The following is a 230,686-nucleotide window of genomic DNA, read 5'->3' as shown; positions in this document are numbered from 1 at the left end:
TTGGTGTAAGCTCTGGGTTTTGATGAAATAAGTTAAGTAAATAATCATGCAAGCGTTCAACTTCGCGCAGCGGCGTATAACAATCACTTACAATAATGCTGGTGTCAGCCTCGCTTATTGGCAATTTGCCTTCGTCATTGATAAACCACTCTTTATCTAGCGTTAATGATTCACCTTTAAATGCCAGTTGGTATATTTCGCTTTGAATTTGACCCAGTAGTGAGTCATCAAAACTGTCGGTGAAGCCGTCAATCCAGCGGGCATCTAATTGTACTAGTTGCTCAAAATAATCACGGCCTAATTTACCCCACGATGATAAAAGTGGGTTACCAATAAAGTAATACTCATCATCGGGTTTACTTTGAGTATGCTGTGCGGCATCAAGTAACGGTGTTTTAGCGTATTTGGCGGTAATTTTTGCTGCGGTTTTTTCATCAACCACATCTCCCCAATAATGCTCACTGGGGTTAAAAAAGAATAAAAACACCTGCGTTTTTTTACTTAGTGCATCAAAAATTTCCAATTGAGAGCTGGCTATGGCCGATATACCAAATAGGCTAATACGTTTTGGCAATAGGCTCTCGTCCATGGTTTCAAGTGCTGCCAGTAATTTGCCTTGCATATTGGCACGATGAAACTGGCTTTGCCCAAGCTCAACACTTAAAGCAACAATGCGTCGCCATAAATCGGGTTGCCAAGGAGAAATACTAATGTCTACGTCATCTAGTGCATCTTTGCCGCTATCCCAAGTTGCAATCCAGTGCGGGCGATACATTAAATATTGGTCGTACACGTCGGCTATTTTTTCACAAAGGGCAAAGGTTTTTTGCCCGTCTAAATCACCTTCAAGATACGTTTTAAGGGGTAAATATAACGGCTCATCAATGCAATCAGGTAAAATGGTAAATATTTTCCATGCAAGGTTGGGTTTATTAAATGCTGACTCTTTGGGTACGTTTGGCAATAACTGTTGATAAAGCTGCCAAATAAAACTCGAAGGCAAAGGAAAGTCCACCTGTGCTGCAATACCGAGGTTTTCACTTAAGCCTATTTTTAACCATTGTGACATACCCGGCGATTGCACCAGTACCACTTCTTTTTCAAATGGGCTGGTTAGCGGGTCTACAGTTAACAGCTTATGAAACTGAGCTTGCAGGGTTTCCATTCGGTTAGATTGAATAATATTTAGCATTACGACACTGTCCTTGCATGAGATAAAAACAGTGTAAGATATTTTCAATTATAGGGGTAGCCATTAACGGTTAATGGCTTCAATAAATCAGATGCTTAGCTTGATATTTAACCGTAGTAAGCTCACAACTTCAATCCCTTATGCAGTGAGCTTAGTGTCGTTACTAATATGGGCTAATACTGGATAAACTAAATTGACTTTGCATTATAGTTTTGCCATCTATGCCTTTAAGCTGCAGTGAGATAGCTGGGTCTGCTTGCTGCCAATCAATGCTTAAATCGCCATAGTTAACTTGATGAGTAAAGTCGCCTACACGATGCTTGTTTGGGCTAACATCTTTCCATTTTTCAGTTAGGCCAGAGCTTGTCATTTCAACTAATGGATAATCTAGGTTCTCTCTGTATTTTGAGATTTCGCCCCAGTGCGTATCACCACTTGCGATAATTACCCCATTCACTTTGTGTTTTTTTATCAGTGAAAATAAACGATTACGGTCTTCAGGAAAGTTTGCCCATGACTCCCAACCAGTAAAATCAGGTAATAACTGCAAGCTTGAAGTGATAAGTTTAATTGCCGCAGGCTTTTTAAGCTCTTGCTCAAGCCAAAGCCACTGAGCCTCTCCCAGCATTGATGCGCCGCTTACCTCAGTTGGGCTGTATGGACCTTGATTATTGGCTTTGCGCTGAGTGTAGTACTGCGTTTCGCTTACATGATTAAGTGCGTCACGGTTCCAACGTAAATCAGGCATGATCACTTGTACTGTTTGCTCGCCTTCACCATACATATACGAGGTATAGATACCATCAGGGCGTGTGCGGCGTATAGAAGTTTTTGGTTCACCAAAAAAGTCGAGCATGATTTGTCGTGATTGCTCTTTGTGTGGGTACTCTTTCCCTGCATCGTTTTGGCCAAAATCGTGGTCATCCCAGATGGCAATAATCGGCGTGTTTGCTTTTAACGTTTTAAACCCTGGCTTTGCACCCAACTTTTGATATTTGTTGGCAAGCACGGTCATATCATTGGTATCACCATAAATGTTATCCCCTAAAAAGATAAACAAATCGGCATTTTCATTATTGATGGCATCAAAAATGGGAATTGCTTTGTCTTGATGACCACACGAGCCAAACAGAATTTTATTTGGTGCAGTTGCGGCTACTGCACTAAAGCTGAATAATATACATGTTATGAAGGCTGTTTTAAGTCGTTTCATTTTAAAACCTCGCTAATCGCAGGTGCCATATTTGGGTTGAGTTGCTGTGGGTTTTGCCCTAATGCTTTTAATACAGTGGCTGCCACCTGTGCTTGTTTAAATTCTTGCTCTGCTTTCATTAAACCAGTTTGCTTTATAGACGGTCCCATTGCTGCCAGCCATATATGTTCAGAGCCAACAATCCCATCAGGAAACGCCTTACGGCCTTGCTCTGATTGAGCCAGTGCACGTTTTGAGCTATGGTGCTGCCAATCATTAGCATGACTGCCACGGCCATGATCTGTAGTAACAATCAAGGTGGTGTTATTTTTATATCCCTCCGTGGCTTGCAGCGTTTGCCATAAGTCCCTAATAAACGCATCACTTTGCTTAGCCGATGTTAAATAGTGATCGTAATCACCATCGTGGGCAAAATCATCGGTTTCTCCAAGGCTAATTACTAATAGCTTGGGCTTTTTAGCCAGTAAAAAAGCTTTAGCAAAGCGATAGGTAAAGCTATCTAATCGCACATTATGCCAAGGACTGGGGATCTCATTTTGCATCGCGTTGAGTAACTGCGCATCATCTGAGAATTCAGCGTCAATAGGCATAAAGCCCGCATTCACGTATACGCCACTGCGCTTGTCATTTACGATATATGGAAATACATCCCAGCCACCAAATAATGCCGTTTTATTTTTGTATGCAGGCTGCTCGTGTAACAGCTCCAAAATGGTTTTATTTGGGTTATAGTTTTTATCGTTACTATTAATGTTTTCATCAACAGTACCGGTTAAAATTTCGTTGTACCCCGGATATGAAAAATACCATGGGTTACTTACCGACATCTTGGAGTCATTATTTCTATCACCAATAATGGCGCCTTTGCTTGCCATTGTTTGAGTAATAAATGGCATTAATAATTTCTGTCGTTGTTTTGGGTCTTTATGCCAAAATTCACTGTTTAATTGGGCTTGGTTTTTTACAAAGTCCGCGTTGTTTATTAATACTTCATCTGCACCACTAAACACTTCTTGCCAACGTACACCATCGAGTGTCACTAACACGACATTTTGCGTGGCATTTACTAACGTGCTGGTGGCAACGAGCAGCCCTAAGACCGTTATTTTTAATATTGTGTTCATAAAGTTACCTTAAAAAGCAAAAAGCCCATCAATGATGGGCTTTGTGATTTATAACTAATTTTTAAAAATTAGCAGTAAATGTCAGTGCTGCAGTACGTGGCGCACCAATAAAATAGGTAGAACCATTACCAGTACCACCACTTAAGTATTGTTTGTCTGTCACATTTGTCACAGCAAAAGCAATATCTATTGATGTAAATGCGCCTGCATTTACCTCTGCGTAGTAACCTGCGTTAAAATCAATCACTGTGTAACCATCAACCTCACTGCGTGCTCGAGTTTGCTCATCAGTCCATGCGCCGAGGCGCTCACCAGTGTATTTAGCCGACACACCAAAGCGGAAATCTCCGCTGTAATAATCCATTGAAAGCACAAACATATCACTAGGCGCATCAATAACATCATCACCCGCTCTAAAGCTTGGACCGGCATCAGCAATAAGTTCGCCATTAGCGTATGAACTTGGGTCGTCAGATGCATATTCGGAGCTATTATTAGTGTACGAGGTATAAATATTCCATTCATTGGTCAACATATAGCTTGCCGATAATTCAAAGCCTTGTGATTCAATACCACCTACATTAATGTATGAGCCATTAGTACCAATAGTGTAATCAATACCACTGGTATCACTGCCAGGGGCAATAAAGGTAATACGGTTTTCAAATTCAATTGAATAAGCAGTGGCTGTTAGGCTTAAGCGGTCAGCTTGATAACGTACACCAAAATCAATATTCTCAGCCGTCTCAGGTTCTATATCAGTCAGCGCCGAGCTATCACGTTCAAGCACACCGTCTTTAATCGCGGCAAAGTTTTCACTGTAGCTGGTAAATAACTCAGTGCTGCTACTAAGCTGATACAGCGCACCAGCGCTGAATAATACATCTGAATCACTATTGATTTTATCTGAGGTTATATCGTTAAAGTGGTCGTATTTTTGTAGCTCAACTAAGTATTGTTTCGCTCCAAGGTTTAAAGTGAAATCGCCAAATGCCACTGAGTCTTGGATATACCATTTGAACGTGTCTGTATCAAACGTGTTTTTATACTGTGTCCAATATGGTGTGCTATCAAAATGATGATATACACGGGCATCAATCACTTTGTGCCAATCACGCGACTCATCACGCTCTGATTGCTCATACCAAATACCCGCTTCAATATCATGCATGCCAAACGTGACACTATAGTCTGCAGTTAAGCCTAAGCGGTTTTTATTATAATGAGTATGGCGATATGACATAACTGGGGTTGCTGAATCGTCATAACAAGCTGGGTTTAAACCTGGGCCTGACGCCCACGGCCAACTCAAACTCTCGGTACAGTTAGCATCAGGTGCAAGCGGGTTACCGTCACTGTCTGCAAACCCGTATGACCCTGCATTCGAGCCGCCCTCTGTTGTAGGGTTCCCTTCGTCATCGACTGGAGATGTTAAATAAGGCGGGATCCAATCACCTCGGCCCGAATTTTTATGATAATAAGGGCTAATTGTCAGTAATGATGAAGGTGAAATCGCATATTCAAACTTTAGATAACCTAAGGTGTTTTCACGCAATGTGCCCCAACCTTCTGCAAACATTTGGTCAAAATGCGGCGTACCTGTCCAATTCCAAGTTAGTTGGTCCCAATCGGGTGTTTGTGCAAATTGCTCAAGGCTGACACTGTTGTAGTTAGTTTCGCTCACATCATCATACGATAAACGGCCAGTAACCGTTACTGCATCAAAGTTAGATACAAATTTAGCCTCGGCGTGTTGATTGTCTTTACCGCCATTACTGCCATCGCCAACCCAGCGGCTGGTGTCTGTTTGTGAATAACTTACATACGCTTGCGTGTTATCGAAAATAGTGCCCGTTTCATGTTTAATGTAGTACCGCGTAGCGTCATGATCGCCATTGGTGTAAGCAAAGGTGGTGCTTTTATCAAGGCTTGGGTCTTTACTAACAAAGTTAAATGTACCGCCTAAGGCTTCAAGCGATGCTGATGCGATATCAGAGGTGCCTTGACCGACTTCTACAGTTGCGAGGTTTTCGCTATCTAAATAGCGGTTTGCTTTAGCACCACCGCCATAATTTGAGCCACCATTAGGTATTCCATCAATGGTCATACCTAATTGCTGTTGATTACCGTCGATGCTAAAGCCACGCATCGTAATAGTTGTTGACCAGTCATCACCACCAAAGGCATCACCTTCGTTTATGCTGATGCCGGGTAAATTATCAATCACTGATAACACACTCGATACTGAGCTTTGCTGCTCAAGCATTGCAGGTTCAATTACATTATTTGCGTAACTAGTTGGTTTTGCCACCACGGTGACTTCTTCGATTTCATTATTATTTGCATGACTGTATGTGGAGAAAGCTAACGCAATCGCTAAGCTTAGTGCGCTTTTATTTTTAAGAATGTACATCATTGTTCCATTTGCAATTATAGTGTTGTAAACGGGAACATTATGGTGATAATAAGTGACAGAAAAACGCGTTTTTATTTACGTAACAGTTACCAAAATATGTACTATTTATGGCATAAAAAGTTATTTATTGAGTTTTGACGCAAAATCATGAATCTCACTCTTCGGTAGTGCAGGTGCATAAAGCCAGCCTTGTGCTGTTTGAATACCTAAACATTTAACCCAAGCAAGCTCCTCTTCAGTTTCAATGCCTTCAGCTACAACCGAAAAACCAAGCTGTGCAAAGATCTCTGCAACTTGCTGGTAAAGCACCTTGCCAGCTGGTTGTTCACATTGCAGCAAAAACTTGCGGTCTAGTTTGACATGTTTTACAGGTAAATTAGCCAACATTGATAAACTTGAATAGCCAGTACCAAAGTCATCAAGTACCGTTTCAATTTTATTTTCGCGCAGTTTATCAATGTGCTTAGTGACTAAAGATTGTTGCGTTAAATAGCTTGATTCAACAATTTCAATTTTAACTTGATCTGGAAAGTCAGAGAACAAATCACATATTTTATTGACCATTGATTCACTGGTTAACACATCAGGATTAACATTAATACTGATCACTGGCTCGAAACCTATATTCTGCCATTGCCGAAGATCGCGCTGTGCTTGTTCGATAACCCAGTGATCTATAATTGCTGTTTGCTTATGGGCAATTAAGGTATCTAAAAAGTAAGGCCCCGTTATCGTTCCATCTCTTTTTACTAACCGTAAAAGCGCTTCAAACCCATTCACCCGGCCTGTATGAATATCTATTTGTGGCTGGTAATAAAGCGCCAAGCGTGACTTAGAAATTGTGTTAAGCACATCGGTTAGGCGACCCATTGAGTTATTTGTTTCTCGTTGCTGTTGAATAAATCGCTGTTCTGACTTTGCAGCAAACCGTTCGCTCACATTTAGTTGGCCACTGAGTTTATTAAATGCTAGCTGATAATCATTGCGTTCACTGCTTAGCTTTAAAAATGGATAGTAAATACATGCATTACAGATTATTAAAAAAACCTGTAATATCGGCGCAACAAGATCGGTACCCACCATACTGCCATTAACGATTGTAGGGGTCATCCAACTTATTGACACCTCTTGATAGCCTACAGCGCCAGTTGAAATTAAAAAATAACTTACAATAAAGTTGAAACAGGGAGCGAGTATAAAAGGGATTAATAAAAGCGGATTTAGAAAAACAGGTAGCGCAAAAAGAATAATCTCACAAAAATTAAACGCCGAAAAAGGCAATGACAAACGCGCTATATTTTTTTCATGACTGGCGTTTGACATAAAAAATGCGGCAAGGATCAAACCAATAAAACAACCAGTTCCCCCTATTAATACAAATGTGTCATAAAAAGTTTTTGCTGTTAAACCTGGAAATATATCTGCATCTAAAAATGCTTGGTTAAACATCATTGAATAAACGTTGTCACCATGTACTCCGAAAAACCAAAAGCCATGTATCATCACCATACGTTTAAACAGTTGCTCAGAAACGGAGCTTCCACTTTCCATAGGAACTAAATAAATTAGTAATGTTTGCATTACCTGTTCAATGATCGGCACAATTATAAACAGAGCAAAAAAAGCGACTGTAAAAGGCAGGATCAGCATTAATTTTTCTTTTAAAAAATCGCTAATAAAGCTTGAATCAAAATATTTTTGTGGCAACACCCGATAAGATAACATTAACAAGTAACTCGTTAACGAAGGGATCAGAATAGCGTACGCTGATGCACCAGTAGCATCAACATAGACGCCCCCAGCGCTAAAAACGAGAAAGTCGCTATGGATAATAAACGAGATTATTGCCAACATGCTGCCAACCACAGCACTCTGCCCTAAATTTTTAGATAAATGATAACCAACAGATAACACCACCATTACCGGAAACAACAATAAAATTGCACGGGAGCTCTTTTGGACTATTCCATAAGTTAAATCTGCTGATGATAAAAAAGAAAAATTAAGGGCAACATTAAGTGCGAGAATAGCCAAAGCAGAGCAAACAAAATAAGGTAATAAAGCGATAAAAGATTCACGTAGCGATAGTACAAATCGCGAATGCGCAAAGCGTGAAAAACCATTATTTATGTACTTAATAGCCGCCAACTTTTAGTCTCGTAGAGATGTTTTTTTAGATTATAAGTTAATTAGCTATAAAAAGTTAGTTAATAGCTTGGCAGTAAAGAAAAATCCCCTTTTAGTATCAATCAAGTGCAGTATTTTTGTACTGCACTTAATAATTTATTCCCGTTATTTATACTAACTCACTCAGCATTGACTCATCATAAGCCACTAACTCTTCATCATTAGTCACTTTAATGATGTAATCTGGGTTCGCAATAAATGGGCGTCCGATTGCAATTAAGTCAAATTTATTGTCGCTAATTGCTTGTTTTGCTGTATCAAAACTGTAACTTCCAACACCAACAAGATTGCCAGTATAATGAGCTCTTAAGTATTCTGATGTAGTTTGGTTATCTAAGCTTGCAAAGCGCATGCTGTCGTCAAAAATACCGCCATGAACGTACGCTAATTCACGCTCATTAAGTGCCGCCAATAAAAAGTCGAATACCGCTTTGTCACGGCTATCCTCTTCCATGTTAAAATAAGCTCCAGGCGATAATCTAAGCGCTGTTTTGTCTGCACCTACACTAGAAATAACAGCATCTACTACATCAAGTGCAAAGCGCGACATATTTTCTGGCGTTTGGCCGTACTCATCCTCACGTGTATTTGCTGCATAATGTAAAAATTGATCTATTAAATAGCCATTTGCCCCATGGATTTCCACACCATCAAAGCCTGCTTCAAGTGCGTTTTCTGCTGCTTTTGCATAATCGGCCACCAATTGCTTGATCTCATCAATTGTGGCGGCTTTAGGCGTTTGATATGTTAACTCACGCATTCTTGGCACTGAGCCTTCAACACCAATAGCGGAAGGTGCCAATACGTCACCACCGTCAAAAAAGTAAGGGTGCGCCACACGACCAACATGCCACAGCTGAGCAAACATCTTACCGCCCTTCTCATGGACTGCATCCGTAACCTTTTTCCAGCCTTGTATTTGCTCACTGGTAAATAACCCCGGTGTATTTGGGTAACCTTGTGCATCAGGGCGAATAATTGTCGCTTCGCTAATAATTAGCCCGGCATCTGCACGACGCGCATAATAATCGACCATAGCCTTTGTTGGCACTAAATTGTCATCGCTCATACAACGAGTCAATGGCGCCATCATCACGCGGTTTTGTAGTTCGATACTGTTATTTAACTTGTAGGGTTTTAGTAAATCGGTAGTCATTCTTACGATCCTTATCTTGAGTGTACATTCAAGATAAGGTCGTTAAAGCAATTATTCAAGTCTATTTTGAATAATTGTTCAAGATTAAGTAAACTGATACCACTTACTAAGTAAACATATCAATAGTAGCGAGAATCTATGCGGGTAGCCGAGTTTGACCGTGAGTTTGTTTTAAGACAAGCCATGCTTGCATTTACACAATGCGGGTATGCAAAAACAAGCATGCAGAAATTAACCCAAGTAACTGGGCTGCACCCAGGTTCTTTGTATGCGGCTTTCAAAAATAAAAAAGGCGTGTTCTTAGCAGCTATAGAACAATATCAAACCGATAAAAATCAGCAATTTAATGCTTTATTTTGTGCAGACACGCTCGTTTTACCAAGCTTGCGCGCTTACTTAGAACTAGTCGTAGCAGAGTGTTTAGGAGGTGATAGCATGAAAGTGTGTTTACTCACAAAAAGCATATCAGAGGTTGAGGGACAAGACACTCAAATAAGCAAGGTGTTAAGCGACAATTTAAATGCCTATGAACAAGCCCTTGCTTTTCAATTTAACCGCGCAATAGAGCAGCAAGAAATACACTCGGAGCGCTCAGCTGCGCAACTTGCTCGCTTTTTTGCAATGAGTCTATACGGGCTTAGAACATACGCATTAACAAATAACAATCCCAAAGACATTAACCAGCTAGCCGATGATTTATTCAACGCTATTAGCAATTAATTTTTAAGCAATCGACAGGCTGTCATATTATTCAATATACTAGGGTCAACAGACCCTAGTTAACAAGACAGCCAAAAAATAAGTGAGCCTTTATATGAATAACGCAACAGCGAGCGCAACTGAAAAGTTCGAATCTATCTTAGGTTTAGGAGCAAAAAAAAGACTGGCATTTATGTTTGAAACCGTTCAAGAGCTTAAACAAATATGGATATTAAACGACGATGATGGTTGCGTGATGCTTGCTAATGAGGATGACGACTGCGTTCCTGTTTGGCCAGAACGTATTTTCGCAGAAGCCTGGGCAACCGGCGAGTGGGAAAACTGCACCGCGAAAGCAATTTCTTTAAAAGACTGGCAAAGCAGATGGACACCAGGGCTTGAACAAGACGACCTACTCGTTGCCGTATTCCCTACTGAAGAAGATGACGGCACTATCTTGTTTCCTGATGAATTTGATGCACAATTAAGAGCAAAAAAGAAACGCTTTTAATTTTCCTAATGTAAAAAGCAAAAAAGCGACCTAAGGTCGCTTTTTTTAAATCAAATGGCGGTGAGGGAGGGATTCGAACCCTCGTTAGGGGTTAACCTAAACACACTTTCCAGGCGTGCGCCTTCAGCCACTCAGCCACCTCACCACATGCGTTATTCTGTAACGCGTTGCAATAGTATGAAATAGCGCACACTCGTGCAAGGTGTTTTTCAGCATTGCATTTCAATTGCTTAGTATATAAACAAAAAAGGCCGTTAATCTTTAAATTAACGGCCTTTTGCAATAACGCTTACGATATTAACGCTTTAATGACGCTGAAAAATCAAGCATACGGTTAAGCGACTTGAGTGCGCCTTCACGAAGGCCCATATCAACGAACACTTCTTTACCGTTTACATCTATTAAAGCTTCCTCAATGGCTTTGAGGCCGTTCATTGCCATCCACGGACAATGTGCACAGCTTTTACAGGTTGCGCCTTCGCCAGCCGTTGGTGCTGCAACAAATTCTTTATCAGGGCATAGCTGCTGCATTTTATAAAAGATGCCGCGATCAGTGGCCACAATAAACTTTTGGTTATCCATTGTTTGCGCCGCTTTGATCAGCTGACTTGTAGAGCCTACCGCGTCAGCTAAAGCAACAATTTCAGCAGGAGACTCAGGGTGAACCAATACGCCAGCATCTGGATACAACGCTTTCATATCTTTTAGTGCTTTTGTTTTAAACTCATCATGTACGATACACGCGCCATCCCACATGATCATGTCTGCGCCTGTATTCTTTTGAATATAAGCACCAAGATGCTTATCAGGGCCCCAGATAATTTTTTCACCCATTTCATCTAGGTGTTCAACTATTTCTAGCGCGCACGATGAAGTAACAATCCAATCAGCACGAGCTTTAACTGCTGTAGAAGTATTGGCATATACAACCACTTTACGATCAGGGTGCTGATCACAAAACGCTGAGAATTCATCAATTGGGCAGCCAATATCAAGCGAACAGGTTGCTTCAAGCGTTGGCATTACCACGGTTTTATTGGGCGTTAAAATTTTAGCTGTTTCACCCATAAAACGTACACCAGCAACGATGATCATATCTGCATCATGCTTTGCGCCAAAGCGCGCCATTTCTAAAGAATCAGCAACACAGCCACCCGTTTCTTCTGCAAGGGCCTGAATTTCTGGATCTGTATAATAATGGGCTACAAGTACCGCATTTTTATCTATCAATAACTGTTTTATTCGTGCCTTATATTGCGCTTGCTCATCGTTGTTTAACGGAGCTGGCTTAGGAGGAAAGATATATCCTTCAGGCATTATAGTTTGAGCTAGACTCATTTCTCGACCACTTAAGTTTACAGTGCAATTATGGGGCGAATTATACGAGAATCTGGTGCTAAATAACAGTAGGGTTAAAGAGTCTGTGAGAATTAAATATAAGGAGAGATGATATCAAGAATGGTGGGTCATGATGGACTTGAACCATCGACCAATGGATTAAAAGTCCACTGCTCTACCAACTGAGCTAATGACCCGCTCTTGATCTACTTTGAAGTAGTTGCTGCGTGAATCCGCCGATTGAACCATTCATTACTAGCATAAAGAATGGTGGGTCATGATGGACTTGAACCATCGACCAATGGATTAAAAGTCCACTGCTCTACCAACTGAGCTAATGACCCGCTCTGGTTGTGCATTCTGCACTGCGTAAATCCGCCGATTGATACCATTCAATATTAAAAAGAATGGTGGGTCATGATGGACTTGAACCATCGACCAATGGATTAAAAGTCCACTGCTCTACCAACTGAGCTAATGACCCGCTCTGGTTGTGCAATCTGCACTGCGTAAATCCGCCGATTGATGCCATTCAATATTAAAAAGAATGGTGGGTCATGATGGACTTGAACCATCGACCAATGGATTAAAAGTCCACTGCTCTACCAACTGAGCTAATGACCCGCTCTGGTTGTGCAATCTGCACTGCGTAAATCCGCTGATTAGTACCATTCAATATTAAAAAGAATGGTGGGTCATGATGGACTTGAACCATCGACCAATGGATTAAAAGTCCACTGCTCTACCAACTGAGCTAATGACCCGCTCTGATGCTACAAGTTAATGTAACTAAACACTAATACGTAAATCCGCCGATAAAAGACCACTCTATTCTTATATGATAAGAATAGATGGTGGGTCATGATGGACTTGAACCATCGACCAATGGATTAAAAGTCCACTGCTCTACCAACTGAGCTAATGACCCGCTCTTTTTGCCGCAATTTGAGTGGTTGAACCATTCCTCTGCTGCGGGCGCTTATAATACTTATTTAAAAAATGAGTGCAACAGAAAATGTCTCTTTTTTTAAGTTTTTATGTCTAGTTGACCAATTTTAGACCGCTTATGACAAAAAGCAGTCTAATCAAGCTCATTCTACATTTTTGCTAGGCGTTCTGCGGCCAATTTTGCAGCAGTTGTGCTTGGGTATTGATTGATCAGTTCATTTAAAGTTTTTAACGCAGATTCTGTTAAACCTTGTTCATGAAGCAAAGTACCCAGCTTTAACATAGCATCAGGACGTTTATTTGAATTTGGGAATTCATTTACAACAACTTTAAAATGTTCTGAAGCTTGCGCTGAATCATTTTTGATCGACAGCAGCTGCCCTAACCAATAATGTGCATTAGAGGTATACACAGAATCTGGATAAGTCGTTAGAAAAGCTTGGAACTCTGGTATAGCCTGATCATAGCGTTTATCTTTCATTATTAACGCAACAGCACGATCGTAAGCTTCATTTTCTGACAAGTCAGTACTTATTGTTTGTGTTGCTAAAGGCTCACTGTAGTCTGTTTGCGGTGTTTGTGCTGGCTGTGAATATGCTTGGCTTACACGATTTTCAATTTCTTGATAAAGTTCGCGCTGGCGCTGAAGAACCTTTTCTAGTTTATAGCTTTGTTCTTCTGTAATACCACGCACTTGACTGACTTCATCTTGCAAAATATTGAGTTGCTGTTGTAACTCTACCTGCAACAAATTGCGTGATTGCATCATTTTTTCAAGAGCAGCTAAACGCTTCTCAACGCTTGATTGCGAGTTTGCAGCATCTGAAACAGGAGCGGGAGCAGCCCATAATTGGGTGCTCCCGCTTAAGATCATTGCTGCCAAAATAATTTTCGGCTTCATAATGTCTCTAATCTTAGTAAACTAATACCGCACGGCGGTTTTTTGCGAAAGCTGATTCAGTGCGAGACTTAACCATTGGCTTCTCTTCACCATAGCTCACAACTGACATTTGGCTAGCAGAAACACCTAAACTTTGTAGGTATTTTTCAACTGATTGGCCACGATGCTCACCCAGTGCAATGTTGTACTCTGGCGTACCGCGCTCATCTGCATGGCCTTCAATAAGCAGCTTAACAGATGGATTTTGTACTAAAAACTCAGCATGTGCACGTAATAATTCAGCATACTTGCCTTCAATTGTTGCTTTATCAAAATCAAAGTAAATAACTTGCTCTTGACGAAGTGACTCGTATTTTTGACGAAGCTCTTCTTGTGCTTGTTGATCTGGCGTAATTGTAGACACTTCAACCGTGTCATTTTGCACTGTTTGCTCAGTTGCGCTTTGATTCGATTGGTTTGCAGCACCTTCATCAATATCTGATGATGAGCTACAAGCTGCTAAAGTCATTACAGGTACTGCGATTAACAGACCTTTGAGTATTTTATTAAGTTGCATTGAGTAGATTCCTATATTGTATAAACTAGCAATTTATTACTGTAAGTAAGGCGACCAAGCTGGCGCCTTTACTTCTCCATTTAGCACAGGCAAGCGTGCTTTAAAGCGACCATCCATTGATACTAGCGCCAGCACCTGTTTATTATTATGGAGTGTGCTATAGATGATCATTGAACCATTTGGCGCAATACTTGGAGATTCATCTAAACGCGTACGAGTTAGCACCTGAAAAGCGCCACTCGCCAACTCTTTTTTAGCGAGATGGTACTGACCTTGTGTACGGTTAACCATCACTAATTCTTTTCCGTCTGGCGTAATTGAACCGGCAAGGTTCATATCACCGTCGAACGTCATTCTTTTCGCTCTGCCAGTTTGTAAATTTAACTTATAAATCTGAGCATTACCACCCCTTTCAGAGGTAAACACAACATCTTGGCCATTTGGATGCCACGATGGCTCGGTATCTATACTACGGTGGTTTGTAAGGCGTGTTTCTTTGCCTGTACCCAAATCGCGCATATACACTTCAGTTGCACCATTTCTGTCTTTAGACAACACAAGTAATAGTTTTGTACCGTCTGGTGAAAACTGAGGCGCGCCATTAATCCCTTTATGACTGGTGATCAATTCACGCTTACCCGTGTAAAGGTCTTGCATGTAAATTTGACTCTGGCGGTTTTCAAACGTCACATACGCGAGCTTAGTGCCATCTGGTGACCATGCTGGCGACATCAGTGGTTCTTTTGAACGTAATAAAACTTGTTCATTAAAGCCATCATAATCAGCAACAACGAGTTGATATGGCATCGGTTCTTGATCACGCACGATAACATAAGCAATTTTTGTTAAAAAAGCACCTCGTTCACCCGTTAACTTTTCATAAACCACATCACTTATTCTGTGTGCATAGCGTCTAAAGCCGTTTTCAGGAATAATGCTTTCGCGCGCTTCTTGAATATGATCTTGGCTTTTTACAAGTTTGCCGTTGCTCATCATTTGCGTTTCACCGCCCGTTATTTGGGCACGGATCACATCAATTAATTCATAGCTGACTAAGTAACGACCATCAGGTTGCTGCTCTACGTTGCCAACCAAAATAGCCTCAACGCCGAGATTTACCCAAGCAGCGTAGTCAATATCGCCATCTTTACTTGGTAACTGTGGCATATCATCAACACTAATGGGTTTAAATTTACCACTGCGCATTAAATCTTGAGCAATCACTTCGCTCAGCTTTTGTGGAATAGGCGCTATACCATTGTACTTAAATGGGACAATTGCTATGGGTCGTGCACCATCTATACCGTCTGTTATCACGATTTCTAATGCTGCACTGGCAATGCCATGAAATCCCAGTAGTACAATAAAACAAGCAGTTTTTATCTGGTTAAACATATCAATCCTTTAAAATTGAGGCGCTATAGTTAAGTTAATATTTTTTAATTGCTCAAATACGTCACGGTCTTTCGAAACAGGCAGAGTATCGGCCATCCGTACCGCGCGCATTGCAGCTTCGCACACTAAAGTATCTCCGCCCAATGATTTTACTTGCGTTACAAGGCCATTAAAACCTAGACGTATATTAAGACGACACTCTTTACCTTTCATCTTTACATCTTTTAAGAAGTTTTGTTGTATACGCGCCATTATTAAAGCTTTAAATTTTTCTACTTCGCCAACCACTTGCTGTTGACGTACCTTGTTACGCGCTGCCTGCTCTTTTGCCAACTGATCTTGAAGCATCTGCTCCTGTAACGCTTTAAGTCGAGCCTCTTCAGCAGCTTCAGCACGTTCTTTAGCTTCTTGCTCTTCACGTGCGCGTTGTTCTTCCGCTTTTTTCAAAGCTTCTTCTTCAGCTTTACGTTTATCAGCTGCTGCTTTTGCTGCTTGTTCAGCTTCTTCCTTTTGCTTTTCAGCTTGCAGAGCTTTAGCACGCTCTTTTTGTTCAATTTCTCGCGCTTTCTTAGCTTGAGCTTGCGCCTGAGCGGTCTCTTTTTCTTTAGCTCTGCGTTCGTTCTCTAGCTTTTTAATACGCCTTGCTTCTTCTTCGCGTTGTTTACGCGCGTCATTGGCACGACGCTCAAGATCACGTATACGTTTATCTTCAGCACGTTTTTGAGCATCTTCTTTACGTTTTAGCTCAGCAATTTTTTGCTCAACCATTTTTTGATCAACTGTCACTGCCGCAACCGCATTATCGGCCTCGGGCATAGGCTCTCTATTAAGTGTTACCTCTAACACTTTTGGACTGGGCATATGGAAGCTTGCCGAGCCTATAATTCCACCAATAATGAGCAAATGTAACAACACAGATTTTATTATTGAAGCACCCATATTAGCCATTACTTCCTTCAAATGATTCTGTCATTAGACCAACCGAAGGAACACCTGCATTTTTTAAGAAATCCATCAATAATAAAACCTCTTGATAAGACACTTTGCCAGAGCCTTTAATCATCACAGGTGTCTCTGGGTTCTTCATTAATTGTAATTTAATAACAGCAGCAACATCGAGCGCTTCCATCGGCTCTTCTGGGTTTGTGCCTACACTAACATAATACTTACCTTGCGCATCTATAGACGCAATAATCGGCGGTGTATCTTTAGTATCAACCAGATCAGATTCTTCCATCTTTGGTAAATCAACTTTTACGCCGTGTGTAATTAACGGCGCGGTTGCCATAAATATAATAAGCAATACCAGCATGACATCGATGTAAGGTACTACGTTGATCTCAGCAACAGGGCGACGTTTATTACGCTGATACATTCGCTTTTGCCTCTATTTGTGTAGCTGCTTGACGGTGTAAAATATTCGCAAACTCTTCCATAAAGTTAATGTAGTTTGATTCAAGCTTTTCTACTTTATTAGAAAAGCGATTGTAAGCAATAACAGCCGGGATGGCCGCAAATAAACCCATCGCCGTTGCAATCAATGCTTCAGCTATGCCTGGAGCAACCATTTGCAATGTCGCTTGTTTTACTTCACCCAATGCAATAAATGCATTCATGATGCCCCAAACAGTACCAAATAGACCAATGTACGGACTAATTGAACCAACCGTCGCTAAAAAAGACAAGCTAGATTCAAGTTTTTCAATTTCACGTGAAAGTGCTACGCGCATTGAACGGTGCGTGCCTTCCATTACAATACTTGCGCTTTGAAATGATGTTTTTTTATGGCGTGCGAATTCTTTAAAACCTGCGATAAACAATGCTTCAACACCCGTCACTTGGCTGCGAGAAGAAATTTCATTGTAAAGCTTACTTAGATCAATGCCTGACCAAAATTTCTGTTCAAAACGTTTTGCATTTATTAGCGCATCTGAAATTGCTTTTTTACGCTGAAAAATAATTGCCCATGACATAATTGACATACCCACTAGCGACAACATCACTAACTGTACCAATACACTTGCTTCGAGGATTAAATCTACAAAATTAATTCCTGATCCCACAATAAACTCCCAATTCGATTTCTTGTTAAGTACGCATTTTATAATGTGCGAGTATGACCAATGAAATAGTCAATAGTTCAGGCTAGTGTATCCACTGTGTCGTTCACTGACAACGATGTTGCTACGAATTAGCAGCAAAAAACGGTGAAAACCCAAACTTGCACTTTAATAATGTGTATCTGATTCTAAAATAACCACTGCATTTCAAACGCATTGAACTTTGAGTTTGCTCTAAGTGCGCTTATTTATATATAAAAAACAACTAAAACACGCGCTTTATTCACATTTGGTGCATAAACACGCAAAACAACAGTTAATCATTCATGCTGCAAAAAATAAACTAATCATAAAGAGTTTTAGCTATTATTAATAAACCAATATATTACAACACCCTACAAGCACATATAAGATTTAAAGTTTAAAAATAATTCAATGAATTATTTTATCGCATTATTTTTTTTAATCCGAAAAAGAAAATTTTCTAGTTTGAACAAAAAACAACTTTTGCGTATTATTCTCACATACCGAGCTGGCGCAGTAATAACAAACGTTATTAAGCACTGTTCTTAGCAATATGATTCTGATTTTTCGTATTGCATTGCTTAAATGCCCCCATGATAAAACATGGCTAATTTAAGCTGTATACCCTGGATTACTTCCTTCAACTTGTTGTTTACCCGCATTCTTATGCGGGTTTTTTTTTGCTTAAAAAAACTTTATCAATATTGGCACATACGATATAGGCTGCTTGCTTAACAGTGAGTGAACTAACACTCGTTGATTACTCAATACAGCGTAATATACCCAAACCACCCCTAAATGCAGAACCCAGGGTTTCACTGGGGCTTACTTTCAAGGCGCTATTTTGCAAGAACGGCCACCCCTTTTAAGAATGAACAACGATAAGAGAAGTAACGATGAAGTGCCCTAAGAGTTGGTGTGAGGCGAGTAAGGTTAACAGTCAAAATTGGTATACAAGTGGGGTTATTGCATTAATGACTACTTAAACTGAACTCTGGATAATAAATAACTTTTTATTTATATCAATACTTTAGTATATATCTTAACCAGAGTTCAGGTTACTTAAATTAATACAACCTGGGGAGGTTTAATCTTTCTTGGGCAATAAACCAAAGTGCGAATACGCAATTTCTGAGACAATACGCCCTCTTGGCGTTCGTTGAATAAACCCTTGTTGAATTAAGAATGGTTCAATCACATCTTCAATCGTTTCTTTTTCTTCGCCAATAGCCGCAGCCAAGTTATCTAAACCGACAGGGCCACCCATAAACTTTTCAATAATGGCGAGCAAGTATTTGCGATCCATATAATCAAAGCCACTTTTATCTACATCAATCATATTTAAGGCAAGCTCTGCTACGCTAGCATTTACAGTACCGTCTGATTTAACTTGTGTGTAGTCGCGGACTCGGCGTAATAGCCTGTTGGCAATACGAGGAGTACCTCTTGAACGTTTAGCAATTTCTATTGCACCATCTTCACACATTTCTAAATCTAGATAATGTGCTGAACGGCCTACAATAGTTGATAAATCCGCAACTGAATAAAACTCTAAACGTTGCACAATACCAAAACGGTCGCGAAGTGGTGATGTTAATGAGCCTGCACGAGTTGTTGCGCCAATTAAGGTGAAAGCAGGTAAATCTAGCTTAATAGAGCGCGCTGCGGGGCCTTCACCAATCATGAGATCAAGCTGGTAGTCTTCCATTGCTGGGTAAAGGATTTCTTCAACCTGCGGGCTTAGTCTGTGAATTTCATCAATGAACAACACATCACCTTCTTCAAGGTTCGTCAAAAGCGCCGCTAAATCCCCAGCTTTTTCAAGTACAGGGCCTGATGTGGTTTTAATATTTACCTTAAGCTCGTTGGCAACAATGTTAGCTAACGTTGTTTTACCAAGCCCTGGTGGCCCAAAGATCAATAAATGATCAAGTGCCTCAGCACGCGTTCGTGCAGCTTCAATAAATATTTCCATTTGCTGTTTTACATGGGGCTGCCCAGTATAATCAGCCAGCAACTTTGGCCTAATGGCGCGATCAACAACGTCTTCGTTACTTTGCTCGCTTGCGTCTATAAGACGATCCGCTTCAATCATGGTTTACTCACAACATTGATTTTAGAGATTCTTTTATTAGATTCTCTGTAGACATACCCGGCTTACTTACAGCTTTAACTGTTTTTTGTGCTTGAGCTAGTTTATAGCCCAAAGAGACTAATGCTGATACGGCATCATCTGATGCATTATTTGCGACCAACGTATCGTTTGCAACCGGTTCAATCACTGCATTATCGCTAAATGGTGTAAATAAGTCATTACCCCAATCTTTTAGTCTGTCTTTCATCTCGAGCACTAAACGCTCAGCTGTTTTCTTACCAACGCCAGGTAATTTAACCAAGCTAGTTGCATCTTCATTATTAACGCAACTAACAAACTGTTGCGCCGACATACCTGATAAAATCGCAAGTCCAAGTTTGGGCCCAACGCCATTCGCTTTTAATAGTTCACGAAATAACGCACGTTCAACTTTATTATTAAAACCAAATAATAACTGAGCGTCTTCTCTTACCACAAAATGGGTGTAAATTATTGCTGATTCACCCACATTAGGTAAATCATAAAAACATGTCATTGGCATGTTTACTTCATAACCAACACCGCTTACCTCAATGAGAATCTCTGGTGGCTGCTTTTCAACTAACACGCCATTTAAACGACCTATCATATTATTTCCTTAATCTTCCTCTAACGGTTTTAGATGCACTGCCCGCTAGTTTTATTAAATTTTGTTCTGAGTGAGCGTGGCAAATAGCAATAGCCAATGCATCAGCAGCATCGGCCTGGGGGGTTCCAGGTAATTTTAAAATGTTTTTGACCATTTGTTGAACTTGTGTTTTATCTGCCCCGCCATGGCCTACTACCGCTTGCTTTATCTGCCGAGCTGAATACTCAAACACCGGAAGCTCCGCCATTGATGCCCCTACAATTGCAGCCCCACGTGCTTGACCAAGCTTAAGTGCAGAGTCAGGGTTATGTGCCATAAACACTTTTTCAATCGCAAAGGTGGTTGGAGTAAACTGCTCTATTAACTGGCTAACACCTTGATAAATCATTTTCAAACGAATAGGAAACTCATGCTCTGCTAACTTAATACAGCCACTGCCCAAATAGTTGAATTTTGCCCCATGGTGCTCGATTACACCATACCCTGTTAACCGAGAGCCAGGATCGATTCCTAAAATTATAGCCAACTAAAAACCTGTTACTTAAAGGGTAATAACGCAATAATGCCAGAGCACTGTATAAATTACCAGTAAACATACTATTTTGACTTAACCGTTGTTTGTTTTTAAACCACACATACAAAAACACCCGCGGCTGCGGGTGTTTTTATCTGTAATAAATCATATTAGGCAAGCGAGCGAAGTAACCCTTGGGTGTTCTTTCGCATGGTTCTAGCAATCATCATATATCCCAATACCGACACAAATATTCCACCAGCCAGTGGGCCTAACACCCAAATGTGTGGATGCAGCTTACCTGCTAGTTCAAACATTTCCTTTTGTACTACAAGTAAAGCCAAGTCACTAATTAGCGCAGCAACAAAACCTGCAGATGCACCTAATAGTAAAAACTCGTAAAGTGTTGCATTTTTTATCAGTCTGCCCTTGGCGCCTAACGTTCGCAAAATAACAATTTCTTGCATACGTTCGCCCAAACTAGCTTGTACCTGCGAAATAAGCACTAATGCACCACACAACACAACAATTGACAATACAAAGCCTATAGCCAGTGACACTTGTGAAATAGTAGATCGAATTTGTTTAACGAAACTATCTACGTCAATAGCATTTATTGTCGGGTAAGTACGAAGTAACTCACTGAAATCACGCTTTTGTTCTTGTTCAATACGGACTGAAGAAATATACGTAGCAGGAAAATCAGCTAAAACATCAGGGCTTAGAATAATAAAGAAGTTAGGCTTTAAGGTTGCCCAGTTAACTTTACGTACACTGGTAATTTTGGCATCAAAAGACTGCGCACCGATCAAAAATGTGAGTGTATCGCCCATCTTTACATCGAGCCTAGCCAGCATTGACTCCTCTAAAGATGCCTCTGCAACAGCATCGTCACTAAACCATTGCCCATCAATAATCTCGTTATGGCTAGGTGCATCAGCAAGCCATGTTAGATTTAGTTCACGCCCAATACCCGAACGTGCCTCTTCGTCTTTTTTCTCGTTATCTTCAAGTGACACTTGCCGTGCTACCAACTCGCCATTTACCGCATTCACTCGGCCACGTATTGTTGGGTAGAACTCTGAGACTTGAATATTCTTCTGCGCTAAATAGTTATTTACCTCTGGTAACTCTGACTGGGTTATATTCACCAAAAAAGCATTAGGTGCATCACTGGGTAGCTGAGACTCCCAATCTGAAATCATGTCATTTTTTAATACCACTAAAAACAAAAGCAACTTTATAGCAAGTGAAAAACTAATTAACTGCACCGCATTTGCGTTCGCCCGTTTCTGGATAGATGCAATAGCAAGAGACCAGCTACTTCCTGGACGAAGGCCAAGTTTACGGCCGCCACCGAATATGAGTCGCGAAAGGCCAAATAACAGCGCTATTAAAATTAAGGTAGAAATAAACAAGATAGCCGTTATTTTAAGGTTATTACTAAATAACCACATCAGTAAAAATACCGTTAGAGCTGACATGCCTAAATGAACTTTACTTACTAATAATTTATCACCTAGGTTTCGGCGTAAAACACGCAAAGGTGGTATATCAAAAAGATCAAGAAGTGGCTTTATCGAAAACATCACCGCACAAATAACACCGGTACTAATGGCAACTAACCAAGGTTTGGCACTCGCAGCAGGTAATGTATTGTTCATCGATTTTGCAAGGTAACCAGTCGCTATTTCTTGTAAGCCGTACCCAATCAATAAGCCCACCAACACAGATAAAACACACACCATTGAAAGGTGTAATAAATATATTTTTCGTATGGTTGTTCGGCTACCGCCAAGGGTTTTCATCATCGCGACTGGATCATACTGGCGCTCACAATAACGTTTTGCAGAAACCGCAATCGCCACGGCTGCTAAAATTATTCCTAGTAAACCTGCCAGCAATAAGAAACTTTCAGCACGATTTAAGCTATTAGCAATAGGCGACTGCCTGTCTTTGACGCCATACCATTGCTGATTTTCCTTCATTTTAGGCTTTAGCCAAGCGTAAAAATTGCTAATGTCGTCTTCATCGCCCGCGTAAAGTTGACGATAAAACACGCGGCTACCTGGCTGGATAACTTGCGTAGCAGAAATATCCGCCTCATTTAAAAGCACGCGACGACTACTTGAAAAAATATTAAACGGTGCATCCGGCTCCTCGACTAATACTTTTTCAATCACAAATTGCGCAGCGCCTAGTTCAACAATATCGCCTACTTCAACTTTTAAAGCGTAAAAAACTGATTCACTAAACCAGACGTGCCCCACACTGGGGCCTTGATTGGCTACTTCTACTGTGCCAGTTAAGCTGGATTTAACTTTTAACTCACCTTTTAACGGGTACTCAGGTGACACAGCTTTTACTGAGCTTAATTGCATTTCTTCGTTCGCAAAAAGCATGGTATCGAAGTATGTAAGCTTGGCTGTTTGTAAGTTATATTCTTGTGCTTTAGTTAAGTAATCTGCAGGAATAGCATGACTACTTGCAAGTACTCGGTCTGCAGCAATAAAAGCACTGCTCTTTTGTGCAATGCTCTGGCCTATGCGGTCGGTCACCATGGATAAAGTTAATACTGTGAGTACTGCTAACGCAATAGCGGCACAAATAACCGTTAACTCGCCCCGGCGAAACTCACGACTAAACAATTTTAATGCTAATTTAGCCCACATTGGCAATAACCTCACTCGTGTCTTTTACCAACTGCCCTGCTTCTATTTGCAATATATGTTGGCACTTCTGTGCGAGTGTTTCGTCATGCGTCACTAACACTAGCGTAGTACCATGCGACTGATTAAGTTCAAACAATAAAGATTCAATCATCTTACCGTTTTTGCTATCAAGGTTAGCAGAGGGCTCATCAGCAAATAAAATCTTAGGTGTGCCAATAAAAGCGCGTGCAATGGCAACACGTTGCTGCTCACCGCCAGATAGCTGTGATGGGTAATGCTCAACTCGATGGCTTAAACCTACTTTTTCAAGCAGCTCAAGGGCCTGTTGTTTTGCATTATGATCGCCAGCAAGCTCAGCAGGCAGCATGACATTCTCAAGTGCGGTTAAGCTTTGTACTAACATAAACGACTGAAACACAAAACCTACTTTCTCAGCCCTTAATGCAGCACGTGATTCTTCATCTAAGGTATGTAAAGGAGCACCGTCTAAATAGATTTCGCCTTTACTAGATTGATCAAGGCCAGCCAATAAACTTAGCAGCGTAGATTTACCTGAACCAGAAGTGCCGACAACTGCTACTGAGTCTCCAGACTTGACATTAAACGTGATGTCGCTGAGGATGGGCAAATCCCCTTCGAGGGTAGTTACCGTTTTAGAAAGACCTTTAACTTGAATTATATTTAATTGAGATAGCGCTGACATATGATGCATTCAATCCTACGTTTTTTATTTGTTTTACTGTTAGTAATCAAACCACTTACTGCAGCAGCTGACAACACAATTTTAATATTAGGTGACAGTTTAAGTGCCGCCTATGGCTTAAAACAAGAGCAAGGCTGGGTTAAATTGTTACAAGATAAATACGACGCTGAACAAACAAGCATCCAGCTTATCAACGCCAGCATTAGTGGTGAAACTACAGGTGGTGCTCTGCGACGTTTAACAGGCCTACTTGATGAGTTCCAACCAAGTCATGTGCTTATTGAACTAGGTGGCAATGACGGGTTGCGTGGTTTTCCTACAAAAAAACTTCAAAACAACCTTACCTCACTAGTTGATAAAAGCAAACAAAGTGGCGCGCATGTAGCAATTATGGAAATTCATATTCCACCCAACTATGGACCACGTTACACGCAAATGTTTACCGAAAGCTTTAAACTAATTGCCGAACAAACCAACAGCCATTTAATGGAGTTTTTTGTCCTTAACGTTGCCACTGATAGCAGCCTAATGTTAAGCGACAATATTCACCCAAATAAAGACGCTCAACCCATTCTACGAGACGTAATGTATAAATCGATCAAAAATTGGTTAGCAGATTAAGTTTGCTGGGCACTATTTTGCCCAGCTCGTATAATAAATGTGCAAACAAACAAAAGCGTATTGATTTTTCGAAAAAAATACGTATATTGCTCGCATAGTCGGTATGTGGCGCAGCTTGGTAGCGCACTGTCATGGGGTGGCAGGGGTCGAGAGTTCGAATCTCTCCATACCGACCAATTATTTCCCTTTAATATCTAACACTTACACAAAATTAAAAGCCAACTTCTAAAAATCTATTTGTATTAGATTTGTATTACGTTTGTATTATTATTTTTTACCGCTACTCAAAAACTCTCTTTTAAGCATTAGAAATATTTATTAGTCCTACCAATTACCAACTCAGCTGTAACTAAAATCGAACTTGCATATTACGATGTTTTTGATGAGATAATAGAAATCACTTAAGGATATGTAACTTTAGGGTTTCTAAAAATTATTGTAGAGTTATTTTCAATAGCTCTAATTACTGTTAACCATATGCAGTAACATTATTGGCTTTTTAATAGGGTTACGTATTGCTATTGTTCTAAACGGCTCTTTAACTAGTGGATAAGAAAAATGAAAGCCGATAACTCGCGGTATTTTCAAAAAATCATACTTAATCTACTTCATTGGTTTATTTTGCATGGACGTTATACATGTATAGCGAGAAAGCCTAAGTTCTGACGTTGTACTATTAGGATTTGTTTGACTATAAAGAAAAAACTGAAGCGTAAAAAAGCAGCTATACAGCTGCTTTTTTAGTTATAAGGAAGAGCATTTTTGCTGTATTTCTTGAATTGCTTTGGATGAACCTCTAAGTGAATAATTAAAATATACCCTATCTTGACTGTGCCATTGAAGTTCAAGCTTTATATTTTGAGAATTTTTTAAATTCAATAACGCTTTTTTATCTTCTCTAAAGTGAATAAAACGGCTCCCCCAATCCTGAGTTAAGCCTACAGTCTCAACTTTATCGTCCCATTTCAATCTTGTGTTTATTAAGCTATAACCATCTTCAGTTGATGTATTTGTTAAATTAGGAGCATTAGAAAAACCAAAATATACCCACTCACTTTTACCATCACACCCCACACCAATCCAGCTATCAACATCACTGTATGGAAATTTCATACCTGGTACTGGATATGTGGTTTTTGAAGCTGCATAGAACGTAACTTTACCTGTCATTTCATCTGTAGCTGAAGTAGTCAACCAATCTGTTAGCGGTTTAATTTTTTCTGCTTTTTCTTTAACTACCTCTTCGGCCTTAATATCTGATTTCTCGGTTAATACAGGCTTTTTATAGTTCGAATTTGGAGTCGATCTTTGGCTAGCTGAGTAAACCAAATAAACTATTAAGATCAACACAAACCAAGTAATTAAAGATGTTTTTTTAGCGGGCTTAGCACCGCATTTTGGACATGTTTTTGCTTTTGAACTAACTTCGGCACCACACTCTTTGCATTTTATTAATGCCATTCCTTTCTCCATGAGTTTATTTTATTCCAAGAACATCTTGTAAAATATATGTTTTAACGAATGTAATCAACTGCAAAATACTCGTTAAAATATACCCGCCACCGCAATAATCTACGCTGCCGGCGCTAAACTGTCGTCGTCCAAATAAACTCTATTATCATCTAGTTCTGCTGTTACGCTAACTTGGTCTGTGGATGATGGTTTTATATCGCGGATCAATACGCCGTTACACCAACGTTCGCTAATACCAAACATGTATAGTGGTGGTTCTATTGAGCCATCAAGCACTGGTGCAAAGTCTAAATCAGCATCTATTATTATCTCATTGTTGGCTTTTCCTGGTATCACGTTATATGGTCCGGATAAAGTGCCGTCTGGTTTTCTAAGTGCCAATATATGAGATTGGCCGTTCTGCCACTCTAAACCTATATGATCAACATAAATAGAACGCCCAGAAACACCCTCTACAGTACCGCTTTGTTCATAGCCTGGTATATCATCAGCAACTGCACAATAATCTAAATACTTTGAATTCAGCGCATCCATTTCCGTTTTAAAATCAAAGCGAGTACGGCGATATCGACGGATACGGCGTTTACGCATACCAAACTGATAAGCTTTGTCTCGGTTTGTAACACCAAACGCCCTAACCTTTTCAGGGTTTGAGCCTAAATCACCAGGTAATAAACACATAATTGTTTCTGACTTCCATGTGGCTGGGTCAAAGTACTCGACTTCTACGCCATCAGGTTCATCGTCATCAATCAATTTTATAGAGCGTTTTAACATACCTACATAGTTATCTGGTTGATACATGTGCCGGTATATCGTTCTTTTTTGATCACGTACTGGGGTAATTTGCCCATAGTCAATGGTAGGCTCTGCAAAGCCTACAGCGAGCACACGTTTTAATACTTCAAACATGGTGCTTTCACTATCAAACACAGCATTAAATTCATCACCACGGTTGTGCCAAACAGGATGTAGTGCTTCAAGCTCTGCTAACCCAATTTTACTATCGCTGTGGCCTGAACTTCGTATTACATGTGCAAAGAACGGTGCTATATCAGTTGTTGGCCTTGGTGCACTCCACGCGCCATTTTCGTATACAGGTAATACACGTGTGCCGATTAAGTTAAATTTATTTTCTGCAGTGCCAGCTAATGCGTTGGTACCACGAATTTTTACAGCAATTGTTGTCATACCATCATAACTGGTGGCACTTTCTAGCTCTGATTTAAGTGCTGTCCAATAGATATCATCGTAAATACGAGTATCATCTGTTGCAGCTGTTACTCGCTTAACACGAACTTCAGGGCGAATTTTAGTGGGCAATGTAAACGGCTGCGTTCTTCCGAGCTCATCATTTGTTGATGCGCTATACGTCAGGCTATCAAAGGCCGTCCACTCACTGTCACCTTCATGGCGATATTCTATAAGTAAAGTAACTGACTTACTTAAAATATTGCCGTTATCGTCAAGCTCCCCTAAGCCTCTTGGCATTCTAAAATCTAACCAAAGCTTATCTGTCAACTCTCCTGCGGGGCACGCAAAGAATGGCCCATTAAATTGGCCATCCCCGCCACCATCTTCTACGGCCACTGTTGCTGAATTTGAGTTTTCGCTCACAAAACCTGTCCAAGTAGGATCATCTTCGAACTGACCGTCAACTTTATTTACTTGGCTACCTGATGTGTTTTTGTTTAACAACTCAAAGTAACCATCATTTTGACCATTTAGCGTGCCCGATATTGTCAGAATTTCGCCAATCTCAAAAGGTGGCATCGTAGGGTAACGTATTGGAGCGCCGAGCTCTGGCTCAAACTCAACTTGAGTGACAATTAATTCATCATTTGAAAAGTTATATTCATAATGACTTCGGTCACCGCCCGTAGTTAATGTTCTACCTTTTAATTCGATGCCGGTACTGCCCGACGTCGAGCCAACTTCACTTGATGTAAATATATTGCGGTGCGCTTCATGCGTTGTTACATCTTCGCCAGGGGCAAATACTTGATAATCAATATCGCCAACATAACCACGGACGGGTGTATCAGCGATATATATTTCTTCCGGTAAAATTTCATACTCACCTCTGCCGACACACAGCATAAGATACAGCCACTGTTCATTATTAATAAACTCACGGCGTGGCATAGTTAAGTAGTCTGGGTATATTAAATGACGTCCTGCGGTTTCTGGAATGATCCCCATCAAACGTGGTTTGTTACCTTGCGTATTAACATCATAAATACTGCTACCATCAGGTGTGGTTGAATTGTAATTATCGGGTATTTGGTTTGCGGTATATACCGCATAACCGACAGCGATTACAGCAATAACCGCATAAGCGATAGTGGCAGGCTCTTTTGGCTCAACAATGATACTTACATCATCCAACACCTTAAATTGATAAGTTTTCCAATTTGTAGGCAATAAGATCTGCTTATTGATAAGCACAGTAAAAAATGGTTCTTCACTTTCGTAATAAGCAGGGACATTTTCAGTCAGCCATTGATGTAGTGTCGAACCAACCTTACATTTACAGGGCTCTATTAAAGAAGGATCTAATTTGTTTGGGTAAACTTTAATATCAACCCACGTATTCATAAAATTTAACCTCTTTAAATAACCGCTTGAAGTCAGCGATGCTGTCAATTGATGGCCCTTTACGGCGGGATGTATGCAGTATTTCAAGCTTACCGTCGATCAATTCAACCGTGCCGATGTGAATTAAGCTACCAAACTTAAAACCGCACGCCACAACACCAGATGATGGCTCGCAAGCTCTAAAGTTCGAAACAATTTGTTGGTAGGCTTCAGTAAGCAAACTTTTATCGTCGGGATGAATATGACCAAACGATTCGAATAATGGTTGCCCATAATAGTGATGGAGGCGATGCCGAGTTTGACCCCAGCAGTCAAACCCAGACATATCTCGCCCCTCATTCACATATGGAACACTTAAATAATCATTAATTGTGAATGCCATAATTAACTGAAGTATTTGAGCCCTGGGGCAATGGAAGGTGTATAGCGCATGTTAGGCCAAGCTTTATTTACTAGGTCATTAAATGATGCAACTACATTTATGCTCTGTGCAGTAGCTTGAACGTCAGCAGCTTTCATTGTAACAGTCGGCTCTGCAGGTTCACTTAAATCACTGGAAACATAGACACGGTATATAACATCAATTTTTACGCCCGCACCTATAGCCTGATCAATAAGTGCAAGTGCTTCACCAGATACATTATCAATTTGAAATTGTAAGTCCTGGCGCCCTTTGACACCTTTTTGAGGTAAAGAAACACCCATACCGCTGGCTTTAAATATAACCATGTCGCCATTTTCAATGCCAGCGATTTGGTCATCAAAGCCATCACAAATCCTAAGCTCCCATAAATCGGCAGCTTTAAGTTCTAATGTGTGAATGGGAATGTCGTTAACTGGGGCGCTGGCGTAAATGCGTTGGAGTACTTGGCTCATGATTACCCCCAATATTTTAAAAAAGCCCATATTTCATCGGCCATTTGATAATAACCACTCTCATTTGGATGAACTGAGTTTGTATTTCTAAATACTTTTTCAGAACTTCGGCTACTAACATCAGTGGTAGAGCTTGGAAAACCATGAACTGGGTCAATTGTGTATTGAACAGGGCAAAGAAATACATCGCTTCCTTCGCTGTCTTTATACGCATTAACCATGACTTGGTTGTAAATTAAAATATTGCGTTTATACCTAGCACGAGTCTGGCCGCTAGAGTAATTAAAACCAAACGCGCTTTGCCCTTTACAGGGTGGAATTGTCACCATGACAGCAATTCTAATATTTGGGTTGTAACTGTGAATATTATCTATAAGTAGATTCAATTTTGTTACATTAGCCAAGGCTAAACTAGTAGCTCCTTCATCACTTGTTTGGCCAAATACATCATTTATACCTAAGTGAATGAAAACCCAATCATCAGTTCCTATTGTTAAAGCGTTTTCAGCTAAATACGCTGAGAAATCGACCCGTTGCGTTGAATCATTCCAAAAAGGATTTCCGCTTACTCGAGACCAACTATCAAAACCAATATTGTCGTCACCTATACCTGAATCTTTAACTAAGTTACCTGAAGAAATAGGCTCATCAGTTCCGGATTTTCTTTCTAGAATTAAGTAACCATCACCATTAGTTAAATGATTTTCCTGAACTCGATATACAGAATTATTATGTGCGTATTGAGTGCTATTGATGTATGGCTCAACCGTTAAACCTGTAACATTAAATCTAAAGAACTCTCGTCCAGCCGTTGTATAGTCATCAACTCGCCAACCTCCACGGCCTTCATGCTTAACATCACCGCTACCTATTGTGCCAATAGTGGTTATGTTCATAACATCAGTGGAAGCTAAATTAACCACTTCCCCGACATACTGGCCGCCAGCTGTTGTGCTATCTCCAATAAACAAGCATTTCCTAGTTGCACCGTTGCCAGAATCGCTATCTGCCACTCTGACAGTTAACGCTTTTTCCCCCCATAAGTTCTTACCATCTTCAGGATCTCTAATTTGAACGTTTAAAGCTAGGTTAGAACTACCAGACGCGATTAACCTGAAGCATTCATCTAAGTGCAATCCTTGTGAACAAGCTGTATCCCAAGCATATTTTTCCATATCTGCAGCAACTAGATTGTCAAAATATAAATTGATTTGACTGCCTTCCAGCGCATAAATTTGGTCTGCTCCGTAAAGCTCTACAGATTTACTTTCTTCGGCACTTTGTAATTCAACCGTTTTACGAATTTTATAATTAAATGCTACCGTGGGGTTCGTTACTAATAATAGCTGAATTCCTAAAGGTGGGTTACCTGAATAGGTTGTCCAACTCGACCCATTATTTACACTGTAGTACGACATGCCTGCAAAATTATCAGGCGAACCCGTAGCATCTCCACATACAGCTTGACCTCCTACATCATTAACAGCACGGTATGTCACACCCATAAAACCTGAGGTAAAATCAGCGTTATTTAATGTAATTGGCTCTAACGTTTCAGGACTTAATAGTAAGATAGTCAAATCAGTTAACAAATCGTCTTCTGGGTCTACTGATATAGAGCCTTGAGCCAAAACAGAGCCTGTAGGGCATCGACCGTTACGAACTTCAATCAATATAGTTGACCATTTATCGGTGTCTAAATTTGGCGTTGTTCTGCCAATAAATGGCAAACGGATCGCGTTTATATCATCTTCTACTGGATACAAATCGCAGCCCCAGCCGCAAAACGGCGCTGTTCGTTTATTGTAACCGGGGCTGTTAACTAAATTCTGATTTTCAAAACTTTCATATTGAAGTTTTGTTTCTTTCTGAATAACCTTGTTTAAAGTTTTACTCTCTGAAGTGTTAGAAAGATCTAGCTGACCAATGTAATTGTAATCTTCACTTTCAGATAATGACGCAAGATACTCAGTTTCTATTGCTAAACTTTTATTCCCTGAATATGTCAGCCATTCACCGGTTGAGATTTTTTTGTACTGACTGGAACCACCGAATCCATTTATTGTTGCTGTACCATTCCCTGCAGCCGCTAAATTAGCAGATACGTTCTCAGCCCAAAAACCAACCCAATAAACTTCTGGTAAATCAGTCTCTGTTAAAGTGATAAGCTCTCCTGTTGCAGGGCTTTTAAGCGCTACTTTGGTAACAGGTATGTTTTGTTTACTTTTAACATAAACAATGCCCTCAGCAAGTAAAGCGCCACTCGAATCTGTAGATCTAAGCTCTACATAAATCGTTTTGATTTGGTCTTGAGGTGTTAGCGATTTTGTTGGCAGACCAGGAATACTAACAGCATTTATAGACTTCCCTGATTGGCGCTGGAGTGTTTGACCATAACCACATATATCATCTGCTTCACCTCGTGAAGTAAACGCTGGAGAAGATATCATATTGTTACACTGATTAATTTGCGTGTAATTCAAGGTAGTTATAAGGCTAAACACATCTCTCAATGATGCCAATTGACTATCTAACTTTGGCAAGTCGATAAAGTTTTGGCTCTGTAGTGTACTGATATCATAAAGTTCAACTGGCGGAGGATAACCAGTTCCACTACTAGTTTGTATCCAATTTGTCAGCAACTCACCAGTTCCACTTGTTAAATACATCTGTTTATTGATTGTGCTCGCATCTTGAACATCTACATATCCATTTACAATATGCGGCATGACTCTTGATGATTTATCTAATATGTCCATTGAATAATACAAAATACCAGCAGGTACATAGTTGGTATCAATCAACTTACTGAACGGAACCCAACTAAAACCAGAGTCAGTAGTTATAACAGTGGTTTCGGCTATTTTGGTTAACTTATCTGCTGACCAAATGCGAACTCTAAGCGGGGAGCCAGGAAACTCCACATTATAAAATACCTTCAGCATATTAAAAGCTGTTCCGTCCCAATCGAAAGGCGCTGCCCAACCAGTGAAAGTAGACGTAATTACTCGTTTGTCACCTATGTCACCTGCCTGATACGTTCTCAGCTTTTCAGATACTGTCAAACCAAATAATTGATTAGATATAGGTGTTGTTAATGTAGCAGCCCCTTCTGAAACTCCTAATCTAGAGTTAAATTCATTGAATGGGTCATAACTTGATTTAACCCACGCTACGTCTGAATAGCCATACAGACCATTATTTGCAGGAGTGTCATTCCACACTTCTGCAAGCTCCCCTGACGGTGGTGCTCCTGCTGCGACCATTTCTGCCTTAGTTTCAAATGCTAATCTACCTTGGACTAGAGCTTGAATAGCTGAAAAATTATCTCTAATGGCCTTTGATATACTATCTTTAGTTACACCATTCACTTCGACAGTTTCATCTTCTGCACCCGCCAATATTGTATTCAACTGCTCTAGTAAAGTCTCAAGCTCCGTCACTAAACTAAAAAATGACATTTCTAATTCTCCTGGTAAGTATCTAAAGCGTCAGAAACGCCATTAACAAATTCATCTAAAGTATTTGGTTCTAATAAGCTGTTAGCAGTGGCTTCCTCACTCACTATCTGCCGCTCTTTAATTTCGATATTCGCGCTGTAACTCCAAAACCCGCCATTGAAACTGCATGACTCCAGCGGGCTTTGTTTAAAACGTACATCGTGATCAATTAAGCCTTGGGGTGTGCGAATTGGCATAACAAACCAGTTAACCGCATCGTTGGTACCGTGTTTCACAAACCCTTCTAAAATAGCGGCCTGGTCAGCCTTCAGTTTCCACGTTGCTGCCATCGTCGTTGGCACTGATTGAAAGCGCTTGCGCTGCCGAGCGCGACCGCTTGCCATTTCAGTTCTTAATAAATTAGGGTTTTGGGATAGCCGGTGAGTTGAAACAAGGGGAAGTTTTAGGTCTTTGGGGTATCGAACTAACATACTTAGAACCCCTGCCTTTGTAAGCCATAGGTGTTTTCAAGAACCATTGAAGCTTCGCCTCCCTGTCGAATACTCGTCACAAATATGTTGATAACTTCTTCACCTGATGGGCCTGAACTGCGTGTTGTCGAACCTGCTCTACTTGCATCTTCAAACAAGTTCACCGTTACATTCGAACCTAAGGTTTGACCTTTTGTGTGATCGACAACAGTCTCTTGAGGGTGCAGCATGGCTAACTGACCACCTTTTCCATCGAGGCCACCTGTCCTTGGTCCATCCCAGGTATAACCACCACCATCGAAAGAAGCTAAACCGCTCACTTTGCCTGCATATAAACCACCTGCTGCAATTACAACACCCGCAGCAGCTGCACCGAGCACGGGGCCCACATACGGAATATCAGCAAGTGCGTTATAGGCTTTCATTGCGGTGTCGTAAGTATTAGTCCAAATGCTTTGTAAGGAATTACGCTTTTCTTCATCAAGCATTGTTTGCCCAATACTCATGGCTGATTTGGCATAGCTAGCGTTCTTACCCTCCATATCACCAAAGTAACCACCCATTACATTAAGTAAGCCGTTATAGCCATCCTGCATCATTTGATTACGCTGCGCCTCACCTTCGGCTAGCTTCTCTTGATGCTCACGTTCTTTGTCTTCACGAACCGCTAGCTGCTCTTGCTTAATCAGGCTTATATTTTGCTCATGCTGTGCTAATGCTTGCTCTTTTGCGGTGTTGTATTCGGCTTCTATCTCAGCGGTGATTAGGTTTTTGTCACGCAATAGCTGAAATTCGCGTTCCATTTCTTGCTGTTTACGTTCAAAGCGGCGGTTCTCGAGCTCGACTTCTTTGCCGTCTTGCGCTAACTGAGCATCAAATATTTGTTGGTATTGGTTACGGGCTGATTCAATTAGCTTTTGTGCTTTTTCGTCAGCCACTTTAGGATCTGAATTTACCAATAAATCGCTCAGGTCTTTCTTTTTGGGATTGTTTACTTGCTCTTGTGCTGCGGCTTCAAATTTAGTTTGTACATCAGTGATCCATATTTTGATTTTTTCTGATGGCATAGGCGCCATTGATAAATCACTAAGCTCTTTGGCTAAGCTATCGGTAGTTTGTGATACTGAATCAGCAAAAAAGTTAATTTCGTCTAACGTTTCAGTGTCAAAACCTAAGGCGTCTCCTAATTTACCACCAACTTTTGATGCAACAGTGCCTACTTGCACTATGCCATTTACGAGTTCGGCCATAGCCTGGCGAACAAGTAAAAAAGTTACTTGTAAACCTCGGCCCATATCAGATAAAAACCCAAGACCTGAACCAACTTTAGTTACGACCTGTTGGGCAATAGAACCAAAACCACCGGCTTCTTTTGCTGATTCGGTCCACATATCTGAAATAGCGCCAATAATAGGCGCTGTTTCAATGGCTAGCGTTTGCCCAAAGCTGTGTGTGGTTTTTTGTGCTTTATCGAATGCATCGTTTGCCATCTCAACTTTAGCAGCATCGATACGATCGAACGTCATACCTAGAGCGTCGGCTTCTTGCATCATGGCGGTTATGCCATCAGCGCCCGCGTCCATCACGTTGATCATCTTAGCGCCCGATTTACCCATTAAGCTTTGTGCTAGGTAAACTTTTTGGCTTTGGTCTTCAACGCCTTTGAGTTTGTCGGCAATGACTTTAAATTGCTCTTCAGGTGCAAGGCCTTGCAACTCTTGAACAGATAAACCTAAACCATCAAGCGCATACTTAGCTTCACCGGTGCCCGTTTGCCCCACTTGGCCTAGGTTTTTTTGCATGGTTTGCAGTGATTTATTTAGCTCTTCGTTAGAAGCACCATATAAATTAGCGGCATGCTGCAAACCACCTAAAGCCTGAGTAGTAATACCTAAACGGTCTGCTGTTTTAGCTTGTTGATCAATAAACTCTGCATTTTTTGCATAAATAGAGGCATACGCGGCTACACCTGCTGCGCCAAACCCCGCCATTACTTTAGCGCTACTGCCTACCATTTTGCGGGTTTTATCAGCCCACGATGAGGTTTTTTTATTGGCTTTATTGAGCTCAGCAGTTAACTTGCCACTTTTACCGATTAAATCGATAGTGAGCGTTGCAATTGATGCCATGTTAATTTCTCTTTTGTTTACGCCAAGGACAGGTATTTAAAAACGCTTCGGCTTCGCGGCGTTTTTGCTCGTATTCAATTTTTCGTTGTTCGCTTCTGTCGAATGTCAGGCCCATTTTTAGCCCTTGATGGACTAAGCGCAGTTCCAGTTCGTCAGCTGATAAGCGTTTATGAAGGTCGTAGAGTGAGCAACCCAAGCTATCTGCTAGGTTGCAGAGCGCTTGTAACTCAGGTTGCTGTTTTAGTTTTTTTCAATCGCCTCAAGGTTCTCTTGAGCAAGGTTAGTGAAAAATAACCCAGTAGTGTGGATCATACCCAGCTGCTGCATATCAATAAGATTAGGCAGTTTGGCGGCTTCTTTATCGTCAAACTTGCCATGCAGCATGTAGTACGTATTGCGCTGCGCCATTTTCTCAAGCTTTTTAGGGTCGGCGTGTTTATCGCTAAATAACTCACGGGCTTTTACTTCATCCATTGCCGGCAGTCGGTGTAATACAATTTTACCTACGCCTTCAATGTCAAACTCACGGGAAGAAGTAGGTAACTTCCCCGCCATAATTTGGGCTGCTGTAATCATTTAACCCCCTAAGCTGCTGGTAGCGTTGAGAAGTCAACTTCTTGCAGCTTGCCAATGCATGCAAACATTTGTTTACCTGAATCTTTACCCGATTCACCGCTAAAGTAATCGTGTGGTAAAAATTCAACATCTTGTACTTCGCCGCTGGCGCGGGTTACTTTAATGCTGATAGGTGTGCCGGCCTTTACCATATCGCAAAACGCTTTTTGATCTACATTGGCTGGTTTATGGCGAAAACTAAGCTCCCAATCTTGGTCCTCAGGTAGGCATTTTTCACTGTATGAACGTCTATCGGCTGCAATGTCAGTATCGTCTTCATACACTTTGCCAGAGTTAATTTGTGGGATGATGTCGAGCCCTGGCAATATAGCGTCAACTTCACCCACACCCGTAGTACAAAATTGCAGTGTAGACTTATGTGAATCAACCGTATCAGCGGCTGGGGTAGTTACTGGAGTAATTGGCATTTTAAACCTCGTTATTTATGGTGTGGTACTTAAAAATGTATTCGTATGACTCGCGGTATAACTTCGAGCCGGTTTCAAAGTCGGGTATGCGGCCTTGTTTAAGTGCAAGCTGCACGTCTACTTCATCATCAACAAACCCTTGTTTGTTAAAAATGTTTGCAAGCTCTTTGGCTATTGCTTTGGCATTAGCGGGTAGCTTGCTGTAACAATCAAATTGAATGAGTGCTTCGCTTTGGTTGTCTTCCATGTGTATTTCGATTGGAGTGTCATCGTTGATCACACTAAGCAGCACATAGTTATCGTCTGAGTTATGGTTAGTCGTTAAATGCAGTGCATTACCAATTAAGGCGTTAAGCGCTTCTGATGCGAGTGCTTTTGTACGTATACTGTTTTCTATCATGCTGGTTTGTTCTTTTTAGCAATGCGACGCTGGGCCAGATTGATACGCTTAGCTAAGCCACGGTTAATCACAACTACGACTTGATTAGTGCGCTTTTTAAAAGCTTGGCGAATAAATGGGTCTGCTTTTTGGTTGGTTGTGCCATATTCTACTTGCACTATGTAAGGCACTTTAAACACACCCACACGTACAAGCGATACAACGCCTTTACCAAAACGGCGGGTTTCTCTTCCTTGCCGGTTAGTACTTGCCTTTACTTGAATACGCGATCTTAAAAAGCCTGGGCGAATCTCGACCTTTTGCCCTTGCTTAGTTTTAACTAGCCTCACTATGTCTGACTTTGGTGCATTGCGCTGCATGCCTTGCTGGTATTTAATTGCACCTTCTTTTATCGCGCTGGTCATCATACCGGTGGCTTTCTTTGCACCCACTTCTTTGGCTATATCTAGCAGTGCTTTTTCCATTTCTTTAAGACCAGAAATATCAATACCTGTATCAAGCATGGGTTATCTCCTTAACCGCGATAATGGTTGATATGTTTGCGAAGTCTTGGTTAACAGGTGTACCAATGATTTCAAACACACGTTGCTTATAAACAATTTGATGTATTGGGGTTATTTGATTGCTGTACCGGCACGAAATTGTGTGGGTTATTTCGCCGATTAGCTGGCCGCTTTGTTCAAACTCTTTAGCTGCTCCCGTTTGGATGTTTACCCAGCGGTAAAATTCATGCTCATGGCTGTTTGTGTTATAGCCGTCATTTGACTTTACACCTTCACCAAAGCTGGCTTTGCAATTGTATTTAGCTGCTGGGAGCGATTTCATAGCAGTTCAACCGCCAGTTCATCAGCAATGGCTTTAAATGCATTTGGCATGTCGTAAAGTTGCACTGGTGCGGTGTCTTCACGGTTACGAAACCAATCTGCAATTAAAACTAAAATAGCTTGTTTTGCTAGGTCGTATTTATCCTGGTCTAGCATGGTGGCGGCATCAATTGCATTGTCATCAACCCCAGCATGACCAAATACACATTCTATTTGTACGGCATCAGCAACTTTAAAACCAACCGCTGGCCATTGCCCACCTAGTTTAGGAGTAATTGTGGCCGTTAATCCATGTTCAATTACACGGTATTCACTTGGGTCAATAGTAACGAGCTGCCCCAAGTTATTAATATATTTAATTGATGTGATGCTCCGAAGCGGCGCGTAAGGCAAGTTTATTTCTTTGCAGAACTTGGGCAGTGCAAACTGCCATGTTTGCTCTACTAATAACCGGCCACTACGTTGTTCAAAACGTTTACGCGCTCTAGGTACCAAACTTTGCAAATAATCATGGTGATCATCATCAGCATGGGTATGTGCTGCCAGTTCTTCTACAGTGAATGGCTCAATACTTGGCGCCTGTATTAACTTTCGGAGCATTTTCATTATGGTTACTCTTTGCCGTCAGTGTTTTCGGCGTTTTCACTTTCTGCGTCTTCATCAGTCGCATTAAGGTCAACAACTTCAACTTCTAGCTCTTTGCTGCAGTAGTCAACCGCTGCTTTGTCACTTGATAACTCACCTACTTTAATAAGTGGCTCAAGTAACTCAGCATCGCCTTTTACAAGTGCGTTTGGTTCAAAAGATTGATCTGCAATTACACATGCAACCAGTACACGTGCAGTAATTAGCTTTTTAGCTGCCATGGTCAAATTCCTTAAATAAAAAAGCCCCTTTACAGGGGCAATTGGAGCATCAATTAAGCGGCTGCATTTTGGTAGTACTTAACAGCACCACCTACATCGATGCAGCGGCCACCTGTGCGCATAAATGCTAAGAAACCAACTTGGCCCTTGCGGCTATATGCACTATCTGTGAAGCGGAAGAACAACATTTGCGATACATCACGCACAATGTATTTAGAAAAATCACCAAACAAAACCGACTTAGCGTTAGCCGCCATGGTTGGAATGTGTTGGTTTGTTGCATACGGTTTGCCTAAAATAGTATTAGGCTCTGAGGCTTCCATACCCGGTAACCAAAGCGGGCGGCCTTGCAGGTCTTTAAGTTTTTTAACCACTTTGATTGTAGCGTCGTTCATCATGTAACCGCATTGCATGCTGCGGCGATACGCAGGGTCTACGCTGTGTTGTAAATCAACCAAGTCATCATACGTAACGGTTGCAATTTGGCCTGCCCCCCCTACTTTTCCCGCTGTGGTATCAGCTAAAATACCGTGTGGTTTGCCAGTACCATCACCATTAATAAAGCTATCTTCTGAGGTGCGGCCAATACGCATACCAATTTGGCCATTAATGTAACCTTCAAGGTCAAACTGAGTGTCTTGCAGTAATTGGAACGGTACTGCAATCACTTTAGAGCTGATCATGTGCGTATCAATGTTACGAACACCAAATGAAGTATCTTCATCATCTGCGGTGCCATTTTCCGCTAACCACTCACCTTGCTCAGCGGTTGCGTTAGCCGTAGGCCAAGGAATTGTAGAGCCAGTTGCTGTAGGTACTACGGTTGCAAGCTCACGCATGCCGCCATACGCTTTAAGCGCTTGTGAAATACCCGGTGCAATTTCGTCAGCTGTTAAATAACCGCCTTCTGAACCGGTGCCTGTGCTCATGGTATTTTTAGGGCTGTCGATACGGGCTTGTACTGCACTGCGTTGTTCTTCATTGAGCGCCGACATACCACCGCGTAACCACGATGCATAAGCGGCTTTTTCTTGGTGAAGTTGGTGCTCTGCTTCATCAGTAGAAATACCGTTATTATCGGCGCGGTCTTGGATGGTTTGCTTTGACTTAGCTTGGAGGTCGAGCACTTTTTGTTGGCGGTCTAAATCACCATCTAGCGCATCAATTTTAGTTACTAGGTCGTCGTATTTCTTTTGCTTGTCATCGCCCCATGCTTCATCTTTAGGGTGATCCGATACCAATTTGTTTAGGGTTACAGCTAAATCTTTTCGCTGCTCACGCTTTTGTTGGATAGACATATTTCAATTTCCTCAATTTTAAGTACAAAAAAAGCACCCGTAGGTGCTTTAGTAGTGGTGCCAGCGGAGCTAGCCAGTAGTTAGCAGCATGTTGGCAAATCGCTCTAGCCGTTCACGCTGCACAAATTTATCTTGTGGTTGTTGGGGTTTAGGTGCATTTTGATATGACGTTAAATCCCATGCTTTATTGGTTGTTGAATCGCTTGTGCCTTCTTGCATAATGCTATCTACAAAGCCATGCTCTAGGGCTTCTTGTGCAGTAAACCATGTTTCGTTTTTCATCCAGGTGCGTACTTGTTCTTCACCTGCTTCAGTGCGTTTTTCGTAGTCGTTTACAATGGTGTTATCGACTTTATCAAGCATATCGGCGGTGTCGCGTATCTCTTGTGCATTTCCAAGGGCAAGTGTCCAGGCGTAGTGAATCATATAAAAGCCCGAATCAGCTATTTCAATAGTGTCACCTGCTAATGCAATACGTGTTGCTGCACTGGCTGCTATACCATCAATATGAACATGGATTTTTGCAGAGTGCGCTTTTAAGCTTGAGTAAATAGCGGTTGCTTCAAATACGTCACCACCTGGGCTGTTAATATAAACATCGATGTCGGTTGCATCAGTAATGCTTAGCAGGTCGCGTTTTATCATTTCTGCTGATACGCCCCACCATGGATCAATTACATCGTAAATCAAAAATGCTGGGCGGCTTTCGCCTGCGTTGGCCAGTGGTGATTGTTGCTTTACTTGATAACCAACTTGGTCACGGTTTTGGCAGTTATTTTTAACTAACTGCATTAATTTGCGGCTGTTATTCATGATTCGTTTTCCATTGGTTGATTATTTGCAATTGGGTCGTATGGCAAAGCGTATTTACCACCAAATTCAGGTAAGTTTTCGAGCTTACGAACTTCGTCTATGCTCATCCAGCCGGGGCCTTGTGAGCCACCAATTGCTTGGCGGTAGGCTTCGTTTCTGTCTTTAAGCGTTAAGCGCATTAAATTAGCGGCTATAAACTCGGCAAACATCGGTTTGTTTAAAAACAGTTTGCGGTTTAGCTCTTGTTCAAAGCGGTTAAGGTGTGGCCCTAATGTAAAACGTAAGAACGATAAGCCAATTTCACCTATACCTGAGCCCCATGATGTTGATTTTTGCTCTTGGTTTACCATAAAACTAGGTAAACCAAATGCGCGGGCTATATCGGTAATTTGAAATTCACGTGATTCAAGCAGCTGTGAGTCTTTAGCTGATAAGCTCAATGCTTTAACATCCGTGCTTTCATCAAGAACAAGTGGGAATTTTGAGTTTTCTACACCGCCATAGGCCTTAACCCATGCCGTACGGAACTTTTCTTTTTGCTGTTCATCCCATTTGCCTTTTTTAACAACGGCTACACGTTGCGTTGAGCCCGATTTAAAGAACTCGCCGCTGTGTTGCTCCATGGCCAGTTCAAGGCCAATGCTGTTAAACGCGCCCCACTGAATAACCGACATAGATTTAAGGCCGTTAAAGCCAAAGCCAGGAAAGTGCAATATGTCGTCTTGATCAAATCCGCGGGCAGTACCATCAAGTGTAAAAAAGTAATTTAGCCTTCCATTGTTATTAACAACGTTCATACCGACTGGGCTAATTGGTAAAATCTCTTCTATATCACCATTGCGATCACGTAATAACACGGCATAACCATCGCCATGCAGCAAAACACTTGAAACCATGAACTCCCAAAACGTTGCAGCACTCCACACTGCTGTGGGTTGTAGGTTAAAAAGATTAGCTAAAGTGTGGTTTGCAAGGCGTTTTTTATCGCCTTTATCACCCCGCTCATATATATGTACGGGCATCTGCGCAATAGCACCGGCAATTAGGCGTACGCAAGCAAATACAATAGACACTTTCATTGATGTTTTAGGCGTTACAGCTGGGCCTGCCAATGATGGCATGACGCCAAACAGGTCAGATAAACTATTTATATCCTGCACTGTAATATCTTTTTGAGCAGCAGAGTTATTAACTGCTGGCGCGGTTTTACTGCTGAAACGACTTAAAAACGGGATATTAAACATTAGAATTCCAAAAACTCTTGGTTAGAACCATCGTCTTCTTCAGGCTGCCATGAGCCAATGAAGGCCAGCAACTTAGCGACGGCGGTATCAATTTTGTTGTCTTTATGTTCTTTCACTGGGCGGATATATTTACCGTCCATGGTTTCTTTGGCTATTACGTTGCCTAAGCACCAAGTAAGAACTGGATCACCGTTATGGTGTATGCGGCCTTGCCTGAGTAAGTTTTCAAACTCACGCATTGCCGGTGAAAAATTGGTGTAATTTTGTGACACTTTAATTGGCTCTATGCCTGTGCTGTTTTGCACGCGCTGTGCAATAGGTGCTGCACCTGCTGGGTCGTAAAATAAGCCTGTTACTTGGTAGTTTTCGTTATCGGTTTCGATAGCGCGTTCTACTTCGTCGTAATCTATGCTGGTACCTTCGCATTCAATTAAGTGGCCTTGGTCTACCCAGTCACGATAAATGTCTATTTCGTTTGCTTTAGCCTCTGTTACGTAGGTTTTAGCAAAGAAGTAGTAATGTAATTTGCCGTTTATCTCGCGGGTAAAGCAGGTAACATCGGCTGTTAAATCGTCTGATTCTGAAAGGTCGACGCCTTTTGTGCATTCCTCACCAGTAAATTGGTCCATTGTAAGGGTGCTATCAGCAGCTGATAACCAATCTTCAAGGTTAAGCCAAGATTCGCGAGCACCTACCCATAAATTAAGGTGCTTTGTTTTAAATGCGTTTTGCTTACGCGCTGATTGCCTTGCTTTTGAAAGCTGGTTTAAAAGAAACTCAACCTCTACTGATATACCAAAGTTAGGATTAGCCTTGCGCAGTGCTTCTTCGCTTTGCCAATCATCATCTTTATCTATTGTGTAAATCATTGCGAAAACAGTTTCGTCGGTGCGGGTTCCTTCAAGAATCTCTTGGCACTCTTTTTGGAATTGGCCACATGGCCCAAACCAATTAGAACCAGCTGTTGATATGATCCATTCAAGTGGCTGCTCTCGGGCACCCATGCCGGTGATCATCGTATCGCGTTGGTCGTCATCATCATGTTCGTGGTACTCATCACATAAATAACAACTTGGTGAACCACCATCGCCAGGATTACCAATTAAGCGTTCAAACTTGCCGCCGTCCGTTGTTTTTTCTATTTGCTGAGCAAACAATTCAATATTAAAACGGCGTCTAAATATAGGCTGTTTTAAAGCCATCTTTTTAGCTGGGTTAAACACTTCGTTAGCTTGCTTTTGTGTAGTCGCACCGCAGTAAACTTCAGCGCCTGGTTCATCATCATTCGCTAGCATGTACAAACCAATGGGAGCAACCCAAGTAGATTTACCATTCTTGCGCGGTACTAACGTGAATGCTGTACGAAAACGCCGGCGATGAGTTTTAATATGTTTCCAGCCATATACTTGGGCTGTTATCCACTTTTGCCAACCGCTTAGTTTAAGTAAACCTTCATGACCTTTCGCTCTAGCCCATTTGCCTTTTACATGGCTGAAGGTTTCTAAAAACCAAATGACTTTAAGTGCGGCTTCAGGGTCAAAGTAGTAAGGAAAGTCCTCACTGCCTGCTCTTGCTAGGTCATGACTTTCACGTTCTACAGCTAACATCTCATATTTGTTAGATGGGCGCTTGCCGCTTAATACATCAGATGCATACATTTCAATATCAGCTAAGTGATCACGTTGAAACGTTGGGTAATTACTACGGTTTTGCATTTAAATGAACTCAGTACAAGTCATCAAATAAACCAGGCTGTAAATTATTAAACCGTTGGTCTGTTGCTGGACTACCACCAATCTGATTTATCAAGCTGTTGAGCTTGCGCCAATCATCATTGTACTGACTAACCTCAGGCCGTGTTTTATGTTGAATACCGTTACGACCTTCAGTTGTATACTTCCAATTATTTTCATCTAAGTATGTAAGAGCCGCTTCCATGCGAGCAATTACAATACAGTACTCTTTAAAAAATCGAATATAGTGTGGCTTAAAGCGATTAATCTTTACATACTCAGGTATATCACTATTCCATACCTGCTGTTCTGGTTTTGACATACCACGCGGACGCGATTGGATCGCGATCTTTTTCGCGTCCTTATCGCTAATTTCCTTGTTTTCAGTAGAATTAGGGAACTGAACAACCTTATTAGTTGTGTCCTCTGCTACTGCTGGGTATCTACCTGCCATAATTACCAAATAATCTCTTTAAGTGGGTTTTTCAATTTCAATTCTGCCCCGCATAAAAATCTAATTGAGGGGGCGGTGTACGTAGAGTAGCGCTAAACTTTGCCTACCCCCGGGTTAAGACTTTCACGTGACTCAAGTGCTGTTTTTTCTTTATCACAAGACTGACAAATAGTCTGAAGATTATCTATTCTATCCTCACCGCCTTGACTGATAGGCACAATATGATCACATATACCATGGTAAGCACCGTGCAACTCAACAGAAGTCAAGACACCTTTGGCTTTACATATTTGGCATAAGAAGTTATCACGATGAAATATAAACTCTCTTGTTCGTTGCCACACACGGCCACCTCTACCTGATTGCTTATTACCATCACGCTTACGGCCAAACGGCACACGCTTAGGACATGACTTATCACGGTGTACGGCTCTGCACTTAGTGCACCAAGAACCAGGCTTAGTTGCCATTTAACTTATCCTGGCATAACAGCTGTGCTTGGTCGCTCTGTTGTAGCGCTTCCATTCTTGCTCGATGGAACTCTCTATCATCTTCATGCTTACGCGCTTCACGTTCATTACGTTTATGCTGAAACCAAGCGTTAACCAAGAAGGTTCCCGCAGCAAACACTATACCCAGTAATATGGCCCATTCGTTCAAGCTTAAAATCCCTCCAGCTGCTGCGCCTAAGCTTGCACTGTAAGTCGTTGCACTTACCGCTTTTTGCATAGCTATATCACTAGTCTCTATTCGCATTGTTCCAACTTCTTGCTCTTAATAATTGTTCATTGCACGCATCAATAACAGACTCTAAATAAGCCGTGTACTGGCTGTGCGATGCATTATCACCAACCGAATGAATATCAACTGGGCATGGCTGAATAAACTCATTAGGCATAAGCACAAACTCATATTTAGTTTGTACTATTGTCTTTACTACAGGCTCCAACCCTTGCGTACTTGAACACGCCGATAACAGTGCTAGGCACACAATCATTAGCCCAGGTCTTAGTTGTTTCATCAGTTGAAAGCCTTAACGCATCAAGTTGCGCAGTAGATTGTTGGAGTTGAGTTTTAATCGAAGTAAGCTGCTTTTGGTGATCAGCTCTTAACTTAACTAGCAAATCACGCTCTTTAATCAGCTGCTTATTCTGCTGATCAGCCTCTGCCAAACTATTAGCTAAATGCACTGCATGATTCTTATAACTTTGAACTGACGCTTTTAGCTGCTTATTATCATCAAGCACATTCGTTAAGTCTGACTTAAGGCCTACGTACCTAACAACAGCAATGCCCAGCATCGTAGCTAAACCTGCAAAAACAACTTTATTTAAACTAAGCATTGTTTAACTCACTCAAACATAGCTGGCGTTCCAACTCTCGACGCTTAACTAAACCGGCTAGCTTACGGCCATCGGCATAAACCCAACGTGGTAATTCATTACACGCCTTAACACGTTCATCGTTATTTAAGTATTTAAGCAATGTGCTACTACGGAAGTTCCCAGCACCCACGTTATAGTGAAACGACAAATAAGCAGCATGCTCACTTGTTGAAAGCGGTTGCTTAACCGCTCTCAATAACTGCTCATTATGAACACCTAAGTCCATAGCAAACAGGTTCAAACATTCAGTCTCAGTGTAAGTCTTACCAAGCTCAGCTGTTTGGGTATGCCCAAAGCAGGCCGTAACCACACCAACAGGATCCACATAACCTGTTCTTACCTCACCCTCAAATTCAGCAACCATCACACCAGCCAAAGCAAGAACGCCCGTCACACCAGCGGCTAATAGTTTGTTAACTTTCATTTAAGGCCTCAAACGTAAAAAACCCGCTAAGGCAAAACCTAAGCGGGTTACAACAACAGGATGTAAGGATAAATCAGCAGACACAAAAAAGCCCAAGGTGTTAACCTCGGGCTTTATGATGCAGCTTTGCTAAGCTTACCTGAATTAGTATAGTTATTGCGCGCGCAATTGCAAACTATTTATGCAGCAGTTTTAATTAAAACTCCCTTAGCCATCAAATGGCCCTCAAGCCAAGCAGAGCCACTTAACAGCAACTGCCTAGCCTTGGTTTCACCAATATCTAAATTCTTAGCAATTTGCCTAGTACTCAGATGCGAACGGTAACTCATCATAACCACTCGTTTAGTTTTTGGTGCGTACTGGCCTAGCATCGCCACAGCTTGGTCAATCAACAAACCCATATCATCATCAATAGACGTGATCACATCATTCGATGCAGAGCTCAACGTAAGCCCTAAGCCAGCCTGAGACCACACACCCCACTCATTAAGCAAATCATCAATAGTCGTAACTAACTGCATCATCATTCCCCGCTAAAGCCAAATAACAAATTAAAACTGACTTGGTCACCCTTATTTTTACCGTGACCACCTACCGTGACCGCTACAACCCTTGCAAATACTCTATTGGTCATACTGGTCATGGTGGTCATAGTGTTTTTACATACACAAGAACAAACATATAAATAGAAAGTACAAGATACGCGTGTCCGCTCGCACCCGCGCGCGTATGTGTGCGCGAAAACACCGTGACCACCGTGACCACCATGACCACACCAGCAAACACGCACCTTACAGCGGTCACCACTGCTGGTCATGGTCACAGTAAACAACCTACTTAACATTCCAAAACCCCTCAGGCGCCACGTAAAACGCAGGGCGCTTACCATCAACTCGTTTTTTCTTCTTAGTAAATCCAAGCCTATGCATAATCTGGCCAACACGCTTTTGTTCAGGCGGTCGCATAGCATGAGGATCCATACCAAGCACCTCAGTCATAATATCGGCCAGCGAATAATCTCCGCGCATATTCTTAAGCAGCCACTCATAAATCATGCCCTCCCACACATCAGAATCAAACCTATCCTCCTGCTGCGCTTCAAACAAATGCTTATACTCATCAGTAGGCCACCAAGGCATCCCCTCATTAAACAAATGCAAAGCCTCCGCCCAAAGCTGGTCCCTATCACGGGCAATCGCATCCTGGCATATCTTCGTACACATCACAGGCCAGTAACGTCGGTTACCCGTAGAATCCTTTAAATACCTATCTTGGTTAGTCGTCCCAACAAACACACATTGCCTAGGGAACTCCTGCACCATACGGCCATAACTCGGGCGGTATCTATCAACCTTAGAACCAAAGAACTGTTTAGCTTTGGTATTTTCAGCCTTATTAAACGAATCAAGCTCAGCAAGCTCAATACCCCACATCCCCTGCATTTGCTGAAACGTATCTTTTTCACCAAGGGCCATAGGCGTATCAGTAAACCAATCACCAAACAAATTGTTACACATACTCGACTTACCTAAGCCTTGCGAACCCTCAAGAATCAAAACCGAATCCACCTTAACAGGCGGGCACATCACCCGCGCCACAGCCGAAACCAAAAAGAACGTCCCAACCATAGCGGCATAGTCAGTATCTTCAGCGCCCAAATAGTTATGCAACCACATAGCAACGCGTGGCGTACCATCCCACTTAACCGAATTTAAGTAATCTTTAACAGGGTGAAAAGCATGTTCTTCAGAATGAACCAAAATAGCACCCAGCACATCATTGGCCCTAGGCGTAAAACCATAGGTTTCAGAAAGGTAAATACGTAAGCGCTCAGTGTCAGTGTCGGTCCATTCACCCGCTTTTCCTTTTAAAAACGGCGGCTTCTTACGTTTTATAATACGATAACTAAAGTCGCAATAGCCCAACACACCATCAAAAGCAGGGTCATTTTCAAGCACCAACTTTGTATTGCTAATACTCGCCTGAGGATTACCCGAATTAGTTCTTTGGAAATTGCGCTGCCACTGCTCATCCCCTAGAGAACGCTGTCGCGCGTCAGCGTTTTGCGGCGGCGGGTTATTTTCATTATTACCATCATTAGCACTAGGCTTATCAACTACACTAAGCAGTTGCGTTTTAACTTCGTTAAGGCCAGCGCTAACATGCAAATCATTCCAATCGTTTAATTCTTTACTAGCCATCATGCCGCCTTATTTATAACAGCAGAAAAGTCAGGCACAGCAACAAGGCCACTCACAGCAGCAGCTGCTTCGTGTGCTTTTGTAACACCAGGATTGCCCTGTGTATTAGCATCATCATCAGCGCAAAATATAAAAGTCTTATCAGGTAACTTCTCTTTTAGTGCTAATGCAACAGGCATTAAATTCCCAACATCAAGCGCCACCGCACACGGCCACTCAGTCGCCATATGAATGCTCGCACCCGTTGCATAGCCTTCACATACAGCCAAAATATTGCAACTGCTCGCCTTACCAATAAAATGGAACAACCCAGCCTTACGGCCATGCTTTAAAAAGAACTTCCCCCCCGTCGCATTAATAATCTGCACATTCCAAAGTGCCTTATCAATATCAATCAACGGAATCGCCAAGTCCCCACGCTTAATATGGAAAATAGAATAATCGCGTTCATCCTTAGGTGGTAAATCGCTTAAGAACTGCTTAACCTCTTTTCCGCCGGTAACATACTCAGCCACAAAATTCGGTCGCATAACCACAACAACAGACTGCTTAAACGCCCTAACCCCAAAACCAATAACCTTTTTTTCGCTCAAATACTTATTCGACTTAACCTTAATCGTAAATTGGTCAAGTAAACTACTGGAAAATTCCGCAACAACCCCATGCCAACGCTGGCGCGCGGCTTCATCCTCTGCTTCTTTCGCTTCGCGCTCCTTAGCACGTTGAGCAAATTCAGCATTAAGCCTAGCTTGCTCTTCTGGCGATATAGGCTCTCGTTCAAAAGTCAGCCCATTATCAATCGCCATTTTAAAAACGGTTTTAATCGTAGTACCGCCGCCTGCCTTAATGCTACGCCAGGCACTTTTTACATCGCTCGGTTTGTAGCGTTCACTGCCCGCGCTCCAACTATCAAACGCATCAAAGCCCGCATCACCAAACTCATTTTTAATACCCATGCCCACCTTAACCCACTCATCACGCGAGCAATTAGGGTCAAGGTACTGCAATGCATCCTGTAAATCCTGCAAAGTCGTTTGCTGCATATTTAAAATTCCTGTTAAAAAAAGCTACCCTAAATTAGTATATTTAGTAACCACACCAACACTCCAAAATAAGGAAGCAAAACATGCCACTTAAAGTTGATAATCAAAACCACTTTGTTCTAATAAGCTCTTTAATACTTACCTACACCGCTAAACACTTCCCTCTCAGCTTCGAGCTGTCAGATGAAAACTTAGCTAAATCGCTTCGCCGCCATGGGATTGCTGATTACTTTGGAACATTAAGTGAAGTAATCCCCGCCACTATCATATGGTTATCAGACGAAGGTTATATTCGAAAATCGGCTGATAAAAAAAATACCTATACCATTACCGAAAAAGGCTTAAAGAGCATCGAATATAAAATGCAACCACTAAAATTTCCGTATACCGATTTCACAACAGCAAAAGATGACGGATACTCTTTTAAAGAAAATGAAAGTGGTAGAGAGATTGAACTCAAATGCACAGGCCCCGCCCTCAAACTTTTACCTGAGAACTGGCTACCGACTGACTAAGAACAGCAAGTTTATTTTCTAACTTAGCTTTTTCTTCAGCTACATGCTCCAGGTGCTTTGATGTTTCATCAATACGCTCTTGGAGCTTTACTTCTCTTTCCTTCAAAAAATCAAAATCTTCTGTGGTTAATCCAAACTGCTTTGTTTCGCCATTAATGTTAAAAGTTGCTACACCAATACATTCACATTTTCCGTTATTCATAAATCACCTGTATAAAAAAACATATATTCGTTTGGCTAAATTCCCAGTTATTGATTGGCTAATCTAAAAGCACAACAACACAGGAATAACCCACATGAAAACTACCAACCTAAGCTGCTTGCTTATTTTCCTCAGGCGGATAAATATCAGGCCGCAGAAAACTACGATCAACACCAAGCGCAGCCTCAATTTGCAGCACCCTCACAACTGGAATTTTCTTGTCTTTCCACTTGCCTACTGCTTGTTCAGTTACCCCAAGCTTTTCAGCAAGTTGCTTTTGAGTACCACCGGCGGCCTCAACGCATTGTTTAAATTCTGGTGTCATAAACCCTCCGTTAACTAAACCAATATAAACCATTAGTTTATTTATTGTAAACCTTGTTTTGTATTAAATTCTAAACCTTAGGTTTATGGTGTTGATATGAAAGATAATTCAGTTACTGGTCGACTATGGTCGGCAATGCAAGATGTAGGTGTTACTAAGGCAGAACTCGCGAGAGCAGCTAATGTCACACCACAAGCTGCTGGAAAATGGTTTAAAACAAACTCTATTAGTCGCGAGTCCTTAGACGCATGCGCTAAAAGGTTAGGTGTGTCCATTAAATGGTTGATCAACGGCGAAGGTGATAAATTCCCTGAAAACGTAATTTCAATCAGCAAAAGAATGCATGACCAATCATCTAACGTTGACAGTTTTGTAGAATTAGACCCATGGGATAGTAAAACCCCATTAAATGATGATGAAGTAGAAGTACCGTTTTATATGGAAGTAGAATTATCAGCCGGCAATGGCTCAGAGGTTCATTTAGAAACCGAAGGCCCTAAACTACGTTTTTCTAAATCTACACTTCGTCGGCACGGTATAGATCCAACTCACGCAGCATGTGTCAAAGTATCAGGTAATTCTATGGAACCAGTCATACCTGATGGCGCGACTGTAGGTATTGATACTGCGAATACAACAATAAAAGATGGCGATATGTTCGCCATAGATTGGTCGGGTGCGCTGTTTGTTAAAACACTAACGCGCAGACCAGGCGGTGGCCTACGCATTCGCAGCTTTAATTTAGACGAATACCCAGACGAAAACCTAACTGTTCAAGAAGCTCAAACAGTTAGAGTAATAGGAAGAGTGTTTTGGTATTCAGTTTTAAGATAATCTGGCACTAAAGATTGATTATAATATCTTGTGCGCGAGATAAATGATTAAAAACTTCATGTGTGATTTCCTCTTTATATCCAGTTTTATCACATTTAATATAAAAACAAGCGTCCTTAACAACTAGTTTAGGTTCGGCAAAAATGAATGGATACTTAGAAACTAAATATTTTGATAGTTCCGACTCTTTAATTGTAAAGTAACGGATCAAATACGTATAAGCCATGGGAAGAGACATTTTATGTCCGCTCAAAGTTGTGCCAAATAAATACTGATTTTCCGTTAAATCAACAACGCTTGACGTGCCTCTTTTCCTTAATTCTTTTTGTGTTTCTTCAGAGTAATCAGCATTAACTACTTTATTATCATCTATCAATTCCGGCCAGTTATCCTTAACAATGGTTAATAGATTTTTATCAACCCAAGCACCGTGCTCCATTATAGCGATGGCATAAATTTTGTCCTCGGTGACAATCGCATACAACAAAGGTCCTGACCGCTCTATATATCTACCTTTCATTTTCATGCCTAAGTGAAAATGTCTTATATTCCAATGATTAAATAAACCGTCAACAGTACGATTAACCATTACATCGTCACCGTCTGGTTCCATTTCAAATTTGTAAATTTCAGTGCCTTTAGACATGTACGGTGCTAAGTCTCCACCTAATGAAGCATTACTACAGAATAACTCGAAACCTTTAGCGATCTCCTTGGGAACTTCAAAGTTTTTAGGGAATACTACTTCTCTAGCTTTTCTAGGTATTTTTCTTATCAAATACTCCCAAAATATCATATGTGCATCATTATAACTTTTACTCGAGGAATCAATTTCCAAAAGTGAAGCTAGGTAATCATTCCATCCCGAAAATAAATACATTAAAACCTCCAAGGTCTAATATGAGTGAAAAGAATATAATTCAATAGTAAGGCATCTATTAAAATAAAAATTAAGGCTATTCCTAACTGTCTTGATTAGGGTTAAATTTATCTATTCTTTAAGAAAATAAAAAGCTTCTAAAAGCTCTCTCACTAAAAAAGCCCGCAGTATGCGGGCTTTTTTGAGATAAATAGTCTATTAACAAGTTTCAACCAATCGCCTTGCGTTGTAAGTATGCTTTTGAGCTTCTAGGTTGAACAATGTCTGGATGTCCATCTGGAATGCCTTGTTAAGTTTGACTGCCATCTCCTCTGTAAGTGCGCCGCCTTTGAGAAAGCGACTCATCGTCGATTGATTGACACCTACGAGTTTTGCGGCTTCATTGCCTGATAATCCTTTTTTAACCATTTTTTCTTTCACGAAGTATGCCGCGCCCTGGGGTGAGCCTAACGCGCCTACCAGTTTGCTATTAACATTCATTTTTATCTCCAATTACAAAGCACTTGCTTATAGTTTCTATAAAGTAGTCCACTATAACGAGTGTGGACGTGGCCTTTAAGCCACGTCCACACCTTAACTATAGCAAGTGACATCTAAGTTAACGCCCCCGTTTGCATTGAGTTGAACTTTTATACATGCACAAACATGCTGTTCATTTACTCTTACAAAATAGGTGGCGCTACTGCCGTCAACCTCTACATCATCAATGATACTTGCCAACGCATCCAAACTAACAGCTGCATAAAGAACATCAATAAAACTCTGCACTTTATTTTTCTCTGTCTGACTCAAAGGTTCAGTTGCTACAATTAAGTCATCAACAGTCGTAATTAACATGTTGCACCCCTAATTGTAATTAACACCAACTGCTTGATTACAGTTGATGCTATTCATTCTATATGCGCATAACGCATAAGTCAAATTTTAATCACCTGTCCATCAGATTCCTAGCATGCAAGACATCTTGATATACCGTTATCACCTCTTTTCCTGTCATACCATTAATACGTTCAGCATTTTCATGAAACTTAATGTCTTGAGGATTTTCTCCTCGTGCTAGAACAGCAGCAATAAATTCACTATATGAAATGTAATCTCCCCCGTAACTATAAAACCGAATAGCCTCTATAAATATCGGCTTTTCATGCTCTTCAAGGCTTAAATAAATATCATATTCAGACCAAGCAAAACTATTCATAGAAGTAGTATCAATTGTAAGCTCAGGCTCATAGCTCAAATAAATATAACCAACAGCCAAAAGAAGTAATAAAGCAAAAATACTTTTTAAGTGCATATACAAATCCTTCTTTGCATTCCAAGTTCCTAAATAAAAGACTAGCCCTGACTGGACCAATTCGCAAATAAAACAAGCCATTACCACACAGTAAACCTTTGGTTTAATTTTTTGTCATTTCTAACTTGCCTGAGATGTAAACCTATGGTTTACTTATAAACCATAGGTTACTCAACAAACAGATTAGTTATGAACACTCAACGCACAGAAACCGGATACCAGCTTGACGACATGCACGTTAACGCCAAGCCCTATTCTCGCCTACCAACTCAACAGGCGCGTACCCTGCTATTAGTCGCTAAAGGCCTGCCGCAACAAAGCATAGCCGATGAGTTAGGCGTAAAGCTGTGCACCGTTCGCCAAGCCTGTAACGAGCTCAGCTTTAAATTTAATACCCATTCCATGCGCCAAACGGTACACCAAGCAATCAAGCAAGGTGTATTGCGCTATACAGTTTGCATACTGCTTTGTCTAATTAGCGCAGCAAATAACGACCTAGAGCGCAGTTTTAGAACTATTCGGGTAGCCCGAACAGTTCGCACCACCCGTTTACGCCACCTGCGTGAACTGCAAAACGACTTACTAGCAGCCTAACGGCACAAGGAGAATAGCGATGACCAAAGTATTTTTATTCCCAACAGCCAGAAATAACGCCGCCACAGGCCCGTTACTTCACAAGCTAAAACAAGCGCAAAAGGTATGCCCATTTAAATTGATTATACCCGAGCAAAAAGCAGCTAATAGCCCATATCCTGAGCCACCGCCACATGCGGCGTAACTCAGGGCCATAGTTCCACAACCTGCTGGCGCGCACTTGCCCAACTAGCCCAGCCGAGTGGTTGCCGTAAGCAACCAAACAACACAACTAAAAATGGTAAAAATTATGAACGATTTTGATAAAGGTGTTTTTTACGTTGCAGGCTTATTGGTGACCTTCATGGATAGTCCAGGATATGCGGTAGATGTTTTAGAACAAGCTGGATTGCTCAATGCTGATATTTCTTCACTAGATGAAACAGAGCAACGAGCAATGAAAACCCTGATGAAAGATGGAAACAAACGAGTAAATCTGACAGGTCTCACAATATAAAAATCGGTTAACAACACAACAGGAACTAGGATAAAAATCATGCTAAACATATTTACAGCACTCATCATCAACCAACTAAAACAGCGTATTCACTTTATGAACCAGCGCATGCAAGGTGAAGAACTACGCATTTACGAATCAGGTACCAAATACTGCATCATCGTACTTGTCGATCTAAATACACAAACCGTACTTGGCACATGGGCACTAAACGCCAGCGCCAAGCGCGACCTGTGTGTCACCAAAGCGTTTTTAAGCCTTATTGAAAACACCCGTTCACAGCAATCATTACTAGCAGCGTAATGACTGAATTTGAGCAAGAAACGCTCGAAACCTTGGTCAGCTTTATAGCCAAAGACCAAGCCGAGATCAAACAGTTACTAACTAACAAAAAGCTCAAAAAAGAAGCCTGCCAACTAGTTAAAAAGTGGAACGACAAACGTAAACAACTGGGCTTAGTCCCTTGGGAATAACAGGTATAACAATGGCAAACGAAAAAGTTTTTAAACATGACGGCACCACTTTTGGCGCTCATTACGCTGCAGAAAAGTGGCTTAGAGAAAACGGCTTTAGTTATGGTTCAAGTAGCCATGATGGCCCTGCTGGCATAGTTAAAGGAGACGCTGCTATTGCTAAATATCGCCACCTATCTGAAGGCGATAAAGAAACAATGGATGGCTGGCTTTATTCCGGCCGCGAACAAGATGCACGGATTGTTTTTAACATTAAATAAGGAACCACCAATGCACAAATTTAAACGCAACTGCGTAGCTCATCAACGCGCACGCATTCGCCAGTTTTATCAACGTAAACACGCTGTGCAAAGCGCACAGCCAACACAAACCAAAAAAGCAGCATAGGAGCAAGCCGATGAATACGCATCAAGCAGCTGAGAGAATGCTCGAAACAGGGCTATTTTACACAGAGCTACTAATAGCCCGCGAGTTTGGCCAATCGTTCAAACATGGTGAAGCATGTTTAAGAAGCATTCGAAAGAATAAGCGCTACACCATAATTGAAGAACAACACCCGGTTAAAAAAGTAAAAGTAATCGCCATCGATGGCCGTACAGTAACCATCAACCAATTACAGAACACCGCATTGCTATTCAAGCGCCCAAACTTACTGATTCAGGAGAGCAACAATGGCACCAGGTAATGTAATCCACAAAAACCAAAGTGATTTTAATTAAATGATGATCAATAAAATCACCATGCCAAAGGCCTGTATTAGCTGTCAGGCCTATAAACACATTGGTAAAAGCGATGATCAATACTGCCCACATACAGACTGGCGCGGGCAAGTTAAAACAAAAACCCGTTATGGCCACTGCCAAACCCACGGCACCCAAGTATTCATAACAGAGCTTTGTAACCAATATCAGCAAGAGCCATTTATAGAAGTGGTTGATGCTGATAACAGGCCTAAGGCTAAACAGCCAAGGCAGGAACGACTGGTATTTTGAGGTAAAACTATGGCTAAAAAAGTAATCACAATTTTAGAAGATGCCGATGGCGTTATTATTGAAATTCGCACCAATGGCCGGCGCGTAAATTATGAGTGCGAAGACCTAAACGAAGCACTAGAAGTACTCCCCCACTTAGACGAACTGCAAACAGGTGACTTATGAAAAAGCCTAAATTAATGAAAGCCCGTTGTTGGGCAAAAGAGCACTTCCACGGCGATTCACTCCCAAGCTATCAATCACTTCGTGACTGGGTAGCAACCGGCTATGTGCTAGGTGAATTGGTAGGCCCAGGACAACAAGTGTATATTTACGAAGATCAACAACCAGGAACGCATGCAAAAGCAAAAGAAATTGCATTGCAACTAGCAGCGAACAGCTAAAATGGCACCAAGAAAACGACTTAACAAAAACCGAGACCTGCCGCCGTTTTTATACTTTGATAAAAACGCCGGCTATCAACTCAAACTAGTAAACGGCAAGCGCAAAATTATTAGCCAAAACCGTACCGAAGCAATCATCATTGCAAACGAGTACAACCGCATAAAACGTGGCGGCTCATTACTAGACGACCTAATAAACGACACCACCTCAAAAACCAGCTTTAGCAGCTTAGTAGACAAAATAATTGAACGCATGACCGCCGATAAAAAGCCCGGCAGCAGTGTTGTATCTACGTGGTTAAACGACGCCGAACGCGTTAAGTCATACTTCACCATGCCAGGGGAAGAAATCACCCTAAGCGACGTAACTGACTACATGGACCACTTTCATAAAAGCGCCAGCAACAACGTATACAACCGCAAATTAAGCTTTCTTGAACTCGTATTCGACTACGCTAAAGACACAGGCCACATGACCACCAACCCAGCAGCGCTTAAAATTAAAAAACCAAAAGAAGCCAAAAAGCGCAAAGCCCTGGACGTAAACGCATTTGAAAAAATACGCGCCGCCGCCCCACTCTGGCTAAAAACAGCCATGGACTTAACCATGCAAACCACCCACGCAGTACTGGAAGTATCGCGCATAGAATACAAACTAAAAAAAGCAGAACCTGGGCGCTGTGGTTGCATTTGGTATAAAGAACCACTCACAGACCAATACGGTAAAATTTACGGTGAGCTGGCAATACACCGCCAAAAAACCTATAAAAGTGAAGCGTCGCATGTGATCATACCTATCAACGACACAATAAAAGCCATTATCGACAACAGCCGCGACAACACCGTATCGCCCTACGTCGTGCACAAGCTCCCTAAAAAGAACTCAAACCCAACCAGTGCATTGGTAAACCACATCACCCAAATAGTAAGCAAAAACATCAGCCGCGAATTTTCAAACGTACGCGATCAACTAGGCCTATACAGTAACCTAAAACCAGAAGAACGCCCAACCTACCACGAAATACGCGGGCTATCTGCACGACTAATAAAAGCCCAAGGCTGGGACCCACAAACCCGCATGGGTCACTCAGACAGCAAATCAACCAAAGTCTACACCGAATTCGGCAAGCAAATAGAATGGGTGCAAGTGCCTAATTTAACGGTAAACCTAAGCTAAACCACCAACGGCAAAATAAACCATGATATTGACAAAAAATAACAGTCAGCCCATACTTATCCCACACCAGCAAAATCTGGTGCCCGAATTGGCGTTCGGAAATTACTTGCGGTGCACAACACGCCCTTATATTTAGCGTGTTTTTTTGTGCATGCTCTCCATTTCATTATGGTGGGGTGAGCTGAGGCAACTTCGGTTGCGCCAGTATTCCGTAGGTAGCTGGTACGCCAACTCGGTTCATCCCACCACCATCTGATTGGCGTCCTTGGTGATGGGTTAAAAACTACTTACCTACGGAGTCAAATATGACTAATTTATCAATTCTATCAAAACAGATCCGTTTACATGACGGGCTTTTCTCATTAAATGATTTACATAAAGCTGCTGGCAGTGAGGGCAAGCACCGCCCCGATAGGTTTTTACGCTTAGAGCAAACGCAAGATTTAATAACTGAAATTAACAGTTGCCCAGATATGGGCAACTCTTTTAAAACATTGCGTGGTGTAGGTTCATTTGGCTGTAAAGAACTGGTTTACGCCTACGCCATGTGGATAAGCCCTAAGTTTCATCTACAAGTCATCCGCGCATTTGACGCCCAACAACAACAGGCCATCACCAAAACACCCAGCCCACTGGACTACCAGCGAATCATGCTCACAATAGAGAACGGCCAAACCACCAATACCCAATCACTAGCGCTTGAAGATATGGTCACCTCATTCGACAAACTCCCCGGTATCCTACGAGAAAGTATGAAAATACAACCCTACCAACTCGCCCAAATAGCCAAAGCCGCCAACGAACGCCTAAGCCGAATGATACACAAATACTAAACACATAAAAAAAACCCGCTAATCAGCGGGTTTTACATAATGTTATTTATTATCTTCATCTTTTAGTTTGTGCTTATTGTTCAAGTATTCTAAATTTTTACTAAAAGCCTCTTTAGCTTCTTTCAAATATATTAGAGATTGTGGAAGATCACCTTGGTTAATAAAATAATTCTCATAACGTTCAATTGAATCAATATGGCCACTAATTTGCGCTATCGCAGCTTCAAGAAGCAAATTAACTAATTTTGCACTATCTATGTCCAACTTATCCCTGAGCCTCTTAACTACAACAGAGGTTTTTTTAAGTTTCCAAGAATATAAATTGAAATGAGGGCCGAGCTTAACTTGTGCGTTGATGTCTTTTGGAACAAAGTCAGACAATACATCTCCTCCGGCTTTTTCTAGCTCATTCAACATATTTGTCAAAAAATCTAAAGTTCTTTGCTGCCTATCATACTCAATTTGCTCATTAAATTGCTTCCGTTGTTCTTCTAAATTTTCTTTACTCATTTCTTCAGATAACTTAATGGCAGTAACTGTATACTTATTGGCTAAGGCTTGTTCTTTATTACTTTTTGACTGTAAGTAAACAGTATAAATGATTCCCAAAAATGAGAAAAACGACAGAACAGGGCCTAATACACCACCAAAGAAACTACCAAAGTGAGACCATGTTTCAGTAGTTCCACTAAAACCGACTCCCACACCAGACCACCATAAAAAATAAACGCCAGCGATACACACAACAGCAAAAAATATAAGTGTATACAAAAGCCCTTTCGGTGAGGATTCACTATTAGAATTAGACATAAATATCCCTTTTAGATTGTAGTTATATATGAATAAAATTTTTCTGGAACGCCCAATATTCTTAATATTTCATTTTTAACGCTCCGTAATTCATGGGCTGGCAATGAGTTTGGCGCCTTATTGAATATACTATACCCTTTTGCATACCGCTCTCTATAATTATCATAAGCATCTGAGGTATAGCTATTCATTAGGTGCATATTAGGCTCACTCTTCAAGCTATTAAAAAGCTTCAACAACTCTTCTTGGGCTAATTGGTCTTTTTCTTGCTCTTCATAATAAAAGTCTCTTCGCTCTTCATAATCATCAGCGCTTTCGTCAAACAAACCATAATAATCAGGGCTAAATGCATAGTCTGTTGAAACCGCAACCATCAATAAAGCGAATTTAGTTTTGCCATTTTTTTGCTCTGAGAATCTTTTAGCTAAATTTCTTAGGTTATAAAACGCTGTTTCGTTGCGATCTTTAATTTCATTGATTTTAGCAGGCCCTATTATCAAATCAGGCTCTAAAATATCAAAATACTTTTCAGCCATCATAAAACCAATATCGATAAATACGAAATCATAGTTATCTATTACAGGCTTTAAACTCTTGGGTGAAGAGGAAAATGGGAAATCAAACAAATCATTGGTAGCGTCGAGTTTGCCAGGGCTTTCAATTTCAATCGTTCTTGGAAATGAGTAGTTATGTTTAGTAGACATTTCACCAAACATAGCGCAACCATTACGGTCAGAGATAACAAGTACCTCATACCCATCAGCCATAAGCGCGGTGCTAATATCAATAGTAAGTAATGTATGCCCTGCTCCACCTTGGCCACCATAAAAACTAACAAGCTTTCCTAATTTACCTTGCTTGTTTGGTGGGTAAGGTAAACCGTGCTTTAAGCAAAATAGCTCAAGTGTTGCTGGCGGTATGTTCAAGCTGCTACCAGCAGTCACCGGCGCTTCATACCTTTGCCATAATCGCCGGTTCTTATAAACACTATCTGCCGCTTGTTGACTCGATAAGCCTAATTTTTTACGTAACTCTCTTAAGTTTTCGGGGGTAATTCGCTCCATTTAATACGTCCTTTTAGTCTAAAATACCCAAATACGAACTTCACGACGTAATTTGTAACACAGGACGTATATCTTTTCACTTTTTAACAAACAAAATTACTTGTATCTTTTCCTCAACGAAAACAGCAGGAAATACCTAATGCAAAACAACAAAGCGCTACAACTTAAAAACGAACTAGATAAAAACATCTACCAAGCAGAAGCCGCAATTAACGCGCTATGTATTGAAGACCACTTTGAAGTAATGGATAAAGACACCCTAGCAGGCATGTTATGGGTGGTATCAGACAACCTAGAAAAGATAAAACGAAGTCTGAGGGGGTTCCCCAGAGGATAATATACTTTTTTGGTTATATAAGTTTAAGTGATGTGATAAGTGTGGTTATTATGCTGTCTCTAATTGTTTAGCTCAAACTAAGCAGTGCAATCAGCATACCTATATTATGGTAAGCACATTTTATATCTTTGTTACGGCTTGATAACAATAAGTTCATGGATTGAGCTCGCATCTATTATATTTCGCTCGTACAGCCTATTAATAAAGCTCACTCTATGCGTACCTTCAATCAGGTGGTACGGATGCCCAAGTCTTCGGCCACCTAATTCACAACCAAATATATGATCAATAATAACAGGACAGAAGCTCCACTTTTTATTTTCTATACAGTATTTTAGTTCTGGATAAGCGAGACTGCTTGTATTCTTTAAATAATCATCCACTTGGGAGTACCAGAAATCGAGTGGTTTATTATCACAATAACGCACCTCGTTATAAATCTGTTCAGCTGTGAATGAAACTCTTTCCAACCTGTGATTATTGATATTAAATTCTGGGAAGTTGTAATTAAACCTATCGAAGTGCTCTAAACAAACAGAGCTAAGAAAATCGCGATCAATTGTTCTAGCAAAATCACCAATTTTAATTAAATAAGAGTTCCATCCTGAGTCATTACTATAAAGAGTATCAGACATTTTTAAAATACTAGGAAGCATTATTTTATCCTCAGAAATGAACCTGAATAAAGATTTAAGTGGCTAAAAGCAGCCACCGTACGTAATAGTTTATTTTACTTACTTTCTAATTTAATCAGTTCGTTTAACTGATTTAACTTTGACACTGACACTTTGAATCGTTTTGCTTTTATTAACCATCATTAAATGGCGAATTTTAACTACTTCAAGAAGATGATCTTTTGGAACTTCACCAGAATTTGCATAACTTTCATCATTTCCTTCGGCCCAAGCAAAAGGATCAATTTCATCACCTACTTGTAAGGCTATAAAAGGTGATGTTGAACAAAAGCCTGCTATTGGATCATTAATAAACGACTCCAAATAAACCTCAATACGATATTCTGTTGGGTATTTCATATTTTTATCCTTTATTATTTCTCTATATGTAATGATCTTATGTAAACATTAAACATAAGCTGCTACCAGTAAATTCTACTAAAAGTATAAGTATGCATATTGCAATAAAATTTAGCCTGTATGTGAAAACTCTGCACAAGGCTTATGTAGCCTAATACTTCTGGTAACCACTCCTTCTAAGCAGAAATCATCTTCAGGTGATATATATACTGGTGCATAGTCATCTGATGCAGACATCAACAAACGATTTTCTTTATGGATTATTTTACAAACAAAGCAGCCATTGTAAGTGGCAACCACAATATCACCTGTACTTACATCAACAGCACGATCAACAATTAACAAGTCGCCATCGAATATCCCTACCCCCTGCATAGATTGCCCCGACGCTAAACCTATAAAGGTAGCATCAGGATGCTTAATAAGTAGCTCATCCAAAGTTAAGCCCAGCTCTTTATATTGCGCTGCCGGCGATTCAAAACCAGTAATACCCGCCTCAATATAAATAGGAATAACAAACATACACACACCAAAATAAAGCACTGTTTATTTATACAGTATAAGTCTAATAAGCGAGTTTGGAAAGGTAAACTAGCTTACTGAGGAAAGTGAGGTTTTTGATTAAGATTTTCTAATGGGTTGTTTATATTGAGTTTTACTGATAACTTAAATACTCGATTTGTAACAAGCGCCCTAACCGTTTGATTTTATTGAATTGTAAAAATGATAAAAATTGCAAAATTAACTGTATATAAAATCAGTTAATTGCATTTATAATGTATAAATTACAATAACTTAACTCGATATAGCGTCACATCATGGGGTGGCAGGGGTCGAGAGTTCGAATCTCTCCATACCGACCATCTTTCCTCCTTAATATCTTTCACTTACACAAAAAATCAAGTTTTCTCATAAACTCCGTTTGTATCATATTTGTATTATTAATTTTCAAAATGACTTTTAGTTCAAATTTTAGGTATGAGAATTATTAATGTCCTCCAACACCAGCAAATCTATTTTCCTCAAATTATCAACATAACTTGCATATGATGAACCTTAGAGCCCATGAGCTATAACACTTTCTAAAGCCAATGAAAGAGCACAAGCAACCTATCACATTCACCGATAGAGAAGTTAACTATATGCTGTATTAGGGTAACGGTAGTGGCAAAAAAATAGTCTGATTCTTTTCTAACTACACCCTACTCTTTCCAACTGACACACATGGCCTCAGGTATAGCTAGGCTCAAGCAAGAATGGTTTAACTTAATGCGTAGGTTTTAAATATAAAACGACCTTAGAGATCACTTCACAGGAAATAGGGTATTTTAGGACGATGCTACTTAAGTGTATCTCGAGTAAGTTTCTCTTAATTGCTTGACTAATTATTACACTATTGTAAGTTGTTAATACATTAAAGATTAAGTAAAAGGATTTACTCATGCCTGGTGCATTCGCACATATAACAGCTGCTAATTTAGCAACTGATAATAACGCCCTTTCAAGAATGAATATTCCAAAACAAGCAAAATTAATTTTAAGCACAAACCAGAAATATATTGAATTAGGTTGCGTGTCACCGGATTATCCTTATCTCGCTGTTGGCCATTCAGAACAAAATAAATGGGCTGATTTAATGCATTATCAAGGTACAGGTGATGTAATTAAAGAAGCTGTAAAATATTGTAAAGTTCTTGAAGGGCATGCGAAGGAGAAGTGCTTTGCATGGCTTTGTGGCTATATGTCACATGTTGCAGCTGATATAACTATACATCCTGTAGTCGAACTAAAAGTTGGTCTATATGAACATAACCAGGCCGCACACAGAACATGCGAAATGAATCAAGACTCGTTTATTTGGCCCAGATTAAATCTTGGGGAAATTGGCCTGGCTGATCGAGTTGAGCAAAACATTGGTTCATGTACAAATCAAGGTAATTGCCTCGATGATGATATAAAGAAAATTTGGGGTCACGCTTTAACTAGTATACATAGTGAATATGCTTATTCGACCGCACCAAATTTCGATATTTGGCATAGCGGTTTTCAATTAGTTGTAAATAATGCTGAAGAAGGCTACAGGCTTTTCCCTTGGGCGAGACACGTTGCAGCTGAGAATGGCCTTCTTTACCCTAGACAAGATGAAATTGACTATAGCTTTATAGAAAAACTTAATACTCCTAAAGGAGTGATGCACTATAATGAAATATTTGACTTAGCAATTGAAAATATTAAATATTTTATAACTATCATTGCAAATGCTGTTTTTAATGATGAACAATGCACCCAGATTTACAATTGGAACTTGGACAACGGCAAAGACGAAAATGGAAATCTAACAGCGTGGAGTATATAAATGAAATACATATTTCTAATTATAACAATTATTTTATCTGTAGGCTGCTCTAGCTTAGCCAATGCTCATGATCCTGAAAAAATGGCTGACCTTGCCTCACAATTAAAAGATATTTCCGCCGCTATTGATGGAACATTGAAGTTTAGTTCTGAACCTTATACCGACCCGCATAAGCTACTACTAGCAGCAATAAAAGACGATAAATCCAAACTTGAACCATTTGAAAATTATCAGTTAAGAATCGTTATTCAAGAAAAAACGCGATTTTATTGCTGTGTAAGGAAGAAATACTACTTATCGAGGATGCTGGGTGTTCCGCAAAATCAGATATACAACATTGGCAATCTGATAAAAATCAAATTTGTAAAGTGACTTTAAAATCTAATCAAGTATGCAAATTTTAATATACTATATTTTTTAAAGTCTCTTCTCGGGTTACTTTATTTTCATCGAAGCAAAGTAAAAGGGGTCACCCATTAGAAAGTTCCGGTCAAGCAGGCAACTGTGTTTTCTTGAGCTTTCTATTAAAAAATCAAGTGTTCTTTCTATTTAAACTCAATTCAATTATGACTACGCATCTAGAAAAATAAAGGGGTAAAATCTTGACTTCAGACATCATAATTATCAAAGCGTTTTTAACCATATTTCGAACCAAAAAAAATAACTCTTAAAAAGCACCTTCTTTATCTGATGCGCTAATAACTGCTGCAGATTATTTATTTTCAATTTCATTACGAAACGGCTCTGGCATTACTTTTAGTTAAACCGAAGTTTAATTTGGTTGCCAGTGGTACACGTAAATAGGTGTTTTGTAGAAATCTTTAAGTTTAATAACCTTAACTGGCTTATAGGAATGCAAAGCGAAGGTGTTGCTCACAATGGTGATGCTTTTTGCCATGTCGTGTTTTAACTTATCTTCAAGCGCCACCATTGCACCAGGAAAAAGGTAACATACTAAAGTAGCAGCACCACTGAGATCAGCGTTTTTGAAGTCTTTACGATATAAACGAAGGTTGTTTAAACCCATACTATATTTAAAAATAATTGAAACAAGCCATGGAAACCAAGATACCTCATAACCAACAACCTGTTTGTTTGGATATTTTTTGGCAACCGCTATCACGAGCGTTCCCCAACCAGACCCTAAATCAATTAAAGTGCCTTTTTCGTCTGTACTTATTTCAGCCAGCATAGTTTGGCGCGCTTGAGTTGAGCTCATCATCGGTGAAATACCCGTTTTCAAGGTACTCCAAACAATAGATAAAGCGATTAGCAGAATAATAAAAAAAAGTGTGATAGCGATAAAATCCATACTAAGTAACACCTAATAACCGCTGAATATTCATAATTTACCTTAGCGCTGATTTTTCCAATGCTAGCGTAGCCTTATGTTCAAATTTGCAAGCAGCAGCAACTTGCCTGCTCTTGGTAAAACGAGTCTAAGTCTAACAGGATTGTGGGCTGACTCGCTAATACGATTAAGCATGAACAAACTTAGTAAGAGAGCATTCCCTATGATCCATAAACTATATTTCTTTCATGCGCTCAAGAATTAACCACTCCTGCCGTTATAAAATAAACATTAAAACAATAAATACTTTGTACAGGAGGTACTTCATGGGTTTTTCAAACGATGAATTACTATTTTTATCGAGTTTATTTAAAGCACAAACTCCACCTCGTTTACCAAAAGACCAAACATTGACTGTGCAAAGCGATATTCCTGCTAACATAGCTTGCTTGTTTCAAAATGCAAATTTAACGTTACTTGCTGAAGTTGGACACTATCAACTGTGGTTCCCGCTGGAGTTTAAGGTTGACTCTTCAGGTACGTTTACACCCGCTCTGAGTGCACCTGAGGTAATTGATACAAAGGGTAACCAACGTAGTTGGCGATGGGATAATTTAAATATAAAAAGTGAGGGATACTGTATTGAGTCGATTTCAAGCACAGGCATCTTTTTAAAACCGCAAGGAGAGCACGTTGCCTTTAATGAAAATCAAATTATGCAATTTGATTTACCTAATAAAAAGCACATTACCATGAGTATAGAACCTGTTAGGCAATGTAAAGGCGGTATTGCAGCTAAAATTATTGATATACATGAGGGAAAAGAGCAACTTCGTGCGTATTTATTTAGTGTTCACAAACGTCAATATGCTAATTTATATAATGCGATCCCTCCTAGTTAGTTGCACAGATGTCAGCGCATAGATAAGCTATCCCCTTTATTGCGAACAATGAAGGTTTTATGAGCGAAAATAATTATCATATCGGCACACCTGGTGTACCTTGGACAAGTGAAGAAAAACAACAATGGTTTAATGAGCAAACGATTAAGCGAAGTTACCAACAAGACGTTGTTGCGTTAATCGATGAATTAACCCCTCACTTTGATGTTGAGCAATATGGTGCGCTTGATTATGATATTGAGCGATATCCCCTTTTTCTACTCAAATCTAAAGATTGGCATGCTGACAAGCCAACCGTATTGGTCACTGGTGGTGTGCATGGCTATGAAACAAGTGGTGTTCTTGGTGCGATGCGTTTTGCGAAAACACATGCAACCTCATACAGTGAACAATTTAACTTGATTATTGCGCCATGTATTAGTCCATGGGGATATGAAACAATTAATCGCTGGAACCCAAAAGCAGTGGATCCTAACAGATCATTTTATAATGAGAGTCCTGCTCCTGAGTCAGCAGCAATCATGGCGTATATGCACAACAACACTATCCAGCCAATTGCGCACATTGACTTACACGAAACAACAGACACTGATAACAGCGAGTTTAGGCCAGCATTGGCTGCGCGCCAAGGCACTGTTAATAAAAACTGGAATATCCCTGACGGTTTTTACCTCGTTGCAGATTCAGTAAAACCAGAACATGCTTTTCAAACAGCCATAATTAATACGGTGTCTAAAGTAACGCATATTGCACCTAGCGATGAAAACAACCAGTTGATTGGTGTTGCGCAAGAGCAGATTGGTGTAATTAATTACAGCGCTCGAGAATTAGGTTTGTGCATGGGCTTTACCGATGCAAAATATGTGACTACAACAGAAGTTTACCCAGATAGTTCAACGGCAACTGATGAAGAATGCATACTCGCTCAAGTGGCTGCAATTACAGGTGCTTTAGATTACATTATTGCAAACTAATTAACATTTTAGACCAAATTATATATGTTTATATACAAGCTTAATGCAAATAAATTATTTAATTTGGTCGTAAAAAAGGCTTAATACAACCACTTTGTACCGCATTTAAAATAGAATATGCAAAGTGCAATTATTCCCTTTAAATGCCTAGACTTACACCAATTTTTGTATAAAATTCGCGCTCTTTATTTTTAGCAAGGATAAAAATTGGAATTCAAAAACCAGTATGGTCATGTAAAGTTACACCATGAGAGCAACATTCTTATCGCAAGTTTTACTGGCTACATAAACGAGCGTTTGGTGGTTGAACTCAGTAACGCCATGTTACAGCGTGCCAAATCGTTTGCTGGTGCTCCTTGGGGGTATATCAGCAACTCAAAAAATGTACAAGCTGCAACACCTGAGGCTGAAGCAAGCTTTGTCGCGTTGACGAAAAACATGATTAAAGATGGTTGTATAGCAAGTGCTTTTATATTTGATTCGTCTTTAATTATTAATCAAATGCAGCGCGTGTTTAAAAATGCAGGGCTTGATTTTAACATTCATAATATGCTGTTTTCTAACTTAGAAGAGGCTAAGTCATTTATAGAACAAAAAATAACAGAGCCTACAATCTAAGTTGAAGAGTTTAATTTCTATAAAATAAACTTTGTTGTGTTTGAGTTATCGTTTTATCCTCATGTGCTGTCACAACAAATTCAAGTTTGGTGACTTTTTTATCAACTTCATATCCATCAGCAACAATAGTGACTGGGACTTTTTTCATGACACCGGGCTCAACGCGAGTATTCTGTGGACTTTTCAATATCCCTTTGTCAAAACCGTTTAAAGATACACTATAATGCAGTGGCTCTTGGGTCTTGTTTATAATGGTTAGCGTATATGGATTTTCTACGAGCCCTTCGTAATTAACTCTGTAAAGTGCGTTTCTATCACGCAGTACTGATACTTCAATTGGTGTTCTTTGTGCCAACCACACCACCATCATAACAGAGAATAAAACCGTTAAACCGCCGTAGCCCAAAAGCTTTAGCCTAAATGGATTGGTAGTCCCCCCTGCCATTTGTTTTTCACTTGCGTACTTTATAAGTCCTTTTTGATAACCAAATTTGTCCATGGTGTCATCACATGCATCAATACATAAGCCACAGTTTATGCACTCATATTGCAATCCATTTCGAATATCGATTCCCGCAGGGCATACTTCCACACACAAGTTGCAATCTACACAGTCACCTAAATCTAACGACTTAGGATCGGCTTTGCGTTTTCGTGGTCCACGACTTTCACCGCGCTTATTATCGTAGGTAACAAGGAGTGTATCCTTATCAAACATAACAGATTGAAAACGAGAATATGGGCAAGCAACGGTGCACATTTTTTCACGCAAAAAGCCTGCATTACCATAAGTACAAAAAGCGAATAAGAACACCCAAAAGCTGGTTATGCCTGACCAATCAAGCATCACCATATCGCTATAAAGTGATTTAACAGGTATAAAATAAGCCATAAACGACGTGGCAGTAAATAAAGAAATAACAAGCCATGCGCTGTGTTTAGTCAATTTTTTACGCCATTTAGCGACTGACCAAGGTGACTTATCTAACTTGATGCGCTGATTACGTGTACCCTCTATGCGTTGTTCAACCCAGGAAAACATAAGCATCCAGATTGTTTGTGGACAAGTATAGCCACACCATACTCTGCCAAGCCAGTTAGTTACAAAAAACAGCGCAAATGCCCCAAGCATAAACAGTAATGCTAAAATAACAAAGTCTTGGGGTAAAAGCGTTAGACTAAAAATCGTGAAAGTCTGAGTACCAACATCAAATAAAACAGCTTGTTGCCCGTTGTATTGAACCCAAGGAATAGCAACAAACATAAGCATGAGTAGCCACCCTAGATTACGACGTATTCGCTGAAAAAAACCTTTTTGCTCGCGAATATAAATTGGTCCCTCATCCTTGTAGGGCTTAATAATCATGTCTTCTTCTTTAATATCAAATTTCATAATACTTACTTCATTGTGACGGTTTCTGAGTAAGTATTTGCAACTTTCAGACCAAGCTGAAAGTTACATTTTAATATTTAAATACAATGATTTATGATTTAAAGGCAATTCTTAATTCGCGATATATCGCGCAACTCGTGATATATCGTCACTTTGTTATTTTGAGTTTTTTCATTTTCGATCGTAATGTACTTTCTGGCATGCCAAGTATACTCGCGGCTCCCTCTGTTCCAGATACTTTACCATTTGAGATCTCAAGCACTGTTTCTATGTGCTGTTTAACGACACTATTAAGCGAAAGTGATAGGTTAGCATTTGGATTAATTTGCCTATTCAATGGCTGGGTTAAATTAATGACAGCATGTTTAGATAAAATAGCTTCTCGTTCTAATACATTCTGTAACTCTCGAATATTACCTGGCCAATCATATGCTTGAAGCTGATTTATGGCCTTATTGCTTAAACCTTTTAATTGCTTACCTAGGCGTTTATTTAGTTGTTGAACAAGGTTAACACTTAGCAGTGGTATGTCTTCCTTTCGCTCTTTTAATGCAGGTACGCGAATTGGAAATACATTTAAACGATAATAAAGATCGATTCTGAAACGCCCTTGTTCAACCATTTGCCATAAATCACGATTAGTCGCTGCAATAATTCGTATATCAACAGTGAGCGTGGTACTTCCACCAACGCGCTCAAACTCGCGTTCTTGCAAAACACGTAATAACTTACTTTGTGACTCTAGTGGCAACTCCGCGATTTCATCTAAAAACAATGTGCCATTATCCGCCAGCTCAAAGCGGCCTTTACGACGCTCATTTGCCCCTGTAAACGCTCCTTTTTCGTGACCAAACAATTCGGACTCTAATAAACTGGGTGTAAACGCTGCGCAGTTAACTTTTATAAATGACTGCTTAGACCGGTTACTTAAACGATGAAGGTTACGTGCTACTAGCTCTTTACCTGTTCCATTTTCACCGAGGATCAGTACTGTGCTGTCTGTTGGGCTAACTAATTTAATTTGCTCTAACATTGCTTGAAATACATGGCTTTTGCCGACTAAACCTGAATCCTGCCAATCCTCATTTAACTGCGCTGTAAGGTACGTATTTTCGTCTTTTAATTGTTCACTCAAGGCACTTACTTGTTTAAGAGCATCGCGTAATGCTTGCTCTGTTTCATGCTGCTTTGAAACATCGCGAAATATAGCGACAGCACCAATTAATTGTCCGTTTTTATAAACGGGTGTTGATGTGTACTCAACGGGGAATTGGGTGCCGTCTTTACGCCAAAATACTTCATCTTTAACGTGCCTATGAACGCCATCAAACATAGTGCAATAAATTTGGCATTCATCTGCTGGGTAAGGCGTTCCATCTGCATGGCTATGATGATGGTATTGATGAATTTTTTTTCCTAGTAATTCACTTGCTTGCCAGCCAGTCATGCGCTCTGCTGCTGGATTTATGAACACCGCGTTACCGGATAAATCAAAGCCATAGATCCCCTCGCCCACTGCATTAAGTAATAAAGTTGGGTCATTCAAAAATTGTTTGATCATAAAAAAATGCTCTCGCGATATATCACGAAATTTTAGCATTTCTACTCTTTATTTACACTTTTACTTACAAAATATATTTTTATTCACTGGGCGTACCCATTATGATAAAGAAAACAATAATGTAGAGCTACTATGTCATTAACAATTTCGCACTTAGAAAAACATTATGCTAGCGTAAATGCAGTAGACAAACTGTCGTTTGAAGTTCAGCAAGGTGAAATATTTGCGTTGCTTGGCCCAAATGGGGCCGGAAAGTCATCATTGGTTAAAATGTTGGTTGGCTTTACTTACCCAGATGCTGGTGAAATTAAGCTTGTTGATGAAAATCAATATTATTCATCAATCCCTGCACAACTCTTAGGTTACTTACCTGAAGATAGAGGGTTATACCCTGAAAAAACATTAAAACAAAACTTACAGTTTTTTGCGCTGTTACATGGTGTGTCGAATCAAGATTTTGAACAGCGGTGCCAACATTGGTTGAAGAAGTTTAGCCTATACGATCGTTTAAATGACCCGTTGAAGTCTTTATCAAAAGGCAACCAGCAAAAAGTTCAGCTTATTACAGCCATATTGCATGAACCTAAATGGGTAATACTTGATGAGCCTTTTTCTGGCTTGGATCCCATTAACCAAGAGTTGGTGGTGGAGTTTTTAGCTGAGCTGAAACAACAAGGTATGACTGTAATACTCAGTGCCCACCAAATGGCTATGGTAGAAAAACTAGCCGACAGAGTGCTGCTGCTTAATAAAGGCCAAAGCGTGTTATACGGTAAGCTAAGTGAGATCTTTACTCAATACAACAACAATATGATTGATGTCAGTTTTAGCGAAACTATTGAGAAAACACAACTTGAAGAGCTTAATTTTACCTGCGCCATCAAACAGCTGTCTTCAATGCGATTAACCATTTCGTTAACTGAGCAACAATCACTCAATGAGGTGCTGCCGCAACTGCTTAAGCTGGGTGATATTACTGAGTTAAAAAATCAATCACAATCACTACATGCTATTTATCTTCAGGCTGTTGCCGAGCATAATTCGCACGCTCACCAGGAGAAAAATGATGACAAATAAAAATGTATCTACGCCACAGCAAATTTGGACTGTGGCTAAATGGGAGTTCTTGCATTTTTTTAAGTTAAAGCAAGAAATTATTTCCAAGCTCATTATGTTGCTAATCGCGGTTATTATCTATTTTTTTGCTGCAAATGGAACCGACCTGAATAAACAGTACTCATTGGCGACTAATACAAAGCAACAACTTTTCGACCAATTAAACCCAAGGTTCAAGTTTAAATACGTTGAAGATATAAACTTAGTCGTTAAAGACTTAGATCAAAATGAATTTGATGGAGCGCTTAAATACGATGCCGCTGACAACACATTCACATTAATAACCTTTGAAAAAGAAGCATGGCAAACGTCTTTAACCTCAAATATTAACGCTGCGTTACAACAACAACGATTCAACGCGCTGAATTTGACTCAACAGCAACAAGATAGTTTGGCCGAGAACATAAATATTGAACATACAGTACTTAATGAGCTGTTAAAAAACCAAGCTGACAAAGGGCAAACTTACACAGCCTTTGGGGTATTGATCTTATTGTTTGTTGCTATGTTTGGCGTATTTGGTCAACTGTTTGTCAGTATTACAGGCGAGAAACAAAACCGCGTGACAGAGCAACTAATGGCGACAATGACGCCACAAACTTGGATTGACGGCAAACTAACAGGTCAGATATTACTTGCCGTAAAAACTATGCTAGGCACACTTATATCAATTGTTCTTTCTATGCTATTTTTTACTGTAATAATAAAGCAACAACCTCTGAGCTTAAGTTTTGTTAATTGGTCAATGCTTCCGTGGTTTGTCGCGTTTGCGGTATTCGGCCTCGCTATTTGTGCTGCGTTTATGGCTGCCATTGCGGCAGGAATTGATGATCCAAACCACAGTAGTAAAAGTGCATTAATGATGCTGCCAATAGCGCCTATTGCCATTGCATTTTTCATTATGGACGAACCTAATGGCCTCATAAGTATTGTGCTAAGTTACCTACCTTTCACGGCCTTTGCAGTGATGCCTGTAAGGATGTCACTTGTTGATTTACCTTTTTGGCAGCCACTTTTATCGTTATTACTTAGTGCGGGTTGTTTTTATTACTTACGCATATTTGCAGCGCGTATATTTAAAATGGGGATGAATATGTATGGTAAGGAGCCTAGCTTAAAAGCAATGTGGCGCGCTATTTTTAAATAATTTAAAGTGTCGAGGTAGGCTAGACTTTTAGCCTACCTGATGAATTTAATTAGTGGTTAATTGTTTTGCTATTAATATAATCTGTGAGTGCGAACAACACACCAGAAACGACAAACGTGATATGAATAGCGACTTTCAAAATAAGCTCTTCACTCGAATATGATGACGCGCTAATAAATACTTTCAATAATTCTACAGCAGATATTGCAACAATAGCGCTTATAAGTTTCATTTTCAGGCCTGAAAAACCAACCTTCCCCATCCAAGCGGGTCTATCTTCATGATTATCGATATTAAGTTTCGATACAAAGTTTTCATAACCACTAAAAATAATTATGAGCAATAACCCACCTAGTAGCGCCGTATCGACTAGCGTTAAAATTCCGACTAATAGTTCTTCATTAGTGGCTGTAAACGTAGCAATGCCCATTAAATATAACTGTTTAAAGAATTTGATCAGTAATAAGATAACGGCAAATAATAGCCCAACAAAAAAAGGGGCAAGTAACCAGCGGCCACGAAATATAAATGTTTCTAGTGCGAGCTCGGCTCTGCCTGCTTGTCGCTTGGGGTTTGTTGGGGTTTGATTGTCCATTTTGTTCATCATTTTATAAAACGCTGACTTTAACTGAGTTTGTTATTTGATACAAACACTAGGGTGTTTTTCTTTTCGGTATAAATTTCATCTTAACGATAAAAATATTTCGTTTCCCTTTATAAGCGTTTCAATTAAGAATCACATCACCCACTGAGCATTTCTCTTTGGCTAACAACTACTATTAGGAATGAACACATGAACAAAACAATGCTGACCCTTATTATTGCGACACTTTTTAGCGTTGTTGCGACGTTTGCTGTCGCAGAAGACGCCGTTGATGCGCCTGAAGAAATAATCCAAGAATTCACAGAAATGTGTTTAGATTGGGCTAAAGATGACGACATCGGCGATGCACAGCTTAAGCCATACGTTTTAAAGTGCGTTAATGATGAATTAACAGCAGAAGGCTATAAAAAAGTGACCGACGTAAAAATTTAATTAAATTCGCTTAATCATAAAAAACCGAGATTGCACAAGGGTGTGAATCTCGGTTTTTTTATTGCTCGCGTGTAATATTAATGAGCACCTTAGGTGCTCATATATCACTCAGTAGCTTTTTTAGTTTTTGTAGTAGCCTTTTTTGGCGCTGCTTTTTTAGCGGGTGCCTTTTTAGCGGCTGCTTTCTTTTTAGGTGCGGCTTTTTTCTTCGCCTCTTCAACCCACTTTCCAGCATTATAGTGTGCTGTCCAGCCCGTCGCCTTGCCTTCAACCTCTGTCATAACATACTGCTCTTTATTCTTACGGCTATAGCGTACAATCGCTAGGTTACCGTCAGGATCTTTTGCAGGTGCATCAGCTAAATAATAGAACTTAGGCGAAATGCGATCACGAAAACGATGAAGTTCTTCAACTTTTGGTGCTCGCGTTTCACGTGATTTAGGGAATGTATTTGCAGCTAAGAAAATACCTGCTGCCCCATCGCGCAATACAAAATGAGCATCCGACTTTTCACATTCTAGCTCAGGTAACTGTACTGGGTCTTCTTTTGGCGGCGCAGCTTCACCGTTACGTAATAATTTACGTGTGTTTTTACACTCATCATTACTACAACCAAAGTATTTACCAAAACGGCCCGATTTAAGCTGCATATCAGAACCACATTTATCGCATTCGATAATGGGTCCGTCATACCCTTTTATTTTAAAGGTGCCTTGCTCAATCACGTAACCTTTACAACCTGGATTATTACCACAGACATGTAATTTACGTGTTTCATCAATCAAGTATGAGTCCATTGCCGTTTCACAGATTGGGCAACGTTTCATCTGCATTAACGTTTCAGTTTCAACATCTTCTACATCAGCAGCAACCGCTTCATCACCTGATACTAGGTTCATAGTAGTGGTACAGCGCTCTTTTGGTGGCAGGTTGTAACCTGTACAGCCTAAGAAAACGCCTGTAGAGGCTGTGCGAATACCCATTTTGCGTGCACATGTTGGGCAATCAATGTCTGTTTCGACCATTTCATTTTTACGCATACCACCGTCATCTTCTTCGCCGCTGGCGATAGATAGTTGGGTAGAAAAATCGGCGTAAAACTTATCTAAAACTTGGGTCCAAACACGCTCACCTTCAGCGATATCATCTAAACGTCCTTCCATTTTTGCAGTAAAATCGAAGTTCATTAAATCGGTAAAGTTTTCAACTAGACGGTCGGTAACTATTTCACCCATTTTTTCAGCAAAGAAACGGCGGTTCTCAACACGAACGTAGCCGCGATCTTGTATTGTTGAAATGATAGACGCGTAAGTAGATGGGCGGCCAATTCCACGCTTTTCAAGCTCTTTAACTAAGCTAGCTTCACTGAAACGCGCAGGCGGCTTCGTAAAGTGTTGCTTAGGATCAAGTTCAATTAACGTAAGTATCTCACCTTCTTTAACCGCAGGTAATGATTGATCTTCCTCATTCTTTTTACGAACCGCAGGTTGCACACGTGTCCAACCATCAAAGCGAAGTACTCGCCCTTTGGCCTTGAGATGGAAATCATTCGCTGCAACAGTAAGCGTCGTCAAATCGTATTCTGCAGGCACCATTTGGCACGCCACAAATTGGCGCCAAATTAGCTCGTACAGTTTTTTCGCATCAGGGTCTACACCTTCAAGGTGACCAGACAATACTGTTACGCTAGATGGGCGAATAGCCTCATGCGCTTCTTGCGCGTTGCCTTTTGAGCTATAGTTAATTGGATTTTCAGGTAAATATTTAGCACCGTATTGTTCAACCACATAATCACGACACATGCCTACAGCGTCTTTTGACAAGTTAGTCGAGTCAGTACGCATGTAAGTAATATAACCGGCCTCATACAAGCGTTGAGCGAGCATCATGGTCTTTTTAACACCATAGCCTAAGCGTGTACTCGCTGCTTGTTGCATTGTAGAGGTTATAAATGGGGCGCTTGGTCTGCTTTTACTCGGCTTTTCATCAACACTAATAACTTTATATTCAGCGTTTTCTAAAGAGGCCACTGCCGCCATAGTTTGTGTTTCATTTACAGGCTTGAATGGTTTGTCACCCTGCTTAGCAACTTCAAGGCGTAAATTAGATTCTGCATTCTTTACATCTGCGTGGATATCCCAAAACTCTTCTGGGATAAATGCTTTTATTTCTCGCTCACGTTCAACTAATAAACGTACCGCAACAGATTGAACACGGCCCGCTGATAAACCACGAGCTACTTTAGCCCATAATAGTGGCGACACCATAAAGCCCACAACGCGGTCTAAGAAGCGGCGCGCTTGTTGGGCGTAAACCATATCAGTGTTTAGTTCACCGGGTGTTTCAAACGCTTGTTGAATCGCATTTTTAGTGATTTCGTTAAAAACAACGCGCTTATATTTTTCTGGCTCGCCACCAATAATCTGTTCGAGGTGCCATGCAATGGCTTCCCCTTCTCTATCCAAATCCGTTGCGAGATAGATTTGGTCAGCATTTTCAGCGAGTTTTTTGAGTTCTTGAACTACTTTTTCTTTACCTGGTAGCACTTCATAATGTGGCTCCCAACCTTTTTCAGGATCGATCCCCATTCGAGCAACTAGGTTAGTGTAATCACGCTGCTTTTTATAAGCTGCTTTATCTTCAGGAGACATTTTGCGCACTTCAGCTGGCGTTTTAGTTGGCGCTGTTTTGGTTTTGCCAGAACCTGAGGTAGGAAGATCTCGTACATGTCCAATTGAGGACTTGACGATAAAATCGTTTCCTAAATATTTATTAATTGTTTTAGCCTTAGCAGGAGACTCTACAATTACTAGCGATTTGCCCATAGTTGCCTATTTCTAACCAAGTATTTTAAATGTGTTTAGCCCATTTTGGGCGCGAATATTTATAGGTATATCTACAAACACCAATTGTTACAAGCTTTTAATAGAAACTTTTCTACTTTTAATGATTAATTAAACAATTATTGTGTTTAATTTAGACAAAAGGATGTTTTTTTGTATTTGCAGAGGAATATATAGAATAGAAACAAAAATGCCAACCGAAAGGTTGGCATTTTATCAAAAAGGATAGGCTGCTATACGCCTAACCGGCATCTCTAATTGCCAATTGAGCAGTGGTTTCTACTTCTTTTGGCGTTGTAAACACAATAGATAAAAACCCACTTGTGCTTTTATTTGGCTCAGCCTCACGGCTGATTGATAAACCAATACCATGCGCAGCTGTTGCGGCACTCTCTAACATAGCAAAGCCTGCTGAACCACTGTATTTACCATTATCAGTGCTAATTGCAACAGCAGTACCTGAAGGAATTGGGTTGTTATAACGGTCTGAGTAATAAAGAGCGAATGATAATGCTGCTAGCTCATTATTATCACTTGGTGTTAAGTCAATCGTTCCTAAATCGCAATAATCAGATTGCGCCGTAGGTTCTAAAGCAACCACAAGCCCTGTTGAACTCTCGCCTGCAACACCATAAATAGAGTTACAACTATCAATATCTACCTCTAATTGAACCGCATTAGGAGTTAAAATAGTATTTCCATCGCCATCCAGTATTGGATTATTCTCATCATCGAGCTCTATCTCAGTTAAGCGAGATGAAAACTGATTTCGAAGCTCCGCTTTTAATACCACAAACCGGCTATAAACTTGGCTGCCAGACATAATAATTTCAAATGATTCACGTACATCAACAACATCTTTAGTACACAATGTTTCGAAAGTATCACCTGGTGATGGCGATGTTGCCGCTTCTGTGCACAGAAGGCCATTGTATTTACCGTCAGCCAATGTGTGCATGCCATTGAGGTCTATATCAAAATTTTCCTCAAATTGACCGGCGTTGGTATTTTCTGGGCTACATGGATCATTTGCATCCCCTTCCTGACAAAAGCGAGCATCTTGTTCAACTTCAGCTGTTATTGGGTTATAAATTGCAGCTAAACCGTCATATACACCATTTTCATTGTGATCAACAAATGCTTCAGCTAAGTCATAGCCGCTGTAATATTCGTTAGTATCAAAACGGCCATTACCATTAATATCAATAAACGACTCTTGACCCTTTGCGGTAACTAATACTGTTGCGCGTCCACCCAATGGTACTCCATTTTCGAATGTCGCTGCATTTAAAATACCTGCCATACAAGGTGCTGCGGTATTAAAGTATAAATCACAGTTAATAGTATTGGTCTTAGGGTTTATTGAACTAATTTGGTTGCCCCATTTAGGCTCTGTGAATGGTTTCGGGTTTTGGCTTCGCCACTGAGCGTTACATTCTCCATCAACAGTTCTACACTCTAACTGAGGGTTAAAAGCATCACTGTCTAGTGTGCCTACCGCACCACCTTCGGTTGTTAAATACACGGCGGTACCATCTGGCACTGGGTTGTTAAAGTGATCTGCTAAGTAAACTGATATTTCATTTAAATCGCCAATATAGTCAAGCGCTTCAATATTAATAATCGCAGAGCCTGCAGTAAAACTATTCCCATCAGGTAAACCTGAACTAATTGACACTAAGTCCGATACAGTTGTGACTTGTTCATCAAGGGCGACAAGGGATAAATCGCCAGTTGGGCATGCGGTATTTGGTGCTCTATCAGCTTCATCTTTTAAACACTCAAGGTAAAGATCTTGCCAACAGGTAACGTTATTTGTTTGCTCTGCCGGTATTTGATCTTCGGGAATATAACAAGCTTGTACGCGAACAGCCATAGGGACAAAACCAGCGTTTACTTGAACACGGGCTAAACCTTCAGCATCGGTGAAAACACTTGAGTGGGATAAACTAATACCCCCGTTGGTTGAGCTCAAGCGAAAGTCCATTCTATTACTTTGAACTTCTTTACCTATTTTGTCTTTAAGTTTGAAAGTGATTTCAGATGTTTCCGAACGCCCTTGTCCACCCGTTCCCTTAAGGGCAATGACTGGTTCGCTTGCGTCGATAAATTCAATTGATTCAATTGGGGCTGTTGATACTGGAATATTAACTGTCGCTATAACAGGTGTTCCACCTGTTAATACACTTGCTCTGACTGTGTCACCTTGCGCTGCATTACAGCCATCTGTGCGATAAGTAGCAGTTGCTACACCACTAACACTCGTGGTTTTAGTATCCATAACCGAGGTATTGTTTTGTACACACCCTGACGTAAACTCAACATCAAGCGGTGATACAACAAGGTTACCAGCAGTATCAAATATCTTTACAGTAATAACAGTCGTTGCACCTGCACCTAATGGGATAAACTCATCTTCAATGATATTGCCATCTGCATCCAACTGATTGTAAAGCCCATTATCGATTGTAACTGTTAAATCAGCGGTCGCAATTTCAAATGCTTTTTGATTCGATGCTGTTTTAGATGTGGCTGTTATTTGACCTGCCCCACTATTTGCACCAGGCTGCAGCTTTAATAGCGCAAAGCCAAAGTTATCTGTTAGAGCCTTACCTGACTCTGGTAGTAAACTACCCAAATCCGTTGTTGTTTCACTTATAATTCCTGCAAAACCATCTCCAGAACTGGTATCGGTTACTTTAACTAATACATCGATTAGCTCTTCAGATGAAAATTGATTTACTTCAATACACCCAGAGCTCAAATATGTAGTTTCAAGAGAAACCGTATTACGGTTGCTATCCCATCCTTCATTACAACCTTGCAATAGCTTAACATCTACACTGGCTACCGCAGTCTCAACGGATGCATCATCACCACTAGATATAAAACCGATTGTTTGTGTTATACCCACATTTTCTTTCGAGGTATAAGATGCAACAACTTGGCCTGCACCTTTTAATAGGCCACTGCTTAAAGTTACTTTAGCTTGACCGTTTTCATTTGTTAGGGCCGTGCCCAACTCTGGTGTAATTTTACCAGTAAAATTAGATTCAAATCGGACTAGCTCTCCAGCTAAAGGGACACCGCTTTGCGTTAATGTGGCAGTTACTATGCCTTTGTTATCTTTGCTAACAGGATTTTCATCAGTAAAAGCAGCGCCAGATTGATCTACAATATCAAGAACAAGCGAAATAGTGCCGTTACCTGTTGCATCCCCTGCTGAAGTGAATGCAAATGAATTTGAATACGCAATACCATTGAAGGTGAAGCGAGCCGTTATCTCTCCCGCCCCCGCAACTGAACCTGCTGTAAGCAGCATATGAGCAATACCATCATTGCCTGTTAACGCTGTACCTGAGCTTGGTGTTAATGAGCCAATATTATCAACCAAAGAAAATGTGATTCGTTGACCTGAAACAGCTGTTTCACCTTGTTTAAGCGTTGCTCTAATATCAAGTGGGGTATCACTAGCTACATTGTTTGATAATTGTGACCCTGCTTCTGTATAGCCTTGCAAAGTTAAAGTAAACGTTTCTTCAGGAACTTGATTTTGATCACCGCTTGAGCTAAATGCAAATGAATCAGAATAGGAAGCACCGCCAATACTAATTGACGCAGAAACTTCACCCGCCCCCTCTACCGTACCCGCTGTAATGTTAATTCGTGCGATACCATTACTATCAGTTACCGCAGTACCAGAGATCGGATCTAAAATACCCACACCATCAGCTAAGCTAAAACTTATTCGCTCACCCGCAACTGGATTATTATTATTCCTTAGTTGCGCTAAAATTTGTAAAGAAGCGCCGCGAGTTACTGCATTGGACTCTTCACCCGTTGATGAGGAATACCCTTGTACAGCAAGGGTATAAGCAGCTGCCGTCTCCCCCTCTTTTTCAATGGTTCCACCACCACCACATGCAGTGAGTAAAAAACTGAATAGCACAACACTTAGCCATCGCATAAAAGGCATTGACCTCTCCCTAGCGTTTGTTATTAATTATTGAAATAATATATTTACCCAATATTAACCTAAATCTGGCACGAAAATCACAACTTTTTAAGACTTTATTTGTTGTTTTTTTTATCAAACTTTTTTTTACATATTTATCGATTTTTTCTGTATAAAAATCTGCATACTGTTAGGCTATGGCAAATTTATAAAAATAGATTGTAACTATGTCGAAAATCCGTTCAATGAGTTTAACAACACGTATAATGATTGGTATGGCCTTGGGTGTGGCTGTAGGCTTTATATTCCAGGCAATTTTAGCTGGCGAAGACGATTATCTAATCCCTCTTGGATTATTCTCTTTGCCAATTAAAAGCTTTTTTGTAGATGGTTTATTTCATATTGGTGGTCAAATATTCATCGCCAGTTTAAAAATGCTGGTAGTGCCTTTAGTATTTGTTTCCCTCGTATGCGGAACATGCAGTTTAAGTGACCCCAAAAAATTAGGCCGTTTAGGGGGTAAATCGATTGGTTTATATTTAATTACCACTGCGATTGCAATAACCGTAGCTATGACGCTAGCGCTATTAGTTAATCCAGGCGAAGGTATTAACTTACCTACAGAGGCTGCATATAGCGCTAAAGAAGCACCAACACTTGCTCAAGTCATCATAGGTATGTTTCCTACCAACCCAATTGATGCAATGGCCAGTGGCAATATGCTTCAAGTTATCGTTTTTGCACTACTTTTCGGTATTGCAATGGCACTTAGTGGAGACACTGGTAAACGTGTAGCTGTGATGTTTGAAGATTTAAACGCCGTTATTTTAAAACTAGTTACGTTATTGATGAATGTTGCTCCTTATGGCGTATTTTGTTTAATGGCAAAATTATTCACAACCATAGAATTAAGCCTAATTGTTAGCTTGGCCAAATATTTTGGTGTTGTCGTTGTTGCATTATTTATCCATGCGTTGGTTAATTATTCGATTTTATTTAAGCTATTAACAGGCTTGAACCCCCTTACTTTCTTAAAGAAAATGCGCCATGCGTGCTTATTCGCTTTTAGTACTTCAAGCTCCAGTGCCACTATGCCTATCACTTTAGAAACAGCAACTAAGAAGCTTGGTGCCAATAACTCTGTCGCTTCATTTACCGTTCCTTTGGGTGCAACCATAAACATGGACGGTACGGCGATTATGCAAGGTGTTGCAACTGTGTTTATAGCGCAAGTATTCAGTGTTGACTTAACCCTGTCTGATTATTTGATGGTTATATTAACGGCAACTTTAGCCTCTGTAGGTACTGCTGGTGTTCCAGGCGTTGGTTTGATCATGCTGGCAATGGTGCTTAACCAAGTAGGTTTACCTGTAGAAGGCATTGCAATTATTATCGGTGTTGACCGTTTACTCGATATGACTCGAACAGCCGTGAACGTAACCGGTGACTGTATGGTCACTTGTGTTGTTGCAAAGTCCGAAGGCCAATTAGATGAAACTGTATTTAATGACCCTAATGCTGCAAAAGAGTTAGAAGATTATCGAAAGCCTACTGATTCATAATGTAGGTTAGATAATAAAAAAACCCGCTGTGATGCGGGTTTTTTATTATCTAAAGGAAATTAAGGGTTCATGCTTTTAAACCGAGAAAGTAACGAAACACCTGTTTTGTTCACCGCGTTGCTCAAACCCACCGCGAACTTGTCACTGAGTGACTTTTTGATTTTATACTGCACTTTATAAATTTGACGTAATTGCTGATGCCCTAAAAGCGTGTCGTCACTTGTTTCTATCTTATCAACAAGCCCTTTTTCAATTGCTTGAGTAGCGAACCAGTGCTCTCCTGTAGCTACAGCGTCAATGTTTAAGCTGGGGCGCTGTTCAATTACAAACTGTTTGAACAAACCATGAGTTTGCTCTATTTCTTCTTTAAACTTCGCACGTCCTTTATCGGTGTTTTCGCCAAATAATGTCAATGTTCGCTTATAATCACCAGCGGTTATTTGTTCAAAATCTACGTCGTTCTTTTTCAGTATTTTATGAAAGTTAGGAATTTGTGCAATTACACCAATAGATCCCACAATAGCAAATGGCGCTGCCACTATTTCATCTGCAACACAGGCCATCATATACCCACCACTTGCAGCAACTTTATCTATCGCAACAGTTAAGTGGATACCTTTGCTTTTTAAGCGCTGCAATTGTGAGGCGGCTAAACCATATCCATGCACAACCCCACCACCACTTTCGAGCCTAACAAGCACTTTATCTTGCTTAGGGTCAGCTATTGAAATAATCGCAGTGACTTCCTCTCTTAAACTATCGACTTCATGAGCATCCATACTGCCACTAAAATCAATAACATATAATCGAGGTTTAGATGTCTCATCATCATTGTTTTGTTTTGCTTTTACTTTTTCAGCTTTGTGATGCGCTTTTAGTGCTTTTTTCGAAAGTGTATTTTCAAGAAAGCTTGATTTTAAATCATCAAGTTGTTCTGACACATCTTCAATATCTATCTCACCTTTTTTTGCCTTAGGCTTTACTGCTGAACCAACAATAATAATTGCGATAACACCTATCGCAATTACAAAGGTAACTGTTTTTGCAAAAAATAAACCGTACTCGTAAAGAAATTCCAACGCCCATCTCCAAAATAAATTTGCTCTAATTTAACTGAACTTAAACTAACATGCCAATCAAACACAAAAAAGCCACTTTTCAGTGGCTTTTTATTGGTTGGATTGGATTAAACTAGATTTAATTCGTTACAACATCAGTGTTGGTAACTAATAATGCTTTACCACGAGTTGCTAAATAGCTTGCTATTTGTAATTGCATCTCTGTGTTTGCAGCCGCGCTACCTTCAACTGTAGCCCCTGACCCTTCAGCAGGCGCTGGAGTAAGGACTGAGCCATGATGGCCTTTGGTAAACTGTACTAGATAACTCATACCGTCTTCGGTCGGTGCTTGCGACTGAGCCACTGTCATTAAGCCCATCATTTTAGCTAAAGGCAGTGAACCTGCAATCGGGTTTATCGATGTTGTTGGCGGTATTACTTGGTCTTTCTTATTACCTTCGCCATCACCTACAACCACATTCATATATACAGGCGTGCCAAGGGCATTAACGGCTGCTGCATAGTTGGTTGGATCACCACTGTCTAATGCAGTTTGAGAGGCAAACGCAAACTGGGTCATTACACCTTGAATGTTAGCAAGTTTTGAAGTCTCGCCACCCACTGTCAATGAGGTGACATATTCATTGTACGCGCAACTTATAAAGGCTTGTTGGTTTCCAGCTAAAGCGCCACAGTTAGAAACAGCTTCATTTGACATATAGCTAATAAACTCAGCTGACTCTGCTGTACCTGCAGACGCTAAAACAGACCCTTGTACAAATGGCCCAAAGCTTGCTGATTCAAGCAAGAAGCTTGCTAAACCACCACCACCGCTCGCCAGTGCAACAGATTTTACATTGAATAACGGGTCAACTTGCTCTGCAAGCGGGTTATTTGCTTGGCTAATAAAGGCCGGTGCCACAACCGAGCCCAATGAGTGACCAATAAATGAAACATCCATTGTATTTAAAGATGTATCATTAATGAAATTAAGACCAAGACGTAAGCCCAATAGGTCAGCTGAAGACTGCCTTAAATTATCTCGTGCAACAAGCAATGATTGAAGGTTCATATACGCAAGAACAGATCCTGTACTTGCATTAAAATCATCAGTTCCGTCACCGTCAACATCAATCCCACGTTCACCGTGAACTGGGTGATCTATTGCAACTGTTGCAAAACCTTGCATCGACAAAGCAGCTGTTAGTGCAAGCATATCTTCTTTTTTCGATGTAATACCATGTTGCATAATCACAACAGGCCAACCACCCTCAGGCATCATTAACTCATCCATACCTATTTGGGCACGTATGCCGTTTAAAACAGGCAAAATAGGTTTAGTGACTTGCACTGGTACATTTGCCATGCTTTGTACTTTAGGAATAGAGTTATACTTTGTTAAATGTTTGGTGCTGTCTAGCCCTAAGTCACGTAAACGTCCCTCACTTAACGCAGCGCACGTTGCATCATTTGTCGAAATTGGGTCAGTTGGGAATGCTTCGCCAGCAGCTGCTTTATAACCCATCACTGCTACAGCGTTATCACACATACCTTGCCAATATGTAGCAGCTAAGTCTGAGATCTCTTTACCTGTTGGTGTAGACAAATACATAGGTAACATCACATTACCTTTTTGATACTGAACACCCGAAAATACCGGTGATAGACCGGTAATGTTTTGAGAAGCAAAAACTTGAGTCACAGTAAGCATTGGCTGTTCAGGTACTTGAACTGCAGGAGTCGGTAAACTTTGCTCAGATAAACTAGCTGCTAGTAATGACTTAATTGTGCTTAGGACCGGTCCTGCTGATTGAATGGTCATTGCAGCAGAGAAAATAATTTCATCCTTTGCAATACTGCCACCTGAAACAACTACATTTTCATAGCTATTAACGGCCCCTTGTAATGCAAGCTGAGACTCAGTGACAAGCGGAGCTTCTTGTTTAACTAGACCATACGTGGAAGATGGCTCAATAGAACGCCCGAGTGAGTCTTTTAAATTAGTCGTAACAACGTTGATGTATGAACTACCCGCCTTGAAAGGCTTAAGAGGGATTACTGCAACACCATCACCACTTGCTTGGGTAATGAAATCTTCGCCGAAAGTAAGTTCACCTACAAGTTTACATGCAGCGCCTGCAGGTGCTTGAGAACATTCTGCATCTGTTAAACTGGCACCCATAATAACTTCAAAAATTCGTACTGAACCTGGTGCACCAGCAGACGCTGCATCTAAGCTAACACCATCTGGAACATCGTCACTCATAAACGATGGCATAACTAAGTCAATTTTGTACGGTACTTGGCTAGACCATCCGTCAAGAGCTCCTAAGGCAAAGGACGGATTTGCATATGCAGATCGAGGAATTGATACACCGTCATCATCAAGCTCCCCTGGAATATTTAAAGTACCGTCTTGAGTACCGCTCATTAATAAATCATTTGGTACAGAGATAACGCCGTTTGATGGATCAAAACTTACTGTTGCAGTAGGGATAATCGGTGGTGCGTCGTTTTTAACATCTTCTAACGTTTCACCGCCGCCACAACCAGTAAGTACAGCGGTAATTGAGAGTGAGAGTAGCATTTTTTTCATATGATTTGCTCCGCGCATAATCTTATTTTTATTGTGTGTTCAGTTGTATTAGTGTAGTTAATGTTTCAAATATAATGCCAAAGTTACAGTCATATAATGGTTAAAATATTGTAATAAGTTTATTAATGAGACATTAGACCAGTTAAAGTTAACGTAAAGTTTCGACTTTCGCCACCTAATTTTACAATAAATTCGATAACTTGGTGTTTTGCTATGTTAAAATCACAAAAATTGATTCTTTGGGTACCCTATTATGCAAACTTATAAAGCGGCAGATAACGCACTGCAAGACAAAGTAATTCTTATCACTGGTGCCGGCGACGGTATAGGCCGAGTAGCAGCTATAACTTATGCTAAACACGGTGCGACTGTAATTCTTCTTGGAAAAACCACGCAAAAGCTTGAATGTGTATACGATGAAATTGTCGCACTTGGTTATCCAAAACCTGCAATTGTTCCTATGGACTTAAAAGGCGCTACAAAACAAAACTACCGTGATTTAGGTGCAACCATTGAGCAGCAATTTGGCAAATTAGATGGCCTGCTTAATAATGCAGGCATTATAGGGGCACTTGGTCCACTTGAACATTTTTGTGCATCAACATTTGATAACATCATGAAAGTGAATGTAACCGCACAAGCAATGATCACTAAATATATGTTCCCTGTTCTTCGTAAATCACCCAGTGCTTCAATTATATTTACCTCTTCAGGTGTGGGACGAGAGGGAAGAGAGTTCTGGGGTGCATATGCAATTTCGAAGTTTGCAGTAGAAGGTATGATGCAAACGTGGGCTGCAGAAGTCGGTAAAACAAATATCCGAATCAATTGTATCAACCCAGGCGCAACGCGTACTTCAATGCGTGCAACGGCCTACCCTGGTGAGGACAGAGATAAACTTGCTACACCTGAAGACTTAATGCCTACATATTTATATTTAATGAGTGACGATTCTAATGCGGTAAATGGGCAATCATTAGACGCTCAAACAAAAAAACCGGCATAGGTTAAAAACGAAAAAAGCCGCAATTTGCGGCTTTCTTTAAACGCTATCAATTAACGACGTTTAGTTTGCTTAACTCGGTTGTTATGTTTTTTAACAGCCTTACGAATCTGATTTATCTTCGCGCGTTTATCTTTGCGTTTTTCAGGCATAACTGAGAGCTTAGTTTGTGTCTCACGACCTAGTTTAACTGTCTTGCGCAAATAATTTACAGTCTCTAAATCTAACTCACTCCAGCCACCCTGTGGCAAGCGTTTATCCAGCTCTAGTTTACCGTAACGAATACGTATCAATCTTGACACTTCAACCTCTTGAGATTGCCACAAACGGCGCACTTCACGATTACGTCCCTCTGTAAGTGTCACATTATACCAACGGTTAATACCTTCACCGCCCAGTGGTTTAATGTTTAAAAACTTAGCCATGCCATCTTCAAGCTCAACACCTTTAGTGAGGTTCTTAATAGTCTCGTTAGTCACTTCACCAAATACGCGGGCAGAATATTCACGTTCAACTTCATAACTTGGGTGCATCAAACGATTAGCTAATTCACCATCATTGGTAAACAACATTAAACCAGCTGTATTGATGTCCAATCGTCCAACCGCTATCCAGCGTTCGCCATCAATACGCGGCAAGCGATCAAATACAGTACGGCGACCTTCAGGGTCTTTACGCGTACACAACTCCCCTTCAGGTTTGTTATACATAATTACACGGCAAATACGCTCTGCTTTCTCTTCTATTTTTACGGTATGCCCATCTACACGGATTTGATCTGTTTCTTCAACCCGATCGCCTAACTTTGCTACTTTACCGTTTACACTTACACGATTAGCATCGATGTACTTTTCCATTTCACGACGCGAACCAACACCGGCTCTCGCGAGGACTTTTTGTAGCTTTTCACCTTGTATACTCATTCGGATAGTTCTCTCACAGAAGGATCACTCAATAACTGATCAATCTTACTTATTTGCTGCTTTGGCAGTTCAGGTAAGTTATCAAGACCAGTTAACGAAAAATAATCTAAAAATTGTTTTGTCGTTGCATAAAGAGCTGGTTTTCCAGGAACTTCTTTATAACCGACGACGTGTACCCACTCTCTTTCAAGCAGGGATTTCATTATACCAGAACCCACAGCGACACCCCGTACTTGCTCTATCTCACCACGGGTAATTGGCTGGCGATAAGCTATCAATGACAGCGTTTCTAATAAGGCACGTGAATATTTTGGAGCACGCTCTTGGAATAAGTTACTTAACCAAGGTGCTAGGCTTTCACAAGCTTGAAAACGATAACCACTTGCGACTTCAACCAAACGGATACCACGTGTTTGGTAATGTATTTGAATATGCTCTAGTGCTTGATTCACGCGTGCCATAGACACACTCAAATCAATTAATACGGTGTCTTTAATGTATCGTTTATTTAATGGTTTTGGCGCAACAAAAATCGCTGCTTCAATGATCTCAATGAGCTGCTCATCACTTACTCGTTTTGTTGCCATCTATAAAACCATAAATTAATGTTCGCGGAACTGATTAACCACTCATTATGACAGAATACACCGATTGTTGGAAAAATTATTATCTAAAAACCCAAAAAAAATGCCAGCGACTATGCTGGCATTTTATGTTTTATTGGAAAAATTTTAATTAACTATTTTTCAACATCTCAAGCGCTTCATCTTCAGCCACTTCACTACCGTGTGCTCTGATGTAGCTCATAAACTCATTTTTGCTCACACGCTTATCTTTATTAGCATCTATATAACCAAAGTGGTTTGCGATGTCATCGTCATTTGCTTCAACAACAGAAATATACCCATTGCTGTCGTTGTCTAAAGAAGAGAAATTACTTTCAATAGGGTCAAATTTAGCTATCTCTGCTTTGAAAGCTGATTCACTCACTTCACTATCAGTGGCTACTTTACCTGTATTTAGCTGAGTATAAGTTGAAAACTCCTCACGACTAATTTGCTCATCCATATTGGTATCAATATTAGAGAAATGTGACCAAATGTCATCATCGTCGGCTTCTACTTTTGAAATATATCCATCGTTGTCATTATCTAGACTACCAAAATCACTGCTGATTTTGTCCATTGATGCATTTGATGAACACGCACTCAAGGTAAGAGCAGCCAAAATAGTAGATGCGAGTGTTAACTTTTTCATAAGAGATTCCTTGTAATAAATTAAATTCACTTAATTTAATACAAGTACCAAGCCAAAATCTTTATCATTAAAAATCAACAACATATAACAAGGTAAAATTTAAACCTGAAGAAACCATAAAAACTTTTCAGCTTTCCTGTAAAAGTTTCACACACAAAAAAAGCGCTGTATAAGCGCTTTCTTAATCAAATTTTGCTATTAGATAGCAGCGTTTTGGTAACGCTTAACAAAATCAGTCACCACTTCACCATTACAACGCAGTGAGTTTAAGTTACCGATTTTTGCCCTAACTGGCTCAAGACCTTTTTTAACAGCTGTAATACACAATTGCGTTTCAGTTTGGTCATTTTCAGCAAATACTTGAATCATTTTTACGTCGCGGTTTTTCATTTCAACTTTTTTAGCAATTGAACGAATATCTTCACCATTACACAAAATGCTTTGCGAATAGCGCGATAAAAAAATACCGTGCTTAGAAGCTACTTTGCGGGCCGCAGAGAAACCTTCATTTGCACTGATTGAACATAACTTTGATTCAATTTTTTTATCTGCACTAAAATATTCAGCTGCTTGAGTAACCTGTGAGAATGATACTGTTGCAACGAAAATAGCTAAAAGTTGTTTTTTCATGACTGACCTGTATAAAATGGTTTGAACGGGTTTGTTTCGCGCATTATATATACAGAAAAGCACAAATCAATTGAATAATTCATTTAATTTGTTATTTAATGGAAGGTTAACAATGTTTAATAAATAATCATCATTTGAACAACATTAAACCAACTTTACGTAATGAATAAGCACATGTATCAAGCTCATTTTGATGATAGAATTTAGCAAAACAAATACTCTTTTAGGCCAAACATATGAAAGTCATTTCTTTTAACATCAACGGGCTTCGTGCTCGTTTGCATCAACTACAAGCAATCATTGATAAACATCAACCAGATATTATCGGCTTACAAGAAATTAAAGTGCATGATGAAGCTTTTCCTTTAGAAGATATTCAAAAAATGGGGTATCACGTTTATTTCCATGGCCAAAAAGCACATTACGGTGTGGCTATGCTGTGTAAAAGTGAACCTAAGTCCGTATTTAAAGGTTTTGCTACAGACACTGAAGAGTCACAAAAACGTATGATCAGTGTAACCGTCACACAAGAAAATGGTCGCGACCTAACTGTGATGAATGGATACTTTCCTCAAGGTGACAACATCAATCACGAGACTAAGTTTCCTTATAAGCGCCAGTTTTACACCGATCTTATGAATCACCTTGATAATAATCATAGCGCTGAGGAAGATGTCATCGTCATGGGTGATATAAATATCTCTCCGACCGATTTAGACATTGGAATTGGCGAGCCAAACCGTAAACGTTGGTTAAAAACCGGCAAATGCTCTTTTCAACCAATAGAACGCGAGTGGCTAGCCACGTTAATGAATTGGGGCTTTAAAGATACCTACCGTGAGCTTTACCCTGACACAGGTGAGCAATATTCTTGGTTTGATTACCGCTCTAAAGGGTTCGATGACAACCGAGGCTTACGCATCGATGTGGTACTTGCAACCCCTGCATTAGCTGCGCGCTGTACTGATGCAGGTATTGACTACGAATTAAGAGGCATAGAGAAACCGTCTGATCATGCCCCTATTTGGTCAACTTTTAGTTAGTTTATGATGTTTAATAACCCTGAACTCACAGCGCTTATTAGCACGAATATGCAGTTAGTTTTATGGCTTGTGGTTGGGGTTATTGCCTGGGGTAGTTTTGATAAGGCACTTTATAAAAGCCTTATTAAAACCCCGGCACGTCAAACGGGCGTATTTTCCTGCGCAATCGTATTTTGTGTTTTATGGCAGATTAAAGCGGGTATTTTACCTGGCCTTGAACTACACATATTAGGTATCACCGCTATCACTTTAGTACTTGGTTGGCGCTTTGCTATTTTAAGTGCAACTTTTGCAAGTGTTCTGCTTGTAGCCTTTGGTCAACTTAGCTTGGCACAGTTGCCCTTACATTTATTATTAACAGCATTTATCCCTATACTCTTTAGCTATTGTGTTTTTATCATTTGTTACAACCTACTACCTCGTCATTTCTTTATTTATATCTTTATCTGCAGTTTTTTATGCGCTGGGATAGTCAGTTGCGTTAAAATAATCACTGTAAGTGCCTTTTACTATTTTTCAGGCAGCTATAATTGGTACGAATTAAGCGAAAATTACTTATACTTGTGCGCCATTATTTGGTTTCCTGAAGCGATGCTAAATGGCATGGCAATTTCAATACTTATTACTTATCGCCCGCACTGGGTGAAAACATTTTACGACAAGGATTATCTAGACTCATGAGTCTCGCGTATCAATGCCCTTTGTGCCAATCGCCTTTGCAGCTAATTGAAAAATCAATGCGATGTGATAATAACCATACTTTCGATTATGCTAAAGAAGGCTATGTAAACCTTTTGCCTGTGCAAAATAAAAACTCAAAGCAACCTGGTGATAACCTTGATATGGTGCAAGCTCGCCGTGCGTTTTTAAGCACCGGGCACTATCAGTTTTTGCAACAAGCAATCGCGACACTGGTCGCTGAACTATCGCCAAAAAATGTAATTGATTTAGGATGTGGAGAAGGCTTTTACACACATGCAATTGCGAACAAATGCCAAGGTAAGATGTATGGCGTTGATATATCTAAGTCTGCGATAAAATATGCCGCCAAACGCTATGAAAACTGCCAATTTAGTGTCGCTTCAATAAGCCAAGCTCCATTTGCTGATTACCAAAGTGACGTACTTATTAGCATTTTCGCTCCTTTGTTTGAACAAGAGCTTACCCGTTTATTAAGCAAAAATGGGTCATTAATTGTAGCAAGTCCTGGCCCTTGGCACTTAAAAGAGCTAAAACAAAAAATTTATCGAGAAGTAAACGCCCATACGCCGGTAGCTGCACCGCAGAACTTTACGTTAATCCAGCAAAACTTGATTGAACAAAAGGTGAAACTGGGGTTTGAAGACGTTAAAAACCTCATCACCATGACACCGTTCGCGTGGAAGTTTAGGCCTGAACATTGGCAGGAGTTAGAAAAACAAGGTGAGCAAACTGTCACCTTATCGTTTTATATAAGTCATTTTAGAAAAGTCGACTAGGGTTTGTTGACCTTTCAAGGTTAACAGACCCTAGAGGTTTTCTCTGGTAAAAGCACGGTCCATTTTATCAAACATATCATTAAGTAAATGGGCCAGATCCGCATAACGTGGTTTATTTTTACCCAAAGACCCTTGGTAACCATTTGCCACCATTTTCGTGTGTAACTCTTTAAACCAATGTTCCATAGCAGGTTCAAGTGTTGTCTCTGCACGCTTACCTAGCCACAGAAGACCTTGTAACGGCAATGATAAAAAGAACAACGCTACTGCGATCGCCTGCGGTAAAAAATCACTACCAAGGTAATTAATTTGCATAAATAATGTCAGCATTGCCAGTATCGGCATAACTGTAATTGCATGCTCAGTGGCTTTTATGACCTTAAACTCAGCAAATAGAGGCGCAAGTTCTTTGCGCATTGGCCACTTTTTTGCGTATTCTCGACCTGTTTGGACTTGTGACATCACACTGTTTTGCATCATGACTCCTCGGTGTCGCTGGTTTAACGGTTTAACTCTTCGAGTGTACCATACTCAAAACGACATTCCTTTGTAAAATCTAATTGCTAACAAAACCTAGATAAACCTTGAGTTTAATCAATGTTATGGCTAACGTTTTATATATGAATGCGTTAAAATAATATGCATTAAATCAACTAGACTTTAGTTTAATCATAGCTAGTAATCGGCAAATTACTATTTATCTTTAGTCATTTGGTATGCGCTGTTGTATTTATAACCTGCGCTAGATTAATGCACACTTACTGTTATAGCCAAAATGAGACCTATTTATGCCATTGCAATCCAATTCTCTCCACCATGTACTCGTGCTTAATTGTGGCAGCTCAAGCCTTAAATTTGCAATTATAGATGCACACTCTTCAAACGAAGTGATTTCAGGCCTCGCCGAACGTTTAGGTTCTGATACTCCCTCCATAAAATATAAGTATCAAGGCAAGAAAAACGTGGTTGAACTGGCAAAAGGCCAAGCCCACGCTCATGCCATAGATACGCTAGTTAAACTTATAAAAGATCACAGCCTAGCAGATAACCTGATTGCTGTTGGACACCGCGTTGTACACGGTGGAGAACATTTTACCAAGTCAGTGCTTATTGATGAGTCTGTTATTGAAGGTATTACTAAGGCGGCTACCTTGGCCCCATTGCATGGCCACGCTAATTTATTAGGTATCGCTGCTGCGCAGGCATCGTTTACAGGGCTGCCACAAATAGCCGTATTTGATACTGCGTACCATCAAACGATGGAGCAAGTAGCCTATTTATATGCCCTGCCTTACAAGCTGTATACCAATTACGGTGTTAGACGTTATGGCTTTCATGGCACTAGTCATTACTATGTGGCAAGTCAAACAGCCAAATTATTGAAAAAGCCGCTGGAGCATAGTAATTTCATTAGTGCACACTTGGGTAATGGCTGTTCAGTATGCGCAATAAAAAATGGGAAAAGTGTTGATACCAGCATGGGCTTAACTCCGCTGGAAGGTTTAATGATGGGGACTCGCAGTGGTGATATTGACCCAGGCCTATTTAATTTTTTAACATCACAATTAGATTACTCAGCTACGAGAATAGATGATTTGCTCAATAAAGAAAGTGGATTACTGGGCATTAGTGAGCTATCCAACGATTGCCGCACGATTGAAGAAGCAGCTCTTGCTGGGAATGAAAGAGCGATCCTTGCACTGGACATGTTTTGTTATCGACTTGCTAAGCAAATAGCCTCATTTATGGTGCCTATACAAAGACTAGACGCACTAATTTTTACTGGAGGAATTGGTGAGAACTCAGATTTAATCCGCAGTAAAGTGATTAAACAGCTCACCTTTTTAGGTCTTGATTGCGATACACAAGCAAACTTAGACGCCCGTTTTGGCACTCAAGGTATTATCAGTTCTGAACATGCAAATACAACAGCCGTTGTTATGCCTACTAATGAAGAGTGGGTAATAGCCCAAGATGCTGCAAACATCGCACAGGAGCAATAGTATGGCACGTAGAATAATGTTAGTACCTATCTCAACAGGTGTTGGTTTAACATCTGTGTCTGTAGGATTAGTCCGTGCGCTTGAGCAAAAAGCAGTAAAAGTTAATTTTTTTAAACCTATTGCTCAACCTCGCTCAGGAGAAACAGGTCCTGAAAAATCAACACAAATTGTGACTCAAGGCTCCCCGATCAACCCGCCTACCCCATTTGCACTTGATTATGCAGAGCAAATGATTGGTGATGGTAAAGGTGATGACCTGCTAGAAGAAATTGTTGAGCGGTTTGAAAGCACCATAAGTAATGATGAAGTAGCCATCATTGAAGGTATGGTACCAACCCGTCGTCAACCTTATGCTGGGCGAGTTAATCGTGAGATTGCACAAACCTTAGGGGCAGAAATAGTCTTTATCCTTACCCCTGGGAATGACAGCAACGACCAAATTGAAGATAAACTAGAAATAGCCGCAGGTTATTATGGTGGTGTTGGTCATGCACGTGTTTTAGGCTGTATATTTAACAAGGTGAACGCCCCACTTGATGAAGAAGGACGAGCTCGCGCAGATTTAGTTGACTCCCATAACCCAGATGCTTTAGAGAACGAAGTAAACCGTTTAGCGTCATTACCATTGTTTAGAAAACACCCGTTTATGTTACTAGGCTCAATACCGTGGGATTTTGAGTTAGTTGCACCTAGGGTAAAAGATTTAAGTGCGTATCTAAAAGCAGAGGTATTGAACGAAGGTGACATGGTCCATAGGCGACTACGCCGCGTTACTTTTTGTGCACGCACAGTATCTAATATACTTAACCACTTCACTCCAGGTGCACTACTTGTCACACCGGGTGATCGTTCTGATGTGCTTGTTGCTGCTTGTTTATCAGCAATGAACGGCACAAAAATTGGTGCTATTTTACTAACAGGCGGATTTAAACCAGAACCACGAATAATGACTTTATGTGAACAGGCAATGGCAACAGGCTTGCCAATTTTGTGCACTGGAGCCGATACCTGGCGCACCTCTTTGTTACTGCATAACTTCAATATGGAAGTTCCCTGTGATGACATTCAACGCATTGATAAAGTGAAATATCATAATGCTAGCTTCATTGACTCTGATTGGTTAGATACGCTGGCAAAGAGTGTGGGGAAAACACGTAAAATGTCTCCTCCTGCTTTTAGGTATTTACTCACAGACAAAGCCCGCCACGCTAATAAAACAGTTGTTTTACCTGAAGGTAATGAACCCCGCACCATTAAAGCAGCGGCTATTTGCGGCATGCGTGGTATCGCTAAAACAGTGCTTTTAGGTGATAGAGAAGAAATACTCCGTATCGCAGTGCAACAAGGTGTTGAACTAAATGAAAACGTAACGATTGTTGAACCACAACAGGTACTTCAAGACTATGTTGCTCCCATGGTTGAAATTAGAAAAACCAAAGGGTTAACTGAGGTTGTTGCGCTAGAGCAGCTTCAAGACAACGTCGTACTTGGTACTATGATGCTCGAACAAGGTGTTGTTGATGGGTTAGTTTCTGGTGCTGTAAATACCACGGCAAATACCATAAGGCCACCACTACAACTAATTAAAACAGCACCGGGCTCTTCATTAGTGTCGTCTGTATTTTTCATGCTGTTACCAGATCAAGTACTTGTGTACGGCGATTGTGCTATTAACCCAGACCCTTCAGCAGAGCAACTCGCGGATATTGCTATTCAATCAGCAGACTCTGCAGCAGCATTTGGTATTGAACCGCGTGTGGCAATGATAAGTTACAGTACAGGCACTTCAGGCACTGGAGCTGATGTTGAAAAAGTGCGTGAAGCAACCCAGTTAGCGCAACAAAAACGTCCAGATCTTATTATTGATGGCCCACTCCAATACGATGCGGCTATTATGGAAAATGTAGCACTGAAAAAAGCACCTAACAGCCCTGTTGCAGGGAAAGCTACGGTGTTTATTTTCCCGGATTTAAATACTGGTAACACAACTTACAAAGCCGTTCAGCGAAGTGCTGATTTAATTAGTATAGGTCCCATGTTACAAGGTATGCGCAAGCCTGTTAATGATTTAAGCCGAGGGGCATTAGTGGATGATATCGTCTACACCATTGCATTAACAGCAATCCAAGCCGAGCAAGTTGCTAACCTTTAGTAGTTAGTAGATGTGTAAAGTAAGCCTCTCGCTTACTTTACACTTAAATCGTTGTTACTTCTTAAAGAGATAGGCATGCTTGCAAAATAACGCCTTGATATTAAGCCCCCTGTGAAACGCTGAATTCTTCATATTAAGGTGGCTTGGGTACAAAAACTGATAATTTAACAACTTACAGAGGTTATACCTAACTAACCCCATTGTTATCCACAGAAACTGTGGACAAGATTACACTTTTATTCAATGCTTTTTAGCTATACTATTCAGTAAATAAAGTTCAAATTTAATAAGGGTCTATAATGTCAAAGCAAACATTACAACTCCATAGTACCGTATTTACTATACATAGCCTTGATGTTGATAGCCCTATTCCAAGCGATTTGTTTAAAGAAAAAATTTTTTTCATCTCTAAAACCCATGATGAATTGTCTATTGTTTGCCCAAGTAGTTTTATTATCAATAGTTTGGATGCAGAACATAATTGGCTCGCTTTGGAAGTTGTCGGCCCCTTAGGTTTTTCACTCACCGGTATTATGGCAAACATATCGGGGGTATTAGCGAATGCCAGCATTTCAATTTTTGCATTATCTACCTACGACACTGATTATATATTAGTCAAAAAGCAGCGTATCAGCGACGCTATTAAAACATTGAAAAAAGATGGATACACTGTGCTCGAAGAGCCTACCTAATAATGAAACATATTGATATTTCCTTTTCACCTCAAGCACAAACTGATCGCGCTTGTTTACACATTACCAGCCCCTTTACAGGTAAAGTGAGACCACTGAGTGATCATCCTGAACCCTTTTTCAAATTTGGCACATTGGGTCCTGGCATCATCGTAGAATTAACGAGTCACAAAGTGTTAGCACCTTTCGATGGTATTTTAATTCAAGTAAAAAATGCAGGTACTGAGTTTATACTGCAAGCAAAAAACGGCTTAAAAATACTGATTAACTTAAATATTGATCAACAAGTCGATATGCTACATACGCACATAGCCCAGTTAAATGGAAGTAAAATTGTTAAAGGACAACGGCTTGCCTATTTTGATTTACGCAATCTCAACACGCCGCTATTAGCAACCCTTACTTTATTAAATGGGCACCAACTAACGCCCATACATTACTCTTTGTCCCACGTTAGCGCGGGGATAGACACTTTATTAACGTTAACCAAGAAGAAATAATATGACGACCCTTTACGGCATTAGCAATTGCGACACAATTAAAAAAGCTAAAAAATATTTAACTGATAAGAATATCGAATTTTCATTTCATGATTATCGTAAAGACGGCATTTCGAAAGAAATGGTTACCACATTTTCACAACACATTGACTGGCAAGACCTTCTTAATAAACGAGGCACGACATATCGTCAACTATCTGATGAGCAAAAGCAAACACTCGATAAAGATAAAGCACTTGATTTATTAGTAGAGCACCCTGCGATGATCAAACGCCCTGTGCTAATACATGCAGGCTCTTATTATTTAGGCTTTAAAGCCCAACAATATGATGAGATTTTTGCAGCATGAAGAACCCTGTTATTGAATTAGCACAAGCATTAATACAACGTCGTTCAGTCACCCCTGAGGATGCTGATTGTCAGGCAATGATGAATAAACGCCTCGAAGCCATCGGCTTTAACATCGAGTCAATGTTTTTTACAGACACGCTGAATACTTGGGCTCGAAAAGGCACTACTTCCCCACATTTTTGTTTTGCAGGTCATACTGATGTCGTGCCAACTGGTCCAGAAGAAAACTGGCAACATCCTCCGTTTTCAGGCCTGATTGAAGAGGGGATGTTGCACGGTCGCGGTGCTGCAGATATGAAAGGCTCTTTAGCCGCTATGATTGTTGCAACTGAGCGTTTTGTTACAAAGCATCCTGATCACAAAGGCTCTATCTCTTTTCTTATAACATCTGACGAAGAAGGCCCATTCATTAATGGCACAACTCGTGTTATTGATACATTAGAAGAACGCAACGAGAAGATTGATATGTGTCTTGTGGGCGAGCCCTCATCTAGAGATGCACTTGGCGATGTAGTTAAAAATGGACGCCGCGGTTCATTAACCGGCTTTTTAACAGTAAAAGGAATACAAGGCCACGTTGCCTACCCGCACTTGGCTAAGAACCCAATTCACCTAGCCGCCCCTGCACTGTCGCAATTGAGCCAAACGCAATGGGATACGGGTAACGAGTTCTTCCCTGCAACTAGCTTTCAAGTCTCAAATATTAACGGTGGAACTGGTGCCGGTAATGTGATTCCAGGTGAGCTTGAAATTCAGTTTAATTTCCGTTTTAGTACCGAAGTCACACATCAACAGTTACAAAAGCAAGTAAATAAAATACTGCAACAACACGATTTTGATTACGAGTTAAAGTGGATTGTGAATGGACAACCCTTTATCACTGAAGGTGGCCCTTTAATTGAAGCCACCACAGCTGCAATTAAAAACGTCACAGGCCGCGATACTGTGCTTGAAACATCAGGTGGCACATCAGATGGACGTTTTATTGCTCAAACAGGCGCTAAAGTAATAGAGCTTGGCCCGCGCAATGAGACTATTCATAAAGTAAATGAGTGTGTCAGTACCGATGACCTTATTGAATTAAGTGAGGTTTACGAGCAAATTTTAGAGCAGCTCCTAACATGATAAAAATGCCTCTTACTCCCTCACAGTTAGCTGCATGTGCAACTGGAAGCAGTGATGATCACCTCGTTAATATTGGTCCTCATCGTGTGCATGCACAAATTGCTGATGATTTTAAATCATTACAACAGGCCGCTGAAAAAGCAGGGCTCTCGTTGGCAATTGCATCAAGCTTTAGAGATTTTAATAGGCAAAGCGCTATTTGGAATGCGAAATTTTCTGGACAACGGCCTGTTTATAATAAGCAACAGGTCGCAGTTGATTTATCGACATTAACCGACATTGATAAATGCCACGCCATTTTACTTTACAGTGCCCTGCCTGGTGCCAGTCGCCATCACTTAGGAACTGACCTCGACATATATGATGAAGCCGCTATAGCAGCAGATTACGAACTGCAACTAAGCCCAGGCGAGTACTGCCACACAGGTCCATTTGCTCGACTGACAACGTGGCTTGATAATAACTTAACTAAATACGGTTTTTATCGTCCTTATCAACATGATCTAGGTGGAGTATCTCCAGAGCCTTGGCACATTAGCCACATTAAGCAATCACAAGTTATGTGTGATCAAGTTACCTTAGAGGCGATTAAAAACAAAATAAGCTGCAGCGATTTATTGGGTAAAGACGCTATAGTAGAACATTTACCGAGTCTATTTAGTCGCTATGTGACTAATGTTGCGCCGGTACCGATTTAGCCTTCAAAAAAACCAGTACAGCGCCAAGAATTACGGCGCTTGCAATTATAAAATGCAATGTAACATTTTCATTTAAAAAGACGACACCGGCAACAGCAGCAATAATTGGCACTAACAATTGAACAACAGCGGCTTGACTGCTTTTTAAAAATGGTAACGCAACATACCACAGGCTGTAGCCCAGTCCCGATGCTACACTGCCAGAGAGTACTGCCAATAGAACTCCCTCCCAACTGCTGCTTGATAATGCACTAAAGCCAATAAGAAGAATCAAGGGAACAATAAATAGGCTTCTTACAAAGTTATAAGCCGTCGCTTTAAGTGGCGCTCTGCATGCTTTACCGCGAATACTATATACTCCCCACGCAATACCACTAACCATCATTAATAAACCCGGTATCAAAGAAGGTGTTTTTGCCGAAGGCATCATTAAATATACAAAACCAACTAAAGCAACAAGAAATGCCAACCATTGCGCGTTTGACAGCCGCTCTTTTGAAAATACCCCCCAACTGATCATTGTCAGCTGCACAGCAGAGAATAGGATTAGTGCACCAGTCCCTGTATCAAGCTCGATATATGCAATTGAAAAACAAAGCGCATAAACGACCAAACTTAAACTACTACGCCAGCTCCCTCGTTCGTCGTGCGCCCCTTTATTTGGGGTAACTTTTTTATTAGTCGTAACAAATAAAATAATACCTAAGCACATTGCACCACTTAGCAAGCGTAAGCCAGTAAAATTCCACGCATCTATATGTCCATTGGCAAGTGCTAAACGGCACAGTAAAGAATTAGCAGCAAATGCAACCAGTGCGAAGAGTGTGTAGAACGTTACTTTCAATTTATTTCCCATAATAAGAGTGTTGGCTCAAAAAATCGTGACGACAAATTACTATAACTGTATTTTTAGAATACTCTAAAAACCCTCACAGTTTTAATAAGACCTCTATAGACAAATATAAATTTCATAATCCTCGTTTGTACGATTTTTTACATTGTTTATCATCGTAGGTTAATGAGTTTATGCTAATGTGTAGTTAATTGATTGAGGAGCAACAAGTGCGTCGCAGTGTACTATTATGTTTAACTTTATTCCTGAGTGTATTAAGTGGGTGCAGTACAATAGGTCTTACTGACTTATTTACAGATTACGCAACGCAAGTTACGCCTGTGCGCCAGGCAATAAAAGCAAATAACGTTAACCAAGCACAACAGCTTATGCCTAATAATGGCCTATCTCATAGCAATTATTTATTAAACCAGTTAGAAAATGCACGCCTTAACGATTTAAATAATCAAAATACACACGCGCAAACTAACTACGAAACGATTTACTTACGAATGCAAAAAGTTCGTCAAGCGGCAAAAATAAAAGTGTCAAGCTCCCTAGAACAAAGCAATGCATTACTAACAAATGATTCTGTTATTTCGTACATACCTGCCCCTTATGAAATGAGTATGCTGCACAGTTATAAAGCACTTAACTATCTTTATCAAAATGATCTAGAGAGTGCTTTAGTTGAAGTACGCCGCGCGAACAAAGTGCAGCTAGATGCATTAAATGAGAATGAACAAGACATTGACTCTGCAATTAAAGAAGCGCAAAAACATTACCCGAACATGTCTGATATCACACAAAATGTAAAAAACGGCTACCAAAATGCGTATACATTTTACTTATCCGCATTGCTCTATCAAAGTAACAATCAGTTTGATGATGCTTACATTGACTATAAAAAAGCCTTAGAAATAAACCCAAATAATGTTTACTTGCAAAAAGATGTTATGCGCTTAGCTAAAAAACAAGGATTTGAGCAGGACTTTGCAAAGTACGTTAAACGATTTGGAAAATTAGAGCAGCCAAAAGAAACAGGCGAAGTTATAGTATTTATAGAGCAAGGACTTGTGCCGAAAAAAGATGAGTTTGTTTTGCAATTGCCTGTATACACCTCTAGAGGTGATGCTCGATTTTATAGCTTAGCTGTACCGGTATATAAAGGTGCTGCGTATACTCCGACAATAAGCCACCTAAATATAGCTGACGAATCGATGCCTATCGAACCGCTTGTGCGTATTGAGGCGCTAGCTGCAAAAACGCTAGAATCACAAGCCCCTGCAAGAATGACACGACAAGTTCTTAGATTGGTTGCCAAAGAGAAGGTACGAGCTGAACTAGCTCGAAGCGGTGGTGACGTAGGAAATATTTTAGCAAATATCTATAACTTAGCGTCAGAGCAAGCAGATACCCGAAGTTGGTCTACCTTACCTAATCAAATAGGCATTGCAAGGCGAAATATCTCACCGGGTGAACACACACTAAAAATTGGAAGCAACCAACCAAGTGTAAATTTTACGGTTAGTAAGCAGGGGTTAACTTTGATCTATTTAACCTCAATTAATAACTACTTTAACTCTCATGTAGTGCAACTTTAGGAGCTGCTATGAAAATTTTGATACCTCTATTATCGGTATGTTTACTCGCAGCCTGTTCTAACAGGCCTGTTACATCGGGTATTTCTGTCGAACAACACGCCAACTACCAGCAACAGTTAAAGGTCAATAACCATAAGTTAGGAAAAAAACTAGCCATAACTGATGTTAAGACACGTCAAACTAACCAACTTACAGATATTGTTGTTACGCTTTCTAGTAAATATAAAAAATCACAATATTTGCAATACCAATTCACATGGTTTGACAAAGATGGGTTTGTAATTAAAGGAAACCATTCTCCTTGGCAAGCCCTTACTTTGTTTGGGTTTGCTAATGTTCAATTACCCGCTCTTGCACCTACATCAGATGCAGTCACGTTTTCATTAGCAGTTAGAGAAGTTTCAACAAAAGCTCAAGAATTTGAAGATTAAGGAATATAAATGAATACATTAAATAGAACGACTTCATTCACCAAACTCACAGGGCTTGCTCTGGTTGGTCTGAGTACTCTAGTTTTAAGCGGCTGCGCCAATAAAGCAGTCGTCAGCTATGGCGACGCACAAGCAGTAGAAACAACAGATATCAATTTTGGTTCTACCGATCTTCAAAAAGTAGCGAGTCAAATGACCGATTCTCTACTTAGTTCTCCAGTGATTGGGACTATGACCGCCAATACTCGCCCTATCGTTTTCGTGGAGCGTATTAAAAATAAAACCAGTGAGCATATTGATACCGAATCTATCACTGACTCAATTTCGACTCAGCTTTTACGCAGTGGTAAATTTCGCTTTGTTGATATGAGTCGTGTAGAAGCCGCCCGTGAGCAACTTACATTCCAAAATGAAGACGCCTTAGTAAACCCTGCAACAGCAGTAGCCTTTGGCCAGCAAGTGGGAGCGCAATATATGTTATATGGCAATCTATCAAGTATTGTTAAATCAAATGCTGATAAAGCCGATGTATATTATAAATTTACCATGCGGTTAATGGATTTAAAAAGTGGCCTTGTGGAATGGGCTGATGAAACCGAAATCCGTAAAACGCGTGAAAAATCAACCTTTGGCTGGTAACAGCCTGGGAGCATAACATGAAGCAATTTATTTTCTTATTATTTGCCTTACTGTTAATACCGAGCCAAGCTGTAAGTGCATATGAACGTAACAAAGCAGTGCCAGTACAACAAGTATTATTTGGTAAAGTACAATCCGTTCGCACTATCACAGAGCGAGAGCTGGTTAAAGATCAAACCAATGGCTGGAAAACCTTTGGCGGAGCCTTATTAGGAGGAGTCATTGGTAATCAATTTGGTGGTGGTAGTGGGCGAACTGCTGCGACAATTTTGGGTTCGGTTATTGGTGGTAACATTGCTCACAACCAACAAAAGCGTAGCTATTATACCCAATATGAATTAGTTGAAATGATGGTAAAAGTCGAAAGCGGTAAGCAGTTCATGGTAGTGCAAGATAAAGATAATCGCATGTTATTTGCTAGAGGCGATCGAGTGCGGCTAGTATACCTATCTGATAATTCTGTAAGAGTAGATAAAGCTTACTAAAAGCTTAAACATAGCTGCGAGATGATTTAACATTCATCTCGCAGCTTTTAAAGATGCACAATTAAATTTGTCTGTAATGATTAAAAAACCGCTGCATTTTAGACATTGCAGTCGTTAGATCGTCTTTATTTGGCAAAAAGACCAATCTAAAATGATCTGGGTTTGGCCAATTAAATGCCCTGCCATGCACAAGCAGTATTTTTTCTGCTTTGAGCAAATCCAAAATCATTTTTTCATCACTTTTAATATTAAACCGCTCGGTATCAACTTTTGCGAATGCGTATAAAGCACCTTTTGGTTTAGAGCAAGAGATACCATCAATCGCATTTAACCCGCGCCACGCAATATCGCGCTGCTCGTACAAACGACCACCTGGATTTATTAGGTTATCTATTGATTGCACACCACCCAATGCCTGCTGAATAGCATATTGCGCTGGTACATTAGCACACAAGCGCATTGACGCTAAAATATCGAGTCCTTTTTGTAGATCATCAAGCAAATCTGTTCGGCCACTTAAGACCATCCAGCCCATGCGTAGCCCAGCAGCACGATACGTTTTTGCTAAACCATTAAACGTGATGATCGGAACGTCATCACACAACGCACCTATAGAGCTATGAGTCACATCATCGTACAAGATTTTTTCATAAATCTCGTCACTCAGCAGCAGTAACTTATGCTCTCTTGCAATATCGATAAGTTGCTGCAACAAATCATCGCTGTAGACGGCACCGGTAGGATTATTTGGGTTTATAAGCACTAATGCCTTCGTTTTAGACGTTATTTTACTGCGTATGTCAGCTATATCAGGAAACCAATCTTGTTCTTCGTCACACAGATAGTGAACTGGATTACCACCCGCGAGCTTAACTGATGCAGTCCACAGTGGATAGTCTGGAGCTGGAATTAGCACTTCATCGTCATTATTTAACAGCGCTTGCGTGGTCATTTGAATAAGCTCACTGACCCCATTACCAATGTAGATGCTATCAACATCTAGGTTACTCAAGCCACGTTGTTGATAATGTTGATATATTGCCACTCGGGCTGAGTAGAGGCCTTTTGAGTCACAATAGCCTTGGGCAGAATATAAATTACGAATAATATCTCGGTGCATATCTTCAGGCATATCAAAACCAAATGCTGCAGGGTTACCAATATTTAATTTTAGAACTTTTTGCCCTTCATCTTCCATTTTTTTGGCTTGTACTAAGACAGGCCCTCGGATGTCATAACAGACACCCTCTAATTTGTGACTCTTTTTAATATCTGACATTGCTACCTCTACTAGTGAAAAGATAGATTAACCTAGTAAAGGGTTAAAATACTAGAGTATTTAATAACCTTAATACTGAAATATATTCACGTACTAGTTAGCTTTAAATTACCTTGCAGCCAACCAAGCAGTTAATTCTAGTTGAGTCTTAGACACTTGTTCATTAAGCAGTCGTGAAGCGGCTTCGGCCTTGTCATGCTCATTATTATTTAAGCTATGTTCAATTTCTCTTGCTACTTCTGACAGGCTTGTCGCACCAAACTGCGATGCATTTGATTTTAAACTGTGTGCGTGACGAATAGATGCTTCTAAGTCATTACCAAATGCAGAAAAGAACTCACTGGCTAAACGTTCAAACTCAGCACAACAAAATGTTAAAGTATCGCTAAACTGTTCTCCTAATAAAGACTCCATACTCTCTAGCGCACTTTCATCAATAACAACATCGTTCATTTTATATCCTTTTTGGTAATCCCAGTTTTCTTGTTGGTTTGGGTATACATACTTTTACTTTAACTTTCTTAAGAAAAAAATCCACTTAATAGTTATATTAAGCGTATAATAGTATTGCTTTAAAATCCATTGTAAACAGAATAGATTATTATATGTCTCGTGCATTATGCCCTAATTGTCAGTTTAGTCCGCTTACTTGTCTGTGTAATGACTTAGTGGCAGTCAACAATAAGCTGAAGATAATTATTTTGCAGCACCCTAGTGAAGTTAAAGTTACAAAAAATACAGCTAAATTACTTAACTTATGCCTCAGTCAATGCACTGTAATACATGGTGAATCACAAGAAGATTTTCAATTTTTAACTGACTTGCCGACTAAAACTACCGCATTACTGTACCCAAATGAACATGCTATTTTATTAGATACCAAAGATGAAAAAGTCAATGAGCTTAAAACACAGTTAACTCATTTAATTGTTCTTGATGGCACCTGGAAAAAAGCGTTTAAAATAATGCAACTTACTCCTAAATTAAATGATTTTGTGAGTGTAAGCTTTAACTGTATTCCGACTAATCGCTACCATATACGTAAAGCACCAAGAGTTGACAGTTTGTCTACACTTGAGGCCGTTGCCTATAGCCTTATGTTAGTTGAACAGCAAGATCCCACCCCGCTATACACCGTATTGGATGCTTTAAATCATAAGCAAACACAGTTAATGCCTGCTCATGTGAAAGCGCGATATAACAAATCATGACCTACACCAATCGATTAAAGCGAGGTTTCTACCGACAAGGTCCTAATTACCGCTTTGATGATCAAGTTGATTTTACAGATATAAAAGAAACATTTGGTTTTAGAACAATGACGGTAGGGAAATGGGTGACTAAAGAAGAACGCTTCATAGGCGCTAATTTGATTTATGATGCATTGGCTGATCTTGCCCAAATACTGCAACTCCCTCCCACTGCACTGGGGCTTAGAGGAAAATTAAACTTTGCTTTTGGACATGGAGGCCAACAACATGTGCAAGCTCACTACAACAGCGCGACTCAAACACTTGCTCTGGCAAAAAATGCTGGCGGCGGAGCGCTAGCGCACGAATGGTTTCACGCCTTTGATCATCATATCTCAAGGCACTTATTCCCACGCCATAGCGCTTATTTTTTTGCTTCGAAATTATGGCTTGAGCATTCGATTAATACCAATCACCCTCTCAATCTTGCATTAGATAGTTTTTATAAAAGTGTATTTTTAAAAAGTGATGGGCAGCATGCTAACCATTATGTTGCGCAATCAATGTTGGCAGATAAACAACATGGTCAATTTTACATGAGCATGCCGGAAGAACTAGCTGCACGCTGTTTTGAGGCCTGTATAGCCAAGCACGAACACATTAAAAACACATTTTTAGTCTCTGATTTGCAACACTCAACACTCATCTATCCTGATGATGAGCATATTCAGAGTAGTCGAGGTGCGCTTGAGCACTATTTCCATAATTTAGGTGTGCTTTTATCTAATTAAATTACATATACCCAAGCCACCTCAAGGCGCGAGCGCTGTTGCAATTATAACCGATTAAAGCAAGGCATTGATTGCAACTAATTGTGTTTAAAGCAGTTTACATCCTCTTAAGAAGTAACAATGATGAGAGTAAGTGCCTATGAAACGCTCAATTCTGCATCTTGAGTAGCCTCAGTATATACGCCTAAATTAGTTCATGTGATAAACATCAGTATCTATCGTAGTTTGCAAGTTATGCTCTAACCAATTTAAATAATCTTTAAACCCCAGTGGCCTTGAAAAATAATAACCTTGACCAATCTCGCAACCATAACTCTTCAATATTTGTAAGCTCTGTATGTCTTCAATCCCTTCTCCTATAACAAAAGACCCTAAACTTTTTGCTATATCACACGTTGCACGACAAATTGTGCGATCGTTTTTTGAGTACTCTAAATTCATTACAAATTGTTTATCTATTTTAATTTCGTCAAACCCCATTTTGCTCAAGTAAGCTAATGATGAATAACCTGTACCAAAATCATCAATGGCAATCTTAAGTCCAATCAACCGATAGTCATTTAAAGCTGTTTTAATATTAACCCCATCACTCAATGTGGCTGATTCTGTTAGTTCCAACATTACATTGGACGCCTTGAGCTGATACTCATTTAGCAAGGTTAAAAATAGAACGGGTAATTCTTTTCGTAATAAATCTTTTGCAGAAATATTAATTGAAATTATGTGCTCGGGATAAATTGCTGTAATTTCTTTTTGATACAGTAATGATTGTTCAACAACCCACTCTGTCAGTTCAAATATGATCCCCGTAGACTCCGCTATTGGTATAAACTCGTCAGGCGGCACTTGCCCTAAAATCGGATGGTGCCAGCGTAAAAGAGCCTCTGCACCGTGAATATGCCCTGTATCTAAACAGATTTGTGGTTGGAAAAATAAACTAAGCTGATTATGCTCAATTGCTTCTTGTAAATAAGATGCAACTTCAAGACGGTATTGTGCTAGGTTTGAATTTTCAGCATCAAACATATGCCAACGCTCACCATGCAGCGGTTTAATACTCAAAGCTTGTAAGCTGCGTTGAATTAATTGTGATGCATTTGAGGCATGAACTGGGTAATTAGCAACGCCGATATCAACACCATTGACCAGCTGGCTGCTGTTGTGGCTTATCCCTTCAGTAAACACAGCGGTTGTAACGCATACAAACTGCTCAATTTGGCTTAATTCGAGTTGACCATTAACAACATAAGCGTAGGTACTATCATCAAGGCGTGAAATATAATGACATTTCAGCTCATTAGCTTCTATTTTTAATGAATTCATAGAGCTTAATTGCTGAGCTAGATTTGCCATAGTGCGTTTAATTTGAACATTAGCATACTCATAGCCAAAATTTGCACGGGCATCCAACAAAACGACAGGACGAAACAAAACAAGTGAATGCGCTTCAGAATCAGTTACTTTGAGCTGTAAACAATCAAGTAGCTTTTGTTTATTAGGTAAGCCCGTTTCATCATCATGAGTTAAACTTTCGTTGTATTGCAATACCCTTAATCTATCTTGTATTAGCAATGTAGCCAAGAAAACACCTGTATTAAACACAAGCAATCCATCATTTAAAATGTGCAAACTCCGTGCTGTAAATACCGTACTTAATAAAACTAGAGATTGCATTAGTAAGCTGCACCAAGCAACCATAGATAGATGCGTAAAATTTGCCTTGATTTCTTTGCATTGCAAAAATAAATACCCAACCAGCATTACTAAAACCGTATAGCCAACCACAAAAAAATACACCGAAAGAGTATTAATCAATATACTCGCTGCGAGCGTGGTACTACAAAGAATAAACAGCACAGATGTAAGTGGCGTTTTAGCAATTACTACCTGTTTATTTTCATATCGTGATTGCATAAAAAACAAGCATGCAAACGAGATAGCTAATAAATTAAACCAAGCGCTTAATCTATTTGAGTATTGGCTAATAAGTGGATCACCAAATAATAAAAATACGCCTTTCCTAGATAAAAAACCCACCAACATGCACATCAGGTAGCCCATTAAAGAAACAAATTTCACTTGCCGAGATAAGAAGTAAAATGCGGCACTAATTGCAAGCCCAATGGCTAAAATCACAGAGATAACAGCTATCGTAATTACATGTTCTTCAACGCTACTATAGAACTCATCTTCAGGTATCAGCGTTGGTTCAATTGTAACGGTGGCGTTATTACTTAAATAGACAGCCGCCCAAGCAATGCCTGAGTTAGCTTTGATGCTTAAATGTGGGATGATTGAATCGAAATATGCACCATGTTCATGTTTTTTTAATTGTATAGTTTCAAAGTCACTATCTAGTAACTCAAATTTAATCTCATCAACGAGCGCATTTTTAATATAAAGAATGTGATTTTCGGATTGTGCCGTTGAGTTTACATCAAAGAGTAACCAATACCCGCGGCCCCTCTCTAATGTAAATGAAGAAATTTCTGTTAAATTTTTTTCTTTTAATGCTTCTTTGTAAAGCATCGCCGGTAAACTTTGAGAATCTGATACGGGAAGGACAATTGCTTTATTTGATTCAGCATAAAGTTCAACACTACAAAAAAGCAGTGTAAACAATAAAGCACGGAATAAAGGACCAATAGTTCCCACTTGAACTCCACTTACGTGAACGTATAAAACAAATCAACGTATTTAAAGTATGGAAGGTATATTTATAAATGCCAATAAATAGCTAAATTCAGTAAAGCAAAAAAAAAAGACCTCGATAAAGGTCTTTTGCGATTTACTTTTGAATAGTGCTGTTATTCGTTTTTATCATCACTAATACGGCTTGCTACAGCGCTATTTTGATCTTTATATTTGGCATCTTTACGTATGTTATATGGATTTGCTGCTGGCCCTGACATCGTTTCAAAACTCATCGCACCAATTTTCATCATTGGACGAAGAGCAAGCGGCAGTTTCCCCGAATTATAAAATTCTAACACAATATTGCCCGACCAACCTGGGTCTATGCGGTGTGCGGTAACATGAACCATCAGCCCTAAACGCGCTAATGATGAGCGCCCATCAAGCCACCCCACCACATCCGATGGTAACGTTACTTTTTCGTGAGTGATAGCCAAAGCAAGCTCACCTGGGTGTAAAAAGAATGCTTGCTCTTGGTCTAGCACAATTTCGTCACTCATTATTGATTCCATTGCCTTATTAAGCTGATCTTTAGGGCCACTTAAATCAACGTAGGCTGCGGTGTGATCCTGAAAAACACGAAATTTATTTCCTAAGCGCAAGTCAACTGTTACGCCAGAAATCATCTCATCGCTTGGGCTTGGCTCTATTACAATGCGTTGCTGAGCAATATATTCTTTAATATGGGTATCTGATAATCTCATTTTTTAATCGTCCGTAATCACAATCTCTAATGGATTATGATGGGGTTGTTGATAATAAAGTTGGCTTGCAATTAAACGCGCTGCACTGGCATAGGTAATGCTGATGGCTGCCTCGGTATCATTGGCTATTAACTTGCCTTGTTCTGAATATTCTCGAATATCTATCGCCAGTGGAATGTGTGAAAGTACAGGCACACCATGACGCTGTGCGAGCTTAATGGCCCCGTCTTTGCCAAATACGTGATTAGGTTCACCACAATGTGTGCAAATAAAGTGGCTCATATTCTCAATTAGACCTAGCACAGGCACATTTACCTTGTTAAACATAGCAATGCCTTTTTGCGCATCAGCCAGTGCTAAATCCTGTGGAGTAGTAACGATAACCGTGCCGCTTGAAGGTACTTTTTGGCTCATAGTTAATTGGATGTCACCGGTACCTGGAGGCATATCAACAATTAAGTAATCAAGCTCACCCCAAATGGTTTCATTTAACAACTGCGTTAATGCACCAGACGCCATCGGCCCACGCCACACAGTGGCATCATCACTAGGTACTAAAAATCCAATAGACTGTGCTTTTAAACCATTTGCATCAAATGGGTATAGTTGTTTTTCATCTTTAGCCGTGGGTTTAGCCCCTACAAGGCCTAGCAGCATAGGAATTGATGGACCATAAATATCCGCGTCTAATATACCTACTTTTGCACCCTCTTGTTTTAAAGCGCCCGCTAAATTAACCGCAGTTGTCGATTTACCAACTCCACCTTTACCGGATGCAATTAAAACAATGTGTTTTATTTTTTTAAATTTATAATCAGCAGGAAGCTGTACTGAGGCATGTATGTCGACAACCTTATTAATTTGTTCACTGACAAACTTAGCCACAGCAGGCATTTCTGAGCATGCAGCAAAAGGAAGTGTAAGCTCAATTAATAGAGATTTATCATCGTTAGATTGAATATTTTTGATAAAAAGCTCATCAATACCGACTGCAAATGCAGCACTTCGATAAGCGGCTAAAGCGGCAATTATCGGTTGTTTTTGCACCGATTTAGAAGAGAATAATTTCGACAGTCCAAACATAGCAATAAAATAGCGTTTCTTTGATGAAAATTGCCTCGGAATTATGTAACATTCACGGCATTAACACCAGTCAATTAATGAAAATCAGCCAACCAGTCACTACTTTGCTACCGGTTTGCTGATAAAATTATGATTTTCATCCGTTCCTTTACTGGAACCGTCAATTCGGAATGATTATGGCACAGCGAAAGATCCTTATTACCAGCGCATTACCTTATGCCAATGGCCCAACTCATCTAGGTCATTTATTGGAATACATTCAAACTGATATTTGGTCACGTTTTCAAAAACTACAGGGCCACGAAACATATTACGTTTGCGCCGATGATGCTCACGGCACGCCAATTATGCTCAATGCGCAAAAGCAAGGGATCACGCCTGAAGAAATGGTAAAAAACGTTAGTATTGAGCGTCAACGTGACTTTGCTGATTTCTATATCAAATTTGATAACTACCACAGTACCCACAGCCAAGAAAATAAAGAGTTCAGCGAATTAATCTACAACCGCTTAAATGCGGCTGGACACATAAAAAAGCACACTATTTCCCAGCTGTTCGATCCTGAAAAAGGTATTTTCTTACCAGACCGCTTCGTTACAGGTACGTGCCCTACCTGTAAATCAGAAGACCAAAATGGTGATAGCTGTGATGCATGTGGCGCAACGTATAGCCCAACAGAGCTAATTAACCCGCGCTCAGTGATGTCTGGTGCAGAGCCGGTATTAAAAGACTCAGAGCATTACTTTTTTGACTTACCAGCGTTTGAAGGCATGTTAAAAGAATGGCTACACTCAGGCACTATTCAACAAGAAATGGCTAACAAGCTAGATGAATGGTTTACTGATGGCTTACAACAATGGGATATTAGCCGCGATGCCCCTTATTTTGGTTTTGAAATACCAAACGCACCAGGTAAATACTTTTATGTATGGCTAGACGCACCGATTGGCTACATGGCCAGCTTTAAAAACCTATGTGATAAAAAAGGCATTGATTTTGATGCGTTTTGGGCTGAAGGCTCTGATGCTGAGCTTTATCATTTCATTGGTAAAGATATCATCTATTTCCACAGCCTATTTTGGCCAGCTATGCTTGAAGGTGCCAACTTTAGAAAGCCAACCAATGTATTTGCCCACGGTTTTGTAACGGTAAACGGCGAGAAAATGTCTAAATCTAAAGGTACGTTTATTAAAGCGCGTACGTACTTAGATAACCTAAACCCTGAATATCTTCGTTATTACTACGCGGCTAAGTTAAACAGCGGCATTATTGATCTTGATTTAAACCTTGAAGATTTTGCCCAACGTGTAAATTCAGACCTAGTAGGTAAAGTAGTAAACATTGCAAGCCGTTGCGCTGGCTTTATTACTAAAAAGTTCGATGGCAAGTTAAGCAGCACGATTATGCAGCCTGAACTTTTAACTGAGTTCCAAGCAGCCGCACCGAGCATTACTGCCAATTATGAAAACCGTGAATATAGCCGCGCAATTCGTGAAATTATGGCCCTTGCCGATAAAGCAAACCAATTTATTGATGGCGCAGCTCCTTGGGTATTAATTAAAGACGAAACAAAACAGCAAGAAGCGCATGAAGTGTGCTCGCTTGGCCTTAATTTGTTCCGCGTATTAATTACTTATCTAAAACCTGTGTTACCAGAAATGGCTGAGAACGTAACAGCGTTTTTAAATGATGACCTTGCGTGGGACGGTGTTCAAAATGCATTAGTAAACCACCCTATCAATAAATTCAAGCCACTGATGCAACGTGTAGAAATGGATAAAGTAAATAAAATGGTTGAAGAATCAAAAGAAAGCCTAGAGCCAAAAGTCACTATTGATCCAAATAGCCCACTAGTAAAAGAGCCGATTGCCGATGAAATCGAATTCGATGACTTTGCAAAAGTAGACCTGCGCATAGCTAAAATTGCCAAAGCAGAACACGTTAAAGGCGCTGATAAACTACTAAAACTAACACTCGACTTAGGTGGCGAAACACGCCAAGTATTCGCGGGTATTAAGTCAGCGTATGCACCTGAAGACATTGAAGGCAAACTCACTGTCATGGTAGCCAACCTTAAGCCACGTAAAATGCGTTTTGGTATGTCAGAAGGTATGGTGCTAGCAGCAGGACCAGGTGGTAAAGAAATCTATATTCTTAACCCAGACGATGGCTCAGAGCCAGGCATGCGTGTTATGTAATTTAGCCTTAATCGATAACAAAAACCGCTGAAGTCAGCGGTTTTTTTATGCCTTGGGACGGTTTGCTCTTTGTTGCCTACACGGATGGTGGGAACAAGTATAAGCAGGACGCGAAAGCTTTGCTCGGTTAAGTTATTTTCACATAGATTTAAGACTGCAGAATAACGCAGGAGCAGTCATCGACTGCCCACTAGGTTACAAACCTCGCGCCGAGGTTAAACCGCCCCGAGTTTGAACAAACTCTAACCCATAAAGATCAACAGACTCTAGTACGCAATTACATTTAATGAAAACTAATCGAATTATATTTACCAAACGTATAAACAGATAATAATCATATAAATTTTGTATACCAACTCACACTTTTCGCCACATAAGGAATCAGCATGTTCTCGCTTTTCAAAAAAGATCCTCTCAAGAAATTAAATAAAGACTACAGCGCAAAGCTCGAACAAGCTATGCATGCACAGCGAAATGGCGATATTAAAAGTTACTCAATGCTCACTCATGAAGCTGAACAAATTTTAAAAGAAATAGAAGTATTGGAAAAAAAATAAACCAAAGCCAGCTCGGATAGCCCCCTTGATCATCATTAAAGCGTGTATCCATCGTTCATGGTCTTTGTCGATGGATAGCATGGATGCAATGCAAATTCAGCAGGTGGGCCGAGCACTCATTATAACAACTTAGTTAAGTATCGATTTTTCCTAGGTAAGTAATAGTCATCATAATCTAACGAAAGAATAACTCGGGTCGCTTTGCCGAGTATTTCTCTATGTGGAACAAGCCCTATGACACGGGAATCAGCACTGTTATCCCGGTTATCACCCATCGCAAGGTAGTAGCCATCAGGAACCACAATAGCAGCAAATGATTGTTGTACAGATGCATGCTTAGCAATCCTAATTTGGTGTTTAACACCGAGTAAGTCTTCATTTTGATCAACACTCACGATTGTTTCATCAAGTTGAGTGTAATCTAAAGTTTGCCCATTGATTGTCAGAACATTGTTATTAAATTCAATGGTATCACCAGGAATACCCACAACCCGTTTAATCAATCGATTATTTGCTGGGACAGAATCGAAAACAATAATATCCCCTCTTTTAGGCTTCGAAATTTTGAGTAGCGATACCTTAGTAAAAGGAAGTTTAAGGTCATAAGCCATTTTATCTGTAAAAATACGATCGCCTTCAACAATTGTAGGTTTCATTGACCCTGTTGGTACTTCGTACCAGTCAGCAACCGCACTTCTAAACACACTCATTAGACAAATAAATACGATGAGAGAGCGGTTGTTTTTCCATAATTTGTATAATGACTTCACTGTTTATACCTCGTTTTAATTTATGATATGGACTAACGCCACCTTCTTAAGTTCACCTGCTTTTGTAACAATTCATGAATCAGAGCTGGGATTTGTTGACCTTTGTGGATTAAAATTCGTTCAAACTAGGGGAGATTTAATCGTGGCGCGAGGTTTGTAATCTAGTGGGCTAAGTCAAAACTGAGCAAAGCTTGCGCGTCCTGCTCACGGCCATTACCCATGTAGGCAACAGTTCAGACCCTTCCTTGTCAACAAGATAAAGCTGAATTTTTTTAGACTTATTACTGGGTAAATTAATCGATGTACAATTTACTAACTCGCTAGCTATGCGATTTAAGCTTACTCTTGTTGGCTATGAAGCTGGAAAGTATTTAATTTTAAGTACCCAAGCATGCTAAGATCAATGTGTATAGTGATATTCTAAAAGAAAGAAATGTTGCTGTTATTTGACATGTTTTTAAGGGAAAACGGGGAGCATGCGTTGCTTTTGCCACCACAATTTTAGCGAGTTCTGTGCTACCTGAAAAGTTACTCTACCTCACCTACCCTATGAAAATTGAAAGCAGGCAGCTAAGGGAAGTTAATCGATTACAGACACATATCCCAGCAAAAATAAGTATCAGTAAAGAGCAAAGTTTCAATAGCGAAAATTAATTACAAGGCGTTATTATTGATAGCTCTGTTACTGGTTGTCGCTTTAGCGTACATGTTAGCTCAGGTTTTTTAGCTCTTAAGAAACGACAAGTTTTTGTTCATTTACTCTCCCCGAAAGACAGCACCGCGGTTATGATCAGTGCATATGTTCGAAATAATCAAATGTAAGGTGATAGACTTAATGTGGGAATTGAGCTTGCCTAAGAATAGCGGGCTAAAATACAAAAGCGACTTGATATATACGCAATAGATGTTAGCTCATTGTAGAATGCTAGATTAAACTACTATGCGCTCAGCTGTAAAAAACACTCTATTTTAAGTAGCAAAGGGCTATAAAAAAGAGTGTTAATCAGCTTCTTGATAGTTTAATTTCGCTTAAAATACTGAGCGGAATGAAGAACGCCCAGCATTACGACGTTCATTACGACGGCTGCGCATGCGACTATGAAGTTCACGGCGTTTTGAATCTAACCATTCGTCACGTGTGATTGATGCATCAGAGTTACGTGCTGTTTCACGGCTACGATAAGCGCAAAACTCTTCAAATGCTTCAACATCGTCATTAAATTCACCTGCAACTAGTTCTATCATAATTGCATCATCTAAAAAGCCTAAAACGGGGATATGATCAGGCACTAGATCTTCAGGATCACTAAAATAAGCCAATGCACTTAAAATTTCCACACGCTCTTCTTCAGGGATTTGCCATTCACTATCTTCAATCATTGCGACAAATGTTTCTAATTTTTTAATACGAAGACGCACAAACTCTGGAACATTTTCCTTAATATTTGAGCTGATTTTTTTAGCATTATTAATTATTACCTGCTCACTGAGTGCCTGTGCGCCTTGCTGAGCTTTTCGCATTACATCGCGAAAATGCTCTAAATCAGTATCAGATAATTCAAACTTAACTTCAAACGCCATTTTAATTCTCCTGTTTTGGCTATTTGGTCACAGTTATTTATCACTATGACTAACAACTATGAAATACCTCGTTGTCATTGTTGAATTTAGCAGATACTGCTGCAGTCATCACCTTTAAAATTAATTTTTTATAAAACACTTGTGGTTTTAGTGTAACAAAGTGTTATTATTTTGTGCATTCGTTAAATGGATTTCAACTAATCAGTGTTCTTATGTCGCTAGAGAATCAGCTTATAAAGCATAATACCCCTTCATCTTCACACGACCAGCCGACAATTATTGAAAAAGACGAAGTGCCCCAACAACTAACACCTTCTAAAAAATGTGATAACTGTCACCAAACAGTTTCTGGTGAATTTTGCTCTCACTGCGGGCAATCTCTCGATTCGACATTAAAGTATTTTTGGGCTGTTATTTTACACTTACTCGATGATATTTTTAGTTTTGACTCTCGGGCTAGCCGTACCATTTGGCCTTTAATGTTTCGCCCTGGCTTTTTAACGAGTGAGTACTTTGCTGGTAGGCGGGTTCATTACGTGCCTCCTTTACGACTCTACTTATTTATCAGTATTGTGTTTTTTCTTGTTTTAAAACTTACAGTTTCAGCTGAAGAAAAACCTGAGCTGGATCTTAATAGCAATAAAGTTGCGATAAACCAAGTGACTAAGCATATTGAATCACTCAATGAACAGAAATTAACGTTAGACGCTGAAGAAAAAAACCAAACGTTAAATCAGGTAAATGCTGAATTAATTCGCTTTAATCGTTACTTAGAAGAATTGAGCCTTGATGGCACAATTGAAGCAAATGCAAAGCTCACTGCAAGCACCCGTAAGTTAATCACCTTAGAACTTGAGCGAATAAAATTAAATCAACAAAGTAGTGGTCTGCAAAATAACAAAGATAGTGTTAATGTATCGTTCGGCTTTTTATCGAATGAAAGCAACAAGAAGCTAGGTGATTTTGCTACATCACTTACAGAGAAAGCAAAAAAAACCTTCACGTCAGATACAAACCGTTTGATTAATGAAGTGCTTGGCAAACTTCCTCAATTAATGTTTGTGCTGTTACCACTATTTGCTGTATTGCTGAAAATTGTTTTTATCTGTTCAAAACGCCTCTATATGGAACATTTAACAATTGCGTTACACAGCCATAGTTTTATCTTTATGAGTCTGTTATTAATTGATATTTTTGACGTGTCTCACGACCAATTAATGCTCACTGGTAGTGGTTTAGCTGCTGCCATAGCGAGTGTATTAGCGTTTATAAGCTTTGTAATATTACTTTGGATACCTGTTTATCTATTTATTATGCAAAAGCGCATCTACAAACAAGGCATTATTGCCGCGTTAATTACTTATGGCTTTGTGGGGATTGTCTACTTTGTTTTAATGGCACTGACTACAGTCGCAGCAATTATTTGGGGCTTAACGGAAATTTAAGTTTTCATGTAATAGACAGTTATCAACCAATTTTGTATAAACTAACGTATCAATACACTCTATAAACACAGGTTGATTAGCTTTAATAATGCATAATTAAAGCTAATCGATTAACAGTAAATGATTACTGACCTTTATACTGCTCTTTCGCTTTTTCTAGTTCACCATCGCTAATACCCAAAGATTCTGCTGCTTCTTTAATAAGCTCTGGTTTCGTCATTACCAGGCCCATCAAAGCTTGAAGCTTCTCAGGTGGAATACCTAACTGCTGTACAAGCGCCATAGCCATCATTGGATTTTGTGTAAACGCTTGGAAAAGCTCATGTACTTTTTCATCACTTACATTGTGCTCTTTTAGTGTTGCTATAATAGGGTTCATGTTTTGCCTTAGTTCGCTTTCTAGATACTCACTGTTATATGGGCAGATCATTCGTTTTAAAGCTGTACAATGTAATTACTCTACGAGTAATACCACTTTACCTGCATTCTCATTATTTTCTAATATACGATGTGCCTCATTAGCTTGTTGCCAAGGTAACATTTTATAAATGTTGAAATCGAATTTTTTACTCACAATATCGGCGTAAAACTTATCAACAAACCCGTTACGTAATTGGCGTTTAAACTCTAAACTTCTGTTGCGAAGCGTTGAAGCATGGAGTGAGATACGCTTTTGTAGTAATCGGGCGAAATCAACTTCAGCAAAACGCCCGTCTAAAAATGCCAGCATTATGATTTGGCAATCCATTGCGGCAATGGCAGCATTTTTATTTAAATAGCGTCCTGAGACAGGGTCAACGATGACATTTGCCAATAATTTATGAGCTTTCATATATTCTACAAAATCGACTTGTTTGTAATTGATTACATGATCTGCACCCAGTTTTTTGGCATGCTGGCATTTTTCCTCACTGCCCGCGGTTATTACAACCGTTGCTCCAACACACTTCGCCATTTGAATAGCTGCACCTCCCACACCGCTTGCGCCAGCATGGATCAGGGCAGTTTGTCCTTGTTGTAAGTTACCTAATTGAAAAAGCGCACCGAATGCAGTTAAATAGACTTCAGATATGGCCGCCCCTTCAGCCATTGATATGCCCTCAGGTAGGCACATAAGTTGTTTAGCATCTATTGCAACGTATTCACTGTAAGCCCCACCTGCGCACAATGAAAATACAGGCTTTTCAAGCCACTGTTTATCTACGTCACTGCCTATTTCAACTACACATCCAGCACATTCTAAGCCTAAAATAAAGCTGTCGCTTTTAGGCGCAGGATACTTCCCTTGACGTTGCATGCTATCAGCGCGATTTACACCAATTGCAGCGACCTTAACTAATACCTCATGCGGTTTAATTTGTGGTTTTTCTATTCTACATAGTGTTAAGTTTTCATCATCGTGAGAAATATACTGCACAAAGCCCTCTCTTTAATTAATTCTTCGCCATACCTCGGCTTCGACCAATTTACCATTTTCAGTTAATGAATGATGCCACAGATCGCCCTCTACTTTGTAGTCGAAAGCCATGGTTTTACCAAGTAATGAAGGAATATTGCCGTAAGAAAAAGTTTCAACGAATTGTTGATTTTTTAACACATACTTTCCCCCACCAGCATAATGGAATTTACCATCTTTTTGAGTAATGTAGTTAAAGTGAGTGGGGGTTATTAGCTTCACTGAAGTTAATTGTGGAGCCTTGGCATTAACAAAGCCACCGTCTACGGCATATTTCCCTTCAACGAACTCCCAGCTACCTAGTAGTGGATTAGCCATCGAAAAAGAAGAAAACGCTAACAAACATACACCTATAAATTTCATAATTTACCCTTTATCTGCAACTAAAAATGTCAGTGTACCTTTTTATAAATGATTGGCTATCAGACTTGTGGCTAACTTATTCTCATTTAAATCGCCAGCTTTGTTTATATGGGTATACATCGTACACTTCACCTGCGTGAATTTTTGTTTGGCAACTCTGCCAAAAACTGGCTGCAAACAAATCACTATGGTGGCGGATAAACACCTCGTAAGCAGCCGTATTTGCGCTAAAGAAAACGGTAAATTGACTAGGGAAAACATCGTTTTGTGCTATATCAAAATAGCTTTGTGCGCTAAGCTCATCCAATGGGTTATCACTGTTTGGCATGTCTCTGAAATTACATTCGATTAATGGGCAGATTTCATCATAATCATAAAAAACGACGCGCCCCCATCGGGTTACGCCAAAGTTTTTCATTAACATGTCTCCTGGAAATATATTTGCACCAGCCAGCTCTTTTATTGCTTTACCGTAATCAATCATCACGTTTTCAAGTTGTTGATTATCACATTGATTTAAATATAGATTGAGCGGCGTCATTTTTCTCTCAACATACACATGTTTCAAAATCACCGCTTTATTTGAAATAATCAAACTGTCGCCAACCACCTTTTCCATCTCAGCCAGCAACTCATCACTAAAACGGTTTTTGTCGAATGCTAAATACCTAAACTCATGGGTATCTACCAGCCTCCCTACTCTGTCGGCTTGTTTTACAAAATCATACTTCGCCATTACCTGTGCTTTTGTGGCTGTTTTTGGTGCGTTAAACTTATCTTTGATAACTTTATATACATATTCAGAGCTAGGCGTCGTGAAAACCAGCATCACCATACCCGGTGTACCTGGCGCTGCAATGTATTTATCTGTAGGTGGGCTGTTCTTTGTTGTGTCAACTTTGTAGCGGTAAAATTCTGTTTTAGCATGCTTTATGAAGCCAATAGCATTAAATAACTCAAATCGCTGTTTGTGAGGCATGAGCACACTTAGGTAATCGACATAGCGAGCAGGCTGATCTGTATCAACCATGAAATAGGTGCGCGCAAAACCAAATAGTAAACTCAACTGATCAGCCCCCATCATCACTGCATCTAACTTTAAGCCTTCTTCAGTATTTAAAATTGCCACAGCAAAGGGCATGTTATCACCATTTTTAGCTATGCAGCGAGCAATCAAGTAGCATGCTTTATTTCGAAAAAACAGTGAGTTTGCATATTCTATATACCCGTCGTTCAAATTAATTAATTCATACACTTGAGGACATTGCTGTTTCGCGCCTAGCATCAACGTACTTTGCAAAACAGATACGTCTTGTGAGAAATTATCAAATGGAGTTCTAAACGCTTGCGCTAATATCAGTTCAGTTACAGCACTAGCAAAACCTCTTTTAAGGGAAATACGCTTTACTAGATTATCAAATGGTCGAGGAGCTGTGCGATATTTCGCCTTTAAAACGAATAAATGCACTGTACGGATTTTTCTCCCATGCCATAATGCTCCAAATGTAGAGTTAAAAAAGGTATGTGCTATTGGTTGATTTTCATGATTATTTACCATAGCCGCATAGATGTTTTTTGCCTGCTGCCAGATACGTTCATCATCGTATTCTTTATATGCTATTAACTTAACCGCACTACTAACATTGGCAACTTGACGCTCATACACTTGTAGTCGGGCACGCATAGCAGCTTGGACATCAAGCCATTGCCTTTGCTCAAAGCGGCTTTGAGCGCCTAAAGTTATATTCAAAAACTCAGCAAACATCGCCTCAAATCCAGCAAATACAGCGCGCGCAAGCTTAGTTGCAATAACGTCTTCGAGATTGCATTTATTGGACTGATTTTCATAATGTTCTGGTTTGGAGTTAGGCATATTTTTATAGCTTATAATGATTATTTTACTTTAGCGGTTTACATACCATAGCAAGCAGGCTTAAATTTAGATAATTAATAAAGCGAATGAATAAGATTGATCAAATGAATATTAGGAATGTCGATCTAAACTTACTTGTCTACCTGAATGTGCTCATTGATGAACAGAATGTTTCAAAAGCAGCAAATAAACTTGCACTAACACAGCCTGCGATGAGTAACGCACTTAAACGGCTACGTGATTTATTTGAAGACCCGCTCTTAGTTAGAGCAGCTGGTAATATGACCCCAACAGCAAAAGCGCTGAGCCTTAAACCTGAAATAGAAGCCTTATTAAAAATGGCGGAGGCAATCACTCAACCCAGCGAATTGTTTAACCCTACCAATGCTGAACTTACATTTAGAATAATGGCGAATGATTATTTAGAATCTACACTCGTCGCGCCTTTTATTACATCTCAACTTGAAAAACACCCCGGGCTCAATTTTGATGTACTTAGCCCCAGTGATGTTAACTTACAAGACATGGAAAAAGGGACAATAGATTTAGCCATTAATCGTTTTAATGGTATGCCCCGCTCTTTTCATCAGGCAACTGTATGGCGTGATAATTACTGCTGCCTTACACATCCTGCAAATAAATATTTAGACTCACCTGATTTAGAGCATTATTTAGCTGCTGAACATATTTGGGTCAACCGCGCTGGTTGGGGTGCTGAAGCCGCTGTCACCAATAAATCGGGGAGCCAGAAGCTTGGCTGGGTCGATGAAGCACTGTGGCAATTAGAGCAAACCCGTCATATTCGGGTGTTTACGCGTCATTACATGGTAGCAAGCTTACTCTGTCAATCAGAGAAACTCATTGCAACACTCCCGCGTAGACAAGCAATGCTGCTGGCAAAACACACCGATCTAGTCATTAGTCCAGTCCCTTTTCAAGTGGTGCCAATTGAAGTCAAAATGCTATGGAGTCCTTTACTGCACCACGCAAGCCCTCACCAATGGTTACGCCGCGAATTAATAGACTTTGCAAGCACGATTGCTGATAGATAAGTGGCTTGGGCTATACCCAACATTTTTTTTATTGATTAAATCAATATCAGTTATTGAAAACAACAATTTCATTAATAGTGCTTTAGGGGCTAGAGTAAATTCATATAAAATGATTCACTCACCTAACTAAGAGACATGATTATGATGCAAACTACAGCAAGCTTCACCCAACAAGACGGTTTATTCATTGATGGTAATTTACATACTTTTATTGAACAACAACTTTGCGCTAAAGCAACACTAACAAGTGAGTGTGTGTACCAAGCATTAGCAACATTAGTTGATGAATTTGGCTGTAAATGCCGTAAAAATAAACATCAGGATGATGACACCCTCGATGCTCAAGCTTTATTAAATGCGTACCAAGTTGAGCACGCACACCCTCATTGCCACGTAGACGCACAAACAACAACGGCAGTGCTCGATGAGTATTGCTGTCAAGTACCTGCAATTATTGTTGTTGCATTAATGGATACTCTCAGTGGTACACCAAGTAATGAAGATGATGCGCAAGAAATTTATCAGCGTGCCGCTCAATTAACAAATCGTCCATGCATGTACCGAGTTGCATTTAAAAACGAAAATGCAGCCTAAATCATGATTGTTCAATACGTTCGATAATCTTCTTTGCAAACTCGCTGCAACTGAGGATTATCGCGCTATGACCGTGTTTTTCCAGATCAAACGTCATTTCATTTGCTTCAAATGTTGCTGATAATGCATTTTCAATCGCTTGTGCAGCTTCATGCCAATTCATAAACCGCAGCATCATAACCGCACTTAAAATACTGCTTGTAGGGTTTGCTTTATCTGTACCTGCAATGCGTTCAAATGGACCATGAGTTGGTTCAAAAAAAGCCACTTGATTATTCAAATTTGCCGCTGGCATAACTCCAATCCCTCCTACTTGAGCGGTTAACATATCAGCGAGATAGTCACCATTTTGATTGGTTGTCACAACCACATCAAATTGCTCTGGATTCATTAAAGCTTGCTGTAGCATGTTATCAGCAATAACTTCTTTAATTACGAGCGACGGCTCATTCTCCCTTTTAATAATTAACCAACGGCCATTATCATGTGGGATAGCACCAAATTCACGCTTTGCTAACTCATAGCCCCAACGCTTAAATGCGCCGTCTGTAAATTTTAAAACATTCCCTTTGTGAACGACTGTAAGCGACTCACTTTTTTGCTCAAGTGCATACTCAAGCGCATAACGCATAACTCGTTCAGAACCTTCTTTAGATATGTTTTTAATTCCGATGCCGCATTGTTGGTCAAACCGCAACCGAGTAACGCCCATTTCTTGGCATAAAAAATCCAAAACTTTCTCAGCCTCAACGCTGCCCGCTTGCCACTCAATTCCAGAATAAACATCTTCAGAACTATCACGGATCACGACGATGTTTGTTTTTTCTGGGTGCTTTAAAGGTGAAGGTAACGCGCTATAACCTTTAATTGGGCGCATATTGACAAATAAATCCATTTCTTGTCGAAGTGCAACATTGAGTGACCTAAACCCACCACCAAGCGGTGTTGTAAGCGGTCCTTTTATTGCTAATTTAAACTGCCTAACAGCATGTATTGTTTCTTGAGGAAACCAATCGCCATCGTATAGCTTTGCTGCTTTCTCGCCATTATAAACTTCGAGCCAATGAATTTTTCGTCTATTTTTGTAACAATGCGCTACGGCATGATTTACCAAATCGCGCATAACTGGGGAGATATCTTGACCGACGCCATCACCATCAATAAACGTAATAATAGGGTTGTCAGGAATGAGCCACTGCCCCTGCTCATTAATTGTAATTTGCTCGCCATCTTTAGGCACTGATATATGTTGATATTGCATACGCCCCCTTGCAAGAAAATATACCCAAGCCACCTCAAGGTGCAAGTGTCAGCTGGAGTTAAAACGGATGGCCATTGTTGCAAAGTAACGCTTTGATATTAAGCCCCTGTGAAACGCTGAATTCTGCATAGTGAGGTAGTTTAGGTATATATTTAAGCATGGGCGTTGTTCATTGTCTTTAACAAAAGAAGAATACTGATTATTCAACGGCTAAATAGTCAGTTAGGTGTTTCTTCAACTAAGATCTCATCAATAGCGGTGAGTAAAGCCTGAACACGTTGACTATCAAAAGTAACCGAATCAGATTTAAGTAACCTATCAAGTTCAACAGCTTGTTGGTAAAGCAGCTTGCAATCAAACATACCCGCTGTCCCTTTTATCATATGAACACTTTGCGCAAACCCTTTCATATCTGCATTTTGAAACTGATTAAATAAGGTATCTCGCTGCGCTTTTAGACCACAGATATAATCTTTTTTTAGTAACTCAAATTCATGCTCTGGCAGTTTTACGTCATCAGCAATATCAATATCAAGGTAACTGGCAATTTTATGACTGAATTTTGTTCTATCGATTGGTTTAGCAATGTGATCAACAAAGCCTTGCTTTAAGTAGCGGTCCACTTCGTTTTTCATGGTGTTTGCAGTTAATGCAACTATAGGGGTAGTCAATCCCGTCGCTTGCATAATGTGAATAGCTTGCTCACCGTCCATAATTGGCATTTGAATATCGAGCAATATCAAGTCAAAATGCTCATCCAGAGTCGCTTGTACGGCATCTTGGCCATTCTCTACAGCAGTGACAGTTAAACCCATCCGTTCTAAGATTCGTTTTATTAGTTGTCGGTTTTCTGGGTGGTCTTCTGCTACTAGAACTTCACCCACCAAATTTCGCTGTAAATTATCAGGCGCAGTATTTTTTACCTCCTCTTTACGTATATCATCAAATGAATCAACCCAATGGGTTCGCTCAGTTGTGTAAAGTGCTAAAACTAAGCAAAATTCACTACCACTGCCTACTTCTGAATGAACTGTTATTTCTCCATCTAGCTTAGTCGCTAAGTTTTTAGAAATATTCAACCCTAAGCCGGTGCCACCGTACTTGCGTGATATAGATGAATCAGCTTGATAGAAAGGCGTGAACAGCTCCTTTTGCTCTTTGTCTGTCATACCAATACCTGTATCTTTCACTTTTATTTTAAGTTTGTTTTTCGAGCAACTCACAACCAACTGAATATGGCCAACTGTTGTGAACTTAAGTGCATTAGTTGCCAGGTTGAGAAGTATCTGTCTTAATCTTGTTGGATCACACACAATCCAATCAGGTAAAGGAAATTCATAATCAACTTTAAATTTTAAGCCTTTATCGCGAATTTGCTTACCTAACAACGACTCTATTTCGGCGATAGTTGCAAACAAGTCAGTCTCAACAAGTTCGATCTCTAATCGGTTTGCTTCTATCTTCGACATATCAAGTATGTCGTTGATTAACCCAAGTACATGGCGACTATTTTGTAAAATTACGCGTATTCCATGATTACGCTCGTGCGGCTTTATATCACCTAAAATTATGCCATCAGCATACCCGATGATCGACGTCATAGGGGTTCGTATCTCGTGGCTCATATTAGCTAAGAAACGGCTTTTAGCCTCACTAGCATCACGTAATTCTTCAGCTAGTTGCTGGAGCTCTTGCGTGCGTAGTTGTACTTTTTGTTCTAGGTTTTTGGTCAATTCAACGTTACTGTCATGTAGCAAGCTAAATTTGTTCGCCACTGCAAAAGCAAGCAACATCGCGTCAAGTGAAGTACCAATCAAGCCCAGTAAATACAGATCCATCGAAACTGGTTCAATTAGACCAAGATTCGTTAAATTACCAATCATATTCGGAATGGCCATAGCCAAATACGCTAAGACAAAATATCGCGCGGGTTTAAAGCCACTCATCCAACTTCTTATACCAACAACCATCCCCAAGCACAGTGTTGCACCTGTGACTAAAGTCGCCCAAATAAAACCAAATCCTGGCCACACCACTGCAAAAGGAACCCCTGCAGTTGCAAAAATACCTAAGCCAATTGATAAACTTGATAGCTTTGGAGATGTTTCTCTTAACTTAAGTAGGCTATTAAAAAATAAAATATTCGTTAGTGGAATTAAAGTAAAACCAACCCAGTGAAGATGTGCACTATAAAAACCAAATATTTGATCCGGGATATGAAAAAACTGACTCCATGCGAAAACCCAGCACGCTGTAAATAGCGCATAGTAAAGGTGCGTAACGTCGCGTGCACCAAAATAGATAAGTAAATTATATAATCCTAATGCAATGCCAACGCCAAAACAAAGCAGCATGATCATATTGTCAGAAGTAATTTTTTTGAAGAATTCGTCGTAAGGTTCAAGTACTAGTTTAGGTGGCGTATAAAAGTAATCACTTTGGAACTTCGCAATTAATATGTAAGGTGTACCTGGCGTTAATTGCACTTTATTGCCATAGTGAAATGCAAATTCGTTAGGTGATAAACCACCTGTTTCATAGCGCTTTACAGGCTGCTCGGCATCCGACATATCATAAATACGTGTTTCAATTTTTGAAAGCAACGTGTTGTACGGATAAAGCACAAGCTCATTTAAATCAGTTTTGTTCTCCAAATGAATAACAAACCAAAAGCTACCGCCAAAAAAAGTGGTTCTTGTTTGCGGCTGCTTGCCTTGCAACCACGCATCAACTTCAAAACTATTACGAGGAAATGAGCCATTAACTACTTCAAGCACTTGGCCTTTTTGCAATAAATTAGTTTTACTTTCTTGTTCAGTGTAATTGAATAGCTCAGGCGCGCTGGCAACAACTAAGTTACTAAAAAACAAAAATAAAATACACAGTAATATTTTTAGCATTGCCTGTCTTGGCATACTGACACCTTAAATTATAAACGCGCAGTTAAAACTGATAGCTAATATCCAGCCCGTAACGTCGACCTTCACCCTTAAAATCTTCAAGCATGCCAAGGAAAGAGCTTAAATCAAATTTTAAATGGCTGTATTGTGTATCGAATAAATTTTTACCCCATAAAGCAAATCCCCAGTTATCTATTTGGTACTGAAAATTTGCATTCACGATGCTATATCCATCTTGCATCGCATAAGGGTTTTGATTTTGGTCAAAATAATAATCTGATTGATAATCTACGATTAATTGAGCTTTTAAAGGATTATTTGCTACATCTGCACTATATTCAACTCCTGCACTGAGATTCCATTCAGAGGTAAACGGCAAGCGGTTATCTGTAAGCACATTGCCTAAGGGGTCAACATATTCCTCAAACTCTGCATGAGGAATGTAACCCAGTGCAAACTTTATATTAAACGCGCCGGTTATCCAATAATCTAATTCAGCCTCAACGCCGCAAATAACAGAGTCTGCAACATTTTCTAATAATTGAACGGGTGGACTTTGTTCAAAGGCTGAAGGTTGATTCATAAACACTTGCTGATCATTATAATCATAGTAAAAAGCTGCCCAATTAAAACGAACACCTTGTTGTGGCCACCATGATTTGCTCCCAACTTCGTGAGCGTTTAATCGCTCCTTCTGGTAATCTGCAAGTTGAGCTTGTTCAACAGACGATAAAAAACCACCATTATAACCACCACTTTTTGCGCCATTGGCAAAACGATAATAACCGGATGTAAAATCATCTATCTTATAATTAACACCCAATTGTCCAGAAAAGCCATTATCTGATTGACTGCCTTTAACATGGTAAAAAGGAATTTCAACCCCTTTTAAATCAGTAGGGTCAACCACCACATTCAAAGTTGAAACTGAGTCATAATCGAGTGATTCATAAGAATAACGAAGACCGGCCGTGATTAACCATTTTTCGTTTAACTGATAGTCAATCTGGCTGAATGCAGCGATGTTCTGAGTTTTTATTTCATTATCATAGAAAAATGTAGCAGTTACATTTGTTGGCAAAATACCACGATAATCACGCAAAATATCATTAACGTTATTCTGCCCTATAGACTCATCAGAAAAATAAAGGCCCGTTGTTAAAAAGTGTTCACCGAGTTTTGACTGTAAGCGCAGTTCTTGAGTCACAAGATCAGTGTCTAAACCTAAGCTTCCTTCACACAATCTAGCGGGTGATCCGTCGCAATTAAATGCATGAAAGCGTTCGAGTGTGTTGTAGCTGGTTAATGAGATAAATTCATTGTCTGAATCCAATTGCCAATTTAAATGCGCACTCATCCCTTTTCCATCGGTTTTATGCGGTGAATTGTTATTAACATTCACAGTATAAAAGTCATCACTCCCAACATTAAATCCAAAATTATCGAAACATGCCGATGAGCCAGCTTGCGCAGGCGTACACCGCTCTCCGGTGAGCGGGTTAGCAACTATACCAATACTGCCAACTGGCTGTACGATACCATCCCAATCAGAAACATGGCCTTTAATTAATACTTGAACAGTATCAAAATCAGCTAAAAAAGAAACACGACCATTTGTTTGCTCCATTCCAGCTGTCGGGGCATCTAAATATATGTTATTGGTAGAATATTCATAGTCTTGGTGATTAAGTGCCACCCGAACCGCTGTATTCTCACTAATCGGTAAATTGAACATAGCATCGAAGCTTGATGCATTATTATTAGCACCGCCTGCTGTAATATAACCACTTTGTTCGAATTCTGGACGTTTAGAACGGATAAGGATTGCTCCCCCCGTAGAGTTACGCCCAAATAATGTTCCTTGTGGACCACGCAAAATATCAACTTGTTCAATATCGAATAGGTTAACTATTTGATTACTTGCAGAACCTACAGCAATGTCATCGACATACATAGCCACTGGCGATGTATTTGCCGTATTATAATCAACCAAGCCTACACCACGAATATTAACAGCCGGTGGCGTACCTTCTGCTGCATTTTGGCTAATTTTTAAATTTGGCGCAAACACAGACAGCTCTGTAGAATCTTTAAAATGCTGTGTTTTAAGCGCATCGCCTTTTACAGTACTTATTGCGATACCAACGTCTTCAATTTTTTGCGCTCTCTTTTGCGCATAAACCTCGATAACTTCCATATCACTTTTATGCAGAATATCATCATTTTCAAGAGCTTGAGTATAAAGCGGAAGAATCAAACCTGATGAGCATATCAACCATATGTTTTTTGTCATAAAGTAACCTTGGGTATAAATGTGCAAAGACCATATTCAAATATGTATGTAAACATACTGTTATATGGCCAATTATAGACTAATCCATCGACTAAAACCGCTGTGATAAGAAAGATTAATTAATTATTACTGGGTTCAAAGGCATTTTCCCCACTTATGTTTTCAGGATAGTTACATATTGCCCGAGAAGTTTGCATTCCTGCCATAACCGCCGCTTCAACACAGCCCGCATTTACGCCCGTTTTTATCCAGTCCCCGGTAATAAATAGGTTAGTAAATTTAGTTTCATTGGTTGCCAGCCTATATTTACTTGAACCTGTCACAGACAAAACATAGCGCTCACTCGGATCGACGTTGACACGCCAATATTGATCGTCAATAGATGATTTATCAACTTGCCCTGATCCAAATAGTACTGACCAATCGAATTTTTTGTGCTGATAAGCCAATGGCCATAACGGCTCCATATTATTTTTTAGCATGCTTTCAAGGTTTTCTTTAACCTGTGCTTTTGCACTTACTACGAATTCATGATCGCTCTGAGGTGGGTAGTCATCACACGGAAAAGCACTGCAAAAATAAGCAATATTTACAGGTGAAGAGTTCAGCGGCCATTGCTCTTTGTCAATTAAGTTTGACATTGCAGCCCATGTATCAAAAGGCTCGCTAAAACCACTTAATATAGGCCCCTCTTCACTGGCTGGCATATATTGCCAACCTAACTGTTGATCTGTTTTTGTCAGCCATAACTGTGCTGCTTGCGTTGCCACGGTTTTAACATTATTAGCTTGAGCAAGAAATGAACTATCTATTTCTAATAATTCAGGGCAAATATGTTCCAGTGATGCCACAGAAACACCCAAAATCACTTTGTCAAAATCATCAGTAACTTTTAAGATTTTACGTGGTAGCGGCCGACCATAAAAGGCTTGGTATTTTGCCGGCCAGTCACTCCAAAATGATTCTAAATTGATATTATTTTGCTGTAATAAAGCAGCTTGCTCTGAATTTAATTGATCGTAAAGTGGCTCACTTGGCCAACACGGCAAACTTTTTATATTGACCAGGGGTTGGTATTGCGCTGTTGAATTTAATGATACTTGTTGTTGTAATTCAATTGTATTTACAATGTACTCGCCTTTAGCATCAAGACTTGGAGTGAGGTTTTGTAGTTGATGAAAATATTCAAACTTAACGCCTCTTTTTTGTAGCAACTCATAAATGGGCGCGAAAATCACATCCCCCATTCCTGCTTGCATCTTCCACATTACGCCACCTCGGTAACACAAGGCTATACGCAACATAGCAAGTGCAGCAACACCCGCCTCAACATTAGGCTTACTAAAGTCGCCCTTTGGATAAGCAAATACGAGATCGTAAAAACCACGCACCGGTGCAGAATTTACACTGTATTGCACATTTGCGCCGTTTTTTGTTAGCCACTGCCTAAAATCGTATTTATTAATTACACCAAACCCATCACGGTATACTTTATCTTTTACAAGACCAACCAACATAGCAATCGCTAAATCGGCACAAATATATAAGCGTCTTAAATCTGAATTCTCGTCTAATAAATCTCTGATCTCGCTATTTAACCAACGCTTAAGTTTCCTAACTACGTACCAAATAACTAGGCCGTCTTTTTTTTCATTCCCTTGTGGGTTTAAGGTTTCTTGCCCATGAACAAAATGATTGAGTTTAGTAATTAACAAACTCGGAGTTGAGCTTATTTCATGCGCCTGTTGTTCGATATCTTTGCTAAATTGTTGCCAAGCTTCTTCAGTATCATCTACTAAATCTTCTAACTGCTGTTGTAAATGACTTAATAGAGATTTATCGCGTGTTTTTTTCGTTTTTAACTGCGTGCTTTTATTAGCATTTGAGGCTTCACTTTGTATGTCAGTTATCCATTTTTTTAGCCACGCCAGCGTCATTTTTACAAAGTCCCACGCTGTAATATCAAGGCTACCTTGTGACGGGTTGCCTGGAAGTAAAGGAAAGTCTAGAGGCCAAGTTTGCCATGTTGAGTCAATGTATTCTTCAAGCGCAACAAAACTGTGTGGCTTCAAAGCCTGTTGCCAGGTTGATAATGAGCAACTTTCTGGTCTTTGCAATTTATCATATACAGTTTCGATGGTTTTAAAGCTATTAACATAAGCCCCAAACCAAACGTGCAAACCATGTTCCTCTATCCGTTGCCCATACTTTGCATTTCGCCCGCTGGCTCCTTTACCGCCTAAACGCCAACCTTGTTGATATACCGTAATACTCCTGTGTTGCTGCCAATCGTCTTGCTCTGTCAGATAGAGCGCAGCAGTCATAGCCGACACACCGCCACCTATGATAACTACTCTTTCTTGGGTCATATTATTTCCTTTAATAGGTCGCTTTAAAGTTGGCTTGCCGGTAGCTGATCAAAGTCCATTTGAATATAAAATGGTAGGTGTAGAGGTTGATTCCCTAGTTTTAAACCAAACATATCGGCAAGAGGAAAACTGTCCAACTGATTGAGGTTTAGGGTGAAGTCTGACTTTAAAAGTTTTAATTGATGTACCTTTTTTATCTCAGATGGTGAATGCATTACTGATTGGTAAACTGCATTCTCGCCTTCCCCATCTGGAAATTGCTTGAATAGAATTTGATCCATTTGTGGGTTAATAAAGCCTTTAAGCAACTGTTTAATCAAAGATAGATCAATACCAAAATGACCACCTTCGAAAAGGTTCGCTACCTGATCTCCAAAGCCATCAAGTGCAGATAGGAATGAGTTATCTTCTTTATTAACCGTTTGCTTAATAGAAAACAATTCATGCATTTGTAATTTTGAATTTGGTGAGAAGTGTTTGAAACACGCTAAAGAAATCGAAAATGGCGAAAGTGCTGATACTGAGTTTGGCATTTCATATTCGCACAAATACTTATTGTAACCCCATGTTTCTCGGCCATTAATCAGTGCGTAAATATTGTTAACGCATATAAAAGCAGGATACCAATATAGGTGACTTATATCACCGTGTTCAACTTTGACAACAGGCAACCAGATAATGATGTCGGTCTCTTGCATCCACCCTTGATTATCAAAAGGAGGGGTAATCGAGGCTATTTTTTCAATATCGGTGAAGGTAATGAGTACAAACTCTCCTAAAGCATTAAAACTCGTCGCATCTGGGGCAGCCTTGTTGAGTGTGGCATCAATGTATTGTTGTACTTTTTCTATTTCAATTTCGGCAAAAAAACCATACATATTAGCATTGGTCATTCTACATGGTGGTTTGGCTATGGGATTCGATAAAAAGTGTTGATAAGGCACTGTTGATTCAATCATGATACTTAAATTCCATGTAAAATTTAAGTATAGCTGTAATAATTAATTTGTGATGTTTTAAGATAATAAATATCGGCAAAGTTGTTGATAACCAGCACTATTAAACCCTTTAGACAGTGGATTCATAAACCCATGTTTATAATCAGTCACTGTGCATATTATTTGTTTTTGCGCACTCAAGTTATTTATCACGTGCTGAATATCAAAATGTTGCTCATTCGCAAATATAAATTCACATGGAATAGGAGAAATAATATCAAGATGATGACGAACTTGACTTGGGTAGAATGCAATAAGCTTTTTAATATGGGGGTTATTTACGTGCGCTATACTTCGCCAAGCCGCTGCACCACCAGCACTAAAAGCAATTACCGTCGTTGCATCTGCAACATTCGCAAAAATGGAATTAAGCTTATTAAGATACCCGTCATGATTACATTTGCTCATGAAATGCGTGTATTGTTGGCTATCATCAGTGACTGTTTGTAGTTCACCATTGTAAGGGTCAATAATGAGATGGTCAGTATTGAACTGCTTAGCAAAATGAGAGAGGTGTGCTGTTTTCCCAAAAATATCACTGACAAAAATGTATTTCATTTCTTAAAACTACTGCTTATTAATTGTACTTACCCAAGAAAGATACAATGAAAACCACTCAAACTCCAGATAAATTTAAATTAAGCTTGTAAAGCTAGAAATTAAAATGTAATATTATTCCTTGGCTATAAAAAAGCCCTAGCGGTTAACCCCTTTACCCTGATCCAGTAAGCCCGCAAATACGTATATTATAAAGCTAAGTTATCGTACGGCGAGAACCCTAATTCAGAATACGTCATATTTTTAGATATGTTCGCATAAATGTCATAAAGATCGTCAACACTGTAATGAAGCTAAACACAACATGGTCGTCTAATTGTGCTTTTGAGCTAATAAAAGATTTAGCAGCACAAAGATAACAAGAAAAAAGTGAGTTTTATTATGTCTTATAGTTATAACGGATCTATGATCCAAATTGCCCATCCGGTGCAATCAATTTCAGTGAATAAACAACGTGTTATTTTTTCAGACACACAAGGTCTTAAAAATGCCTTATTCACCAAAGCAAGCGATGCACGTCAATTTGTTAAGTGGTTAAAAGCTAACTAATCAATATTGATTTGTATTCCAACACGATATTCGCCAGCATCTGCTGGCGTTTTACTTTATCAAGCTAAAATTATCCTGCTACACTAATTAAATGAGCCTGTAAATTAGTAGTACTTATATGTTTCGTAGCATTTTACTTTCCATGTTTCTTTTCGCGCTGCCAGTGTCGGCCACAAGTAATACTATCAATTGGGTTGTCGTTGACTTTGCCCCATATTACATTTTATCTGATCAATTCATCGGCACAGGCAGAGATGAAAGTATCATTTCATTATTAGAGCAAGAATTACCCAGCTATACTTTTAATCGTGTTATCTTCCCCTCCAGCCGAGCACTGCTCGAAGTGTCAAACCCTAATAAAACCTATTGTATGCTTTCACTTTATCAAAGTGATCACCGCCGCCAACATATTACCTTCAGTGAAGAAAGCTCTACACTCGGTTTATCACCGTCTGTTGCAATACATAAAAACTTAATCGATAAGTTGGAATTGGATCAACAAATACCCCAGTCGTTCAATTCTTTGTTAAACAATAAAAAGCTCACTTTGGGTATTTCAATGAGTCGCTCATATGGTCTTGAAATCGATAAAGTAATTAATAATAGTGCCGATGCATCTATCATAATCCGCCCTGGTAGAGATACACTTTCAAGCCTCACTTATATGTTGAACAAGCAGAGAATAGATATATTGTTAGGCTACCCGAGTGAACACTTTTATATGGCTAAAAAGATGGGCTTCGACACAGAGTTAACTCAATTACAACTGCAAGAGGCATCAGATTTTAGCTTGGGTTATATTGGATGCACCAATACTGACCAAGGTAAGGAACATATAGCATTACTTAATAAGGCCCTTATGAAGGTAAAACAAACTAACGCATATAATGATATTTTACTTCGATGGCTACCTGAGCATTTAAAACCTATTTTAGCCCACCACTTACACAAAAGCGCCTCAAGAAAATGAGGCGCTTGTTCTAATATATACGACTAAAAGATAAAATTACTTCTTAATGCCTTCAATATATAAACCGATATCCACGTGTGTAGATGCTGGACCTAAATTATAATCAATTCCATAGTCTGCTAACTTGAGGCTTGTTTCGCCTTCAAACCCAACGCGATAACCACCCCAAGGGTCCGTCCCTTCACCGATTTTATCAATTTCAAATGTAATCGTTTTCGTAACGCCGTGCAGTGTAAATTCACCGGTAACATTCGCTTCATCGCCATCATCATCAAACTTTATTGATGTGCTTTTAAAGCTCGCATTTGGAAATTTATCAACATTTAAAAAATCTTTGCCGCGTAAATGCTTGTCGCGCTCAGCATGATTCGAATCGATGCTTTTTGTATCAATATTAACCATGATCGATGATGTATTTGGGTTTTTAGCGTCATAGCTAAATTCACCATCAAATGTATTAAAACGGCCATGTAACCAACTATATCCTAAATGCTTAATTTTAAAATTAACGAACGCATGAGCACCTTTTGTGTCAATAACGTAATCTGCTGCTTGTGCAGCTGTGGCACCAAAAAGTGTTGCAGCAACAGCTGCAGTAACAAGTAATTTTTTCATTTTAATCATCCTTTTGTGGTTTGATCATTCTAATTAAGGTTTTATCTTTATCGATAAAGTGATGTTTTAATGCCCCAAGTGCATGCAAAATTACAAGGCCTATTAAACTACATGCTGCCCAATAATGAATTTTACCTGCAATATCCGCTTGATTTTCCACTGATAACTCAATGGCGGGAATACTAAATAACGTAAACACGTCAATTGAGCGACCATCTGCAGTTGAAATCAAATACCCTGAAATCACGATGCAAACCAGTAATATATAGATCACTAAGTGTGCGCTGTGCGCTATTTTATTAACAAGAGCGCTTGAGCCTGCAACTGGATCTGGCTGTGTACCCAATGCCCGCCATGCAAACCTAAATATAAGTAAAGATGCCAATGTAATACCCACACTTTTGTGTAAATCCATTGACCCTTTATACCAGCTATCGTAGTAGGTTAATTCAACCATATATAGCCCTAAACCAAATAACCCTATGACCATCAATGCCATGAACCAATGAAGGAAAATTGCGACTAAGCCATAACGTGACTGAGTATTTTTAAACATATTGAACGGCTCCTTGATTTAGTAAAACTAAGATAGCCCGTTCCGAATCAAAAGAAAATAGCGAACTACAAACAAGTTATGTGCGTATATGCACAGCTAAAGTTGTGAGTTTTATTTTGTGTGGGGAGTCTCAGTTGGCCTATCTTGTTTAAAAGGTGTGAGTCTACACTTGTGCATTATAATATTTATGCGGCACGCTGGTTGTGTTGTAGTGTCGCTTTTAGGCTGAGGAACTACTTGTTCGATTTAACAGAGTGAGTGCTATTTATGCGATGGATTTTAAAAAATTAGAAAAGCTTTTTATGCCCTAAGCTATGCCTGCGTTGCTCAATGTTAATTAAGTCGTTATTACACCCAAACTTTGCTTTATAAGCGACCATCACTAATTATTATCCACCAAGCCTATATATATTTGTGTGGCGGGCTCAACTTGTAAGCATGTGATCAGCCCTTCCTTTATTAGTTCGAGCATGGCAATAAAGCTGACCACAACACCACTTCGCCCCTCTTCTACTGTAAACAAGGCAGTGAAAGGTAATTGCGTACCCGCTTTGGAGAGCTTAGCTAAAATTAAGCTCATTCGCTCTCGGGTTGAGAGTGCTTCAGCGGTAATTTGATGATGTTCAAAGGTTTTAGCTCTGGCCATCACATCACTGAGCGCTAAAAGTAGGTCTTTTAATTCTACATCCGGTAATAATTGACTTGGCTCTTCTTGCTCGGCCATTAAAGCACGGGCGGTAAATATTTCTCGTCCAACCCGTGGGATTTCATCTAAGTTTTCAGCGGCTTTTTTAAATTGTTCGTATTCTTGCAAACGACGTATCAGCTCAGCGCGAGGATCTTCTTCTTCTTCCAGCTCTTCGTGTTTTGGTAATAGTAACCGCGACTTTATCTGCGCTAAAAGCGCCGCCATTACTAAATATTCTCCCGCCAGTTCAAGCTGAAATTCGCTCATCATTTCTACGTACCGAACATATTGCTCAGTGATGCTAAAAATGGATAATTCTAGAATATCTAGTTTGTGTTTTTTTATCAGATAAAGCAGTAAATCCAGTGGACCTTCAAACGTCTCTAAAATTACTTCAAGCGCATCAGGGGGAATGTATAAATCTTCTGGGGTATCAATAACCGCTTTGCCATGCAAAAAAGCCAGTGGCAACTTTTGCTGTACTGGCTGCTGAGGCTCAACAGTAGTTGAATTATTTACATCTGTCACAGTAATGTGTGCTATTCAAACGGTGCTGTGTCACCACACCCAACTCGTAGCACTTCAACATCATCTTCTGATAAATCAATCACTGTTGTCGCCTGCTCTGCTAAATAGCCACCATGAATAATTAAATCAACCAATGGGCCAATGCGATCACGAATTTCATCAGGATCAGATTCTGTAAATTGTTCGTCAGGTAAAATCAGTGAGCACGACATCAAAGGCTCACCTAATTCAGCCAGTAATGCACAGGTAATTGGATGTTCGATTACACGGATCCCGATGGTTTTTTTCTTATCGTTTAATAACCGTTTAGGCACTTCTTTTGTACCTTTAAAAATAAACGTGTATGGCCCTGGCGTGTTGTTTTTTATTAGCCTGAATAATTGGTTATCAACTCTGGCATACGTTGATAATTCAGATAAGTCACGACAAACCAAAGTAAAGTTATGGTGTTTTTCAATACCACGAATACGTTCAATACGCTCTTTAGCTTGTTTGTTTCCTAAATTACAGCCGATTGCGTAACCAGAATCTGTTGGATAGACAACAACGCCACCTTTTTTAATAATATCAACCGCTTGTTTTATCAATCGTGGCTGTGGGTTATCTGGATGAATATGAAAAAAATCACTCATGTGTGTCTCCTTGTTTGCCTTCCCAAAGTTGCCAAACACCTTGACAATCTTTCGGCAAATATAAGTTTTTCCCTAATTCTAACCAACTGGTAGGAAAATGAAAATCTGAACCCTGTGAGCATAATAAACCATATTCACGGCTTAACTCACCCAAAAACTGTCTCTCGCTTGGCGCCTGTTGTGGTTGCGCAACTTCCATTGCATCGCCACCTGCTTCTTTAAATTGTAGTAATAATTTACGCAGCCATTTATTAGACATTTGATAACGCCCAGGATGCGCGATAACCGCTACACCACCAGCAGCATGAATTGCACTAATTGCAGTTTGCATATCGCACCATGTACTTGGTACGTAACCCGTTTTTGCGCGGCCTAAATACTTTTTAAATACACCCGGAATTGTTTTAGCAACACCGCGCTCTATTAATGCTCTGGCATAATGGGCACGGGTAATTTGTGCATCTTGTGCAAGCTCTTTTGCCTGCTCGTAAATACCATCGAAGCCGTTTTTTTCAAGACGCCTGCCAATCTCTTTTGCACGTTCTGCTCGCTTGTTTTGCTGCAGCAAAAGTAACGAATTTAAAGCCTCATTTTTCACATCGACGTTCAACGCAACAATATGTATTTCAAAACTTTCCCACTTCGTTGAAATTTCAACACCCGTAATTAAACTCAAAGGTAATTTTTCGCTTTCAATAAACGTTTGTGCAGGTTCAATTGCAGCCACCGTGTCATGATCAGTAATGGCAAAAACATCAATGTTTTTATCTACTGCACGAAGGAGCAGTTGCTCAACACTCAATTGTCCGTCCGAATGTGTTGTATGACTATGTAAATCGTATTTTATCAAAAGAGAGGACTACTAAAGTTATAATTGCTTAATTGTTATGAAGTATAACAAATTTTTTTAATAAATTGTTTTAAATAAACACTTGACATAAATACTACAGGTACGCTTTACTGTAGCCACTAAAGACACACTTAATAAGAAACAAAAATGATCAATTCAATCCAAAACTCAATCTGGTGGTGGCACTCGTAAATTATCGGGTGACGAATTGTCGTGTCTAACACATTCTAAACCCGCTTATAGCGGGTTTTTTTATACATAAATTTTAGGGTAACAAACATGAATAACGATTTAACTCTTACACATCATTGGTGGTGGCGCCTGGCTTAGCGGGACAGTAATGGTTTATCTAAAATATAGATGTCGTTATTTAACCCCGCACAGCATAGCTTGCGGGGTTTATTTTTTTGAGGGAATGAGGTTTGATTTTTAGTCATATAACAACAGCACCGGGTGAGGTCACAAGTATCACCGAAGTCAGAGAATACATTCATAGTCCGCTAGCATTGTATGCACTGCTAGACAAAGATAATTCATTATTATTAGAGTCAGCTGAGATTGACTCTAAAGATAGTGTTAAAAGTTTAATCTTGGTTGATTGTGCGCTGAAAGTAACATGTACAGGTAAAATCGTGACTGTTACTGCGCAATCAAATAATGGGATGCAGCTATTACCTTATCTGAAAGACACATTACAAAATTGCGCAACAACTCTAAATGAACACACATTAACCATTGAATATGAAGGCACTGCTAAAGATATTGATGAGGGCAGTAAATTAGTCGCTGATAACGCATTTAGTGCATTGAGAAACTGCATTAACAATATCAAGAGCACCACAAAAAACCCGTTTTCGCTATTCTTAGGGGGCGTGTTTGCGTATGACATGGTCGCAAATTTTGAACAGCTCACTGCTGTACCCGACGGCGAGAATAGTTGCCCCGATTATGTTTTTTATTTGGCGGAAACGTTAGTTGTCATTGACCATCAAGCTAAAACAACCGAGCTTATAGGTAATGTTTTTAATGGCCCCGATGTGCATGCGAACTGCTTTGAGGTAGGTAAAAAACTGGAGCGTCTAAATAAAGTATGTGACCAAGCAAGTAATTTTACTGCCGAAAAAACAGCCGGTCACAGTGAACTGAGTGTAGACATCAGTGACGAGGAGTATTGTCAGCAAGTAATCAACTTAAAGAAACATATTGTTGATGGCGACATCTTTCAAGTCGTGCCTTCGCGTACCTTTTCATTACCTTGTGCTCAGCCACTTCATGCTTATAGCCAGCTAAAACAGCAAAACCCAAGCCCTTATATGTTTTATATGCGAGACAGTGAGTTTGCCTTATTTGGTGCTTCTCCTGAATCGGCACTGAAGTTTTGCCCTATCAGTCAGCAAGTAGAAGTTTACCCAATTGCAGGCACGCGACCTCGTGGTAAATTTGCAAATGGGCAAATTAACCCTGATCTCGACAGCCGAATCGAACTCGAACTACGGAACGACCAAAAAGAGCGAGCTGAGCATTTAATGTTGGTCGATTTGGCCCGTAATGACGTAGCACGTATAAGTGTTCCCGGTACGCGTCATGCTAAAGAGCTTTTGAAAGTTGATCGCTACTCACAAGTAATGCACTTGGTCTCTCGTGTTGTAGGCACATTAAAACCTGAACTTGATGCACTGCATGCCTATCAAGCCTGCATGAATATGGGCACATTAGTGGGGGCGCCTAAAGTCAGTGCAGCTGAACTCGTTCGCAAAACGGAAGGCAAGCGCAGAGGCAGTTATGGCGGTGCTGTCGGTTATTTAACTGGTGACGGTGCTATGGATAGCTGCATTGTCATTCGTTCAGCCTTTGTAAAAAATAGTATTGCGTACGTGCAAGCAGGCGCAGGTGTAGTTCACGATTCAGATCCGCAATCTGAGGCAAATGAAACACGCGCTAAGGCTCAAGCTGTTATTACAGCCATTCAATCGACCTACCAAGGATAATAAAAATGAGCGAACGTAACATAAGCCTTTCAAGCGTAAAAATTTACTTTGTAGATAACTTTGATTCATTTAGTTATAACTTAGTCGATGAACTTTCTATGTTAGGCAGCGATTTAGTGGTATATCGTAACAACATAGAGGCTACGCTCATTTTTAACAAAATGTGTAATGAAACCAAACCCGTTATTTTGGTTTTGTCGCCGGGCCCTGGGACGCCATCTGATGCGGGCTGTTTAATGGCCTTAATTGATCTGTGTAAAGGTAAATTTCCGATGTTAGGTATTTGTCTGGGGCAACAAGCGTTAACTCAGAGTTATGGTGGTGTCATTGGACATGCTGGTGAAACCGTTCATGGTAAATCTTCAGTTATTGAATTAGCGCAGCACCCAGTGTTTGATGGAATGGGTGAACGTATGCCCGTAGCACGTTATCACTCACTCATGGCTACCGTCGTACCTGACACATTAGACGTGATAGCAAATTTCGGTTCAATTCCGATGGCCATTTATCACAAGGAAGATAGTGCGCTTGGGTATCAATTTCACCCTGAGTCTATTTTAACGCCTAATGGCGCAGCACTACTGCAACAAAGTATGCAGTTTTTAGCTAACACAAAGCAGTAGAGGATTTTATGTCAGTAAAACAACAGCCAACAACACATAACACCCGTGCTCTTATTGATGAGTTACTCGCGCAAACATCATTAAGTTTTAGCCAAAGCAAACAGTTGTTCAATGCAATCATGCAAGGCGAAGTCAATGAGATTGAGTTATCTGCTTTACTAGTTGCATTAAAAATCAAAGGCGAAGTCAGCGACGAGATAGCCGGTGCTGCTGCATCAATGCGTGCCAATGCGGTGCAATTTAAAACACAATTAACTCAGCTTGCAGATAGCTGTGGTACCGGTGGAGATGGCTCAAATACCATTAATATCAGTACCACTGCCGCAATTGTCGCCGCAGCCTGTGGTATAAACATGGTGAAACATGGCAACCGCAGCGTATCGAGTAATTCAGGCTCTGCGGATTTACTCAAAGCACTTGGCATTAATATTGATATGAGGCCAGCACAAGCCGTTGCCTGCCTTGAGCAAACAGGCTTTACATTTTTATTTGCCCCGCATTATCACAGTGGTGTGCGCCATGCGATGGGCGTTCGTACTACATTAAAAACGCGAACTATTTTTAATATCTTAGGACCATTAGCAAACCCTGCTGCTCCGCAAGTGCAGTTACTGGGTGTTTATGATGAAAGTTTATGCCTGCCAATGGCAAAAACACTGAAAACATTAGGAACACAACGGGCGATGGTTGTTCATGGTGCTGGCACGGATGAAATTGCATTACATGGGACAACCACTGTTGTTGAGTTAAACCATGGAGAGCTCACGCAATACACGTTAACAGCAGAAGATTTTGGTCTTGCAAATTACTCACTTGAACAACTTACTGGTGAAGGCCCAGAATATAATGCAAAAGCTAGCCTTGCTATATTGTCGGGCACAGGCTCAGACGCACACAATGCAGCAATAATTGTGAATGTTGCGGCATTGCTATACATGACAGAGAAAGTAGAAAGCCTAAAAGCTGGCGCACAGTATGTCAGTGATGTTTTAAAATCAGGACAGGCCTTGAACACGTTAAACGCCATTGTTGAACATAGTAATAAAGCCGAAAATGCAGAGGTAACCAATGGCTAATGTATTAGATAAAATTGTTGCAGATAAAAAAATAGAGCTCGCTGAGCGTAAAGCCAAACGACCGCTCGACAGTTTTAAATCACAAGCTATACCAACTAATCGTGATTTTTATAGCGCATTAGCAGCGCCTGGAATTCAATTTATTTTAGAGTGCAAAAAAGCATCACCTTCGAAAGGGCTAATTCGTGAGCCTTTTGACTTAGCAGAAATAACAAGTGTATATAAGAAACACGCAACTTGTATAAGCGTGCTTACTGACGAAAAATATTTTCAAGGCAGCTTTGATTATTTAGAGTTTGTACGAAGCCAAGTTGAGCAGCCGCTAATATGCAAAGACTTCTTCATTGATGAATATCAGATCTACATGGCACGCATATATGGCGGTGATGCTATTTTATTGATGCTTTCAGTTCTTGACGACAACCAATATAAATCACTTGCTAAGGTTGCTCAAAGCCTAAAAATGGCGGTGTTAACTGAGGTTAGTAATGAAGAAGAAGTAGCACGGGCATTAGCGCTCGATGCACAAATTATCGGCATAAATAACCGTGATTTACGAGATTTAAGTACTGACTTAGCAACAACTGAACGACTGCGTAAACTTATTCCTGATGATAAAGTAGTCATTTCAGAGTCAGGCATCTACACCCATCAAGATGTAAAACGCTTAGCACCATTGTGTAGCGGCTTTTTAATTGGCAGTTCTTTAATGGCTGAGCATGATCTAGAGCGTGCGTGTCGTCGGGTTATTTTAGGCGAAAATAAAGTATGTGGTTTAACACGTAGTCAAGACGCCATAAATGCTTACAACAGCGGCGCCGTATATGGCGGGCTTATCTTTGCAACGAAATCGCCACGCTTCGTAGATTTAGATTGTGCATTGCAAATTACGCAAAGCGCCCCACTTGCTTACGTTGGGGTATTTGTAAATTCAACAATCAATGAAGTCGTTGAACATGCTAACACATTGAAATTAGCCGCAGTGCAATTACACGGCGATGAAAATGAAGCCTATATAGACGAGCTTCGTTCAAAATTACCGTCTAATTGCCAAATATGGAAAGCGCAAGCTATCAAAGATAACCTTCCAGCTCACGTTATTGGCGTTGACCGTCACTTATATGATACACACAGTGACAAACAAGTGGGTGGAACGGGTAAAACATTTGATTGGTCTGTTTTAAAAGAAGCAACGCAACCCTTTATGCTAGCCGGTGGGCTCAACGCAGACAATATTCAAAACGCGCTTTACCAAGGTGCTCATGGCTTAGATTTAAATTCTGGGGTTGAGTTAAGCGCAGGCAAGAAGTGCCAACAAAAATTAAATGATGCATTCAACAGCATCCGCAAATATTGAGGTAAATATGAATAATCCAGCTTATTTCGGCGAGTTTGGCGGCATGTTTGTGCCTGAACTCCTTGTTCCTGCACTTAAGCAGTTAGAAAATGAATTTAATAAATCACAAACTGATGCGGCATTCAAAGCTGAGTTTGAAAAGTTACTTAATGAGTATGCAGGCCGCCCTACACCATTAACATTGACCCGTAATTTAATTAAAAACCCAAAAGTAAAATTGTACTTAAAGCGCGAAGATTTATTACATGGCGGCGCACATAAAACCAATCAAGTACTGGGTCAAGCGTTATTAACAAAGCGAATGGGCAAAAAAGAGGTTATCGCAGAAACAGGCGCAGGCCAGCATGGTGTTGCAACTGCATTAGCCTGTGCATTACTTGGCTTAAAATGTCGCATTTACATGGGTGCAAAAGATGTAGAGCGCCAACAACCCAATGTATTTAGAATGAAGTTAATGGGTGCTGAAGTGATCCCTGTTACTGCAGGTTCTGGTACGTTAAAAGATGCCGTTAATGAAGCCCTGCGAGATTGGTCTGCGAATTATAAGGAAGCGCATTACTTATTAGGAACGGCTGCAGGTCCTCACCCCTTCCCTACAATTGTACGTGAATTTCAAAAAATGATTGGCGAAGAAGCTAAACAGCAAGTTTTAAAAGCTGAAGGTCGCTTACCAGATGCTGTGCTTGCCTGTGTGGGTGGCGGTTCAAATGCGATTGGCATGTTCACAGACTTTATCGGTGAACCTGATGTAAAACTGATTGGTGTAGAACCCGCAGGCAAAGGGTTGGATACCCATGAGCATGGTGCAACAATTTGTAAAGGAACCAAAGGTATTTTGCATGGTACTTATACGTACATAATGCAAAATGATGATGGTCAAATTGAAGAGTCATATTCTGTTTCAGCGGGCTTAGATTACCCAGCTGTAGGTCCTCAGCATGCCTTTTTACATGAAACAGGCCGTGCTCAATATGTTGGCATTACTGATGAAGAAGCGCTCGAAGCATTTCAATCATTAGCTAAAAATGAAGGGATTATTCCAGCCCTAGAATCAAGCCATGCAATTGCCTACGCGTTAAAGTACGCAGAACAACAAACAGAAGACACTGTCTTAGTTGTTAATTTAAGTGGCCGAGGTGATAAAGACTTATCACACGTTATGGATGTACTGTCTAAAGGAGATAATTCATGAGCCAAATTAATCAAAAAACAGACCGTTATGGGCAAACATTTGCGGCCTTAAAAGAACAAAATCAAGGCGCGTTTGTCCCTTTTGTCACTATTGGCGATCCTAACAAATCATTAAGCGTTGATATTATCAAAAGTTTAATTGATGGTGGGGCAGATGCCCTAGAGCTCGGCATTCCATTTTCAGACCCCATTGCAGATGGCCCAGTTATACAAGCGGCAAACATCCGCGCTTTGGATGTAAATATTAATACACAAGACTGTTTTGATATTATTAAACAAGTGCGTGAGTACAACCAAGATATTCCAATTGGATTATTATTATATTCTAACTTGGTATTTAAGCGTGGATTAGAAGCATTCTATGAAGATGCCAAAGCCGCAGGGGTTGATTCTATTTTAGTTGCAGATGTGCCTCTACATGAATCTAAAATGTTCCGCCAAGCCGCAGTGAATAATGGTATCGACCCAATTTTTATTGCCACGCCCAATGCATCTGATGACACTTTACGCCAGTGCGCATCTTACGGTAGAGGCTACACATACCTGCTTTCTCGTGCTGGTGTAACTGGCACAGAGACAAAAGCACAAATGCCTGCATCACCCATTGTAACCAAACTCAAAGAATACCACAGTGCGCCGGCACTGCTTGGGTTTGGCATTTCAACACCAGATGATGTTAAATCAGCACTAGCAGCTGGAGCTGCTGGCGCTATATCAGGCTCAGCGGTTGTAAAAATAATTGAAACAAATCTAGATGAGCCACAAGCAATGCTCAATGGTTTAAAAGAGTTTGTCGCTAGCATGAAAGCTGCCACCCAGCTTTAATACAGTTATTGGGGGCGCATAACAGCGCCCCTAATTAAGCTTTAGTGAGCTGCGTGCTTACCCTCTATAATTTCTTCAATAAATTTTTGGTTGAACGCTGCTAAGTCTGCAGGGGTCCGGCTTGTCACTAAACCTCTATCAACGCTCACTTCTTTATCAACCCAATTTGCACCTGCATTCATTAAATCGGTTTTAATACTCGCAAACGAGGTAACAGTGCGATCGCGCAGCTTGTTTATCTCTGCTAACAACCAAGGTGCGTGGCATATCGCAGCAACTGGCTTATTTGTTTTAGCGCCAAAAAAGCCATCAATAAATGCTTTTGCATCTTTATCTTGACGAAGGCTATCCGGGTTAAATAATCCGCCTGGTAGTAGTAACGCATCATAATCATCACTGCTTACATCGCTAGCAAGCTTATCAACGGAAATTTTGTCGCCCCAAACATCTTCATCCCAGCCAGTTATTTCACCTTCTTTAATTGATACAACTTCAACTGTTGCACCTGCATCCAATAATGCATCACGCGGCGAAAATAGCTCACTTTGCTCAAAACCATCTGCAGCTAGAATAGCAATTTTTTTACCATTTAATTGAGTACCCGTTTGTAATGTAGACATAATATCTCCTTATTTCAAAAACCTTTCCAAATAAAAAAGCAGACACCATGCCAAATTTAATGCATTGAAAATATTGAATATATTTAAAAGAAGGGAATAACACCCTGTAATTGCGTAACAGGGTGAGAAGAATCTACATTACAACGCGTCTTTTAACGCTTTAGCAGCCTTAAATATGGGTTTGTTAGCACCTTCAATTTCAATTGCTGCCCCTGTTTGCGGATTGCGCCCAGAGCGTGCAGGGTAATAACTTAACGCAAATGTACCAAACCCATTCACTTGTACTTGATCCCCTTCTGATAGTGATTTTGTGATAGCGGTTAGTAAACTTGCGAGCGCTGCTTTTGAATCTTTTTTGCTCAGCTTACTGTGCGTAGACATCGCTGTAATTAAGTCTGCTTTATTCATAAATGTTCCTAAAGCCCCGCGATTTAATAACGCGGTTCAAATGGTATAAAAATCAAAAGCAGGCAGGCTAAGGGTTGTCGGGGAGTAAGTCAACCTTGTATATCCTCACATATATTGGTAAAACATCCCTTTTTCCAGAAATCAAAGTATATTATGCGTGTAGTAAGCGAATACATTCCCCTTATATTATTTTTTATTGTTTTCAAATTAGTCGATATTTACTGGGCTACCGGCGTTTTAATGGCCGCAACATTCATTCAAATTATTCTTTGTTATTATGTATACCGTAAAATACCAACACGCCAATGGCTTGTGTTCACCCTTGCCATCGTACTTGGCACACTCACCTTACTCTTTCACGATGAACAATTTGTTAAGCTAAAAGCCACCGTGATCTATGCTGCTATATCGGTCGCCTTGGTATTTAGCCGATATATTTTAGGTAAAAACATCGTTAAGAAGTCGCTAGGCCCAGTATTACAAACAGCCTATGCCAGTAAACAACCATTGAGCATTCCTAATACTCGGTGGGATGTACTTAATCTATTTTGGGCGTTTGTCACAGCATGTATTGCAGTACTCAACCTCTATATTGCCTATTACTGCTCGTTGGATTTTTGGGTCAGTTTTAAAGTATTTGGCCTCATGGGAATGACATTTTTGAGTATTTTGGCCAGCATCATCATGGTGTATAAATACTTACCTGACGAAGATGACAAGCCAACACTAAATGATAAAAAGCACCAATGATGTAATAAAAATGTCGTTTTAGCTTGTTAGCCTTATTTGCAAACCCAGAACCGAGATGACCTTGAACGCCACTCAATACCGATGGTTTGAATTTACCCTAATCTTTATCGTATTACCTTTATTGGGGTTTACACTTAGAGCTTACTTAGCAAACTGGCTTATACCCGCACTGATTATTTTAATGAGTGTGTGCTGTATGTTATTACTCGGCGACCCTCAATTTAAACGCTTTAGGCTCACGAGCTTAGGTCAGTTCAGTGCAGTTAAACGGCGCTTATTTAGCTTTTTTTTTATCGGCGCATTATTTTCTGGGGTATTCTATTCGATAATGAATCAAGGTAATTGGTTTGTTATGCCCAGAACATCATTAAATGATTGGTTATTATTACTTGTCCTTTATCCTTTGTTATCTGTGTTACCGCAAGAATTGATTTTTCGAACCTACTTTTTTCACCGCTACAAACGAATCATGCCCCATAAAACAGTTCGTATTTTCACCAGTGCATTTGTATTTGCACTTGCGCATGTTGTTTATGCTAATTGGGTTGCAGTGCTGCTCGCTTTTTTAGGGGGGCTTTTATTTTCTTATACCTACGCACAGAGCCGCTCAACATTTGTTTGCGTGATAGAGCATAGCCTATGGGGGTTATGGATGTTTACTCTTGGGGTAGGTCAATATTTAGATGCAGGGGCATTATAAAACGCGCTTTAATGAAGTGTAGTGACTTCATTAAAGCGCGTTTTAAACCTTGTGATTTTTAGCTATTAAAAGCCAAAAATACTGATTGCGAAAAACTTCGTGGCAACCGTGTTGACAAATATAAGCACTAAAATCACTGGGATAAATGTAGAAAGCGAAAAGTTAACGTATTTCTGTGTAAAGCTCCCCTCATAGGTCGGACAACCTTGACTTAACTCCTCACTCAACCCTGCTTTTTTCCAGCGATACATAACAAACAGACAAACCATTAAACCGTTTAGCGGTAAAATAGTGTCGTAAAACACATCATATACAACATCAAACATACTCTTTGAGCTTTCTCCATAGGTCACAAATGAAGTCAGCCAATCAACCATGCCAAAAGACATAGTGCATAACACCGTTAAAACACCCACCGTGCCAGATAAAATTAGCAGCGCTACTTTTCGGCTGATGCCCTTTTTCTCACATAATGTAGCAGTCGGTACTTCAACGATTGACACTAAAGAAGTGATTGCAGCGAAAAACACTAATAAAAAGAAGATAAACGCAACAATTGACGCACCTACATAGCCAATATCAGACTGAAGCGCTAACAATATTTTAGGTAAGAACTCAAAAATCATCGATACTGAAGAATCTGACAACTTCGTTGGATCTGTATTAGGATTAAAACTAAAGATTGCAGGCAAAACCATTAAACCAGCAATAAAGGCAACAAGGGAGTCCGTAATTGCGACCATTTTCGCACTGCCAACGATGTCATCTTTTTTAGAGATATAGGATGCGTATGTCATCAATATACCCATACCAAGTGATAATGAGAAAAACGCTTGCGCTAATGCACCATTTAAAACACTGGCGTCCATCTTAGAAAAGTCTGGAATAATATAATATTTAACACCCGCCATTGCATTATCTAGTGTTAATACGTATATAACCAGCGCTGTTAACAGTACAAAAAGTGCCGGCATTAGAAACTTCGCTGCTTTCTCTATGCCTTCCTTTACACCACCAACCAGTATTAAGTTAACGATGATTGCAACCACGGCCATGTAACCAAATACACTGCTGCTATTTATAAAAACACCAAAACTCGTCGGATCTGCTAATTTATCTAAATTACCCACGGCGACCTGACTCAAGTAGCCAAATATCCATACTGTAATCACCATATAAAAAACGGCAATCATAAAAGGCGTTAGGACGGCTAAGAAACCCGCAAAGGTCCATTTCTTATCATTATTTGAAAGTAACTTATACGCATGAAGAGGATCCTTTTGCGCTTTTCGGCCCATTGCCATTTCAGCCATCATCACTGGCAAACAAATAAAAATGACAAACAGTGCATAAATAAGTAAAAACGCACCTCCCCCATTTTTTGTTGCTGAGACAGGAAAACCAACTAAATTACCAATACCCACTGCAGAGCCTGCAGCCGCTAATATAAAACCGAGGCGAGAGCTAAAATGCTCGCGATTATCGCTCATTAAAAAACCTTATTATTATTGTGTGCTATCCCATCGACTCTACCAGTGTTGTACTGGGCTTTTCAAGCAGATTAAGATCAAAAGTAATCTATTACTGTAAACCTAAATCCTTCGCCCATTAAATTCTCTGTGCTAATATAAAAAAATCCATCTACAAAAAATATAGAGTACACAACATGTTGTACATGATTTACTCAACAGACGTTGAAAATAGTTTAGAAATGAGAAAAGCGGCAAGGCCAGCTCATTTAGCACGATTAGAAGCGCTAGATGAACAAGGTAGATTGTTCAGTGCAGGCCCTTTACCTGCAATTGATAGTGATGATCCTGCAGATGCGGGCTTTACAGGCTCTCTGGTTGTAGCTGAATTTAGCTCTCTTGAAGCAGCTCGTGAATGGGCTGCAACTGATCCATATGTGACTGGCGGCGTATATGATAACTCTGTAGTGAAACCTTTCAAAAAAGTGTTTCCCAAATAAAGCATTCTAGGGCTTGTTGATTTCACAAGGTTAAATTGCAGCAGCTTGTTTAGTATTTATGCAAGATGCATTAGCTATACGCGAAAGCTCTACTGGGCTGTTACTTAGCCCACTAGGTTATAAATTCCGCGGCACGATTTAATTGCCCCTAGTTTGATCAAATTTTAATCCGTAAAGGTCACCAGGCCTCAGCTATGGACGATAAGTTCAGTGTTGGTTCACTGATTATTAACTACTATGAGCTTAAATAATTACACTATTTTATAGTTTTACTTGAGTTTTAGTTACTTGGTTCATTAAACTAATAGGGTCTGGTTTAGGAGTTCCCGTGATGCGCACTGTATTTTTGGCTTTCAGTATAGTTTCTCTTTCATTGCTGTGTTTTGTTCATTCAAACTACAGTTATGCACAAGAGGCCATAAAAAAAGAGGCGATTACTAAAAAACAAGCTGTTGATATTGCAAAAAGCCTTGAAGATGGCAAGACCCTAAAAATCACTGACCAGAATGACATTTACACCGTAAGAATACTTAAAAATAATGGCCATGTTGTCGATATACACGTTAATAAAAAAACTGGCGAAGTGAAAAAGGATTAAATTGATGAGAATTTTAGTAATAGAAGATGATTTACACTTAGCAGACAACTTACGTAATGCCTTAGAAAAAGAACGTTATAGTGTTGATCTTTGCCATGATGGTGAAGCTGGTTTGTTTCATATTACAGAGTACCCTCTTGATATGGCTGTTGTTGATTTAGGATTACCTAAAATCGATGGTATTGAGCTCATCAACAAAGCGCGAGCCCAAGGTGTGACCATCCCTATTTTAATCTTAACCGCGCGTGACCGCTGGCAAGATAAGGTAGAAGGTTTGGACGCTGGTGCTGATGATTACCTTACCAAACCTTTTCATGTTGAAGAATTAATAGCTCGCTGTAATGCGCTGATCCGCCGAAGCGCAGGTAAAGCCAATCCAGAGATGACTGCTGGCCCAATCAAAATTCACACACGTTCTCAACAAGTGTGGGTTGATGATAAAGAGCTAAGCCTTACAGCATACGAATATAAAGTTCTTGAATATTTGATGGTTAACCCACAAAAGGTAATCTCTAAATCTGAATTAACTGAGCATATTTATGATCAAGATTTTGATTTAGATTCAAATGTTATCGAAGTGTTTGTATTAAGACTTCGTAAAAAACTTGACCCAGATGGCACCCTTAATCCTGTAGAAACGCTACGAGGGCGTGGCTATAGGCTTAAAAGTCAGTGGTAGCATCACAAATCCCATTAAAGGTAAGGCAAGGATTTATCCTTGTCTTTGTTTTATTAGTTGCGTTACCAATTTTGTTTTTCTCAATCGGCAAGGCCTATTATGCTTCATTGGTCGAGGCAACAGAAAAAACACTTGAAGCGCACCTTTACTCTCTTATTTCTGAAGTCGACTTTACCGAGCGCGGTATTGTTATGCCAAGTACCATTTTGGCACCTGAGCTTAACAGGCTAAACTCCGACACATACGCAATGATTTATCGTGATGACCAACCTGTATGGCATTCTGAATCAGCTGTTAATGTAAATATTGTCCCCCACTATATTGAAACCAAAGCTGGCGCCGCTGACTTTAGACGCGTTGAATACAAAAACACCATTTATTGGCAATTAAGTTTAACTGTTATCTTAAATAACATCGATCAATCTGAACATGCTCGCTTTATTCTGTTGAAGCGAAATGACGCACTGCTGCGCTTAATGGATGGCTTTAAGCAAACCTTGGTTAATTGGATGTATGTCATGGGGGTGGCAATTGCAGGGTTAATGGCTATTGGTTTTGTTTGGAGCGCACGCCCATTACAACGTTTAGACAAAGAAATTAAAGCCGTAGAATCTGGTGATATTCAACAAATTAAAGGCCTCTACCCTGTTGAATTGCAGACTATAAAATCCGATTTGAACTTACTACTTGAATCGCAGCAACGCCAAAAAGAACGCTACCGCGCCTCTTTAAGCGATTTAGCACACGCGCTCAAAACACCGTTAGCTGTTTTAAAATCTAGCCCTTTGGCCAATGATGCAGATGCCCAAGAGCAGCTGGATCGTATAAATGTGATGATCGAGCACCAGTTAAAACGCGCTGCAACTGGGGCATCAGACACGTGGAAAAAACAAACTGCCATTAAGCCTGTTCTCGATTCAATCTTAAGTGCGATGAGCAAAGTATACCGTGAAAAAGACATTATTTTTAATAGTGCGGTATCAGACAAGGATTACTTTTTAGGTGATAAAACTGACTTACTCGAATTATTGGGTAATTTAATTGATAATGCCTGTAAAGCCTGTCGCTCCCAAGTTGATATTCAAGTGATACAAAGCAAATCGTTAAGTATAATTATTAGCGATGACGGCCCAGGCGTACCAGAAAATAAAAGAGAATCGTTACTCACTAGAGGTACGCGTTTAGATACATATGAAAGTGGTCATGGTGTGGGTATGGCTATCGTTTCAGACCTTGTAAAATCGTATCATGGTTTACTTACTATTTCTGACTCAGAGCTACTTGGTGGCGCAAAATTCACATTAGAGTTTAACTACAATGGCAAAAAATAAACGCTTGAACATTTATGTAACTTCGCTAAGTATTCTTTTAAGTACATCTGCAATAGCAAATGAATGCACACTCGTTGAAAGACCTACACCGAGTGACTCTAAAAAGTATATACAATGCTTAGATAAAGAAATTGCGCTATTACAACGCAACCAACAAATATGGTTAAACAAATTAAGGTTAGACTTAAGTAAAGTACAAGAAGACACAGGAAACACGCAATTATTACCCATTTTTAATCGGAGCGTAAAAAGCCAAAACCGCTTTTTAGAAGACAGCTGCCGCTGGCGCTACCTTCATAAAATGCCCAATGCAACCAATGCTGCCATTGTCTATAAACTGTGTGAAATCCGTATACTTGATCAATATATTGACGTTCTAAAACAGCCTTTAAAATAAAAAAAGCCATGTTATTAAAAACATGGCTGTCAAAAATTTTGCTAAAATATATACCCAAACAACGCTCTCATAGTGAGATAGTTTGGGTATAGGAGTTAACTTTGCTCTTCTAGCTTTTCGCCATTACCTAATAAAGTAGCTAACCAACGACCTTCTTCACTCGTCTCAAGAGCAATTTTAACGATCATTGTCAGTGGAACTGACAGCAACATACCGACAGTACCTAGTAACCATCCCCAAAATATTAACGACAAGAATACAACCAATGTCGATAAGCCTAAGCCCTTACCCATGTATCTAGGCTCAACAATGTTACCCATCACTGTATTTATCGTTAGATACCCAGCACCAACCAAAGCCGCAACAAGTGGGCCTTGGGTAATTAGAGCGAGTAACACCGCTGGCAAAGCAGCGATGATTGAGCCAATATTTGGAATATAATTAAACATAAATGCCATTACTCCCCAGAGCACAAAGTAATCAACATTCAGAACCCAAAGTAATACAGATGCGAGAACACCTGTTCCCAAACTCACGAGTGTTTTGATTGCTAAATAAGAGTTAATTGAATTAAGGAAACGGTCTATCTGCTTAATTTTCATATCAGGGTCATCTAACGCAGAATGTATTTTTTGACCGAGCAATGGCGCTTCAAACAGCATAAATACAACCGTTAGAATAATTAAGAACAAATTAGCCATAACACCACCAAGGCCGGCTAGCATGTTAGTAGCAACATCAATCATCTTGCCTGGATCAAACATTGAGATTAATTGCTCTTTATTAATCAATATATTGTATCGACCGGCCAAGTCTACCAACCAAACAAACTCCGTTTGCAACTTCGATTTATACTCTGGTAAATCCTTTGAAAAATCAGTTAGAGACTGTCCTACTAAACCAGCTAGGCTCATTCCAATACCGACTACCATCAGCATTATAAGCATGATAGCAATCCCTTTAGGGATCTTATAACGAGCAAAGAAACACAATAATGGATTACAAATAATTGCAATAAAAACAGCTAAAACAAATGGGATCACAATAACACTTGCAGCTTTAATACCTGCTAGTCCGATTACCAAAGCAGCAAATACCACTAAGCTTTTATTAGCGCCTGTTAGTCCAGTCAAGTGACAATCCTTTAAAATGGGAGTTATCTCTAGTGTATTTGAAAAGTTAAGTAAATGAAATATTTGCAAAGTGATCAATAGGCGCTTTACTTCGTATTAAGTACAAATAACCAAATGTTGAGACGTATTGATGAAAATATTGATAACAGGGGCTACCGGATTAATTGGCACACAACTATGCGCACAATTAGTCAAAACCCATTCTCTCACTGTCTTAACGCGAGACAGTGATAAAGCAAAACAAAAACTTGGCGGACAAATAGATTTTATAAATGCACTTTGCGATATCGATTTTAACACGCTTGACTGTGTGATTAACCTGGCGGGCGAGCCTATTGTTAACAAGCGCTGGAGCGATAAACAAAAAGAAATCATCAGGAACAGCCGTATTCAATTGACCCAAGAGATAGCAGCGGCGATTAAATCAAGTTCTAATCCACCCCACACCTTTATCTCTGGAAGCGCTATTGGTTATTACGGCCGCCAGGAAACTCAACATATTGATGAGCAGTTTACCAAAGTACATCAAGAATTCAGTCACACGCTATGCAACGATTGGGAAAACGCTGCCCGTCATGCTGAGACAGACTCAACTCGGGTTTGTTTAATACGAACGGGTATCGTGTTGTCTACAAATGGTGGCGCGCTACAAAAGATGCTGCCTCCTTTTAAACTTGGTTTAGGTGGTCCAGTAGCAAGTGGTGAACAAGGGATGTCGTGGATACACATTAATGATATGGTATCGCTTATTGAATTTGTTATGAATAATCAGCACTTAACCGGTGCTATAAATGCAACAGCCCCTACACCTCAGAGTAATCGTGCTTTTAGTAAAACACTGGCGAAAGTATTACACCGGCCTGCAATTTTTCCAATGCCTGCATGGGTCCTTAATTTAGCGATGGGTGAAATGGCTGACTTACTTATTTTTGGTCAATACGTTATACCTAGTAAGCTATTGGATGTAGGTTTTGAGTTTCAATACCCTGATTTACACCCTGCATTAGAATCATTACTGGATAACTAAGCCTAATAAATTTAATGTGTTATGGGTCTTTATGGTGAATGTGCCGCGCTTTCACCATATAACTATCAATAGTCTCTGTGTTTAAAAAACAATAACTTACTCTTACCCTAATAAAAGCAAGACTATATTAGTATTTTACATTAATCATTTGGTATTAACTTGCCATAACAAGGCTAATCCATAATACTTACATTACGTACTAAACATAACCATAGAGCAGCTTAAAATGCTTCACTTACCTACAGTAGTTGGCATATCTTTAATTTTAAACATTCTTATAAGCTGCTTTTTCTTGTCTGTGTACCTATGCAAAAAACAAACGTGTTATATGTATTTTGCACTCGCGTGTGGTGCCTTTGCCACAGCAGAAGTACTTGCCTGTTTAAGAGTGATCATTGAAAACCCATTTGTCACACATTACCTCGCTAACTTATTTATTATAGCCAGCCCATTATTTGCTATTGCTGGTTTAAAACAAGTAACCTCAATGCAAAGTAATTCGTATGCCTCCTTCAAAATTATACTCGGTGGCAGTGCACTCGTATTGATGCCAATTTACGATGTCACTGCAGGACAATTACTAACAAGTTTTATCATTGCATGCTTATTCTTAGTTGCTGCTAATACTGTATATAAAATGCACACTAATGCAACAGCGCAAAAAAATATGCTCCTTGTATTTTTTGTGCTGCACAGTGTCATCATGTTCATTCAGGTAGTATTGCTGGGCATGCAACTAATGACCACAATAGCCCTGAACTTTACCCAACCATTACAAGTAATTTTAATTAACCACTTATTTTTAGCCACCGCAACTGCGTTAGTCATGCCGTTTGTGCTGTTTGCTGATATAGAAGCTAAGTTACAACGTTTAGTAAATCGAGATACGTTAACAGGATTACTAAATCGTAGAGGTTTTTTATTAGATGGAGAGAAAATAAGTCGGCATGTTAAAACGCATGATCAAAATTTAGCGGTTGTAATGATAGATATTGACCACTTCAAAAGTGTTAACGACCAATTTGGTCATAGCACAGGTGATATGGCAATCAAATGGATAGCGCAACATATCCTCAGCCAATTAAATGACTATGATATTGCTGCCAGGATCGGCGGAGAAGAGTTTGCGTTAGTACTACCAGAGCAATCCTTGTCTCAAGCATCTTATACGGCACAAAAGCTGTGCGACGTAATCCGCGAACACACCTTAAAATATAAAGGCAACACAATTAATTTATCGGTAAGCATTGGTGTAGCGTGTAAAGATGCTAACACCCAATCAATCAAAGGGTTACTCGATCTGGCTGATAAACGATTGTACATTGCAAAATCTCAGGGTAGGAATCAAGTTGTCGCAACGGATGAACATACAAGACAAAAAAAACAAAATCTAGTATTTAACAACCAAGTAAACTAAAACTCACTGCCCAAGCTTCCCAAGCTCAGTATAATTAACCAATGCAATTGTTCTATTAAGTGAACACACATTTAGATCGGGCAATTAAACTTTGCTCACTTATGATCTCTCATAAAGCAAAAAACCACGTACAAGACGTGGTTTTCAACTATTTACTTTAAAATTATTACAAAGATAAATTCTCTTTAGCGCGATTTAGGTTATGCGATACCAATTTGCTATTAGAGATTTGTGCAGCTTCATATAAATCAGATAAACCAGCAGTGTCGTTTTTAGCCATAATGCGTGACACGCCACGGTTACTTAATGCAAAAGAAGTTAACTGACGTACTTTAAATTTTGGACCGTCGCTTTCTTTCAATAGTGCAATGGCTTGTGTACAAATAGCCTCTGCTTGCGCGTAATTTTTTAACTTAACATTTGATACGCAGCTATTAAATGACGCTTCGAGTGGCTGTGAAGCGGTTGCTTGCTCAATAACCATTAATTTATAGTCACTACCACCAGCCATTGCAGCTGCTGAACAAGTTAAAAGTGAGCCAAGTGCGATAGATTTGATAAGTGAAAATTTCATGATTACATTCCTATTAAGTTACGTCGTCTTTGTTGCCGACAACTGAACTTTAAGCTGTTAATGCAATTGCGACAAACGATAAAAACAAACCTAATAGATGAAGAAAATTAACTTATAGACTTTAGTCTAGTACCAATGCACTAGCTTTAGCTCATCATTGCTACATCTACGTTTAAAAAATGCTAACAAACCATTACAAAACCTGCATTTACAGGGAATTATGACTTACCAAAAACCACAGAAAAACAAAAAACTTGATTTTTATATCGTGTCGCTCTGTAACCAAGCGGCTGCATAACAACAAAATACGCTAGCACCTTTAATCATAAAAAAGGTGAAGTGAAAGCTTACTATAGGCAGTTACCGCCAACAAAAGCCAGCACAATCACTCTATAAACTCACCCGCCCATATGCCATAATCTAAATAGTTCATAAATTTAGTAACTTGGCGGTATTTCAACCGTTGCAAGCTAACTTAAAGGGTTTTTAAATGGCTTATCAAGAGCAAAAATGTTACTTATCGCCTTCTGAGTGTGAGACTAAATTCCGTGAAGGTGATTTGATTTTTGTAGACCCTGAAGCCGAATGCATCCACGGTTCGTACGTAGTAGCCCGCCTAGACGACAACCAAGCCACTTTTAAACAGCTCATTATCGAAGGTGGCCACAAATTCCTAAAAGCCGCCAACCCCAATTGGCCAGAGCAACTAATCCCAATTAATGGAAATTGTACATTGGTTGGAAAAGTTATATTTACTGGTAAGTCGCTTTAACACGATTAATAACAATAAAATTAAAGGACTAATTATGTTTTTTGAAAAAGAAAATAACCTCGCTGTTCTAGAACGTACGCTAAATAAGTATTGGGATAATGATGATAGGTTACAATTTAAGAATAACTATGATATTGACGATAATAACTTTAGTCTTTTTGTTGACTCATTATCGATAATTAGAGAGGTTTTTAACCAGCCTAAAACTTGGGATACCTTTACTTTAGAACATATGGAGGTATTAACTGAATTAATAGATATATGCAAATACTTCAATGAATTGGATACTAATCATGCTCGACACTTACAGAACCCCATAGAAGTATTGTACTTGTGCTGTATAAGGTTATTTTACGAGGTCGATTTCAGAAGAAATGAAGAACTCGTGTATAGCACTCTTTTCAATGAGCAATCTTTAGAAAAAATAAGAGTTAATGCTGCTAATTATTCAAAAGATGAACATTTCAGTTCTAACTTCAGAAGAAAAGTGAATGACATAGTATTTTCTGTTCCCTATGATATTTTGAAGAATCTATTCAACTCAAAAGAAATAAAATTATTCTCTGAATTCGATGAAAAAAATGAGGTTGCCAACTCTACGCTTGGAAAAATTGATTCCTATGCAGATACTATAACCGAAAGAATAAATAAATTTAATAATGAACTGAACGAGAAAGAGAAAACCGTAAATAGCTTAAAAGAAACGTTAGATAAACAAGAAACTGCATTTAACTTTGTGGGTTTATATGACGGATTTAATAAACTGTTAAAAACAAAAATCTTAGAATCTAGGATACTGTTAGGCTCATTGGTTACAATGGGTATCGTTATGATAGTTCCATTATTATGCACTATTTTTGGCTGGCTACCTGAAAATATACTAAAAGACGAAGAAACAATTCCTCACTTGTTGAAACTAGTTCCATTTATTTCATTAGAAGTATTACTTATTTATTTTTTTAGAGTAATACTCCAAAACTATAAATCAGTAAAAGCCCAAATACTTCAAATTGAGCTAAGACAAACACTTTGTCAATTTATTCAAAACTATGCTGATTACTCTAAAGACATTAAAAAAGATGATCCCGCTGTTTTAGAAAAGTTCGAAAATCTTATATTTAGCGGGATTATCAGCGATGCTGAAAACCTCCCGAGCACATTTGATGGCATGGATCAGATAGGTAAACTATTTAGCACACTTAAAGGTAAGGGATAGCATGGAAAAGCTCATTAAAAGAATTTGTATAACCGCTGCAATAGCTGCATTAATCGCTATAGGTACTTTCATCTATCATTTTGGGTTAGGTTTCGCATCTAATATTGGTAACTGGGGTGCAGTTGGTGACTTTTTTGGCGGTGTATTAAATCCCACATTCGCCCTACTCAGCTTAATTTTAATTGCTTATACATTAATGCAAAATAAAAAAGCGCTAGAGCAAAGTGAAAAAGCAATCGAACAAGGCACCAAAGCAATAGAGCAAAATGAAAAAGCACTTCAAGTAAGCAATGAAGAACTTAGACTAACTCGTGACGAACTTGCCAACTCATCTGATGCATTAAAAGAGCAAGCTAATCTATTAGCAGTACAGAGCTTTGAAACAACTTTTTTTAATATGTTGGTATTGCATAGACGGTTGATAGATAATTTCTCATACGACTACTCCAGTTCACATGAAAAAATTAGCAAGGAGCTTAATATAGATTTTTATACTGCTGGGAGCAGTAAAGATATGAAACCAGGTGTTTTTTGTGTAAACAGGTTACTCACTGCTATTCACGAGGCCCATAAAAAAGTAGATAAACCTCAATCAGTTATTGCTACTTTTAATGTATTCTACCGCGAAGAAAATAAAGAGTTTGGGAGTTACTTCAGAAACCTTTATCAAATTTTAAAATTGATAAAAGATAGCTTTTCAAATATTGCTATACAGAAAAAATACAGCAATATATTAAGAGCTCAATTATCCAACCACGAACTATCCCTCTTGCTGCTAAATTGTTTGTGTTCACATGTGGATAATGGTCAATTTAAAAAATTAGTAATTCACTTCGAACTACTCGAACATTTAGATATCGCCTACGCTTTAGGTAATGATTACATCCCAACTTTCACAATAAACAACCCAACACTACATTTGACAAGTAATGAAATAGACCGGTACATTTCAACAGATACTAGTAATGGCAATCTTATTAAGTCAGCTTTTGGGCAAAACGCTCAAATTATGGATTATTGTAAGTTCAATAACTTGGTAGACCAGTAGCACTCAAAAAGCCCGCATTTAGCGGGCTTTAAATTATTCAGCGTAGTTTACTTACATTTAATTCTTGGTTTCATATCTATTTCTGCTTTTTGAAAGTCTTGCTCATGCGTAAAATCATGAAGGTGAGCATGCTTAATTTCTCTTAAAGGCAGTGCAATAAGAAATTTATCCCATTGATCAAAAAGCTCTGCATTAGCTTCTATAGTTTCCTCAATTTTTTCATTAGAAGCTCCTGATTTTTTTAACTTTTCTTTAATGTCCAGTGTACCTTGCTCATTTATACGTTGAATGACTTCTTTATATGGAGTCACCTTTTGCAAAGCTAATGTTTTTTCATCACGATAGCCACTAATTACAGGGAGAATATGTACATCAGTAGTATGAATTTTTGATTGAACTTCATAAATATAGCCAACGTAAACTTTCCTATCTGACATAGTGAACAGAATTGGCAGACCCTCTGTGATTGAATGCCCGAATAAACGAGAAAAATCAGGGCTATCTGCATCGGTTAAAAACTCTTCTGCATATAAACTCTCTTTATCATTAAACAAGTAATATATAAATGGAATGATAATACCTAAACATAGCGATATGAGACTGATGTCTAACAATGCAACTGTTGAGTTATCTATATTTTTTAGCATGAGTACATTTTTTAAAAACCAATGACCTAAGTCGAATTGAAAATTTAAATGTTCTCCGAGTAATGAAGCTAAATAATAAATACATGATGAGAAGATAAAAACTATCAAACCTACAGAGGTAGATTTAAAAAATGTATGATAGCCGTTGCTACGATGCAAAGAAAAGTGGGTTTTATGCCAGCGGGTTAAAATACTATAGCCAGAAATTCCCAGTACAAATAAGAGTAATACGGTAGGTTTTATCATTTTTATTATACAAAAAAAGCATCTATAAGATGCTTTAAATTAGTTAGAAGGTTATTGGTTTGAACTTGCTGCTTTTAATTGAGCTTCAACAACTTTACTCTTTCGGAGAGAGTTAATGTTAATCCTGAAAGTTTCTGTACCAATCATATCAACTTTAAGCTCATTTTTTTTCATTTCAGATAAAACTTTATCTACTGCTTTTTCAGTCTCAGTGCGAGACTTGAATAGATTAAATAAACTCATACTAAAGCCCCTTTTCATCTGTAAAACTTAGTGCATCTATACTTGTCTATTATTTTTAATAATAAGCTTATTGACAGGTATGTCAATAATTTTGGTGTTATATGTGTCTTATGCAGTCCATATGAGTCTTATGCAATACTAATATGCGTTAATGAGAATGCATAAAGCAACAAGAAATTATCACCTCTGACAATAACTTTCACCCTTTCTAACTTTTTCAGGTTACATGTATCAAAACATCATGTTGCAGGTTTTGTGTATTGCTAAGAGTAAACAAAGCCACTTTGACAGCTAATTCGTAACATCCATAAAAATTATAAAAGAATTGCTTTCATCAATGTAGACTGGGCTGTATAGCATTTAGAGTGGTGCTAAAAACCGCACCAGTGGTAGCCCCACCTTTTTTAATAGCCCATAAATGCCTTGTATCTTGTATCGCGCAACTTTAGCCTTTATCTCTATAAACTCCCTCGCCTGTATGCCATAATCTAAGTAATTAATAAATTTAGTAACTTGGCGGTATTTCAACCGTTTCAAGCTAACTTAAAGGGTTTTTAAATGGCTTATCAAGAGCAAAATCAAGCAACTATTTATTGGCACGATTACGAGACGTGGGGGGCGAGTCCACAAAAGGATAAGCCGAGCCAGTTTGCGGGTATTCGTACCGATCTTGATTTAAATATTATTGGTGAGCCGCTGATTGAATATTGCAAGCCGGTGGCTGATTACTTGCCCCACCCTGAGGCGTGTTTGATCACTGGTATTACTCCGCAAGTGGCGATGCAAAAAGGGTTAGTTGAGGCAGACTTTGTTGCCAAAATTCATGCTGAATTTAGTGTGCCCAACACCTGCGTGGCCGGTTATAACAGTATCCGCTTTGATGACGAAGTAAGCCGTTATAGCTTTTATCGTAACTTTTATGACCCGTACGAACGTGAATACAAAAATAATAACAGCCGCTGGGATATTATCGATTTAGTGCGCGCCTGTTATGCACTGCGCCCTGAAGGCATTGAGTGGCCGCTCAAAGAAGATGGTAGTCCAAGCTTTAAGCTAGAGCATTTGACTGTTGCCAATGGCATTGAACACGCCGCTGCGCACGATGCACTATCTGATGTAACTGCAACCATTGCCCTTGCTAAACTGATCAAAGAGAAACAACCTAAGCTTTACCAGTTCTTTTTTAGTTTACGCGGTAAAAAAGCCTTAGCAGAACTTGTTGATGTGTTTAACATGACGCCGCTGGTACACACTTCATCACGCATTCCTGCAACGCAAGGTTGCACTAGTTGGATTGCGCCGATGAGCTTTCACCCAACAAATAAAAATGCAGTGGTGTGTTTTAATTTAACTGAAGACCCACAAGTATTACTGGATTTATCGGTAGAAGAATTACGCACTCGTCTTTATACCAAACGCAGCGAACTTGGTGAAGATGAACTGCCGGTGGGTTTAAAACTGGTGCATTTAAACAAGTGCCCTATTTTAGCGCCTGCTAAAACATTATTACCTGAAAACGCCGCGCGTTTAGGCATTGACCGTGAGCAATGCTTAAAGAACTTAGCAATATTAAAAGCTAATCCAAACCTTCGCGATAAAGTCACTGAAGTATTTAACGACAGCCCTGACTATGGCAAAACCACTAATACCGATTACATGCTCTATGATGGTTTTACCAGCAACGCAGATAAAGCCAAGTTTGCCATCATACGTGATGCCAGCCCTGAGCAATTAGCGGGAATGCAGCTTGATTTTGAAGATAAAAAGTTCGATAACTTATTGTTTAAGTATCGCGCTCGTAACTGGCCGCAATCACTTAGCCAAGATGAATTGGATCAATGGCGACAGTACTGCCAAAACAAATTAATGCATGGTGAAGATCAGCCCTCGATCAGCGCGCAAGATTTTATGATCACCCTTGAGAACCTGGCTCATGAACACGATGATAACGAAAAGAATTTAACGATTTTAAAAGCGCTGTATAACTACGCGCAAAGTATGTAGTTTACCTATTACTTATAAACAAACAGCGCTAGTTTGCAAAACTAGTGACGAGATTTAAGGCCGCGATTAGTCGCGGCTTTTTAATTTAAAATTCAAACTCTAGGGCAAGACGAAAACTGTGATCTTTTCCTTGTTGGCTAAGCTCGGTGACAAACCCTGCTTCCCACTTGAGTTGTCGCTTTGGAGAAAATCGATGCAGGCCAATAAAACCGGGTCCAATACCCAAGAAGTCTTCCCCGGCGTATAGCTCTAAAGCAGGCTGAAACTCAGCGCGAAAACGATAGCGATACTGTGCGCGAAACTCAGTTTCCCATTCATTTTTAATATCACCGCCCCATTCATACACTAAAAATGCATTCATGGTGAGGCTAGTACGACCAAACTCCTTTTCCCATAAAAAGCCCGTTGTGGCTTCATAACTGTCTTTGCCTTCTTGCATTTCAAGTTCGAATAAAGCGCCCCAGTCAGCCCAAAAGCGCCCTTGTTCAACCAACTGCCAACGCAGTTCTAATTCGTAAGCTGAAAAGCCAAAATTACCGTTGTCATCGCGCTCTCCAACCGCATAACCTTCCAAACTCATGGTATCGTTAAACGAGCCACCTAAGCCAATTCGTTGGGCTAAAATATTGCCCTTATCGGTTTGATGAGAGATCAAACGCCATTCAAATTCGCGTTCAAATGGTAAAACATAAGGGTGGTAAACTTTGTCTACAACTATGCCATCGGCTCGCACATTAGACGATGTTATAAATAAAAGTGAAGCTAAGCAGCACGCGAGAATAAACCTCATGATGGCTCCTTTTGAGAAAATTGCCGAGTAAATACTATGCTGGTGCCAATAAAAACTAAAACCGCAGCAAGATACAGCCATAATGCAGTTTTGCTTGGCGTTGCTTCATAGCCAACTAAAGCCTTTAGCACACGGCCTAATTCTGAGTTTTCGACTAGCACTGCACGCCAATCAAAGTAATTGGAGGTAATATTGATCAAATCAATTTGGCTGGCTAAATCTAATGCGATAAGTAATTTTGCCGAGGCATTAAAAGCCAAAAATAACATCAGGGGATATACACCAAATCGTGCTCTAACACTGTGCAGTAAAAATAATAGCAACACACCAAAACTACCGCAGATCCCGATTCCCAGAGATGTTCCTATAAGCAAGGGTTTTGCAGTGTCAGTGTTATGCCAAAAACCAACCAGATAAATAAAATAGTGACTCAGATACAACGCCATAACCGCCACTATTGCAAGTAATGCGAATAAATGTCGCTGCTTACAACTGACAAGTGACGCAACATACACAATGACGCACAACAGCATTTGGCTAAACTCTAGGCCGCGATAATCAAATAACTGGCTCAACCACGCAGCACTTTGTACATAAACAATACTACACAGCAACCCAACAAAAGCGGTGGCTATGAGCATTCGCTGGTTCAGTTTTAGCAATGACTGTAACAGCACGAGCAAAATTACGACTGGTAAAAGCTGATTAATACTCATCAACAAACTAGTTATCAGCATCAGTCTTTCCTTCTACTAATACTGCGCCACGAGCCGTGTTAGGTGAAAACTCACCAAAAAACTCATAACGCCCAGGGCTTAGTGGCCCGATATAAATCACACTACGGCGATTTGGATACAGCACTTTTTCACGATTTAAATCAAAGCTGTCAAACTCTTCTGGCGTACTATCTTGATTTTCAATTAAAAGCTTTAGTTTAGTATTGGCCGGTACGATGATCTCCGCAGGATAAAAAAGGTGATCTTTTAAAATTAATTTATATTCTTTAGCAACACACGTAAACGGTATTACGCTAAATAGCAGCAAGCTGATAAACCCTAAACAGTTATTCACTCCCTGCTCCTTGCATAAATTCAACTCGCACTTGTAAGCCACCTAATTCACTATCGGCTAAACAAATACTCGCGCCATAAATTGTGACTATATGTTCGACTATCGCCATACCTAATCCGGCACCTTGCTCACCAGAGGGGTGTTTATCACCTCCAACACGGTAAAAACGATTAAATATTCGTGCTTTATGGGCATCATTAATGCCAGGTCCTGAATCATCAATCTGCCAACCTAACACGCCGTGTATATTGTTTAAGCGGATCACAATATTACCACCACTTGGCGTATACTTTATGGCGTTACTTAATAAATTACTAAATAGGGTAGCTAAGGTAAATTGGTCGCCATTTATAACATAATCATCACCTTCAATACTGATCGTATGCTGTTTTTCATCAAGTCGTTCGTATAGCTGTGCAACCACTAGCTGGCTGATCTCAAGCACCGAAATTGGGCTAAATTGTGCCTGCCATTGCTCAGGATATGTGCGCCCTAAAATCAACATTTGTTCAACAATATTACTCAGTTTATCGATACCTTTAGCCATTGCATCAAGCTCTAGACTATTATTGTTTTGGGTGCGTAAGTTATGTACATTAATTTTTAAACTACTTAATGGCGTACGTAGCTCATGGGCAGCATCTGAGGCAAAAAACCGCTCTCTTAAATAAGCACTTTCTACACGCTTAAACAGGTCATTTAAACGTGAGATCACCGGTTTAATTTCATGCGCGTTTACTTGCCAATCAATTGCAGTGAAGTCATTAGCTTGCCTCGTCTTTAATAGCTTTGAAAGACGAGTTAAAGGGCTTAGACCTTGCTTAACGAATAAGCTAATTAATATCGCCAGTAACGGCACGCTCCAAAGCAAAGGGGTCATTGCTGATAAAATCATCGTTTCGCTAAGGGCATAGCGTTTACTTAATGGCTCTGCCACCAGCACTTGTTTTGTCTGCATGGTTAACCTAAATACTCGCATACGCTGCCCAGCTAAGTTTTCAACACTAAATCCATTCAGGCTCGGTTTTTGCGCAAGCTCGGCTAATGATTCAGACGCACTGAGTAAGTTGTTATCTTGCCATATTTGAAACAGTAATTGGGTGAGATCACTGCGTAGCATCGGCGCATCTGTGTGTATAGGTTGTTCGATTAGTACATGAGCAATAGTCTTTAATTCATTATCAAGTAACTGCTCAGCTTGCATCATGCTTTCACGGTAACCTTTACTAAAGGCTAAAAAACAAGTCAAAATCACTGTTGATAAAATAATCAGCGTGAGTCTGCGTTTGATAGACACTAGCGTTTGCCTACCACGTAACCGATACCTCGTAAGGTTTTGATCAACTCTTTAGGAAGTTTTTTACGAAGATGGTGAATGTGTACTTCAATAGTATTTGACCCGACTTCTTCTCCCCACTCGTAGAGCTTGCTCTCTAATTGTTGTTTAGATAACACGCGACCTTGGTTTTCGAACAGTGCTTTAAGAAGCATAAACTCTTTACGTGGTAAATTAATAGCTTGCTGATCCACTGACACAGTGAATGCTGAAGTATCCATCACAATGTTAGCCACTGTAATTTTACTTGATTGCGTATGAGTTACGCGCCGACTAGCGACTCTTAAACGGGCAAATAACTCAGCAGGGTCAAATGGCTTAGCTAAATAATCATCAGCGCCTAAATCTAACCCTTGTACTTTATCGTCAATACTACCGCGTGCCGTTAAAATAACGACAGGTAAGTTAGGGCGATGTTTTTTGACGTGTTTTAATACATCAATACCATCGCCATCAGGTAGTCCTAAATCTAATACTAGCAGTTCAATTTCATCGCTTTGTAACCATTGCATGGCTGCACTTATACTCGCACAATGTTCAACACTGTAACCTTGTTGGCGAAGTGATCGACATAAGCCTTCAGCCACCAATTTATCATCTTCAACAAGCAATAAATGCATATTATCTCTTTAGTTTCTTCTCGACTTTGGCCAACAGTTGAGTTATTTCTTGCTGGCGATATAAATCTGCTTTTGGTCTTTCTGGGCGAGCCGGTGCCTGTTGGGCGGCAAGTAAATGTTTTTTGGCCTTTTTGTACTCTCTTTCGTCATACAAAAATGCCGCGTATAAATAATTACTATCGATGCCGTTTGGATTTATAGCAAGCGCTTGGTTAAATAGTTCATTCGCTTTGTCATCATCACCAAATCCAATTGGCCAACCCGGTACTTTGCTGTAAAGCGTCGCTAAACTGGTGTAAGCAGAGCCTGATAACGCATTAGCATCAATTTCTATGGCTTGCTCTAACTGTGCTTTAGCGTCTTTTGCAAACCCTAACGCACCTAAGCCCCCTTTTGCCCCAGCGTAACTCGAAAGCACAATACCATACCAAATATGGCTTTGAGCCTTATCATCGTAGGTTTTTGCAAACCCAGCGGCCTGCTTTGATAACTTTTCAAATGCATTGAGCTGCGCTTTATCTACTAATTCATAATTCACAGTAGCCCAACTGGTTTGCACTTGAGCTAATTCGCTTGCAAGATCAGCATGTGCAGTACTGGTTAAAAATATCCCAGATAACAAGCAGCTAGTATAAAGTAGTTTAGTCATAATCATTCACCTTTATCAATTTTATCTACAAAAAAACTTTTAATTTTAGGAAGTTGTTTTGCAATTGCGTTATCTACTAAGGAGGGAAATGCCCCATTTAGTTTGACAAATAAGCGCTCTGGAAAGCCAATGTAACTGCGTGAGTTTCCGGATTTTAATAATGAAATAAGCGCATCTGCCACTTTATCAGGGGGATCCATTGTATTGCCTAAAGCTTTATTCATCGCCCTTACCTGCACTGAATTGATAGTTGTATCAGTAGCTCTAGGTGCTAAATATAATATTTTTACATCACAGTGACTGAGTTCGCGGGCCAGCGCTTCGGTCATTCCTCGTAATCCAAATTTACTTGCGCAATATAAGGTTTGATAAGGGTAACCAATACTGCCAAACGATGATCCCACATTAACTATTGAGCCTTTTTTAGCTAAAATTTGTGGTAAAAATAGCTGGCATAGCTTAATTGGCACCGACAAATTAACTATCAGTAAGTCATCTATTTGCTGCTCCGTCATTTCACTAAAACCTTGCATCACATTAATGCCAGCGCTATTTATAAGCATTGCTGCACCGCCGAGTGATTTAGCATGTTCGAGTAAATTTTGCCGAGTCTGTGCTGATGTTAAATCGCCAATAAATACCTCACAGTCTTGACCACACTTAACCTGTAATGCCTCAAGCTGTGCTTGTTGACGACCCACTAACAGTAAACGCCAGCCATGCTGAATCAACTTTAATGCCACAGCTTGACCAATTCCGCCTGTCGCACCTGTTAACACGCAAAGTGGGCGGTTCATGCACTTTGCTCCAAGTCGCTAGTTACAAACTGTGGATCTGTATCTAATTCACGAAAAATATTGCCATATAACTTATAAAAACATTTAGCGGCATACACAATTGCTTGTTGATCTGCAGGAGAGTCTATTTTATTCATCAGATCTTCAAAAAACTTCACATGCTCAATGTCCAAAGCGCCATGAGATGTTAAATAGCTAAATGCTTTTTTAGGTAACCCGGTCATATTGGCTATGTTACTTGCCGCATTATCGGCTAACGCAATTGACGTGCCTTCGAGCACATGCACCATGCCAAAAAATGCCAATGGGTTACCCCGATTAATTGTATCGTAGGCATAAGCTACCATTAATTCAGTGGCAAATTTGGGAGCACTTTGACGTACTTGTTGTTTATCAAAACCACACGCTGCAATATCATTGAGCACCCATTCTTGATGGCCTATTTCTTCTTCTATATATTCTGCAACAGCCTCACGGATCCACTCTTGTTCAATCGATAGTTTCGCGCCTACAGCCATCAATAATGGCACCGTATGTTTAACATGATGATAGGCTTGTGCTAAAAATGAAGCATACTCAGTTATGCTTACTTGCCCGTTAAATACGCGAGTAATGATCGGTGCAGCCAGTAGATATTCGCGCTCTGCTTGGGTTTGTGATTTTAAGGTCTCGAAAAAATTGCTCATAATATTGCCTCACTGTACAGTGCTGTTAATTGTGCATGATAATAGTTTGCTATTGCTTGGCGCTTAGGGCGGTTATTACTGGTTAATAATCCCCGCTCCGTGTTAAGTGGTTCAGCTAAGCGGTGAAATGTTTTAATTTGGGCATATTCTGGTAATTGTGAATTAACACCTCGACAATGCTCGGCTAACACCGAATCAGTCATGTTTACTGATGCATAAATAAGTGCCACTAAATGCGCCTTACCTTCACCAAAAACAACAGCTTGCTGTACTTCACTGTGACTAAGTAGCAAAGATTCAGGCCATTCAGCGCTGATGTTGCGCCCAAAACTAGTAATAATTTGGTTTTTTAATCGCCCCTTAATAGTTAACCGACCTTGTTGTTGATCAACCAAATCACCGGTAGCATACCAACTCGTTTGATCATGGGGCTGTTGACCTAAATAGCCTAAAAATAAGGGGCCTTTAATAAATAGCTGCCCGTCTACCCGTTTGCTTTGCAAGTGATTTAACACCCGCCCTGCGCAGTCTATGTCATCATCATTTGGCGTGTTTAAGCTCACCACTGATGAAGCTTCAGATAAACCATAACCTTGATAAACTGGTAACCCTAAACTACGCGCGTCAGTGAGCAATTCACTGCTGAGTACAGCGCCACCAACGGCAATAAATTTCAGGCTTTTTGGTACTGTCCATCCTTGCTTTGCAAACCAGACTAAACAGGTCAATAATTCCGGCACCAAAATAAGCGTGTTCGGTTGCACACGATCAATGGCGTTGATCAGTTTACTGGCATCATTTAATTTTGCTCCAGAGAAGCCTAACTCTGGCAGTGTCATAACATGCACTTCACCAGCAGCTAATAACGGTGTATAAACCCCAGCAATGTTTTCAAGTAATACGGGTAAAGGTAATAAGCACAGGTGTTTTGGCTGCTTTATCGCTATTTTCTGATGTAATGAGGCCGCCACTTGTAATTGACTATGTAAAGATAAACACACTCCCTTTGGCTCACCGGTCGAACCTGAAGTAAACGTTACTTTTTGCGTACCTGTAAAAAATACTGTGGGGCCCCAAGCGCGTACTTTATAAATATAAAACGGGTAGCGGGTTAACACGCTCAAGGCCGCAATACATTCTAATCCCTCGAGTTCATAGGGGGTGTCGCTAATAAAATGCGAAACGCCGCTTTTATTCACGCTATTAATTAACTGTTGTGAGCTAAAAAAGGTTGGCAGCGGAATGCTTACTTGTTGTAACTCAATCAAAGCAAAGTCAACAATTAACCAAGCAGGCGTATTGTCCATTACAAACGCCACGGCTGACATATCAAGCGCTTTAAAATCGATAATTAACTCAGCCACAGCTTGCATCAGCGTCTGTTTACTAATTGGGCGCATCTGTTGGTCACGATGATCAACAATCACAGTATCAAGCTCAGCGTGTGGTAGTTGCGATAAAAACCTCATTATGCCTCCAATTGAGATGCTAATTGGCAACTCGCTTGTTGATAATGCTGTTTAATATTAAATAAATGAGGTGTATTTATTACACACTCATGAGCAGCCGCTAAATCAACCACACACAATGTTGGTTTATTTTCATAATAAGTGCCCCAGTCGGCTGGATTATCAAGTGCATGACTATTGGCTAATGCAATTTCAGTGCAATTAACTGAGAGCATTTTTAATAATGCTCTAACCTTTGCAGTGGCACAAAATACCAAGCGTTTTGCGCCAATTTGATAAAGTGCTTCATTCATTAATACAAAATGAGCGAGCGTTGCTTTGCGGCTGGTTGAACATAAATTACCAAGCTCGTAAATATTTGCCCTTGGTACATCAACAAAGTATTCAATCGGCTCAGGTAAGTATTGCTCGATAAATAGTGATTCAGTAGCAGCTCTAAGTCCCAATGTGCAAGAGTCAGCAGCAATACTTAATTGGCATAATATCGGCATAAACTGTTTAATATTGGCGCCGTAAGCCTTGGCAAAACTCGCTTTAACGACTTGCTCTAATTGCACACGAAATGGCATGTTTGCATTTGCACACACATAATCGTGTGTGTTCATAATAGGCAAGTTAGTAACTTGAAGTGATTGCATAGTGTTCGCTCTTTTTAGACTATGGGTAAAATCTAACGAGCCAAACTTAAATAAACCTTAAGAAAAATTAATTTTCATAAAAAAACCCAAACAATGTTTGGGTCAGTAATTACGTAAGCGAAGATTTAAGAGATAACAACACACATCTACCCGCTTATCACTTACTGAGGGTAGATTTGTTATCCGGCAATCTAATTATCTATTTTTTATGTATCGCTTCAATACGTGCTAATAAGCTTGACGTATCATAGCGACCACCACCGAGTGCCTGAACATCAGCATAGTATTGGTCAACCGTTGCGGTCATAGGTAAGGTTGCACCATTATTTTTCGCTTCATCAAGCGCAATGCCTAAATCTTTACGCATCCAATCTACGGCAAAGCCAAACTCATACTCACCCGCTAGCATTGTTTTATGGCGGTTTTCCATCTGCCAAGAACCCGCCGCACCTTTTGCGATAGTCTCGATTACTTTTTCACCATCAAGCTCAGCTTGTTTAGCAAAGTGAAGGCCTTCAGCTAAACCTTGCACCACGCCAGCAATACATATTTGGTTAACCATTTTACAAAGTTGCCCAGAGCCCGCTTTACCTAGTAGCTGACTAAACTTGCTAAACGCAGCCATCACAGGTTGTACTTTGGCAAATATGGCTTCATCGCCACCAGCCATTACCGTCAATACGCCATTTTCAGCTCCTGCTTGACCGCCTGATACGGGCGCATCTATAAATGCAATATTTTGAAGTGCAGCTTTTGCTGATACTTCACGCGCCACCTCTGCTGAAGTTGTTGTGTGGTCCACTAAAATTGTGCCCGCAGCCATGCCAGCAAGCACACCCTCGTCTCCATAAACCACCGAACGTAAGTCATCGTCATTACCTACACACATAAACACAATATCAGCACCTTGCGCAGCAAGCGCCGGAGTGAGCGCAAATTCGCCATTGTATTGCTCAGCCCATTGCTGCGCTTTGGCTGTAGTGCGATTATAAACCGTCACTGTGTGCCCAGCACTAACAAGGTGCCCAGCCATTGGGTAGCCCATTACACCTAACCCGATAAACGAAACATTCATTGACATAAAATTGACCTATTTCAGTGGTAACTTAAAAAGATACTTTGATTATCTCAACCGAACAGACAAAAAGCGAATGAAAAAGACTTCATTAAATTTCTTCATGGACGGCAAACAATAGGTTCACTATGGATAGCATATATCAATTCAGCGCCCCTCTTAATAACAGCGAAGATTTTTCACTGAGTCAGTTAAAGGGCAAAACAGTTTTAATCGTTAACACAGCCAGTAAATGTAGTTTTTCAATACAATTGATGGCTTTAGAAAAACTGTATCAGCAATACAAACATCGAGGATTTACTATATTGGCATTTCCATGTAATCAATTTGATCATAATGAGCCAATTGATAATGCGGATATAAAGCGCTTTTATCACGAGCAATTCAATGTTAGTTTTCCTGTGTTTAATAAAGTAATGGTAAATGGTCCAGACACCCACCCTTTATTTAGTTACCTAAAAGCACAGACCCGAGGTATTGCGCAAAATCGTGCAATAAAATGGAATTTTACAAAGTTTCTAATAAACTCTCAGGGTCAGTTATCTGTGCGCTATGCACCGCGCACTAAGCCCGAAACCTTAAAAATGGTGATAGAGAGTACCCTAGATGACGCAAACAACAATAGCGCTTTTCAGTTCGCAAAAATATGAGCACCCATTTTTTGATGCCTGCATAGAAAATCAACCCAGTATTGCCCTATCGTATATTGAGCAATCGCTAACAGAGCAAAGCGCTGTTTTATGCAAAGGGTTTGATGCGGTTTGTGTGTTTGTTAACGATGTAGTCAACGAAGCAGTGATAAACCAGTTAGCTGAACACGGGGTAAAATGCATTTTACTTCGTTGTGCTGGGTTTAATAATGTAGATTTAGCGGCTGCAAAGAAGCATGGAATCAAAGTGTGCCGCGTGCCGGCTTACAGCCCTGAAGCAGTGGCAGAGCATTGTATCGCATTAATGCTAACTTTAAATCGTAAAACACATAAAGCATACAACCGCATACGTGAAGACAACTTTGATTTAAACGGCCTACTTGGCTTTAATTTATTTAAAAAAACCATTGGTATTATAGGTTGCGGTAAAATAGGTAAAGCACTGGTCAACATTCTTAACGGCTTTGGTGCCCATGTTTTAGTGTGTGACCCCTACGCTGAGCAAGGGGATTATACGCTTTGCGGCCTTGATACATTACTTAACCAAAGTGATGTAATCTCTTTACACTGCCCGCTTAATGAGCAAACACACCATTTAATTGATGAGCACGCCTTTAGTAAAATGAAGCAAAGTGTAATGCTTATTAATACCTCACGCGGCGCGTTAGTCGATAGTAAAGCCTGTATTAGCGCACTCAAAAGCAAGAAACTAGGCTACTTAGGCCTCGATGTTTACGAGCAAGAATCAGAGCTCTTTTTTAAAGACCGCCGCGACGAAATCATGCAAGACGATATATTTTCACGTTTAGTGAGCTTTCCTAATGTGCTCGTCACCGGTCACCAAGGTTTTTTCACCAAAGAAGCACTGACTGAAATAGCCCAAACCACCATTAATAACGTGCTTGAATTTGCAAACAACCAGCCGCTGAGTAATGAGGTTAAATAAAGCTAGGTGCTAGGTGCTAGGTGCTAGGTGCTAGGTGCTAGGTGCTAGGTCAAAGTTTAAAACCAATATATTAGAAATAAACCCCGTAGCTTTGTTTAAGCCCGCTAAGTTCCTTAAGCTGGTGTGGCTCATATCTGTTCTAACGCTATTTAGAATTCAGTTGACAGGCTGTTATGAGCGATAAGCAGACGGTCGATCAAAATCATCTTTGGACAGTCACGATTTTTGGGGAGTTGTCAGCGCTCCCCTCAGTGGGCTTTTTAACTCAGCACGACACTATCAAAAACATTTTACATCGCACTTTTTCAATCAAACTAAATCATAGCTTGACACTGACAGAATAGCTGAGACTATTTAGTTAAACAAAAATTAAGAGTTTGAACCGATGAATGTTTGTACACGCTATCAATGTGAGACCTGCGAAACTTTGATTGATTGCCGCATAGGTTTTTCCAACCGAGAAGTTCAGCCACTCCAATTTGCGTGCCCCGAATGTGGGGAGCGTATTAGTTTTACATTAGGCTCTAATGACCTTGAGGGAGCAACAGAAATAAAGGAGTTTAAAGCTCCTTTCACTGGCGAAAATGTCTTTATTGACTTGCATCTTGATTTCCCAACTAGGTTTGGTGAGTACAAACAAGGTGACACTACGTTTATGCATGTGGTTAGCGAAATTGGACAAGAATCTTTTGCCGATCTATCTAGACGCTTGGAGCTTCTAAACCAGCTAGGAGAACATCACCGAACATTAAAACGTCTAGCGTCCCAATACATGAAAGGGAATGTAAAAGGATTTGAAAAAGTCATTAAGAGTCTTGAGAAGTTAGAGTTCATAAAGCTGAAATCACATAAAGCTCAGGATGTAATTGCTGCCCTGTATTCCGCTACTTCAATTATGTCTTCTCCATTGACCGTTTATGAGCATAGTAAAGAACTTAGTAGCGAAATGCCGAAAGTGCTTCTTAGCCTTTACACTGACCATCAAGACAACTTGAATGAGTTCTTTGATAGTTTACTTAGCACTGGCTTCTTGAAGAACGTTCACCATGAAACTTTGAGCTTGTACCCTAAGTTAATCAAGCTTGAAGTTCCTCTACGACCAGCTCTGTATTATGACTACAAAGCCGAAGAATTTGGCAATGTCCCTGCTAGGGTATCGACAACCAACTTCGAGTCTTGCAACAATGTCTATAAGGACTTAGCAGAGGTTTACTCTAGACAACTGGTACTAGTAGCTGGATTGAATAATCTAATCAAACGTGGTGACTTTAACAAGTTTTCTGCAGAAGTGCTCTTGAATAAAAAAGGTCATCTTATCAAGGATTTCACATCGCTTGATAAGTACGCAGATGTTGATTTAGGCAGGAAGCTGGCTGCGCTAGATGATTGTTTCTTCAAGCTTGAAGAAGAAGCTATTGATAACCAGCTTAGAAATGGTATCGCACACTACAAGTATAATTATGATGAAGCAACTCAAATCATTACATATAGCTCGGCCAAGGAAGGACTTAATAGAGATAAAACCATAAAGATTAGTCTTATGGAGTTCCTACGGAAGATGTTGCTTCTGTTCCGAGAGGTTCATTGTCTTAACCACATCATTAAAGCATTACTTTTCCACAGCGTGCTGATTTTGAAGAGGCCTGTGTAACCACTCCTCATAGAAGCGCAGAATAGCGCTTATTCACATCTGTTTAGTTTATAGCATAGACACTAGCTCTAATGTAAGGTTTGCCTTAAAACACGCAATAAGGCAGAAACGAGTAACTTTTGAATGTCCGCTCATGGCACAAATGCGACTGTCAGATTTGATTGATTTCTGCTGATCAAATCTGACAGTTCAAGGTAAAGCTTAACTACTAATACTTACATTTTACGAATAGCGTTTAGTTTATTCACCTTGTTGATCACACCTAAATCAAACAGTTGCTCCGCTGTAGACTTGAGCAATTGCGTTTCCTCAACCGCTCTGTGCTCTTTAATAATTAAGTTTGCATAGCTAATTTGCAGTTGGTTTATTGAACGACTTTTCTTCCTGCATTCAAAGCACTTAATTGCATGTGCATCAATCCAAAACTTTAATTGTTCAAACCAATATTGCTGCTCTTTCGCAAAAAATATAAATGGTCTGTGACAATCGACACAGTGCTCTGCTATATCAACGTAGAGTTGTCTTGGGTATACACAGTAACTTTGTTTTTCGGTTGCTGCGGGGATTGCTGTTTCTGGATAGTAACGCACAACTTCGTATCGCCAATGGGCATTATCGATTTCTTGCTTTGTGTGGCTATTACCAGAGGGAATTGGCTCGCTGCCATAGAGTGGGTGGTTCACATAATTAGCCATAGTAGCTAATTACCCACCACAAATAGGATAGCTAAAGCCCCTACTGCTAGCGCAATTATCAAACTTACATTAAATTTAGAAAACAATGGAGGAGTAACCGTTGTTTGTTCTGCCAAGTCGCTTGTGCTGTTATTGGCGCTTTGAGCTTTGGGTCGTGCTGGCAGTTCACTGTCAGTAAGCTGTTTAACAGTCATCACAACGTGGTCTGCACCAACATGGTCACCATTGGTAATCGTTATATTTTCAATAATGCCATTGCAGTCGGCCATCACTTCTAACACGACTTTATCTGTTTCAACATCAAACAGTACATCGTCTGCATAGACTACTTGACCTTCATTAACATAGAGATTAGTAATTTTTGCTGTTGCTACCGAGTCAGGCAAAGTCGGTATTTTAACTTCTCTGTTCATAATCCCTCCTTGGATGTAATACCGCTAAAACTGACGGCTAAACTATTGCCCAAACGCTACATTAGCAAACACAGCGGTCATTAAAATTGGGCACACAAAACGGATATACTGGGCAAACCAAAACTTAAAACCACTGCTTGCTTGATGCAGTTGGTTACCACGGCGCCACAACCAGCCTACTGTAACAAAATAAAACAAGCCCATTAATGGCAATTGATATTGCGTTAGCACCATAATCACCAAACCAAATAGCCAATCAAAATTAAAGATAATTAATGAAGAGGCTGCAAGCACGGTCAGGCTTACAATAAAGGTCGCTGACTTACGTTCTACTTGATGATTTTCAACTAAAAAAGCCACCGGAATTTCGGTGGATGAAATAGTTGAGGTTAATGACGCTATCGACATTAACACAAAAAACAATAACCCTACCACTAAGCCAATTTCACCCATGGTGTTAAATAACTCTGGTAAAATTGCAAAAATAAGTTGGCCTTCACCAATGAGTTTACCGTCGCTAAATACTTGTACGCCGTTGTGTTGCGCTACATAAATGGCAGGAATAATTAACAACCCTGCTAAAAATGCCACCCCTGTATCAAGCAGTGCCACCGACGCGGTTAAACGCGGTAAATTAGCATCAGGCTGTAAGTAGGAGCCGTATATCATCATACAACCTACACCAAGCGACAATGAAAAGAATGCCTGCCCCATGGCGGCTATTATCAAGTTTGGGTCGAGTATATGGCTAAAATTTGGCACTAAATAGGCTGCAAACCCTTCATTTGCACCATCAAGGGTGGCGATGTAGGCAATTAAGCCGACTAACAAAACTAACAGCATTGGCATCAAACGGCGTGACCAAGTCTCAATCCCCGATTTAACCCCTTTTAAAATAATGCTGGCAGTTAAAATAAGCATTAGCGGCGTAAATACAAAGTTACGCGCCATAGAGTCTGTTTGTAAAAAATTACTTATATCGGTAAAACCGAAGAAGGTAGTAATGGGCTCAAGCGCATAGGCAAGCATCCACCCTGCTACAATCGAGTAAAAGCTTAGCATAACTATGGCGCCCGCTAAGCCTAAATAGCCCGCAGCCGCACCTACTTTTGGTGCTTGATCTTGCCATGCGTTTTTAAGTGCTTTAACTGGATTAGCTTGTGCTTGATGCCCTAAATACAGTTCGGTGTATAAAGCAGGCACTGCCAGTAAAAATATAACAATAAAATAAACCAGTAAAAACGCGCCACCACCGTGATTAGCCGCTTGGGTCGGAAAACCCCAAATATTACCTAAACCAACCGCAGCGCCAGACGCCGCTAAAACAAAGCCAAGGCGGCTTTGAAAACCATCACGCAATTGTGCCATACATCTACTATCTGTTATTATTTTTCATTAGGGTGAATTAAACCATATTTCACCACGACTGAGTAATAAATTTGCTAATGCTGGGACAGACCATCGCTAAATGCGCATTTTATACCCAGTTTTTATATTTTCATTGCTAGCCACCTGGACTTTATGCCTAACCAATACTTTGAGCAGCACCTTACTGTAAACCCATTTAGTGTGTCTGATATTAATACGCAGTGTGTTTTGCTACTCAACGCAGAATCTATTGACCTTGCTGATTTCCCATTAGCTGATTTACTAAGCCCGTTTGAGCAAGCGGTTATTGAACGCAGAAAAAGCAGTAAAGCAAAACAAGAGTACCTCGCCACGCGTTTACTGCTTAAATTTTTAGTTAGACACTGTTTTACAGAATTTGCCTATATTCCCGCTAATCATATTAGCTCTGAATTTGACGAGCAAAGCAGCAAGCTTTTATTGCATATAAAAAATACCAATACCGTTTTGAGTAGTTGTTTATCTCATTCGAATGGTTTTGTTGGTGCGGCGCTGAATATTGAGCAGGTCGAATTTGGTTTTGATATTGAGAAGATAAGCTTAAAACGCCCGTTTGAAAAATTGGCTAAGCATTTTTATCACCCGCATGAAGTCGACTTAATCACCGCAAATGAGCAATGTGCCGCTCAGCGTTTTTTTAGGATTTGGACGTTAAAAGAAGCACTCGCCAAAGCGACTAGCCGCCCTATTGCGCAGCTACTCAGTCCACATGTTTTCACCGAGCTTACAGCCGCTAACTTAAAAGCCAAAAGCGCTGTATTTGAAGGCTTTGATATAACTATCGTGAATAAAAAAAGCACTGACTGGCAGTGCTTTTACATTGATGATTTAAGTCAGTTACGCGGCGTGTTCAAGCTCAAGTAAACGACTATGTATAGCTTGCACGACTAAATCTGATTCAGCTTGTTCAACTAAAAAGCATAAATTGTGTTTACTTGCACCGTGGCAAATTAAACGAATGTTAAAATCGCTAAGCACATTCATTAAATTAACTTCTTGCTGGCGCAGCTGAATTTCAGAGCCTATTAATGCCACCAGCGTTAGGTTATTTTCAACCGACACATGGCAAAATTCAGCGAGTTTATCTAAGCACTCTTGATCAAGCTCTGGACGAGAGGCATTTGGCGCATTATCAAGGGTAATTGCGACACTAATCTCAGAGGTTGTTACCAAATCAACCGAGATATTAAACTCGCTTAATATAGTAAATACACGGGCTAAAAAGCCACTGGCTAACAGCATTTCTGGGCTTTTTAAAGTTAACAAAATTTGGTTTTTACGTTGCGTAACCGCACGAATACCCGGCACTTGTGACTTTTCACGTTCGATCCACGTACCACCTCGCTCGGGTTCACGGCTTGAGCCAACAAACACACTTATGTGGCTTCTACTGGCTGGTAAAATAGTTGCAGGGTGTAATACCTTTGCGCCAAACGTGGCCATTTCTGCCGCTTCATCAAAGCTTAGGCGGGCAATGGGCGTGGCTTTGACACACAAACGTGGATCGGTGCTAAATATACCCACAACGTCTGTCCAAATGTGTACACTCTTTGCGTTTACGGCTTCTGCTAATAACGCCGCACTGTAGTCTGAGCCGCCTCGGCCCAGAGTGGTTGTTTGTCCGTGGGCATCACTGCCAATAAAGCCTTGGGTAACGACAACATGTTCTTTAAGTAAGGGTATTAAGTGCGTTTTAGCGGCCATAGCAGTGGCTGTTACATCAGGGGTTGCTTTTGAAAACTGACTGTCTGTTTTTAACACTTGGCGTACATCAAAACGCACTGCGTCTAAACCATTTAGGCGCAGTACTTGCGTAAATAAATACGACGATAAACGCTCACCAAAGCTTAATAATTCATCGTGTTGTTGCTTAGATTTAAGGGCTTCACTGGCAAGGGATTTAAAGGCTTTAATTGTTTCAGCAAAGCCATGCGCTAAATCAGCATCAAGTGATAACTCATTCAAGATAGCGTCTTGAATAGCAATCACGCCGTTAATATGTTCGCAGCGCTCTTGCGCTGTTAAGTCTTTTTGGCATAAGGCAACTAGGTGGTTTGTTACACCTGCGCTGGCACTTACAGCCACAACGCGCACTGTGTTATCAGCTACGATAATCTCGCTACAACGGCTCATTGCTTCAAAATTAGCTACGCTGGTTCCGCCAAATTTAGCCACAACGTAATCTGATTTTGTATTGCTCAATTGTTGCGTGTTATCTGTAACTACTTGGGTATTCATGTCGTCTCCTGTTGTGGTATTCATACCACGATAATACAAGAAGAACTTGGCAAGGGGGTGCTTGATAAGAAAAGTCCACTGCCAGAAGCTCTCCACCTAAATTGGTGACAGTTTTGAGGATTCAGCCCCATAAACCGAAAAACCACTGTGACGTCAGTTGTTCTTCTCGGCGAGTATTTCCCTCCTTAATGATCAAAAGCAAACGTCGCTTCACATTAAGTACCTAAATATCGCACCTCTTCTGAATGTTAGGTTAACCGCTTTAAAAAACAGCCAAAATAACAAAGCCCACTGTAAAGTGGGCTTTGAAAGTTATCGTTTAGACGTCTAGCTGTCAAGTTGTTTTATTAAATCTCACTCTATTAAATAAAACTGCCAGCAACATAAGAGCCAACATAACCTACCGTATAAGCAATCAATAAATAAACCGACATACGCAGATAACTCATAAAGGTCAGTGCTTTTACTTTACTCATAGCAATAATACCCGCGGCCGAGCCAATAATAAGCATAGAGCCACCCACGCCAGTGGCATAAGTAAACGATAGCCATTGCTGCGGACTCATCATAATATCGGCTTTAAGTAGTGCTGCTGTCAGTGGCACATTATCAACGGCGGCTGACAAAATACCCATTAGGTAATTTGCATATTGCGCTGGCATTAGCTCATATAGGTGTGTGAACTTACTAAGCATGCCCACTTCTTTTAATGCGCCAACGAGTAACAGCACACCAACAAAAAATAGTAAGGTGTCGTATTCTATTTCACGAATGTAATCGATAATTTTTTTGTTTACGTCTTTTTTGCGCATTAAAAACTGGGCGGTTAAAAACATCAGTGACAAGCCAAACAAAAAGGTTAACAACGGTGGTACTTGGTAAAGTACGCTAAGTGTTAATGTAGCCATAATGGTTGATAAGAAAATAACCGCAATGGTGATATCGGTTTTTTCAATTCGGCGCTCTTGCTGTTTGGTAAACTCAACGGCACCATTTAAGCCAAACGACAACATAATTGCCAACAGTGCAACACTTGTAAGTGCTGGCACAATAAGTAATAGCAAGTTTGCAATGCTGACTTTGCCATCGAGGAAAATCATCAGTGTGGTTACATCGCCGGTTATCAGTGACACCCCGCCAGAGTTCACACTAAAAACAATTAATGTAGCGTATTTGATAAGCTTTTTCGGATCGAGTTTTAACGACATCACCACAGCAAGAGAAATTAGCGTGGCGGTAATATTGTCTGAAATCGACGAAAATAAGAAAGAAAACCCACCTATTAAAAACATCAGCCTTCGTTCGCTTATGGCGCTTGGCATTACTCTGTGCACAATATTTTGGATAAAACCTTTGGAGTTCAAATAGGCAACAAAAGTCATTGCAGCCATTAAAAACAACCAGAGTGTGGCAATCTCTAAAATATTGTGATCAAGTTGATGTTGTATATTTTCGGGGCTTTGCCCGTTAAGCGGCGAGATAAATAAGATAATCCAGCATAAAGTACCAAAGAAAAGCGTAGTTTTGGCCTTGTTTACATGGATAATATCCTCTATAACGATGAGCACAAATGCGACCGCTATCAGGGTTAGGATAATTGACGTTACCATGGTGTTTGAACAACCTTTAGAAAAATGTAAAAATTGCATTCTTATGTCACCTGTGTGACACGGCGCGCAGTCTAGCACCAAAGGCTTTGTAAAACTATTGCCATTTACCTATTTTTAACTAATCGCTGAAACTGCCTATATTAGATTTACTGGAGCGTTATGATCCCAGCTAAAAAGTTGCTAAATACCCTTACCGAACACTGGGGAATGTTAGAACTATTATTTAAACGTTTTAAGATGGCTGATTTTAGCTTAAAAGACGTACAAAATGCGATCAAACAAAAACAACCTACTTGGTCAAATGAGCGCATTTATAAAGAAACCAACCGACTTTTAAATCAAGATATTATTATTCCTTTAGCGAAATCGTCTCAGTTGGAAATAAACCGTGCTATTGCCGATTTCGCCACTTTTTTATTGCAAGAAGAACACTTGGGGTTGGCACAAGAAATTAGCGTATTGGTTGACGATTTAGCCCGATTAGGTAACCGCCTTGCTAATGCGGGTGAAATTGAAGACTACGATGAACTACGCCGCTTTAGCCGCATTATGGATGATCGGGTGCGTAAAATAATGAAGCTGTTTACCCATAACGAAAATGCTATTTTGAATATTGTTGAGCAAGCAAAAGCTAACAATGCAGTGCAATCGCTGCAAAAGCGCTACAAAGCTGTGATTGAAGCCTTTGATGAATACATTGAGCCCATGCTTGAAATGGTAGACATCCGCGGCGATTTTCATGCTTGCTTTAGTAACATTGAAGAACAAATAAGTACCCAAATAGCGCATATCGAGCGCTCAGGCAAAGCGTATCAAGATAAACGCATGCTAGAGCAATTACGCACACGTATTTTAGAGATGCACTTGCTTGGGCGCGAGAGCTTGCGCAAAAGTGCTGATATGCTGATGCCCCTGCGTGAAGAATTACGCCGTAATAATATGATCACCCGCCAAGCGGCGAAGGTACTTGGTTTAATTCGTAAAAATGGCGTGGATAACATGCTAAGCAGTGTGCAACCACACTTTGTGTCTGACGCACAACGTTTTTCATTGGGTCAGCAACGCCATATGGTCGCTTACATGGCAGGCTTGGTGGAATTTGAGCACAGTGAATATGAATTGCCCGACCAACAAGATGTGCCCGCATATGTCACGCCGAATATTCCTGATTATAACAATGTTAAAACCAGCTTTAAAAAGCGTTTTAATGCTAAACGTAAAAAGCCAGAGCCTTTATTAACTTTCCTGGGGGAAAGTTACCCTGAACTTGAAGCCGACGAAATGCTATTTTTATATCAAAAACTCGTTAGCGATACTGATATTGAAATAAGCCAAAGCGATGCAAAAATGCGGGTTAAAATCGCCGGACAGCACTTTTCGCTCTTTCCATTTAATACCAAGCCTGTTGACACAGAACAAAATCAAACAGGGAATGAGTAACTATTATGAGCCAAATTAATTTAGATGAATTAACCCACCTACAAGCCATCAATAAAAAACTGGTAACGGGTTATCACATTAGTGAACAAGACACCTTGATGTGGCAAGAGCTTGATCAACACATTGAGCAATACAGTGCGCTATTTAGCTCACTTGGTCATGACTTACAGCACGATAGCCGCGGCTTTTATTATTTTGCTAGTGACGAGAGCACACCCAACATGGGCAAAATCTCTCGTGCAATCGCACTCACCGTGTATATTTTAATTGAACACTACGCTAATACCGGTAAAGATCCGATGCGTGCACTGTTTGATGAAGTAAACGATTTAGAATTAATGCAAACCTTGGTGCAAATGAACAAACATTTATTTGATCAGTTAGAGATTTTTTCAGGCTCAGATTTACGTAAAGATGTGTACTTACGTATGGTTCGACTCGGCCTTGCTCGTGAAGTTGAAGGTGGCTTTATGCTGCAAGCCCCTGTTTATCGTTATATCGATGCATTGATGGAAGTAAATGAAGAAACTTACCTAGGAGAGGACGAGTAATGCAAAATCTATACGGCCTCAGTAAACTGGCATTATTAAACACCGCAGGTTATGCCAAATGTGTTATCCCGCTGGATAAAAGTAGCTCTATTTGCGCCCCTAACAACACCGGTAAAAGTTCGGTAATAAACGCCCTACAATTTCCACTTATTAACGATTTACGCCTAACAGAATGGGACGGCCATGATTTAGACGAAACCCGAAAGTTTTATTTTTCGTCTGATCAATCCTACATCTTACTCGAGGCCAATTTACCACAAGGCCCAGTGGTTATTGGTGTTGCGGGGCTTGGTAAAATTGCCGGCTACGCGCATCAATTTTTTTGTTACCAAGGCAAGCTCAACCTTGAGCAATACACTCAAGGCAAAACCATTATTAAGTTCACCAAGCTGTTTAATCACTTAAAAGAGCAAGGCTTTAACCCGATTGAGCTTAAAGCCCAAGAGCTAAACGCCTTACTTACAGGCGGCGCAACACCGTTTGATGGCGACATTAACTTAAAAATGATCCCGCTTAACAATGTGCAAGACTCGGCGATTTATAAAGAGATTTTTCGCCGTATTCTAAACTTACACAAGCTTGGCGCTGCCGATGTTAAACGCTTTATGCTGCGCGTGTTTGAACGCCACATGTCGAACTCGAAAGTTGATTTTTATGAAGTGTGGCGCCGTTCATTTGATAAAGTAAACCGAGCTAAACGTGAATTAAAAGCCCTTGAATCAATGCAAGAGCCAATCAGCGCGCTTGAATCAATGCTTGAAAACCAAACTGTTCTCAAAGGCAAATTGGCCGCCTACGCCCCTAAAATTGACCAAGCATTAATTGATTTTGATACTTATCAAGAGGCACAACTTAGTGAGCTAAATATTGCCCTTGAGGACATTGAGCACGAAAAACACGAGTTTGAACAAAAACAGCAGCTCTACGTTCAGCAATCAAGAGATATAGAACGTAAGCAAACCCAAATTGAACAATGGTTTTTAGACTTTAATGCGTTAAAAGCTGAGTTTGAACTGGTTAATATGGCAACGCTCAAAGTGAACCTTGGTCAGTTGAAACAAGATTATGAGTCACTGTCGCATTCCATTAATAGTGCCCAGGGGCAAAGTTTACACACCCTTGATTACCGTATCAGCGAAACTCAAAAACAAATTAAAAGTTTAAAGCTGCAACTTAAAAACCTTGAATTTAATTTGTTTACTCGCATGCGCGAGGACTTATCACTTAAAGAAGTGGAAGAAATTTCACGTATTTTAAACCCAGATATTCTCTCGTTTGCAACCACCAGCAGTGGCGATATTGATATTAGCGACGAAGATGCCTTTGGCGAATTCCTAGCGCAGTTATCTGATAACGTCAAAGGCGGCATACTTACCCTGCCCGGCGCGACCATTAAACTGAAAAAGCTCTCCCCTGTACAAATGCAAACAGGTGAAAACAAAGAGCAACTTACAGCTCAATTAAGTGCGCTTGAAAATTCATTAAAAGAATTTAAACAACAGCGTGAAGTAGCTGCTAATGTTGCTGATAAACAAAAAGAAAAAGATGCCCTATACGATGAGCTAATGAGCTGTGAAAGCGCGTTAAAACGCTTTGAGCAATATGAAGTCATGCTGCAATCTATCGATGCCCAAGCCATGTTAAAAGAGCAGTTATTAGCTGAGCGCGATCAGGTAGATGATTATTTACAAGATATTCAAAAAAATAGCGGCTCAATTGCGGACAGACGTTCGATTATAAAGTCTAAAAAGGAGTTTATATCACGCCAAGCCGATCGTCTGCGCCAAGTTAAATCTGAGCGAATCGACCACACCCTTGATTTGTACAGCGGTAAAGTCACCCCTTACATGATTGATATTCAAATCGACTTTGATAACTTAAGCGATTTAGTCCATCACTTTAATAAAGACTGCCAAGAGCTGCGTAATTTTGATATCAACGTACGTAATACCTATTTACATATTTATAATGCAGGTATCACAAAGTTTGATAATGAAAATGACGAGTTTACTAAATATCAAAAACTGATCAGCGCATATCATAATATTGATAACGAACGTGATGCCGTTGAACGCCATGCCCGTGTTGCACTGACCGAAGTGGCTGCCACAATAAAAGGCCTACGCGAAGACTTAGACCGCCTGCGCCGCGAAATGAATAGCTTTAATAAAGGCATAAGTCAGCATCGGATTTCAAACTTACAAGCATTTAAAATTAACGTGATACCGCGCAAAATGTTGGTAGATAGTATTGATACTATCATCAGCACCTCAAATCAATTTGAGCAAGGCGATACCCTTGATTTACTAAGCCAAGAGCCTTACAGCGAAAGCGCAGTGAATGAAGCCAAAGATCACCTTATTCAACTGGCCTCTGATAAAGCGGGGTTAACGCTGACCGACTTATTCGATATTCGCTTTGAAGTGGTCAATCGCGCAGGTGAGACTGAACACTTTGATAAAATTGATTCTGCCGGTTCAAACGGCACCCGTATCACTATTAAATTATTATGCGGCATGTTGTTTATTCGCTATTTATTGAGTGATCAAGAACAAAACCTGTACCGTATTCCAATTTACATTGATGAGGCCGCCGATATCGATCCACAAAACCAAAAGGCGATTATCGAAACAGCTTTAAGCTTTGGCTTTGTGCCAATTTTTGCTTCAGTTAAACCACAAGTCAGTTGTGATTACATTGTGCCTATCCGCTCGGTCAAAGATGGCGCTCAAAACTGGGTAGATGAAAAAGATTGGATTGAAGTAGAACATGAGTAAAGACTGAATTATAGTCAGTTAATCGGTTATTCAGCTAGTAATAACTAATCTTGCTCTATGGTTGTATATATTTTAACTAGATTGACTAAAAAGATAACATTTCGTTGAATTATTTTTATGTTATGTTATCAAACAAATAGAGCTATAAAATTTGCCAAGGAGCAAACCCATGAGAAACCTATTACTTGCAGCTGCTGTATTAATGTTGGCAGCATGCGCTAAAACCCCTGACATTGATTATGATAAGTCAGTTGATTTTAATAACTACAAAACATTTGCTTGGATGCCACAAGCGACTTTAGCTAATGCAGACAATTATCAAATAAGCCCTTTAATGGAACAGCGCGTTCGCGAAGCTGTAAATACACAATTACAAGCGCAAGGTATGTCACTGGTAGATGAAAGCAGTGCTGACGTATTACTTAACTATCATGCATCTGTAGACACCAAAATTGACTCTGATACATTTAATGTTGGTTATGGCGCTCGCTGGAATTATTGGGGCCTTGGCTACAACACACAAACTACCACTCATGAATACGAAGTAGGTACTCTTATTCTTGATGTTATTGATCGCGAATCAAACCAATTAGTTTGGCGCGGTGCCCGAGAAGGCCGATTAAAGAAAAAACAGTCACCTGAACAGCGCACTGAAGCAGTAAACAAAGCCGTAGCAACTATTTTATCTGGCTTCCCACCAGGAAAACTAAATAAATAAGACGATATAAAGCTCACTTTTGGTGAGCTTTTTTATGCTTGTAAAGAAACTAATTGGTTTTATATTTATGCAGTAAATCTCGCGGAATATGGCAGTAATCATTTGGAAAACGACTCAACCTGTCTTGGTGTTCCTCATCACTTTTTACATAATTTATTAGCGGCTTTACTTCCACGACAATTTTGTTTGCATCGTCACGCTGGTTTATGTAATTGGTAGCAGCTGTTAAATGCTCAGGCTGTTGGCTATAAATAGCCGTTCGGTATTTTTCTCCTTCATCTTCCCCCTGCTTGTTAACACTGTAGGGGTCTATGATTTCAAAGAAGGAGTCGAACAACTGCTCTAGCACGATGGCTTCAGGGTTAAAAATAACTTTTACGCATTCCGCATACCCATCGTATTCACCCTCTGTTGTATTGCTGCTACCGTTTGCTCGCCCTGCTTGCGTGTTTACAACTCCTGGGACATGCTTCATAAACTCTTGCACTCCCCATAAACAGCCACCAGCAAAATAAACCGTACTTTGCTGCAAGCTTATCGCTTTATCTTCTTTGCTCATTGATAAATTAACCTAAATTCTTAAACACACACAATTTATGCATCCACTGGATTAGCTATTTTCACATGCAGTTTTTGTGTATTAATGTACAATACGGCGCAAAATCGCCTTGCAATACGCTTATATTATCACGCACATAATGTGATACGCATTTAATTGTTAGCACTAAAACATAAAGAAGATTACTAAAAATGAAACGTGCCCCGCACTTTATTATCCCAGCAATAATGACTTCACTATCAGGCTATACCCTTGCTAATGAGGCAACTGAATTAGCTGAAATAGAAAAAATTACCGTTAGTGCGTCCCCTACGGCAAACCAACTACCAGTAGGTACTTTCGATGCCCCTGTGTCTAACTTAGAGTATGATCCTCGAGTTGACTTGCAATCACGCAATATGGCCGAGGCACAAGCCGATGTCACGATACGTGGTGGTATCTTTGAAAACACTGGTTTTAGTGTTGGCAGCGTAACGTTATTCGACCCTCAATCGGGGCATTACTTTGCTGAAATTCCTATTGCGCCACAAATGCTTAGCAGTGCTAAAATATTTACTGGCGTTGATAATGCTTTTTATGGCATGAATAGCTCAGTAGGAACAGTTGCTTTTGGGTGGACACCAATTAAAGCCGGCGGCAGTGCTTCTTTAGGGGTTGGTAGCAACGACTTTAATCTACAAAGCGTGAATGCGGCCGTTGCTATGCCTCTTGAAGGGGTGAAAAACTGGCAATTAGGATTTCAAGGTGAGTATTCGCACTCACAAAGCGACGGCACCATAGAGTATGGCGATCATGACTTTAGCCGTGCATCAGCGCGCGTGCAATTAAGTGGGCCGCAATCACAAACTGATCTTTTCTATGGTTCACAACAAAAGTTTTTTGGTTGGCCAAATATGTATACTCCTTTTGGTGTAAATGAAACCGAAGACTTGGATACAGAGCTGTTTTTAGTTAATCACCAACAAAACTATGCAGCATATAGCTCATTTGAGGTATCAGCTTATTATCGTAAAAACAACGATCATTATATCTATTCGCGTGAGAATCCAAGCGCCTTTGAAGCCTTTCATGAAACGACTGTTAAATCGATAGGTTTCTCTGGTCGCCATGCCCAAAGTCAATCATTTGCTTTAAACTACTCAGCTCAATTTATTGAAGATTCAATTGAATCCACCACGCTTGAGAATAACTTTACCTCGCGTAATTATTATAAACTAAGTGTGTTGCCTGAATATCAAACAGATATTGCCAATAATCAATTACTCACGGTTCGTTTAGGTGCAGCCTATGATGATACCAATAGAGATGATTCAGAATTTTCCCTATTATGCGATATAAATTGGAACATCGTTAATACTGATGGCTCTGAGCGCACTGTTTATTTATCGTTTGCACAAGCAAGCCAAGTTGCAGGTTACACAGCCATTGGCGGTAGTGATTCCGGTGGGTTATTCAGAAGTAATTACAACCTTGAGCGCGAAACCACACAAAATCTAGAACTTGGTTTGTTACTTGAACAGCAAACTTGGCAACTAAACTCAGCGCTGTTTTATCGACAAGATGAAAACTTAACTGACTGGACTTACAGCTTTGACTCCGTATTTGCCCGTGCTGCCAACCCCGTTGATATTGACACTTCAGGCGTAGAGTTCTTAGCAACCAAACACTTTGATACTCTCGAGCTTATCAGCAGTTATAGTTACTTGCACAAGTCAGAAACCTATAGCACACAAGATATTGATGCCAGCTTTTACGCACTTAACTTTCCTGATCATCGCATTACCCTTGGCGCAGTTTGGACGCCTACAGATATGTTAGAGTTTCGCATTGATAACGAATGGCGAAAGCAACATGAAAATGCATTACGCAGTGGCGATGATTCGGCGCTATTTACCCACTTAACCGTAAAACTAACACCTACAGGGGTTGATAATTTATTTATTACGCTTGCTGCTGATAACTTATGGGGCGAATCGTTTGAAGAAATACCCGGTACACCGGGTCGCGGTGAACAATACACTCTCAGTGCAACATACAGTTGGTAAAGAGCAAAAAAAGATATGTCAAAAAAACCGCGTTTATTACGCGGTTTTTTAATTTTTTCAGCTCAAAAAATCACGTCATTTGCTCTAATTCTGTAATTAAAGTTAACGCTTGTTCATTTGTTTGCCCACACACATCTAAGGTAGCAGTAAAATCACTGCACACTTTTGGCCTGCTTGCATCACCAAATAACTTACATAAGTTATTGTTATCTAATTGAATACATCGTTCACCGGCTTTTTTACCATTTGGCATACCAGGAATTGGAGAACTAATACTCGGTGCAATACAGCATGCTCCGCACCCCAATCGACAGTTCATAGCTTGTGTTTTCATATTCACCCCTTTTTACCCAATACCACCACTTTGTTAATTATGTAATGACTTGTTACATCTTCACACGACATATAAATACTTTATTCATTATCATTAGGCTGTCACCTAATTATGAGGAAAGCCCCGTGGCTACTAAAAAACAAATAATTCTACCTATTGCCGTACTGGTCGGCGGCATAGCACTGGCAGCTGGTTTCTCATCAATGAAACAGCCACCAGAAGAAAAGCCAGAACAAGATACTCGTCCGCTCGTCTCTACTGATGCAGTAAACCTGGATGCCATTTCTTTAGATGTAAAATCTTATGGTGTCGTTAAAGCCAAAGATCATACACAGTTAGTTGCCCAGGTAAGTGGTCAAGTTGTCTATGTATCAGAACAATTTGTACAAGGTGGATTTGTTAGCCAAGGCGACATTTTAGCACGAATTGACCCAAATGATTATGAAGCTGCACTTATTGAAGCACAAGCTGGTTTAGCACAAGCAAGCGCTGACTTAGAAATTGAACGCGCCCAAGCGCATGTAGCAAAAGCGGAATGGGATCGTATAAAAGATGACTCTAACCAAATAATCCCTTCTAATCTTTATTTACGCAAACCTCAATTGGCTGAAAAACTTGCGCGCTATCGTGCTGCTCAAGCTGCTGAAAAGCGTGCTGTTAGAAACTTAGAACGCACCTATATTAAAGCACCTTACGATGCCATTATTGCTGCGCGTGATATTAGCTTAGGTAGCGTTGTTAATCCTGGTAGCCAATTTGGTGCATTAAGCTCTACATCAATTGCTGAAATCCGTTTACCCGTTGCCGACAAAGAGCTCCAGTATTTAGAAAATGGAGGCATTGGCGCAACTGCAACGCTAACGGCTGAATATGCTGGCAAACCAACAACATGGCAAGCTAAAATAGTCCGTAGTGAAGGGGTTATCGACCAAAAGAGCCGTATGAGCTATTTGGTCGCTCAAGTAAATACACCTTACCAAAGTAAACAGCCTCTGCGTTTTGGCTCATACATTAACGCCAACATTACAGGCCAAACACTGAATGATGCGATTGTTGTTCCTCATCACCTTGTTAAAGACAACAAAATTGCCGTTTTAAATGATGATTTAACTTTATCATTCAAAACACTCAACATTGTCCGCGAACAAAATGGCATGGTTATCGCCAGTGCTGGGCTCAATCAAGGTCAGCAGTTAATCACCTCTGCGTTGGAGTTCCCTACCGAAGGGATGCAAGTAAAACTAAATGATTTAGCGTCTCCTAAAAGCGCAACACAGCTTGCGTTAAAAGAGGAATAAGCCATGACCATTCACAGTGAAAAAGGCTTAATAGCCTGGTTTGCACGCAACCCAGTTGCTGCAAACTTACTTATGATTTTTATCTTAGTGGGCGGTATTTTAACGGCCTTTTCAATACGCAAACAAATGTTTCCACAGTTTGAAAATAACTGGATCAGCGTACAAGCAGTCTACCCTGGCGCAGCGCCTCAAGAGGTCGAAGAAGGTATAACAATTAAAGTTGAGGAAGGCCTCGAAGGGCTAGAAGGCTTAAAACGTAAAATCACCTATTCAAATCGTGGCTTTTCACAAGCGTGGATTCAAGTAGATGAAAAATACGATACCAAGGAAGTACTCGACGAAATAAAAATGCAAGTTGACGCTATCAATACCTTTCCTGCAGGTATGGAGCGCCCTATTGTTCGTCACAATAAGTTCGAGCAAGAAGTAATGATACTCGCACTATACGGTGATATGAGTAATTATCAGCTTAAAGAGCTGGGTAACAACATAAAAGATGAGCTGCAAGCACTGCCACAAATTAACCTCGTTAATTTTAACGGTGGCTTAGACTACGAAATAGGAATTGAAGTAAGCCCAGATAAACTGCGTGAATATGGCTTAACCTTCAGAGATATATCAAGCGCTGTTCGTGCCTTTTCAGCGAATATGTCAGCGGGGCAAATACGCTCTGAAAATGGCTATATTTCGATGCGTGTTGAAAAACAAGCCTACCGTGGTAATGAGTTTGAAAAACTGCCTCTGATATTATTACCTGACGGCGCACAAGTCTATTTAGGAGATGTAGCCACGATTAATGACGGCTTTGAAGAAGGTTTACAATACTCTAAGTATAACGGCAAGAACTCCCTCTCTTTCGAAATAAATGCATCCAAAGATCAAGACATAACCAAAGTTGCTAAAGTGTTAAAGCAATACTTAGCAGATAAAGCTGACACTCTTCCTGCTGGCGTAAAATTAACACCTATTGTTGATTTAACGTACTACCTTGAAGGGCGTTTAGATATGATGATCGACAACATGGTATGGGGCGGCATTTTAGTTATGGTCGTGCTGGCACTCTTTTTACCATTACGCTTGGCATTTTGGGTAATGATGGGATTACCTGTATCGTTCTTGGGCGCTTTTTTAATGATGCCTATGGGCTTTTTAGATATCACTATCAACTTGGCCTCATTATTTGCATTCATACTGGTATTGGGGATTGTGGTTGATGACGCCATTGTTGTTGGTGAGTCTGCCAGTGCTGAAATTGAAAAGCACGGCCACTCTCTTGATAACGTCGTGCGCGGCGTTAAACGTGTCGCAATGCCTGCAACCTTTGGGGTGTTAACGACCATTGCAGCCTTCTTACCACAAACATTAGCGACAGGCCCTGGCGCTGCGTTTTCCAAAGCCATTGGTGGGGTTATTATTCTCTGCTTAATTTTCTCATTAATTGAGTCTAAGCTGATACTCCCTGCGCATTTAGCTGCTATGAAAGTGCGTAAGCCAAATCCTAAAAATCCACTTCATCGCTTACGTACAGTGATGGATGGCGGGTTAAAACGCTTTGTTGAAAGTTACTACACACCGTTTATTGCTCGCTGTATTCATTATCGTTATGCCGTCATCATGGGGTTTGTGTGTGTACTGATTGTGAGTGGCGGTATGTTCGCGGGTGGCTTAGTTAAATTTGTTGCCAACCCTAAGATCCCACATGATTTTCCACGCATTTCTGTGGAAATGAACTTAGCGTCATCTGAGCAAGCCACATTAGCAACGGCACAACAAATTGAACAAGTGATTTTAAATGTTGATAAGCAACTAAAAGAACAGTATGGCACGGCGATGGTGCGCGATTTATCAGTGAGCCTGCGTGGGCGCACCAATGCGAGCATCATGGCGGTATTGATCGAGCCAGACTTACGCCCTATCGATACGTTTGCGCTTAGCGCCTTATGGCGTGAACAAATGCCACCTCTACCAGGTGTTAAAACGCTAACAATTCAAGACAGCATAATGAATGGCGGTCGGGATGATGGCGATATTAGCTTCCGTTTAGAAGGTAAGGATACTAAGCAACTTAAAGAGGTTGCGGCCAAGCTGAAAGAAAAGCTAAATAGCATGGAAGGTGTGGGTGATGTAAATGACTCAATGCAAAGCGCTACTGACGAAGTACAACTTGACCTTAAACCACTTGCTTACAGCATGGGGCTGACACTGTCAGATGTTGCATCACAAGTTAGCTTTAGTTATTACGGTCTTGAAGCACAACGTATTTTACGTAATGGCGAAGAAATCAAGGTCATGATCCGTTATCCAGAAGAAGCACGTAACTCAATCAGTGATATTGAAAGTGTGCGCATTATTACACCAAGCGGTGCTGAAGTGCCACTGGCAGAAATTGCGCAAGTAAATCTAGTTGATGGTGTTAACCGTATTCGCCGTGAAAACTCAAAACGTACAATTAATGTCTGGGCAGCGGTTAATTCTGAACAAGTTGAACCATTTGCAATAGCACAAGAAATACGTGATGAATACTTACCTTCCCTACTGAAGAATTACCCAGGCGTGCAAAGTAGTGTTGCTGGACGTATTCAAGAAGAAATGGACAGTGTGGCTGAGCAAGTACGCGATTTTGCACTTTCAATGATGATTATATTTGCATTATTAGCAATACCACTACGTTCTTATTCACAGCCATTAATCATTATGTCAGTGATCCCATTCGGTGTAATTGGCGCTATGTTTGGTCATATGGTTTTAGGTATGACCATGAGCGGCTTATCAATCTTTGGCATCATCGCGGTAGCGGGGGTTGTTGTGAACGATTCATTAGTTATGGTTGATTTTGTTAACAAAGCCCGCGCTGATGGTGTTTCAATCAAAGATGCTGTTATGCAAGCAGGCGCACGTCGCTTTAGAGCTATTTTGCTCACCTCGATTACTACATTTATTGGCGTACTTCCAATCATTATGGAAACCAGCTTACAAGCAAAAATAGTTATTCCAATGGCTGTATCGCTTGCGTTTGGTGTACTGTTTGCCACAGTAATTACCCTGATTTTAATTCCGTGCCAATATGTAGCACTAGAGGACTTAAAGCGTGTCATTCGTAAAGTTCGCGGTAAAGACCCTGTCATTGATGTTTGTGCAAAGAATGGTGTTATTGACAACAAGGCTAACCCTACCCAGTTATAAAAACTGACATACCAACCAACAAGCCCGAGTTGTTTACAGCGCGGGCTTTTTTATATTCTAAAAAGCAATAATGCATATTTTAATCACAATAAATCAACACGATATAGATTTACTTTGTCAACTATCCGCGCTAACAATAGTTCACTAAATAAACGGTTTTATTAAAGGATAAACATGAAAGTCACCGTTTCTACTCTTTATTTTATCTTGCTGACGATTGTACTGCTGACCATGGCACAGGCAGTAAAGGCTAACTCAGTTGCCAAAGAAATGGATAATTTTGTCAATTCGTTTCATCAGTTAAAACAATTTAACGGCAATGTGTTGGTGGCAAAGCAAGGCGATATTCTGTTTGAGAAAAGTTATGGCCATGCTAATTTCGAATGGGATATTAAAAATACCGCCCAGACAAAGTTTCGAATAGGTTCAATTACTAAACAGTTCACTGCGCTGCTTATTTTACAATTAGTACAGCAAGAAAAATTACAACTCGATGCGCCTTTAAGCACATACTTGCCAAGCTACCGTCAAGATATTGGTAATAAAATTACGATAAGGCAGATATTAAACCACACATCAGGGCTTGATAATTACACTCGGACAAAAGACTTTAGAGCACGAATTAGCCGTAATCCATACACAGTTAATGAGTTTATTGAATTATTGTGTAGCGAGGACCTGCTCTTTGAACCGGGTACACAATTTAGTTATAGCAATTCAGGCTACTTTATTTTAGGTGCGGTTATTGAAGCGGTCACTCAAAAGCGCTACCAAGATGTATTACAACAGCGTATTTTAACCCCGCTAAATATGCATGATACAGGTTACGACTCACACACAAAAATAATCCCACAGCGTGCATCAGGGTATAGCAATAATTTAGATGGTTATAAAAATGCTGATTACTTAGATATGTCAATCCCCTACGCTGCGGGCTCTATGTACTCAACTGCACGGGACCTTGTTAAATGGGATCAGGCTCTTTACACAAACGTATTATTAAATGAAGAACTAAAAAACCAAATGTATACGGTATCGGAACAACGTAATTATGCTCTTGGCTGGGAAGTAAATCAGTTAGAGTCTAATAAATATGGTAAACCCCTCACACAAATTCAGCACGGCGGAGGAATTGATGGATTTAATGCATTTATCAGCCGAATCATTGAAGACCAATTATTGGTCGTTATTCTTAATAATACCGGCGGTGCTCCACTTACACCTATGAGCAGAGGTTTGACTGATATTTTTTATGGCAAGTCATATAAGCCTGCAACTGAAAATGTCGATAGCCAACTTTATAATGCTTTGAAAACTGGCGGCATTGCAAAACTAAAGAGCAAGTATAACCAGTTGGATGTGCAAAATATCGCACTTAGAGAAAGAAGCATTAATTATTTTGGTTATGAATTGATGGCAATGAAAGAGCTGGAGGCTGCAATAACTATCTTTGAGCTAAATGCTATTAAATACCCAGATTCAGCCAATACCCATGATAGTTTAGGTGAAGCATATATGGCAGCAAAAAAATATTCACTTGCTTTACAAAGCTACCAACGAGCGCTTGAGTTAGACCCGAACAGTGAAAGCGCTCAGCAGGCTATTAATCAGTTGCGAACAGATAAAAAGCACAGCCAGTAAGCGACTAATTAAAATAAAAAATGCGCTTGTTTTTACTCAAGCGCGTTTCAATTTAGTCCTTCAACACACTCTCATCGAGTATACCTTTATCTATTAATGCCGTAAGTTTTGCTTTTGCTTTTTCGCGACATACATCGCGAAGCAACCTCACCGCAGGTGTAATTGATTGTCTAGTTGGGCAAATAAGCCACAGCTCGCCGCAGGTATGTTGGTAATCAGGCATGAGTGTAATTACTCTGTCATTAATAAGATCATCTGCAATATCCAGCGCCGATTTTACGGCAAGTCCTTTACCGCCAACACACCAACGCCTTACTAAATCGCCATCGTTAGATGCCCGCCTACCTTGCATTTTTACTTTGTATTTGTTTTGACCGTCCGTGAATTCCCATACATTATTGATTATGTCTTGGAGTTGATAAAAAAGGCCTTGATGGTTCAGTAAATCGTTCGGGTGTTGTGGGTTTCCATGCTCAAGGATGTACGCTTTAGTTGCACATAATAAACGCGGAACATTGCAAATTTTAAAGCCATATACGTTTGTATCACTAGGCGAACCATAGCGAAGTGCAATGTCTACAGAATCACGATAAAAGTCTATATTACTATCACTTATGTGGGTACGTAAGCTGACCTTAGGGAACCTATCTATTATTTCATCTATCCAGGGGATCACTAAATTGCGCCCCAAATCTGATGAAAGCGCAACGCGTAACTCCCCTTCTATTTCATCGTGTTCACCTTTGAGGTTTTGCTTTGCAATTTCGAGCACCGCAATCGCCTGCTCACATTGAGGGATATAGCGCTCACCGGCTGCAGATAACCTTAAATGACGAGTGGTGCGTACAAAAAGCTCAGTACCCAAAGATGCTTCAACCCGTTTTATGGCTGCACTGGCTGTTGCAGCGCGCATATCAAGTTTTGCTGCAGCTAAGGTAATACTTTTAAGCTCAGCAACTTTTAATATCAGCTTTAGATCATCAACCTGCATATTATCTAATTATATTTGATAATGATTCAATTATTATGCTGTTTATTAACCCTAATGCAAGCGTTAATATTCGTGCAACGGCAAGCAATTGTAAAAGATTTATACAGGAACCCATTATGACACACCCAATCATTACTGATTTAACAACACGCTATACGGCTAAAAAATACGATAAAACTAAACGTGTATCTGCTGAAGATTTAGCTGTCCTCATTGAAGCTATCCGCCTTTCTCCTTCATCGATCAACTCTCAACCATGGAAGTTTATTGTAATTGAATCAGATCAAGCAAAAGATCGGATGCACCGAACTTTTGAAAACAAGTTTCAATTCAATCAACCCCATATTAAAGCGGCTTCGCACACTATTTTATTTGCTTACAACCCAACATATACCCGTGATGATTATGCGCAAGTAATCGATACAGATATAAAAAATGGCCGCACTAAAAGTGAAAACCGCGAACAAGCTTTTGGCGCTTACGCGTTTGTAGATTTAAATACTGACGAAGCTGGTAACAATGCCACTTGGACCAAAGCACAAACTTATATTGCTTTAGGCAACGCTATGCACGCAGCGGCACGTTTAGGTATTGATTCCACCCCAATGGAAGGTGTTGATGCGCAGCTTATCGGTGAAGAATTTAAACAAGAATTGGATGGTTATATTTGTGATGTAGCCGTAGTTATTGGCTACCATGAAAGTGAAGAAGACTACAATGCTAAATTGCCTAAGTCTCGTTTAGCAAAAGAGCATGTTATAACACTATTATAAATAGTAAAGCCCATGCCTGTGCATGGGCTACTCAGTCTATTTTAATGAAGTTGTTACACTCACTTCACTGGCTAGTCCTTTATTAATTTTCGCTTTTAAAGTACAAAAAGCACCATTAACTAAGCTCATATTGGGTGCAACATGACCAATGTCGGCATCAATGATTACGGGGAAAATACATTTACCGAGGGCAAGCTCAATTGCATCATAATAATCAATATCTTGGTAAGGTGATTTTACTAAGGCACTTCGCCCCAAAACAATACCATTGATGTCTGCAAAAACACCATTGAGCTTCAATGCCATTAAGCTACGCGCTACAGCCGTAGGAGACAATTCTGCATTTTCGAGATAAAGCACCAAACCCTCTTGCGCATAACTTTGTTTAAATGAATGTAAATCAAGGTATCGCGTCGCAAGTAAAACATTGAGACTGTCTAAACAGCCACCAAACAACCGCCCTGTGAGCTCAATGTCTCTGACATCCTTGTAATTTAAACAACGCCATTGGCTAGGCTGCGTAAGATTAAATAATGCATTAGGCTCTGTTGCATAATTGATTGTTTTGTCTTGGTAATACTCGGCGGGTAGTTGCTCAAACTGCTCACCCTTGTTAAGCGCTAGCACATCAAATACTTGCAAACAATGAGGGTCTGTTTCATCAGGGTGCTGTTGCATCAAATTTGCAGTGTGTAATGTAGCCCACCCGCACCGCGCTGTTAGTATGCACATAAAAGTGCTGACATCAGAAAAACCAACAATCCATTTTGGGCGATAAGATTTAATGGCATCAAAATTAATATACTGCAGGATTTCCATTGCCAACTCGCCCCCCCAAGGTGGCATAACGGCAGCAATTGAATCATCCTGTAAAAAACGAGTTAGTTCATCGGCTCTTTCTTTCGCTGACTTTAAATGTCGAAGACACTCTCCTTCAACAACTTGATAACCACGTAACTTTAGTCCATGAATAACTGCATCTAAGCGAACATGATAAGGCTTTTCAACACAGCTAGAAAAAGCACATATGGCAATTTTGTCACCTCCTTTTAGAGGCGCTGGGAAAATTATTGACTCCATAAATCTCCTTGTACTGACGTTAAATGCAAAAATATCCCATCAATAATGGGTTCCGTAAGCCCAACGTACCTAAATTTTTTACAGATGTCGAGTTTTTAACTGTGCTCAGTTAAATCTTCTAATGCAGATTTCAGGCATAAAAAAACCGCTGAATATCAACGGTTTTTTTTAAACGCAAAGTCAGTAAAGTATTTAAACGTACTCAACTTCGATTACTTCGTATTCAACGTCGCCATTTGGCGTTTTGATAATAACAGCATCATCTGCCTGCTTACCAATCAAGCCACGAGCAATCGGTGAATTGACCGAAATACGATTGTTTTTAATATCCGCTTCATCATCACCTACAATTTGGTATGTTACTTCTGCATCTGTTTCAACATTTACAATTGTCACAGTGGTACCGAAAATAACTTTACCTGTATTTGGTAATTTTGTTACATCTATAATTTGTACGTTTGAAAGCTTCGCTTCAATTTCTTGAATACGGCCTTCACAAAAACCCTGTTGCTCACGCGCAGCATGATACTCAGCGTTTTCTTTTAAGTCACCGTGTTCACGCGCATCAGCAATATCAGCAACGATTTTAGGACGGGTAACTGTTTTTAATTCGTTAAGCTCTTTACGCAGTAACTCTGCGCCACGAACTGTCATCGGAATTGTTTGCATACTTTTCTCACTTAATCCCAAGGCCGCGAATAACGGCCTTGGCACATTTCCTTAGTTCAATCGCTGGTGTAGTTCTTGAACTGACGTCACTTTGCTGCGGTCGTCTGCTTGGTTTGCAGTACAGTTAGCAAATGCCGCATTCAAGGTCGTGGTATAGTTAGTTTTGTGTTGCAATGCACCACGACGTAACACCTTCGAATCTTCGATCGCTTGGCGACCTTCGGTGGTATTCACGATATAGCTATACTCGCCATTTTTGATTCTATCAAGAATATGCGGGCGACCTTCAAATACTTTGTTTACTCGACGAACGGTAATTCCAGCGTCTTCAAGGGCTGCAGCTGTACCACCTGTAGCATCTATTTCAAAACCGAGGTCTGTCATGGTTTTTGCAAGTTCTACAATACGTGGCTTATCGCTATTACGAACAGATAGTAACGCGCGACCGCCGCGTGGTAAAGTATTGCTTGCACCTAATTGTGCTTTAGCGAATGCTTCGGCGAAAGTATCACCAACACCCATTACCTCACCCGTAGAGCGCATTTCTGGGCCACGGATTGGATCAACACCTTGGAACTTAGCAAACGGTAGTACAACTTCTTTTACGCTGTAATACGGTGGGATAACTTCTTTGATGATGCCTTGGCTTGCAAGTGATTGACCCGCCATACAACGTGCCGCTACTTTTGCAAGTGCTACACCTGTCGCTTTAGATACAAATGGTACAGTACGCGCTGCACGCGGATTTACTTCGATTAAGTACACTTTGCCATCTTTAACAGCAAACTGAGTATTCATCAAACCAACTACGCCAAGCTCAAGTGCCATATCGGTTACTTGCTTACGCATAACGTCTTGTACTTCTTGCGTTAATGAGTGCGCAGGTAATGAACATGCTGAGTCACCTGAGTGAACACCGGCTTGTTCAATATGCTCCATGATGCCACCGATAATGACTTGTTCGCCGTCGCAAATTGCGTCAACGTCAACTTCAATCGCGTTATCTAAGAAACGGTCAAGTAATACTGGTGCTTCGTTTGATGCAGATACGGCTTCAGTCATGTAACGACGTAAGTCTTGCTCGTCATAAACGATTTCCATCGCGCGACCACCTAGTACGTACGAAGGACGTACAACCAGTGGGAAGCCAATTTCAGCAGACTTTGCAATCGCTTCTTCTGTTGAAGTCACGGTTGCATTTTCTGGCTGTAATAGGTCTAAACGTTCAACTAACTGCTGGAAACGCTCACGGTCTTCTGCACGGTCAATTGCATCTGGTGATGTACCAATCACTGGCACGCCATTAGCTTCAAGCTCACGAGCAAGTTTCAGTGGTGTTTGACCACCGTATTGCACGATAACGCCTTTTGGCTTTTCAACACGGACGATTTCTAGTACATCTTCAAGCGTAATTGGCTCAAAGAACAAGCGATCTGAGGTGTCATAGTCAGTTGAAACCGTTTCAGGGTTACAGTTAACCATGATTGTTTCATAACCGTCATCACGAAGCGCAAGCGCTGCGTGTACACAACAGTAATCAAACTCAATACCTTGACCGATACGGTTAGGACCACCACCGATAACCATGATTTTATCACGGTCAGATGGGTTCGCTTCACACTCTTCATCGTATGATGAATACATGTAAGCAGTATCAGAGCTAAATTCAGCTGCACAGGTATCTACGCGCTTATAAACTGGCACGATGTTTAATTGATGACGCTTTTTACGAATTTCAGCTTCAGATACACCGGCAATTTCAGCGATACGTGGGTCTGCAAAACCTTTACGCTTTAATTTACGTAGGAAGTCGGCATTTAAGCCTGCCATGCCTACTTCTGAAATTTTTGCTTCGTCTTTTAAGATATCTTCAATCTGTACTAAATACCAAGGGTCAATCTTAGTCAGTTCAAATACATCATCAACACTCATACCGTGACGCATTGCATCAGCAATGTACCAAATGCGCTCTGCGCCCGGCTCGCGTAATTCACGAATGATTTTTTCTTTCGCTTTCGGGTCATCAAGTGCCACTATCGGGTTAAAGCCCGTTGCGCCAACTTCAAGACCACGTAATGCTTTATGTAATGACTCTTGTTGGTTACGACCAATCGCCATTACTTCGCCCACTGACTTCATTTGCGTTGTTAGACGGTCGTTTGCACCGGCAAATTTTTCAAAGTTAAAGCGAGGAATTTTTGTTACTACATAATCGATTGACGGCTCAAACGATGCGGGTGTTTTACCGCCAGTGATATCGTTTTGAAGTTCATCAAGGGTGTAACCTACCGCTAGCTTTGCTGCAATTTTAGCAATTGGGAAACCCGTTGCTTTAGAAGCAAGCGCCGATGAGCGTGATACACGAGGGTTCATCTCAATGATAACCATACGGCCATCAACAGGATTAACACCAAACTGTACGTTAGAACCACCGGTTTCAACACCAATCTCACGTAGTACTGCCATAGAGGCATTACGCATGATTTGGTATTCTTTGTCGGTTAATGTTTGTGCTGGTGCAACGGTGATTGAGTCGCCTGTGTGCACACCCATTGGGTCAAAGTTTTCAATAGAACAAACGATAATGCAGTTGTCTTTTTTGTCGCGAACAACTTCCATTTCGTATTCTTTCCAACCGATTAATGATTCATCAATCAATAATTCACTGGTTGGTGAAAGGTCTAAGCCACGCTCACAGATTTCTTCAAATTCTTCCATGTTGTAAGCCACACCGCCACCGGTGCCGCCCATGGTGAAAGAAGGACGAATGATACATGGTAGGCCAATGCGCGTCATAGTGTCGCGAGCTTCATCCATTGAGTGAGCAATTTCAGCACGTGGACATTCTAAGCCGATGTTTTTCATTGCAACATCGAAACGCTCACGGTTTTCTGCTTTATCGATTGCATCAGCCGTTGCGCCAATTAGCTCAACGCCGTGCTTAGCCAGTACACCATGCTTATCTAAGTCTAGCGCACAGTTTAATGCAGTTTGACCACCCATAGTTGGAAGGACTGCATCAGGCTTTTCTTTTTCAATAATTTTTTCAACAACTTCCCAATGAATTGGTTCGATGTACGTCGCATCAGCCATTTCAGGGTCAGTCATAATTGTTGCAGGGTTAGAGTTAACTAAGATAACTCGATAACCTTCTTCTCTAAGTGCTTTACACGCTTGAGCACCAGAGTAGTCAAATTCACAGGCCTGGCCGATTACGATCGGGCCAGCGCCTAAAATAAGAATGCTTTTTAAATCGGTACGTTTTGGCATTATTACTCCAGTCTAATTAGTTGTTACGCGCTTGCATCAGGTCGATGAAGTGGTCAAATAATGGGGCTGCATCATGCGGGCCTGGGCTTGCTTCTGGGTGACCCTGAAAGCTAAACGCTGGCTTATCTGTGCGATGAATACCTTGCAATGTACCGTCGAATAATGATTTGTGCGTTGCACGAAGGTTAGCTGGTAAGCTTGCTTCGTCAGCAGCAAAACCGTGGTTTTGCGCCGTGATCATCACAACATCTCGGTCTAAGTCTTTCACAGGGTGGTTACCGCCGTGATGACCAAATTTCATTTTTGCGGTTTTTGCACCCGATGCTAATGCTAATAATTGGTGCCCTAAACAAATACCAAAAATTGGCGTTTCTGTTTCTAAAAACGCTTTAATTGCATCAATTGCGTAGGTACATGGTTCTGGATCTCCTGGACCATTTGATAAAAAGATACCATCTGGGTTTAGTGCTAACACGTCCGCTGCTGAGGTTTGTGCAGGTACAACGGTTAGTTTACAACCACGGTCTACTAGCATACGTAAGATATTACGCTTTACACCGAAATCGTAGGCTACAACGTGAAACTTTTCATCAGCCGCGTCTAAGGTTTTAAACCCAGCGCCTAATGTCCAGCTTGATTCACGCCACTCAAAATTTTCCTTGGTTGAGACTACTTTTGCTAAATCCATGCCTTTTAAGCCAGGGAAGGCTTGCGCAGCTGCGAGCGCTTTGCTTTCATCGATATCATCACCTGCAATAATACAGCCGTTTTGAGCACCTTTGTCGCGCAAAATACGAGTCAACTTACGAGTGTCGATATCTGCAATACCTAAGATATTGCGTTGTTTTAAGTAATCATCTAACGATTGCTCGTTACGGAAATTACTTGCTAGCAGTGGCAAATCACGGATCACTAGGCCTTTCGCCCAAATGTGACCCGCTTCTTCGTCTTCGCTGTTAGTACCCGTATTACCGATATGTGGGTACGTCAAAGTTACGATTTGTTCCGCGTATGAAGGGTCAGTCAGGATTTCCTGATAACCAGTCATAGACGTATTGAATACTACTTCGCCGACTGACATGCCGTCAGCGCCGATTGCAGTACCGCGAAACACTGTGCCGTCTTCTAGAACTAACAGAGCGGATTTAGTCAAGTTAACCTCCTAACAGTAAAAAACGGGCGTAAAGTCATTTGCTTTACTACCCGTTTATAGCGATTGGAAACACGCAATTATGAATTTTTGGCAAATTGGCGCTATTCTATAGTAATTTACGCTTTAGGTCTAACGGTAATTCATTAAATAGTAAAAATAAGCGCTATTAGCTGGAAAACACGTCAAACCGCCAAAAAGGCACCTTAACTACTTCAAGTCAAGCACATCTTGCATATCATAAAGTCCAGCTGGTTTGTTTTTCAACCAGCCTGCAGCTCTTACAGCACCTAATGCAAAGGTCATTCGAGAACTTGCTTTGTGAGTTAATTCAAGCCTTTCGCCAGAAGTTGCGAAATATGCGGTGTGTTCACCAACTATGTCGCCACCTCTAAGCACTGAATAGCCGATTTCTTTTTGTGATTTGGCTTGCTCAACTTGACTACGATCGTAAACAGCAACGTCATCATGATCCCACCCTTTCGCCTGGGCAATTGCTTCTCCAATAGCTAACGCAGTGCCCGATGGGGCATCGATTTTATGGCGGTGATGCGCTTCAAATATTTCAATGTCTAAATCGTCACCAAATTTAGTGGCGGCAGTTTGTACTAAGTTAAGCAGTAAATTAACTCCAACGCTATAATTACGCGCAAAAACTATCGGGATATGTTTTGCTGCATCGGCTAATTCTTGCATATCTTCACCATTGAGGCCGGTTGTACCAATAACCATTGGGATTTTATTTTTCAATGCTAAAGCTAAGTGGTTTTTCATACCCGCAGGCAACGTGAAGTCAATCGCTACCTCAACATGAGCAAAACCTGAATCTTCTTGTGTATAAATGATATTTGAATCAACACAATTAACGACACTTTTAACGTGCGTACCTATCAAATCATTTCCTTCACGCACGTAGGCAGCCACTAACTCGTTACCCGCTGAAGCATTGGCTGCTTCACATAATACTTTACCCATTCGGCCATTCGCGCCGAAAACAGCAATTTTTGTCATAGTGAATCCTCATTCAAATTTTTATTGTTATACCGCATCCATCGTGATGTCGACTTTCGTGGCATCATAAGCACTGCATTGGATAAATCGCTTTTAATCCCAACGACACTCGTGTCTTATGTGAATTTTGGCATATTACTACAAATACCATTGAACAATCATTACCACTTTTTAAATAGAGCTCGCTCGCGTTGAATGAACATGAGCGATAAATCGATACAAAATAAAACTAAATGCTGCCGTTAATGCAGCGCTGACTAAACCATAAGGCATGCTCAACGATAAGTTGACACATAAAGCGCCAACGGCATAACCCACGGTATGAAGTGTCGCAATATAGTTTGTGAACTGCTTCCCTGCCTTTGAAACAATGATATTGGTATAAGCTAGCGTTGCACTATTGAGTGCAACGAATGTAAATGCAATAAACACACAAAGCGCCATAATAGAACTCATTAGTGAACTAATCAAAGCCATTAAAAGAGCAGCCCCGACACTTAAAACAAGCAAGGACTCTGAATCAATCTTTTGTTTTTTAATAAAATATAATTGAAAAAATGTACTCAGCCCCGCTGTTAATGCGAGATTTACTGCCACCCACTGACTGACTGCAACGCTATTATCTGTGAGGGTTTTAGACAGTACTTGCACAAGACTGAATTGCCCATAACAAAGACTAAATGAACAGATAAATGCAACGGCCAGCAGCCCCCACTGTTGATTGGGCTTTGCTGGTTCATGAGCTTTTATATCACAATGAGGTATTACCGGTGTTGCCAATAATACGAACACACCCAATATGATCGGCAGTGCAAATACCCATATTGGCGAAACAAGTAATAAACCTAAACATACTATGGGTGTGAGGCACCTCGCTAAAGTGCCACCTAAACTGACCTTTGCTAAAGCACCAATACTATTTTTTGAAAAAATCTGCAAAGCACTAATTTGCAATTGAGGCACAACCCCACTGCTGAATATCCCGTGCATAATGCGACTCAAAATAAACAGGGTTAACATTAATTCGACTGAATAATTTGTTTGTACTAACCACACACACATCAGGAGTAAATTGCTGAGAATAAATCCTGCAGATGACACTTTTATAACAAAGCTACAGCCTTTATTAGCGACCACTTTAGCCCAAAAAACACTTGAAAATAAAAATAGAAATGAACCAGCAGCCTGCCAATTAACAAGCGTCTCATAGGGAGTTTGCATTACATCAGCTAAAAGCGGCAACACGACTAACGCAATCTGTTGGCTCACACCTAACAATCCACCACCGACAACCAACCAAATAACGCGATTTTTCATAAGTTCTCAAAAAAGGGTCAAATTTTCATTGACACAGTAATGCAAACCCTTATCATTCGCAATAACTTTATTGTTCTAAGGATTCAGACAGTGTTAAATAAAAGTTTCTGTTGGTCGAGTTTTGCCAACGCCTACTTGCGAGAAAATAGCAATTGGGATGTTACCCCCCACACTGAGGGGCTTAAAGCAATTAGCATTCGCCTTGATGAGCAGCATCACCTTCTGTTACCACTTCATTATTTTTCAAATTTAGGAGTCCACGGCTTTACCGGTGACGTGCTCCTACAATCCAATAACACGCAAACCAGCATTGAATTTGAACAAGCAATACGCTTATTAATGCCTCGAGCTGATAAAAGCGCTGCATTTTCACAATCCCAAATTGATGAATTCATTACCCAAGTGCTTCAAAGTCAACGCTTCATTGCTCAATCTTTAGATAATCACCCTAGGCTTGCACAATTAAAAACGGGTCCTTTGAACTTTATTGAGGCTGAACAAGGCCTTCTGGCGGGACACAACTTTCATCCTGCGGCAAAAAGCCGACAACAACTCACCGATGATTTATGGGCTAAATATAGCCCCGAATTTGCAGCAAAATTTAAACTTGTGTGGTTACGCGTTTCAAAAAGTATAGTGGTTGGTGAATCAGATGGCGACTCACTTGATGGCTACTTATCTGAGCTTGTTTCTCAAAGTGCCCCTCAACTGTTGAGCAAACACAATGATCAATATGCAGTAATTCCGATGCATCCATGGCAATGGCAGCATTTAAAAACGCTTTCTACTATTCAAATGCTGTTAAATGACTTGCTCATAATTGAATTAGGCGAGCATGGTTTAGCATGGTCGGCCACCTCATCTGTTCGCGCAATTTGTCAACCCGACGTCACATTTCAGCTGAAATACTCTTTAAATATTAAATTGACTAACTCTGTTAGAACCTTATCAGTCAAAGAATGTAAACGTGGGCTACGTGTTTTTGATGCATGCCAGACTAACAAATATAAAAAATGGCAAGCACAGTACCCTGAATTTAATGTTCTACAAGAGCCTGCTTGGTGTGGCTTGAGTTTTAATGGCCAGGTGATCGAGCAAAGCATTTTCTTATTCAGAGAGAACCAACAACTAAATCATAAAAATGAAAGCCTCGTATTAGCCACACTTTGTCAATTGCCAATTGACGATGAACATCACCTATTACTTGAGCAACTTAAACAGGTAAGCCTAAATAAGCAGGTCACATTACCTGAGGCTGCTGAGCTTTGGTTTAAAAAGTTTAGTGAGCAAGTCATCTTGCCACTCTTTGATTTGCAAGCAAATTTAGGCTTAGTGTGCCTTGCCCACCAGCAAAATATCGTTATTGAATTTAACCAGGGACTTCCTTTCAAAACCTTTATTCGTGACTGCCAAGGCATTGGCTTTTCTACATTGGGGGTTGAGCAGTTTAGTGCATACTGTAAAGACATTTCCGGTGAAATTGAACACCACTGGAGTCAAGATCAAATATCACGTTACTTTCCTTATTACGTCATTATAAACAGTAGCTACGCACTTATCGCTGCACTTTCGATGTTAGGGTTTGGTGATGAACAAGCCTGGTGTAACAAATTACACAGCACATTAGCCAGTATCGCGAATTCTGCAATCGATCCAATCTGCCTTCAACAAGTACTCCAACAACCTCATTTCCAATGTAAAGGCAATTTTTACTGCTATTTAACAGGTGATAACGAAAATACCATCGAAGACCCTGCAATCATCTATTTTGACATGCCTAATTTAGTCGCTCAAACCGACCAACAGGAGCGTTAGCATGTTATTAAAGCACCACCTTCCCATTGAAAAATCTCCTTCAGGTGTGGTTGATCATTACAACAATATATCGCTTCAGGGTGAAATCTGCTTTGGTTATAACTTTGTTGCTGAATATGATGAAAACATTCATTCCTTGACACAGTTGCTATGCCTGCTTGATGCCCTTTTTTATCTAAACGATCATATCAAACACGTTCAATTGCCAAAAAAACAATGGCAACAATCTAAACCATGGCAAGCGTTGGTTCAGGCTTTTAACACTGAGAGCTTGTCACGGTTCGAATTTTATAGTCATCCTTTGAATGGCTTAAATGAAACACAAAGACCACTGTTTAATCACATCGATTCTCAAAGAGTGAGCCCTAAGCGCCCTATTAATTTAACGCAAGAAGTTTATCGTCGCTTTGATAACGAGCTAGGCAAATTCATAAGCTTTAAAGTAGCGGATCCTGATGCAGATATAGGCATTTTTCACCAGTGGATGCACCACCCCCGTGTTAGTGAGTTTTGGGAGATGGACTTACCCAAAGAAGAACTTAAAAGCTATCTAACCGATAAATTTAATACCCCGTTTAACTTGCCCTTAATTGGTTACTTTGACGACGAAGCATTTGGCTATTTTGAAGTTTATTGGGCTGCTGAAGATAGGATCGCGCCCTACTACGCATGGCAAGCATACGACAGAGGCTTGCACCTGTTAGTAGGTAATGATGCATATAGGGGCACGCGCTTTTTTAAAGCATGGTGTAAAGCTATTAGTCATTTTATATTTTTAGACTGCCCCATGACACAAAAAATTGTCCTTGAACCAAGACACGACAATCAAAAATTATTCAATCAAATCAATAAACTTGGATTTATAAAGGAATATGAATTTGAGTTCCCGCATAAGCGTGCTGCGCTTATATCAATCGAAAAAGTTAAATTCTACAAGGAGAATTTTCAATGTTAGATCTAGCAGGGATCGGAATTGGTCCATTCAATTTAAGCATCGCCGCACTTTTGAACGAATCCAACGAGCTTAATTATCGTTTTTTTGATAACAAACCCAGTTTTGCATGGCATCCAGGTTTACTGTTACCCGATGCCCACATGCAAACATGTTATCTAAAAGACTTGGTAACTGCCGTTGCACCGACCAGTCGCGTAAGTTTCTTGTCTTATTTAGTTGATAAAAAGCGGTTTTACCGATTTTTATCAACTGATATTGCCATGATAAGCCGAACCGAATTTTCTGACTATATGGCGTGGGCAGCAAGCAAATTAAAGAACCTCAATTTTAACGATGCAGTCTCAGCAATCAACTATTCCAACGGTCAGTTTGTCATTACAACGAATAGTGGCGAATACACTGCGAAAAACATTTGTTTGGGAACTGGTAAAGCGCCATACATTCCCCATGAATTCGTATCGCAACTGGGTGATAAAGTATTTCACGCAGCGGAGATTATGAGACGTGATATTGATTTAACAAATAAAAGCGTCGCTATTATTGGTGGGGGGCAAACAGGTGCAGACATTGTACTTAATGCCTTAGGGGAATATTGGGGCAAACCGAGTTCGTTATATTGGGTGTCCCGTCGCCCTAACTATCAGCCTCTTGATGAAGCTACTTTTACAAACGAATTTTTTACTCCGCAATATACTAAGTGTTTCTTTGATTTACCTGAGCTAAGCAAAAAACGCGAGATTAAAACCCAAAAGCTTGCAAGTGACGGTATTACAACAGAATGCTTAAAACAAATTTATCAATATTTATATCAACACTTTGACGTCAAAGGTGAAGAAAAGTGGGTTCATTTACTCCCCAATCGGACAGCGCAAACTATCTCACCTAATAATAACGGCTTTACTGTGAAGTGCCATAATACATTGAATCAAAGCGATGAAGTACTTAATGCTGATTATGTTATTTTAGCTACAGGCTTTGAGTCTAAATTACCCACATACCTTGAACCACTAAAACCACTACTTCACTTAAACGAAGACAGCGGACTTCAGCTAGATAGTCATTTTAATATTAAATGGCAGCACCAAAGCGAAAACCAAATATACGCAGTCAATGCTGGCCTTGATAGCCATGGCATCGCCGAACCTCAACTGAGTTTAATGGCATGGCGAAGTGCCACAATTATTAACCATTTAGCAAACAAAACTTTATTTGATCTCAGTGAAACGCAAAGCTTTATCGACTGGACATTACCCAACTCATCTCATTTTTTACCTTTAACAACGGCAGTTTAAATTAACATGAAAAAGTATACTCTTACATTAGTAGCCTCTAGCCTTCTATGTGCATTTAACTCATATGCGGCCTCACAAACACAAACGCAAGTGCAGCAACCGTTAGACCGAATCCTTATAACGGCTAACCGAACAGAGCAAAAAATATCAGATATTGCTGGCACTGTGTGGCTTGTCGATCTTGAAGAACTGCAAGCACAAATCAATGCAGGCCATGATTTTAAAACGTCATTAGCGCAACTAATTCCAAGCCTTGATCTAGCCAGTACAACCCGAACTAACTATGGCCAAAATATGCGTGGTCGCCAAATGGTGGTAATGATAGATGGCGTGTCTTTAAACTCTTCTCGTGGTATTAGCCGCCACCTTGATGCTATTGATCCATTTAACATATCACGAATTGAAGTACTTTCAGGGGCAACCGCTATATATGGGGGTGGCAGCACCGGTGGTGTAATTAATATCATTACTAAACAAGGCACCGAAGACAATGCTGTTAAAGTCGGTTTTGTTTCTGGCTTTGCTGGCAGTGATGATTTTGACACAAACTTAGCCGGAGCATATGGCTTTGCTAACAAACACACTAAAGGTCGCGTTTCAATTGCCTATAATAAAACTGACGCCATGTATGACGGTGAAAGTAACCCCATAATAATGGATACAACTCAAAGTGGCCTGCAATACTCTGAAAGTCTTGATTTAATGGCGTCGATATCTCATCAATTTACAGCAAACCAATCACTATCTGCCATGGTGCAAAAATATGAAAACCAAAGTGATGGTGAGCATGGTTTGTATTTTGGTCCAAACGCTAATGCGTTATTTGGTGATATGGCAGGTGTTGAAATTAGAAAAGGGCTTGAATCTGACCATATTCCAAAAACAGAACGCACATTGATTAATCTCAACTATGTAAATAAAGATCTTTTCTCACAAACTTTAAATATACAAGCGTTTATGCGCGAAGAGGTTTTTGATTTTTATCCTCGCCCCCGTCTAAAAGGCAACGCGATTTCAAGTTTCTCAAGCTCAGAGCAGAACACCGATGCGCACGGCTTTAAAGTGGTTATGTCTGGAAAAGCAGACAAACTGACTTACGCTTACGGCTTTGACTATGATAGTGAGGAGTTTGAGGCTATACAAACTTATTACGATACTGAGGTTGCACAAAGTTCGGGCGGGTTGGTAATGAATGAACTGTACGGGGTTGACCGCTACCCTGGCTTTAAAGTTGATGCCCGTGCTTTGTTCGCTCAACTACAATATCAGCTACTAGACAATCTAGGCCTTGCTGTAGGCTACCGCCGACAATCAATGGATAATACTGTAAATGATTTTGTTGGTACTAGCGCTGCAATTAAAGTGAAGACAGGGGTTGCGTCAGAAGCTGAAGCCATCAAAGGCGGCAGCACAGATTATGACGTTGGACTATTTAATTTAGGTGTCATCTTCGATATAAACGATAACCAACAAATGTGGTTTAACTCAGCTGAAGCTTTTGAGCTACCCAATGTAGCAAAATACTATGGCAAAGGCAGTTATGAGCAATCAACCAACACAACTGCATTAACATTAGTTGAAGGCAGTGTGGTTGATGTAAATAGTTCTGCGCTTTCAGGTATTAAAACCGACTCTATGGAACTTGGTTGGCGTTTTGATGACGGAGCATTACGTGCACAACTGGCTGCCTATTACAGCACTTCAGATCACAAAATTTCATATAACTCTAAGACATTGCTTATCTCTGTATCAGACTCTAAAACCCGCACAAAAGGGGTTGAAGCACAACTAGACTATGAATTTGAGAACGCGTGGCAAGCGGGATTTTCTGCGCATTTAATAACAAAAGAAGCTGAAAACGCGCAAGGTGATTGGGAAAAGGTCACGGTTACACAAGCCTCAAGCTCAAAACTAACCAGTTATATTAGTTGGCAAAAAGCGGACTTTAATCTTCGCTTACAAAGCAAAACAATGTTTGATTTAGAAGATGATGCGGATAAAAAAATTGATGGTTATACGCTTTTAGACCTGACAGCGCGCTACCCGCTAGAACACGGCCAAGTATACTTCTCTATCAATAACGTGCTTGATAAAACTTACACAACACAATGGGGTAAACGAGCCATTTACTTCTACAGCCCTAAATATGGCCCAGAAGCACTTTATGACCATAAAGGTCGCGGAAGAAGCTTCGCTTTGACGTATCAATACAATTTTTAAAACCAACGGTTTGATGTGAAATTATAAGCCGCTAACGCGGCTTATAATATGTTTTATTTTATTCAATTGATTACCACCAAAGTAGTACCGTCTATTTATAATTTTATCTTTGCGGACATAAGTGAACTAGATTTTATTTTAAACTCATGTAATAGTCAGAAAACTCTTTTAAAAATAATAATAATAGATACCCATAGACTTTAGCCGTCTATACATTTAAACTTCCTTCTTTGCGCCGATTTGGTCTTTGGCTTGCGGGCGCTGTTGAATTACTTATCACTTTGATAAGAGAACAACGAAATGCTGCTAAAAGAAGGATATTTTGGCTGTAGTAGTTGTTTATGAGTTATCTAACGAGGAATATGATGCAGCCATCATTTAATAAAACTAAAGCAAAGTTATCTTTGCTGCCACTGCTTACCTTTGTAACCCTATTTTTAGGCGCTGGTTTGTATCTTCAATCGCAAGGTGTTGATTACGCTTTCTATCAACTGCCCGCTCCTGTTGCCATTCTACCAGCGATTATGCTGGCGTTTATCCTAAATAAAAACACCATTAACCACAGTGTAGAGACCTTTATAAAAGGCGCTGGGCATAACAATATCATTACCATGTGTTTAATTTATTTACTTGCAGGTGCATTTTCTGCTGTTGCAGGGGCAACAGGGGGTGTTGATGCGGTTGTGAACGCGGGTTTATCACTTATCCCCCCTGCTTTACTATTGCCTGGCCTCTTTTTAATTGCCGCGGTTGTGTCAACTGCAATGGGTACATCGATGGGAACTATCGGAGCAATTGGCCCGATTGCCTATGCGGTATCAATGAAAACGGGTATCGATCCGGCCTTAATGGCAGGCACTATCGTATCGGGTTCGATGTTTGGCGACAATTTATCAATTATTTCAGATACTACAATCGCAGCCACAAGAACTCAGGGCTGTGAAATGAAGGATAAATTTCGTGAAAATTTAAAAATCGCTCTTCCCGCTGCAATACTTACTATCGCGTTACTTGTCTTTTTAACACCTGCATCACAGGCAGTTGAAGCGAAAGAGTATGATTTGTTATTAGTCTTACCTTATGCCTTTATACTCGTGCTTGCGGTAATGGGCTTCAATGTTTTTGTTGTTCTATTTAGCGGAATCATTTTTGCTGCGTTGATGGGCTTTACAGGCAGCTACGAAGGCGCAAGCTTTGTAAAAGATATCTACAAAGGCTTTACCGACATGCAAGAAATCTTCTTGCTATCGATGTTTATTGGTGGTTTGTCTGAGTTTATCCGCATTAATGGTGGTCTTGACTACTTAGCACGCAAAATTCAAGCAATAACAAAAATCATTGCTAAATGGCACAGAAAAGTAGCTGATCAACTTGGGATTGCAGCGCTTGTGATGACTAGTAACCTGTGTATTGCGAATAATACAGTTTCAATTATTGTCGCGGGACCTGTGGCTAAAAAGCTAGCAACAGATGGTGAAATTAGCGGTAAACGCTCAGCAAGTTTATTAGATATATTCGCTTGTGTTACTCAAGGCTCATTGCCTTACGGCGCTCAAGCATTATTACTTGGCGCAACCTTCAAAATTAGCCCTTGGGAAGTATCTACATCTTCTTATTACTGTTTTATATTGGCGTTTACAGCAGTGACTGTTATTTGCCTCAGACGCAACAAAACTGAGATTTAACGTTTTTTAATAGCAGATACGCTCAATTCTAGGGGTATCTGCTATAATCTCGGTTAGAAAAAGTAAATATTTAAATCCGAGATTCCTACATTGAATAAAACAATCGTTTTTACTGCCATTTTCATGGCTAGCGCTTCAAGCCACGCTGCTAATTGGAGCACTACTGCGTTACACCTTAATAAAGGTGATTTTAAAAACCCTTTCACAGGACAAAAATCAACCACCACGATTGCTTCACTACAACATGCCTCTGGCTATGATTATGGTGATAACTTCTTCTTTATTGATTATATAAATGATACCACTGACGATGGCTACCAAGACAAAGACTTTTATGGTGAATGGTACTCTACTTTTAGTTTATCCAAAATATCGGGTAGCGACATGTCTTATGGTGCAATTGCGGATATTGGCTTAACGGCAGGATTTAACGCCGCTGGCGATTCTAAAGTATTAAAGTACTTACCTGGCGTAAAGGTAAATTGGCAAGCACCGGGGTTTAGCTTTTTGTCAACGCTAGTCACAGCATACATCGACGATAATGAAGGTGTATTACGTGGTGGAGCTCCTATTGAAACCAATAGCTGGATGCTTGATATTGCGTGGGGCTATCCGTTTTCGATTGGCACACAAAAGTTTAATGTGACAGGCCACATTGAGTATATCGCCGCACGTGAAAATGAGTTTGGCGAAGATGTTAAAGCTTGGGTCTTAGCACAACCTATCATAACGTGGGATTTAGGTAATGCGATTAGCATGAAAGAGAACACCTTACTTCTAGGAATTGAGTGGCAATATTGGCACAACAAACTTGGCACAGATACCACAGAGTCTGTACCACAATTACATATTGAGTGGACGTTTTAAGGACCGCCTAAAACTTCTCCCTCGCGAAGCTAAAAATAAAGGCACAACATTGCATGTTGTGCCTTTTTAAATTTATTTAGAAATACTATGGCGGCAAACTAGAGCTTACAGGCTGGCGTTTTTCCTGACTTGTTAGCATTATTCTTTGCTACTACCGCACCTGACATGTTTGCTTGTAACTCTTTTATACGATTACCAGGTGCTGGATGAGTCGACATAAACTCAGGTGTTGCTCCACCTCCAGCTTGGCTCATATTTTGCCATAATGTGACTGACTCTTTCGGGTTAAACCCTGCTTTAGCCATTAAGTCTAAGCCGATAATATCCGCCTCTGATTCATGAGAGCGACTAAAGGGTAAAATAATACCAAATTGCGCACCCAAACCGAGTCCTTGCATTATCTCATTACGGTATTTTACATCGCCTATATCAAGTGCTGCACTGCCTACCTGCATGCCTGTTTGCAACAGTGAACTTTGTGATACACGTTCATTTGAATGCTCCGCGATAACATGACCCACTTCATGACCAATGACTGTTGCAAGTTGGTGTTGGTTTTTAGCTACATTGAGTAATCCTGTATGAACACCAATATAGCCCCCTGGTAATGCAAAAGCATTGGCTGAATCGTCTTCAAAGACGACCACTTCCCAATTTTGGCTTGCGTATTGTTGAGGCAAAACAGCAATTACATCCTTGGCAATGCATTTAACATACGCATTTACAGCTGGATCTTTATTTACTTTTTGGGTTTCTTTCATTTGAGCAAAGCTTTGCTGGCCCATTTGGCTCATTTGTTGATCACTATACAAAGCGATTTGTGTCCGACCCGTTGGTGATGTTTTACACCCGGCTAACACGGCTGTTGCGAGTACTGCTAAAACTAGTTTTTTCATTGTATTCCCCAACTAACATTCCGTTTATTGATATTTTGTCAATATAGCAAATAACGCCTTAACATAATATTACTATTGACCCCCCTAAGCACGCTGACAAAATTAATCACAAACTAACCCATACACTGGCTATCGCATTGTAAATCTCGCAGATATACCCAAACCACCTCAAGATGCACAATTCAGCGCTTCACAGTGACTTAATATCAAGGTGTTGCTTTGCAAGAATGGCACTCCCTTTTAAGAAGGAACAACGATGAGAGTAAGTGCCAGTGAAACGCCCAGCGGGTTGGTTTAAAAGCGATTTATACTGCGTTATTGATTTTAACGAGGAAACAACCATTATTTGCAATCATTGCCTTGCCTAAATCGTTTTTAATTCCAACGACGCTCGCATCTTGAGGTGGCTTGGGTATACAATGCGCACCAAATTCTGTTCACGAGTAGCGCATGCAAATTCAATCATCTCTCCTTAACAAGCGTATCTTACTGCCTCTTTTAGCGAGTATCGTTGCTATTACCCCCCTCGCAATCGACATGTATTTACCTGCAATGCTAATTATTGCAAACGACCTCAATACAAGTATGCCTAATGTACAAATATCACTCAGTTTGTACCTAGCTGGTTATGCTCTGGGCATGCTTTTCTTCGGCCCGATTGCCGATCAAATAGGACGGCGAATACTCGCAAAGATCGGGTTAGCCTTATTTGGATTAAGCTCCCTTGCTTTAGCATTTTGTAATGACATACACCTTTTTTGGTTTTTGCGTGTTGTTCAAGCTTTCACTGGTGCGGCAGCAACAGTGGTTGTGCCCGGTATTATTCGTCACATTTATCAAAAGGACACGGCTAAAGGCATGTCTTATGTGTCTATGATCATGATGGTGGCTCCTCTCGTGGCGCCTACTGTTGGTTCAATGATAATGGGGCTTTCTCATTGGCAGACGATTTTTATCGTACTCGCTTGTTATAGCTTTACTATTTTAGCGCTAACTCAAAGATACTTGATTGATATTCCAATATTTAAAAGCCCTCTTTCAGGTTTTGCACTTTTTTTTGATAGTTATAAAACCGTATTTAAAAATAAAAATGCGCGCGCAGACATAGCCAGCTCAATGTTTGTTTCTTTTGGCTTTTTTTGCTTTTTAACTGCTGTGCCCTTCGTATACCTTGATTACTTTGCTGTATCTGAACAACTATTTGGATTATTGTTTGCGTTTAATGTGATGGCATTAATGTTTGGTAACTTTTTAAACACGCGTTTAGTACCGCGAATTGGTTCTCGAAAGATGCTTTATTATGGTTTGTTTGTAGGGTTTATGTCGGGAAGCGCGTTGCTATCATTTAGCGTGTTTCATTTATCGCTGTACTATATAGTTGCGGCTATTGCACCTCTTATGATGAGCCTAGGTATTATTGCCAGTAATGCAGATGCACTTATTTTGATGCAGTTTGAAGAAAAGTCAGGAACGGCAACCGCCGTCATTGGTACTTTACGCTTTGGCAGCGGTGCACTTGTTGGGCCAATACTCGCATTAATGCATGCGCAAAGTGCCGTGCCCTTTTCAAGTTTAATGTTCAGTGCGTTAGTGCTAACTTTGCTTGCTCAAGTTTGGCACCGAATACAAAGCAAAAAAAATGCCCGTAATTAACGGGCATTTCTAGAATATTTTAGATTACTCAGCGGCTTTTGACACCATCACCATTGCAGGGCGAAGTAAACGACCATTTAAAGTGTAACCCTTTTGCATTACTGCTAGTACTGTATTAGGTGATACATCATTACTTGGCTGGATAGACATTGCTTGGTGAAATTCAGGGTTAAACTGTTCACCTTGTGGGTTTACAATTTCAACACCAAACTTAGCAACGGCATCATTAAAGCTCTTCACTGTCATATCAATGCCTTCAAGTAACGGCTTAAGTGTTTCGTTCTCTTTGTCTGAGAATTCAATTGCACGTTCTAGGTTATCAATCACTGGAAGTAGTTCGTTAGCAAACTTTTCTAAAGCAAATTTATGCGCTTTTTCAACATCTTGAGCTGCACGACGACGAATATTTTCAACATCAGCTGCAGCACGAACAACACCATCTTTTTGATCATTGATTGTTTGCTTTGCCGCTTCAAGCTCTGCGTAAAGCATGGCGATTTCAGCTTCCGGGCTAACTTCTTCAGCCTCATGTGCATCAGCAGCCTCTACCGCAGCTTCAACGTCTGCTTGCATTTGCTCTAACTCTTCATTTAATTCTACTTCTTGCTCTGGTGATTTTGTCTGCTCAGACATAATAAACGTACTCCAATTCTTTTCAATTGCGGTAATTATGGGGATTGAATAAAAAGATTCAAGAGTCAGATGACTCGATTAGTTTAAATTCTTGGATGATTGCTTCAATTTGCGCCGATTTTGGACAAATAATACAAAAACGACTTTGATATTCTTGATTTTGAAAATACGGCACACTTATCACCATTAACTCAGCGCAATCTGCAAATGGTAGTTGTTCTGAGTTAAGTACAGAAACACCATTTTTAAAAGCCAGTTTATCTTCCACATAATTTAAAAATGACACGCCAATATTTAAACTTTGCTGACAATCCATTTGCTTATATAAGTAGTTTTCCCCTACCACAATACTGTTGTCTGAACCAAGCTTTTGGCTTAGTTCGCGGGTCCACTGTGTTAATGAATCATGGCAATTACGTGGCGCTGTATTTGCCATTGCCTGCATACGATACAAGCCTTCCATCAGCGTTTGTTGACTAAATACCGTGTTCAGCCAAGTCGCAAATTGATATCGCACAGCGTCTGATGAATCAGACGGTTTGTGAATACAAATATTATGACTTTGCCCAGCTCTATCAATCAATAAAATAAGCCAATCATTGCTATCGAAATCAAGTACTTCTACTCTAAAAACATGCTGAGAGCGGACTTGAGGCAAGCCAACACAACAACACACTTTAAAACGTTGACTTAAATCGTGGGCTAACTCTACAAGTTTTGACTGCGCTGGGTGCCAATATTGAGCTATCTCATTTAATGCAAAAAACTCCGTTAACCAGTACTCAAAACCGGCATTAGTCGGAACGCGTCCAGCAGATGTGTGGGGGGAGTATAATAACCCCACTTTTTCAAGCCGAGACATGGCATTACGCACGGTGGCCGAGCACACTGCCATACCTTTTTGCTTTGCAATTTTGCTTGATGCCACAGGCAGGCCTTCACCATCACAGTACAAACTCATAACGGCGGAAAATATTTGCTGATCTCGAGGATTTATATTCATATTATCTACATCTTGGTGCATAAAGCATATATCGGGGCAAAGAGAGGTTATTTCAAGGCACTGAGGTTTTCAATTCACTCATTTTTAAGTACTCTAGCATTATTATAATTATTTGCGTGAATATCATGGAATCACCTTTTAAAACCATAGGCTTAATTGGAAAAGTAAATCACGATGGCGCAACCGCAACATTAATACGCTTATACACTTTTTTAAATGCATTAGGCTTTTCTGTTATTGTTGAGCAACGAACTGGACAGCAAATAGACGATATACCTAAAGACAAACTTGTCAAATTAATTGAGCTTGGTGAAAAAGCTGACTTAGCAATTGTGGTTGGAGGCGACGGCAACATGCTAGGTGCCGCACGTGTACTTGCTCGCTTTAATGTTGCTGTTATTGGAGTGAACCGAGGGAACCTAGGGTTTTTAACAGACTTAAACCCCGATGGCTTTGAAGCAAGCTTGGAGCAAGTATTAAGTGGGCAATTTATCGAAGAAAACCGCTTTCTGCTTGAAGTTGAAGTCTATCGTCATGCTGAACTCAAAAGTGCAAATTCGGCTGTGAACGAAGCAGTTCTTCACGCAGATAAAGTTGCTCACATGATAGAATTTGAAGCATTTATAAACAATGAATTTGTCTTTTCTCAGCGTTCTGACGGTTTAATTGTTTCAACTCCCACAGGTTCAACAGCTTACTCACTATCTGGCGGCGGACCAATTTTGACCCCTGAGCTGAACGCTATTTCGCTGGTCCCAATGTTTCCTCATACCCTATCAAGTCGTCCTTTGGTCGTCGATGCCGATAATGAAGTTCGCTTAAAACTAAGTTTAGAAAATACGGATAGCTTACAAGTGAGCTGTGATAGTCATGTTGTGTTGGCCGTTTTGCCTGGTGATGAAGTCGTGATAAAAAAGGCTGATAAAAGACTTCGGCTTATTCATCCAAAAGAATACTCTTACTATCATGTTTTACGTACAAAGCTAAATTGGGGTAGTCGTTTGTATTAATTATATTGCGCTAACTCATACTTTAGCGCAAAATATCAAGAAATTTATAATCACATAAATCAGGAATGTTTATTAGCGATGACCTACGTTGTATTTTTTGCTATTTTGTTATTAATAACGTTATTAGGTACATACCTTGTAATTGAAAATAACCGCCGTAATGCACGAGAGGCAGAAAAAAAGCTGTTTAATAACCGTGTAGCAGAAGTAACGAGCAATTTAAAAGGGAAATTAAATTACTTTTCTGAAGCTCATATACTTAGGCCTAAATATATCCCGCGATTACAAGTCATTGCTAGCAACTTTTTTGTTGTACAACCCCATAGTGATGAAAACCTATTGTATTTAGAACGAATTGTCGAATCTTTCATCTCAACAGTAAATAGCGAACTGACTAAATCGTTTGTCACCGGTGAGCGTGACAAATTAGCTGAGCAACTTTCTCTTTTTGTTGCTGAATTACCCTATGCGGGAATTGAATATAACCGTGATTTTTATTATGAAATACTACCTTCATTAATTAAAACATTAGAATCACCGGATATCGCCAGTGATCAAGGTGTACCCGAGGTAGAGGTAGATGAAGAACAAGAATCTGATGATTCAAATACTCAGTCTTTTATACAACAATTAAGTACTAATAGTTAAATCACAGGGTGCTTCTGCACCCTAACCTTTGCATTTCAAGCCCTTTCCCGACGTCATATCAACTTTTCTCGTTACATCTACTGCTTTGTAATCCGAACAAAATAGAAATTTTATTTGCAAAAAAACAAAACACTGTATAAATTAACAGTTAATTGACTGGATGGATGAACAGTATGTTAATCGGACTCGAAATTAAAAACTTTGCCATTGTAAATAATCTTAGCACCGAGTGGCATAGCGGTATGACCGCTATTACAGGTGAGACTGGCGCAGGTAAATCAATTGCAATAGATGCATTATCACTTTGCTTAGGTGAACGTGCTGATGCCGCAGCGGTGCGCCCTGGTACAGAGCGCGCGGAAATAAGTGCTCACTTTGATATTGCTAATCTGCCTAATGCTACTGACTATTTACAACAACAGTTATTAACAAATGATGAAAACGAATGTTTATTAAGACGTGTCATTTGTAAAAACGGTCGTAGTAAGAGTTATATTAATGGTAGTCCTGTAACAGCCACACAGCTAAAAGAATTAGGACAACACCTAATTTCGATTCATGGGCAGCATGCGCACCAATATCTTTTGAAAGCAGACCATCAACTTAATTTGTTAGATGCCTACGCAGGACACACTGATTTAGTATCTAATGTGCGTAAACGCTATCGCGAACACCAAAACTTGCAAAAAGAGTATGCCATTCTCGAGCAGTCTCAACTGAAAGAGGCGGCGCAAAAACAACTGTTAGAATACCAAGTAGCCGAACTTGACGAATTTGCTTTACAAGAAAATGAATTCCAACAGATTGAAGCTGAACACCATAAGTTAAGCCACAGCCAGACGATACTTGAATCGTGCCAACGTGAGCTACAGCATTTATACGAAAGTGATGAGCAAAATGCTTGCTCAATATTACAGCATAGTGCTCAACGCTTTGCTGAGTTAGCGCATTACGACAATAGCTTAACGAGTGTCGCTACTTTGTTAGAAGAAGCCGCTGTGCAAGTAGAAGAAGCCAGTCGCGAGATTAGAAATTATGCTGATCAAACAGAGCTAGACCCAAGCCGGCTTGTTGAAGTCGAAGAGCGCTTGAGTGGCGCTTTAGATTTAGCGCGTAAGCATCATATAAAACCTGAAGAACTAGTAGATTTTCATCAATCAATCAGTAGCGAGTTGGAATCAATTAGCAATAATTCATCACGGTTAGAACAGTTAGAATCTGAAATAACTTTGTCCTTGGATCTTTATAAAGAAGCCGCTTGTGTATTGAGTAATAGCCGGATAAAAGCTGCCAGTGATTTAAATAAACTGATTAGCCAAAGCATGGCCAACTTATCGATGGAGAATGGGCAATTCGAGATTGCACTTAGCCAAGAGCCATCACGCGTACCTACTAACCTAGGCTATGACTGCATTGCTTTTTTAGTCTCCACAAATCCAGGACAACCTTTACAACCCTTGTCAAAAGTTGCATCTGGTGGAGAGCTTTCACGAATAAGCTTGGCCATACAAGTCATTATTGCGCAAAAAGTAACAACGCCAACACTTATTTTTGATGAAGTAGATGTGGGTATTTCTGGCCCTACGGCATCTGCTGTAGGAAAATTATTACGCCAACTAGGCAAGTCAACACAGGTCATTTGTGTGACACACTTACCTCAAGTGGCAAGCTCTGGTCATCAACAGTTTTTTGTAGCCAAAGAAATTGCAAACGGTGAAACATTTACCCATATGAAACCCTTAAATAAAGACGGCAGAATCGACGAAATTGCAAGGCTGCTCGCTGGTGACAACATTAGTAAAATGGCCAAAGCGAATGCCAAAGAGCTTATCTCTGCTCATGGCTAAACTTTGCGTGCCCGATTTATTTAAACATTTTAAGCCACTATAAAATTAGACAGAATTTATGAAGAATTACTTATTAAGGACCTCAGTCCTGTTATTAGCTTTAATTATGCTTGCTGGGTGTGAAACAAAAATAGCTCAGTCAATAAATACTAATGGATTTCATTGGGGTCCGATTCTAACACTTATCTACGCCAGTATAGTATTGACCCCCATAGTGAGCACTGTATTACTGGTATTTAGCCAATATAAGCCCCTTTCTTTTAAGGTTAAGTTGCAACAAATTATCCACATATCGTTGCTTGGAATGCTTTTACTCGCGTGGTTAATAGAGTTAAGCAACATAAATATTATCAATAGTCGGTTGGATTTAATCATCATGCTAGCTGCACTATTTATACAAATGTTGGTCGCAATTTTAGTTTTTGTTTCTGTAAGTAAACACCAAAAGAAACATAACAAAGACAGGTACTTTTTGTAACGGCAGTTTTACAACAATAAAGCAAAGTTTTATTTACAAATTTGACACACTCCAACTGACAGCATAATATTTTGTTTAATCAATCATGGAGCGAATTATGGGTATGCTATTTTCTGACGTTACGCAGCTAAAAAGCAGCTACGCAACACTGCAACTTGGTTCAGCAAAAGCTGATGGCCGATTAACGTTGACCGAACATTTGCTTCACTTTGAATCACTAAATAAACAATTAAATTTAGGTTCATACACAATAAAATTAAACACCATTAGTCGTGTTGAACGCTGTGCAGGAAAAGCCGCTGGTATTATTCCAATAACACAAAGCGGCATTAAGATTACGACCAAACAGAACCATAATATCGAGTTTCTTTTGCCCGACCCTGAACAATGGCTAAACAGCTTAAGAGCAGATCATTAGAGAAAAATCTGTCTTTAGTAGTTCATTAGTATGATTTAAAGGGCCGTTTTGATTTGTCTGCCTCGCTTTTTCTTAAAGTTTATTATCATTAGTTTAATTGCAATAACATGAACTACGCTTTTAGTACTAAAAAATGTCACTAAATCTAATTATTACTGCTATTAAACTTTACATCTTTATTAATTCGTCTCACACTTGAATCATCTGGAATCTGTAAAACAATTTAAAATGAAATATTTATTAACGCTTTTTACACTCATTTCTATTCTTTCACTATCAGGCTGTGGTAGTGAAGAGTCTACTTCTGGTGACTCAAGTACACCAGGGGAAGGTGCGACTATGTATTTTGATGCCTTGTATAATGCGAAAGACCTCAATAAGGCGATGACAATGGCTACGCCTAAATTAGGCAGAATAATGAAGTCATATGGTACTTCTAAACAATTCGCTCGTAATTTAGTTAATATGCAATATGACGAAGTAGTTATTGAAGTAGACATGACAAACATGAGCCTTCGAGAGCAGTATGGTGATAAGGCTAATATAAACCTTATATTTACCGGTTACTTTAATGGTAACAAGGTTGATGATATGCGCAGTGTTAAAATGGTGCGTAAGAAAGGCAAATGGTACGTGGATAAAATAAACCCAGACCCATTTGCCAGATAATTTTCAATAACCTAAGCTCTGGTTATGAGATGTATTACATATTGATATTAAATACTGAAAGCCTTTATTTTAAAGGCTTTTTTCGTTTTAAAGTGTTCCTTTTGCAAAGTTATCTACCGCTATGGCTTGTTTCCTAAGCTCATTTGCGTCTTGTAGACGCCTACCCTCTTGCTCTGTAATCAGTTGTTTTTCAACTGCTTCATCAATTACTACTTCGACCGATGCATTACGATTTAAAACGCCCTCACGCTGCCACTTCTTTATACGTTTGAATGCATCAGCAGTGTCATTCATTGCTGCAAATGCTTGCTCCATTACACCTGTACCTGCATTATCATCGACATAGCATAAGTGAGTTAATCGATTTCTGAAAACGCCCGGTTTAGTCATATGCTCGCATATTGTTTGAGCTATATTATCACTAGGACGATGGTAATGATTACCCAGTGGGAAAACTATTCGTTTGAGTAAAAAATTAACGAATGGATTTGAAAAGTTTTTAAAGAAGCCATCAAACGCTTGCCCAATTTCAAATAAATTTCGCTCCACTGAATACTGAACAAATGCTAAGTCTGCTTGTTGTCGGCCTTCATCTTCAAACCGTTTGAGAACAGTTGAGGCAATATATAGGTGGCTCAACACATCGCCTAAGCGTGCAGAAATCATTTCTTTTCGCTTCAGCTCTCCGCCTAAAATAAGCATAGCTACATCAGTGCAAAATGCTAATCCGCGACTCATTCTGCCTAACTGCTTATAATAGTTCGTTGTTGCGCCACTCACAGGAGACTTAGCAAAATAGCTTCGAGTCAGTCCATGTACAAACGCCATGCCTGCATTGGTACTGGCAAATATAATATGCTGTAACAACAACCCATCAAATTGCTTTAAAGCAAGCTCATCATCTTCCATGCCAGCCGCTTCCATTTCTTTAAGTACAAATGGGTGACAACGTGTTGCGCCTTGTCCAAAAATCATTAAATTACGTGTTAATATGTTGGCGCCTTCTACGGTTATAGAAACCGGGATCCCCATGTATCCATGAGCTAAATAGTTATTTGGCCCTACTTGAATACCCTTACCTGAGTGAATATCCATTGCATCATTCATTACGGTTCGCCCCATCTCTGTCATATGGTATTTCGCAATAGCTGTGACAACCGATGGGCTGAGTTTTAAATCAATTGCACCTGCGGTCATTAGTCGGCAAGACTCCAAACTATAAGTTAAGCCACCAATACGCGCTAACGCTTCCTGGACCCCCTCAAACTGTCCTATTGATACACCAAACTGCTGTCTTACCACAGCATAAGCTGATGTCATGCGTGAACATAAATGCCCTGTAGCACTACTCAATGCAGGAAGTGAAATACCACGACCTGCACTAAGGCACTCAACGAGCATCCGCCAACCTCTGCCTGCGCCCTGTTGACCACCAATAATCCACTCTAGTGGTATAAATACATCTTTACCGTAGGTCGTTCCATTCATAAACGCCATATTAAGCGGATAATGACGCTCGCCGATTTTAACACCCTCATGATCTGTGGGTATTAGCGCACAAGTAATACCAAGCTCTTTCTCTTTACCCAGCAAGCACTCGGGATCGTACATTTTAAACGCAAGCCCAAGCACTGTGGCCACAGGTGCCAATGTTATGTAACGTTTAGACCAGTTTAAACGAAGTCCAATTACTTCTTCACCATTGAACTCACCTTTACACACCACACCAGAATCAGGAATACTGCCCGCATCGGAGCCAGCTTCAGGCCCTGTTAGGGCAAAACAAGGCACATCTTCGCCAGTTGCTAAAGTTGGCAACCATCGTTCTTGCTGCTCTTTAGTACCATAGTGAAGCAATAACTCACCTGGACCTAAACTGTTTGGCACCATAACGGTAACCGCAGCAGTTAAGCTTTTAGTCGCAATTTTTGCCACAATAGTAGAATTTGCAATCGCTGAGAACTGACGTCCGCCAAACTTTTCAGGAATAATCATTGCGAAGAAACCATTTACTTTGAGGTAATCCCAAACCTCTTTAGGCAAGTCTTTATCTTTTTGAACAATTTGGTAGTCATCAAGCATTGCTAGTAATGTTTCTACCTCATTATCTAAAAATGCACATTCCTTTTTACTCAATTCTGGCTTAGGGTAGCTATGAAGAACTTTCCAGTCAGGGTTACCACTAAACAGCTCCCCATCCCACCAAACATCGCCAGCCTCCATAGCTTCCCGTTCTGTTTGTGACAAAGGCGGCAATACTTTTTTAAAAAATTTAAAGGCTGGGCGACTAATTAAGCTGATGCGGATATCTTTTACAGCAAATACAACTATCACCAAAACCAGTAATAAAATGAACACTGACATGGAAACGATCCTTTTCAATTGATGGAAACTAATTGTTTTAAGTATGACCGATCCTTTTATAAATACAATAAAACCATCATTCTCTGGTTACACATATGCAAACAAAAACTTAAATCAATTCGCTTAATTAAGTGCTCTATTTTGAGGATAGAAAAAAATGTTGATAGCAAGGCAAAAAATTTGCTATCTAGTTGCTCTAAATGAGAGTTTTTTAACGCAGGTAGCCACACGTTTATCCCCGCAAAATGATTAAGTACTGTTACAGATTGGAATTATATATTTTGCCATGCTTTGAGACACTGCTATCATCCATAGCGATAAATAACAAATATAAGGGTAAATATGACTACTCCACATTTTAAGCTTAGTCTGAGCGTATTAATGGCCACGAGTGCATTAGCACTATCAGGTTGTGACCAAAACACTTCTGAAAAACAACACACTACTGTTAGCACTTCAGTAAGCGCAGCTGATGCACGAAACTTTATAGATAAAACGGAACAAGAACTTAACGCACTCTATTTAGAATCAAGCCGCGCAGAGTGGATTTATGCGAACTTTATTACGCATGATACCGCTGCGCTTTCAGCAGAAGTAAACCGCAAGATGACGGAAGCGGTTGTGCGCCTTGCAAATGAAGCGGCTCAGTTTGATTCTTTAGACCTTGATTACGATGCCCGACGTAAATTAGATAAGCTAAAATTAGCACTCACATTGCCTGCGCCTCAAGATGCTGAAAAAACAGCTAAACTATCGCAGTTAGTGGCAGAGCTTGGTGGTATCTACGGCAAAGGTAAGTACTGCAAAGAAAATGGCAATTGTTTAAGCTTAGGCGATATGACAGCAAAGATGGCCACAAGTCGTGATTACAATGAATTACTTGATCTATGGCAAGGCTGGCGTCAAGTTTCTAAGCCAATGCGACCTCTTTATGAGCAACAAGTAACTTTAACAAATGAAGGTGCTAAAGAGCTTGGTTACGCTGATACCGGCGCGATGTGGCGCAGTAAGTATGATATGCCTGCAGATGATTTTGCAAATGAACTTGACCGCATTTGGGGACAAGTTAAACCACTTTATGATTCATTGCATTGTCATGTACGTGCAAAGCTAGGCGAGAAATATGGTGAAGATAAAGTACCACAAGATCAACCAATTCCTGCACATTTATTAGGCAACATGTGGGCACAAACATGGGGCAATATCTATGACGTTGTTGCCCCTGAAAATGCAGATCCAGGCTATGATGTAACAGCGTTACTCGCTGAGCATAATTATGATGAACTAAAAATGGTGAAAGGTGCTGAGACGTTTTTCACTTCAATGGGGTTTGAGCCTCTCCCAGAGACGTTTTATGAACGTTCACTATTTACCAAACCCAAAGATCGTGATGTGCAATGCCATGCATCAGCGTGGAACATTGATAGTAAAGACGACCTGCGTATTAAAATGTGTATTCAACGTACAGGTGAAGAATTTTCAGTTATACACCATGAATTAGGTCATAATTTTTATCAGCGTGCGTACAATACACAGCCACTTTACTATCAAGAAAGTGCTAACGATGGGTTCCATGAAGCTATTGGTGATACAATTGCACTCTCTGTTACACCTGGTTATTTAAAAGAAATTGGTTTATTAGAGCAAGTACCAGACGAATCTAAAGACATTGGCTTACTAATGAAAATGGCACTGGATAAAGTGGCCTTCATTCCATTTGGTTTATTAGTGGACCAATGGCGTTGGAAAGTGTTCTCAGGTGAAGTAACAGCTGAAAATTACAATCAAGCTTGGTGGGATTTACGCCAGAAGTATCAAGGTATTCAAGCACCCATAACTAGAACAGAAGCTGATTTTGATCCAGGTGCAAAATACCACGTACCAGGCAACACACCTTACACTCGCTACTTCTTAGCACATATTCTTCAATTTGATTTCCACCGCAGTCTGTGTGAAATTGCTGGTAACGAAGAAGCGATTCACCGTTGTTCAGTTTACAATTCTAAAGCGGCGGGTGAAAAGCTCAATGCCATGCTTGAAATGGGCTCAAGCCGCCCATGGCAAGAAGCACTTGCCACTGTAACGGGCAAAACAGAAATGGACGCCACTGCGTTACTTGATTACTTTGCACCATTGCAAAAATATTTAGATGAGCAAAATCAAGAACGACAATGCGGTTGGTAATTCTCCTTTAATTGTCCCGTCCTGAAATAGGTTGACGGTTTTAATGAGAGACTTGGTGCGAAAGCGCCAGGTCTTTTTTA

225 protein-coding genes, 8 tRNA genes, 1 pseudogene and 1 riboswitch (1 of these 235 cut by a window edge) are annotated in these 230,686 nt (G+C 40.1%); of the genes and pseudogenes, 97 read left to right on the top strand and 137 right to left on the bottom strand.

All coding sequences use genetic code 11. The annotated features are described in order from the left end of the window. The 6 genes from recC to C7Y70_RS13335 form a co-directional block, all read right to left on the bottom strand. Positions 1 to 1,192, bottom strand: the start of a protein-coding gene (gene recC, locus C7Y70_RS13360; RefSeq protein WP_135475277.1) for an exodeoxyribonuclease V subunit gamma. Its footprint begins 2,141 nt before the window's first position; 1,192 of the gene's 3,333 nt are visible here — the first part of the coding sequence; the start codon lies at positions 1,190 to 1,192; the stop codon falls past the left edge of the window. A gap of 163 nt (positions 1,193 to 1,355) precedes the next feature. After that, entirely contained in the window at positions 1,356 to 2,405 is a 1,050-nt protein-coding gene (locus tag C7Y70_RS13355) for an alkaline phosphatase D family protein (protein WP_135475276.1), read from the bottom strand. After that, positions 2,402 to 3,529 (bottom strand): alkaline phosphatase family protein, encoded by a 1,128-nt coding sequence (locus tag C7Y70_RS13350; RefSeq protein WP_135475275.1) that lies wholly within the window; start codon positions 3,527 to 3,529, stop codon positions 2,402 to 2,404. Before C7Y70_RS13350 ends, C7Y70_RS13355 begins: the two co-directional genes overlap by 4 nt. Positions 3,530 to 3,590: 61 nt before the next feature. Continuing rightward, positions 3,591 to 5,942 carry a TonB-dependent receptor gene (locus tag C7Y70_RS13345; protein ID WP_135475344.1) on the bottom strand — a complete coding sequence of 784 codons (2,352 nt, stop codon included), beginning with the start codon at positions 5,940 to 5,942 and terminating at the stop codon, positions 3,591 to 3,593. A 123-nt stretch (positions 5,943 to 6,065) separates the two neighbouring features. Continuing rightward, a complete protein-coding gene (locus C7Y70_RS13340; protein ID WP_135475274.1) occupies positions 6,066 to 8,093 on the bottom strand; it encodes an EAL domain-containing protein in 2,028 nt (675 codons plus the stop codon). A gap of 148 nt (positions 8,094 to 8,241) precedes the next feature. Continuing rightward, positions 8,242 to 9,288, bottom strand: a complete 1,047-nt coding sequence (locus C7Y70_RS13335; protein WP_135475273.1) for an alkene reductase — start codon at positions 9,286 to 9,288, stop codon at positions 8,242 to 8,244. A 138-nt stretch (positions 9,289 to 9,426) separates the two neighbouring features. Here C7Y70_RS13335 and C7Y70_RS13330 point away from each other — a divergent pair, with 138 nt between their 5' ends. Both C7Y70_RS13330 and C7Y70_RS13325 read left to right on the top strand, forming a co-directional pair. Continuing rightward, positions 9,427 to 10,008, top strand: coding sequence for a TetR/AcrR family transcriptional regulator (locus tag C7Y70_RS13330; RefSeq protein ID WP_135475272.1), 582 nt, complete (start codon positions 9,427 to 9,429; stop codon positions 10,006 to 10,008). Positions 10,009 to 10,102: 94 nt separating this feature from the next. Beyond that, positions 10,103 to 10,498, top strand: coding sequence for a DUF2750 domain-containing protein (locus C7Y70_RS13325; protein WP_099295968.1), 396 nt, complete (start codon positions 10,103 to 10,105; stop codon positions 10,496 to 10,498). A 55-nt stretch (positions 10,499 to 10,553) separates the two neighbouring features. On the opposite strand, the gene C7Y70_RS13320 is transcribed toward C7Y70_RS13325, so the two are convergent. From C7Y70_RS13320 to C7Y70_RS13230, 19 genes are all read right to left on the bottom strand, one after another. Beyond that, positions 10,554 to 10,643, bottom strand: a tRNA-Ser gene (locus C7Y70_RS13320). Between the two features lie 152 nt (positions 10,644 to 10,795). Next, positions 10,796 to 11,836, bottom strand: coding sequence for a quinolinate synthase NadA (nadA, locus tag C7Y70_RS13315; RefSeq protein ID WP_135475271.1), 1,041 nt, complete (start codon positions 11,834 to 11,836; stop codon positions 10,796 to 10,798). Between the two features lie 121 nt (positions 11,837 to 11,957). Further along, positions 11,958 to 12,033, bottom strand: a tRNA-Lys gene (locus C7Y70_RS13310). Positions 12,034 to 12,104: 71 nt separating this feature from the next. Further along, positions 12,105 to 12,180, bottom strand: a tRNA-Lys gene (locus C7Y70_RS13305). A 64-nt stretch (positions 12,181 to 12,244) separates the two neighbouring features. Next, a tRNA-Lys gene (locus tag C7Y70_RS13300) sits at positions 12,245 to 12,320 on the bottom strand. 64 nt (positions 12,321 to 12,384) lie between these two features. Next, a tRNA-Lys gene (locus tag C7Y70_RS13295) sits at positions 12,385 to 12,460 on the bottom strand. A 64-nt stretch (positions 12,461 to 12,524) separates the two neighbouring features. Next, positions 12,525 to 12,600, bottom strand: a tRNA-Lys gene (locus C7Y70_RS13290). Between the two features lie 88 nt (positions 12,601 to 12,688). Further along, a tRNA-Lys gene (locus tag C7Y70_RS13285) sits at positions 12,689 to 12,764 on the bottom strand. Positions 12,765 to 12,932: 168 nt separating this feature from the next. Then, a complete protein-coding gene (gene ybgF / locus C7Y70_RS13280; protein ID WP_099295970.1) occupies positions 12,933 to 13,685 on the bottom strand; it encodes a tol-pal system protein YbgF in 753 nt (250 codons plus the stop codon). 13 nt (positions 13,686 to 13,698) lie between these two features. Next, the gene (gene pal, locus C7Y70_RS13275; RefSeq protein ID WP_135475270.1) at positions 13,699 to 14,241 is read right to left on the bottom strand and encodes a peptidoglycan-associated lipoprotein Pal; all 543 of its coding nucleotides are present in this window, start codon (positions 14,239 to 14,241) and stop codon (positions 13,699 to 13,701) included. Between the two features lie 36 nt (positions 14,242 to 14,277). Next, a complete protein-coding gene (tolB, locus tag C7Y70_RS13270; RefSeq protein ID WP_135475269.1) occupies positions 14,278 to 15,636 on the bottom strand; it encodes a Tol-Pal system beta propeller repeat protein TolB in 1,359 nt (452 codons plus the stop codon). 9 nt (positions 15,637 to 15,645) lie between these two features. Continuing rightward, positions 15,646 to 16,575 carry a cell envelope integrity protein TolA gene (tolA, locus tag C7Y70_RS13265; protein WP_135475268.1) on the bottom strand — a complete coding sequence of 310 codons (930 nt, stop codon included), beginning with the start codon at positions 16,573 to 16,575 and terminating at the stop codon, positions 15,646 to 15,648. Position 16,576: 1 nt separating this feature from the next. Then, complete coding sequence (gene tolR, locus C7Y70_RS13260; RefSeq protein WP_099295973.1) at positions 16,577 to 17,011, bottom strand: protein TolR; 435 nt, start codon at positions 17,009 to 17,011, stop codon at positions 16,577 to 16,579. Beyond that, entirely contained in the window at positions 16,998 to 17,699 is a 702-nt protein-coding gene (gene tolQ, locus C7Y70_RS13255; protein ID WP_099295974.1) for a protein TolQ, read from the bottom strand. Before tolQ ends, tolR begins: the two co-directional genes overlap by 14 nt. A 1,108-nt stretch (positions 17,700 to 18,807) precedes the next feature. Next, positions 18,808 to 19,815, bottom strand: a complete 1,008-nt coding sequence (gene ruvB / locus C7Y70_RS13250; RefSeq protein ID WP_099295975.1) for a Holliday junction branch migration DNA helicase RuvB — start codon at positions 19,813 to 19,815, stop codon at positions 18,808 to 18,810. A 7-nt stretch (positions 19,816 to 19,822) separates the two neighbouring features. Then, positions 19,823 to 20,443, bottom strand: coding sequence for a Holliday junction branch migration protein RuvA (gene ruvA, locus C7Y70_RS13245; protein ID WP_099295976.1), 621 nt, complete (start codon positions 20,441 to 20,443; stop codon positions 19,823 to 19,825). A gap of 1 nt (position 20,444) precedes the next feature. Then, positions 20,445 to 20,969 (bottom strand): crossover junction endodeoxyribonuclease RuvC, encoded by a 525-nt coding sequence (ruvC, locus tag C7Y70_RS13240; RefSeq protein WP_099295977.1) that lies wholly within the window; start codon positions 20,967 to 20,969, stop codon positions 20,445 to 20,447. Positions 20,970 to 21,127: 158 nt separating this feature from the next. After that, on the bottom strand, positions 21,128 to 23,629 hold the full coding sequence (locus C7Y70_RS13235; protein ID WP_135475267.1) for an FtsX-like permease family protein: 2,502 nt from the start codon (positions 23,627 to 23,629) through the stop codon (positions 21,128 to 21,130). After that, on the bottom strand, positions 23,619 to 24,332 hold the full coding sequence (locus C7Y70_RS13230; protein ID WP_099295979.1) for an ABC transporter ATP-binding protein: 714 nt from the start codon (positions 24,330 to 24,332) through the stop codon (positions 23,619 to 23,621). Before C7Y70_RS13230 ends, C7Y70_RS13235 begins: the two co-directional genes overlap by 11 nt. On the opposite strand from C7Y70_RS13230, the gene C7Y70_RS13225 reads away from it, so the two are divergent. Both C7Y70_RS13225 and C7Y70_RS13220 read left to right on the top strand, forming a co-directional pair. Then, positions 24,333 to 24,953 (top strand): arylesterase, encoded by a 621-nt coding sequence (locus C7Y70_RS13225; RefSeq protein ID WP_135475266.1) that lies wholly within the window; start codon positions 24,333 to 24,335, stop codon positions 24,951 to 24,953. 99 nt (positions 24,954 to 25,052) lie between these two features. After that, positions 25,053 to 25,129: transfer RNA gene (locus tag C7Y70_RS13220), tRNA-Pro, on the top strand. 568 nt (positions 25,130 to 25,697) lie between these two features. Here C7Y70_RS13220 and C7Y70_RS13210 read toward each other — a convergent pair. The 29 genes from C7Y70_RS13210 to C7Y70_RS13075 all read right to left on the bottom strand — a co-directional run bounded on the left by C7Y70_RS13210 (position 25,698) and on the right by C7Y70_RS13075 (position 49,688). Beyond that, on the bottom strand, positions 25,698 to 26,414 hold the full coding sequence (locus C7Y70_RS13210; protein WP_135475265.1) for a zinc ribbon domain-containing protein: 717 nt from the start codon (positions 26,412 to 26,414) through the stop codon (positions 25,698 to 25,700). 111 nt (positions 26,415 to 26,525) lie between these two features. Beyond that, complete coding sequence (locus tag C7Y70_RS13205; protein ID WP_135475264.1) at positions 26,526 to 29,024, bottom strand: host specificity factor TipJ family phage tail protein; 2,499 nt, start codon at positions 29,022 to 29,024, stop codon at positions 26,526 to 26,528. Beyond that, positions 29,008 to 29,349: a hypothetical protein gene (locus C7Y70_RS13200; RefSeq protein WP_245321510.1), complete on the bottom strand. Its 342-nt coding sequence runs from the start codon at positions 29,347 to 29,349 to the stop codon at positions 29,008 to 29,010. The genes C7Y70_RS13205 and C7Y70_RS13200 overlap by 17 nt, the downstream gene beginning before the upstream one ends. Positions 29,350 to 29,408: 59 nt before the next feature. Further along, the gene (locus C7Y70_RS13195) at positions 29,409 to 29,900 is read right to left on the bottom strand and encodes a DUF1833 family protein (protein WP_135475262.1); all 492 of its coding nucleotides are present in this window, start codon (positions 29,898 to 29,900) and stop codon (positions 29,409 to 29,411) included. Positions 29,901 to 29,902: 2 nt separating this feature from the next. After that, entirely contained in the window at positions 29,903 to 33,361 is a 3,459-nt protein-coding gene (locus tag C7Y70_RS13190; protein WP_135475261.1) for a GDSL-type esterase/lipase family protein, read from the bottom strand. Positions 33,362 to 33,363: 2 nt separating this feature from the next. Continuing rightward, positions 33,364 to 33,831, bottom strand: coding sequence for a hypothetical protein (locus tag C7Y70_RS13185; RefSeq protein WP_167850827.1), 468 nt, complete (start codon positions 33,829 to 33,831; stop codon positions 33,364 to 33,366). Between the two features lie 2 nt (positions 33,832 to 33,833). After that, positions 33,834 to 35,960, bottom strand: a complete 2,127-nt coding sequence (locus C7Y70_RS13180) for a hypothetical protein (RefSeq protein ID WP_135475259.1) — start codon at positions 35,958 to 35,960, stop codon at positions 33,834 to 33,836. Position 35,961: 1 nt separating this feature from the next. Further along, positions 35,962 to 36,156, bottom strand: a complete 195-nt coding sequence (locus C7Y70_RS13175) for a hypothetical protein (protein WP_016899812.1) — start codon at positions 36,154 to 36,156, stop codon at positions 35,962 to 35,964. Between the two features lie 44 nt (positions 36,157 to 36,200). After that, on the bottom strand, positions 36,201 to 36,536 hold the full coding sequence (locus tag C7Y70_RS13170; RefSeq protein ID WP_058549623.1) for a hypothetical protein: 336 nt from the start codon (positions 36,534 to 36,536) through the stop codon (positions 36,201 to 36,203). Between the two features lie 8 nt (positions 36,537 to 36,544). Further along, positions 36,545 to 37,003 carry a hypothetical protein gene (locus tag C7Y70_RS13165; protein ID WP_135475258.1) on the bottom strand — a complete coding sequence of 153 codons (459 nt, stop codon included), beginning with the start codon at positions 37,001 to 37,003 and terminating at the stop codon, positions 36,545 to 36,547. A gap of 1 nt (position 37,004) precedes the next feature. Next, complete coding sequence (locus tag C7Y70_RS13160; RefSeq protein ID WP_135475257.1) at positions 37,005 to 37,403, bottom strand: hypothetical protein; 399 nt, start codon at positions 37,401 to 37,403, stop codon at positions 37,005 to 37,007. Beyond that, positions 37,400 to 37,906, bottom strand: coding sequence for an HK97-gp10 family putative phage morphogenesis protein (locus C7Y70_RS13155; protein ID WP_135475256.1), 507 nt, complete (start codon positions 37,904 to 37,906; stop codon positions 37,400 to 37,402). Before C7Y70_RS13155 ends, C7Y70_RS13160 begins: the two co-directional genes overlap by 4 nt. Then, positions 37,899 to 38,228, bottom strand: a complete 330-nt coding sequence (locus C7Y70_RS13150; protein WP_135475255.1) for a phage head closure protein — start codon at positions 38,226 to 38,228, stop codon at positions 37,899 to 37,901. The genes C7Y70_RS13155 and C7Y70_RS13150 overlap by 8 nt, the downstream gene beginning before the upstream one ends. Continuing rightward, a complete protein-coding gene (locus C7Y70_RS13145) occupies positions 38,225 to 38,833 on the bottom strand; it encodes a hypothetical protein (protein ID WP_135475254.1) in 609 nt (202 codons plus the stop codon). Before C7Y70_RS13145 ends, C7Y70_RS13150 begins: the two co-directional genes overlap by 4 nt. A 5-nt stretch (positions 38,834 to 38,838) precedes the next feature. Then, positions 38,839 to 39,093 carry a hypothetical protein gene (locus tag C7Y70_RS13140; protein ID WP_135475253.1) on the bottom strand — a complete coding sequence of 85 codons (255 nt, stop codon included), beginning with the start codon at positions 39,091 to 39,093 and terminating at the stop codon, positions 38,839 to 38,841. A 53-nt stretch (positions 39,094 to 39,146) separates the two neighbouring features. After that, on the bottom strand, positions 39,147 to 40,391 hold the full coding sequence (locus C7Y70_RS13135) for a phage major capsid protein (RefSeq protein ID WP_135475252.1): 1,245 nt from the start codon (positions 40,389 to 40,391) through the stop codon (positions 39,147 to 39,149). 69 nt (positions 40,392 to 40,460) lie between these two features. Then, positions 40,461 to 41,204 (bottom strand): head maturation protease, ClpP-related, encoded by a 744-nt coding sequence (locus C7Y70_RS13130; protein ID WP_135475251.1) that lies wholly within the window; start codon positions 41,202 to 41,204, stop codon positions 40,461 to 40,463. Continuing rightward, positions 41,201 to 42,448 (bottom strand): phage portal protein, encoded by a 1,248-nt coding sequence (locus C7Y70_RS13125; protein ID WP_135475250.1) that lies wholly within the window; start codon positions 42,446 to 42,448, stop codon positions 41,201 to 41,203. Before C7Y70_RS13125 ends, C7Y70_RS13130 begins: the two co-directional genes overlap by 4 nt. Beyond that, on the bottom strand, positions 42,448 to 44,163 hold the full coding sequence (locus C7Y70_RS13120) for a terminase TerL endonuclease subunit (RefSeq protein ID WP_135475249.1): 1,716 nt from the start codon (positions 44,161 to 44,163) through the stop codon (positions 42,448 to 42,450). Before C7Y70_RS13120 ends, C7Y70_RS13125 begins: the two co-directional genes overlap by 1 nt. Positions 44,164 to 44,173: 10 nt before the next feature. Continuing rightward, positions 44,174 to 44,635: a P27 family phage terminase small subunit gene (locus C7Y70_RS13115; protein ID WP_135475248.1), complete on the bottom strand. Its 462-nt coding sequence runs from the start codon at positions 44,633 to 44,635 to the stop codon at positions 44,174 to 44,176. Between the two features lie 92 nt (positions 44,636 to 44,727). Continuing rightward, positions 44,728 to 45,105 (bottom strand): HNH endonuclease, encoded by a 378-nt coding sequence (locus C7Y70_RS13110; RefSeq protein WP_135475247.1) that lies wholly within the window; start codon positions 45,103 to 45,105, stop codon positions 44,728 to 44,730. Next, positions 45,095 to 45,391, bottom strand: a complete 297-nt coding sequence (locus C7Y70_RS13105; protein ID WP_135475246.1) for an HP1 family phage holin — start codon at positions 45,389 to 45,391, stop codon at positions 45,095 to 45,097. The genes C7Y70_RS13110 and C7Y70_RS13105 overlap by 11 nt, the downstream gene beginning before the upstream one ends. Further along, on the bottom strand, positions 45,375 to 45,533 hold the full coding sequence (locus C7Y70_RS20535; RefSeq protein ID WP_167850826.1) for a hypothetical protein: 159 nt from the start codon (positions 45,531 to 45,533) through the stop codon (positions 45,375 to 45,377). The genes C7Y70_RS13105 and C7Y70_RS20535 overlap by 17 nt, the downstream gene beginning before the upstream one ends. 16 nt (positions 45,534 to 45,549) lie before the next feature. Further along, complete coding sequence (locus tag C7Y70_RS13100; RefSeq protein ID WP_135475245.1) at positions 45,550 to 45,978, bottom strand: hypothetical protein; 429 nt, start codon at positions 45,976 to 45,978, stop codon at positions 45,550 to 45,552. After that, the gene (locus tag C7Y70_RS13095; RefSeq protein WP_135475244.1) at positions 45,971 to 46,444 is read right to left on the bottom strand and encodes a lysozyme; all 474 of its coding nucleotides are present in this window, start codon (positions 46,442 to 46,444) and stop codon (positions 45,971 to 45,973) included. Before C7Y70_RS13095 ends, C7Y70_RS13100 begins: the two co-directional genes overlap by 8 nt. Positions 46,445 to 46,623: 179 nt before the next feature. Beyond that, positions 46,624 to 46,965 (bottom strand): antiterminator Q family protein, encoded by a 342-nt coding sequence (locus C7Y70_RS13090; protein ID WP_167850825.1) that lies wholly within the window; start codon positions 46,963 to 46,965, stop codon positions 46,624 to 46,626. 2 nt (positions 46,966 to 46,967) lie between these two features. Further along, the gene (locus C7Y70_RS13085; protein WP_135475242.1) at positions 46,968 to 47,288 is read right to left on the bottom strand and encodes a hypothetical protein; all 321 of its coding nucleotides are present in this window, start codon (positions 47,286 to 47,288) and stop codon (positions 46,968 to 46,970) included. Beyond that, positions 47,278 to 48,645 (bottom strand): virulence-associated E family protein, encoded by a 1,368-nt coding sequence (locus tag C7Y70_RS13080; protein ID WP_167850824.1) that lies wholly within the window; start codon positions 48,643 to 48,645, stop codon positions 47,278 to 47,280. Before C7Y70_RS13080 ends, C7Y70_RS13085 begins: the two co-directional genes overlap by 11 nt. Further along, positions 48,645 to 49,688, bottom strand: coding sequence for a PriCT-2 domain-containing protein (locus tag C7Y70_RS13075; protein ID WP_135475240.1), 1,044 nt, complete (start codon positions 49,686 to 49,688; stop codon positions 48,645 to 48,647). The genes C7Y70_RS13080 and C7Y70_RS13075 overlap by 1 nt, the downstream gene beginning before the upstream one ends. A gap of 83 nt (positions 49,689 to 49,771) precedes the next feature. Between C7Y70_RS13075 and C7Y70_RS13070 the strand changes: the two genes are divergently transcribed. Next, complete coding sequence (locus C7Y70_RS13070) at positions 49,772 to 50,203, top strand: hypothetical protein (RefSeq protein WP_135475239.1); 432 nt, start codon at positions 49,772 to 49,774, stop codon at positions 50,201 to 50,203. Here the strand turns inward: C7Y70_RS13070 and C7Y70_RS13065 are convergent. Together C7Y70_RS13065 and C7Y70_RS13060 are read right to left on the bottom strand one after the other, a co-directional pair. Continuing rightward, a complete protein-coding gene (locus C7Y70_RS13065; RefSeq protein WP_135475238.1) occupies positions 50,166 to 50,405 on the bottom strand; it encodes a hypothetical protein in 240 nt (79 codons plus the stop codon). The two genes, C7Y70_RS13070 and C7Y70_RS13065, sit on opposite strands and share 38 nt — an antisense overlap. Positions 50,406 to 50,514: 109 nt before the next feature. Next, positions 50,515 to 50,730: a Cro/CI family transcriptional regulator gene (locus C7Y70_RS13060; RefSeq protein WP_135475237.1), complete on the bottom strand. Its 216-nt coding sequence runs from the start codon at positions 50,728 to 50,730 to the stop codon at positions 50,515 to 50,517. A 96-nt stretch (positions 50,731 to 50,826) separates the two neighbouring features. Between C7Y70_RS13060 and C7Y70_RS20760 the strand changes: the two genes are divergently transcribed. Next, positions 50,827 to 51,564, top strand: a complete 738-nt coding sequence (locus C7Y70_RS20760) for a helix-turn-helix transcriptional regulator (protein WP_135475236.1) — start codon at positions 50,827 to 50,829, stop codon at positions 51,562 to 51,564. A gap of 7 nt (positions 51,565 to 51,571) precedes the next feature. Here the strand turns inward: C7Y70_RS20760 and C7Y70_RS13050 are convergent, their stop codons facing one another. The 4 genes from C7Y70_RS13050 to C7Y70_RS13035 form a co-directional block, all read right to left on the bottom strand. Continuing rightward, on the bottom strand, positions 51,572 to 52,444 hold the full coding sequence (locus C7Y70_RS13050; RefSeq protein WP_135475235.1) for a hypothetical protein: 873 nt from the start codon (positions 52,442 to 52,444) through the stop codon (positions 51,572 to 51,574). 198 nt (positions 52,445 to 52,642) lie between these two features. After that, positions 52,643 to 52,924 carry a helix-turn-helix transcriptional regulator gene (locus C7Y70_RS13045; protein ID WP_135475234.1) on the bottom strand — a complete coding sequence of 94 codons (282 nt, stop codon included), beginning with the start codon at positions 52,922 to 52,924 and terminating at the stop codon, positions 52,643 to 52,645. Positions 52,925 to 53,017: 93 nt separating this feature from the next. Beyond that, positions 53,018 to 53,281 carry a hypothetical protein gene (locus tag C7Y70_RS13040; protein ID WP_135475233.1) on the bottom strand — a complete coding sequence of 88 codons (264 nt, stop codon included), beginning with the start codon at positions 53,279 to 53,281 and terminating at the stop codon, positions 53,018 to 53,020. Between the two features lie 91 nt (positions 53,282 to 53,372). Next, positions 53,373 to 53,738: a DUF6694 family lipoprotein gene (locus C7Y70_RS13035; protein ID WP_135475232.1), complete on the bottom strand. Its 366-nt coding sequence runs from the start codon at positions 53,736 to 53,738 to the stop codon at positions 53,373 to 53,375. Between the two features lie 189 nt (positions 53,739 to 53,927). Between C7Y70_RS13035 and C7Y70_RS13030 the strand changes: the two genes are divergently transcribed. The 12 genes from C7Y70_RS13030 to C7Y70_RS12990 all read left to right on the top strand — a co-directional run bounded on the left by C7Y70_RS13030 (position 53,928) and on the right by C7Y70_RS12990 (position 58,686). Further along, on the top strand, positions 53,928 to 54,332 hold the full coding sequence (locus tag C7Y70_RS13030) for a LuxR C-terminal-related transcriptional regulator (RefSeq protein WP_135475231.1): 405 nt from the start codon (positions 53,928 to 53,930) through the stop codon (positions 54,330 to 54,332). Between the two features lie 19 nt (positions 54,333 to 54,351). After that, on the top strand, positions 54,352 to 54,516 hold the full coding sequence (locus C7Y70_RS20530) for a hypothetical protein (protein WP_167850823.1): 165 nt from the start codon (positions 54,352 to 54,354) through the stop codon (positions 54,514 to 54,516). A 105-nt stretch (positions 54,517 to 54,621) separates the two neighbouring features. After that, positions 54,622 to 54,828 carry a hypothetical protein gene (locus C7Y70_RS13025; RefSeq protein ID WP_135475230.1) on the top strand — a complete coding sequence of 69 codons (207 nt, stop codon included), beginning with the start codon at positions 54,622 to 54,624 and terminating at the stop codon, positions 54,826 to 54,828. 39 nt (positions 54,829 to 54,867) lie between these two features. Next, positions 54,868 to 55,131: a hypothetical protein gene (locus C7Y70_RS13020; RefSeq protein ID WP_135475229.1), complete on the top strand. Its 264-nt coding sequence runs from the start codon at positions 54,868 to 54,870 to the stop codon at positions 55,129 to 55,131. Further along, positions 55,131 to 55,301, top strand: coding sequence for a hypothetical protein (locus C7Y70_RS20525; protein WP_167850822.1), 171 nt, complete (start codon positions 55,131 to 55,133; stop codon positions 55,299 to 55,301). Before C7Y70_RS13020 ends, C7Y70_RS20525 begins: the two co-directional genes overlap by 1 nt. An 11-nt stretch (positions 55,302 to 55,312) precedes the next feature. After that, positions 55,313 to 55,561 (top strand): hypothetical protein, encoded by a 249-nt coding sequence (locus C7Y70_RS13015; protein WP_135475228.1) that lies wholly within the window; start codon positions 55,313 to 55,315, stop codon positions 55,559 to 55,561. A 137-nt stretch (positions 55,562 to 55,698) separates the two neighbouring features. Further along, positions 55,699 to 55,986, top strand: coding sequence for a hypothetical protein (locus C7Y70_RS13010; protein ID WP_135475227.1), 288 nt, complete (start codon positions 55,699 to 55,701; stop codon positions 55,984 to 55,986). Between the two features lie 34 nt (positions 55,987 to 56,020). Then, positions 56,021 to 56,293: a hypothetical protein gene (locus tag C7Y70_RS13005; protein WP_245321508.1), complete on the top strand. Its 273-nt coding sequence runs from the start codon at positions 56,021 to 56,023 to the stop codon at positions 56,291 to 56,293. Between the two features lie 9 nt (positions 56,294 to 56,302). Further along, entirely contained in the window at positions 56,303 to 56,458 is a 156-nt protein-coding gene (locus tag C7Y70_RS20520; RefSeq protein WP_167850821.1) for a hypothetical protein, read from the top strand. Further along, positions 56,455 to 56,676, top strand: coding sequence for a hypothetical protein (locus tag C7Y70_RS13000; protein ID WP_135475226.1), 222 nt, complete (start codon positions 56,455 to 56,457; stop codon positions 56,674 to 56,676). The genes C7Y70_RS20520 and C7Y70_RS13000 overlap by 4 nt, the downstream gene beginning before the upstream one ends. Before the next feature lies 1 nt (position 56,677). Further along, entirely contained in the window at positions 56,678 to 57,853 is a 1,176-nt protein-coding gene (locus tag C7Y70_RS20680; protein ID WP_135475225.1) for a tyrosine-type recombinase/integrase, read from the top strand. A gap of 305 nt (positions 57,854 to 58,158) precedes the next feature. Then, on the top strand, positions 58,159 to 58,686 hold the full coding sequence (locus tag C7Y70_RS12990) for a KilA-N domain-containing protein (RefSeq protein ID WP_135475224.1): 528 nt from the start codon (positions 58,159 to 58,161) through the stop codon (positions 58,684 to 58,686). Between the two features lie 42 nt (positions 58,687 to 58,728). Here C7Y70_RS12990 and C7Y70_RS12985 read toward each other — a convergent pair whose 3' ends face one another. Next, complete coding sequence (locus tag C7Y70_RS12985; RefSeq protein ID WP_135475223.1) at positions 58,729 to 59,496, bottom strand: hypothetical protein; 768 nt, start codon at positions 59,494 to 59,496, stop codon at positions 58,729 to 58,731. A gap of 11 nt (positions 59,497 to 59,507) precedes the next feature. Beyond that, positions 59,508 to 60,560 carry a hypothetical protein gene (locus C7Y70_RS12980; protein WP_135475222.1) on the bottom strand — a complete coding sequence of 351 codons (1,053 nt, stop codon included), beginning with the start codon at positions 60,558 to 60,560 and terminating at the stop codon, positions 59,508 to 59,510. A gap of 139 nt (positions 60,561 to 60,699) precedes the next feature. Here C7Y70_RS12980 and C7Y70_RS12975 point away from each other — a divergent pair, with 139 nt between their 5' ends. Then, positions 60,700 to 60,897: a hypothetical protein gene (locus tag C7Y70_RS12975; RefSeq protein WP_135475221.1), complete on the top strand. Its 198-nt coding sequence runs from the start codon at positions 60,700 to 60,702 to the stop codon at positions 60,895 to 60,897. 131 nt (positions 60,898 to 61,028) lie between these two features. Here C7Y70_RS12975 and C7Y70_RS12970 read toward each other — a convergent pair whose 3' ends face one another. From C7Y70_RS12970 to C7Y70_RS12960, 3 genes are all read right to left on the bottom strand, one after another. After that, complete coding sequence (locus C7Y70_RS12970; protein WP_135475220.1) at positions 61,029 to 61,553, bottom strand: hypothetical protein; 525 nt, start codon at positions 61,551 to 61,553, stop codon at positions 61,029 to 61,031. A 90-nt stretch (positions 61,554 to 61,643) separates the two neighbouring features. Then, positions 61,644 to 61,931, bottom strand: a complete 288-nt coding sequence (locus tag C7Y70_RS12965; protein ID WP_135475219.1) for a hypothetical protein — start codon at positions 61,929 to 61,931, stop codon at positions 61,644 to 61,646. Positions 61,932 to 62,042: 111 nt separating this feature from the next. Further along, a complete protein-coding gene (locus C7Y70_RS12960) occupies positions 62,043 to 62,453 on the bottom strand; it encodes a S24 family peptidase (protein ID WP_135475218.1) in 411 nt (136 codons plus the stop codon). Positions 62,454 to 63,372: 919 nt separating this feature from the next. Between C7Y70_RS12960 and C7Y70_RS12955 the strand changes: the two genes are divergently transcribed. After that, positions 63,373 to 64,287 carry a zinc dependent phospholipase C family protein gene (locus C7Y70_RS12955; protein WP_135475217.1) on the top strand — a complete coding sequence of 305 codons (915 nt, stop codon included), beginning with the start codon at positions 63,373 to 63,375 and terminating at the stop codon, positions 64,285 to 64,287. Beyond that, complete coding sequence (locus C7Y70_RS12950) at positions 64,288 to 64,659, top strand: hypothetical protein (RefSeq protein ID WP_245321507.1); 372 nt, start codon at positions 64,288 to 64,290, stop codon at positions 64,657 to 64,659. It begins immediately after the preceding gene. Positions 64,660 to 65,059: 400 nt separating this feature from the next. On the opposite strand, the gene C7Y70_RS12945 is transcribed toward C7Y70_RS12950, so the two are convergent. Next, a complete protein-coding gene (locus tag C7Y70_RS12945) occupies positions 65,060 to 65,599 on the bottom strand; it encodes a methyltransferase (protein ID WP_135475216.1) in 540 nt (179 codons plus the stop codon). A gap of 305 nt (positions 65,600 to 65,904) precedes the next feature. Between C7Y70_RS12945 and C7Y70_RS12940 the strand changes: the two genes are divergently transcribed. The 3 genes from C7Y70_RS12940 (at position 65,905) to C7Y70_RS12930 (ending at position 68,072) form a co-directional block, all read left to right on the top strand. Next, complete coding sequence (locus tag C7Y70_RS12940; protein WP_135475215.1) at positions 65,905 to 66,480, top strand: hypothetical protein; 576 nt, start codon at positions 65,905 to 65,907, stop codon at positions 66,478 to 66,480. 59 nt (positions 66,481 to 66,539) lie between these two features. Beyond that, positions 66,540 to 67,454: a M14 family metallocarboxypeptidase gene (locus tag C7Y70_RS12935; protein ID WP_135475214.1), complete on the top strand. Its 915-nt coding sequence runs from the start codon at positions 66,540 to 66,542 to the stop codon at positions 67,452 to 67,454. A 207-nt stretch (positions 67,455 to 67,661) separates the two neighbouring features. Continuing rightward, complete coding sequence (locus C7Y70_RS12930) at positions 67,662 to 68,072, top strand: hypothetical protein (protein ID WP_099295995.1); 411 nt, start codon at positions 67,662 to 67,664, stop codon at positions 68,070 to 68,072. 10 nt (positions 68,073 to 68,082) lie between these two features. On the opposite strand, the gene ccoG is transcribed toward C7Y70_RS12930, so the two are convergent. Both ccoG and C7Y70_RS12920 read right to left on the bottom strand, forming a co-directional pair. Further along, entirely contained in the window at positions 68,083 to 69,465 is a 1,383-nt protein-coding gene (gene ccoG, locus C7Y70_RS12925) for a cytochrome c oxidase accessory protein CcoG (RefSeq protein WP_135475213.1), read from the bottom strand. Between the two features lie 148 nt (positions 69,466 to 69,613). Next, positions 69,614 to 71,026, bottom strand: coding sequence for a sigma 54-interacting transcriptional regulator (locus tag C7Y70_RS12920; RefSeq protein WP_135475342.1), 1,413 nt, complete (start codon positions 71,024 to 71,026; stop codon positions 69,614 to 69,616). Between the two features lie 132 nt (positions 71,027 to 71,158). On the opposite strand from C7Y70_RS12920, the gene C7Y70_RS12915 reads away from it, so the two are divergent. Further along, positions 71,159 to 72,103 (top strand): ATP-binding cassette domain-containing protein, encoded by a 945-nt coding sequence (locus C7Y70_RS12915; protein WP_135475212.1) that lies wholly within the window; start codon positions 71,159 to 71,161, stop codon positions 72,101 to 72,103. Continuing rightward, positions 72,090 to 73,289 (top strand): ABC transporter permease, encoded by a 1,200-nt coding sequence (locus tag C7Y70_RS12910; RefSeq protein WP_167850820.1) that lies wholly within the window; start codon positions 72,090 to 72,092, stop codon positions 73,287 to 73,289. Before C7Y70_RS12915 ends, C7Y70_RS12910 begins: the two co-directional genes overlap by 14 nt. 49 nt (positions 73,290 to 73,338) lie before the next feature. On the opposite strand, the gene C7Y70_RS12905 is transcribed toward C7Y70_RS12910, so the two are convergent. Beyond that, a complete protein-coding gene (locus tag C7Y70_RS12905; RefSeq protein WP_099296021.1) occupies positions 73,339 to 73,884 on the bottom strand; it encodes a TIGR00645 family protein in 546 nt (181 codons plus the stop codon). 198 nt (positions 73,885 to 74,082) lie between these two features. On the opposite strand from C7Y70_RS12905, the gene C7Y70_RS12900 reads away from it, so the two are divergent. After that, positions 74,083 to 74,325 (top strand): hypothetical protein, encoded by a 243-nt coding sequence (locus C7Y70_RS12900; protein WP_135475210.1) that lies wholly within the window; start codon positions 74,083 to 74,085, stop codon positions 74,323 to 74,325. A 104-nt stretch (positions 74,326 to 74,429) separates the two neighbouring features. Here the strand turns inward: C7Y70_RS12900 and topA are convergent, their stop codons facing one another. Both topA and C7Y70_RS12890 read right to left on the bottom strand, forming a co-directional pair. Continuing rightward, positions 74,430 to 77,150: a type I DNA topoisomerase gene (gene topA, locus C7Y70_RS12895; protein ID WP_135475209.1), complete on the bottom strand. Its 2,721-nt coding sequence runs from the start codon at positions 77,148 to 77,150 to the stop codon at positions 74,430 to 74,432. 259 nt (positions 77,151 to 77,409) lie between these two features. Then, entirely contained in the window at positions 77,410 to 81,144 is a 3,735-nt protein-coding gene (locus C7Y70_RS12890) for a hypothetical protein (RefSeq protein WP_135475208.1), read from the bottom strand. Positions 81,145 to 81,350: 206 nt separating this feature from the next. On the opposite strand from C7Y70_RS12890, the gene C7Y70_RS12885 reads away from it, so the two are divergent. Continuing rightward, the gene (locus tag C7Y70_RS12885; protein WP_135475207.1) at positions 81,351 to 82,685 is read left to right on the top strand and encodes a dicarboxylate/amino acid:cation symporter; all 1,335 of its coding nucleotides are present in this window, start codon (positions 81,351 to 81,353) and stop codon (positions 82,683 to 82,685) included. 59 nt (positions 82,686 to 82,744) lie between these two features. Here the strand turns inward: C7Y70_RS12885 and sohB are convergent, their stop codons facing one another. Together sohB and C7Y70_RS12875 are read right to left on the bottom strand one after the other, a co-directional pair. Continuing rightward, a complete protein-coding gene (gene sohB / locus C7Y70_RS12880; protein ID WP_135475206.1) occupies positions 82,745 to 83,764 on the bottom strand; it encodes a protease SohB in 1,020 nt (339 codons plus the stop codon). Between the two features lie 118 nt (positions 83,765 to 83,882). Next, positions 83,883 to 86,339, bottom strand: coding sequence for a VolA/Pla-1 family phospholipase (locus C7Y70_RS12875; RefSeq protein WP_135475205.1), 2,457 nt, complete (start codon positions 86,337 to 86,339; stop codon positions 83,883 to 83,885). 253 nt (positions 86,340 to 86,592) lie between these two features. Between C7Y70_RS12875 and C7Y70_RS12870 the strand changes: the two genes are divergently transcribed. Continuing rightward, positions 86,593 to 87,345, top strand: coding sequence for a YciK family oxidoreductase (locus C7Y70_RS12870; protein WP_099296006.1), 753 nt, complete (start codon positions 86,593 to 86,595; stop codon positions 87,343 to 87,345). A 50-nt stretch (positions 87,346 to 87,395) separates the two neighbouring features. Here C7Y70_RS12870 and rluB read toward each other — a convergent pair whose 3' ends face one another. The 4 genes from rluB to C7Y70_RS12850 all read right to left on the bottom strand — a co-directional run bounded on the left by rluB (position 87,396) and on the right by C7Y70_RS12850 (position 90,152). Beyond that, entirely contained in the window at positions 87,396 to 88,265 is an 870-nt protein-coding gene (rluB, locus tag C7Y70_RS12865) for a 23S rRNA pseudouridine(2605) synthase RluB (protein ID WP_087534338.1), read from the bottom strand. Then, on the bottom strand, positions 88,262 to 88,852 hold the full coding sequence (gene scpB, locus C7Y70_RS12860) for an SMC-Scp complex subunit ScpB (protein WP_135475204.1): 591 nt from the start codon (positions 88,850 to 88,852) through the stop codon (positions 88,262 to 88,264). The genes rluB and scpB overlap by 4 nt, the downstream gene beginning before the upstream one ends. Positions 88,853 to 89,000: 148 nt before the next feature. After that, entirely contained in the window at positions 89,001 to 89,522 is a 522-nt protein-coding gene (locus C7Y70_RS12855; protein WP_099296008.1) for a calcium-binding protein, read from the bottom strand. 198 nt (positions 89,523 to 89,720) lie between these two features. After that, a complete protein-coding gene (locus C7Y70_RS12850) occupies positions 89,721 to 90,152 on the bottom strand; it encodes an exonuclease III (RefSeq protein ID WP_099296009.1) in 432 nt (143 codons plus the stop codon). A gap of 236 nt (positions 90,153 to 90,388) precedes the next feature. Here C7Y70_RS12850 and xthA point away from each other — a divergent pair, with 236 nt between their 5' ends. Genes xthA through rlmA form a run of 3 tightly spaced genes read left to right on the top strand, consistent with a single transcriptional unit; the run spans position 90,389 to position 92,673 of the window. Beyond that, positions 90,389 to 91,195 carry an exodeoxyribonuclease III gene (gene xthA / locus C7Y70_RS12845; RefSeq protein ID WP_135475203.1) on the top strand — a complete coding sequence of 269 codons (807 nt, stop codon included), beginning with the start codon at positions 90,389 to 90,391 and terminating at the stop codon, positions 91,193 to 91,195. Positions 91,196 to 91,198: 3 nt separating this feature from the next. Further along, positions 91,199 to 91,876 carry an energy-coupling factor ABC transporter permease gene (locus C7Y70_RS12840; RefSeq protein ID WP_245321505.1) on the top strand — a complete coding sequence of 226 codons (678 nt, stop codon included), beginning with the start codon at positions 91,199 to 91,201 and terminating at the stop codon, positions 91,874 to 91,876. Then, positions 91,873 to 92,673, top strand: coding sequence for a 23S rRNA (guanine(745)-N(1))-methyltransferase (rlmA, locus tag C7Y70_RS12835; protein ID WP_135475202.1), 801 nt, complete (start codon positions 91,873 to 91,875; stop codon positions 92,671 to 92,673). The genes C7Y70_RS12840 and rlmA overlap by 4 nt, the downstream gene beginning before the upstream one ends. A gap of 30 nt (positions 92,674 to 92,703) precedes the next feature. Here the strand turns inward: rlmA and yfbV are convergent, their stop codons facing one another. Continuing rightward, entirely contained in the window at positions 92,704 to 93,150 is a 447-nt protein-coding gene (gene yfbV / locus C7Y70_RS12830; protein WP_099296012.1) for a terminus macrodomain insulation protein YfbV, read from the bottom strand. A 311-nt stretch (positions 93,151 to 93,461) separates the two neighbouring features. Between yfbV and C7Y70_RS12825 the strand changes: the two genes are divergently transcribed. From C7Y70_RS12825 to C7Y70_RS12795, 7 genes are all read left to right on the top strand, one after another. Continuing rightward, the gene (locus tag C7Y70_RS12825) at positions 93,462 to 94,676 is read left to right on the top strand and encodes an acetate kinase (RefSeq protein ID WP_135475201.1); all 1,215 of its coding nucleotides are present in this window, start codon (positions 93,462 to 93,464) and stop codon (positions 94,674 to 94,676) included. A gap of 1 nt (position 94,677) precedes the next feature. Beyond that, a complete protein-coding gene (gene pta / locus C7Y70_RS12820) occupies positions 94,678 to 96,828 on the top strand; it encodes a phosphate acetyltransferase (RefSeq protein WP_135475200.1) in 2,151 nt (716 codons plus the stop codon). Between the two features lie 299 nt (positions 96,829 to 97,127). Then, positions 97,128 to 97,520: an ACT domain-containing protein gene (locus C7Y70_RS12815; protein ID WP_099295637.1), complete on the top strand. Its 393-nt coding sequence runs from the start codon at positions 97,128 to 97,130 to the stop codon at positions 97,518 to 97,520. A 2-nt stretch (positions 97,521 to 97,522) separates the two neighbouring features. Continuing rightward, positions 97,523 to 98,020 carry a PTS glucose transporter subunit IIA gene (locus C7Y70_RS12810; protein ID WP_135475199.1) on the top strand — a complete coding sequence of 166 codons (498 nt, stop codon included), beginning with the start codon at positions 97,523 to 97,525 and terminating at the stop codon, positions 98,018 to 98,020. Between the two features lies 1 nt (position 98,021). Then, on the top strand, positions 98,022 to 98,369 hold the full coding sequence (locus tag C7Y70_RS12805) for an ArsC family reductase (protein WP_135475198.1): 348 nt from the start codon (positions 98,022 to 98,024) through the stop codon (positions 98,367 to 98,369). Next, the gene (dapE, locus tag C7Y70_RS12800; RefSeq protein ID WP_135475197.1) at positions 98,366 to 99,496 is read left to right on the top strand and encodes a succinyl-diaminopimelate desuccinylase; all 1,131 of its coding nucleotides are present in this window, start codon (positions 98,366 to 98,368) and stop codon (positions 99,494 to 99,496) included. Before C7Y70_RS12805 ends, dapE begins: the two co-directional genes overlap by 4 nt. A 5-nt stretch (positions 99,497 to 99,501) precedes the next feature. After that, the gene (locus tag C7Y70_RS12795) at positions 99,502 to 100,194 is read left to right on the top strand and encodes a M15 family metallopeptidase (protein WP_135475340.1); all 693 of its coding nucleotides are present in this window, start codon (positions 99,502 to 99,504) and stop codon (positions 100,192 to 100,194) included. Here C7Y70_RS12795 and C7Y70_RS12790 read toward each other — a convergent pair. After that, the gene (locus C7Y70_RS12790; RefSeq protein ID WP_135475196.1) at positions 100,169 to 101,038 is read right to left on the bottom strand and encodes a DMT family transporter; all 870 of its coding nucleotides are present in this window, start codon (positions 101,036 to 101,038) and stop codon (positions 100,169 to 100,171) included. The two genes, C7Y70_RS12795 and C7Y70_RS12790, sit on opposite strands and share 26 nt — an antisense overlap. A gap of 218 nt (positions 101,039 to 101,256) precedes the next feature. Here C7Y70_RS12790 and C7Y70_RS12785 point away from each other — a divergent pair, with 218 nt between their 5' ends. The 4 genes from C7Y70_RS12785 to C7Y70_RS12770 are packed head-to-tail and all read left to right on the top strand — an operon-like array spanning position 101,257 to position 104,185. Continuing rightward, positions 101,257 to 102,630 (top strand): adenine DNA methylase, encoded by a 1,374-nt coding sequence (locus C7Y70_RS12785; protein ID WP_135475195.1) that lies wholly within the window; start codon positions 101,257 to 101,259, stop codon positions 102,628 to 102,630. A gap of 8 nt (positions 102,631 to 102,638) precedes the next feature. Beyond that, complete coding sequence (locus tag C7Y70_RS12780) at positions 102,639 to 103,061, top strand: YcfL family protein (RefSeq protein WP_135475194.1); 423 nt, start codon at positions 102,639 to 102,641, stop codon at positions 103,059 to 103,061. A 9-nt stretch (positions 103,062 to 103,070) separates the two neighbouring features. After that, the gene (gene lpoB / locus C7Y70_RS12775; RefSeq protein ID WP_135475193.1) at positions 103,071 to 103,700 is read left to right on the top strand and encodes a penicillin-binding protein activator LpoB; all 630 of its coding nucleotides are present in this window, start codon (positions 103,071 to 103,073) and stop codon (positions 103,698 to 103,700) included. Positions 103,701 to 103,717: 17 nt separating this feature from the next. Then, entirely contained in the window at positions 103,718 to 104,185 is a 468-nt protein-coding gene (locus C7Y70_RS12770) for a glycine zipper 2TM domain-containing protein (protein WP_135475192.1), read from the top strand. Positions 104,186 to 104,246: 61 nt separating this feature from the next. On the opposite strand, the gene C7Y70_RS12765 is transcribed toward C7Y70_RS12770, so the two are convergent. Both C7Y70_RS12765 and C7Y70_RS12760 read right to left on the bottom strand, forming a co-directional pair. Continuing rightward, on the bottom strand, positions 104,247 to 105,464 hold the full coding sequence (locus C7Y70_RS12765; protein ID WP_135475191.1) for a pyridoxal phosphate-dependent aminotransferase: 1,218 nt from the start codon (positions 105,462 to 105,464) through the stop codon (positions 104,247 to 104,249). 108 nt (positions 105,465 to 105,572) lie between these two features. Continuing rightward, positions 105,573 to 105,917, bottom strand: a complete 345-nt coding sequence (locus C7Y70_RS12760; RefSeq protein ID WP_099295647.1) for an Hpt domain-containing protein — start codon at positions 105,915 to 105,917, stop codon at positions 105,573 to 105,575. Positions 105,918 to 106,069: 152 nt separating this feature from the next. On the opposite strand from C7Y70_RS12760, the gene C7Y70_RS12755 reads away from it, so the two are divergent. Both C7Y70_RS12755 and C7Y70_RS12750 read left to right on the top strand, forming a co-directional pair. Next, entirely contained in the window at positions 106,070 to 106,675 is a 606-nt protein-coding gene (locus C7Y70_RS12755) for a tRNA-uridine aminocarboxypropyltransferase (RefSeq protein WP_135475190.1), read from the top strand. Continuing rightward, the gene (locus C7Y70_RS12750) at positions 106,669 to 107,445 is read left to right on the top strand and encodes a CLCA_X family protein (RefSeq protein WP_135475189.1); all 777 of its coding nucleotides are present in this window, start codon (positions 106,669 to 106,671) and stop codon (positions 107,443 to 107,445) included. The genes C7Y70_RS12755 and C7Y70_RS12750 overlap by 7 nt, the downstream gene beginning before the upstream one ends. 189 nt (positions 107,446 to 107,634) lie before the next feature. Here the strand turns inward: C7Y70_RS12750 and C7Y70_RS12745 are convergent, their stop codons facing one another. From C7Y70_RS12745 to apbC, 3 genes are all read right to left on the bottom strand, one after another. Further along, entirely contained in the window at positions 107,635 to 110,100 is a 2,466-nt protein-coding gene (locus C7Y70_RS12745) for an EAL domain-containing protein (protein ID WP_135475188.1), read from the bottom strand. A 152-nt stretch (positions 110,101 to 110,252) separates the two neighbouring features. Further along, the gene (gene dcd / locus C7Y70_RS12740; protein WP_099295651.1) at positions 110,253 to 110,843 is read right to left on the bottom strand and encodes a dCTP deaminase; all 591 of its coding nucleotides are present in this window, start codon (positions 110,841 to 110,843) and stop codon (positions 110,253 to 110,255) included. A gap of 3 nt (positions 110,844 to 110,846) precedes the next feature. Then, positions 110,847 to 111,926, bottom strand: a complete 1,080-nt coding sequence (gene apbC, locus C7Y70_RS12735) for an iron-sulfur cluster carrier protein ApbC (protein ID WP_135475187.1) — start codon at positions 111,924 to 111,926, stop codon at positions 110,847 to 110,849. A 176-nt stretch (positions 111,927 to 112,102) separates the two neighbouring features. Here apbC and metG point away from each other — a divergent pair, with 176 nt between their 5' ends. Beyond that, complete coding sequence (gene metG, locus C7Y70_RS12730; RefSeq protein WP_135475186.1) at positions 112,103 to 114,124, top strand: methionine--tRNA ligase; 2,022 nt, start codon at positions 112,103 to 112,105, stop codon at positions 114,122 to 114,124. 386 nt (positions 114,125 to 114,510) lie between these two features. Next, entirely contained in the window at positions 114,511 to 114,681 is a 171-nt protein-coding gene (locus tag C7Y70_RS12725) for a DUF6435 family protein (RefSeq protein ID WP_135475185.1), read from the top strand. A 119-nt stretch (positions 114,682 to 114,800) separates the two neighbouring features. On the opposite strand, the gene lepB is transcribed toward C7Y70_RS12725, so the two are convergent. Beyond that, positions 114,801 to 115,451 (bottom strand): signal peptidase I, encoded by a 651-nt coding sequence (lepB, locus tag C7Y70_RS12720; protein ID WP_135475184.1) that lies wholly within the window; start codon positions 115,449 to 115,451, stop codon positions 114,801 to 114,803. 1,029 nt (positions 115,452 to 116,480) lie between these two features. Continuing rightward, the gene (locus C7Y70_RS12715) at positions 116,481 to 117,032 is read right to left on the bottom strand and encodes a YkvA family protein (RefSeq protein WP_099295655.1); all 552 of its coding nucleotides are present in this window, start codon (positions 117,030 to 117,032) and stop codon (positions 116,481 to 116,483) included. 212 nt (positions 117,033 to 117,244) lie between these two features. Here C7Y70_RS12715 and C7Y70_RS12710 point away from each other — a divergent pair, with 212 nt between their 5' ends. Next, positions 117,245 to 118,477: a DUF3667 domain-containing protein gene (locus C7Y70_RS12710; RefSeq protein ID WP_135475183.1), complete on the top strand. Its 1,233-nt coding sequence runs from the start codon at positions 117,245 to 117,247 to the stop codon at positions 118,475 to 118,477. 124 nt (positions 118,478 to 118,601) lie between these two features. Here the strand turns inward: C7Y70_RS12710 and C7Y70_RS12705 are convergent, their stop codons facing one another. The 4 genes from C7Y70_RS12705 to aceK form a co-directional block, all read right to left on the bottom strand. Continuing rightward, the gene (locus C7Y70_RS12705) at positions 118,602 to 118,856 is read right to left on the bottom strand and encodes a DUF2999 family protein (protein ID WP_099295657.1); all 255 of its coding nucleotides are present in this window, start codon (positions 118,854 to 118,856) and stop codon (positions 118,602 to 118,604) included. A 75-nt stretch (positions 118,857 to 118,931) separates the two neighbouring features. Further along, positions 118,932 to 119,894 carry a zinc-binding dehydrogenase gene (locus tag C7Y70_RS12700; protein WP_135475182.1) on the bottom strand — a complete coding sequence of 321 codons (963 nt, stop codon included), beginning with the start codon at positions 119,892 to 119,894 and terminating at the stop codon, positions 118,932 to 118,934. Positions 119,895 to 119,906: 12 nt separating this feature from the next. After that, complete coding sequence (locus tag C7Y70_RS12695; RefSeq protein ID WP_167850819.1) at positions 119,907 to 120,296, bottom strand: hypothetical protein; 390 nt, start codon at positions 120,294 to 120,296, stop codon at positions 119,907 to 119,909. Positions 120,297 to 120,378: 82 nt separating this feature from the next. After that, positions 120,379 to 122,169, bottom strand: coding sequence for a bifunctional isocitrate dehydrogenase kinase/phosphatase (gene aceK, locus C7Y70_RS12690; RefSeq protein WP_135475181.1), 1,791 nt, complete (start codon positions 122,167 to 122,169; stop codon positions 120,379 to 120,381). 104 nt (positions 122,170 to 122,273) lie between these two features. Between aceK and C7Y70_RS12685 the strand changes: the two genes are divergently transcribed. After that, positions 122,274 to 123,221 (top strand): LysR family transcriptional regulator, encoded by a 948-nt coding sequence (locus C7Y70_RS12685; RefSeq protein WP_135475338.1) that lies wholly within the window; start codon positions 122,274 to 122,276, stop codon positions 123,219 to 123,221. Positions 123,222 to 123,365: 144 nt separating this feature from the next. Then, complete coding sequence (locus C7Y70_RS12680) at positions 123,366 to 123,815, top strand: hypothetical protein (protein WP_099295783.1); 450 nt, start codon at positions 123,366 to 123,368, stop codon at positions 123,813 to 123,815. Position 123,816: 1 nt separating this feature from the next. Here C7Y70_RS12680 and icd read toward each other — a convergent pair whose 3' ends face one another. The 6 genes from icd to C7Y70_RS12650 form a co-directional block, all read right to left on the bottom strand. Next, on the bottom strand, positions 123,817 to 125,076 hold the full coding sequence (gene icd, locus C7Y70_RS12675; RefSeq protein WP_135475180.1) for an NADP-dependent isocitrate dehydrogenase: 1,260 nt from the start codon (positions 125,074 to 125,076) through the stop codon (positions 123,817 to 123,819). Positions 125,077 to 125,294: 218 nt separating this feature from the next. Further along, positions 125,295 to 127,991 (bottom strand): 7TM diverse intracellular signaling domain-containing protein, encoded by a 2,697-nt coding sequence (locus C7Y70_RS12670; protein WP_135475179.1) that lies wholly within the window; start codon positions 127,989 to 127,991, stop codon positions 125,295 to 125,297. Positions 127,992 to 128,019: 28 nt separating this feature from the next. After that, positions 128,020 to 130,269 (bottom strand): TonB-dependent receptor, encoded by a 2,250-nt coding sequence (locus C7Y70_RS12665; protein ID WP_245321503.1) that lies wholly within the window; start codon positions 130,267 to 130,269, stop codon positions 128,020 to 128,022. A 119-nt stretch (positions 130,270 to 130,388) separates the two neighbouring features. After that, a complete protein-coding gene (locus C7Y70_RS12660; protein ID WP_135475178.1) occupies positions 130,389 to 132,638 on the bottom strand; it encodes an NAD(P)-binding protein in 2,250 nt (749 codons plus the stop codon). A gap of 23 nt (positions 132,639 to 132,661) precedes the next feature. Next, a complete protein-coding gene (locus C7Y70_RS12655; RefSeq protein WP_135475177.1) occupies positions 132,662 to 133,597 on the bottom strand; it encodes an acetoacetate decarboxylase family protein in 936 nt (311 codons plus the stop codon). Positions 133,598 to 133,654: 57 nt separating this feature from the next. Beyond that, a complete protein-coding gene (locus C7Y70_RS12650; RefSeq protein WP_135475176.1) occupies positions 133,655 to 134,194 on the bottom strand; it encodes a hypothetical protein in 540 nt (179 codons plus the stop codon). 381 nt (positions 134,195 to 134,575) lie between these two features. Here C7Y70_RS12650 and C7Y70_RS20515 point away from each other — a divergent pair, with 381 nt between their 5' ends. Further along, positions 134,576 to 134,743, top strand: a complete 168-nt coding sequence (locus C7Y70_RS20515; protein WP_167850818.1) for a hypothetical protein — start codon at positions 134,576 to 134,578, stop codon at positions 134,741 to 134,743. Positions 134,744 to 134,861: 118 nt separating this feature from the next. Continuing rightward, positions 134,862 to 135,713: a hypothetical protein gene (locus C7Y70_RS12645; RefSeq protein ID WP_167850817.1), complete on the top strand. Its 852-nt coding sequence runs from the start codon at positions 134,862 to 134,864 to the stop codon at positions 135,711 to 135,713. Between the two features lie 36 nt (positions 135,714 to 135,749). Here the strand turns inward: C7Y70_RS12645 and C7Y70_RS12640 are convergent, their stop codons facing one another. The 5 genes from C7Y70_RS12640 to C7Y70_RS12620 all read right to left on the bottom strand — a co-directional run bounded on the left by C7Y70_RS12640 (position 135,750) and on the right by C7Y70_RS12620 (position 139,582). Then, positions 135,750 to 136,328 (bottom strand): YceI family protein, encoded by a 579-nt coding sequence (locus C7Y70_RS12640; RefSeq protein WP_099295666.1) that lies wholly within the window; start codon positions 136,326 to 136,328, stop codon positions 135,750 to 135,752. A gap of 1 nt (position 136,329) precedes the next feature. Next, entirely contained in the window at positions 136,330 to 136,884 is a 555-nt protein-coding gene (locus tag C7Y70_RS12635; RefSeq protein WP_135475175.1) for a cytochrome b, read from the bottom strand. A gap of 382 nt (positions 136,885 to 137,266) precedes the next feature. Beyond that, a complete protein-coding gene (locus C7Y70_RS12630; protein WP_135475174.1) occupies positions 137,267 to 138,100 on the bottom strand; it encodes a ScpA family protein in 834 nt (277 codons plus the stop codon). An 11-nt stretch (positions 138,101 to 138,111) separates the two neighbouring features. Beyond that, entirely contained in the window at positions 138,112 to 138,732 is a 621-nt protein-coding gene (locus C7Y70_RS12625) for an L-threonylcarbamoyladenylate synthase (protein WP_087531825.1), read from the bottom strand. Continuing rightward, the gene (locus C7Y70_RS12620; protein ID WP_135475173.1) at positions 138,725 to 139,582 is read right to left on the bottom strand and encodes a PHP domain-containing protein; all 858 of its coding nucleotides are present in this window, start codon (positions 139,580 to 139,582) and stop codon (positions 138,725 to 138,727) included. Before C7Y70_RS12620 ends, C7Y70_RS12625 begins: the two co-directional genes overlap by 8 nt. Positions 139,583 to 140,004: 422 nt before the next feature. Between C7Y70_RS12620 and C7Y70_RS12615 the strand changes: the two genes are divergently transcribed. The 6 genes from C7Y70_RS12615 to trpA are packed head-to-tail and all read left to right on the top strand — an operon-like array spanning position 140,005 to position 146,642. Beyond that, on the top strand, positions 140,005 to 141,570 hold the full coding sequence (locus C7Y70_RS12615) for an anthranilate synthase component 1 (RefSeq protein ID WP_135475172.1): 1,566 nt from the start codon (positions 140,005 to 140,007) through the stop codon (positions 141,568 to 141,570). Between the two features lie 5 nt (positions 141,571 to 141,575). Beyond that, positions 141,576 to 142,193 (top strand): aminodeoxychorismate/anthranilate synthase component II, encoded by a 618-nt coding sequence (locus C7Y70_RS12610; RefSeq protein ID WP_135475171.1) that lies wholly within the window; start codon positions 141,576 to 141,578, stop codon positions 142,191 to 142,193. 8 nt (positions 142,194 to 142,201) lie between these two features. Beyond that, the gene (trpD, locus tag C7Y70_RS12605) at positions 142,202 to 143,269 is read left to right on the top strand and encodes an anthranilate phosphoribosyltransferase (RefSeq protein ID WP_135475170.1); all 1,068 of its coding nucleotides are present in this window, start codon (positions 142,202 to 142,204) and stop codon (positions 143,267 to 143,269) included. Next, the gene (gene trpCF / locus C7Y70_RS12600; protein WP_135475169.1) at positions 143,262 to 144,626 is read left to right on the top strand and encodes a bifunctional indole-3-glycerol-phosphate synthase TrpC/phosphoribosylanthranilate isomerase TrpF; all 1,365 of its coding nucleotides are present in this window, start codon (positions 143,262 to 143,264) and stop codon (positions 144,624 to 144,626) included. Before trpD ends, trpCF begins: the two co-directional genes overlap by 8 nt. A 7-nt stretch (positions 144,627 to 144,633) precedes the next feature. Beyond that, complete coding sequence (gene trpB, locus C7Y70_RS12595) at positions 144,634 to 145,818, top strand: tryptophan synthase subunit beta (protein WP_099295785.1); 1,185 nt, start codon at positions 144,634 to 144,636, stop codon at positions 145,816 to 145,818. Then, the gene (trpA, locus tag C7Y70_RS12590) at positions 145,815 to 146,642 is read left to right on the top strand and encodes a tryptophan synthase subunit alpha (protein WP_099295674.1); all 828 of its coding nucleotides are present in this window, start codon (positions 145,815 to 145,817) and stop codon (positions 146,640 to 146,642) included. Before trpB ends, trpA begins: the two co-directional genes overlap by 4 nt. 41 nt (positions 146,643 to 146,683) lie before the next feature. Here the strand turns inward: trpA and C7Y70_RS12585 are convergent, their stop codons facing one another. Together C7Y70_RS12585 and C7Y70_RS12580 are read right to left on the bottom strand one after the other, a co-directional pair. Next, a complete protein-coding gene (locus C7Y70_RS12585) occupies positions 146,684 to 147,262 on the bottom strand; it encodes a type 1 glutamine amidotransferase domain-containing protein (RefSeq protein ID WP_099295675.1) in 579 nt (192 codons plus the stop codon). Positions 147,263 to 147,400: 138 nt separating this feature from the next. Further along, entirely contained in the window at positions 147,401 to 147,670 is a 270-nt protein-coding gene (locus C7Y70_RS12580) for an HU family DNA-binding protein (RefSeq protein WP_099295676.1), read from the bottom strand. A gap of 153 nt (positions 147,671 to 147,823) precedes the next feature. Between C7Y70_RS12580 and C7Y70_RS12575 the strand changes: the two genes are divergently transcribed. Further along, a complete protein-coding gene (locus C7Y70_RS12575) occupies positions 147,824 to 148,420 on the top strand; it encodes an inner membrane-spanning protein YciB (protein ID WP_135475168.1) in 597 nt (198 codons plus the stop codon). 61 nt (positions 148,421 to 148,481) lie between these two features. Continuing rightward, positions 148,482 to 149,120 carry a CPBP family intramembrane glutamic endopeptidase gene (locus C7Y70_RS12570; protein ID WP_099295786.1) on the top strand — a complete coding sequence of 213 codons (639 nt, stop codon included), beginning with the start codon at positions 148,482 to 148,484 and terminating at the stop codon, positions 149,118 to 149,120. Positions 149,121 to 149,185: 65 nt separating this feature from the next. Here the strand turns inward: C7Y70_RS12570 and C7Y70_RS12565 are convergent, their stop codons facing one another. Further along, positions 149,186 to 150,610 carry a sodium-dependent transporter gene (locus C7Y70_RS12565; RefSeq protein ID WP_099295678.1) on the bottom strand — a complete coding sequence of 475 codons (1,425 nt, stop codon included), beginning with the start codon at positions 150,608 to 150,610 and terminating at the stop codon, positions 149,186 to 149,188. 176 nt (positions 150,611 to 150,786) lie between these two features. Here C7Y70_RS12565 and C7Y70_RS12560 point away from each other — a divergent pair, with 176 nt between their 5' ends. From C7Y70_RS12560 to C7Y70_RS12540, 5 genes are all read left to right on the top strand, one after another. Further along, complete coding sequence (locus C7Y70_RS12560) at positions 150,787 to 151,089, top strand: YciI family protein (RefSeq protein WP_099295679.1); 303 nt, start codon at positions 150,787 to 150,789, stop codon at positions 151,087 to 151,089. 331 nt (positions 151,090 to 151,420) lie between these two features. Next, entirely contained in the window at positions 151,421 to 151,687 is a 267-nt protein-coding gene (locus C7Y70_RS12555; protein WP_135475167.1) for a PepSY domain-containing protein, read from the top strand. 4 nt (positions 151,688 to 151,691) lie between these two features. Continuing rightward, on the top strand, positions 151,692 to 152,366 hold the full coding sequence (locus tag C7Y70_RS12550) for a response regulator transcription factor (RefSeq protein WP_087531813.1): 675 nt from the start codon (positions 151,692 to 151,694) through the stop codon (positions 152,364 to 152,366). Further along, positions 152,360 to 153,697, top strand: a complete 1,338-nt coding sequence (locus tag C7Y70_RS12545) for an ATP-binding protein (RefSeq protein ID WP_099295681.1) — start codon at positions 152,360 to 152,362, stop codon at positions 153,695 to 153,697. The genes C7Y70_RS12550 and C7Y70_RS12545 overlap by 7 nt, the downstream gene beginning before the upstream one ends. Then, complete coding sequence (locus C7Y70_RS12540; protein WP_135475166.1) at positions 153,684 to 154,094, top strand: hypothetical protein; 411 nt, start codon at positions 153,684 to 153,686, stop codon at positions 154,092 to 154,094. The genes C7Y70_RS12545 and C7Y70_RS12540 overlap by 14 nt, the downstream gene beginning before the upstream one ends. Positions 154,095 to 154,189: 95 nt before the next feature. On the opposite strand, the gene C7Y70_RS12535 is transcribed toward C7Y70_RS12540, so the two are convergent. Continuing rightward, entirely contained in the window at positions 154,190 to 155,227 is a 1,038-nt protein-coding gene (locus tag C7Y70_RS12535; RefSeq protein WP_099295683.1) for an AI-2E family transporter, read from the bottom strand. Positions 155,228 to 155,357: 130 nt separating this feature from the next. Between C7Y70_RS12535 and C7Y70_RS12530 the strand changes: the two genes are divergently transcribed. Next, positions 155,358 to 156,254, top strand: a complete 897-nt coding sequence (locus tag C7Y70_RS12530) for a TIGR01777 family oxidoreductase (protein WP_135475165.1) — start codon at positions 155,358 to 155,360, stop codon at positions 156,252 to 156,254. Between the two features lie 328 nt (positions 156,255 to 156,582). Continuing rightward, positions 156,583 to 157,671: a GGDEF domain-containing protein gene (locus tag C7Y70_RS12525; RefSeq protein WP_167850816.1), complete on the top strand. Its 1,089-nt coding sequence runs from the start codon at positions 156,583 to 156,585 to the stop codon at positions 157,669 to 157,671. 166 nt (positions 157,672 to 157,837) lie between these two features. Here the strand turns inward: C7Y70_RS12525 and C7Y70_RS12520 are convergent, their stop codons facing one another. Continuing rightward, positions 157,838 to 158,245: a hypothetical protein gene (locus tag C7Y70_RS12520; RefSeq protein WP_099295686.1), complete on the bottom strand. Its 408-nt coding sequence runs from the start codon at positions 158,243 to 158,245 to the stop codon at positions 157,838 to 157,840. Positions 158,246 to 158,786: 541 nt separating this feature from the next. On the opposite strand from C7Y70_RS12520, the pseudogene C7Y70_RS12515 reads away from it, so the two are divergent. From C7Y70_RS12515 to C7Y70_RS12505, 3 genes and pseudogenes are all read left to right on the top strand, one after another. Continuing rightward, positions 158,787 to 159,017 (top strand): annotated as a pseudogene (locus tag C7Y70_RS12515) (S24 family peptidase); the annotation flags it as partial. Positions 159,018 to 159,051: 34 nt separating this feature from the next. Continuing rightward, positions 159,052 to 160,233, top strand: a complete 1,182-nt coding sequence (locus C7Y70_RS12510; protein ID WP_135475162.1) for a hypothetical protein — start codon at positions 159,052 to 159,054, stop codon at positions 160,231 to 160,233. 1 nt (position 160,234) lies between these two features. After that, a complete protein-coding gene (locus C7Y70_RS12505; protein ID WP_135475161.1) occupies positions 160,235 to 161,281 on the top strand; it encodes a putative phage abortive infection protein in 1,047 nt (348 codons plus the stop codon). Between the two features lie 47 nt (positions 161,282 to 161,328). Here the strand turns inward: C7Y70_RS12505 and C7Y70_RS12500 are convergent, their stop codons facing one another. Both C7Y70_RS12500 and C7Y70_RS12495 read right to left on the bottom strand, forming a co-directional pair. After that, complete coding sequence (locus C7Y70_RS12500; RefSeq protein ID WP_135475160.1) at positions 161,329 to 162,174, bottom strand: hypothetical protein; 846 nt, start codon at positions 162,172 to 162,174, stop codon at positions 161,329 to 161,331. A gap of 51 nt (positions 162,175 to 162,225) precedes the next feature. Beyond that, on the bottom strand, positions 162,226 to 162,417 hold the full coding sequence (locus C7Y70_RS12495; RefSeq protein WP_099295701.1) for a hypothetical protein: 192 nt from the start codon (positions 162,415 to 162,417) through the stop codon (positions 162,226 to 162,228). Between the two features lie 558 nt (positions 162,418 to 162,975). Between C7Y70_RS12495 and sbcB the strand changes: the two genes are divergently transcribed. Then, positions 162,976 to 164,421, top strand: a complete 1,446-nt coding sequence (gene sbcB / locus C7Y70_RS12490) for an exodeoxyribonuclease I (protein WP_135475159.1) — start codon at positions 162,976 to 162,978, stop codon at positions 164,419 to 164,421. Between the two features lie 85 nt (positions 164,422 to 164,506). Here sbcB and C7Y70_RS12485 read toward each other — a convergent pair whose 3' ends face one another. The 11 genes from C7Y70_RS12485 to C7Y70_RS12435 form a co-directional block, all read right to left on the bottom strand. Next, a complete protein-coding gene (locus tag C7Y70_RS12485) occupies positions 164,507 to 165,211 on the bottom strand; it encodes a hypothetical protein (protein ID WP_135475158.1) in 705 nt (234 codons plus the stop codon). Continuing rightward, a complete protein-coding gene (locus C7Y70_RS12480; protein ID WP_135475157.1) occupies positions 165,208 to 165,948 on the bottom strand; it encodes an iron transporter in 741 nt (246 codons plus the stop codon). Before C7Y70_RS12480 ends, C7Y70_RS12485 begins: the two co-directional genes overlap by 4 nt. Continuing rightward, positions 165,935 to 166,261, bottom strand: coding sequence for a cupredoxin domain-containing protein (locus C7Y70_RS12475; protein WP_245321514.1), 327 nt, complete (start codon positions 166,259 to 166,261; stop codon positions 165,935 to 165,937). Before C7Y70_RS12475 ends, C7Y70_RS12480 begins: the two co-directional genes overlap by 14 nt. Before the next feature lie 13 nt (positions 166,262 to 166,274). Further along, a complete protein-coding gene (locus C7Y70_RS12470) occupies positions 166,275 to 167,579 on the bottom strand; it encodes an ATP-binding protein (protein ID WP_135475155.1) in 1,305 nt (434 codons plus the stop codon). Next, complete coding sequence (locus C7Y70_RS12465) at positions 167,579 to 168,238, bottom strand: response regulator transcription factor (RefSeq protein WP_135475154.1); 660 nt, start codon at positions 168,236 to 168,238, stop codon at positions 167,579 to 167,581. The genes C7Y70_RS12470 and C7Y70_RS12465 overlap by 1 nt, the downstream gene beginning before the upstream one ends. A gap of 1 nt (position 168,239) precedes the next feature. Next, a complete protein-coding gene (locus tag C7Y70_RS12460) occupies positions 168,240 to 168,887 on the bottom strand; it encodes a hypothetical protein (protein WP_135475153.1) in 648 nt (215 codons plus the stop codon). Positions 168,888 to 168,889: 2 nt separating this feature from the next. After that, the gene (locus C7Y70_RS12455; RefSeq protein ID WP_135475152.1) at positions 168,890 to 169,684 is read right to left on the bottom strand and encodes an SDR family oxidoreductase; all 795 of its coding nucleotides are present in this window, start codon (positions 169,682 to 169,684) and stop codon (positions 168,890 to 168,892) included. Beyond that, entirely contained in the window at positions 169,681 to 170,370 is a 690-nt protein-coding gene (locus C7Y70_RS12450; protein ID WP_135475151.1) for an iron-containing redox enzyme family protein, read from the bottom strand. Before C7Y70_RS12450 ends, C7Y70_RS12455 begins: the two co-directional genes overlap by 4 nt. Continuing rightward, entirely contained in the window at positions 170,367 to 171,839 is a 1,473-nt protein-coding gene (locus tag C7Y70_RS12445; RefSeq protein WP_135475150.1) for an AMP-binding protein, read from the bottom strand. Before C7Y70_RS12445 ends, C7Y70_RS12450 begins: the two co-directional genes overlap by 4 nt. Next, positions 171,839 to 172,477, bottom strand: coding sequence for a thermostable hemolysin (locus tag C7Y70_RS12440; RefSeq protein WP_135475149.1), 639 nt, complete (start codon positions 172,475 to 172,477; stop codon positions 171,839 to 171,841). Before C7Y70_RS12440 ends, C7Y70_RS12445 begins: the two co-directional genes overlap by 1 nt. Before the next feature lie 199 nt (positions 172,478 to 172,676). Further along, the gene (locus tag C7Y70_RS12435; protein WP_135475148.1) at positions 172,677 to 173,558 is read right to left on the bottom strand and encodes an NAD(P)-dependent oxidoreductase; all 882 of its coding nucleotides are present in this window, start codon (positions 173,556 to 173,558) and stop codon (positions 172,677 to 172,679) included. Positions 173,559 to 173,680: 122 nt separating this feature from the next. Here C7Y70_RS12435 and C7Y70_RS12430 point away from each other — a divergent pair, with 122 nt between their 5' ends. The 3 genes from C7Y70_RS12430 to C7Y70_RS12420 all read left to right on the top strand — a co-directional run bounded on the left by C7Y70_RS12430 (position 173,681) and on the right by C7Y70_RS12420 (position 176,799). Then, entirely contained in the window at positions 173,681 to 174,202 is a 522-nt protein-coding gene (locus C7Y70_RS12430; RefSeq protein ID WP_099295713.1) for a glutathione peroxidase, read from the top strand. Further along, positions 174,159 to 175,148, top strand: a complete 990-nt coding sequence (locus C7Y70_RS12425; protein ID WP_135475147.1) for a 2-hydroxyacid dehydrogenase — start codon at positions 174,159 to 174,161, stop codon at positions 175,146 to 175,148. Before C7Y70_RS12430 ends, C7Y70_RS12425 begins: the two co-directional genes overlap by 44 nt. Positions 175,149 to 175,533: 385 nt before the next feature. After that, positions 175,534 to 176,799 carry a hypothetical protein gene (locus tag C7Y70_RS12420; protein WP_135475146.1) on the top strand — a complete coding sequence of 422 codons (1,266 nt, stop codon included), beginning with the start codon at positions 175,534 to 175,536 and terminating at the stop codon, positions 176,797 to 176,799. Positions 176,800 to 177,014: 215 nt separating this feature from the next. Here C7Y70_RS12420 and C7Y70_RS12415 read toward each other — a convergent pair whose 3' ends face one another. From C7Y70_RS12415 to C7Y70_RS12405, 3 genes are read right to left on the bottom strand one after another with little or no spacing between them, the layout of a single operon-like run. Then, positions 177,015 to 177,494 carry a zinc-ribbon domain containing protein gene (locus tag C7Y70_RS12415; protein WP_135475145.1) on the bottom strand — a complete coding sequence of 160 codons (480 nt, stop codon included), beginning with the start codon at positions 177,492 to 177,494 and terminating at the stop codon, positions 177,015 to 177,017. Between the two features lie 5 nt (positions 177,495 to 177,499). Beyond that, positions 177,500 to 177,907, bottom strand: coding sequence for a biotin/lipoyl-containing protein (locus C7Y70_RS12410; protein WP_135475144.1), 408 nt, complete (start codon positions 177,905 to 177,907; stop codon positions 177,500 to 177,502). Positions 177,908 to 177,949: 42 nt separating this feature from the next. After that, the gene (locus tag C7Y70_RS12405) at positions 177,950 to 179,275 is read right to left on the bottom strand and encodes a sodium-dependent transporter (protein ID WP_099295722.1); all 1,326 of its coding nucleotides are present in this window, start codon (positions 179,273 to 179,275) and stop codon (positions 177,950 to 177,952) included. Between the two features lie 153 nt (positions 179,276 to 179,428). On the opposite strand from C7Y70_RS12405, the gene C7Y70_RS12400 reads away from it, so the two are divergent. Then, positions 179,429 to 180,178, top strand: a complete 750-nt coding sequence (locus C7Y70_RS12400) for a 4'-phosphopantetheinyl transferase superfamily protein (RefSeq protein WP_135475143.1) — start codon at positions 179,429 to 179,431, stop codon at positions 180,176 to 180,178. Here the strand turns inward: C7Y70_RS12400 and lysC are convergent. Both lysC and nhaD read right to left on the bottom strand, forming a co-directional pair. Then, positions 180,152 to 181,552: a lysine-sensitive aspartokinase 3 gene (gene lysC, locus C7Y70_RS12395; protein WP_135475142.1), complete on the bottom strand. Its 1,401-nt coding sequence runs from the start codon at positions 181,550 to 181,552 to the stop codon at positions 180,152 to 180,154. The two genes, C7Y70_RS12400 and lysC, sit on opposite strands and share 27 nt — an antisense overlap. 77 nt (positions 181,553 to 181,629) lie before the next feature. After that, positions 181,630 to 181,801: riboswitch (Lysine riboswitch) on the bottom strand. 113 nt (positions 181,802 to 181,914) lie between these two features. Continuing rightward, complete coding sequence (nhaD, locus tag C7Y70_RS12390) at positions 181,915 to 183,162, bottom strand: sodium:proton antiporter NhaD (protein WP_099295789.1); 1,248 nt, start codon at positions 183,160 to 183,162, stop codon at positions 181,915 to 181,917. A gap of 159 nt (positions 183,163 to 183,321) precedes the next feature. Here nhaD and C7Y70_RS12385 point away from each other — a divergent pair, with 159 nt between their 5' ends. The 4 genes from C7Y70_RS12385 (at position 183,322) to C7Y70_RS12370 (ending at position 188,648) form a co-directional block, all read left to right on the top strand. Beyond that, positions 183,322 to 184,602, top strand: a complete 1,281-nt coding sequence (locus C7Y70_RS12385) for a hypothetical protein (RefSeq protein WP_135475141.1) — start codon at positions 183,322 to 183,324, stop codon at positions 184,600 to 184,602. Between the two features lie 5 nt (positions 184,603 to 184,607). Beyond that, positions 184,608 to 185,153, top strand: a complete 546-nt coding sequence (locus tag C7Y70_RS12380; protein ID WP_135475140.1) for a hypothetical protein — start codon at positions 184,608 to 184,610, stop codon at positions 185,151 to 185,153. Further along, positions 185,153 to 187,930, top strand: coding sequence for an ATPase (locus tag C7Y70_RS12375; protein WP_135475139.1), 2,778 nt, complete (start codon positions 185,153 to 185,155; stop codon positions 187,928 to 187,930). The genes C7Y70_RS12380 and C7Y70_RS12375 overlap by 1 nt, the downstream gene beginning before the upstream one ends. A gap of 169 nt (positions 187,931 to 188,099) precedes the next feature. Further along, entirely contained in the window at positions 188,100 to 188,648 is a 549-nt protein-coding gene (locus C7Y70_RS12370; RefSeq protein WP_135475138.1) for a DUF4136 domain-containing protein, read from the top strand. A gap of 49 nt (positions 188,649 to 188,697) precedes the next feature. Here C7Y70_RS12370 and C7Y70_RS12365 read toward each other — a convergent pair whose 3' ends face one another. Further along, complete coding sequence (locus C7Y70_RS12365; RefSeq protein WP_135475137.1) at positions 188,698 to 189,207, bottom strand: peptide-methionine (S)-S-oxide reductase; 510 nt, start codon at positions 189,205 to 189,207, stop codon at positions 188,698 to 188,700. A 191-nt stretch (positions 189,208 to 189,398) separates the two neighbouring features. Between C7Y70_RS12365 and C7Y70_RS12360 the strand changes: the two genes are divergently transcribed. Beyond that, positions 189,399 to 191,252 carry a TonB-dependent receptor gene (locus C7Y70_RS12360; RefSeq protein ID WP_135475136.1) on the top strand — a complete coding sequence of 618 codons (1,854 nt, stop codon included), beginning with the start codon at positions 189,399 to 189,401 and terminating at the stop codon, positions 191,250 to 191,252. A 70-nt stretch (positions 191,253 to 191,322) separates the two neighbouring features. Here C7Y70_RS12360 and C7Y70_RS12355 read toward each other — a convergent pair whose 3' ends face one another. After that, positions 191,323 to 191,586 carry a YkgJ family cysteine cluster protein gene (locus tag C7Y70_RS12355; protein WP_135475135.1) on the bottom strand — a complete coding sequence of 88 codons (264 nt, stop codon included), beginning with the start codon at positions 191,584 to 191,586 and terminating at the stop codon, positions 191,323 to 191,325. 125 nt (positions 191,587 to 191,711) lie between these two features. Between C7Y70_RS12355 and C7Y70_RS12350 the strand changes: the two genes are divergently transcribed. The 3 genes from C7Y70_RS12350 to C7Y70_RS12340 all read left to right on the top strand — a co-directional run bounded on the left by C7Y70_RS12350 (position 191,712) and on the right by C7Y70_RS12340 (position 197,708). Continuing rightward, on the top strand, positions 191,712 to 192,884 hold the full coding sequence (locus C7Y70_RS12350) for an efflux RND transporter periplasmic adaptor subunit (RefSeq protein ID WP_135475134.1): 1,173 nt from the start codon (positions 191,712 to 191,714) through the stop codon (positions 192,882 to 192,884). 3 nt (positions 192,885 to 192,887) lie between these two features. Further along, entirely contained in the window at positions 192,888 to 196,067 is a 3,180-nt protein-coding gene (locus tag C7Y70_RS12345) for an efflux RND transporter permease subunit (RefSeq protein ID WP_135475133.1), read from the top strand. A 174-nt stretch (positions 196,068 to 196,241) separates the two neighbouring features. Next, positions 196,242 to 197,708 carry a serine hydrolase domain-containing protein gene (locus tag C7Y70_RS12340; RefSeq protein ID WP_135475132.1) on the top strand — a complete coding sequence of 489 codons (1,467 nt, stop codon included), beginning with the start codon at positions 196,242 to 196,244 and terminating at the stop codon, positions 197,706 to 197,708. Between the two features lie 52 nt (positions 197,709 to 197,760). Here C7Y70_RS12340 and C7Y70_RS12335 read toward each other — a convergent pair whose 3' ends face one another. Beyond that, positions 197,761 to 198,699, bottom strand: a complete 939-nt coding sequence (locus C7Y70_RS12335; RefSeq protein ID WP_135475131.1) for a LysR family transcriptional regulator — start codon at positions 198,697 to 198,699, stop codon at positions 197,761 to 197,763. A 116-nt stretch (positions 198,700 to 198,815) separates the two neighbouring features. On the opposite strand from C7Y70_RS12335, the gene C7Y70_RS12330 reads away from it, so the two are divergent. Then, positions 198,816 to 199,472: a nitroreductase family protein gene (locus C7Y70_RS12330; RefSeq protein ID WP_135475130.1), complete on the top strand. Its 657-nt coding sequence runs from the start codon at positions 198,816 to 198,818 to the stop codon at positions 199,470 to 199,472. Positions 199,473 to 199,508: 36 nt separating this feature from the next. On the opposite strand, the gene C7Y70_RS12325 is transcribed toward C7Y70_RS12330, so the two are convergent. From C7Y70_RS12325 to C7Y70_RS12300, 6 genes are all read right to left on the bottom strand, one after another. Next, a complete protein-coding gene (locus C7Y70_RS12325) occupies positions 199,509 to 200,552 on the bottom strand; it encodes a S66 peptidase family protein (RefSeq protein ID WP_135475129.1) in 1,044 nt (347 codons plus the stop codon). Between the two features lie 192 nt (positions 200,553 to 200,744). After that, positions 200,745 to 201,221 carry a transcription elongation factor GreA gene (greA, locus tag C7Y70_RS12320; protein ID WP_087531652.1) on the bottom strand — a complete coding sequence of 159 codons (477 nt, stop codon included), beginning with the start codon at positions 201,219 to 201,221 and terminating at the stop codon, positions 200,745 to 200,747. 51 nt (positions 201,222 to 201,272) lie between these two features. Further along, positions 201,273 to 204,491 (bottom strand): carbamoyl-phosphate synthase large subunit, encoded by a 3,219-nt coding sequence (gene carB / locus C7Y70_RS12315; RefSeq protein WP_135475128.1) that lies wholly within the window; start codon positions 204,489 to 204,491, stop codon positions 201,273 to 201,275. A 16-nt stretch (positions 204,492 to 204,507) separates the two neighbouring features. Beyond that, positions 204,508 to 205,644, bottom strand: coding sequence for a glutamine-hydrolyzing carbamoyl-phosphate synthase small subunit (gene carA / locus C7Y70_RS12310; RefSeq protein WP_135475127.1), 1,137 nt, complete (start codon positions 205,642 to 205,644; stop codon positions 204,508 to 204,510). A 207-nt stretch (positions 205,645 to 205,851) separates the two neighbouring features. Further along, positions 205,852 to 206,652 (bottom strand): 4-hydroxy-tetrahydrodipicolinate reductase, encoded by an 801-nt coding sequence (dapB, locus tag C7Y70_RS12305; protein ID WP_135475126.1) that lies wholly within the window; start codon positions 206,650 to 206,652, stop codon positions 205,852 to 205,854. A 171-nt stretch (positions 206,653 to 206,823) separates the two neighbouring features. Then, positions 206,824 to 207,969, bottom strand: coding sequence for a hypothetical protein (locus tag C7Y70_RS12300; RefSeq protein ID WP_135475125.1), 1,146 nt, complete (start codon positions 207,967 to 207,969; stop codon positions 206,824 to 206,826). Positions 207,970 to 208,059: 90 nt separating this feature from the next. Between C7Y70_RS12300 and C7Y70_RS12295 the strand changes: the two genes are divergently transcribed. The 6 genes from C7Y70_RS12295 to C7Y70_RS12270 all read left to right on the top strand — a co-directional run bounded on the left by C7Y70_RS12295 (position 208,060) and on the right by C7Y70_RS12270 (position 216,803). Then, positions 208,060 to 209,784: an IucA/IucC family protein gene (locus C7Y70_RS12295; RefSeq protein ID WP_167850815.1), complete on the top strand. Its 1,725-nt coding sequence runs from the start codon at positions 208,060 to 208,062 to the stop codon at positions 209,782 to 209,784. A gap of 1 nt (position 209,785) precedes the next feature. Beyond that, positions 209,786 to 210,739, top strand: a complete 954-nt coding sequence (locus C7Y70_RS12290) for a GNAT family N-acetyltransferase (protein WP_135475123.1) — start codon at positions 209,786 to 209,788, stop codon at positions 210,737 to 210,739. Further along, on the top strand, positions 210,733 to 212,031 hold the full coding sequence (locus tag C7Y70_RS12285; protein WP_135475122.1) for a SidA/IucD/PvdA family monooxygenase: 1,299 nt from the start codon (positions 210,733 to 210,735) through the stop codon (positions 212,029 to 212,031). The genes C7Y70_RS12290 and C7Y70_RS12285 overlap by 7 nt, the downstream gene beginning before the upstream one ends. A gap of 6 nt (positions 212,032 to 212,037) precedes the next feature. Next, a complete protein-coding gene (locus tag C7Y70_RS12280; protein ID WP_135475121.1) occupies positions 212,038 to 214,251 on the top strand; it encodes a TonB-dependent receptor in 2,214 nt (737 codons plus the stop codon). Positions 214,252 to 214,616: 365 nt separating this feature from the next. After that, entirely contained in the window at positions 214,617 to 215,936 is a 1,320-nt protein-coding gene (locus C7Y70_RS12275) for a Na+/H+ antiporter NhaC family protein (protein ID WP_135475335.1), read from the top strand. A 123-nt stretch (positions 215,937 to 216,059) separates the two neighbouring features. Further along, complete coding sequence (locus C7Y70_RS12270; RefSeq protein ID WP_135475334.1) at positions 216,060 to 216,803, top strand: nucleoside-binding protein; 744 nt, start codon at positions 216,060 to 216,062, stop codon at positions 216,801 to 216,803. Positions 216,804 to 216,901: 98 nt separating this feature from the next. Here C7Y70_RS12270 and C7Y70_RS12265 read toward each other — a convergent pair whose 3' ends face one another. Further along, a complete protein-coding gene (locus C7Y70_RS12265) occupies positions 216,902 to 217,699 on the bottom strand; it encodes a M48 family metallopeptidase (RefSeq protein WP_135475120.1) in 798 nt (265 codons plus the stop codon). 450 nt (positions 217,700 to 218,149) lie between these two features. Here C7Y70_RS12265 and C7Y70_RS12260 point away from each other — a divergent pair, with 450 nt between their 5' ends. Further along, positions 218,150 to 219,352 (top strand): Bcr/CflA family efflux MFS transporter, encoded by a 1,203-nt coding sequence (locus C7Y70_RS12260; RefSeq protein WP_135475119.1) that lies wholly within the window; start codon positions 218,150 to 218,152, stop codon positions 219,350 to 219,352. 24 nt (positions 219,353 to 219,376) lie between these two features. On the opposite strand, the gene grpE is transcribed toward C7Y70_RS12260, so the two are convergent. Continuing rightward, positions 219,377 to 219,985, bottom strand: coding sequence for a nucleotide exchange factor GrpE (grpE, locus tag C7Y70_RS12255; RefSeq protein WP_099295749.1), 609 nt, complete (start codon positions 219,983 to 219,985; stop codon positions 219,377 to 219,379). A 58-nt stretch (positions 219,986 to 220,043) separates the two neighbouring features. Next, the gene (locus C7Y70_RS12250; RefSeq protein ID WP_135475118.1) at positions 220,044 to 221,009 is read right to left on the bottom strand and encodes an HrcA family transcriptional regulator; all 966 of its coding nucleotides are present in this window, start codon (positions 221,007 to 221,009) and stop codon (positions 220,044 to 220,046) included. A 104-nt stretch (positions 221,010 to 221,113) separates the two neighbouring features. On the opposite strand from C7Y70_RS12250, the gene nadK reads away from it, so the two are divergent. The 5 genes from nadK to C7Y70_RS12225 all read left to right on the top strand — a co-directional run bounded on the left by nadK (position 221,114) and on the right by C7Y70_RS12225 (position 226,058). Further along, on the top strand, positions 221,114 to 221,998 hold the full coding sequence (nadK, locus tag C7Y70_RS12245; RefSeq protein ID WP_099295751.1) for an NAD(+) kinase: 885 nt from the start codon (positions 221,114 to 221,116) through the stop codon (positions 221,996 to 221,998). 78 nt (positions 221,999 to 222,076) lie between these two features. Further along, positions 222,077 to 222,646: a hypothetical protein gene (locus C7Y70_RS12240; RefSeq protein ID WP_135475117.1), complete on the top strand. Its 570-nt coding sequence runs from the start codon at positions 222,077 to 222,079 to the stop codon at positions 222,644 to 222,646. Positions 222,647 to 222,819: 173 nt separating this feature from the next. After that, positions 222,820 to 224,493: a DNA repair protein RecN gene (gene recN / locus C7Y70_RS12235; protein ID WP_135475116.1), complete on the top strand. Its 1,674-nt coding sequence runs from the start codon at positions 222,820 to 222,822 to the stop codon at positions 224,491 to 224,493. A gap of 575 nt (positions 224,494 to 225,068) precedes the next feature. Next, positions 225,069 to 225,389, top strand: coding sequence for a GRAM domain-containing protein (locus tag C7Y70_RS12230; protein ID WP_167850814.1), 321 nt, complete (start codon positions 225,069 to 225,071; stop codon positions 225,387 to 225,389). 228 nt (positions 225,390 to 225,617) lie between these two features. After that, the gene (locus tag C7Y70_RS12225) at positions 225,618 to 226,058 is read left to right on the top strand and encodes a hypothetical protein (RefSeq protein WP_099295755.1); all 441 of its coding nucleotides are present in this window, start codon (positions 225,618 to 225,620) and stop codon (positions 226,056 to 226,058) included. Positions 226,059 to 226,145: 87 nt separating this feature from the next. Here C7Y70_RS12225 and C7Y70_RS12220 read toward each other — a convergent pair whose 3' ends face one another. Beyond that, positions 226,146 to 228,422, bottom strand: coding sequence for an acyl-CoA dehydrogenase (locus C7Y70_RS12220; protein ID WP_135475114.1), 2,277 nt, complete (start codon positions 228,420 to 228,422; stop codon positions 226,146 to 226,148). A gap of 342 nt (positions 228,423 to 228,764) precedes the next feature. On the opposite strand from C7Y70_RS12220, the gene C7Y70_RS12215 reads away from it, so the two are divergent. Continuing rightward, positions 228,765 to 230,606, top strand: coding sequence for a M2 family metallopeptidase (locus C7Y70_RS12215; RefSeq protein ID WP_135475113.1), 1,842 nt, complete (start codon positions 228,765 to 228,767; stop codon positions 230,604 to 230,606). Positions 230,607 to 230,686: the final 80 nt, after the last annotated feature.

Origin of the sequence: Pseudoalteromonas sp. KS88, from assembly GCF_004766475.1 — a bacterium.
GTDB lineage: Bacteria > Pseudomonadota > Gammaproteobacteria > Enterobacterales > Alteromonadaceae > Pseudoalteromonas.
Note: the sequence above shows the minus strand (reverse complement) of the source record. Positions and strands in the feature narration are given on the sequence as shown.

What these genes read in the sequence shown, in the direction of transcription:
- C7Y70_RS13145 (WP_135475254.1), bottom strand. Translation starts at nt 38,833, where the DNA reads ATGAAAATGCTCCGAAAGTTAATACAGGCGCCAAGTATTGAGCCATTC.
- C7Y70_RS13210 (WP_135475265.1), bottom strand. Translation starts at nt 26,414, where the DNA reads ATGGCATTAATAAAATGCAAAGAGTGTGGTGCCGAAGTTAGTTCAAAA.
- C7Y70_RS13185 (WP_167850827.1), bottom strand. Translation starts at nt 33,831, where the DNA reads ATGTTAGTTCGATACCCCAAAGACCTAAAACTTCCCCTTGTTTCAACT.
- C7Y70_RS12220 (WP_135475114.1), bottom strand. Translation starts at nt 228,422, where the DNA reads ATGTCAGTGTTCATTTTATTACTGGTTTTGGTGATAGTTGTATTTGCT.
- C7Y70_RS13230 (WP_099295979.1), bottom strand. Translation starts at nt 24,332, where the DNA reads ATGTCAGCGCTATCTCAATTAAATATAATTCAAGTTAAAGGTCTTTCT.
- apbC (WP_135475187.1), bottom strand. Translation starts at nt 111,926, where the DNA reads ATGTTTGGACTGTCGAAATTATTCTCTTCTAAATCGGTGCAAAAACAA.
- C7Y70_RS12485 (WP_135475158.1), bottom strand. Translation starts at nt 165,211, where the DNA reads ATGAGGTTTATTCTCGCGTGCTGCTTAGCTTCACTTTTATTTATAACA.
- trpB (WP_099295785.1), top strand. Translation starts at nt 144,634, where the DNA reads ATGAATAATCCAGCTTATTTCGGCGAGTTTGGCGGCATGTTTGTGCCT.
- tolA (WP_135475268.1), bottom strand. Translation starts at nt 16,575, where the DNA reads ATGGGTGCTTCAATAATAAAATCTGTGTTGTTACATTTGCTCATTATT.
- ruvB (WP_099295975.1), bottom strand. Translation starts at nt 19,815, where the DNA reads ATGATTGAAGCGGATCGTCTTATAGACGCAAGCGAGCAAAGTAACGAA.
- C7Y70_RS12725 (WP_135475185.1), top strand. Translation starts at nt 114,511, where the DNA reads ATGTTCTCGCTTTTCAAAAAAGATCCTCTCAAGAAATTAAATAAAGAC.
- C7Y70_RS12955 (WP_135475217.1), top strand. Translation starts at nt 63,373, where the DNA reads ATGCCTGGTGCATTCGCACATATAACAGCTGCTAATTTAGCAACTGAT.
- C7Y70_RS12385 (WP_135475141.1), top strand. Translation starts at nt 183,322, where the DNA reads ATGATCCCAGCTAAAAAGTTGCTAAATACCCTTACCGAACACTGGGGA.
- C7Y70_RS12370 (WP_135475138.1), top strand. Translation starts at nt 188,100, where the DNA reads ATGAGAAACCTATTACTTGCAGCTGCTGTATTAATGTTGGCAGCATGC.
- C7Y70_RS12505 (WP_135475161.1), top strand. Translation starts at nt 160,235, where the DNA reads ATGGAAAAGCTCATTAAAAGAATTTGTATAACCGCTGCAATAGCTGCA.
- rluB (WP_087534338.1), bottom strand. Translation starts at nt 88,265, where the DNA reads ATGAGTATACAAGGTGAAAAGCTACAAAAAGTCCTCGCGAGAGCCGGT.
- C7Y70_RS12465 (WP_135475154.1), bottom strand. Translation starts at nt 168,238, where the DNA reads ATGCATTTATTGCTTGTTGAAGATGATAAATTGGTGGCTGAAGGCTTA.
- C7Y70_RS12525 (WP_167850816.1), top strand. Translation starts at nt 156,583, where the DNA reads ATGTATTTTGCACTCGCGTGTGGTGCCTTTGCCACAGCAGAAGTACTT.
- C7Y70_RS12480 (WP_135475157.1), bottom strand. Translation starts at nt 165,948, where the DNA reads ATGCTGATAACTAGTTTGTTGATGAGTATTAATCAGCTTTTACCAGTC.
- C7Y70_RS13080 (WP_167850824.1), bottom strand. Translation starts at nt 48,645, where the DNA reads ATGGCTAGTAAAGAATTAAACGATTGGAATGATTTGCATGTTAGCGCT.
- C7Y70_RS13115 (WP_135475248.1), bottom strand. Translation starts at nt 44,635, where the DNA reads ATGGCAGGTAGATACCCAGCAGTAGCAGAGGACACAACTAATAAGGTT.
- C7Y70_RS12850 (WP_099296009.1), bottom strand. Translation starts at nt 90,152, where the DNA reads ATGAAAAAACAACTTTTAGCTATTTTCGTTGCAACAGTATCATTCTCA.
- C7Y70_RS13325 (WP_099295968.1), top strand. Translation starts at nt 10,103, where the DNA reads ATGAATAACGCAACAGCGAGCGCAACTGAAAAGTTCGAATCTATCTTA.
- C7Y70_RS12965 (WP_135475219.1), bottom strand. Translation starts at nt 61,931, where the DNA reads ATGAAATACCCAACAGAATATCGTATTGAGGTTTATTTGGAGTCGTTT.
- C7Y70_RS12900 (WP_135475210.1), top strand. Translation starts at nt 74,083, where the DNA reads ATGAACAAAACAATGCTGACCCTTATTATTGCGACACTTTTTAGCGTT.
- C7Y70_RS12415 (WP_135475145.1), bottom strand. Translation starts at nt 177,494, where the DNA reads ATGGCTAATTATGTGAACCACCCACTCTATGGCAGCGAGCCAATTCCC.
- C7Y70_RS12855 (WP_099296008.1), bottom strand. Translation starts at nt 89,522, where the DNA reads ATGAAAAAGTTAACACTCGCATCTACTATTTTGGCTGCTCTTACCTTG.
- C7Y70_RS12715 (WP_099295655.1), bottom strand. Translation starts at nt 117,032, where the DNA reads ATGGCGTTTGAAGTTAAGTTTGAATTATCTGATACTGATTTAGAGCAT.
- C7Y70_RS12610 (WP_135475171.1), top strand. Translation starts at nt 141,576, where the DNA reads ATGAGCGAACGTAACATAAGCCTTTCAAGCGTAAAAATTTACTTTGTA.
- aceK (WP_135475181.1), bottom strand. Translation starts at nt 122,169, where the DNA reads ATGCCTAACTCCAAACCAGAACATTATGAAAATCAGTCCAATAAATGC.
- C7Y70_RS13100 (WP_135475245.1), bottom strand. Translation starts at nt 45,978, where the DNA reads ATGCTTAGTTTAAATAAAGTTGTTTTTGCAGGTTTAGCTACGATGCTG.
- nadK (WP_099295751.1), top strand. Translation starts at nt 221,114, where the DNA reads ATGGAATCACCTTTTAAAACCATAGGCTTAATTGGAAAAGTAAATCAC.
- scpB (WP_135475204.1), bottom strand. Translation starts at nt 88,852, where the DNA reads ATGGCAACAAAACGAGTAAGTGATGAGCAGCTCATTGAGATCATTGAA.
- trpCF (WP_135475169.1), top strand. Translation starts at nt 143,262, where the DNA reads ATGGCTAATGTATTAGATAAAATTGTTGCAGATAAAAAAATAGAGCTC.
- grpE (WP_099295749.1), bottom strand. Translation starts at nt 219,985, where the DNA reads ATGTCTGAGCAGACAAAATCACCAGAGCAAGAAGTAGAATTAAATGAA.
- C7Y70_RS12340 (WP_135475132.1), top strand. Translation starts at nt 196,242, where the DNA reads ATGAAAGTCACCGTTTCTACTCTTTATTTTATCTTGCTGACGATTGTA.
- pta (WP_135475200.1), top strand. Translation starts at nt 94,678, where the DNA reads ATGGCACGTAGAATAATGTTAGTACCTATCTCAACAGGTGTTGGTTTA.
- C7Y70_RS13345 (WP_135475344.1), bottom strand. Translation starts at nt 5,942, where the DNA reads ATGTACATTCTTAAAAATAAAAGCGCACTAAGCTTAGCGATTGCGTTA.
- icd (WP_135475180.1), bottom strand. Translation starts at nt 125,076, where the DNA reads ATGCAATATCAACATATATCAGTGCCTAAAGATGGCGAGCAAATTACA.
- C7Y70_RS13120 (WP_135475249.1), bottom strand. Translation starts at nt 44,163, where the DNA reads ATGCAAAACCGTAGTAATTACCCAACGTTTCAACGTGATCACTTAGCT.
- C7Y70_RS13225 (WP_135475266.1), top strand. Translation starts at nt 24,333, where the DNA reads ATGATGCATTCAATCCTACGTTTTTTATTTGTTTTACTGTTAGTAATC.
- C7Y70_RS13135 (WP_135475252.1), bottom strand. Translation starts at nt 40,391, where the DNA reads ATGTCTATCCAACAAAAGCGTGAGCAGCGAAAAGATTTAGCTGTAACC.
- C7Y70_RS12520 (WP_099295686.1), bottom strand. Translation starts at nt 158,245, where the DNA reads ATGAAATTTTCACTTATCAAATCTATCGCACTTGGCTCACTTTTAACT.
- C7Y70_RS12650 (WP_135475176.1), bottom strand. Translation starts at nt 134,194, where the DNA reads ATGAAATACATTTTTGTCAGTGATATTTTTGGGAAAACAGCACACCTC.
- C7Y70_RS13065 (WP_135475238.1), bottom strand. Translation starts at nt 50,405, where the DNA reads ATGAATAACGGAAAATGTGAATGTATTGGTGTAGCAACTTTTAACATT.
- C7Y70_RS12400 (WP_135475143.1), top strand. Translation starts at nt 179,429, where the DNA reads ATGCCTAACCAATACTTTGAGCAGCACCTTACTGTAAACCCATTTAGT.
- C7Y70_RS13205 (WP_135475264.1), bottom strand. Translation starts at nt 29,024, where the DNA reads ATGAATACGTGGGTTGATATTAAAGTTTACCCAAACAAATTAGATCCT.
- C7Y70_RS13000 (WP_135475226.1), top strand. Translation starts at nt 56,455, where the DNA reads ATGAAAAAGCCTAAATTAATGAAAGCCCGTTGTTGGGCAAAAGAGCAC.
- lysC (WP_135475142.1), bottom strand. Translation starts at nt 181,552, where the DNA reads ATGAATACCCAAGTAGTTACAGATAACACGCAACAATTGAGCAATACA.
- C7Y70_RS12975 (WP_135475221.1), top strand. Translation starts at nt 60,700, where the DNA reads ATGCAAAACAACAAAGCGCTACAACTTAAAAACGAACTAGATAAAAAC.
- C7Y70_RS12560 (WP_099295679.1), top strand. Translation starts at nt 150,787, where the DNA reads ATGTTGTACATGATTTACTCAACAGACGTTGAAAATAGTTTAGAAATG.
- greA (WP_087531652.1), bottom strand. Translation starts at nt 201,221, where the DNA reads ATGCAAACAATTCCGATGACAGTTCGTGGCGCAGAGTTACTGCGTAAA.
- C7Y70_RS13105 (WP_135475246.1), bottom strand. Translation starts at nt 45,391, where the DNA reads ATGCGAATAGAGACTAGTGATATAGCTATGCAAAAAGCGGTAAGTGCA.
- C7Y70_RS13190 (WP_135475261.1), bottom strand. Translation starts at nt 33,361, where the DNA reads ATGTCATTTTTTAGTTTAGTGACGGAGCTTGAGACTTTACTAGAGCAG.
- C7Y70_RS13045 (WP_135475234.1), bottom strand. Translation starts at nt 52,924, where the DNA reads ATGAATGTTAATAGCAAACTGGTAGGCGCGTTAGGCTCACCCCAGGGC.
- C7Y70_RS12240 (WP_135475117.1), top strand. Translation starts at nt 222,077, where the DNA reads ATGACCTACGTTGTATTTTTTGCTATTTTGTTATTAATAACGTTATTA.
- C7Y70_RS12260 (WP_135475119.1), top strand. Translation starts at nt 218,150, where the DNA reads ATGCAAATTCAATCATCTCTCCTTAACAAGCGTATCTTACTGCCTCTT.
- C7Y70_RS12555 (WP_135475167.1), top strand. Translation starts at nt 151,421, where the DNA reads ATGCGCACTGTATTTTTGGCTTTCAGTATAGTTTCTCTTTCATTGCTG.
- C7Y70_RS12355 (WP_135475135.1), bottom strand. Translation starts at nt 191,586, where the DNA reads ATGAAAACACAAGCTATGAACTGTCGATTGGGGTGCGGAGCATGCTGT.
- C7Y70_RS12625 (WP_087531825.1), bottom strand. Translation starts at nt 138,732, where the DNA reads ATGAGTGATTTTTTTCATATTCATCCAGATAACCCACAGCCACGATTG.
- C7Y70_RS12335 (WP_135475131.1), bottom strand. Translation starts at nt 198,699, where the DNA reads ATGCAGGTTGATGATCTAAAGCTGATATTAAAAGTTGCTGAGCTTAAA.
- dcd (WP_099295651.1), bottom strand. Translation starts at nt 110,843, where the DNA reads ATGAGATTATCAGATACCCATATTAAAGAATATATTGCTCAGCAACGC.
- C7Y70_RS12770 (WP_135475192.1), top strand. Translation starts at nt 103,718, where the DNA reads ATGAAGCAATTTATTTTCTTATTATTTGCCTTACTGTTAATACCGAGC.
- C7Y70_RS12990 (WP_135475224.1), top strand. Translation starts at nt 58,159, where the DNA reads ATGACTAATTTATCAATTCTATCAAAACAGATCCGTTTACATGACGGG.
- C7Y70_RS12915 (WP_135475212.1), top strand. Translation starts at nt 71,159, where the DNA reads ATGTCATTAACAATTTCGCACTTAGAAAAACATTATGCTAGCGTAAAT.
- C7Y70_RS12710 (WP_135475183.1), top strand. Translation starts at nt 117,245, where the DNA reads ATGTCGCTAGAGAATCAGCTTATAAAGCATAATACCCCTTCATCTTCA.
- C7Y70_RS12645 (WP_167850817.1), top strand. Translation starts at nt 134,862, where the DNA reads ATGTTTCGTAGCATTTTACTTTCCATGTTTCTTTTCGCGCTGCCAGTG.
- yfbV (WP_099296012.1), bottom strand. Translation starts at nt 93,150, where the DNA reads ATGCAAAACAGTGTGATGTCACAAGTCCAAACAGGTCGAGAATACGCA.
- C7Y70_RS12215 (WP_135475113.1), top strand. Translation starts at nt 228,765, where the DNA reads ATGACTACTCCACATTTTAAGCTTAGTCTGAGCGTATTAATGGCCACG.
- C7Y70_RS12940 (WP_135475215.1), top strand. Translation starts at nt 65,905, where the DNA reads ATGGGTTTTTCAAACGATGAATTACTATTTTTATCGAGTTTATTTAAA.
- C7Y70_RS12635 (WP_135475175.1), bottom strand. Translation starts at nt 136,884, where the DNA reads ATGTTTAAAAATACTCAGTCACGTTATGGCTTAGTCGCAATTTTCCTT.
- C7Y70_RS12375 (WP_135475139.1), top strand. Translation starts at nt 185,153, where the DNA reads ATGCAAAATCTATACGGCCTCAGTAAACTGGCATTATTAAACACCGCA.
- C7Y70_RS20760 (WP_135475236.1), top strand. Translation starts at nt 50,827, where the DNA reads ATGAAAGATAATTCAGTTACTGGTCGACTATGGTCGGCAATGCAAGAT.
- C7Y70_RS20535 (WP_167850826.1), bottom strand. Translation starts at nt 45,533, where the DNA reads ATGCCTAATGAGTTTATTCAGCCATGCCCAGTTGATATTCATTCGGTT.
- C7Y70_RS12680 (WP_099295783.1), top strand. Translation starts at nt 123,366, where the DNA reads ATGCAAACTACAGCAAGCTTCACCCAACAAGACGGTTTATTCATTGAT.
- C7Y70_RS13005 (WP_245321508.1), top strand. Translation starts at nt 56,021, where the DNA reads ATGATGATCAATAAAATCACCATGCCAAAGGCCTGTATTAGCTGTCAG.
- C7Y70_RS12575 (WP_135475168.1), top strand. Translation starts at nt 147,824, where the DNA reads ATGCGTGTAGTAAGCGAATACATTCCCCTTATATTATTTTTTATTGTT.
- C7Y70_RS12670 (WP_135475179.1), bottom strand. Translation starts at nt 127,991, where the DNA reads ATGCCAAGACAGGCAATGCTAAAAATATTACTGTGTATTTTATTTTTG.
- C7Y70_RS13070 (WP_135475239.1), top strand. Translation starts at nt 49,772, where the DNA reads ATGCCACTTAAAGTTGATAATCAAAACCACTTTGTTCTAATAAGCTCT.
- C7Y70_RS20680 (WP_135475225.1), top strand. Translation starts at nt 56,678, where the DNA reads ATGGCACCAAGAAAACGACTTAACAAAAACCGAGACCTGCCGCCGTTT.
- C7Y70_RS12665 (WP_245321503.1), bottom strand. Translation starts at nt 130,269, where the DNA reads ATGACAAAAAACATATGGTTGATATGCTCATCAGGTTTGATTCTTCCG.
- C7Y70_RS12550 (WP_087531813.1), top strand. Translation starts at nt 151,692, where the DNA reads ATGAGAATTTTAGTAATAGAAGATGATTTACACTTAGCAGACAACTTA.
- tolB (WP_135475269.1), bottom strand. Translation starts at nt 15,636, where the DNA reads ATGTTTAACCAGATAAAAACTGCTTGTTTTATTGTACTACTGGGATTT.
- C7Y70_RS12890 (WP_135475208.1), bottom strand. Translation starts at nt 81,144, where the DNA reads ATGCCTTTTATGCGATGGCTAAGTGTTGTGCTATTCAGTTTTTTACTC.
- C7Y70_RS13170 (WP_058549623.1), bottom strand. Translation starts at nt 36,536, where the DNA reads ATGATTACAGCAGCCCAAATTATGGCGGGGAAGTTACCTACTTCTTCC.
- nhaD (WP_099295789.1), bottom strand. Translation starts at nt 183,162, where the DNA reads ATGGTAACGTCAATTATCCTAACCCTGATAGCGGTCGCATTTGTGCTC.
- rlmA (WP_135475202.1), top strand. Translation starts at nt 91,873, where the DNA reads ATGAGTCTCGCGTATCAATGCCCTTTGTGCCAATCGCCTTTGCAGCTA.
- C7Y70_RS12985 (WP_135475223.1), bottom strand. Translation starts at nt 59,496, where the DNA reads ATGTCTAATTCTAATAGTGAATCCTCACCGAAAGGGCTTTTGTATACA.
- C7Y70_RS12905 (WP_099296021.1), bottom strand. Translation starts at nt 73,884, where the DNA reads ATGGACAATCAAACCCCAACAAACCCCAAGCGACAAGCAGGCAGAGCC.
- C7Y70_RS13335 (WP_135475273.1), bottom strand. Translation starts at nt 9,288, where the DNA reads ATGACTACCGATTTACTAAAACCCTACAAGTTAAATAACAGTATCGAA.
- xthA (WP_135475203.1), top strand. Translation starts at nt 90,389, where the DNA reads ATGAAAGTCATTTCTTTTAACATCAACGGGCTTCGTGCTCGTTTGCAT.
- C7Y70_RS12945 (WP_135475216.1), bottom strand. Translation starts at nt 65,599, where the DNA reads ATGGATTTTATCGCTATCACACTTTTTTTTATTATTCTGCTAATCGCT.
- C7Y70_RS13095 (WP_135475244.1), bottom strand. Translation starts at nt 46,444, where the DNA reads ATGAAAGTTAACAAACTATTAGCCGCTGGTGTGACGGGCGTTCTTGCT.
- C7Y70_RS12455 (WP_135475152.1), bottom strand. Translation starts at nt 169,684, where the DNA reads ATGAACCGCCCACTTTGCGTGTTAACAGGTGCGACAGGCGGAATTGGT.
- C7Y70_RS12330 (WP_135475130.1), top strand. Translation starts at nt 198,816, where the DNA reads ATGACACACCCAATCATTACTGATTTAACAACACGCTATACGGCTAAA.
- C7Y70_RS12265 (WP_135475120.1), bottom strand. Translation starts at nt 217,699, where the DNA reads ATGAAAAAACTAGTTTTAGCAGTACTCGCAACAGCCGTGTTAGCCGGG.
- C7Y70_RS13150 (WP_135475255.1), bottom strand. Translation starts at nt 38,228, where the DNA reads ATGAAATCGCTCCCAGCAGCTAAATACAATTGCAAAGCCAGCTTTGGT.
- C7Y70_RS13180 (WP_135475259.1), bottom strand. Translation starts at nt 35,960, where the DNA reads ATGGCATCAATTGCAACGCTCACTATCGATTTAATCGGTAAAAGTGGC.
- topA (WP_135475209.1), bottom strand. Translation starts at nt 77,150, where the DNA reads ATGGGCAAATCGCTAGTAATTGTAGAGTCTCCTGCTAAGGCTAAAACA.
- C7Y70_RS13035 (WP_135475232.1), bottom strand. Translation starts at nt 53,738, where the DNA reads ATGCACTTAAAAAGTATTTTTGCTTTATTACTTCTTTTGGCTGTTGGT.
- C7Y70_RS12565 (WP_099295678.1), bottom strand. Translation starts at nt 150,610, where the DNA reads ATGAGCGATAATCGCGAGCATTTTAGCTCTCGCCTCGGTTTTATATTA.
- C7Y70_RS13195 (WP_135475262.1), bottom strand. Translation starts at nt 29,900, where the DNA reads ATGAGCCAAGTACTCCAACGCATTTACGCCAGCGCCCCAGTTAACGAC.
- C7Y70_RS12685 (WP_135475338.1), top strand. Translation starts at nt 122,274, where the DNA reads ATGAATATTAGGAATGTCGATCTAAACTTACTTGTCTACCTGAATGTG.
- C7Y70_RS12585 (WP_099295675.1), bottom strand. Translation starts at nt 147,262, where the DNA reads ATGTCTACATTACAAACGGGTACTCAATTAAATGGTAAAAAAATTGCT.
- C7Y70_RS12875 (WP_135475205.1), bottom strand. Translation starts at nt 86,339, where the DNA reads ATGAAAAAAATGCTACTCTCACTCTCAATTACCGCTGTACTTACTGGT.
- C7Y70_RS12540 (WP_135475166.1), top strand. Translation starts at nt 153,684, where the DNA reads ATGGCAAAAAATAAACGCTTGAACATTTATGTAACTTCGCTAAGTATT.
- C7Y70_RS12500 (WP_135475160.1), bottom strand. Translation starts at nt 162,174, where the DNA reads ATGATAAAACCTACCGTATTACTCTTATTTGTACTGGGAATTTCTGGC.
- C7Y70_RS12445 (WP_135475150.1), bottom strand. Translation starts at nt 171,839, where the DNA reads ATGAGGTTTTTATCGCAACTACCACACGCTGAGCTTGATACTGTGATT.
- C7Y70_RS13050 (WP_135475235.1), bottom strand. Translation starts at nt 52,444, where the DNA reads ATGTATTTATTTTCGGGATGGAATGATTACCTAGCTTCACTTTTGGAA.
- C7Y70_RS12325 (WP_135475129.1), bottom strand. Translation starts at nt 200,552, where the DNA reads ATGGAGTCAATAATTTTCCCAGCGCCTCTAAAAGGAGGTGACAAAATT.
- C7Y70_RS12530 (WP_135475165.1), top strand. Translation starts at nt 155,358, where the DNA reads ATGAAAATATTGATAACAGGGGCTACCGGATTAATTGGCACACAACTA.
- C7Y70_RS12345 (WP_135475133.1), top strand. Translation starts at nt 192,888, where the DNA reads ATGACCATTCACAGTGAAAAAGGCTTAATAGCCTGGTTTGCACGCAAC.
- C7Y70_RS13125 (WP_135475250.1), bottom strand. Translation starts at nt 42,448, where the DNA reads ATGTTTAATATCCCGTTTTTAAGTCGTTTCAGCAGTAAAACCGCGCCA.
- C7Y70_RS12440 (WP_135475149.1), bottom strand. Translation starts at nt 172,477, where the DNA reads ATGCAATCACTTCAAGTTACTAACTTGCCTATTATGAACACACACGAT.
- C7Y70_RS12450 (WP_135475151.1), bottom strand. Translation starts at nt 170,370, where the DNA reads ATGAGCAATTTTTTCGAGACCTTAAAATCACAAACCCAAGCAGAGCGC.
- pal (WP_135475270.1), bottom strand. Translation starts at nt 14,241, where the DNA reads ATGCAACTTAATAAAATACTCAAAGGTCTGTTAATCGCAGTACCTGTA.
- C7Y70_RS12640 (WP_099295666.1), bottom strand. Translation starts at nt 136,328, where the DNA reads ATGAAAAAATTACTTGTTACTGCAGCTGTTGCTGCAACACTTTTTGGT.
- lpoB (WP_135475193.1), top strand. Translation starts at nt 103,071, where the DNA reads ATGAATACATTAAATAGAACGACTTCATTCACCAAACTCACAGGGCTT.
- C7Y70_RS13355 (WP_135475276.1), bottom strand. Translation starts at nt 2,405, where the DNA reads ATGAAACGACTTAAAACAGCCTTCATAACATGTATATTATTCAGCTTT.
- C7Y70_RS12250 (WP_135475118.1), bottom strand. Translation starts at nt 221,009, where the DNA reads ATGCACCAAGATGTAGATAATATGAATATAAATCCTCGAGATCAGCAA.
- C7Y70_RS13015 (WP_135475228.1), top strand. Translation starts at nt 55,313, where the DNA reads ATGGCAAACGAAAAAGTTTTTAAACATGACGGCACCACTTTTGGCGCT.
- C7Y70_RS12420 (WP_135475146.1), top strand. Translation starts at nt 175,534, where the DNA reads ATGAATGTTTGTACACGCTATCAATGTGAGACCTGCGAAACTTTGATT.
- recN (WP_135475116.1), top strand. Translation starts at nt 222,820, where the DNA reads ATGTTAATCGGACTCGAAATTAAAAACTTTGCCATTGTAAATAATCTT.
- C7Y70_RS20530 (WP_167850823.1), top strand. Translation starts at nt 54,352, where the DNA reads ATGACCAAAGTATTTTTATTCCCAACAGCCAGAAATAACGCCGCCACA.
- C7Y70_RS13085 (WP_135475242.1), bottom strand. Translation starts at nt 47,288, where the DNA reads ATGTTAAGTAGGTTGTTTACTGTGACCATGACCAGCAGTGGTGACCGC.
- C7Y70_RS12910 (WP_167850820.1), top strand. Translation starts at nt 72,090, where the DNA reads ATGATGACAAATAAAAATGTATCTACGCCACAGCAAATTTGGACTGTG.
- C7Y70_RS12300 (WP_135475125.1), bottom strand. Translation starts at nt 207,969, where the DNA reads ATGAAAAATCGCGTTATTTGGTTGGTTGTCGGTGGTGGATTGTTAGGT.
- C7Y70_RS13075 (WP_135475240.1), bottom strand. Translation starts at nt 49,688, where the DNA reads ATGCAGCAAACGACTTTGCAGGATTTACAGGATGCATTGCAGTACCTT.
- C7Y70_RS12920 (WP_135475342.1), bottom strand. Translation starts at nt 71,026, where the DNA reads ATGATCAAACAATTTTTGAATGACCCAACTTTATTACTTAATGCAGTG.
- C7Y70_RS12275 (WP_135475335.1), top strand. Translation starts at nt 214,617, where the DNA reads ATGCAGCCATCATTTAATAAAACTAAAGCAAAGTTATCTTTGCTGCCA.
- C7Y70_RS12580 (WP_099295676.1), bottom strand. Translation starts at nt 147,670, where the DNA reads ATGAATAAAGCAGACTTAATTACAGCGATGTCTACGCACAGTAAGCTG.
- C7Y70_RS12270 (WP_135475334.1), top strand. Translation starts at nt 216,060, where the DNA reads ATGGCTAGCGCTTCAAGCCACGCTGCTAATTGGAGCACTACTGCGTTA.
- C7Y70_RS12765 (WP_135475191.1), bottom strand. Translation starts at nt 105,464, where the DNA reads ATGTCAGATATTAAAAAGAGTCACAAATTAGAGGGTGTCTGTTATGAC.
- tolR (WP_099295973.1), bottom strand. Translation starts at nt 17,011, where the DNA reads ATGTATCAGCGTAATAAACGTCGCCCTGTTGCTGAGATCAACGTAGTA.
- C7Y70_RS13350 (WP_135475275.1), bottom strand. Translation starts at nt 3,529, where the DNA reads ATGAACACAATATTAAAAATAACGGTCTTAGGGCTGCTCGTTGCCACC.
- C7Y70_RS12805 (WP_135475198.1), top strand. Translation starts at nt 98,022, where the DNA reads ATGACGACCCTTTACGGCATTAGCAATTGCGACACAATTAAAAAAGCT.
- C7Y70_RS20525 (WP_167850822.1), top strand. Translation starts at nt 55,131, where the DNA reads ATGACTGAATTTGAGCAAGAAACGCTCGAAACCTTGGTCAGCTTTATA.
- C7Y70_RS12885 (WP_135475207.1), top strand. Translation starts at nt 81,351, where the DNA reads ATGTCGAAAATCCGTTCAATGAGTTTAACAACACGTATAATGATTGGT.
- C7Y70_RS12980 (WP_135475222.1), bottom strand. Translation starts at nt 60,560, where the DNA reads ATGGAGCGAATTACCCCCGAAAACTTAAGAGAGTTACGTAAAAAATTA.
- C7Y70_RS13140 (WP_135475253.1), bottom strand. Translation starts at nt 39,093, where the DNA reads ATGGCAGCTAAAAAGCTAATTACTGCACGTGTACTGGTTGCATGTGTA.
- C7Y70_RS12360 (WP_135475136.1), top strand. Translation starts at nt 189,399, where the DNA reads ATGAAACGTGCCCCGCACTTTATTATCCCAGCAATAATGACTTCACTA.
- C7Y70_RS12510 (WP_135475162.1), top strand. Translation starts at nt 159,052, where the DNA reads ATGTTTTTTGAAAAAGAAAATAACCTCGCTGTTCTAGAACGTACGCTA.
- ccoG (WP_135475213.1), bottom strand. Translation starts at nt 69,465, where the DNA reads ATGAAATTTGATATTAAAGAAGAAGACATGATTATTAAGCCCTACAAG.
- C7Y70_RS12285 (WP_135475122.1), top strand. Translation starts at nt 210,733, where the DNA reads ATGTTAGATCTAGCAGGGATCGGAATTGGTCCATTCAATTTAAGCATC.
- C7Y70_RS13090 (WP_167850825.1), bottom strand. Translation starts at nt 46,965, where the DNA reads ATGCAGTTAGTTACGACTATTGATGATTTGCTTAATGAGTGGGGTGTG.
- C7Y70_RS13130 (WP_135475251.1), bottom strand. Translation starts at nt 41,204, where the DNA reads ATGAATAACAGCCGCAAATTAATGCAGTTAGTTAAAAATAACTGCCAA.
- C7Y70_RS12460 (WP_135475153.1), bottom strand. Translation starts at nt 168,887, where the DNA reads ATGACTAAACTACTTTATACTAGCTGCTTGTTATCTGGGATATTTTTA.
- C7Y70_RS13155 (WP_135475256.1), bottom strand. Translation starts at nt 37,906, where the DNA reads ATGCTTGATACAGGTATTGATATTTCTGGTCTTAAAGAAATGGAAAAA.
- C7Y70_RS13330 (WP_135475272.1), top strand. Translation starts at nt 9,427, where the DNA reads ATGCGGGTAGCCGAGTTTGACCGTGAGTTTGTTTTAAGACAAGCCATG.
- C7Y70_RS12405 (WP_099295722.1), bottom strand. Translation starts at nt 179,275, where the DNA reads ATGGCACAATTGCGTGATGGTTTTCAAAGCCGCCTTGGCTTTGTTTTA.
- dapB (WP_135475126.1), bottom strand. Translation starts at nt 206,652, where the DNA reads ATGACAAAAATTGCTGTTTTCGGCGCGAATGGCCGAATGGGTAAAGTA.
- C7Y70_RS12810 (WP_135475199.1), top strand. Translation starts at nt 97,523, where the DNA reads ATGAAACATATTGATATTTCCTTTTCACCTCAAGCACAAACTGATCGC.
- C7Y70_RS13010 (WP_135475227.1), top strand. Translation starts at nt 55,699, where the DNA reads ATGAATACGCATCAAGCAGCTGAGAGAATGCTCGAAACAGGGCTATTT.
- C7Y70_RS12380 (WP_135475140.1), top strand. Translation starts at nt 184,608, where the DNA reads ATGAGCCAAATTAATTTAGATGAATTAACCCACCTACAAGCCATCAAT.
- C7Y70_RS12410 (WP_135475144.1), bottom strand. Translation starts at nt 177,907, where the DNA reads ATGAACAGAGAAGTTAAAATACCGACTTTGCCTGACTCGGTAGCAACA.
- trpA (WP_099295674.1), top strand. Translation starts at nt 145,815, where the DNA reads ATGAGCCAAATTAATCAAAAAACAGACCGTTATGGGCAAACATTTGCG.
- C7Y70_RS12840 (WP_245321505.1), top strand. Translation starts at nt 91,199, where the DNA reads ATGATGTTTAATAACCCTGAACTCACAGCGCTTATTAGCACGAATATG.
- C7Y70_RS13165 (WP_135475258.1), bottom strand. Translation starts at nt 37,003, where the DNA reads ATGCCAATTACTCCAGTAACTACCCCAGCCGCTGATACGGTTGATTCA.
- C7Y70_RS12435 (WP_135475148.1), bottom strand. Translation starts at nt 173,558, where the DNA reads ATGTCAATGAATGTTTCGTTTATCGGGTTAGGTGTAATGGGCTACCCA.
- C7Y70_RS13235 (WP_135475267.1), bottom strand. Translation starts at nt 23,629, where the DNA reads ATGTGGGCTAAATTAGCATTAAAATTGTTTAGTCGTGAGTTTCGCCGG.
- metG (WP_135475186.1), top strand. Translation starts at nt 112,103, where the DNA reads ATGGCACAGCGAAAGATCCTTATTACCAGCGCATTACCTTATGCCAAT.
- C7Y70_RS12950 (WP_245321507.1), top strand. Translation starts at nt 64,288, where the DNA reads ATGAAATACATATTTCTAATTATAACAATTATTTTATCTGTAGGCTGC.
- C7Y70_RS12760 (WP_099295647.1), bottom strand. Translation starts at nt 105,917, where the DNA reads ATGAACGATGTTGTTATTGATGAAAGTGCGCTAGAGAGTATGGAGTCT.
- C7Y70_RS13030 (WP_135475231.1), top strand. Translation starts at nt 53,928, where the DNA reads ATGAACACTCAACGCACAGAAACCGGATACCAGCTTGACGACATGCAC.
- sbcB (WP_135475159.1), top strand. Translation starts at nt 162,976, where the DNA reads ATGGCTTATCAAGAGCAAAATCAAGCAACTATTTATTGGCACGATTAC.
- trpD (WP_135475170.1), top strand. Translation starts at nt 142,202, where the DNA reads ATGTCAGTAAAACAACAGCCAACAACACATAACACCCGTGCTCTTATT.
- C7Y70_RS12780 (WP_135475194.1), top strand. Translation starts at nt 102,639, where the DNA reads ATGAAAATTTTGATACCTCTATTATCGGTATGTTTACTCGCAGCCTGT.
- ruvA (WP_099295976.1), bottom strand. Translation starts at nt 20,443, where the DNA reads ATGATAGGTCGTTTAAATGGCGTGTTAGTTGAAAAGCAGCCACCAGAG.
- C7Y70_RS13060 (WP_135475237.1), bottom strand. Translation starts at nt 50,730, where the DNA reads ATGACACCAGAATTTAAACAATGCGTTGAGGCCGCCGGTGGTACTCAA.
- C7Y70_RS12795 (WP_135475340.1), top strand. Translation starts at nt 99,502, where the DNA reads ATGCCTCTTACTCCCTCACAGTTAGCTGCATGTGCAACTGGAAGCAGT.
- C7Y70_RS13110 (WP_135475247.1), bottom strand. Translation starts at nt 45,105, where the DNA reads ATGGCAACTAAGCCTGGTTCTTGGTGCACTAAGTGCAGAGCCGTACAC.
- C7Y70_RS12705 (WP_099295657.1), bottom strand. Translation starts at nt 118,856, where the DNA reads ATGAACCCTATTATAGCAACACTAAAAGAGCACAATGTAAGTGATGAA.
- C7Y70_RS13025 (WP_135475230.1), top strand. Translation starts at nt 54,622, where the DNA reads ATGAACGATTTTGATAAAGGTGTTTTTTACGTTGCAGGCTTATTGGTG.
- C7Y70_RS13040 (WP_135475233.1), bottom strand. Translation starts at nt 53,281, where the DNA reads ATGTTAATTACGACTGTTGATGACTTAATTGTAGCAACTGAACCTTTG.
- C7Y70_RS12655 (WP_135475177.1), bottom strand. Translation starts at nt 133,597, where the DNA reads ATGATTGAATCAACAGTGCCTTATCAACACTTTTTATCGAATCCCATA.
- C7Y70_RS20515 (WP_167850818.1), top strand. Translation starts at nt 134,576, where the DNA reads ATGTCTTATAGTTATAACGGATCTATGATCCAAATTGCCCATCCGGTG.
- C7Y70_RS12695 (WP_167850819.1), bottom strand. Translation starts at nt 120,296, where the DNA reads ATGAAATTTATAGGTGTATGTTTGTTAGCGTTTTCTTCTTTTTCGATG.
- C7Y70_RS12660 (WP_135475178.1), bottom strand. Translation starts at nt 132,638, where the DNA reads ATGACCCAAGAAAGAGTAGTTATCATAGGTGGCGGTGTGTCGGCTATG.
- C7Y70_RS13200 (WP_245321510.1), bottom strand. Translation starts at nt 29,349, where the DNA reads ATGTCTGGGTTTGACTGCTGGGGTCAAACTCGGCATCGCCTCCATCAC.
- C7Y70_RS12230 (WP_167850814.1), top strand. Translation starts at nt 225,069, where the DNA reads ATGGGTATGCTATTTTCTGACGTTACGCAGCTAAAAAGCAGCTACGCA.
- C7Y70_RS12430 (WP_099295713.1), top strand. Translation starts at nt 173,681, where the DNA reads ATGGATAGCATATATCAATTCAGCGCCCCTCTTAATAACAGCGAAGAT.
- C7Y70_RS13020 (WP_135475229.1), top strand. Translation starts at nt 54,868, where the DNA reads ATGCTAAACATATTTACAGCACTCATCATCAACCAACTAAAACAGCGT.
- C7Y70_RS12495 (WP_099295701.1), bottom strand. Translation starts at nt 162,417, where the DNA reads ATGAGTTTATTTAATCTATTCAAGTCTCGCACTGAGACTGAAAAAGCA.
- C7Y70_RS12365 (WP_135475137.1), bottom strand. Translation starts at nt 189,207, where the DNA reads ATGAGCAAAGAAGATAAAGCGATAAGCTTGCAGCAAAGTACGGTTTAT.
- C7Y70_RS12935 (WP_135475214.1), top strand. Translation starts at nt 66,540, where the DNA reads ATGAGCGAAAATAATTATCATATCGGCACACCTGGTGTACCTTGGACA.
- nadA (WP_135475271.1), bottom strand. Translation starts at nt 11,836, where the DNA reads ATGAGTCTAGCTCAAACTATAATGCCTGAAGGATATATCTTTCCTCCT.
- C7Y70_RS12425 (WP_135475147.1), top strand. Translation starts at nt 174,159, where the DNA reads ATGACGCAAACAACAATAGCGCTTTTCAGTTCGCAAAAATATGAGCAC.
- C7Y70_RS12815 (WP_099295637.1), top strand. Translation starts at nt 97,128, where the DNA reads ATGTCAAAGCAAACATTACAACTCCATAGTACCGTATTTACTATACAT.
- C7Y70_RS12870 (WP_099296006.1), top strand. Translation starts at nt 86,593, where the DNA reads ATGCAAACTTATAAAGCGGCAGATAACGCACTGCAAGACAAAGTAATT.
- C7Y70_RS12960 (WP_135475218.1), bottom strand. Translation starts at nt 62,453, where the DNA reads ATGTTTGTTATTCCTATTTATATTGAGGCGGGTATTACTGGTTTTGAA.
- C7Y70_RS12970 (WP_135475220.1), bottom strand. Translation starts at nt 61,553, where the DNA reads ATGCTTCCTAGTATTTTAAAAATGTCTGATACTCTTTATAGTAATGAC.
- C7Y70_RS12225 (WP_099295755.1), top strand. Translation starts at nt 225,618, where the DNA reads ATGAAATATTTATTAACGCTTTTTACACTCATTTCTATTCTTTCACTA.
- ybgF (WP_099295970.1), bottom strand. Translation starts at nt 13,685, where the DNA reads ATGAAGCCGAAAATTATTTTGGCAGCAATGATCTTAAGCGGGAGCACC.
- C7Y70_RS12280 (WP_135475121.1), top strand. Translation starts at nt 212,038, where the DNA reads ATGAAAAAGTATACTCTTACATTAGTAGCCTCTAGCCTTCTATGTGCA.
- C7Y70_RS12825 (WP_135475201.1), top strand. Translation starts at nt 93,462, where the DNA reads ATGCCATTGCAATCCAATTCTCTCCACCATGTACTCGTGCTTAATTGT.
- C7Y70_RS12755 (WP_135475190.1), top strand. Translation starts at nt 106,070, where the DNA reads ATGTCTCGTGCATTATGCCCTAATTGTCAGTTTAGTCCGCTTACTTGT.
- C7Y70_RS20520 (WP_167850821.1), top strand. Translation starts at nt 56,303, where the DNA reads ATGGCTAAAAAAGTAATCACAATTTTAGAAGATGCCGATGGCGTTATT.
- carB (WP_135475128.1), bottom strand. Translation starts at nt 204,491, where the DNA reads ATGCCAAAACGTACCGATTTAAAAAGCATTCTTATTTTAGGCGCTGGC.
- C7Y70_RS12290 (WP_135475123.1), top strand. Translation starts at nt 209,786, where the DNA reads ATGTTATTAAAGCACCACCTTCCCATTGAAAAATCTCCTTCAGGTGTG.
- dapE (WP_135475197.1), top strand. Translation starts at nt 98,366, where the DNA reads ATGAAGAACCCTGTTATTGAATTAGCACAAGCATTAATACAACGTCGT.
- C7Y70_RS13160 (WP_135475257.1), bottom strand. Translation starts at nt 37,403, where the DNA reads ATGATAGAAAACAGTATACGTACAAAAGCACTCGCATCAGAAGCGCTT.